The 191,420-nt window shown below is 52.7% G+C and carries 138 protein-coding genes, 4 tRNA genes and 1 pseudogene (1 of these 143 only partly in view); 83 read left to right on the top strand and 60 right to left on the bottom strand.

The genetic code is table 11. From position 1 onward, the window contains the following. Nucleotides 1–4,159 precede the first annotated feature (4,159 nt). A complete protein-coding gene (locus B036_RS31905; RefSeq protein ID WP_020568574.1) occupies nt 4,160–5,023 on the top strand; it encodes a hypothetical protein in 864 nt (287 codons plus the stop codon). Between the two features lie 74 nt (nt 5,024–5,097). Further along, a complete protein-coding gene (locus B036_RS0110015) occupies nt 5,098–5,334 on the top strand; it encodes a hypothetical protein (RefSeq protein ID WP_020568573.1) in 237 nt (78 codons plus the stop codon). Here the strand turns inward: B036_RS0110015 and B036_RS0110010 are convergent. Beyond that, nucleotides 5,331–6,281 (bottom strand): hypothetical protein, encoded by a 951-nt coding sequence (locus B036_RS0110010; RefSeq protein ID WP_157472102.1) that lies wholly within the window; start codon nt 6,279–6,281, stop codon nt 5,331–5,333. The two genes, B036_RS0110015 and B036_RS0110010, sit on opposite strands and share 4 nt — an antisense overlap. Nucleotides 6,282–6,302: 21 nt before the next feature. Here B036_RS0110010 and B036_RS34095 point away from each other — a divergent pair, with 21 nt between their 5' ends. Next, the gene (locus tag B036_RS34095) at nt 6,303–6,533 is read left to right on the top strand and encodes a hypothetical protein (protein ID WP_157472101.1); all 231 of its coding nucleotides are present in this window, start codon (nt 6,303–6,305) and stop codon (nt 6,531–6,533) included. A gap of 27 nt (nt 6,534–6,560) precedes the next feature. On the opposite strand, the gene B036_RS0110005 is transcribed toward B036_RS34095, so the two are convergent. Both B036_RS0110005 and B036_RS0110000 read right to left on the bottom strand, forming a co-directional pair. Continuing rightward, nucleotides 6,561–7,958, bottom strand: a complete 1,398-nt coding sequence (locus B036_RS0110005; RefSeq protein ID WP_020568571.1) for an MBL fold metallo-hydrolase RNA specificity domain-containing protein — start codon at nt 7,956–7,958, stop codon at nt 6,561–6,563. A 125-nt stretch (nt 7,959–8,083) separates the two neighbouring features. Then, the gene (locus B036_RS0110000; protein WP_020568570.1) at nt 8,084–8,545 is read right to left on the bottom strand and encodes a hypothetical protein; all 462 of its coding nucleotides are present in this window, start codon (nt 8,543–8,545) and stop codon (nt 8,084–8,086) included. A 564-nt stretch (nt 8,546–9,109) separates the two neighbouring features. Between B036_RS0110000 and B036_RS0109995 the strand changes: the two genes are divergently transcribed. Next, entirely contained in the window at nt 9,110–10,603 is a 1,494-nt protein-coding gene (locus B036_RS0109995) for a DUF5691 domain-containing protein (RefSeq protein WP_020568569.1), read from the top strand. 266 nt (nt 10,604–10,869) lie between these two features. Here B036_RS0109995 and B036_RS34090 read toward each other — a convergent pair whose 3' ends face one another. The 6 genes from B036_RS34090 to B036_RS0109965 form a co-directional block, all read right to left on the bottom strand. After that, nucleotides 10,870–11,781 (bottom strand): TPM domain-containing protein, encoded by a 912-nt coding sequence (locus tag B036_RS34090; RefSeq protein ID WP_020568568.1) that lies wholly within the window; start codon nt 11,779–11,781, stop codon nt 10,870–10,872. A gap of 43 nt (nt 11,782–11,824) precedes the next feature. After that, nucleotides 11,825–12,256: a TPM domain-containing protein gene (locus tag B036_RS0109985; RefSeq protein ID WP_020568567.1), complete on the bottom strand. Its 432-nt coding sequence runs from the start codon at nt 12,254–12,256 to the stop codon at nt 11,825–11,827. A gap of 6 nt (nt 12,257–12,262) precedes the next feature. Further along, complete coding sequence (locus B036_RS0109980; RefSeq protein ID WP_020568566.1) at nt 12,263–12,850, bottom strand: LemA family protein; 588 nt, start codon at nt 12,848–12,850, stop codon at nt 12,263–12,265. Further along, the gene (gene meaB / locus B036_RS0109975) at nt 12,847–13,914 is read right to left on the bottom strand and encodes a methylmalonyl Co-A mutase-associated GTPase MeaB (protein WP_020568565.1); all 1,068 of its coding nucleotides are present in this window, start codon (nt 13,912–13,914) and stop codon (nt 12,847–12,849) included. Before meaB ends, B036_RS0109980 begins: the two co-directional genes overlap by 4 nt. Nucleotides 13,915–14,131: 217 nt before the next feature. Then, on the bottom strand, nt 14,132–14,353 hold the full coding sequence (locus tag B036_RS0109970; RefSeq protein WP_020568564.1) for a hypothetical protein: 222 nt from the start codon (nt 14,351–14,353) through the stop codon (nt 14,132–14,134). A gap of 231 nt (nt 14,354–14,584) precedes the next feature. Next, nucleotides 14,585–15,583, bottom strand: a complete 999-nt coding sequence (locus B036_RS0109965) for a potassium channel family protein (RefSeq protein WP_157472100.1) — start codon at nt 15,581–15,583, stop codon at nt 14,585–14,587. 177 nt (nt 15,584–15,760) lie between these two features. Here B036_RS0109965 and B036_RS0109960 point away from each other — a divergent pair, with 177 nt between their 5' ends. Continuing rightward, nucleotides 15,761–17,116: a Gfo/Idh/MocA family protein gene (locus B036_RS0109960; RefSeq protein WP_020568562.1), complete on the top strand. Its 1,356-nt coding sequence runs from the start codon at nt 15,761–15,763 to the stop codon at nt 17,114–17,116. Nucleotides 17,117–17,406: 290 nt separating this feature from the next. Here the strand turns inward: B036_RS0109960 and B036_RS0109955 are convergent, their stop codons facing one another. Next, nucleotides 17,407–19,278, bottom strand: coding sequence for a S8 family peptidase (locus B036_RS0109955; RefSeq protein ID WP_020568561.1), 1,872 nt, complete (start codon nt 19,276–19,278; stop codon nt 17,407–17,409). A 273-nt stretch (nt 19,279–19,551) separates the two neighbouring features. Here B036_RS0109955 and B036_RS0109945 point away from each other — a divergent pair, with 273 nt between their 5' ends. Further along, nucleotides 19,552–20,652, top strand: coding sequence for an alpha/beta hydrolase-fold protein (locus B036_RS0109945; RefSeq protein ID WP_020568560.1), 1,101 nt, complete (start codon nt 19,552–19,554; stop codon nt 20,650–20,652). Nucleotides 20,653–20,866: 214 nt separating this feature from the next. On the opposite strand, the gene B036_RS0109940 is transcribed toward B036_RS0109945, so the two are convergent. Together B036_RS0109940 and B036_RS28820 are read right to left on the bottom strand one after the other, a co-directional pair. Then, nucleotides 20,867–21,526 carry a sterol desaturase family protein gene (locus tag B036_RS0109940; RefSeq protein WP_020568559.1) on the bottom strand — a complete coding sequence of 220 codons (660 nt, stop codon included), beginning with the start codon at nt 21,524–21,526 and terminating at the stop codon, nt 20,867–20,869. Between the two features lie 68 nt (nt 21,527–21,594). Continuing rightward, entirely contained in the window at nt 21,595–22,686 is a 1,092-nt protein-coding gene (locus B036_RS28820) for a PLP-dependent cysteine synthase family protein (RefSeq protein WP_020568558.1), read from the bottom strand. 238 nt (nt 22,687–22,924) lie between these two features. Between B036_RS28820 and B036_RS0109930 the strand changes: the two genes are divergently transcribed. Further along, nucleotides 22,925–23,350, top strand: a complete 426-nt coding sequence (locus B036_RS0109930) for an NUDIX domain-containing protein (protein ID WP_020568557.1) — start codon at nt 22,925–22,927, stop codon at nt 23,348–23,350. A 14-nt stretch (nt 23,351–23,364) separates the two neighbouring features. On the opposite strand, the gene polA is transcribed toward B036_RS0109930, so the two are convergent. Further along, the gene (polA, locus tag B036_RS0109925) at nt 23,365–26,190 is read right to left on the bottom strand and encodes a DNA polymerase I (RefSeq protein WP_020568556.1); all 2,826 of its coding nucleotides are present in this window, start codon (nt 26,188–26,190) and stop codon (nt 23,365–23,367) included. Nucleotides 26,191–26,942: 752 nt separating this feature from the next. Here polA and B036_RS0109920 point away from each other — a divergent pair. From B036_RS0109920 to B036_RS0109900, 5 genes are all read left to right on the top strand, one after another. Continuing rightward, complete coding sequence (locus B036_RS0109920; protein WP_020568555.1) at nt 26,943–27,779, top strand: GNAT family N-acetyltransferase; 837 nt, start codon at nt 26,943–26,945, stop codon at nt 27,777–27,779. Nucleotides 27,780–27,934: 155 nt separating this feature from the next. Beyond that, on the top strand, nt 27,935–28,885 hold the full coding sequence (locus tag B036_RS0109915; protein ID WP_026231851.1) for an alpha/beta hydrolase family protein: 951 nt from the start codon (nt 27,935–27,937) through the stop codon (nt 28,883–28,885). A gap of 151 nt (nt 28,886–29,036) precedes the next feature. Beyond that, the gene (locus B036_RS31900) at nt 29,037–29,516 is read left to right on the top strand and encodes an OmpA family protein (protein WP_020568553.1); all 480 of its coding nucleotides are present in this window, start codon (nt 29,037–29,039) and stop codon (nt 29,514–29,516) included. Nucleotides 29,517–30,006: 490 nt separating this feature from the next. Beyond that, nucleotides 30,007–30,080: transfer RNA gene (locus B036_RS0109905), tRNA-Leu, on the top strand. Between the two features lie 5 nt (nt 30,081–30,085). Continuing rightward, nucleotides 30,086–30,159: transfer RNA gene (locus tag B036_RS0109900), tRNA-Leu, on the top strand. A 43-nt stretch (nt 30,160–30,202) separates the two neighbouring features. On the opposite strand, the gene B036_RS0109895 is transcribed toward B036_RS0109900, so the two are convergent. From B036_RS0109895 to B036_RS0109860, 8 genes are all read right to left on the bottom strand, one after another. Then, nucleotides 30,203–31,681, bottom strand: coding sequence for a DUF5723 family protein (locus B036_RS0109895; RefSeq protein WP_020568552.1), 1,479 nt, complete (start codon nt 31,679–31,681; stop codon nt 30,203–30,205). 342 nt (nt 31,682–32,023) lie between these two features. Further along, nucleotides 32,024–33,967, bottom strand: coding sequence for a 4Fe-4S binding protein (locus tag B036_RS34230; RefSeq protein WP_020568551.1), 1,944 nt, complete (start codon nt 33,965–33,967; stop codon nt 32,024–32,026). Between the two features lie 131 nt (nt 33,968–34,098). After that, nucleotides 34,099–35,454 carry an NAD(P)/FAD-dependent oxidoreductase gene (locus B036_RS0109885; protein WP_020568550.1) on the bottom strand — a complete coding sequence of 452 codons (1,356 nt, stop codon included), beginning with the start codon at nt 35,452–35,454 and terminating at the stop codon, nt 34,099–34,101. Between the two features lie 361 nt (nt 35,455–35,815). Then, nucleotides 35,816–36,562 carry a 23S rRNA (guanosine(2251)-2'-O)-methyltransferase RlmB gene (rlmB, locus tag B036_RS0109880; RefSeq protein ID WP_020568549.1) on the bottom strand — a complete coding sequence of 249 codons (747 nt, stop codon included), beginning with the start codon at nt 36,560–36,562 and terminating at the stop codon, nt 35,816–35,818. Between the two features lie 125 nt (nt 36,563–36,687). Next, nucleotides 36,688–38,136 (bottom strand): hypothetical protein, encoded by a 1,449-nt coding sequence (locus B036_RS0109875; protein ID WP_020568548.1) that lies wholly within the window; start codon nt 38,134–38,136, stop codon nt 36,688–36,690. Between the two features lie 38 nt (nt 38,137–38,174). Then, the gene (locus tag B036_RS0109870) at nt 38,175–38,780 is read right to left on the bottom strand and encodes a methyltransferase domain-containing protein (RefSeq protein WP_020568547.1); all 606 of its coding nucleotides are present in this window, start codon (nt 38,778–38,780) and stop codon (nt 38,175–38,177) included. Then, nucleotides 38,777–39,190 (bottom strand): methylmalonyl-CoA epimerase, encoded by a 414-nt coding sequence (gene mce / locus B036_RS0109865; protein ID WP_020568546.1) that lies wholly within the window; start codon nt 39,188–39,190, stop codon nt 38,777–38,779. The genes B036_RS0109870 and mce overlap by 4 nt, the downstream gene beginning before the upstream one ends. Before the next feature lie 119 nt (nt 39,191–39,309). After that, on the bottom strand, nt 39,310–40,068 hold the full coding sequence (locus tag B036_RS0109860; RefSeq protein WP_020568545.1) for an alpha/beta fold hydrolase: 759 nt from the start codon (nt 40,066–40,068) through the stop codon (nt 39,310–39,312). A 153-nt stretch (nt 40,069–40,221) separates the two neighbouring features. Here B036_RS0109860 and B036_RS0109855 point away from each other — a divergent pair, with 153 nt between their 5' ends. The 7 genes from B036_RS0109855 to B036_RS0109825 all read left to right on the top strand — a co-directional run bounded on the left by B036_RS0109855 (nt 40,222) and on the right by B036_RS0109825 (nt 50,679). Beyond that, nucleotides 40,222–41,484, top strand: coding sequence for a Pycsar system effector family protein (locus B036_RS0109855; RefSeq protein ID WP_020568544.1), 1,263 nt, complete (start codon nt 40,222–40,224; stop codon nt 41,482–41,484). 177 nt (nt 41,485–41,661) lie between these two features. Further along, nucleotides 41,662–42,900 (top strand): metal-dependent hydrolase, encoded by a 1,239-nt coding sequence (locus tag B036_RS31890; protein WP_020568543.1) that lies wholly within the window; start codon nt 41,662–41,664, stop codon nt 42,898–42,900. Between the two features lie 188 nt (nt 42,901–43,088). Further along, the gene (locus B036_RS0109845; RefSeq protein WP_044102341.1) at nt 43,089–44,297 is read left to right on the top strand and encodes a serine hydrolase; all 1,209 of its coding nucleotides are present in this window, start codon (nt 43,089–43,091) and stop codon (nt 44,295–44,297) included. Between the two features lie 171 nt (nt 44,298–44,468). Continuing rightward, on the top strand, nt 44,469–45,947 hold the full coding sequence (locus B036_RS0109840; protein ID WP_157472099.1) for a M48 family metalloprotease: 1,479 nt from the start codon (nt 44,469–44,471) through the stop codon (nt 45,945–45,947). Between the two features lie 339 nt (nt 45,948–46,286). Further along, a complete protein-coding gene (locus B036_RS0109835; protein ID WP_020568539.1) occupies nt 46,287–48,014 on the top strand; it encodes a GMC oxidoreductase in 1,728 nt (575 codons plus the stop codon). Between the two features lie 102 nt (nt 48,015–48,116). Next, complete coding sequence (locus B036_RS0109830; protein ID WP_020568538.1) at nt 48,117–48,755, top strand: gluconate 2-dehydrogenase subunit 3 family protein; 639 nt, start codon at nt 48,117–48,119, stop codon at nt 48,753–48,755. Nucleotides 48,756–48,960: 205 nt separating this feature from the next. Continuing rightward, the gene (locus tag B036_RS0109825; RefSeq protein WP_020568537.1) at nt 48,961–50,679 is read left to right on the top strand and encodes a GMC oxidoreductase; all 1,719 of its coding nucleotides are present in this window, start codon (nt 48,961–48,963) and stop codon (nt 50,677–50,679) included. A gap of 154 nt (nt 50,680–50,833) precedes the next feature. Here B036_RS0109825 and B036_RS0109820 read toward each other — a convergent pair whose 3' ends face one another. The 4 genes from B036_RS0109820 to B036_RS0109800 all read right to left on the bottom strand — a co-directional run bounded on the left by B036_RS0109820 (nt 50,834) and on the right by B036_RS0109800 (nt 55,041). After that, nucleotides 50,834–51,400 carry an isochorismatase family protein gene (locus tag B036_RS0109820; RefSeq protein WP_020568536.1) on the bottom strand — a complete coding sequence of 189 codons (567 nt, stop codon included), beginning with the start codon at nt 51,398–51,400 and terminating at the stop codon, nt 50,834–50,836. Nucleotides 51,401–51,410: 10 nt separating this feature from the next. Next, entirely contained in the window at nt 51,411–52,496 is a 1,086-nt protein-coding gene (locus tag B036_RS0109815) for a 50S ribosomal protein L11 methyltransferase (protein ID WP_020568535.1), read from the bottom strand. A 285-nt stretch (nt 52,497–52,781) separates the two neighbouring features. Further along, entirely contained in the window at nt 52,782–53,357 is a 576-nt protein-coding gene (locus tag B036_RS0109810; RefSeq protein ID WP_157472098.1) for a hypothetical protein, read from the bottom strand. A 415-nt stretch (nt 53,358–53,772) separates the two neighbouring features. Then, nucleotides 53,773–55,041: an aminotransferase class I/II-fold pyridoxal phosphate-dependent enzyme gene (locus B036_RS0109800; protein WP_020568532.1), complete on the bottom strand. Its 1,269-nt coding sequence runs from the start codon at nt 55,039–55,041 to the stop codon at nt 53,773–53,775. Between the two features lie 307 nt (nt 55,042–55,348). Between B036_RS0109800 and B036_RS0109795 the strand changes: the two genes are divergently transcribed. The 9 genes from B036_RS0109795 to purN all read left to right on the top strand — a co-directional run bounded on the left by B036_RS0109795 (nt 55,349) and on the right by purN (nt 69,118). Then, a complete protein-coding gene (locus B036_RS0109795; RefSeq protein ID WP_020568531.1) occupies nt 55,349–57,211 on the top strand; it encodes a S8 family peptidase in 1,863 nt (620 codons plus the stop codon). A gap of 71 nt (nt 57,212–57,282) precedes the next feature. Then, nucleotides 57,283–58,512, top strand: a complete 1,230-nt coding sequence (locus B036_RS0109790) for a hypothetical protein (protein WP_020568530.1) — start codon at nt 57,283–57,285, stop codon at nt 58,510–58,512. Nucleotides 58,513–58,683: 171 nt separating this feature from the next. Beyond that, nucleotides 58,684–60,966 (top strand): FdhF/YdeP family oxidoreductase, encoded by a 2,283-nt coding sequence (locus B036_RS0109780; RefSeq protein ID WP_020568528.1) that lies wholly within the window; start codon nt 58,684–58,686, stop codon nt 60,964–60,966. A gap of 117 nt (nt 60,967–61,083) precedes the next feature. After that, the gene (locus B036_RS0109775; protein WP_020568527.1) at nt 61,084–62,013 is read left to right on the top strand and encodes a hypothetical protein; all 930 of its coding nucleotides are present in this window, start codon (nt 61,084–61,086) and stop codon (nt 62,011–62,013) included. Between the two features lie 146 nt (nt 62,014–62,159). Next, nucleotides 62,160–62,453, top strand: a complete 294-nt coding sequence (locus tag B036_RS33230) for a formyltransferase family protein (RefSeq protein WP_083926170.1) — start codon at nt 62,160–62,162, stop codon at nt 62,451–62,453. 226 nt (nt 62,454–62,679) lie between these two features. Next, nucleotides 62,680–64,890 (top strand): amino acid permease, encoded by a 2,211-nt coding sequence (locus B036_RS0109765; protein ID WP_026231849.1) that lies wholly within the window; start codon nt 62,680–62,682, stop codon nt 64,888–64,890. Between the two features lie 291 nt (nt 64,891–65,181). Beyond that, nucleotides 65,182–67,713 carry a T9SS type A sorting domain-containing protein gene (locus B036_RS34225; protein ID WP_020568524.1) on the top strand — a complete coding sequence of 844 codons (2,532 nt, stop codon included), beginning with the start codon at nt 65,182–65,184 and terminating at the stop codon, nt 67,711–67,713. A 123-nt stretch (nt 67,714–67,836) separates the two neighbouring features. Beyond that, nucleotides 67,837–68,376 (top strand): hypothetical protein, encoded by a 540-nt coding sequence (locus B036_RS28800; RefSeq protein WP_020568523.1) that lies wholly within the window; start codon nt 67,837–67,839, stop codon nt 68,374–68,376. Nucleotides 68,377–68,554: 178 nt separating this feature from the next. Further along, nucleotides 68,555–69,118 (top strand): phosphoribosylglycinamide formyltransferase, encoded by a 564-nt coding sequence (gene purN, locus B036_RS0109745; protein WP_020568522.1) that lies wholly within the window; start codon nt 68,555–68,557, stop codon nt 69,116–69,118. Between the two features lie 111 nt (nt 69,119–69,229). Here the strand turns inward: purN and B036_RS0109740 are convergent, their stop codons facing one another. From B036_RS0109740 to B036_RS28795, 4 genes are all read right to left on the bottom strand, one after another. Then, complete coding sequence (locus B036_RS0109740) at nt 69,230–71,926, bottom strand: CHAT domain-containing protein (RefSeq protein WP_020568521.1); 2,697 nt, start codon at nt 71,924–71,926, stop codon at nt 69,230–69,232. 128 nt (nt 71,927–72,054) lie between these two features. Then, complete coding sequence (locus B036_RS0109735; RefSeq protein ID WP_020568520.1) at nt 72,055–73,464, bottom strand: S8 family serine peptidase; 1,410 nt, start codon at nt 73,462–73,464, stop codon at nt 72,055–72,057. A 14-nt stretch (nt 73,465–73,478) separates the two neighbouring features. After that, the gene (locus B036_RS0109730) at nt 73,479–74,303 is read right to left on the bottom strand and encodes a tetratricopeptide repeat protein (RefSeq protein ID WP_020568519.1); all 825 of its coding nucleotides are present in this window, start codon (nt 74,301–74,303) and stop codon (nt 73,479–73,481) included. Further along, complete coding sequence (locus B036_RS28795) at nt 74,287–74,844, bottom strand: RNA polymerase sigma factor (protein WP_020568518.1); 558 nt, start codon at nt 74,842–74,844, stop codon at nt 74,287–74,289. The genes B036_RS0109730 and B036_RS28795 overlap by 17 nt, the downstream gene beginning before the upstream one ends. A gap of 624 nt (nt 74,845–75,468) precedes the next feature. Here B036_RS28795 and B036_RS0109715 point away from each other — a divergent pair. Continuing rightward, entirely contained in the window at nt 75,469–76,065 is a 597-nt protein-coding gene (locus B036_RS0109715; RefSeq protein WP_026231848.1) for a hypothetical protein, read from the top strand. Nucleotides 76,066–76,245: 180 nt separating this feature from the next. Here B036_RS0109715 and B036_RS28790 read toward each other — a convergent pair whose 3' ends face one another. The 3 genes from B036_RS28790 to B036_RS0109695 all read right to left on the bottom strand — a co-directional run bounded on the left by B036_RS28790 (nt 76,246) and on the right by B036_RS0109695 (nt 79,771). Then, entirely contained in the window at nt 76,246–77,001 is a 756-nt protein-coding gene (locus tag B036_RS28790) for a tetratricopeptide repeat protein (protein WP_020568515.1), read from the bottom strand. A 317-nt stretch (nt 77,002–77,318) separates the two neighbouring features. After that, the gene (gene pdhA / locus B036_RS0109705; RefSeq protein ID WP_071596770.1) at nt 77,319–78,377 is read right to left on the bottom strand and encodes a pyruvate dehydrogenase (acetyl-transferring) E1 component subunit alpha; all 1,059 of its coding nucleotides are present in this window, start codon (nt 78,375–78,377) and stop codon (nt 77,319–77,321) included. A gap of 227 nt (nt 78,378–78,604) precedes the next feature. Further along, a complete protein-coding gene (locus B036_RS0109695) occupies nt 78,605–79,771 on the bottom strand; it encodes a TlpA family protein disulfide reductase (protein WP_020568512.1) in 1,167 nt (388 codons plus the stop codon). A gap of 335 nt (nt 79,772–80,106) precedes the next feature. Here B036_RS0109695 and B036_RS31880 point away from each other — a divergent pair, with 335 nt between their 5' ends. Together B036_RS31880 and B036_RS0109685 are read left to right on the top strand one after the other, a co-directional pair. Continuing rightward, on the top strand, nt 80,107–80,832 hold the full coding sequence (locus B036_RS31880) for a hypothetical protein (RefSeq protein ID WP_020568511.1): 726 nt from the start codon (nt 80,107–80,109) through the stop codon (nt 80,830–80,832). 268 nt (nt 80,833–81,100) lie between these two features. Then, the gene (locus B036_RS0109685) at nt 81,101–84,196 is read left to right on the top strand and encodes a WD40/YVTN/BNR-like repeat-containing protein (protein ID WP_020568510.1); all 3,096 of its coding nucleotides are present in this window, start codon (nt 81,101–81,103) and stop codon (nt 84,194–84,196) included. 243 nt (nt 84,197–84,439) lie between these two features. On the opposite strand, the gene B036_RS0109680 is transcribed toward B036_RS0109685, so the two are convergent. After that, on the bottom strand, nt 84,440–87,646 hold the full coding sequence (locus B036_RS0109680) for a VPS10 domain-containing protein (RefSeq protein ID WP_020568509.1): 3,207 nt from the start codon (nt 87,644–87,646) through the stop codon (nt 84,440–84,442). A gap of 530 nt (nt 87,647–88,176) precedes the next feature. Between B036_RS0109680 and B036_RS0109675 the strand changes: the two genes are divergently transcribed. Next, the gene (locus B036_RS0109675; RefSeq protein ID WP_020568508.1) at nt 88,177–89,061 is read left to right on the top strand and encodes a DUF2268 domain-containing putative Zn-dependent protease; all 885 of its coding nucleotides are present in this window, start codon (nt 88,177–88,179) and stop codon (nt 89,059–89,061) included. A gap of 661 nt (nt 89,062–89,722) precedes the next feature. On the opposite strand, the gene B036_RS0109670 is transcribed toward B036_RS0109675, so the two are convergent. Together B036_RS0109670 and B036_RS0109665 are read right to left on the bottom strand one after the other, a co-directional pair. Next, on the bottom strand, nt 89,723–91,216 hold the full coding sequence (locus B036_RS0109670; RefSeq protein WP_020568507.1) for a mannitol dehydrogenase family protein: 1,494 nt from the start codon (nt 91,214–91,216) through the stop codon (nt 89,723–89,725). A gap of 198 nt (nt 91,217–91,414) precedes the next feature. Beyond that, nucleotides 91,415–93,139: a purine-cytosine permease family protein gene (locus tag B036_RS0109665; protein ID WP_020568506.1), complete on the bottom strand. Its 1,725-nt coding sequence runs from the start codon at nt 93,137–93,139 to the stop codon at nt 91,415–91,417. 128 nt (nt 93,140–93,267) lie between these two features. On the opposite strand from B036_RS0109665, the gene B036_RS0109660 reads away from it, so the two are divergent. The 3 genes from B036_RS0109660 (at nt 93,268) to B036_RS0109650 (ending at nt 98,474) form a co-directional block, all read left to right on the top strand. After that, nucleotides 93,268–94,233, top strand: a complete 966-nt coding sequence (locus B036_RS0109660; protein WP_245557456.1) for a ribose-phosphate pyrophosphokinase — start codon at nt 93,268–93,270, stop codon at nt 94,231–94,233. Between the two features lie 37 nt (nt 94,234–94,270). After that, a complete protein-coding gene (locus B036_RS0109655) occupies nt 94,271–95,143 on the top strand; it encodes a hypothetical protein (protein ID WP_026231847.1) in 873 nt (290 codons plus the stop codon). Nucleotides 95,144–95,207: 64 nt separating this feature from the next. Then, nucleotides 95,208–98,474 (top strand): ATP-dependent helicase, encoded by a 3,267-nt coding sequence (locus tag B036_RS0109650; RefSeq protein ID WP_020568503.1) that lies wholly within the window; start codon nt 95,208–95,210, stop codon nt 98,472–98,474. 7 nt (nt 98,475–98,481) lie between these two features. On the opposite strand, the gene B036_RS0109645 is transcribed toward B036_RS0109650, so the two are convergent. Both B036_RS0109645 and B036_RS28780 read right to left on the bottom strand, forming a co-directional pair. Continuing rightward, nucleotides 98,482–98,907 (bottom strand): type II toxin-antitoxin system VapC family toxin, encoded by a 426-nt coding sequence (locus B036_RS0109645; protein ID WP_020568502.1) that lies wholly within the window; start codon nt 98,905–98,907, stop codon nt 98,482–98,484. Further along, nucleotides 98,904–99,188 (bottom strand): DUF6364 family protein, encoded by a 285-nt coding sequence (locus tag B036_RS28780; RefSeq protein WP_020568501.1) that lies wholly within the window; start codon nt 99,186–99,188, stop codon nt 98,904–98,906. The genes B036_RS0109645 and B036_RS28780 overlap by 4 nt, the downstream gene beginning before the upstream one ends. Nucleotides 99,189–99,392: 204 nt before the next feature. Between B036_RS28780 and B036_RS0109635 the strand changes: the two genes are divergently transcribed. From B036_RS0109635 to B036_RS0109625, 3 genes are all read left to right on the top strand, one after another. Next, nucleotides 99,393–99,998, top strand: coding sequence for a hypothetical protein (locus B036_RS0109635; RefSeq protein WP_020568500.1), 606 nt, complete (start codon nt 99,393–99,395; stop codon nt 99,996–99,998). Nucleotides 99,999–100,132: 134 nt separating this feature from the next. Next, on the top strand, nt 100,133–103,663 hold the full coding sequence (locus B036_RS0109630) for a hypothetical protein (RefSeq protein ID WP_020568499.1): 3,531 nt from the start codon (nt 100,133–100,135) through the stop codon (nt 103,661–103,663). A 64-nt stretch (nt 103,664–103,727) separates the two neighbouring features. Continuing rightward, on the top strand, nt 103,728–104,306 hold the full coding sequence (locus B036_RS0109625) for a hypothetical protein (protein WP_020568498.1): 579 nt from the start codon (nt 103,728–103,730) through the stop codon (nt 104,304–104,306). 129 nt (nt 104,307–104,435) lie between these two features. On the opposite strand, the gene rodA is transcribed toward B036_RS0109625, so the two are convergent. The 4 genes from rodA to secA form a co-directional block, all read right to left on the bottom strand. Next, nucleotides 104,436–105,848 carry a rod shape-determining protein RodA gene (gene rodA, locus B036_RS0109620; RefSeq protein ID WP_020568497.1) on the bottom strand — a complete coding sequence of 471 codons (1,413 nt, stop codon included), beginning with the start codon at nt 105,846–105,848 and terminating at the stop codon, nt 104,436–104,438. A 207-nt stretch (nt 105,849–106,055) separates the two neighbouring features. Continuing rightward, nucleotides 106,056–106,463, bottom strand: a complete 408-nt coding sequence (locus tag B036_RS0109615; RefSeq protein WP_020568496.1) for an SPOR domain-containing protein — start codon at nt 106,461–106,463, stop codon at nt 106,056–106,058. A gap of 12 nt (nt 106,464–106,475) precedes the next feature. Beyond that, on the bottom strand, nt 106,476–107,111 hold the full coding sequence (gene deoC, locus B036_RS0109610; RefSeq protein ID WP_020568495.1) for a deoxyribose-phosphate aldolase: 636 nt from the start codon (nt 107,109–107,111) through the stop codon (nt 106,476–106,478). Between the two features lie 238 nt (nt 107,112–107,349). Then, entirely contained in the window at nt 107,350–110,664 is a 3,315-nt protein-coding gene (gene secA / locus B036_RS0109605) for a preprotein translocase subunit SecA (RefSeq protein ID WP_020568494.1), read from the bottom strand. Nucleotides 110,665–111,207: 543 nt separating this feature from the next. Here secA and B036_RS0109600 point away from each other — a divergent pair. From B036_RS0109600 to B036_RS31875, 5 genes are all read left to right on the top strand, one after another. Then, nucleotides 111,208–112,044, top strand: coding sequence for an NAD-dependent epimerase/dehydratase family protein (locus B036_RS0109600; protein WP_020568493.1), 837 nt, complete (start codon nt 111,208–111,210; stop codon nt 112,042–112,044). A gap of 328 nt (nt 112,045–112,372) precedes the next feature. Beyond that, on the top strand, nt 112,373–114,580 hold the full coding sequence (locus B036_RS0109595; RefSeq protein WP_020568492.1) for a DUF5916 domain-containing protein: 2,208 nt from the start codon (nt 112,373–112,375) through the stop codon (nt 114,578–114,580). A gap of 186 nt (nt 114,581–114,766) precedes the next feature. Beyond that, nucleotides 114,767–115,579 carry a tetratricopeptide repeat protein gene (locus B036_RS0109590; RefSeq protein WP_020568491.1) on the top strand — a complete coding sequence of 271 codons (813 nt, stop codon included), beginning with the start codon at nt 114,767–114,769 and terminating at the stop codon, nt 115,577–115,579. A 326-nt stretch (nt 115,580–115,905) separates the two neighbouring features. Then, on the top strand, nt 115,906–117,699 hold the full coding sequence (locus tag B036_RS0109585; RefSeq protein ID WP_020568490.1) for an SLC13 family permease: 1,794 nt from the start codon (nt 115,906–115,908) through the stop codon (nt 117,697–117,699). A gap of 585 nt (nt 117,700–118,284) precedes the next feature. Next, on the top strand, nt 118,285–124,146 hold the full coding sequence (locus B036_RS31875; protein ID WP_083926169.1) for a T9SS type A sorting domain-containing protein: 5,862 nt from the start codon (nt 118,285–118,287) through the stop codon (nt 124,144–124,146). Between the two features lie 188 nt (nt 124,147–124,334). On the opposite strand, the gene B036_RS0109575 is transcribed toward B036_RS31875, so the two are convergent. After that, the gene (locus B036_RS0109575; RefSeq protein WP_020568488.1) at nt 124,335–125,588 is read right to left on the bottom strand and encodes a dipeptidase; all 1,254 of its coding nucleotides are present in this window, start codon (nt 125,586–125,588) and stop codon (nt 124,335–124,337) included. A 109-nt stretch (nt 125,589–125,697) separates the two neighbouring features. Here B036_RS0109575 and B036_RS28770 point away from each other — a divergent pair, with 109 nt between their 5' ends. Continuing rightward, a complete protein-coding gene (locus B036_RS28770; RefSeq protein WP_020568487.1) occupies nt 125,698–126,468 on the top strand; it encodes a hypothetical protein in 771 nt (256 codons plus the stop codon). A 118-nt stretch (nt 126,469–126,586) separates the two neighbouring features. Here B036_RS28770 and B036_RS0109565 read toward each other — a convergent pair whose 3' ends face one another. After that, nucleotides 126,587–127,693, bottom strand: a complete 1,107-nt coding sequence (locus B036_RS0109565) for a VWA domain-containing protein (RefSeq protein WP_020568486.1) — start codon at nt 127,691–127,693, stop codon at nt 126,587–126,589. A 239-nt stretch (nt 127,694–127,932) separates the two neighbouring features. Between B036_RS0109565 and B036_RS0109560 the strand changes: the two genes are divergently transcribed. The 9 genes from B036_RS0109560 to B036_RS0109515 all read left to right on the top strand — a co-directional run bounded on the left by B036_RS0109560 (nt 127,933) and on the right by B036_RS0109515 (nt 140,314). Next, on the top strand, nt 127,933–128,886 hold the full coding sequence (locus B036_RS0109560) for a Rossmann-fold NAD(P)-binding domain-containing protein (protein WP_020568485.1): 954 nt from the start codon (nt 127,933–127,935) through the stop codon (nt 128,884–128,886). A 4-nt stretch (nt 128,887–128,890) separates the two neighbouring features. Beyond that, nucleotides 128,891–130,321, top strand: coding sequence for a threonine synthase (gene thrC / locus B036_RS0109555; protein WP_020568484.1), 1,431 nt, complete (start codon nt 128,891–128,893; stop codon nt 130,319–130,321). Nucleotides 130,322–130,340: 19 nt separating this feature from the next. Next, nucleotides 130,341–131,264, top strand: coding sequence for a phosphotransferase (locus B036_RS0109550; RefSeq protein ID WP_020568483.1), 924 nt, complete (start codon nt 130,341–130,343; stop codon nt 131,262–131,264). 183 nt (nt 131,265–131,447) lie between these two features. Next, nucleotides 131,448–131,918 carry a hypothetical protein gene (locus B036_RS0109545; protein ID WP_020568482.1) on the top strand — a complete coding sequence of 157 codons (471 nt, stop codon included), beginning with the start codon at nt 131,448–131,450 and terminating at the stop codon, nt 131,916–131,918. 116 nt (nt 131,919–132,034) lie between these two features. Continuing rightward, nucleotides 132,035–133,180, top strand: a complete 1,146-nt coding sequence (locus B036_RS0109540; protein ID WP_020568481.1) for a DUF819 family protein — start codon at nt 132,035–132,037, stop codon at nt 133,178–133,180. A gap of 225 nt (nt 133,181–133,405) precedes the next feature. Next, entirely contained in the window at nt 133,406–135,370 is a 1,965-nt protein-coding gene (gene gyrB, locus B036_RS0109535; protein ID WP_020568480.1) for a DNA topoisomerase (ATP-hydrolyzing) subunit B, read from the top strand. A gap of 377 nt (nt 135,371–135,747) precedes the next feature. Then, a complete protein-coding gene (ppk2, locus tag B036_RS0109525; RefSeq protein WP_020568478.1) occupies nt 135,748–136,596 on the top strand; it encodes a polyphosphate kinase 2 in 849 nt (282 codons plus the stop codon). Between the two features lie 2 nt (nt 136,597–136,598). Next, nucleotides 136,599–137,372 carry a polyphosphate kinase 2 gene (gene ppk2 / locus B036_RS0109520; RefSeq protein ID WP_020568477.1) on the top strand — a complete coding sequence of 258 codons (774 nt, stop codon included), beginning with the start codon at nt 136,599–136,601 and terminating at the stop codon, nt 137,370–137,372. Nucleotides 137,373–137,671: 299 nt separating this feature from the next. Further along, nucleotides 137,672–140,314, top strand: coding sequence for a DNA gyrase/topoisomerase IV subunit A (locus tag B036_RS0109515; protein WP_020568476.1), 2,643 nt, complete (start codon nt 137,672–137,674; stop codon nt 140,312–140,314). Nucleotides 140,315–140,328: 14 nt separating this feature from the next. Here B036_RS0109515 and B036_RS0109510 read toward each other — a convergent pair whose 3' ends face one another. From B036_RS0109510 to B036_RS0109500, 3 genes are all read right to left on the bottom strand, one after another. Beyond that, the gene (locus B036_RS0109510; protein ID WP_020568475.1) at nt 140,329–141,513 is read right to left on the bottom strand and encodes a serine hydrolase domain-containing protein; all 1,185 of its coding nucleotides are present in this window, start codon (nt 141,511–141,513) and stop codon (nt 140,329–140,331) included. A 20-nt stretch (nt 141,514–141,533) separates the two neighbouring features. Then, complete coding sequence (locus B036_RS0109505) at nt 141,534–142,136, bottom strand: hypothetical protein (protein ID WP_044102269.1); 603 nt, start codon at nt 142,134–142,136, stop codon at nt 141,534–141,536. A gap of 128 nt (nt 142,137–142,264) precedes the next feature. Further along, nucleotides 142,265–143,125 carry a LytTR family DNA-binding domain-containing protein gene (locus B036_RS0109500; protein ID WP_020568473.1) on the bottom strand — a complete coding sequence of 287 codons (861 nt, stop codon included), beginning with the start codon at nt 143,123–143,125 and terminating at the stop codon, nt 142,265–142,267. A 171-nt stretch (nt 143,126–143,296) separates the two neighbouring features. Between B036_RS0109500 and B036_RS0109495 the strand changes: the two genes are divergently transcribed. The 6 genes from B036_RS0109495 (at nt 143,297) to B036_RS0109470 (ending at nt 150,042) form a co-directional block, all read left to right on the top strand. Then, nucleotides 143,297–144,091 carry a 3-keto-disaccharide hydrolase gene (locus B036_RS0109495; RefSeq protein ID WP_020568472.1) on the top strand — a complete coding sequence of 265 codons (795 nt, stop codon included), beginning with the start codon at nt 143,297–143,299 and terminating at the stop codon, nt 144,089–144,091. 725 nt (nt 144,092–144,816) lie between these two features. Beyond that, nucleotides 144,817–145,395: a GNAT family N-acetyltransferase gene (locus tag B036_RS28765; RefSeq protein WP_020568471.1), complete on the top strand. Its 579-nt coding sequence runs from the start codon at nt 144,817–144,819 to the stop codon at nt 145,393–145,395. A gap of 587 nt (nt 145,396–145,982) precedes the next feature. Continuing rightward, nucleotides 145,983–147,179 carry an argininosuccinate synthase gene (locus B036_RS0109485; protein WP_020568470.1) on the top strand — a complete coding sequence of 399 codons (1,197 nt, stop codon included), beginning with the start codon at nt 145,983–145,985 and terminating at the stop codon, nt 147,177–147,179. 196 nt (nt 147,180–147,375) lie between these two features. Continuing rightward, a complete protein-coding gene (gene argC / locus B036_RS0109480) occupies nt 147,376–148,344 on the top strand; it encodes an N-acetyl-gamma-glutamyl-phosphate reductase (protein ID WP_020568469.1) in 969 nt (322 codons plus the stop codon). A gap of 67 nt (nt 148,345–148,411) precedes the next feature. Further along, nucleotides 148,412–149,539: an aspartate aminotransferase family protein gene (locus B036_RS0109475; RefSeq protein WP_020568468.1), complete on the top strand. Its 1,128-nt coding sequence runs from the start codon at nt 148,412–148,414 to the stop codon at nt 149,537–149,539. A gap of 212 nt (nt 149,540–149,751) precedes the next feature. Beyond that, on the top strand, nt 149,752–150,042 hold the full coding sequence (locus B036_RS0109470) for an antibiotic biosynthesis monooxygenase family protein (RefSeq protein ID WP_020568467.1): 291 nt from the start codon (nt 149,752–149,754) through the stop codon (nt 150,040–150,042). Here the strand turns inward: B036_RS0109470 and B036_RS0109465 are convergent. Next, nucleotides 150,026–150,703 (bottom strand): hypothetical protein, encoded by a 678-nt coding sequence (locus B036_RS0109465; protein WP_020568466.1) that lies wholly within the window; start codon nt 150,701–150,703, stop codon nt 150,026–150,028. The genes B036_RS0109470 and B036_RS0109465 overlap by 17 nt on opposite strands. A gap of 123 nt (nt 150,704–150,826) precedes the next feature. Then, entirely contained in the window at nt 150,827–151,357 is a 531-nt protein-coding gene (locus B036_RS0109460; protein ID WP_020568465.1) for a hypothetical protein, read from the bottom strand. Nucleotides 151,358–151,658: 301 nt separating this feature from the next. Here B036_RS0109460 and B036_RS0109455 point away from each other — a divergent pair, with 301 nt between their 5' ends. After that, entirely contained in the window at nt 151,659–152,522 is an 864-nt protein-coding gene (locus B036_RS0109455) for a DUF58 domain-containing protein (protein WP_020568464.1), read from the top strand. A gap of 65 nt (nt 152,523–152,587) precedes the next feature. On the opposite strand, the gene B036_RS0109450 is transcribed toward B036_RS0109455, so the two are convergent. From B036_RS0109450 to B036_RS28760, 3 genes are all read right to left on the bottom strand, one after another. Next, entirely contained in the window at nt 152,588–153,172 is a 585-nt protein-coding gene (locus tag B036_RS0109450; protein WP_020568463.1) for a hypothetical protein, read from the bottom strand. A gap of 135 nt (nt 153,173–153,307) precedes the next feature. Beyond that, entirely contained in the window at nt 153,308–154,174 is an 867-nt protein-coding gene (locus B036_RS0109445; RefSeq protein WP_020568462.1) for a hydroxypyruvate isomerase family protein, read from the bottom strand. A gap of 185 nt (nt 154,175–154,359) precedes the next feature. Further along, entirely contained in the window at nt 154,360–156,870 is a 2,511-nt protein-coding gene (locus B036_RS28760) for a transglycosylase domain-containing protein (RefSeq protein ID WP_020568461.1), read from the bottom strand. 72 nt (nt 156,871–156,942) lie between these two features. Here B036_RS28760 and B036_RS0109435 point away from each other — a divergent pair, with 72 nt between their 5' ends. The 3 genes from B036_RS0109435 (at nt 156,943) to B036_RS0109425 (ending at nt 162,490) form a co-directional block, all read left to right on the top strand. Continuing rightward, the gene (locus B036_RS0109435; RefSeq protein WP_020568460.1) at nt 156,943–158,283 is read left to right on the top strand and encodes an aminopeptidase P family protein; all 1,341 of its coding nucleotides are present in this window, start codon (nt 156,943–156,945) and stop codon (nt 158,281–158,283) included. 101 nt (nt 158,284–158,384) lie between these two features. Continuing rightward, nucleotides 158,385–158,954, top strand: a complete 570-nt coding sequence (locus B036_RS0109430) for a pseudouridine synthase (protein ID WP_020568459.1) — start codon at nt 158,385–158,387, stop codon at nt 158,952–158,954. 443 nt (nt 158,955–159,397) lie between these two features. Further along, nucleotides 159,398–162,490: a glycosyltransferase family 117 protein gene (locus B036_RS0109425; protein WP_169435044.1), complete on the top strand. Its 3,093-nt coding sequence runs from the start codon at nt 159,398–159,400 to the stop codon at nt 162,488–162,490. 268 nt (nt 162,491–162,758) lie between these two features. Here B036_RS0109425 and B036_RS28755 read toward each other — a convergent pair whose 3' ends face one another. Beyond that, the gene (locus tag B036_RS28755) at nt 162,759–165,014 is read right to left on the bottom strand and encodes a hypothetical protein (protein WP_020568457.1); all 2,256 of its coding nucleotides are present in this window, start codon (nt 165,012–165,014) and stop codon (nt 162,759–162,761) included. A gap of 63 nt (nt 165,015–165,077) precedes the next feature. Between B036_RS28755 and B036_RS32890 the strand changes: the two are divergent. Next, nucleotides 165,078–165,257: pseudogene (locus B036_RS32890) on the top strand (hypothetical protein); the annotation flags it as partial. A 4-nt stretch (nt 165,258–165,261) separates the two neighbouring features. On the opposite strand, the gene B036_RS31870 reads toward B036_RS32890, so the two are convergent. Next, the gene (locus tag B036_RS31870) at nt 165,262–165,669 is read right to left on the bottom strand and encodes a Uma2 family endonuclease (RefSeq protein ID WP_264758371.1); all 408 of its coding nucleotides are present in this window, start codon (nt 165,667–165,669) and stop codon (nt 165,262–165,264) included. 525 nt (nt 165,670–166,194) lie between these two features. Between B036_RS31870 and B036_RS0109405 the strand changes: the two genes are divergently transcribed. The 8 genes from B036_RS0109405 (at nt 166,195) to B036_RS0109370 (ending at nt 172,588) form a co-directional block, all read left to right on the top strand. Further along, a tRNA-Leu gene (locus B036_RS0109405) sits at nt 166,195–166,276 on the top strand. Nucleotides 166,277–166,375: 99 nt separating this feature from the next. After that, a complete protein-coding gene (locus tag B036_RS0109400; RefSeq protein ID WP_020568455.1) occupies nt 166,376–167,743 on the top strand; it encodes a trigger factor in 1,368 nt (455 codons plus the stop codon). 231 nt (nt 167,744–167,974) lie between these two features. Further along, nucleotides 167,975–168,670 (top strand): ClpP family protease, encoded by a 696-nt coding sequence (locus B036_RS0109395; protein WP_020568454.1) that lies wholly within the window; start codon nt 167,975–167,977, stop codon nt 168,668–168,670. Nucleotides 168,671–168,889: 219 nt separating this feature from the next. Then, nucleotides 168,890–170,164 carry an ATP-dependent Clp protease ATP-binding subunit ClpX gene (clpX, locus tag B036_RS0109390; protein WP_044102319.1) on the top strand — a complete coding sequence of 425 codons (1,275 nt, stop codon included), beginning with the start codon at nt 168,890–168,892 and terminating at the stop codon, nt 170,162–170,164. A 151-nt stretch (nt 170,165–170,315) separates the two neighbouring features. Continuing rightward, nucleotides 170,316–170,822 (top strand): O-acetyl-ADP-ribose deacetylase, encoded by a 507-nt coding sequence (locus B036_RS0109385; protein WP_020568452.1) that lies wholly within the window; start codon nt 170,316–170,318, stop codon nt 170,820–170,822. A gap of 110 nt (nt 170,823–170,932) precedes the next feature. Beyond that, on the top strand, nt 170,933–171,583 hold the full coding sequence (gene pdxH / locus B036_RS0109380; protein ID WP_020568451.1) for a pyridoxamine 5'-phosphate oxidase: 651 nt from the start codon (nt 170,933–170,935) through the stop codon (nt 171,581–171,583). Between the two features lie 10 nt (nt 171,584–171,593). Then, complete coding sequence (locus tag B036_RS0109375; RefSeq protein ID WP_020568450.1) at nt 171,594–171,950, top strand: hypothetical protein; 357 nt, start codon at nt 171,594–171,596, stop codon at nt 171,948–171,950. Nucleotides 171,951–172,129: 179 nt separating this feature from the next. Next, nucleotides 172,130–172,588 carry a hypothetical protein gene (locus B036_RS0109370; RefSeq protein WP_020568449.1) on the top strand — a complete coding sequence of 153 codons (459 nt, stop codon included), beginning with the start codon at nt 172,130–172,132 and terminating at the stop codon, nt 172,586–172,588. A gap of 103 nt (nt 172,589–172,691) precedes the next feature. On the opposite strand, the gene B036_RS28745 is transcribed toward B036_RS0109370, so the two are convergent. Further along, complete coding sequence (locus tag B036_RS28745; protein ID WP_020568448.1) at nt 172,692–173,975, bottom strand: MFS transporter; 1,284 nt, start codon at nt 173,973–173,975, stop codon at nt 172,692–172,694. Between the two features lie 101 nt (nt 173,976–174,076). On the opposite strand from B036_RS28745, the gene B036_RS0109360 reads away from it, so the two are divergent. From B036_RS0109360 to B036_RS33485, 3 genes are all read left to right on the top strand, one after another. Beyond that, complete coding sequence (locus tag B036_RS0109360; RefSeq protein ID WP_020568447.1) at nt 174,077–174,934, top strand: alpha/beta fold hydrolase; 858 nt, start codon at nt 174,077–174,079, stop codon at nt 174,932–174,934. 170 nt (nt 174,935–175,104) lie between these two features. Then, on the top strand, nt 175,105–176,646 hold the full coding sequence (locus tag B036_RS0109355) for a hydroxymethylglutaryl-CoA synthase family protein (protein ID WP_044102264.1): 1,542 nt from the start codon (nt 175,105–175,107) through the stop codon (nt 176,644–176,646). A 643-nt stretch (nt 176,647–177,289) separates the two neighbouring features. Continuing rightward, nucleotides 177,290–177,454 (top strand): hypothetical protein, encoded by a 165-nt coding sequence (locus B036_RS33485; RefSeq protein ID WP_020568445.1) that lies wholly within the window; start codon nt 177,290–177,292, stop codon nt 177,452–177,454. A 344-nt stretch (nt 177,455–177,798) separates the two neighbouring features. Here B036_RS33485 and B036_RS0109345 read toward each other — a convergent pair whose 3' ends face one another. From B036_RS0109345 to pnuC, 3 genes are all read right to left on the bottom strand, one after another. Beyond that, nucleotides 177,799–178,248 (bottom strand): hypothetical protein, encoded by a 450-nt coding sequence (locus B036_RS0109345; protein WP_026231842.1) that lies wholly within the window; start codon nt 178,246–178,248, stop codon nt 177,799–177,801. 102 nt (nt 178,249–178,350) lie between these two features. Further along, complete coding sequence (locus B036_RS0109340) at nt 178,351–179,412, bottom strand: AI-2E family transporter (protein ID WP_020568443.1); 1,062 nt, start codon at nt 179,410–179,412, stop codon at nt 178,351–178,353. 22 nt (nt 179,413–179,434) lie between these two features. Next, a complete protein-coding gene (gene pnuC, locus B036_RS0109335; protein WP_044102262.1) occupies nt 179,435–180,088 on the bottom strand; it encodes a nicotinamide riboside transporter PnuC in 654 nt (217 codons plus the stop codon). A gap of 128 nt (nt 180,089–180,216) precedes the next feature. Between pnuC and B036_RS0109330 the strand changes: the two genes are divergently transcribed. Continuing rightward, nucleotides 180,217–180,290: transfer RNA gene (locus tag B036_RS0109330), tRNA-Asn, on the top strand. 106 nt (nt 180,291–180,396) lie between these two features. Then, a complete protein-coding gene (locus B036_RS0109325) occupies nt 180,397–181,311 on the top strand; it encodes a PfkB family carbohydrate kinase (RefSeq protein WP_026231840.1) in 915 nt (304 codons plus the stop codon). Between the two features lie 31 nt (nt 181,312–181,342). Here the strand turns inward: B036_RS0109325 and B036_RS0109320 are convergent, their stop codons facing one another. Both B036_RS0109320 and B036_RS0109315 read right to left on the bottom strand, forming a co-directional pair. Continuing rightward, nucleotides 181,343–182,137: a sterol desaturase family protein gene (locus tag B036_RS0109320; protein ID WP_020568441.1), complete on the bottom strand. Its 795-nt coding sequence runs from the start codon at nt 182,135–182,137 to the stop codon at nt 181,343–181,345. Between the two features lie 82 nt (nt 182,138–182,219). After that, complete coding sequence (locus B036_RS0109315) at nt 182,220–182,948, bottom strand: hypothetical protein (protein ID WP_026231839.1); 729 nt, start codon at nt 182,946–182,948, stop codon at nt 182,220–182,222. An 81-nt stretch (nt 182,949–183,029) separates the two neighbouring features. Here B036_RS0109315 and B036_RS31860 point away from each other — a divergent pair, with 81 nt between their 5' ends. From B036_RS31860 to B036_RS28735, 5 genes are all read left to right on the top strand, one after another. After that, the gene (locus B036_RS31860) at nt 183,030–184,205 is read left to right on the top strand and encodes a sensor histidine kinase (RefSeq protein ID WP_169435043.1); all 1,176 of its coding nucleotides are present in this window, start codon (nt 183,030–183,032) and stop codon (nt 184,203–184,205) included. A gap of 9 nt (nt 184,206–184,214) precedes the next feature. After that, nucleotides 184,215–184,943, top strand: a complete 729-nt coding sequence (locus tag B036_RS0109305) for a LytR/AlgR family response regulator transcription factor (RefSeq protein ID WP_020568438.1) — start codon at nt 184,215–184,217, stop codon at nt 184,941–184,943. Nucleotides 184,944–185,065: 122 nt separating this feature from the next. Then, nucleotides 185,066–185,416 (top strand): c-type cytochrome, encoded by a 351-nt coding sequence (locus B036_RS0109300; protein WP_020568437.1) that lies wholly within the window; start codon nt 185,066–185,068, stop codon nt 185,414–185,416. A gap of 6 nt (nt 185,417–185,422) precedes the next feature. Next, entirely contained in the window at nt 185,423–186,589 is a 1,167-nt protein-coding gene (locus B036_RS0109295; RefSeq protein ID WP_157472097.1) for an anhydro-N-acetylmuramic acid kinase, read from the top strand. Nucleotides 186,590–186,755: 166 nt separating this feature from the next. After that, entirely contained in the window at nt 186,756–187,742 is a 987-nt protein-coding gene (locus tag B036_RS28735; protein ID WP_020568435.1) for an NAD-dependent epimerase/dehydratase family protein, read from the top strand. 105 nt (nt 187,743–187,847) lie between these two features. Here the strand turns inward: B036_RS28735 and B036_RS0109285 are convergent, their stop codons facing one another. After that, a complete protein-coding gene (locus B036_RS0109285; RefSeq protein ID WP_020568434.1) occupies nt 187,848–188,750 on the bottom strand; it encodes a M23 family metallopeptidase in 903 nt (300 codons plus the stop codon). A 204-nt stretch (nt 188,751–188,954) separates the two neighbouring features. Between B036_RS0109285 and porW the strand changes: the two genes are divergently transcribed. Next, nucleotides 188,955–191,420, top strand: partial view of a type IX secretion system periplasmic lipoprotein PorW/SprE gene (porW, locus tag B036_RS0109280; protein WP_169435042.1) — the 5' portion only. The gene runs 528 nt beyond the window's last position; only the first 2,466 of its 2,994 coding nucleotides appear in the window; it begins with the start codon at nt 188,955–188,957; the stop codon falls past the right edge of the window.

Here is a 191,420-nt window from a genome sequence, read left to right as displayed (position 1 = left end):
AAGATCTCGCCGAAGTAGTCCAGGTCCGTACCTGCGCAGATGGTCGTATCCAGGGTACCCAACGCTGCGGGAAAAAAGCTCAGGTTGACCGTAACGGTAGAGTCACAGCCGTTCACCGAGGGCGTGGGAACAACAACGTCGTCTGTCATCCTACCGGCGTTGAAGATCTCGCCGAAGTAGTCCAGGTCCGTGCCTGCGCAGATGGTCGTATCCAGGGTNCCCAATGCTGCGGGGAAGAAGCTCAGGTTGACCGTAACCGTAGAGTCACAACCGTTCACCGAGGGCGTGGGAACAACAACGTTGCCCGTCGTCCGGCCGGCGTTGAAGATCTCGCCGAAGTAGTCCAGGTCCGTGCCTGCGCAGATGGTCGTATCCAGGGTGCCCAACGCTGCGGGGAAAAAGCTCAGGTTGACCGTAACCGTCGAGTCGCAACCGTTGACCGACGGCGTCGAGATCACCACATCGCCAGTCGTCCGGCCGGCGTTGAAGATCTCCCCTTCATAGACTACGTCTCCGCCAAAACAGGTCATTGTATCCAGTACTCCCGTTGCCGGAGGGAAAACAAAAACATCAAAGCGATCATCCAGTGACCGCGAGCAATCGTTATTATCGTCGATGCCCGTCAGCTGAAAAGTTGTGTTGCTAAAATCCGGAACCCCAATAAAGTCTGCCGGACAAAGCTGCTGACTTCCTATTCCTTCGGAGAAAATAATAAACGTATACTGGCGAATTAGTCCACCTCTTTCCAGGTCAAATTCTACTTCCATGGGGGTCGTTCCGCTTGCATCATACTGCAGTTCGATACATCCGTCGTCACAAACACCACTGGCTCCCAGAAAGGTAAAAACGGGAAAATTTGTAAATGCCGTAATCGTCACTTCATCCAGGGCTTCGCAGCCCAGGGCGTCGGTAACCGTAACGGAGTAGTCGCCGGGCATCAGGTTCGTAATGGTGGCGGTTGTGCTGTCGTTACTCCACAAATAAGTGACCATTCCATTGGGGTTGACCACCTGAGCCGTAGCGCTACCGAGGGCATTGTCACAGTCTGGTTGAGTTGGGACAGCCGTTACGGTAATGTCGCAACCGCCCTGGCTGACGATAGCTGTGCATTGATCCGTACAGCCAGCGGCGTTCGTCACCGTCAGGTTGTAAGTCCCAGGTCCAAGGTTCATGAAAACGGAGTCAGCGCCAGCCGTGATATCGTGGTCCCCGAGGTCCCCACTGAGCCGTACAACTTCCCCGGCACCTGCGCCCCCGCCCGAAAAACTAACCGTAACCATCCCATCCGTCGAGCCGGCAGAGGATTCTCCGACCGCACTACAATTCAGCATCAATATTTCCGGCTGAGTAATGGTTATGGTATCCCGGGCAGTACAACCATTTTCATCAGTAGCCAATACGTGATAGGTTCCCGCTACCAACCCAGTAACTATGGAATTATCCGGAAGCGAATCAACAGACCATTCGTAGGAGATAAGACCTGTGGCCCCTGATGTTCCGGCTAAAATGGTTCCCGTACTATCACCATTACAAGCAATGGCGGCTGGTAAGTTAAGCATGACCACCATTGGTGCCGGGTCCGCAATTACGATGGTTTGTGGTGCCACCGGGCAACCGGTCTGATCAGACAACGTGACGGTATAACTCCCCGCAGCCAGGTTGCGTACCGTATCCATCCCATCAAAGGCATCATCGTCCCAGTCGATGATCAAACCCGGAGCTGCTCCGGAAATGTCGAGGTTGATTACCCCATCGCTACCTCCGGCACAGGAAGGGTTCTCCGTAGTGTTCGAAAACGCGAGGTCGCAGGTGGGTCCGACAATTGAGTTAAAACAACTCCCAACGCAGCCTTCCGAGTTGAATACTTCCACCAGATAGGTCCCTTGTGGTAAATCGTTAATTGTTTCTGAGCTGTTAGCAGTAGTGAACGTGGAATCTTTAGGACCGGTGACCATCACCGTCCAGTCGGGGTTGCCATCAAAGGCAACGGTCAAACTACCCGTTCCTCCGGCCGTAATGGGATTGTCGACTCCGCAGTTAACCGTTAGGGTACAGTTTGGCTCGGTCACCTCTGCTGAGCAGGTAGTTGTGCAGCCGTTACCATCCGTAATGGTCAGATTATAGGTACCCGCCTGGAGGTTCCTTAGCGTATCCTGGTTTGCGGTTAGCTGGCCGGTCAACGGCGGGAGCGGTGCCCCGCCGGGGTCGGTTGCAGTATAACTCAGGGTGTAGGGCGGAGTGCCTCCCATAAGTTGGTAGCCGATCAGGCCATCATCCCTGGAGGCCAGCGTTTCGCCCACCGCGCCACAAGTCATGGTCAGAGCTGCAGGAGTGGTGAAGGTATAACTGTCCATAACGGAACAGTCTCTGCTGTCGAAGACTTCGAAGGAGTAGGTTCCCGGACCGAGGTTATTTTGAATCAGATCACCGCTACCGGTGATGCCGGGGCCGGTCCAGACGATGACCGGGCTGAAGTTTCCGGTGAAGGAGATCTCGATCAGGCCGTCATTTACGCCGCCACAATTAGGTGCTTGCAAATCCTCCAGGGTAAACGTGAGATCGGAGCAGTCAACCGGTGGGACAGTGAGGTCCCGGAAGGCCTCACACGGGACCGGGATTGACGGCGGCCGGACTGATTCGTACAGGAAGAAGTCGTAGTCTCCGGGAATGAAGTTTATAGCTGGCAGGGTAATACCGCCTGAGCCAATGGGCCCGATGGCCGTCATATTGGTAGGACCGACATAGTCCAGGAAGAAATCCGGGAACCCACCCTGAATGGTGATCACTACGTTGCCATCTCCATCCAGCATTACGGTGAAGGCGATGTCGCAAGGTGGCTCTTCGATGGTGACCGTACACATCTCGGTACAACCTGAGATATCGTCCGTGACAATAAAGGTGTAGGTGCCGGTACTGAGGTTGCTGACGAGGTTTGGCCCGTCAAAAGCATTCGAAAGGCTACCCGTACTCGGGCCAGACCAGGAGATCGAGTAATCGCCTGAGCCGGTTAAAATAGTTATGTCTGCAGACCCATCGGAACCACCAACGGTAGTTGGCGGGTTACCGGTTACCGGGCAATCAATGGTTACTGGGGCAATATTACTCACCGTTCTGGTCAAGGTAGAGGTACAGCCATAGAAATCCTCGACCACCACTGTATAGGACCCTGGCATTAAGCCGGAGATGTCGGTCGTGTTGGCGGTAAAGCCTCCGGGGCCAGTCCAGGAGTAGGATAAGTCAAAACCATCAATATCCGTACAATAGAACCGGTTTAAGTCGAAATTGGACAGACTAATAGCCCCGACTGTAGTACACCCGACATCCGTTACCGTTGCCGTAAAAGCAGGAGAATTGTCGGGGAGGCAGGAGGGTTGGAAAAGGAAAGTACATTCGGTGAAGCAGCCGATGATGGGATCGTTTGCGTTATTGGTGCCACCTACCCGATCAGGCCGCAAATCGCCATTTACATCCATCACGTCCCAGACCTGTACGGTCCATGTTCCTGCGGGGAGGCAAGTACTTGTGCCGATACCAATGGCAAGAGTTCCTGAGTAGTTGCCATCAGCTCCCGCTTGGTAAACGCTTTCATTGCTTTCTAAATCACGTACAATTTGGAAAGTATCAGGTCCGTTATAAATCCTGGTGTAGTAAAAATTGTTACTTCCCGTTGCCGTCCAGGACATGGGTGCTCCACCTACTGGGCCATTTGGGTTTGCTGGCTCTCCTGCACAACTTAAAATAGTGATGGAGCTACCTCCGGTGCCACTACAAGGCATCTTAGCTTCCGAGGATTGGAAGGCTTGTCCGGAAATCCGCTGTAACGCTAGTTCAGGCGCAGCAGATTGAGCAAAAAAGGAGGATAGGCAAGACAGGAGCAGGACGCAAGTTAGGAACGGTTTCATCGGGAGAAGTAGGGAAGACAAAAGAGTGGAGTGGTTGCCAAAGATAAAGGATTGAAATCGGTGTGTAAAAATTTAACAACCGTCCTTTCTCTTCCCCGCCAATTAAACACTCGTTTATCGCATTAATTTTCGCCGGTTTCCTAAGGCCTCCCGCAAAATGGAAAGCTGGGGTTTTGCGGACTTTTCAGGCGCGGCCGCAGGTGCAAAAAAATGGCTTTGAAGAGCTGTGTTTTCTGATGCCTCCGTAGCTTCGCCAAATGTTGAAATTGCCAATTTACCTGATTGTTATCGGATGCCTCACGGCTTGTTCCATCGCCGCTCCGCCCAAAACCATCCGCCTGCCTCCTATCCTTACGGAAGCCTCGGGCCTCAGCATTGAGGAAGGGGATTTCACCTGGCACAACGACAGTGGCGACGGGCCAAAGGTGTACACCACCGATCAGCGCGGTATCATCATCGGCCAGGAAACTCTCGCCGCCGGCGCGGTAGACAACGAAGACATCACCCGTGATGCCGCCGGTAACCTTTACCTGGGCGACTTCGGGAACAACACCGGTAAGCGTACCAGTATGCAGATCTATCGCTACCAGTCAGAAACCGGCACCACCGACACCATAAACTTCACTTACCCTGGCCAGGATGGCCGCGGCCGGGACTTCCCCGGAAACTACGACTGTGAAGCCTTGGTTCACCATGCCGGACAGCTCCACCTTTTCACCAAAGACCAGTTGTTCGGTAAAGGGAAGTACTATACTTACCATTATCGCTTACCGGCCACTCCCGGCACCTACGTGGCGGAACTTGTCGACAGTCTTTACTTGCCCCGCCGTGTAGTAACCGCCGCCGCCCTCGATGCCGGGCGCGGAGAACTGGTATTAACCGCCTATAACTTTAAGTTTCTGGCCGGATTCTGGCCCAGCGGCGCTGCTTCGCTGATCACCATAAAAGATTATCCCAAAGACCATTTTCTCCAGGGCAAGGTAAAACGCCGCAACCTCAGCTGGTTCATCCCCACCCAGTTCGAGGCAGTGGATTTTTACGATGAACGGTGGTTGTATGTTGGCAGTGAAGGGACGAAGATTCGTAAACATGCGGTGGGGAAGCGGAAGCGGCGGCGGTAATCCCGGCTTATTGAAACAAAGACATGTAGACATGATCTTCCACTTTATTATTCAAAGCTCTTTATCCATGCATCATGGAGCAGATTGGAAATTTAGATTTCGTTGGTCTGGAAATAACCTTCACCCTTCTAATTCCAGGGATTTTCGCAGCCGCCTTTCTGGCTGGAAAATTAGCTTTTCGAATAGAAGATGGTGAAGACGAATTAAGCGTAATTGGTATTATCTGGCTAGTGCTCACATTTATATTTAGCTACTTAGCTTTCGTAATAATATCCTTGTCTGTAACAGGAATACAATGGTTGCTTGCTTAATTCCACAACCGACTTCCAACCCGATACACCATCAACCGCTGCCCCGGAAACGCCGCCACGTAGCGCCGCAGCAAAGCTGCCTGTGCCTCCATCAGGTCTGGCGAAGCGACTTCCCGGCGAAGCAGGTCACCTTCGTACAGGTAGATGCCATCAAAATAGGTGGACTGGATGATTTCGTAGCGAAGATCGTCGTTTGACAGTGCGCGAAAGCGGGAAGTGTCTTTCAGTTCAGCAAGGTCCGGTTCGTTGATCAGGTAGCTCAGGTTATCCCGCCGGTAGACGGCGGCCCAGTCGTAGACCGCGACCGCCAGGTCGAGGTGGAGCGGATAAGGCTCCGCTCCAGACAGGTAGGTTTTCAGGATGTTGGTATCAATAATGGAGTTCTCTGTCTCCCACCGGTTGAGGTCCCCAACGTTGTAGGCCATCAGCGTGGCCCGGCCTACGGGTGGAATGCCCTGCGTCCTGGGTGCCCGGTATTGGTGTAGCCGGACAGTACAAGTCAGCTCCCGCCCCGTACCCAGGCGCTCCCGCAAGGCTGTTAAAAAGGCAAAATATTGCACCTGCGTCCGCGCCGTCCAATCACAGTCCAGCTGCAACTCTCCGAACCCCTGCGGCAGGAGCTCTTCCACCAGGCCAACCACATCGTCAGCGAGTTCTTTAAGCCGGTCCGCTGGCTGTTCCGACATCACTTCGTTAGTGATAAAAACGACTGGAACCAAGGCCGGCAAGCCAGCGGTGTCTTCCAGGCGAATCAGGGCAGTTGGTTCCGGCTGTCCTGCGTTCCAGGCTACGTCGAACGCCTTTACGTACAACCGGTCACAGTCGTATTTCGCCAGCAAGGCGCGGGCAGTAGTGTCTGGTGCCAGGGTCGTTTGCCAATGATAGAAGGTTGTTTTTAGGGGAGGATTGGGTTGGCGGTTACACGAGAAGAGGAAGGGAATTAGCAAAAAGAAGAAGAAAGAGCTCCAATGAACCATGTAGACCTGACCACGACAAGCGAAGGCTTCGCTCGTCGGCCGAGGCGGGAGGGACGACCTGACTCGTCCGCCGAGGGGAGGCTTCGCGATCCAATCTCTCGGCGGACGAGCCAGCTCCTGCGTCGCGCCTCGGCCGACGAGCGATCTTCCGATTGTCCTTCCCTTGCCCAGGAGAAAGGGGACCCAAGCGTTAGCATTTCCAAGTTGGACGAGAGCATGTAATAACCTATTCCAAGGACGCATAAACCATCAAAGCTCAATGGTCTGCTCCAACGTAGGTGCCACCCATTCCCTAAAGTCATTTTCTTTCAACACAGCGCCGAAGGCTTCCATACGTTCAATGTCGCCGTGTACCAGGAAAATCTTCTTACAGGTATCTTGCTGGCCGGCAAGAAAATCGATCATTTCGGAGCGGTCGCCGTGGGCACTAAAGCTGTCCATGATCACCACTTCGGCACGCAACTCGTGGTAATCGCCATAAAGTTTGAGCCCGGAAGCACCAGCGCGCAGCTTTCCACCGGGGGTTTCCGGGGAACAGTAACCGACGATAAAGATGGTGTTTTTAGGACTCCCCATGGTATTGCGCAGGTGGTGCTTACTACGCCCGGCGTTCATCATGCCCGAAGCAGAGATGATGATGGCCGGACCTTTGAGGTAGTTGAGGGCCTTTGACTCCTCCACACTCTGGGTGTACGTCAATTCATTAAAGCCGAAGGGATTATCGTCCGTCAGCATGTATTCCTGGAGCTCTGCATCGTAGCATTCGGGGTGGGCTCCAAACACAGTGGTGGCGTTTACGGCCAGTGGGCTGTCAACAAATACCTTGATCTTCGGCAACCGGCCGGCATTTTCTAACTGATCGAGCATATGCACGATTTCCTGGGTACGCCCCAGGCTGAAGGCCGGAATGAGCAGTTTGCCTCTTTTCTCTACGCAGGTATCCTTGATTATTTTCAGGAACCGTTCAATTTCGTTGGGCGGCAGATCGTGCTCGCGGTCCCCGTAGGTCGATTCACAAATGATGTAATCACAGGGTGGCATCGGCTGCGGATCACGCAGGATTGGGCGGTTCGGCCGACCAATATCGCCACTAAAACCAAATGTTGTAGTGGTGCCATCGGCCCGCTTGATCCGCAGGGTGACGTTGGCACTACCCAGTATATGGCCGGCGTCGCGGTACAATACCTCGACGTTGGGATGGATCCGTTCCCAATGTTCGTAAGGTAGGCCGACAAAGCGTTCCATGGCCGGTTTTACGTCGGCACGGGTGTATAAAGGCTGTTTACCTTCACCGAATTTTCCACGTTTTTTATTAAAGTATTCCGCGTCTTTTTCCTGAATAAAAGCAGAATCCAACAGCATTATCGCGCACAGGCTACGGGTGGCGTGGGTGGCATATATCTGTCCGCGGAAACCATCCTTTACCAATTTCGGTATGCGGCCAGAATGGTCGATGTGTGCATGAGAAAGGAGGAGGCAGTCTACACTTTCCGGTTTAAAAATGAAGTTCTCGTTGAAATCCTCCATCTCTTTATTCCGTCCCTGGTACAGGCCGCAGTCGAGTAATATTTTGTAGCCATCGTCGAGGGTAAGCAGGTGGGCGGAACCAGTTACTTCGCGGGCTGCGCCGCAGAATTGAATTTGCATGAAAATTTAGCTTTGGGGTAAGGTACGCATCTTGTGATTGTTGATTGGTGATTCTTAATTGTTGATTTAGCTCACCCGTTGAATCGATGAGTTCTGTTTCACCATCAACAATCAACAATCACCAATTACACCCCCTTGACCTTCCTCCTCGTCAGCAGCATTCTCCCCCGCCGGCGTTTTTCACCAAAGGTATCCTCTGTTTGCTCCTGCCAGAAACCCTTGAGTTTGGGGTCCCACAGATCTGCCTTAAAAATGATCTGATACTGGCGGTTAAATTCCGGCATGATGTCGTTGTCGGGATCACCGGCGAAGGAAGTCTCCACAAGTTGGATGGAATAGTCGTTGTAGAGATAGCCCCTCAGGTCCATCCGTAACGTTGAGCCATCCGGCAGTTGCACGTAGCTTCTGCCCTCCACTTTTTTGCCGGTGGTTTTCAGGTAAAGCTGGGTAGGCAGCTGCTTGTCGGAATGAATACCGCCCACCGTCATGAAGCCTTCCCAAGTACCATCAAGGGTGCTTTGCGCGGATAAGTGGCTGGTGGTAAAACAGAGTAATAAAGGTAGGAGCAAAAGCTTAACTGGGTGCATAGCGGGTAGGTAAGGTAAAGGAGCACTTTCAGTAAAACCTAAAACCGCTTCAGTCCGTAAAATACGTTTTTGGCCTGTTTTGGTGGCTGGCCGGGTGGGTTTTTAACGAAAAAGGAGTGAAATTGGTTGTTTGAGACGATTTAAGGGCATTTTTTGCGGTATTGGGCGCGGACGCAGGTGCAAAGGGTCCTAGTCGCGCCGCAGGCGCGGTCCCCAAAGGGGAAGGGGATAAAGGAGCAAAGGGGGGAGGGCCGTTGGACGGTTGGTGAGTTGGCGAGTTGGTGAGTTAGAGAATGGGTGAGTGGCTACCGCTGTTTCCGCTTGCGGCACTGCGCTTGCTCGCCGGGTGAGCACTCCTGATCTTAGTAATCGTTATGATATTCTAGACTGGGGCAACGCAACTAAAACGAGGGGCAGCGAACGGCAATTACGGCAGCTATTCTCTCATTCCATTAGCCCATTATTCTCTCATTCCCTCCCCGGCGAGCGTCCAAAGAGCAGCGAACGGCACTTGCGGTAGCCACTCACCAACTCAATAACTCACCAACTCACTACCTTAGCCGCATGTCCACCTGGCACGACACCCTCCTCAGTACCCTAACCCTCGGCACCGCCCGCCGAGACATCAACGCAGAGCTTACCCGCTGGCTGGAAGCTAACGATGCCCTGGACCCAACCGCTACGGCTGATGTCGCCGAACAACTGCTCACCGCCTGGACCATCACAGAACGTTTGCAGCGGCTACAACCGGGGCAAAAAGTTGACGCCAAAACAGCTGCCGCAGCAGCTGAAGAGCGGGAACTCCCGGGCCCACGACGTACACGGGCACTGGAGCTCATTCTACGGGGCACCTACCCTACGTTACTCCCCGAAGCACTGTCGGTGCTCGAACAACGCCAACTCCTGCTCCCGCCGCATCTGTTGCCAGAGCTGTTGGAGGAGGCGTTAAAACAACTGACCGATCAGCCGACCGTCGCCCGACAAATGCTAACAATTGGCGGCCACCGGGCCTTATGGCTGGCTCGGCAACATCCGGACTGGTCGGCGCTTGACCCGGACATTGATCTTTCCGTCGCATGGGCAGCGGAGGCCACACCTGGCCGGCGGACCCCTTTGCTCCGTCGCTGGCGCGCCGTTGCACCAGCAGCTGCCCGGAAAGGCCTGGCCGCCATCTGGAAGGGGCAATCCCCTAAGAACCAGGAAACGCTGTTAGCTGGCCTGCAGGTGGGCCTGAGTGCTGATGACATTCCTTGGCTTCGGGCAGGACTGGGGCCTAAGCGGCGCGGCGTCCGCCGCGCAATCCTGCGCTTGCTGTTACTGGCCGGCGACCCGCAGGCGCACGATGAACTCATCCAGGTCGCTACCGCCGCCTTCGATGATAGCGGTCGTTTCCTAAGCTTTCTTTCTGACAATGATGCCAAGGCACTCCTCGACACCTATGGCGGCCTGCACAAGCAAGAATCCATCAGCGAATTCCTGCTCGCCAACTTACCCCCGGCTACCCTGCCGGAATTGATCGACAAACCCTTGCCGGAGTTCTGGGTATCCCTAACCAAAGCGCAGCTGTATGCTGCCGCGACGGCCATCAAAGATTATGCGGACTTGCCGGTGGCCTCCGAGTTTATCGACTTTGCCCTACAGGCCAACATCGCTCAACTGCCCTCCGGTCTGGTTGCGGAGATCACGGCCATGCTTCCACAGGAAGATTTCCTTGCCACCTTTCACCAATTGCTTACTGCTGAACAGCATGCGCTTCATCATGGCGGAATAGCACGCCTGCTGGTACTATCCCGGCTACAGCCATGGTCAGAGCGGATCAGCAAAGCGTTTATCCTACAGCTGGTCGGGACATTACGTAACCTCACGCAGTTACCTTTTGCGCTGCAACGTGATCTTCAGTCGCACTGGAAACTGTGTATTCCATTACTCTCCCCAGACATCTTTGGCTGGAGTCGCACCCATTTACACAGCATGACAGAACGATCGGATGTATTCGGGAAATTAGCTACGGAGACGTTGCAGACCCTGGCTTTCAGGCGGGTGTTGTGGGAAGAATAGCGGCTTTAAGAAAAGAGCTATTTATTCGCCGCTGAAAGCTTTCGCCCCTTTACTCTTCCGGGCAAATGGTTCACCTCACAGTGCAGTCAGCCAATTCTAAGCGCGAGCTTTGTTTAAGGAATAAGGTGCTTTGCCGGATCAGGCGCGGCCGCAGGTGCAAGGGAGAGGTAACAAGAAGCCATGGAGACTTCAGGGCACAGCCCTTCGCCCTTAAACCTTTCTTTGCACCTGCGGCCGCGCCATATTGATCGTAGCATGGCAACTACCTACCAGCCGCCGCCGGCTCCACCGCCACCGAAACCGCCGCCGCCGAAGCCGCCAAAACCTCCGCCGCCGCCACCAAAGCCGCCGCCACCGCCGCCAAAACCACCACCGCCGCCACCGGGAAAGATGATAAAGCCACCGCCACGACGCCGACGCCGACGCACCTTCCGGTTCGGATCGTCCATGTCGTAGGGGCCATTACGCCAGTACCCACCATCCTCGTCATCGTCGTCATCACCATGTTGATTACCAAAATAAGAGATGAGGAAAAAAACGAGAAGAATCAATCCAAAGATGACAATTGGGGGTATCCCATCAGCGCTCTCTGCCGGCACATCATCAGCGGAGTATTCTCCGGTGCCAAGTTCCATGATCCGGGTAGTTGCCTGATCGATACCGACGTAGACCTTACCCTGCCGGAAGGCGGGTTTCATGATCTGATCGATCACACGTTTAGCCAGGATGTCGGGCAGAAAGCCTTCGGCACCGTAGCCCGTCAGGATTTGAATACGCCGCTCATCGCGGGCAATGTAAACCATCACCCCGTTATCATTTTGGGCAGAACCACCAACTCCCCAGCCGTGTGCAATGGCCAGCCCCCGGTCGAAGGCCGTTTCGCCTTCCAAAGAGGCTTCGGTAACTACCGCAATCTGGGTTGAAGTTTCCAGGGCGTATTGCGTCAATTTTTGTCGCAGCTGATCTTGTTCCTGCCGGCTCATCATCCCCGCGTAATCATTGACCAGGTCATTGGTCTTTACCGGGATGGGGCGCTGAGCAAAAAGCGGGAGTACGAACAGCAAAGCCAGGACCAACGTAGTGTAACGCAGGGAAAGCGACCGGATCGTTTTGTGGGAAATGGTATTGATGATAATTGATTTTAATACTACCTCGTTGGGAGAACTACCGTTTGCCAATGGCGGAACGATTGTCTCACCCGACGAGAAGCATGCTTTAAAACTAACCGCCGTAGCTGATCGTATCCGGCAATTCGTTCACGTCGTCTTCCTGATAAGGGAAAAACTTTTTCAGCTTTTCTCCAATCTGTTGGATGACCAGTTCGATGCCACGGGCGAATTCGCCTTTTCGGAAATGGCCCTGCATGAGATCGCGTTCGCTCTCCCAGAAATCAGCGGGTACGAATTTGTCGATGCCTTCATCACCGATGATGGCGAACTCCCGTCGGTCAACCTCCAGCAGGATCAGTACCCCGTTGCGGTCAGCCGTCTTGTGCATACCAAGTTGGTTAAAAATGCGCTTGGCCACGTCAAGGGCAGGCGCGTCAGCGCCCACCTCCACGTGTACCCGAATCTCACCAGAGGTGGCGAGTTCGGCCTGCTGGATAGCCGCCACAATGGTAGCTTCCTCCTCTTTGCTGAAAAATTTAACCATCTGCGATTAAAACTTTACTTCAGGGGCATTGGCTGAACCAGCCTGTGCCTCGAACTGCGGCTTTTCACTAAATCCAAATACGGACGCAAAAACCGTACCGGGGAAGCGACGAACAGATTTATTGAACTCTGTGGCCTGCTCATTGAAACGCTTACGGGAGGTGCTGATGCGGTTCTCAGTGCCTTCCAGTTGCACCTGCAGGTCACGGAAAGCCTGGGTAGCCTGGAGCTGTGGATAAGCTTCTGCTGTAGCCAGCAGACGACCAAGACCAGTAGTAAGCTGCCCCTGCGCTGCCTCGAACTGCTGCAGTTGCTCAGCGGTCATATTGCTTGGATCAATGTTGATGGAAGTGGCCTTGGCCCGGGCGTTGGTTACTGCTTCGAGGGTACTTTTCTCGAATTCAGCGGCGCCTTTTACTGTTTCCACTAGATTTTTGATCAAGTCAGAACGACGCTGGTATTCGGTTTGTACGTCAGCCCATTTGAGTTCAACGTCTTCTTCGCCGTCGACGAAGCCGTTGTAGCTGCCGCAACCGGCAATGAGGAGTACTGCGAGCACGGCGATAACGATGCCGAGGGTACCAAATGATTTCATGGTTGTGTAGTTTTCGTTTTATAGAAGTCCGCCAAAATAACGTTTGAGGCGGAAGAAAGGGAAGATTGTTTGTCGAGAATACGCTGTATTCCGTCGGTTGTTCGCGTCTGATCGTTCAGAAACCTACGAAAATCGAGTAGCAGATCAGCTTCGCAGCGTTCACGGAGCCATGCGGCACGCTGGCTTTTACGGCGGGATTGCAGGAGCCCGGCGGCAGTCATTTTTTTGGCGTATTCGGCCAATTGTTCCCGGATGGCGGGGAGGCCATCGCCGGTTAGGGCGGAGATGGTCAGTATTTTTACGGTCCAGTCGTCGGGCCGGGCGGGCGCGAGGTGGAGCCCCCTTCGGAGTTCGAGGGCCGTCTGTTTTGCGGCATCGGGTAACCGGTCGGCTTTATTGACGGCAATGAGGTCCGCCAGTTCAAGAATACCGCGTTTGATGCCCTGAAGATCGTCACCAGCCGCTGGCTGGGCCAGGAGCAAGAAGGCATCCGTCATGCCGTGCACCTGCCACTCGGCCTGACCTACACCAACGGTTTCAACAATGATGTAGTCGTAGCCTGCCGCTTCGCAGAGCAAGACGGCTGCGCGGCTGGCGGCTCCAACGCCCCCCAGGTGCCCGGCCGATGGGCTCGGGCGAATGAATACATTAGGATGGCGGGTAAGCTCCTCCATCCGGGTTTTGTCTCCAAGGATGCTCCCCCCGCTTAGGCTACTGCTGGGGTCAATGGCCAATACGGCAAGCTTATGGCCCTGACCAGCCACTTCCAGCCCGTAACTTTCAATAAAGGTGGACTTGCCGACGCCCGGTGTCCCGCTTATCCCCAGACGAAAAGTGGGGAGCTGAGGTGGATTTTTTTCGGCCAGGTCGATGAGCTCATCGGCCAGCTGGCGGTCAGCAGGCTGAGCACTTTCCAGCAAGGTAATGGTCTGGCCAAGGGCCCGGCGATGGTCCTTACTTTGTAACCGGGAGAAAATGTCAATGGCCGACAGAGGCCTTGGCTCCGGCCGGTAGCGGAGATTCGGATTAACAGCGGGGGCAGCGGATTTTTTCTTCTTTCCCAAGGTAAATTCGTGTTAACAGTGCTTTAAGATAGCCCCTAAAGTTATCTAAAACCGGTTTGAATACTCGGCGGAAGGAAAGCTGACAGCTTTCTTTGATAAAGTCCGGCTCCCGATCGTTCCTCCGATCGTTTCTTACTTAACCGTAAACGCGAGTCTGCCCGGAAGTCGTGGCGGGGCCGGATTTCATTTTTTGTCAAAGATTCGGTCTGATTGGCACTTAACCTTTGTCCTCTTCCTCCACCCGATTACTGACCCGGTAATAATGTAAGGCTCCGAGAAAGAGTACGTTAAGCACACCATAAATCAGGCTCGTAGTAAAAGCCTCCCCCGATGATACATCATCCCATAACAGCTTATAAACAAAGTAGTAGGCCGGGACGATGACCAGAAAGAGAACGGCACAATAACGTAAGGTGCGTTGAAGGCGTGGTGAAATCATTTGATGGAGTTTAGTGAGAGAATGGTAGGCTTGTCACAAGAACCCCCACGGGGTAGGGTATTCAATACGATAGGGATTCTCCCCGACGATTTTTAGCGCTCAAAAGGCCTCCTACGTTTAACATGACCTCCCGTCGCACCTGCCTGCCGGCGGCCTACATTTGAAGAGCAAAAGTAGCAAAACTCTTTGGCTGTGTGCCGGTGGCTAATCGGCTAACGAAGCCCCAAAAGCTTAAGTAATCTTCAGGTACTTCCTCAGGGCAAGGATTTGCGGCTGACTGCCTACAGCGATGAAACTACCGCCGGGCTCCATTATTGTTTCCGGTGAAGGGTTGACATCATACTTTCCCCCCGTCAGGCGGTGTCCAATTACGTTGACGCCAGAGTGGAGCCGTAAGCCCAGGTCAAGCAACTGTTTACCGCGTAGTTTATCGGGCAACTGGTCGTAACGAATTTCCTCGAAGCCGATGTCGCTATCCAGTTCATTCGTGACGTAGCTAAAGAATTCCACCGCTCCGGGTTTACTGATCAGTGTTGCCATGTAGAAACCACCAATTTGCTCGGGCATAATGACGTGGTTTGCACCGGCCTTCCGCAGTTTTTGTCGGCTACGGGCCTGGTGCGCCCGGCTCACAATGCGCAGTCCGGCATTTAGCTCCTTAGCCGATAGCACGATGAACAGGTTGTCTGAATCATCATTTAGTGCCGTAATCAGGCTGTTAGCCTGGGCGACACCCGCTTCGACTAATATTTCATCCCGGGTAGCGTCGCCAATAACGTATAACAAATCTTCATCCTCGAATTCGGGGAGACTGAACTTCTCTTCGTTCTCCTCGATGATGACAAAGGGTTGTTTTTGCTGGATCAAATGACGAACCACCTCCCGACCGTAGCGGCCGAAGCCACAGATGATCGTATGGTCTCTAAGGGCATTGACTCGGTTCTGCATACGACTGTTTTCCATTTGTTCGAATAGTTTCCCCTCGATAACGTAAAAGGAGAAGGCCGCAAGGGCGTAAGCCACCACCCCGATGTTGATGAGGATCATTATGGAAATAAACAACCTGCCCGTCGGCGTCAACGGTTCTACTTCTCCGAACCCTACGGTAGAAATAGTAATCACCGACATGTAAAACGCATCGATGAATGAATAATTCTCAATAAGGATCAGGCCGATGGTTTCCAGCAAGGTACTCCCCAACACCAGCACAACCGCTGTCTGCAGATTCAACCCAACGGATTTAAGGCCAAGTTTTTCCAATATATCGGAGAGGGAGCGCAGTTCGAGGTTGATTTTGGATTAATGGATATTTCCGGGGTAAGTTACTACCTCCGGAGCCGAATAGTTCAGGCTCACCAATCAATTCCTTCCAATCTTGTACCTTAACCAGCACAAAAACCACCCAACATGCGCCGAAGACAATTCCTTCAAACGTCCCTTGCCGCTCCTGCGGTCCTGTCCACAGCACCTGCGCTCCGCGCCCAAAAAAACACGCCGGTGAAAAGCAAGATAAATATTGCGGTACTTGGCTCCGGGCTGCGCGGCCAATCACACATTGACCTGATGGTACGGCGGGACGATTGTGTGGTTACCGCAATTGCCGACATTGATCCGGAGATGGTACGCCGGACCAAAGCAATTTTCGAGAAGCAGAATAAGCCCTTACCAACATTCTATGCTAACGGCCCGAAAGATTACCTAAACCTCCTCGAAAAGGAAGACCTCGATGCCGTGATCATTGCCAGTCCCTGGCGTTGGCACACCCCCATGGCCGTGGCTGCAATGCAAGCTGGTTTATATGTAGGAACAGAAGTATGTGGCGCCTTCTCCATCGACGAATGCTGGGAGCTCGTGCGTACCCATGAAGCTACGGGCAGCCACCTCTTCTTCCTGGAGAACGTCTGTTACAGGCGCGACGTAATGGCGGTGCTCAACATGGTCCGTCAGGGCATGTTCGGTGAACTCCTTCACCTGGAAGGTGGGTACCAGCACGACCTGCGCAACGTAAAGTTCAACGATGGAAAGCAGCCCTATGGCGGCGGGGTAGAGTTCGGCCCCAAGGCCTTTCATGAAGCCCGCTGGCGCACCGCCCATTCCGTTCACCGGAACGGAGACCTGTACCCTACACACGGCGTGGGGCCGGTAGCTAATTACATCAACATCAACCGGGGGAACCGATTCGTAGGACTAACTTCCATGGCCTCCAAAGCCCGGGGCCTGCACGAGTACGTCGTCAATCACCCGCAGGGTGGTCCCGGCCACCCGAACGCAAAAGTTGAATTTAAACTCGGTGACAAGGTTACGACCATGCTTTCCACCGCCAACGGTGAAACCGTGGTGCTACACCACGATACTAACCTCCCCCGGCCATACAGCCTGGGCTTTCGGGTACAGGGCACCAAGGGGCTGTGGATGGACGTCAATAGTTCCCTGCACATCGAAGGTGTCAGTGAAGCGCACCGCTGGGAAAAGACGGAGAACTACTTCGAGAAGTACGACCACCCGCTCTGGCAGAAGATGGCTGACCGTGCCGTGGGCGCGGGCCACGGCGGGATGGATTTTTTCCTCGTCAACGCCTTCGTCGAAGCAGCCAAAGCCAATGCCACTGCACCAATTGACGTATACGACGCTGCTACCTGGCTGGCCATTACGCCACTGTCGGAACAAAGCGTAGCCCAGGGCGGAACATTGCAGACCTTCCCTGACTTCACTAACGGTAGGTGGATGGACCGGAAAGTGGACTTTGCAATGGGGGAGTATTAAGGTCGAGGTCTCGGGTTGTCAAATTATTGAGGTGCCCACGATCCGTCGAAGGGGTGGTTCGGCCGTCCGACAAATCCTTTTGGCCTGCCGAAGGCGGACAAAATTTTGTCTGACGACTCCTCTCGGGTTGACATTGGCCAGAATCCAGGTTAGGTAATAAAACAACCCACCCAAAAAACAGCTTGCCGAACCAGTAACGTTACTGGTTCGGCAAGTCTGTTTAATATGGTTTTAGCGGTAGCAGCCAACTTTAGCTGGGACTGCCACAGTCAATAGTGGCCTATTATTTACTATTCGAATTCGGCACAAATTGGCAAATAGTTTCCGTCAACTACCTGATTGTTATCCCGCAATGGGATCGACCTTCTCAGAAACGCCCCGCGCCAATCCTCAAGATCCCCATTATTGTTGGCACCGACGAAACCAGCTACACTGCGGGTCACCATTGGTGCGGAGATTGAAGTCCCGGCGATGAAGACGACCTCGTCTTGTGAGGCTCCATTGCGGTCGGGAGAGGCAGAAGTCAGGTAAGCCGATACATCCACCAGGTTACTACTAAAGCTGGAGAAGAACGTTTTAACCGGATCTTCAGAGATGTCGAAATCCGGGTAAGTCATTGAACCAACCGTAAGCATATTATCCAGTTTATAGGAAGCTTCACTGAAGGCTGCAGGCCATTGCGGTATCATATCAAGCGGTGCGTTCTCGTTGCCTGCTGAAGTGATCACAATAATCCCCTTGCTATCGGCCCGACGCATCGCACATTCAAGGGCAATTGGAGGGTTGTCCTGGATGATACCCCAACTCATATTAATGATGTCACTTTCGGTATCGATGGCACTATTAATTGCCAGCAGGGCACCGTAATATGTTGCCAGGTTCTGACTACCAAATATCTTATTGTGCACGACCGTAAGTGGCGCCTCCCCATTGTAGCCACCGATAACCGTACCGCCGGTAGCCGTACCATGACCAATTTCATCATCGGGCGTGGAATCGCCCCGGATAAAGTCATAGCCAAGAGACCCATTGACCAGGAATTTGTTTTCCGGCCCGTTACGGTACAGGTACTGTGCCCAAAGACTGGACCAAACGCTTTCCGTTGCTACCCCGCTGTCGATCATGGTTACCATTACCACATCTCCTCCACTTTGGGTACTTCCTTTTCCTGGCTCAAAACGGAGGCATTCAAAGACTTCTGGTGAAGGTTTAAAACAGAGGTCTTCAATACCAAACTGGCCGTTAGACGAGCAGTCTTCATCAGACTGGTACAAGCCGTTACCAAACGAAGATACCGTAATGGCGTAGTCTGGCTCCACAATAAAGTCGGTAGAATCCTGCTTTGGTCGGCGGGGGTTCGTCAGTGGCTTGTCTGCACCTCCGAGGGCGCCTTCTCCGCCAATGGCATTGGGATTCATGCCTGCCGGCACATCAAGTGCAAGTACGGTGGCACCGTCTCCTACACATTCTTCACTGAGGGGCAGGCCAAGTTCTTCGCCCCAATTGCGTACATCTGCAGCAGAATTACAAGCGGTTATAATGAGGCGCTGGAAGAATCTGTCGTCGCAGCTAAAATCAATAAATTCGGGACCTTCTCCGCCACGGTTATAGCTAATACCCGGCCTATTTGGTGGAGGCTCGGGCAGATTATCGTAAGACGCAACGGCAATAAAGTTACTGGGAGCAAGCGTATAATTATCGTAACGAGGTGTGGTAAACAATTCGTAGCTAATGTAAACGTAGACGTCTTCAAAGTCACTCCCGTCGTTGATTGGCTCAGAAATTGCAATCGCTTTGCTGGTGAGACAACTGGTTAGTGCCGAGATGTTTTCCTCACAATCTGCACCAAAGACCTGGTAAGTAATTTCGGCAGGAATACCAACGTACAGGTGCAGGAATAATTCTCCGTCGGAAGAGGGATTCAGGCGAACGATGCGGCTCTTGGTTCCGGGGACACAGTCGATGGGTAACGTAGGAAAGGAACCTTCCTGATTATTGGCAAGGTCATTAAGGTATAAAGGAACAGGTTCGCAACTACCGTCACTGAAAGGAACTGTGGGTACGTTTAGACTGCACGACGGTGGCACGACTTCGTCGTCACAACCTGGCCAAAGCAGGACGGCGGCAAACAGGGCAAAGCCCAGAAGAATCTGATGTTTCATAATGTGTTATTGAGAGCGATGAAGGGATAAACAACCCGGAGAAAAACTCCGGCATCGCTGGTTTATGTGTAGGGATGAATGTCTGTTACAAAATTAGGGACTTTTTTTTATCGAAAGTTAGGGGATAAAGAGTAGAATCCAGGAACCAGAAGCCAGTTTCTGAAAAAGGCGCGATCGCGGGTGCAAAAATGGTTTTGAGAAAGCAAGGAAGGTAGGTACGTTGAATTAGCAAACCTTGTTAGTTTTGCTGCCAGTAATTCCCCACCTCTCCGTATGCCTAAGAAAACATTGAAATTAATCACGGATTCAGACGACGATCGCCCAATCTACGTGGCAGGCTCGTTCAACGAATGGTCGGCAGGAGACGAACGGTATCAGATGGCCTCATCCGATTTACCCAACCAATATGAGTACACTTTCGATTTCCCCGATGACATATCGCACATCGAATACAAGTATACCCGGGGTGGCTGGGAAGGGGTTGAACTCGGCCGGTTTAATGAAAGTGCGATGAACCATGGTCGTCACGTTGCCGATGATTGGTCAACGCCAGACCGTGTGAGCAACTGGGCGAATGCCGGGCTACATTACCGTCCGGAGTTATTGCCAAAAATCGTGGTAATCAACGAGGAGTTCGAGATTCCTCAGCTCATTCGTACGCGGCGGGTGGCAGCTTTGCTGCCCCATAATTACTACGAATCTGACCGGCACTACCCCGTACTGTATCTTCAGGACGGTCAGAACCTATTCGATGACAACGCTCCTTACGGCAGCTGGGGCGTAGACAAACAGCTGGCCAGCATGGCTGGCCGGGGTCAGGGTGACATCATCATTGTGGCCATTGACCACGCCGATGCGCAGCGGGTCAGTGAGTTCACCCCTACGTTTAAAACAAAACTTGGCCGGGGGGACGGTAGCGACTACTCCCGGTTCCTGGCCAAAACCCTGAAACCTTACATCGACGATCATTTCCGTACCCTCCCCGGCCCGGAGCATACTGGCATCGGTGGCAGTTCTTTGGGCGGACTGATCAGTATTTACGCCGGTATTCTTTATCCACAGGTTTACGACCGGCTGATGATTTTCAGCCCATCTCTCTGGGTCACGCCGGAAATACCTTTCCACCTCACCAAGGTAACGCACAAATTCAGGGGGAGAATTTACCTCTACGGCGGAGAAGCCGAAAGCAAGACGATGGTCCCGAATTTGCACCGCCTACAAAAAGGACTGACGAAGCAAAGTGAATCCGACAAAGTGGTGTTCCGGCTGGAGGTTGACCCACATGGACAACACAACGAAGCCCGTTGGGGACAGGAATTCCCCAAGGCTATTGAATGGTTGTTTTTTAGTGATGTGGCTGTGACAGCTCCCTGATGCAGGGGTTGAGCGAATGCGCGTCTCGATTGCTTTAGAATGATTCGCGACGCAGTTGCTTAATCCAGCATCGTCTGCAAAGCACAGCAATCTCTAGCTCCCTGCCCGGTAACCATTTCACTGCACCTGCGACCCCGCCCTGCCAATAAACATGCAGGGGAGGACATCTTCAACTCCGGAAAAAACGCACGTGGGCACTCCCTTACATGGCATGCTACCGCACAATCTCCACCGCTTTCTTACGGTCCCGGTCGCTCTTAGGCATGGTACGGAAAACGTAGTCCCACAGAGGCTGTGAAACGCCATAAAGCACCTCGTCCTTACTGTAGTGATGCAGGGCGTGGTTGACCCACAGCGCTTTGAGAAAATTCTTTGGCGGTGGGTACATGTGGACGGTGTAGTGTACCACCAGGTACATGGCGTAGCCTACTACAAATCCTGCCAGGTAAGCAAAGGCATACTCCTGAATGATCAGTTTGAAGAGGAAAAGCAGGGTGGTAGAAATGATCACTGCCAGTACGGGCGGCATGGCCAACCGACGCTTGTCCTTCGGATAATCGTGGTGAAACCCGTGCATATTGTAGGTCACCTCCTTGTACTTATCACTGGCGCCGTGAGGTGGGTGGTAGACCCAACGATGCACCACGTACTCCATGAAAGTGAAGGCAAGGGTGCCGGCAAAAAAGAGGCCAACGACGGTCCAAAAGCCAATATCCGTTTTAGCGGCCGTATACCAAAGCAGACCGGTTGCGTAAACGAAGAAGATAATGATGGGCGTGGCGATGTGTGTTTGACTAAGCCGGTTGAGCAGCTTATTCTCGAACATGGGCGGTGCCTCACCGTTAGATTTGAATTTCGTGGTACTATTTTTCATACGGCACGTTTTTGGACGAATAATTGGCCATGCCAATTATGTGAGGGTATGCTTATACATAAACGCTATCAGACTGAGGTCAGTTTGAGCGTCTCTTTAATTTTACGACCATACATGCGCTTGTACACGCGGTACATGCGCTGCAGGTGTTTGACACTGTAGGAAGCAGGCTCCCCGTTTGGCCGTAAGTAGCCTTGTTCCTTCATCCAATCATCGTTAAAGACTTTACCGAGGTAACGACTTCCGTGATCGGGGAACAGAACAACGACGACGTCATCTTTGGTAAGTTGCTTTCGTATGGCAAAAACGGCTTCCAGGGCTGCGCCACTGCTGTAGCCCAGCAGCATGCCTTCCCGAATCGCCAGTTCCCGAACGCGCAGCGCAGCTGCGCGGTCGCCCACTTTAATGAATTCGTCGATCAGATCAAACGCTACATTATCAGGAATAATCGTTTTGCCTAAGCCTTCTACTTTCCAGCTGAAGATCTCATTGGCATCGAAAACACCGGTTTGCCAGTATTTTTTCAGGACCGAACCATAGGCGTCAACGCCAATGATGGTAACGTTTGGGTTTTTCTCCTTGAGGTACCGGGCGGTACCCGAGAGGGTGCCTCCCGTTCCGGCACAACATACGTAGTGCGTTACCTTTCCTTCCGTTGAATCCCAGATTTCCGGCCCGGTGCTGTGGTAATGGGCTCCACTGTTGTCGAGGTTCCAGTTTTGCCGCAGGTAGAAACTGTTGGGAATGGTCGCCGCCAGGTGTTCCGCCTGGGAGTAATAAGATTCAGGATCTTCCGGAGCAGCATCTTTAGGACACAGCACGATTTTGGCCCCGAGGGCCGTCATCAAGGCGCGCTTTTCCGGCCCCGCCTTATCGGAAAGGGTAAGAATGCACTTGTAGCCTTTAACCGCCGCAATCATGGCGATGCTGAAGCCGGTGTTTCCGCTGGTCGCCTCAATCAGGGTAGCCCCTGGTTTTATTCGGCCTTTTTTCTCCGCCTGCTCAATCATGTAAAGTGCAGCGCGGTCTTTGGCCGACTGCCCAGGATTAAAGGATTCTACCTTTCCGTAGACCTTCGCCGGTATGCGGTCGCCGCAAATTCGGTCCAGGCTAATCAGAGGCGTATTCCCGATGGTTTGCAGGACGCTTTCGTGAAGCATAAGTGATGTTTCTGTTTGTATTTCCCGTCAATTCAGTTCGTCCGGGTTTCCCCTCAGATGAAGGTTAATTCACTGTAGTCGCCCCAATATAAGCGATTCGTCCTATTTTGCCCCCCCGTAACGTATTATCGTACCGGAGAGAACTTACCCGCTTAAGAAGGGTTGGTTCATTAACTACGCAAAAGTAACCATTTCGACTGGCACCCACGGTTTCACCCCAAGATTTACCTTTTTTTTAATGGCAAAATTCGCCGTATCCCTCAAAGCTCGTCTCATTTTGCAAAGCCATGGACGGCTCTTACTCCTTAAGCAAACTAAGCCTAACGGTGGCAATTACTCCCTTGTAGGTGGCACCATCGAGCGAAGAGAGTATGCTGCCCGGACCCTCATACGTGAAAGCTGGGAAGAGGCTGGTATCCGTTTGGACAAAAAAGACCTCGAGCTGGTCCACGTCCTCCACAAACGCTCCAAGAGCGAACATCGCATCGTGCTCTATTTCCGGGCCTACCACTATAAAGGCTCCCCCGAAAGCAGGGAATTAGAGAAATTTGAGAACGTGGAATGGTGGCCCCTGAAAGAACTTCCGCCCAACCTTACGGGAACGGTACGGCATGTGCTGAAGGCTTACAATGCGGGGCAGTTGTATTCGGAGATGGAGAAGTAGCGGCTCCGCCGCTACTAATGTGCCTCCAGCCAATTATCCCCCCGCCCAGTCTCCACCACAATCGGCACCGCCAAGTCAGGAATCGCCTCCCGCATCAGTTCTTCGATTAGGGGGATGATACGGTCCACCTCGTCTTTCGGGGTATCGAAGACCAGTTCATCGTGCACCTGCATGATCATCTTAGTTTTGAAGTTGCCATCGCGGAGCGCTTTGTCAATGCGGATCATGGCCACCTTGATCATATCAGCAGCCGTACCCTGGATCGGAGTATTCATCGCCATTCGCTCGGCGATCGAGCGGGTAAGGCCGCTCTTGGAGTTGATGTCGCGCAAGCCGCGCTTACGGCCCAGCAGGGTCATGGCATAGCCTTCTTCGCGGGCCGTCTCCACGCTGGTGGCCATGAATTCTTTCAGGCCGGGGAAGCGTTCGTAGTAGTTTTTGATCAGCTGGGAGGCTTCCTTTCGGGTGATCTCCAGTTGCTGCATCAGGCGGGTAGCGCCAGCGCCGTAGAGAATGGCGAAGTTGATGGTTTTTGCCTGGTTCCGCTGGTCGCGGGTGACGTCCTCGAAGGGAACGTCGAAGACCAGAGCAGCCGTGGCGGTGTGGATGTCCCGGCCCTGCTGGAAGGCCTCGACCATGCCTTTGTCACCGCTCAGGGCAGCAACTAAACGCAGCTCGATCTGACTGTAATCCGAGGCCAACAGGACATGGTTTTCATCCCGCGGGATGAAGGCTTTGCGGATTTCCGCTCCCTGTGGCGTCCGCACGGGAATGTTTTGGAGGTTCGGGTTGGCGCTGCTGAGGCGGCCGGTGGCCGCCACTGTTTGGTTGAAGCTTGAATGCACCCGGTTCGTCTCCTTATTTACCAGGCTTGGCAGCGCGTCGACGTAGGTACTAAGTAGCTTCGACAGGCTTCGGTAACGAAGAATTTTCTTCACGATGGATGCTTCGCCCGCCAGCTCCAGCAAGGTGGATTCGTCCGTTTTAAACTGCCCTGTGGCCGTCTTTTTGCCTTTATACGGCAGTTCCATCCGGCCAAACAAAATCTCTCCGATCTGCTTCGGGGAGGCGATGTTGAAGGGCGAACCGGCTTCGTCGTAAATCTCATGTTTGAGGCCTTCAATCTCGGCACTCAGCACCCGGCTGTAGTTTTCCAGGAAAGGTACGTCGAGGTTTACGCCAGCCAATTCGATGTTTTTCAGCACTGGAATCAGCGGCGCTTCGATGGTTTCGTAGAGCTCCACCAGTTCTTCCTCTTCCAATTCTGGCCATAGGGCGTGGTACAGCCGCAGGGTGATGTCGGCGTCTTCGCAGGCGTAGTCGACTACTTTATCGACGGCGATCTGCCGCATCGTCAACTGCTTTTTCCCTTTGCCGATCAGCGATTCGATGGGCACCGGCTTGTAGTTCAGGTACGTCTCACTCAGCAGGTCCATTTTGTGCCGCTTATCGGGGTGCAGCAGATAATGCATCACCATGGTGTCCAGCAAGCGACCCTTCACGGGAGCGCCGTAGCGCTCCAGCATGGTCAGGTCGTATTTAATATTCTGGCCTACTTTTTGCGTTTTTTCATCGGCCAGTACCGGGGCGAACTCTGCCACGATCGCTTCTGCTTCGGCGCGATCGGCGGGCACGGGGACGTAGTATGCTTCTCCGGCTTTCCAGCTAAAGGAGAGGCCGACGAGTTCTGCAGAAGTGGCGTCTACGCTGGTCGTTTCGGTATCGAAAGCATAGAGCGTTTGTTCTTTTAGCTGCGCGATGAGCGCTGCGCGTTCTTCCGGCGTTTCTGCCTTGTGGTAGGCCTGTTCGGTGTTGCCAATGTGGTGGTCGGCAATGGCGTGCGCGGCAGGTTTGGCGAATCGACTACCTTTTTTGGGCGCGGCCGCAGGTGCAGGGGAGGCAGCGGGAGCAAAGAGGCTACCCTGGGCACCAGCCTGAGGCTCGGCATCTTCCTTCACCCCCAGTACCTCGCTGGCAAGACTACGGAACTCCAGATCGCGGAAAACATCCGTCAGATGCTCCCGGTCAAAATTCTCGATTTTATAAGCTTCTGCGTGGAACTGGACACCAGGCACGTTGACTTCAATGGTCGCCAGCACCTTACTCTGCAGTGCCTGCTCCCGGAACTCCCGCAAACGTTCCTGGTTCTTTCCCTTGATCTTGTCGGTGTTTTCCAGTAGGTTTTCGATGCTGCCGAACTCTTTGATCATCTTTTCGGCCGTCTTCGGTCCGATGCCGGGTACACCGGGGATGTTGTCTACCTTATCGCCCATCAGGCCCAGCATGTCGATCACCTGATCGGGATGGCTGATGCCCCACTTCTCCAGAATCTCCGGCACGCCGAGGATGTCGATGCCGTTACCCATCCGGCTGGGTTTATACATGTAGATATTTTCTTCTACCAGCTGACCGTAATCCTTATCTGGCGTCACCATGTACACCTCATAGCCCTCGCGGGCGGCCTGCTTGGCCAGGGTGCCGATCACGTCGTCCGCCTCGTAGTTGTCCTTAATGATGATCGGGATGTTAAACCCCTGGAGGATTTGCCGTACATATGGGAAGGCTACGTTGATGTCTTCTGGTGTTTCTTCCCGGTTGGCTTTGTAATCTGCCGCAATTTCGTTGCGGAAGGTCGGTCCGCTGGGATCGAAGACCACCGCCAGGTGGGTGGGGTTCTGCTTTTTCATCAGGTCCCACAGCGTGCGCGTGAAGCCGAACATCGCCGAGGTGTTAATCCCCTTAGAGTTGACCATCGGCCGGTTAATGAAAGCAAAATGAGCACGGTACACCAGGGCGTGACCGTCTAGGAGGAAGAGTTTTTTTGTTGGCGTGTCTGGCATGGGGCTAAGGTAGGGAATAGTGAGGGTTCGGACTATCACGCCAACGATGTCTACACATCTTTCCTGTAAAAATACCGGAGGGATCGAATTTTGATTGGCCCGGGTTAGGCGGCACGCCAAAACACTGGATTTGGAGTGGGCTGACAAGCTGGCGGCGCCGTGCACCGCAACTATATAGGCACCTCCATCAACCTTGAGTAAAAGCCCATTGAGTGGCCTTTCACCCAGGGCAATTATGATCTTAACCCTTCCAGGGTCTATTTTATAGATAATGGCCGATAGTGCATTGATTTATCAATGGCTTTTCAAACCACTAACGGCTCCTTAAACTGTCCCCTTGCACCTGCGGGCCCGCCAAATGGTTTATGTCGTTACTTGGCAGTTACGATCCTTTACCGAAGCAGAACTCAGCATTTTACTGCAGTTGGCGGGGTTTCATGTCCTCGAGGCAATCGATAAAGCATCCTATTGCTTTCCCTGCTAAGGTATTGGTGGCGGGCAAAGAGGGTTAATTACACCTGACCGGTTCCGAGTATTAGTATTATACTCGATGGTTATCACGGCCAGATCAATGAAGGGGCCGTAATACCTGTCTGGCACGTAGGTAAACGTTAGATATTATCGGGCTGGTTGTTGTTATTGGGCGCGGCCGCAGGATGCGACGCCAGGCTTTCAAAAGCAGGGGAGATCATCGAAACGCCATAAATCAATCGGTTACGCAACTATAACCGAAATTTAAGAAGTTACCTTCCATGAATATTTTACTCAAAAAAGGAGATTACCAAACGAATGCCATGCTAACCAACATTACTTCCAAAGTAGCCGACCCGAAATCGTTATCCAAGTTCCGAGAACATTGGCAGGAAAGCTTAACCGGCCCCCAGGACGGTATGTGGGAAACATTCCGCGACACCGCCGAACACTGGACCTTCACGGCCAACGATCAGTTAATTGGTTACGCATGCGTCAGCGAAGAACATGGCCTTATCCAGTTCTATTTGTCTCCGAAATGGCGGCACGTAGCGGTGGAAACATTACGAGGATTCATTAAGCGTGAGGCCATAACCAAAGGAATCGTGGGCACCAATAACCCGATATTTTTATCTGCAGCGCTGGAGTTGATGCAATCGGTAGAAGTGGATACTTACCTGTTTACCGATCAGGTTCAGGTTGTGGTTGAAGAAAAAGCGGGCGACTTTATGCCGGCCAAAGAGGCAGACCTTGATCGGTTGGTCGGCTTTTATCACCAAAGCATTGGCGCGCCCGAATCCTGGTTACGCGGCTACCTTGGCAACCACGTTCAACGTGGTGAAGTCTTTTTCCTGCAACAGCAAGACACTATCATCGGCGCTTGCGAGGTACGGAAGAGTACCAGCAACGATACCATTGCGGACCTTGGCATGGTCGTTTCCCCCGACTTCCGAAGACAGGGTTACGGTGCATTCCTGCTCGGCAAAGCGAAGGCCGTTGCCCACGAGTGGGCGCGTGCACCAATTTGCTCCTGTGAAAAAGACAATATTGGCTCGACCCAGTCGATCCAGAAGAATGGTTTCCGCAGTACGCATCAGCTGCTTAGGGTTACGTTTTAGTTGCCCTGCGCTTTCCATCCTCCCTGCACCTGCTGCGGCCGCGCCCTAATCTCAGCGAAACACCTTTAATGTTTTACTAAAGCAAGGACTACACGGTGTTGAAACGCGGTAAGCCGGGTAGATTAGACGATGCAAACAACCTCTTTCAATTCGATATGAACTACCGACCGGCCTTACACGTATTGCTTTTCCTGATAAGCTGCCACACTGTAGTACATGCACAGAATAGCATAAAAACTAAAGACGCCGTCCCCATCAACGGCATCAAGCAATGGATCGTCGCTGACGGGAAGGACAATACGAAACCCGTATTGTTATTCCTGCACGGCGGTCCGGGTTTCCCCTCCCGTCCTTACGCGAAGAAGTTTGTAAAACTCCTTCGTAAAGACTTCATCGTGGTGCAATGGGATCAACGCGCGAGTGGGCTGACGCAGCATTTCAGCCCTAATTCAAATGCCCTGACACTTGACCTTTTTCACCAGGACACCTACGAAGTAGTTGACTATCTCCGTAAACGCTTTTCCCGGGATAAAATCTTCCTAGCTGGCTTTTCCTGGGGTGGTTTTCTCGGTTTACGATACGCGCACGACCATCCCGAAAACCTACATGCTTATATATCCGTAAGTAGTATGATCCATAACTATGAGAGTGAGCGACGCACATTGGAGCTCCTAAAAGACAAGGCAAAGAACAATCCGGTAGCCCTTGAGGAAGTTAAGCAGGTCAATATTCCTTTTACCTCTTGGGAGGAATTATACTACCAGCGAAAGTGGACAAGTGCTATTATTGACGGCAAGCCTTATAAAGGCGAAGCCGTCCGACTTCTATTCGAAAAATGGTCCAAAACCTGGTTTATGCTATTCCAACGGGCTTCTTTAGTCGATTACAAAATGACGGCACCTCAATTAGCGTGCCCCGTTTACTTCTTTCTAAGTAGGCGGGATTATGTTGCAAACCACGCCGTCAGTGAAGCATATTTCAAGATACTGGAGGCACAAGAAAAAGAGCTGATTTGGTTCTATGAATCCACCCATGAGATTCCTGGTGACGAGCCTAAGAAATTCAGTGCGGAGTTAATAAAAATTGGTCGGAAGCAAAAAGAGTAGAAGGTGCTTCAGGCGCGGCCGCAGGTGCAAGGAATAGCAAGGCACCATTGCCTCCGAAACAGCCGCAAACCCACTGGTAATCACCGGATTAACAGTTTACGTTCAAACCCTAAAAGGTTTTCTACGTTGAGTGGTTATCGGAAAATACTGGATGGCCAAAGTATTTCCCGATAAGCTCTATTTCGGAGCGGTCAAATCCATTACCATGAAACACCTGCTCCCCCTACTGCTAATGACCTTCCTTACGGGAACAATACAGGCCCAGCCAACCACCTCCCCCGCCGATCAAGACCACATCATTTCCATCTTTTTTGGCGGTGGTAGTTATTACATCGACGGGGAGCAGGCCGCTAAACTGAAAGACTTCCTGGATGGCCTGGGTGACCTGGAGGGCTACGAAGTAGAAGTGCAGGGCCACACCGACGACATCGGCAACCGTGCCTACAATCTCCGGCTGTCAGATTTTCGGGCCAGGGCCGTAAAAGCGCTGCTACTTAGCTACCCCATCCCCGAAGAACTCATCGACATGCTGCCCCTGGGTGAGGATGCGCCGAGTTTCAACAATGAAACCTGGGAGGGAAAACTTAGCAACCGGCGGGTAGATGTGATTTTTAAACGAATTCTTTTTTAGGTCCTTTCCTTCTACCCCGGTAGCTATCCGGCCACCAAAAAAGTACGCCTTCCGCAACTTCCTCCGCACCCTGTGACATGATACGGGTACGGGAATGTTGCACCAGCAACAAACCCGTCTCATAAGCCGGAAGTCGTGGATTTGCCACCACTCCTGCAACAACGGGCTTAATAATGAATACGAATACTTGTCATTTACTTAGTTCTTCGCTCTGCCCTTCCAGGCGGTGGATTCCTTAGTACGTGAAATCGTGACTTTAGAAAGCCCCGCCAGGATAATATTCTTAGCGGGGCTTTTTGTTTTGTGCCCAAACCGTAAAGGTTTGGAATACTGTTGACTTACGGTTGGTAGTGTTTGCTGGCGCTCAACGCCACGCAATTTATACCGTCACTCCGTAGGATATCAAGTGTGATGAAGGTGTTGGTTCCTTCGCCGGGTTGTGACTCTGGTGCGAAAGCTTGCGGGTTCGATTCCCGTCACACTGACAAAAGCGGGCGTATGCTAACTGGCAACGCACTTGGTTTTAGAAACCAAGGTATGGGGGTTCAAATCCCTCCGCCCGTACTACCGCCCCGGTAGGCTAAGAGGAAACGCCAATAGGCTTAAAATCTATTGTTTATGGGTTCGAGGCCCGTCTGGGGTACCTATTGGAAAGCCGAAAGGAAGAATTCCCCGGTGTGCTAACGCTAAAATTCATAGCACTTTACCCGCTGCCCGCCGTTCCGTCTACCGCGATTCCGGCCACCAGATTTACCTTTCTGCCCCGGTGCAAAATCGTGGATTCGCAGTCCGAGGTAGAAGCTGCCACCGTCCAGTTTCTGCGTTTTGAGCAGGGAGCCGAATAGACGGTCCGTTCCGAGATAAACGGGGCCCAGACGCGCCTGAAGGCCCACGTTAAATTCCCGCCAGTCGTAGATCCCTGCCGTCAGCCCGGCACCAAACCACCAGCGGCTGTAATGTACCGCAGTAGCCAGCTCCTCCCCCCTACTCAGCTTGCGAAGCCCCAATGGCACATCTCCCCGATAGCTGGCAGAAAACTGCACGGCCTCCAGGGGGCGGTAGCTAAATTGAACACTTATGGCCGTTGGCAGCCCAACGTTAAACTCGTCGCCTACCTGGGAGTCTGGCGTTCCGTTTACCTGCTGGCTTAATGTTGACAAGACGTAGTTCACACTATCTATGCCCGAAAACTGATAGTCGTCGCCTACCAGAAGTGTTTCCCCCGTATCAGCAAACCGGTGACGTTGCGCGTCGCGGTTAAAGTTGAGAACGCCCACATCCAGCAGAGACACCCCTACAGTATAGCGATAGCCCGGGCCGTCTGTTTCTCCCCAGGCGTATTGCATGCCCAGATCAATTGCATAGCCTGCCCCAGACACCCCTAACTCAGAATTTTCATTAGTAAAAGCATTGCTGAGTCCCAGCTCTGTGGCCGGATTAATCACCACAACGCTGTCTTCGCCAACCTGTCTTAAAGCCCCGCCTCCCGGGTTGTATCCTGAAGCACCCACCAGCGGCAGTAAATAGCGCGGGCTCACGCCAAAACGAATCTCCCCATCGTTTCCTGAAAGAAACGCTCTGGACAAGTGTAGCCCGACCTCCCCCCAAACGGCACCCGCAGCATAGGCTTCATCGACCGGGATATCCACTCCATTTGGCACCTCGTTGTATGGGTAGTAGTTAAGATCTGGGTCCAGCCCTCTGGTGCTTCCTTGGCCACGCAAACGAGTGAAGGCACCGATCCGGGTATATTGCCCTACTTGCACGGAGAAGGATGGGCCGGTAAGCTCGGTAGCTATACGCGCAAAAGCCCGCTTATTATCTCGGGGGAAGTCATAGTTGTATCGGGTACCATTTAGCAAGAAGGAAAGCTCGTTATCGTTAAGATCAATACCGTTGCTCGTCCTCGCTTCTCTGAGAAAAGCAAGACCGGCAGTATTGCGCAGAAAGATGTAGTTATTACTGATTTCACCACTGAAGCTCCCAAAATTCAAATCCCAGGAGTAAGGCGTAGCTGCCGTCGCGGCAGGTTGCAGGAAAGCAGCGGACAGCCCCGCATGAGGGTCAAGGGCCCAACCGGATTGCTGTTGGGCATAAAGATCAGAACTAAGTGAAAGGCTAATCAACAGGAATAGCCAAAGAAAATAACGGGAGAGACAGTTCATTAAACACGAGCCTGAAATATGAAGTAAAGCAGGGTTAGGCTAGGTTTCTTTCCTGTTAACGTTTTAACTATTCATCTATGTATATCGGATCAGTAGTTAATTCTTTTGTTTTGCGGCGCGCACGCAGGATGCAATATAATGGTTAAAGGGCAATGATTCAACGTGTTGCCTCCTTGCTCTTTTTACTTTCGCATGCACCTGCGGCCCCGCCCTCTGGAGAAGGAGTGAATAAGAGAATCGCGGAATGGGAGAATGGCAATCGCATGCACCGTTCGCTACGCTCACCCGGCGAACAAGCGCAGCGCAGTAAGTGGTGGCAGCGGTAGCCATTCTCCCATTCACTTACCCCATCAGGGAAACACCTCCCTCCTCAGAAATGTGGATCACCCGCTCGGTCTCCGCCCGGGTGGCAACGTCTTCACTGGAGTTTTCCAGGCGCAATACACCCCGTGGGCAAACCGCCGCACAAACCCCACAGCCGACACAGCTGGCCCGAACAATGTCTTGCCCGCGTTGCGCGTAGTGCCGCACGTCAATACCCATTTCGCAGTGGGTAGAACAGTTGCCGCAGCTGATGCACTGGCTGCCGTTAGTGGTGATCCGGAACCTGCTCTGGAAGCGCTGCACCAACCCGAGGTAGGCCGCAAGTGGGCACCCGAACCGGCACCAAACCCGGTTCCCCATCAATGGGTAGAACCCGGTACCGACTACCCCGGCGAAGCCAGCGCCGATCAGGAAACCGTACCATTTCTGGATACCGCCCGTTTGGATGCCAAACAACTCTCCCGTTCCGGTGAAGTAAGTGTAGAGCGTCATGCCCGTCATCACGATGGCGGCCACCAGGACGCCGTGGATGATGTAGCGCTCAAATTTCCACGCCCGCAGGCTCTTGTCGCTGAGTTGCCGCCAGGGATCTCCCATGGTTTCGGCCAGGCCGCCGCAGCCACACACCCAGCTACAGTACCAGCGCTTGCCCACCAGGTGGACCATCAGCGGGACGCCAACAATAATCAGGAAGATCCCCCAGCCAAGCATGAATAGCCCGAGAGAACCTGGGGTATTCAGGAACCCGTCGATAGACCAGCTGAAGAAAAAATCGTAGTCGAGCGGCCAGATGTTTTTGAAGTCGTACCAGGGCTTGTTGAGCGCCACCAGGATCTCGGGAATCATGAAAGCGAAAGCCAACTGGAAGAACATCACGGAGATCGTCCGGATGATCTGGTATTTATTGTGGCGGTATTTCGAGATCATTCTTATACCCATTACAATCATGATCGTAGTGTACATCAGGCCGTAGAGGAACCACTGGCTGGCTTCGCCGCCACTTTCTTTACCGCTGAAAAACTGATAAACTCCTTCGCTTAGCGGACTCACCATCGCCACCCAGGCGACAATGTGGTGGCTGGCCCAGTACAGCAGCACGTAAAACCCGATGAAGTAGGTCCCCGCCAGAATGCCAAGCCAACCGCTCAGGCCCTCGGGGCCTGCGTCCCGCGCATCGCGCCCGAAGCTGTTGTGGGCGAACAGTACCAAGGCGATGATTACTAAGGCGATTACGCCCGTTACTGCGGGCCAGAACAACTTATCGTCCATGTAATAAAACCCGTAGACCAGGATGCCGACGGTGGTAAACGTAAGGAACAGCGAGCGCCAGCTGAGGTCGAGCCCCCGGGTGAGTGGGTTATGAAAAATGTGATCGTTTTTGATGCCCGGCTTCGCCGTAAATTTCGGGATGATGTAAAGTAAACCACCCAGTGCACCCAACCCGAAAGTCAGCAAAAAAAACAGCCAGGGATTATCGCTTACGGGGCCGGTGGCAGCATTTTTTATCCAGCCCGTTCGTTCGCTCTCTAGCTTCCAGGAAGGCAGCTCCACCTGCCATATCTGTGCCGTGACGGGTGTTCCGTCTTCGTTAGTCTTAGGGTTACCCTCCTCATCAACGTCTTGTGGTAAACCTTCTGTTTCGTAAAATTCTTTTACTCGTGCCTGGGCAATACTGTAGGTTTCCTTTAGCTTTTTTTCTGCTGCGAAGGTAGATCTCATTGTCTCGGTAAGGAGACCTGTTTCTTCCGCCGCAATCTTGAGGTGCGCCTGGTGAAAGGTCGCCGCCTCCTGCTTCCAGTAAACTGTCTCCCCTTCGGCTGGTGCAAAAGGAGCGATCAGTTGGCTTTCGGTAAATTTATAATTGTCCAGCCCGAGCATTGCGGTAAATATCAGCAGCGCGATGGCGAAGAGCACCAGGCCGAGGTACTGAATAGCAGATTTGTTGGTTGACTTAGATGGCATTTGTTGGTTCTTTAGTCTGTTGGACTATTGGTTCGTTGTTGGGTTGAATGCGGGTTAAGCGGACTTTTGCCCGCCAGCTACCGGGAGGTTTCTCGCTCCGCTCGCCAGCCTGAAGGCCGGGTAGCCGCCAGTTAAGTGCTCACCGCTTTCCGTAGGAATCGGAGGGCAGCACTAAGTCCCCGTCTGGTTTTCAACTCCAGGGCTTTGCCCGTCTGCTGGTTGTATAAGTCGACCACATCGGCCTCGTACTGCTTGTAAAACTCCGGGTCAAAGTTTGCCAGGCCAAGGTTTTGCAGTACCTGCTCTACGTGGGTGCCTTCTTTGATCCATTTCTCACAGACTTCGTGGCGGTAACGGATGCCCATCAGGTTAAAGCCTTTGACGGTACCGTCGCTTTCTTCGTAGTTGATCCGGACGGCGTGTTCGCCGTCTTCGTGCTCCCAGTAAAGGGTGGCCAGGCCATCGCGTCCTTTGGCCGGCACTTCGCCGTAAACCTGGTATTCAATGTCCATGAATTTTGCTGAGTTGAACCAGATACCGGGATCGTATTCGATGCTTCGCCCCAGGATATTGTAGGCGACAGTTTCTCCCATCATGCGGCCAGTGTACCAAATGGCCTCGATGGGCCGGCGGCCGGGCCGGGGTGTCCGGGCTTCCGCACAATCACCAATGGCGTAGATGTTGGAAACGGAGGTCCGCAGATGATTATCAACCTTGACTCCACGGCCCAGCTCGATACCTTCCGATGATTTCAGGAAGCTGACGTTCGGACTTACACCGGCAGTTAGGCCTACGAACTGGCAGTCGATTTTCTCCCCATCCTTAGTGGTGATGCTCCCCGCTGCGCCGTTCCCGTCGTCGTGAATAGTATCCAGTTCAGTATTCTCCCGCAAGTCGATGTGGTGGCTTCTGATGTGCCGGCTTACCATCCTACTTTCTTCGGGCGGCAGGGCATTGTTCCAGTAAGAAGCTTCCCGGATCAGCAGTTTGACGGGGATTTGCCTACTGTGCAGCATTTCCGCCAGTTCGATTCCGATGAGGCCGCCGCCAACAACCACCGCCGTCTTGATCTCGTCCGTTATTTCTTCGAGGTATTGCAGGTCCTGAGCGCTGACCATTCCGCCTACACGGTCAAGGTCCTGACCCGGCCAGCCAAATTTATTCCACTGGCTACCGCAGGCGATGATCAGGTTGTCGTACAACATGGTCTTACCGTCGGCAAATTCCAGTTTATTATCCTTTTCGTGCACCTTTTCCACGTAGTTCTTCACCAGGTCGATCCGGTTCTTCTCCCAAAAGAAGGGTTCGTAAGGCATCAAATCCTCCCAGCGCATGTGCCCCATGTAGGAATACATGAGGGCGGTGCGGGAAAAATGGAATTCGGTTTCGGCTGAGATAAGGGTAATTCGAACGGCATCGTCGAGCTTACGCAGCCAGCGGGCTGCGGTTACTCCGGCAATGCCGTTGCCGATGATGGCGACGTGCATATGGGTGAGTTTCTGTTATTAGCGCTGCTGCAGTGGCGTCATTCGGGGGAAAAACACCATCGCGTTAATGCTATCTGCCGTAAACTACGCTTTTCACCGCTTTTCATTGCACGGTAGTAAGGGTGGTGTCGGGAATAGACGTTTAAAAAATAAGTGAAGGAGAGAATAACGGAAGGAGAGAATAGCTGCCGCAGGCACCTTTCACGGCGCTTCGCTTATTCACCACATGGGGTAAGGGAGTGAATGAGTGAATGGCTACCGCTATAACCACTCACTGTACTGCGCTTGTTCGCTGAGTGAGCTAGCGGTGCGAATGGCCTATGCGGTAGCCATTCCATTATTCACTCATTCCATTATTTAATTACCCACTCATCCGGGCCTTCATCGCTTCGAACAACAATATCCCCGCAGCAACACTGACATTAAAGCTGTTCAGCGTTCCGGCTTGCGGAATTTTGAAGGTAACGTCGGCGGCACGGGCAACACCCTGAGAAATACCATCCCCCTCCGCCCCCATGACGATGCATAGTGGTTCGGTCAGTTCCAGCTCGTGCAGGAATTTCTCGGCCTGCAGATCGCTGGCGATGACTTTCACTCCGCTCATTTGCAGGAGTTCGATGGTGTTGACCAGGCTTTTCTCGCGGCAAACGGGCAGGCGGAGCAAGGCCCCGGCACTGCTTTTTACGGCGTCCGGCGTCAGGCCGGCACTGTTCTTTTGTGGAATGATGATACCATGTGCACCACAAACTTCTGCGGAACGGGCGATGGCGCCCAAATTCCGTACATCGGTGACACCATCCAGCAAAAGCAGCAGGGGAATTTCCCCCTGTTCGTAGAGCAAGGGTAAGAGGTCTTCCGTTTTTTGATAGGCCGCTGCGGCAAGCTGGGCGATGACGCCCTGATGATTGCCACGCACCATCCGCTGTAACTTGGCTTGCGGAATGATGGTGAAGGGGACGTCCATGTCCTTACAAAGGTTCCGCAGTTCTTTTTCGAATTCCCCCCGGGTGCCCTGTTGCAGGAAAACCTTATCCACCGGCCGGCCGGAGGCCAGCGCTTCGAGGACGGGATGACGGCCGTAGACTAGGTCTTCTCTTTCTTTCTTCATAATCAGGCGCAAGGTAGTTCATAGCCGATAGTTTAGTAGTTCATAGTCGGTAGTTCGTAGTTCAATAGTAGCTACCGCACGAATGCAGTGAGCATTCTCTTACGGTGGCAATTATGAACTACCGACTATGAACTAACTACTGCCTCTCGTAGCAGCCACCCCCGTTCAACTACCAGGTCAGCGGTCCGAACAGATTCCGACAATGATTCCATTCTCTTTTCATAGGTAGCCTTGCCGAGGTAATCCTGCTGGTGTTTCAGATTAACGAGTTGTTTGGTAAAACGGGTATAGTTGATATAACTGCGCTTATCCTTGGTACTCATCTTGCGGCTCCGCCGCACATAAAGCCGGAAGGTCTCCAGCAGGTTCAGGGCATATTCCTGATCCTGCTGGTCGTAGGCGATCCGGATTTCCAAGACGACCCGGGCAAGGTGATAAACGATGTCGGAGTCCGTTACCGTGATGAGCAACCGGGCGGCTTCATCCAGGCGATCCAGGGCGTACAGGAAGTTTGCTTTGTTGAGGGCATAGGCGTTGTCCCGCTTAGCGGCAGGCAGGCGTTCCCGGTTTTCTTCGATGAAGCGTTCCGTCCATTCAAATTCTTTGTTGGCGGAGCCGAGGGTGACGATGTTCTTATAATCGTATTCACTGATCTCCCCCTTGTCGTAGATGATGCCGATGTCAATACCCCGTCGGTAGAGGTCCATAAGTTCACCACGGTAAGTGGCGTGCCCCGATCGGATTCGTTGGATACAGTAATTACCGGCGAAGCCGTAAACATCTTTCTGGTGATCGAGTGGCAACCGCTCGAAGCCTTCGTTGAGGTAGTACAACATCCGTTCGTAATGCTGCTCGTTGTCGGGTTCACGCAGGCTCATCAGGATATGGTAATAACAATCAATACTTGGTTCCTTCCCGCCGGAGAGGAGGGCCTCTCCTTTTTCTCCCTCCAGGTAATCCAGTACTGTTTCCAGCAGGAGGAACTCGTAGTGGGTATTCATCATCAGCATATTTGCCGTCAACTGGCAAGCATGACGAAGTTTCTCCACCATATAAAAACGATCCAGGTGGTTCAGCATGGCCTGCATCTCCCGCGTATCGGAGCGATTAGTTGCCCCCTGCAGGTAGCCGTTGATCGACTTCCACTCGTAGGCTGCCAAATGGGTGTCACCATCACGGTATTTGTGTTTGGCGACCTTGGACTCCAGCCTTTTCCCCCGGTTTTCCAACAGGCTGAACCGATGAAGTTCCTTCGTTCTTTTCAGCGTCAGGACCTCTTGGCGAAAGGACTCTTCGCCAAGTTGCTCAACGGCCAGGAACTGGTTAACGAGTTTCATCAGTGCCGACTGCAAATCGGCCAGTGACTGCCCTGTTCCACTACCTTTCACTGCATCCTGCGCCCGCGCCTCCTCTAACCTGGGCCTTGCCTTGCCCAACTCCTTAAGCACAAAATCCAGCAATAATGATGTGCCTTTGTGCCGGTTAAAATAGGGGCTGCGCACAAACTGCCGCAGGCGCTCCCGCTCCCGGCCATCCATGGCGGTAATCTGGCGAACTACTTTGGAATCCTGCATCGGTTAAAGATAGAAATTTCAGCTGGCCGGGGTTTCTCTCAGACCGTTTTCCGGACAAAAATCCCGAAGAACTCACTCCCCAACCTAGGCTTAATCGAATTATGTGCAGCAGTAAAGACCACCGGATCAAAATAAGGCGTCAGGTAGCTGAGGTATTCCTCCCGGGTTCCGCCAAACGGTCTTTTTTCCAAGTCCCCCGTCAGGGGAATGTCGAACCAAACGCCTACCAGCTTGCCCCCGGGAGCAAGCAGCTGGTGCATCTTTCTGGCGTACGCCGCACGGTTTTCCGGCAGGGGTGGGAAAGAACAAAAGAAGGTCTGTTCCAGGATGAGGTCATAGGTGCCCTCGTGCCCAAAAAAGTCGTCTTGCAGTAACTGTTCCTTGGGAAAACCGGGAAGCTTCTCTTGAAATGCAGTCAACGGCTCCTGTGCAATATCGAGTACGTAGACGTTTTTGAACCCCTGCTCCCAGGCATAGGCTGCCTCGTGGGCATTCCCGGCACCCGGAATGAGGACGCGAAGTGATTTATCGGTTAACTGGTCGAGGTATTCCGTTAGCGGCGGTGAGGGGTAGCCAATGTCCCAGCCAGTGCTGCCTTCCCGGTAGCGTGCAGACCAGAAATTTCTTAATTCTTCCTTATTCATGCTGTGGACTTAACGCTTTGGCAAATTTCCACCAGTACGCCATTCGTACTTCGGGGGTGCAGGAAGCAAACCAGCTTGTTGTCGGCTCCCATAGATGGTTTCTCCTGCAGGAGTTCGAATCCATCAGTGGCTAACCGTTCCATTTCACCCACAATGTCGTCTACCTCGAAAGCCAGGTGGTGGATGCCCGGTCCGCGCTTTTCCACAAATTTATGAATAGCCCCTTGTTCACCTTCCGCCGCTACCAATTCTAATTTTGCTGCAGTGTCCCCCGCCGTGAAGAAGCTGGTGGTCACGTGCTGGTCAGCTACGGTTTCGCGTTTGTAGGGCTTGCGGCCAAGCAGGCGGGAAATCAGGTCTTCGGCGGCGGTGAGGTCGGCTACGGCGATGCCGATGTGGTCTAGATGCATGATTTGATCGGGTTGTCGAGTTGTCAGGTTGTCGGATTTTCCGTCATTTCAAACGCGGAGGGGGGGTGGAAAGTTAGTAAAATTGCCCTTGGGCATGGAGGAGTAGCGAAGGATTGGCCCTACAAGAACCGGTTGACCACCTCCATCAGCGCTTCCGGCTGCTCCGCATGCACCCAATGGCCCGCATCGGCCACGGTTTTCAGGGTAGCTTTTGGGAACAGGATTTGAATCAGCTCCAGGTCTTCGTCCTGGACGTAACCGCTTTTTTCGCCCCGGATGAACAGGGCAGGGCCGTCGTACAGGTCACCCAGTTGACCAACGGGGCCAATCAGCTGGTCGTAGGCGGCACTGATCGCCGGTAGGTTCATCCGCCAGCGGTAGCCACCGGCGGGGTTTCGGGTCAGGTTTTTCAGCAGGAAGAGTTGCACCCCTGGGTCAGCCAGGTGTACGCTCATCTCCTCAGCGGCGTCCTTACGGTCCGTAAGAGTTGCCGGGTCAAGGGCGTTGAGGGCCGCAAATACGGTATTATGGCCGGGGTGGTACCGCCGGGGGACGATGTCTACGACGATCAGTTTCTGTACCAGATCCGGATAGGTGATCGCCGTTTGCATGGCAACCTTACCTCCCATGCTGTGGCCCAGCAGCACGCATTCATCGATGCCCATATCCTCCAGTGTAACGGCAACGTCTTCTGCCATCACTCCATAGTTCATTTCATCGGCATGGAAGCTGCGGCCATGATTCCGTAAGTCGAGTAGCACTACCTGATGAGTTTCGGCCCACAGGCGGGCCAACGTTTGCCAATTATCAAGCATGCCGAAGAGTCCGTGCAAGATGACCAGGGTGGGACCGTTACCAAAAGTTTTCGCGTTGAGCATAAAAGTATGGAGCGTATTGGTGGAAAGAACTGGCTTATCTACATTTGCGCTCCCGCTAAAGTTGTTGTTGTTGGTAAAAGGGAGCTTTCCTGTTTTTTCCTGGCATAATCAACCATAAATCCCGTTATTGGGAGCAAACGTATTCCTCCGCTAATGCAATCTCCCTTCGCCTCCTCACTTGACCTGCAAGACCTCGCCGACCAGGCCGAGCGGTTCATGTTGATGAGCTACGAGCGATTGCCCCACGCCAATGTATTGCACAACGACAGTTGGGCCCTGGCTTTGGGAGGGCACGCACGTGAGATCGCCCTGCGCCAACCCGGTGCTTCGCCCGACCTGCCACCACTCGCGCGGGCAGCAGCCCTGCTCGAGGCCTGCCGGTACTGGGGACGCCCCGGAGAAATTCTTTCCTGGGCAGAGATCATTCAGGAATTCCGGCAATGGACTGGCCCCGACTACCTCAACCTCCACCTGGCGCTGAAAGGCGCCCTGCCTGGCGGCAGCGGCCATCAGCGGGCGGAAGTAGCCGATGTCCTTCACGATGCCTTACTGGCCCAGCGGTTACTCTCCGGCGCCGAAGGCGCAGAGCTGGCCTGGCTGGAAAGCCGTTACGCAAACAACTCTCCGGAAGCTGGCAGCCCCGGGGCCCGGCTTGCCTCCCTCAACGGCTACCTCAACGAAATTCGCTACGCACGTTTTCGCAACGGGGAGCTTCGGCGGCAATATCAACACACACACTCCGCAGTATTGCTCGACATGCAGCGGCTTGTTGACAAGTTAACTAACCGTATTGCGCCTCCCACATCCCCTTCTCCTGCCCCAATAACGATCGGGACACCTGAAAAAGCAGCTGGGGAAATCGGTGAAAATACCGCTACGCACAACTTTCAGCAGTTTGAAAATTTGGAGAATGGCCCTACCCGCCAGGCGACCCAAACTTATTTTCGCACGGTGTTTCGGAACCACATTAACCTGGTAGCCATGGCCGACCAAAAGGCCGCCATCATGATCAGCGTCAACACCTTACTCATTGGTGCACTGGTCACCTTTACCAGCTACCGCAACTGGGCTGAAACCCGGCCGGAAGTGCTGCTACCCGTAGGTCTGTTTACCATCTGTGGGTTAGTCAGCCTGGTCTATGCTGCCCTGGCAGCACGCCCTTCGGGCAAACCCCAAAAGGATGAAAACCTTGCCTTTTTTGGCTTTTTCAGCACCTTGTCCCGCGCAGAATTCGCGGAACGTATGGAACAACAGCTACAGGACCCAAATGCCCTGTATGGCATGCTCGTCAATGACCTTCACGGTCTCGGGCAATCCCTCGCCCGAAAGTACGCATTACTTCGTATTGCCTTCACCATTTTCCTGGCGGGTCTGGTCGTCTCTTGTTTAGTACTGGCGGTGGTGATTTTAAGCTAGTTTGTTTCCCAATTATTGGGTATTAACGATGGTGACTTCCAGAGCAACCGATCAGAAAATATACTGAGGTTGATACGACTTATGTACCTTCGACGCTCTCTGACTGGTTGACGCTCTCGCTATGCCAACGCAGTGCGTTTCAGACGCGGTACTCCTTGATTATTTGACGCTTTATCTATGGATTCTCTTACCCAAATCATTCTAGGTGCCGCAGTAGGCGAGGCAGTCCTTGGCCGCAAAGTCGGCAACCGTGCCATGCTTTGGGGAGGTATTTGTGGTACGTTGCCCGACCTCGACGTCCTTGCCAATATGGTTGGTAACGACCCGATGGGCGCCCTCGCTTATCACCGGGCGTTTACGCATAGTTTACCCTTCGCAATTTTGGCCGCACCGCTGGTGGGGCTGGCTTTGCACCGCTTTTATGGGGGTAAGGAAGGGCCCGGACGTGGTGCGGTGATCTGGCCGGTGCTGCTGATTGCTTTTTATGCTATGCTGACGGGCGGCAGCTACCTGATGCCGATTGAGGTGTACAATATCCCTCAGATCACTGCGGCGATCACCCTTGCCTTTGCGCTGTTTTTCGTCATTATTGGTGGTTTGCGGTGGCTGCGGGGCTTCCCGAAGAAAATGGAGAATGCCGGTTGGTGGGGCTGGACCTTGCTGGCCTTTGGGGCCATCGTTACCCACCCCATCCTGGATTGTTTCACGGCCTACGGCACCCAGTTGCTTCAACCCTTTGCCAGTAGCCGGGTGGCCTGGAATACGATTTCGGTGGCTGATCCGATCTATACTTTACCGTTTCTGCTGCTACTTATCTGGGCGCGGACGCGGGTGCGGGGAAGTGCCTGGAGGAGCAGGCTCAATACCGCCGGCCTGGTGATTTCTTCGATCTACCTGGCCCTGACGGTGGTCAACTACTTCAACGTCGACAACGTCATGCAGGAGACCCTGGCTACCGATGGCATTGAGGCTGAAGCCACCATCATTGGCCCTTCCATCCTCAACAACGTACTTTGGTCCGGCACCGCCAAAGACGCCAACAAAGACCTCTATTACTTCAGCCAGTACAGCCTCTTCGATGAGCAGCGCCGGTTCGAACCGTGGACGGAAATCGAAGGCCACCACGACTGGATTACGCCCTACGCCAACGACCGCGACATCCGCATCATCCGTTGGTTTACCAAAGATTACTACAACGTGATCCCGACCGATACTGCCGCCTACCTCCAGCTGGCCGACCTCCGCTACGGCCTCATCGCCGAAGACCCCAACGATCCCGCCAGCTACATCTTCGCCTGGCAGGTGGATACTACGGTTCATCCCGTCCGCGCCTGGCAGCGGAATGCCGGGCCGGATGACGGGGTGGATATGGGTGGGCTGTTTAGCCGGCTTTGGGAGCGGTTGAAGGGGATTTGAGGGTTGATTATTGTATTAGTGACCACGGAGTGGTCGACCTTTAATTGCCCCTGGTAATTCCAAGATCTTCGCGGCGCTGAGCGCCGCCATGTTTTCGTCCCATGTTTTACCCCTGGTTTCCGCCTATTGCCCCCACCTCAAGGCAGTTAAAATTCTGTCCCTCCGGGATCATTAGTATTTTAGCCGCCATGAAACTCCTCCTTTCTTTAGTGCTTTGCCTGGCTGCAGGTCTGTCCATTGCCCAAAATCCGTTAGCGGTAATAATCGCCGCCAACCAGAACACCTTTGGGCCCTGGGCCACCAACCCCGATAAATACGAGGTCCAGGTCTTGTACTCCGAAATAGACCGGCAAAAAGATGGCACCGTCAAGCTGAAGACTCACCGCTGGGGAGCAACGGACACCAGCCAATATTTCTACCCCGCCAGCACCGTCAAAATGCCGGCGGCGGTCCTTGCCCTACAGCACCTCAACGAACTCGGCGTACGGGGGCTGAGCCCCCAAACCTTGCTCTTCCACGGAACGGGCACTGCACCTGCGGCCGCGCCCCAAACTGCCGTCACCTCAGATTCGACGGCTGCTTCGGGCTACCCTTCCCTGGAGCAATACATCCGTAAAATATTTCTGGTGTCCGACAACGACGCCTACTGCCGCCTGTTCGAACTCCTGGGGCCTACCTACATGAACCAGGCCCTGCACCGGGCTGGTATTTACGGTGGTCGCCTGCAACACCGCGTCGGCGTCGGCGGGTTCAACACAGAAACCCATGCGTGGCTCAACCCCGTCAAATTCGTCAATGGCCTCAACGTTCCTTATCAGATCGGAGAACGACACGATCAGTATTTCGATCCACTACCACACATAAAAGGACAACACCGGGGAAAGGGCTATACCACTAATGACGGGGCGCTCGTCAACGAACCTTTTGATTTCAGCCACAAGAACTACCTCTCCGTTCGGAACCTGCACGACATCGTGCTGCGGATCGTCTTACCAGAAGCGGTAGCCCCGGAACAACGTTTTTTGCTAGAAGAGGACGACTACGCGCTCCTCCGTCGCGCCATGAGCGAACGCCCCCGTGAAAGCGAATTCCCCAAGTACGATAAGCCAGACAACTACGTAAAATTTTGGTGCTACGGCGATCAGCCCGAAGAGACGGTCATTCCTGACGGACTGCGTATTCTGAACAAGGTAGGCTGGGCCTACGGCTACCTGACGGATGCTGCCTACATTACCGATGCCGTCAGCGGGCGGGAATTCTTACTTGTGGGTACCATTCACGTTAACGAGAATCGGATTTTTAACGACGGCGTCTATGAATACGACGAGATTGGTCTTCCTTTTTTTGGTGAACTGGGGCGGGCAGTTTTAGCTTACGAACGCGCTAAGGCTGATTAAAGAGAACGGCATGCCTCTAAATCATCGCCTAAATCACTTAATCTTATCGGCAGGTTAAAAAAAATGTGACGCTAAGCCTAATTTGCAAGTCCTAACGTTGAAGTAGATGTGGCAGAAACAAACATTCTGCCGACAACTTGCCTTTTAACGTTGTCTGCAAAACCAATTAGTATGAAAAGATTCTCGCAAAAACTCTCTATCGCGTGCCTTGCCTTCGCGTCCCTTTTTCTCTTCCAAAATTGTGCTATAAACCCGGTAACGGGTAAGCGACAGTTGGCCTTTATGTCGGAAGAAAAGGAGATTGCCATGGGTAAATCCTACGACCCCCAGGTGGTCGCTGAAATGGGTAAGTACGAAAACCCTCAAATGGCCCAATTCCTGAATGAAAAAGGTCAGGCTATGGCGGCTATTTCCGAACGGCCGAACCTGCCGTGGAAATTCACGCTGATTGATTCACCAGTAGTGAACGCCTTTGCTGTTCCGGGCGGTTTCGTTTACTTCACCCGGGGCATCATGGCCCACTTTAACAATGAAGCACAGTTTGCTGGCGTACTCGGACACGAGATCGGACACGTAACGGCGCGTCACACCGTAGCACAGCAAGCGAAGCAAACGGTCGGCCAGATCGGTCTTATCGGTGGCATGATCCTCAGCCCCGAACTTGCCAGCCAGGGTGAGAGCCTGATGCAGGGTATGGGGATGTTATTTCTGAAATTCGGTCGTGATGCCGAAAGCCAATCAGATGAACTCGGTGTAAAATACTCCACGGCTATCGGCTATGATGCCAAAGAAATGGCCGGCTTTTTCGGTACATTGGATCGCCTGACGGGAGGGTCAGAAAACCGGGTTCCGGAATTCCAGAGTACTCACCCCGATCCAGCCAACCGTAAAGTTCGGGTAGGCCAGTTGGCGCAGGCGGCCCAGGCAGCAGCGCCCAGCCAGAAATATGAAGTTGACCGTGACGGCTACCTCCGCATGATTGACGGTATGATCTACGGGGAAGACCCCGCTCAGGGCTACGTGGAAAGCGGTAGTTTCTACCACCCGGGGCTGAAATTCCAGTTCGGTATTCCCCGCAGCTGGAAGTTGCAGAACTCTCCCTCGGCAGTAATCATGGTAAGCAACGATCAAAAATCACAGATGCAAATGACGTTAGCACAAGGCACCGACCCAAAAGCCGCTGCCCAGTCTTTCGTTCAGGAGACTAAACTACAAGTTGCGAGCCAGAGCGACCAGGCAATCAATGGCCTGCCCGCCACTACGGTACTGGGAGACATTGTGCAGCAATCACAGGACGGCTCTCAGTCGCAGACCCTTCGTGTAATCGCCAGTTTCATCTCTTACGGTGGTAATACCTATATGATGCTGGGCTTGGCGCTGGCGCAGGATTTCAACCGCTACCAACGGGAGATTGAAGGTTCTATCGGCAGCTTCAAGCAACTGACCGACCCGAGCAAATTGAACCGCCAGCCAGAGAGGATCAAGATTGTGACCAACTCCCGCAGCCAGTCACTGGGTCAGGCGCTTCAATCTCAGGGCGTTCCCGCCGACCGGATCAATGAAATGGCCATCCTCAACGGGATGGAGGTGAATCAAACGATTCCAGCCGGCATGCTTTTCAAATCACTCTCTGGTGGAAACATCCGGTAACTGACGTCTGAACAGTACTAAAACAAGCGTCATTTCTAACCCGCTTAACTTCGAGGGTTTGGATATAAAAAATCGCCATAACCTGCATAAAGCAAGGTTATGGCGATTTTTTTTGCCCCTTTATCCTTTCTTCTGCACCCGCGCCCGCGCCCACTAAACCCCCCATCTTTTCATCAAAAATACACTAACTCACTTTTTCGTCGTTATTTTAAGCGTTGGTTAATCAATCAAGATTCGATCCATTTAGCTTGTTATTGACAATTTGGTCGAAACTTTATTCGTAGATTAGCCACTAAAGCAAATAGTTAAGTATATCCTCAGGGATCAAGATCGAAAAGTATGAAATTCAACTCTCAAGGTGACGAAGAAGTCACCTATGACGCCATTGTCGTCGGTACGGGCATAAGTGGTGGCTGGGCCGCCATGGAGCTCGCCACTAAAGGGCTCAAAACCCTGGTACTGGAAAAAGGACGGATGGTTAAACACGTAGTCGACTACGAAACCGCCAACCTGGATGACTGGGAACTCCCCAACCAAAACCAGACGCCACAAGACGAAATCGACAAGCATTACCCCAAGCAAAGCCGGACAGGCTACACCATTCGGGAGTCCCACAAAAAATGGTTCGTAAAGGACAGTGAGCACCCGTATGATGACGAAAAAGCCCGCTTCGACTGGATGCGTGGCTACCACGTCGGTGGCCGTTCCATCATGTGGGGCCGACACAGCTACCGCTGGAGCGACATGGACTTTAAGGCCAACGCCCGAGACGGCCACGGTACACCCTGGCCCGTCGGTTATGACGATATTGAAAAATGGTACGACTACGTAGAGACCTTCGCCGGAATCAGTGGAGAGCTGTTAGGACTTCCCCAGCTTCCTGACGGTAAGTTCCTGCCCATGATGCCGCTGAACTGCGCCGAAGATCACCTGCGTAAAGGTGTAATGGACAAGATGGGCCGGACCATTACGGCCGGCCGGGTCGCTCACCTGACGGCTTACGATCCTGCCATCCACAAAGGTACCCGTGGTGCTTGCCAATACCGCAACCGTTGCATCCGTGGTTGTCCTTTCGGCGGCTACTTCAGCAGCCTCAGTTCTACGATCCCCGTTGCCCAGGCAACCGGTAATATGACCTTACGGCCCAATAGTTCAGTATACAGTCTGATCATGGACAAAGACGCCGGCAAGGCCAAAGGCGTCCGGGTACGTGATACCGAGACCGGTGAAGAACTAGAGTTCTACGCCAAGGTTGTTTTCCTCTGCGCCTCCGCCATTCCTTCTGCCTACATCGTGATGAACACGGAGCATGAAGAAGAAATGACGCTTGACGTCAGCGGCGAACTAGGCGGAAACATCATGGACCACCATTTCCGTGTGGGCGCCAGTGGTAAACTGGATGAGTACGGAGACAAGTACTACAAAGGCCGGAAGCCAAACGGTGTTTACATTCCCCGCTACCAGAACCTGGGCGACAAAGCCAGTGCCAGCAAGGACTTCGTCCGGGGCTGGGGTTACCAGGGTGGCGGTAGCCGCACCAACTGGATGCGGGCCGTGCGGGAGATGAACGTGAAGGTCGGTCCGGGCCTAAAAGATGCACTTGTAGCACCAGGGCCATGGCAAATGGGTATGACCGCATTCGCTGAAGCGTTACCCGACACCAATAACCGGATGACCATCAACCGCGACGTTAAGGACAAGGACGGTTTGCCGACCCTTACCTTCGACGCGAAATGGGGCGCAAACGAATACGCGATGAAAGAGCGGATGATGACGGACGCCGCAGAAATGCTGGAAGCTGCCGGTTTCAAGGACGTAAGTACTTACGACAGCCACAGCTTCCCCGGTCTGGGCATCCACGAAATGGGCATGGCCCGGATGGGAACCAGCAAGCGTAACTCGGTGGTCGATAAGCACAATCGCCTTTGGGCCGCACCGAACGTGTACATGACAGACGGCGCGTTTATGACTTCCGCTGCCTGCGTTAATCCATCCCTCACCTACATGGCCTTCACCGCCCGTGCTGCTGACCATGCGGTAAGGGAGTTGAAAAAAATGAACCTTTAATTGGTCTGTTGGTGCTATTGGTCTAATGGTCCGGCAGGACACACCAACAGACTAATAGCACCAACAGACTAATAGTCCAATTGTACTAATAGTCCAAATATTATGAAAAGAAGAGAAATACTCCGCTATTCAGCCTACGCTGCGGGTTTCGCCGTAAGTGCGCCAATAGCCTCTGCGTTTTTTACCAGTTGTAAGTCCGATCCGGAAATCAAGGATACTGGCTATGCCCCTGCTTTTTTCACCGCTGCAGAATATGCCTACATCTCCAAGATGGCCGACGCGATGTTGCCTTCTGACGGCACTCCCGGCGCTCTGGACGTAGGGGTTCCTCAGATGATCGATAAGATGATCGGTAATGTCTACAGCAAAGAGAATCAGGCCCGATCCAGAAAGAGCCTTGGGATGCTGATGGAAAAAATGGATGCCGATAACCCTGGTGGGTTTTCGGCCCTGGAAGGAGACAAAGCACTGATGTACCTGCAGGATCAGGACCTCCATTACAAATCTACCAAATCAGCGGTTACCATGTCCGGCGAGGACGTTCCTCAGGAGGAAGCGGTAGCATCCGATGAAGCAACCGCAAAGAATGCCTACTTCACCCTGAAGTCGATGATCATCTCCTCCTATATGAATACGGAGGAAGTTGCGACCACCATGTTGGCCTATGATGCAGTTCCGGGCGAATACATCCCTTGTGGTGATTTGCAGGAGCTTACGGGGGGTAAGGTTTGGGCGCTTTAAGGAGTCAAGCAGTCACAGAGTCAGATAGTCAAACAGTGCGAGCAGGACTGCTTGACTATCTGACTGTTTGACTCCCTGACTAATAAGGGCGCGGTCGCAGGTGCAAAGCAAATTTTTACAAGTAGCCATGTGTGCCAACAACGGCCTTTCCGATATCGGGGTGGGCCGTTGTTAATATTAGCCTACGGGCCAAAGTCGGAAAATTATGAAATTCAATTCTCAGGGAAAAGAGGAAGTCACCTATGACGCCATTGTTGTGGGCTCCGGAATCAGTGGCGGCTACGCCGCCATGGAACTCTGCAAAAAGGGCTATAAAACCCTGATGCTGGAACGCGGCCGCATGGTCAGGCACGGAGAATATCCGACGGCCAACCTCGATACCTGGGACCTTGAATTTCAGGGCAAAGTCCCCCGTGAAGAAATTGCTGCGCACTACTACAAGCAAAACCGTCTCCACTGGTGGGTCAACCAGGACAATAAGCACTGGATTGTCAAAGACGACGAACGCGACTACGACGAAGACCAACGCTTCGACTGGATCCGGGGCGAACACGTAGGTGGTCGCTCCATCATGTGGGGCCGGCACTGTTATCGCTGGAGCGACCTGGACTTCGAGGCAAATATGAAAGATGGTGTCGCCGTCGACTGGCCCGTTCGCTACAAAGACATTGAGCCCTGGTATACCTATGTCGAAAAATTTGTTGGTGTTCAAGGCAAGAAAGAAGGACTGGCTCACCTGCCCGATGGAGAGTTTCTCCCTCCTTTCGACCTCAACTGCGTGGAAGATCACGTCAAGCAATCGGTAGAAGCCAAGTGGCCCGTCCGCCGCATCACCCCCGGCCGTACCGCCAACCTGACAAAATACATCCCTGAGCTTCACCACGGTACCCGTGGCCAATGCCAGGCCCGCGACCGCTGCTGGCGGGGTTGCCCTTTCGGCGGCTACTTCAGCAGTCTGTCCTCCACCATTCCGGTAGCCAATGATACTGGCAACCTGACGCTGATGGCCAACAGCATAGTCCACTCCGTCATCTACGACGATAAGACCCAACGGGCCATCGGCGTTAACGTGATCGACTCAGAAACTAAAGAGACCCGGGAGTACTACGCCAGGATCATCTTCCTCAACGCCAGCACTATCGGCTCCACGGCCATTCTGATGAACTCTAAGTCAGCACGCTTCCCCGACGGGCTGGGCAACGACAGCGGTGAACTGGGTCACAATATTATGGACCACCACTACGGCATGGGCGGCTCGGGAATCTACACCGGGCATAAAGACAAATACTCCAAGGGCCGCAAGCCCAACGGGGGTTTCTACATTCCCCGGTTCAGAAACATCAACGAGGAAACCAAACGGGACGATTACATCCGGGGCTTCGGCTACCAGGGCGGAGCCCGCAGAAACAGAAACCTTAATGCGCCTCTGGGGCCTGGCTTCAAGCAAGCGATCACCTCCCCAAGCGACGAGTGGTGGGTGGGCGCCACCTGTTTCGGTGAGCTGCTCCCTTACCACGATAATAAGTTCTACTTCCACGCGACGGATACCGACCAGTACGGCATCCCGAAGCTGGTCTTCGACGCCGGCCTGAAGGAGAACGAACGTAAGCTCCGCCTTGATGGCGTTGAATGCTTAGAAGAGATGCTGCTGGCCGCCGGCTGTGAAAACGTTAGTGTCCACAACGAGCCCACCGCCCCCGGTGCCGCCATTCACGAAATGGGTACCGCCCGCATGGGCCGCGACCCAAAGACCAGCGTGCTGAACAAATGGAATCAGGTCCATGCAGTACCCAATGTTTTTGTCACTGATGGTTCGTTCATGACGAGTGCCGGTACGCAGAACCCTTCCATTACCTACATGGCGTTCACGGCCCGGGCGGTGGATTATTTGGCTAAGGAGATGAAAAGAGATGGGGTGATATAGGGAAATACCCGTTGGCTATTCTTGTTTTCGAATCGCAGATGTAGGCAGGTTACGCTGATTAACACAGATTATTCGATTGGCCATCTGCGATGATCAGCGTAATCCGTTGTAATCTGCGATTCAGAATGTGTACTCTTTTGCAGCTTTCCAGCCATTACGCACGACTCAATGAAGTGAGGACGTCCTTTATCTCCTCAAAGCTTTTCACCTCAAGTTTACCCTTCATCGGAATCATATTCCGCCACACCCAATTATAGTGTTCAATGACTTGCTTGGCGGTCAGGTGCGGCCGCTCTCCTGTGGTATGCCCATCCTCAACAACCGTGATGTCGTAATCTTTGGTCAAGGCAGATTGAATGGTTGACTCAACGCAAAAGTCAGTGGCACAGCCCGTGATCAGCAGCTTGGTCACTTCTAGTTCAGTCAATGTTGCTTGAAGCTTTGAATGGTAAAATACATCATTAGCGTACTTATCAATCCGGATGTCCTCTGGCTCAACGATTAAACCGTCCAGGTTCTCCCATTCCCAGGTGTTCTTTTCAAAATGTCCAGAGCCTGCCCCATCGTGCTGAATGTAAATTACGGGGCAGTCTTGTTCTCTGAGGATGGAAGCAAGTTCATTTATCCGCTTCACCACTCGGGCTGTATCGAATCGGGGTGTTTCATGGGTAAAGGAACCCTTTTGCATGTCGATTACCAGGAGGGCTTTTCTTGTTTTCATTCTTCGCCATTTAGTCCTTATGCTTCAACACCCACAACTCCACTTCTTCCGTATCCCGCCAATGCTGGTTTCTTCTCGTCTTTGAAGATGCTTGCTTTACTGACTTTTTAAAGAACCTATCTAGTTCAAAACGTGCGCCGTCCGCAAGCTCTTTTTCAATAGGGTTCTCTTTTGCTACATTAGTTATTTGCCCCAGGTTGGAGAACAACAATACGACCCTTCCATCGGGTAGCAAACGCTTCTTGGCTTCCTGAAAAAACTCAGGAAAGAGTCCCTCATTATAGTAAATCGCCTCATCAAGCCTGCCCAGATCATGAGAAGCCGGCAACCAGGGCGGGTTAAAGACGATCAGCTCCGTTGGCTTAATCCACTTACCAAACAAGTGGCCATAATCAAGCTCTATTTTCATCGCCAGCTTCGTCCCTTTCATGGACTCTTGCAGGCCAACAATTGCATTGGGGTTCAGGTCCGTACCAAATGATTTTTGAAAGCCATGTTTCATCAGTTGTAAGGAGAGAATGCCGCTTCCTATGCCAACGTCGATGGCTGATTTCTTTGGTCCGTCGTAACGCTTCAACCAATTATCAAATAGCTGTAGATGCTCAAAACGGGTGGGAAAGTAAACGCCGTAATACGGGTGAATTTTATTCCTAAGTACGGGAACTACCACCCCATTTAGATACCACTGCCAGGCACTGTTAAGCCCCTGGACCTCAGGAAAGGTCAGTAGAAAATCATTCGACTCAGGATATAGCTTTTCCAGCCATCCAATTGACGGCGCTTTCTTGACGGCCAGTTGGTGGTCCTTAATTTCGATTAGTACCAAGCTCGACAACTTCCGGTATTCCGAACGATATGCCCGTTGCTCCTGAAAGCCCTGACCGGGGTGCTTCCGCCTGAGGTAGGTTTGTAGTTCGCTTAACAACTCCAAGCCGTTGCTGTAAAACTCCTCGATTAAGACGTTTCCCCCCTGCAGCAAACGATCAATCATTTCCTGTATATCCGTCCCTCGGACGAAGGAGGTAAACGCAGTACTGGATTTTATCGGAGTAGGCTTGTTTATTTGTATTTCGGCACCGGCTGGGTCATTTTGCATTTGGTGAAGGTAGGGGTATTGGGGGGAGCAGTAAGGGATGGGCAGCGCCTTCGCTTGGAGGGTACCAAGAGGCACCGAATTCCGGAATTATAGCTTTAGCGGAGGAATTACCATAAATCATCGGGTTTTCAATTTTGGCGCGCTGATTTCCACCCCTTTCTAGGACCGGACGGCAGAAGAGCTAGCCCCATCAATTGAATTACTTCAGAACTTGACTACGAAACAATGAAGCATCATTGCTTTTGTAAGAACCAAGATTTCTCATAAGCATTCAGTTCGGTTTATTTATTGGGAGGGAACTATTATGGAAAGAATTTCGTCCAGAGACATATTCTTATGCGTTAATCCCAAGCTTCTAAAACCTTTACTTGGTCCATCATCAGAATACAGGTCATTTACCCAATATACTTTACACCTTGAGCATTTATATAACTCATAGTTATAATACCCATCTGTATAAGTACCTACTTTGAGCACAGTGTCTGCTGGCGGAGTCCTGTAAGTTATAGACAATTCTTGTTTATACTTACAACCACAAGTGTCAACCTGATTTTTATCTAGTTTTAAAAGTTTGATCGCATTTGAGATTTGTTCTCTTGAATAGATCACTAACCTCTTTTTGTTTTTATAAAGAATAAGCTTTTTAGCTCGATCAGCCTTAGAGTCACTTTCCTTGTAATTGCGTGTATGTTCAGATGTTAACCTCAACTTGAAATCATTTTGTAACTGAAGGTCGTTTTCAAAGGTATGGATCACGTTACTCCTTTCAGGTTCGCTTAAGGTTTTCAGCTGCTGAGTCCACGTTAAGAGCTCGTCATTAAATACTTTCAACTGGATTAAGAAGTCTTGGTAATCATCCAACTTAAATAGTTGACGCCGAATTCTGAATAACATTCTAAGTGCTTCTATTCTTGGTATATTCATTTTTTGGTCTCTTAACTATTACTAAACGTCAATGTACCAACAGCATAAGATCAACTATAAATTGCAGAAGTGTGCAGATTACCTATCAGATTTGAATGTAGAACTTCTGTGGACAATCAGGCATTTAGTAGCAAGCAGGCAATACATGTACTTCAGTATGATATTCTTGCTTGGCGATTATTACGGGTAGGAACATCCCTATTCCCTTCGAGAAGGTGAAGACTGCTAAGAATCCTGCACAAATGATCCAGCGTAAATAAAAAATATTGGTACAACATTGGTCCCACCCAAAAGAAATGGACGCCACCTCAAAGGTAACGTCCATTCTCAAAAGTCTTAAACCAAGAAAACCCTAGTCAAGGATTCCCGCAACCGCCCCCTTAGCCAGTTCCTCCGCCATTGCAGCGTAGGTACCGTCTTCGAGTTTGACGCGAACGGCCTTAAAGGCATCGATCGTGGTCTGGATATCTTCTTCTGAGTGCTCAGCGGTAGGGATCATGCGGAGCAGGAGTTGGCCTTTCGGGATCATCGGCGGCAGCACGATGGAACAGAAGATGCCGAAGTTCTCACGCATATCGTAGATCAGGGCACCGGCTTCGTAAGCGGTGCCGAACATGTAAACCGGGGTAACACAGGCACCGGTGTTACCGATGTCGAAACCAGCCTCTTTGAGGCCGCTCTGTAAGTGGTTCACGTTGCGCCACAGTTTTTCGCGCAGCTCCGGCATGGTACGGAGCAGGCGCAGGCGGGTGAGGGCGCCTTTCACCATCGGCATACATAGACTCTTGGCGAAAAGCTGGCTCCGCAGGTTGTAGCGGAAATACTCCATGATGTCCTTATCACCGGAGACGAAAGCACCGAAGCCAGACATCGCTTTAGCGAAGGTGGAGAAGTAAACGTCGATCTGATCCTGGACGCCCTGAGCTTCACCTGCTCCCATCCCGGTTTTACCGAGGGTGCCGAAGCCGTGTGCATCGTCCACCAGCAAGCGGAAACCGTACTCTTCTTTAAAGGCACAGATTTCTTTGAGGATGCCCTGTTCGCCGCGCATTCCGAATACGCCTTCGGAGATCACGAGGATACCGGAGTTCCGCTTCTCAGCCTCGGCCTTGGCCTGCTTGATGCGGACTTCGAAATGCTCGATGTCGTTGTGCTTGAAGGCGTACTTGGGGCCGGTGTGCATCCGGATACCATCCATGATACAGGCGTGGTCGTCGCGGTCATACACCACCACGTCGTGGCGGCTCAGGCAGGCGTCTACTACGGACATAATGCCCTGGTAGCCGAAGTTGAGCAGAACACATTCTTCCTTCTCGGTGAACTCTGCGAGTTCTTTTTCCAGTTGGAGGTGCGCGTCGGTTTCGCCACTCATGATCCGGGCACCCATCGGGTAAGCCATTCCGTACTCGGCAGCTGCATCGGCATCTGCCTTACGGACTTCGGGGTGGTTCGTCAGGCCGAGGTAGGAGTTGATACTCCAGATGATGTACTCTTTACCCCGGAACTGCATGCGGGGACCAAGTTCTCCCTCCAGCTTAGGAAAGGAGAAGTAGCCGTGGGCTACGTCCTGGTACTGACCCAAGGGGCCTTTGTGGTTGAATTTTTCGAAAAGATCTTTCATATCGTTAGCGCTTTTGCGGGGGCAAAGATACGGCGTCTGTGATTATTGTCCGTCGACAGATAAGACGCCATGGTCTTGGGTCCGTCACATTTTTGAACTTCACGGCTTTCTAAGGAGGTGGCGCGGCCGCTGGTGCAAAGGAGGATGGGTAAGAAGCCAGGTTCCTGGTCGAGACTGCCCGGCCGATGAGCTGCCTTTCCAGAAGCGCCCCAAAAGGCTCCTCAAATGAATCAACAACTACCTATCTTAGCAGTGCCTATAACTGGTCTCACGAAATAATTCCCTTAACCATTTAAAAGACCTCGCTGTGAAAAACTACCGCCCACTACTCCCACTGCTCTTGCTGCTCCTTCTGTGCACCTGCGTCCGCGCCCAGGGCACCCGCGCCGCTGCGGAAACCCGTCTCGACGAAGTTTACCCCGCCTACAACCTGAGCGGGGAAGGCGTACTCGTTGTTATGATCGACCGGGGGATCGACTACCACCACCCCGCCTTCCTGAAGCCCGACGGAACTACCCGACTGGCCTACGTGTTTGACATGATCAACGGGGATGACGGAAACCCTTATGGCGTAGGCCAAGTGCTTGATGCCGCTGATATAAATGCCGATATAAGTACCGCCGGAGTACCGGTCAGTAACGACAATCATGGCCACGGAACCGCCTGCACTGGCATCATTGCCGGCAATGGTGCGGGGTCAAACGGCAACAGCGATTTTAGCGGTGTTGCCCCCGAGGCCACCATCATCAGTATCAAACTAGTCCAGGACGGCTTTCCCCCCGCCGGAGGCAGCCCCGGGGAAGCTGGCTTTTTTAACCCTGACTATATTTTGATTGCCCTGCAATTTGCCCGCGACAAAATCGCTGAACTAGGCTTGCCTTCCGTAACCCTCATGAACATCGGCAGCATCGGCGGGCCGACCGACGGAACGAGTACTGTCGGCCGTGCATTGACCGACTTTGCCGCTGACCATGCTTTTGTGTGTGGTGTTGGCGACGACGGTGGTGCCAATAACGTTGCTCGTGGAAGCATCAACAGCGTCGGAGCTTCCCCCGTAGTCGATATCCGGATCAGCAAAATGACGGAGGGCAATATGGACGTTGACCTGTGGTATGCCGCCAATGACCGCTTCGAAGCCCGCCTTATTTTACCAGGCGGCGAACAACTGGTCCCGGGGGTGCCAAACAATGCCGCCCGGACATCAGAAACCGACGGAATCGCGACCATCTGGCACAATGGAGCTGACGTGGATTTTTATGGGTCTACCGGAGATCGCCGGGAAGTATTTACCCGTATTTCCTCGGGAACAGGCATTTATACTCTGCGGCTTCGCGGTATCACCGTGAATAACGGCGACTTCATTGCTACCATGAACCCGGCACACGTTGGCCTTGACAACGAATTCCTTGATTTCGGCACTAATGACGGCAGCATTAATGACTACAGCGCCAGCCCGGGAGTGATTTCCCCCAGCGATTATGTCTTTGCGCCCACCTTCATGTCCGTCGATGGCAACACCTACGGCGGTGGCCAGGGTGCGCCTGGAGAAATCTGGACGGGGAGCAGCAAAGGGCCAACGCAGGATGGCCGGCTAGGCATTGATTTTGCCTCGCCGGGGGAGGTCTTATTCGGCCCTTACAGTCCCGGCTCGTTTTACGGCCGGTTCCAGACAAATCGTGTTGCTGGCGGCAACGACCTCTACGGCATTCAAAATGCTGTTAGTGCCGCAGCTCCCCTAACCACCGGCATCATTGCCCTGATGCTGGAGGTGGACCCGTCGCTAACGCCCGCCGAGATTCTGTCGATCCTGCAAACCACCGCCCGCTCCGATAATTTCACCGGCAATACGCCCAACAATACTTTTGGCCACGGTAAAATCGACGCCAAGGCAGCCCTTGATGAGGTGAACCGGATCGTTGGTATTGATGATCCGCGTGCGCAGGCCTTCCTATTAGATATTTACCCTAATCCTGTCCGAAATTTGTTGAAAATTTCCTTACCCGATGGCCAGCCGATCAGGGAGTTGGGCGTTTATGACGTTGTTGGCCGAAAGCATACCGTTAGTGCTGTTAGCGGAGCGGTAAATGTTCAATCATTGGCCTCAGGTAGTTACTTTCTGCGGGTTCGAACGGCTGGTGGAGTGGTGGTGAAGCGTTTTGTTAAGTTGTAAAGACCTTTTCGGCTGAAGCCGGAGGTACACGTGAGCCTCCGGCTTCAGCCGGAAAGGTCAAAATCTCCCAAATGTCCCCATCAAAAATCCTAAAAACCGGCTGCAAATTATTTCTCCTGACGCTGGCCGGGCTTCTACTATATTTCAACGCCTCCTTCTACTATTCGCCGAATTTTGAGGACGCAAGTAACGGGACCTACAACGAAGACGTCTACCACCAGCTTCAGCACCTGAAGGGAAAAATGCACGCCGGGGCCGCCTCCGACATGCAGCGACTGTTTCCCGAAGGGCACCTGTTCATGAACGCCCTGTACGGACTGGCCTGGGCCGATTTCGCCGCGCCGATCAGTGCCACTGTATCCGAACGGGAGCAACCACTACTTACGGAGGCGCACCACGAAATCGATTGGGCGCTTGCAGAGATGGACTCCCCAAATGGCAGACGCATCTTCCAGGAAAAACTGCCCTTACCTTACGGTGCATTTTACCGGGGATGGAGTAACTATCTGCGAGCAAAGCAGTTAGAAGTAACCGCTTCGGACGATCGCTCCCCCACAGCGAAGGCTCGTTTACAGGCCGACTGCGACGCCATTGCCAATGCATTTGGTACTACCGAAGGACCTTACCTTGAGTCGTACTACGGGGGTACGTGGCCGGCCGACAACGTCCTGGCTATAGCATCGTTGGTGGCCTACGACCGAACGTTCTCCACCTACCGGTATAAGAAAACGGTTGCCGAGTGGCTAGCGAAAGTGCAGGTGAACCTTGATAAAAAGACCGGATTGATTCCGCACATATGGTTTCCTGACCAACCGGCGCAAAGCGCCCGGGGCAGTTCGCAAAGTCTGATGCTTTGTCTTTTGCCGGAGATTGACCCGACGTTTGCCAAGGAACAGTTTGCGTTGTACGAGCAACACTTCGTTACTACCCGGCTCGGCTTACCCGGTATTCGGGAATACCCGGCGGGGGTAGACGAAAGTGGAGACATCGATTCCGGGCCCGTGATCTGGGGCATCGGCGGCGCAGCCTCCGTGGTGGGCCAACGGGCGGCGGCGGCAAATGGCCAGGAAGACCTTTACCTGGGACTGCGGAACAGCCTCGAAGCTTTCGGCGCTGCGCACACCCTCTTTGGGGAAAAGAAATACCTGTTTGGCCAGTTGCCAATGGCCGATGCCTTTATTGCCTGGGGCAATGCCGTGGAGCAGGGGCCGGCAAATGGACGGTATCCCAAGCCCTGGGGCATTCACCTGGTTTCGCTGCTGTTTTTGGTTTTGCTGGGGTGGTTGATTCGAAAACTATAATGGATGGTCTTGGATCGCGGATTTGAAACCGGTATTATTACCTTGCTTATCAACATCTTTTTGCACCTGCGTTCGCGCCAAAAAATGAACACCAAAGCCTCAAACTTGCTTTACTTTCATAACTGGCCTTTAACCCGCAAACGGTGGTCGTAACGAATCGCTTCCCCTACCATGAATGAACTCACCCCCGAACGCCTCCACGACCTTGAACTTCGCGAACGCAGCGAGCACGCCGCCGGCCTTAAAGCCGTAAAAATTTCCCTGCAACACGTGGAGGAATACATGCACTTCGGCGAGGGGATGAAGGCCTTGCTGAAACTGAATCAGAAAGGAGGCTTTGACTGTCCCGGCTGTGCCTGGCCGGACCCCGACGGTTTCCGCAGCCCGGTAGCGGAGTATTGTGAAAACGGAGCCAAAGCCATTGCGGAAGAAGCCACCAACAGGCGGGTAAGCCCTGAATGGTTTAGCAAACATTCCATTGGCGATATGGGAGCGATGACTGATTTCGAGCTCGGCAAGTCCGGTCGCATCACGCACCCGATGTACCTGGCTCCGGGTGCTGCCCACTATACAGCGGTGAGCTGGGACGAGGCATTCGGTATCGTGGCAGAAGAGCTCAATGGCCTTGATTCTCCCGATGAAGCCATCTTTTACACTTCAGGCCGGGCGAGCAACGAAGCGGCTTTTCTGTACCAGCTTTTCGTGCGGCAATACGGTACCAACAACCTGCCGGACTGCTCCAACATGTGCCATGAATCCACCGGTACTGCCTTGAGTGAAACGATCGGTATCGGCAAAGGCACGACCACCCTGCAGGACCTCCATGAAGCCGACCTGATCATCGTCATCGGCCAAAACCCCGGCACCAACCACCCCCGGCAACTTTCCGCCTTCAAGACCTGTAAAGAGAACGGTGGGCGCATCATCAGCATCAACCCCTTGCCGGAAACGGGGCTGATGAAATTCATCGATCCGCAAAGTCCGCTCAACATTCTGCAAAGGGGCACCTCCCTGACGGATTTGTTTTTGCAGGTAAAAATCAATGAGGACATGAGCCTGGTACGGGCCATTTGCAAGATCCTCTGGGAAGAAGAAAAAAAGGCACCAGGCACCGTATTTGACCAGGAATTCATCGAGCAACATACATCGGGCTATGCTACCTGGACGAAGATGCTGGAAGCCACCGATCTGGAAGAATGCCTTGCGGGTAGTGGTGTTGACCGTGAGCTGGTGGAGGAAGCTGCCGGGCTGATTCACGGTTCTCAAAAGATTGTCTTGTGTTATGCTATGGGCTTGACGCAACACGAAAACAGTGTGGACGTGATCAAGGAAATGGTTAACCTACTGCTGCTCAAAGGCAGCATCGGTAAACCCGGAGCGGGCATTTGCCCGGTGCGCGGCCACAGTAACGTACAGGGCGACCGGACCGTCGGTGTATGGGAAAAACTGAAGCCGGAGCTGCGGGATGCGCTCCGGGCAAACTTCAATTTCGAACCGCCAAAAGAGGACGGCTTTGACGTAGTAAACAGCATCAAAGCGATGAGTGAAGGCCGGGCCAAAGTATTCTTTGCCCTTGGTGGAAACTTCATATCCGCTACGCCGGACACCTCGTACACAGCAAAAGGGCTTCGGCAGTGTAACCTTACAGTCCACATATCCACTAAGCCGAACCGTAGCCACGTGGTGCACGGAAAAAAGGCGTTGATTCTACCCTGCCTTGGCCGGACCGAAAAAGACCTTCGTGCCACCGGGGAACAGTTTGTGAGCTGCGAAAACTCGATGGGCGTGGTGCAGATGAGTAAAGGAATTCTGGACCCCGCCAGCCCGGAATTGCGCAGCGAATGCGCCATCATTGCTGGTGTGGCCAAGGCGACGTTGGGTGAAAGGACTACGGTCGACTGGCCAGAAATGGTGCGTAATTACGACAATGTCCGCGACGCCATTGCGGCCTGTGTGCCTGGCTTTGAGCGGTACAATGAGCGGGTCCGGGAACCGGGTGGTTTTTACCTCCCTAATGGTCCGCGTAATCGCCGGTTTGGAACCGATGACGGTAAGGCGCACTTCTCCGTTACGCCCTTGAGCGTCCATGAGCTGGAGCCCGACGAGTACCTGATGATGACCGTCCGCAGTCACGATCAGTACAATACGACCATCTACGGCATGCACGACCGCTATCGGGGCATCCACAACGAGCGGCGGGTGGTGATGATGAACGAAAAGGACATGACTGCCGCCGGCCTTTCCTCCGGAGACAAGGTGGACCTGACCAGTGAGTACGACGGGGAAGTGCGCCACGCGCGGTTGTTCCAGGTGGTCCCTTACCCCATCCCTGCTGGCAATATCGCTACTTACTTTCCTGAGGCGAATCCGCTGGTGCCGATTACGCGGACGGCTCGGGGTAGTAATACGCCGATTAGTAAGTCGGTGCGGGTTAGGATGGATAAAAGAGAGTAAGATATAAGGAAGAAAGAGGCAGGTAGGCGCGGCCGCAGGTGCAAAAGAAGGGATAAAAGGAGCAAGTGAATAATAGGGTGGTGCATGAAAATATCGTTGCAAATACATTAACAGCAAATGAAAACAGAGCAAATTTCATTTAATATCAGGTTGCCCCAAAACCGTAAAAGGAGGGCCGCTTTGGTCATCCCATATCAAGAGCTAATAATTGACATTCGACAAACAGGAGGGAACTGGTGGGCTAAATACAGCGTCGATATAACACCAAATGAAGATTCCATCTGGATTGTATCATTAATTGACAATGGTGAGAATAAACAATCCTATCACGATGGCATCTTTTACCAAGGTATAAAAAGTGGTTTAACTGAATTTATTGAACAGCAAGAGAAAAGAGGGGTAGACTTGGGTGGAATAAATTTTCGGATAACAAATCATTCATACCACTCAGTAGACTCAAAGCCAGCAGCTTTCAAATACACACTGATTGGCCTATTAAATCGACTTGAAAAAACCAATCATTTTCAAAAAACGATTATAAAACCGGAACTTTCATCAACATTTTTCAATGTACAGGAAATTTCATTTGACCAAAATAAGGCCCCTTACATTCTTACGGAAACTCATTTTCAAATTCCAACACCTCGAAATTTTGAAGAAACAATTAACCTAACAAAGTGTATAAAAATAACTATTAACGATTTACGCGAAAAGCGGCTAACGTTTAAAATAATACTCTCTCCTAAGCCTTACCAAAAACAAAAAAACTACTTCATCAGTGTGGAACTAAGAGACGAGGTAGACAGTAATAAAATATCAATATTTTCAAACAAAATCGCCATACTTAATGATCAAATCAATCAGGTCCTGAAAACACTAAGACACAACAAGTACAATTTAAGCGGATTAGACATCTTAGTGATACCCTTGTATGACGAAGCTAAAGAACCATTCATTAAATCGAATATAGAATACATTAAGTGGCCAATTTTAAATGTGCTTCTAGACCCAAGGAATGCTGAAATAGAAAACGAGCCTTATTACTAATTAAATAGAACGCCAGGCAACTCAATTGGTATTCCAAGCGGTGAGTAATGGACCAAGCCAATAAGTTAACATCAACAAACAACCTCCCTCAGCATCTCCCTCGGAAGCACATAGATCCGCCTCCGACTATCCGACTCTTTGACTGACTGAATTCTTACACTTATGCGTCTAGCCTCTTCGCCTCCGGCTCCAACGTCCGCACCGTCATCGATCGCTTCCAGGTATATCCACAAGATGGTGTAGAGGTAGTCTTGCTGGTCAGCAACAAAGCAAATGCCGGCGCGCTGCTAATGGCTACCGAACTTAATGTACCCACCCTTGTCCTTAAACGTGGTGGCTTCAACCACTCCGGGGAGCTACTGGACGACCTGAAGCACTTCAACTTCGACTTCATCGCGCTGGCCGGTTTCCTGTGGCTTGTCACCGCTTATTTGGTCTGAGCGTTTTTCCAACCAGATAATCAACCTTCATTCGGCATTCTGGCCCGACTACGGCGGAAAAGGGATGTACGGTTCCAACTTACACCGGGCGGTAAAGGCCAATGAATCGGCTACAGGTTTAGTTTGCTGCAAGACCGTTGCTTAGCAGGCACCTTTACCAACTTGTTTTCAGGGGCTTATGGCCCATGGTGAGTTTTATCATAATCTTTTCCTATTATGGCTTCTTATGAAGAAACTCGAAAGAAGTTTAAGCCTATGGTCTGTCATAGCAATAGGGATTGGCGGTATGCTCGGTAGCGGCATATTTGTTTTACCCGGCCTGGCTGCTGCGAAAACCGGTTCTTCAGTCTGGCTTGCCTATCTTTTAGCAGGAGTGTGTGTCTTGCCAGCAGCTTTTTCTAAATCAGAGCTCGCGACCGCCATGCCTACTTCGGGGGGAACATACGTGTTTATCGAAAGAGCATTCGGGCCATTATTAGGGACTATTGCTGGTATTGGACTTTGGTTATCTCTATTATTAAAAAGTTCTTTTGCACTTGTTGGCTTTGGTGCTTACTTGGCCGTTTTGGCCGTAGTACCCCTTCGCCCGATAGCACTTACCTTCTTGGTTTTAATTCTTTTCCTGAATATTATGGGGGTAAAAAAAGTAGGGAATGTACAAATGATTGTAGTTGGATTGAGTCTGATTGGATTAGGCGTCTTATTGATTTTCGGGCTTCCAGCCATAGACCCAATGAATTTGAAACCCATGTTTACCAATGGTAAAATCGGACTGGCAACCGCTACTGCTTTTGTGTTTGTTTCTTATGCCGGGGTTACTAAAGTCGCCGCCATTGCGGGGGAAATCAAAAATCCTGATCGGAACTTACCCATCGCTATGATGACAGCTTTGGTTTTGGTTACTACCATCTATGTTTCCGTTACGTTTACCCTGGCGGGAAATATTCCATTGGACCAATTGGTAACAAACATTAAACCGATTTATACTTTGGCGGAAATGTTAGGCGGAAAATATGCAGGCACTTGTGCTGCGGTACTTGGCGTCGTCACTTTAATCTCCATGGCTAATTCTGGCGTACTTGCTGCCTCTCGTTTTCCATTTGCGATGAGTAGAGATAGCTTATTACCTCCCTTCTTAAAAAAGCTGCACCCAAAATATTTAACACCGATTGTCACCATCGTGATTACTTGTGCCTTAATGGCTTTTGTCATTCTCTTTTTTGACGTTGAAAAAATAGCAAAACTAGCCTCAGCCTTTAAAGTAATGATGTTCATTGCCGTAAATGGATGTGTCATTATTCTACGAGAAACGGCAGTCCAGTGGTACCAGCCTTCTTACAAGTCTCCGCTCTACCCCTGGATACAGATTTTTGGCATCCTCTCAGGAGTGATCTTATTGATTGTGCTGGGTGGTTTAGCCATTATAGCTGCGTTAGTTATTACTGTATTGGGCACCCTGGTCTATGCGCTCTATGGTCGTCATCATACACCACGTTCCGGGGTACTGAAAACTTATGGACATCGACCTGCCGCCTATTTGCTTGCTCGAAAGTTCAATAAGGGCTCAGTTGATGCTACTCCTGATATTGTCGAAGAGTTGGCGAGTAAAAAGCTTTCCTCTCATCTGGGAGCCACCCTGACGAACCAGGCCGGAACAGTAATACCGTTATTTGGTAATGAACGCTCTCCGGAAATGCTGGTAGAAATGGGCGCGGCATTGGCACACGGTCGAAAGGTACAGGTAGTCCACCTGAATGAAGTTCCAGACATCACTGATTTGGATGCTTTACTCGTGGACAGCCCAGGAATTACCTCCTTAAATCGTAGGATCAAAGCCATGTCTACGGATAAGGAAGTTGACGTTAATTTCGAATCGGCGGTAACCCATGATTTGGTGGAGACAATACAAACCATCTCTGAGCAAACCCATTGTAAATGGTTGGTGGCCGGCTGGGATGGTAAATCCGGAGAAGGGCTGTTCATCAGGAACCCTATCGGTTGGTTAGTCACGCATATTGATTGTGATTTTGCTTTATTTAAAGACAACGGCATCCGGTACATCCGCAAAATATTGGTAGCGCTCGCCCCGGGAAAAGACAACCCTTCTTTTATTCTTGCCTGCGACCGGATTGCTCGATTCTACAATGCAGAATTAGTTCTGGTCCGCGTGGCCAATAACAATGCCCCGGAGGCAGAAGTAGAGCAGTTGCGCCGAAATTCGGAAACCTTAGTTGCTGCGACTGAATCACCCTCTGATGTACTCATTCTGCGAGGTAATGACCCGGTAAAATTGATCGCTGAAGCTTCAGCTGCTTTTGACTTACTGGTAATTGGGACACCTGTGAAAAAGAATCTTTTTGATGTTATGCTGGGCACCGAAAAGGATAGGTTTGCGGAAAAAGCGGCTTGCTCTATTTTAAGGCTGTCGATTCGTTGAGTATCCAATTAAAAGCACTTGCCCATAATGGGCATAGAAGACAAAGCACTTCACGCCGAACCTAATGTTCATAAACTTATCCTTTTTGATAAGTATCATTTTCATCAGTGCTAAAAGTCATTGCTTAGAACAAAAAAGGGAATGACCTTAATGGTCTCCGGTACTACTTATTGACTAATTCATTTCATTATAAAACCCATGCCCTCAAGTGCGTGCCATCCCCTCCATCCGGTAGGTAGGCAGCCACCAAATAAAGAACCAACTCGATTAGCATACCAAAAATCAAACAAGATGAAAAACATACTATTTTTTACACTCTTCTTTTTTGGGCAATTACTTTCGGCCCAAATGTTTACTGAAGTGCCAAGGGCCTTTCCCTTCGATGGTGTTGCATTTAGTTCAGTGGCATTTTCGGACATAGACGGTGATGGTGATCAGGACGTACTGATCACAGGGGGAAAAAACGCTTCTGAGCCTATTTCAAAACTGTACATTAACACGAAGGGCCGTTTCACCGAAGTGGCCGGCACCCCTTTTGAAGGCGTGGCGGATGGTTCTATTGCTTTTGCTGATGTAGACGACGACGGGGATAGCGATGTGCTGATCACGGGTAGGAACGGTTTAGACGAACCTATTACTAAACTATATACTAATGATAGTGGAAGTTTTACGGAAGTTGCCGGCACCCCTTTTGAAGGCGTGGCAGGTGGTTCTATTGCTTTTGCTGACGTAGACGACGATGGGGATAGTGATGTGCTGATCACGGGAATGAATGGCTCAATAGAGCGAATTGCGAAACTATATACTAATGATGGAGGGACCTTTACGGAAGCAGTTAGCACCCCCTTCGAAGGGGTGAACATAAGTGCTGTTGCTTTTGCGGATGTAGACGACGATGGCGACCAGGACCTACTAATCACTGGTCTGAATAGTTCAATAGAGCGAATTGCGAAACTGTACACCAACGCTGGGGGGAGCTTCACGGAAGTTGAGGGTACTCCTTTTATGGGAGTGAGAGCAGGTGCTGTTGCTTTTGCGGACATAGACAACGATGGTGACCAAGACCTGCTAATCGCGGGTGCGAACGGCTCAGACGAGCGAATTACGAAGCTGTACACCAACTTAGGGGGCAGTTTCACAGAAGTTGCGGGCACCCCCTTTGACGGAGTGATATGGAGTTCTATTGCTTTTGCAGACGTAGACAACGATGGTGATCAGGATGTGCTGATCACAGGACTGAACAATGTCTCAGGTGAGCGAATTGCGAAGCTGTACACCAACGCTGAGGGCAGTTTTACGAAAGTTATGGATACCCCTTTCGAGGGAGTATGGCTTAGTTCAGTAGCCTTCTCAGATGTTGACAGCGACGGGGACGAAGACGTATTGATCACAGGTTGGAATGGTTTAGACGAGCGAATTGCGAAACTGTATACTAATACTGAGGGGAGCTTTATGGCAGCTGCGGGCACCCCTTTTGATGGTGTGACGTCAGGTTCGGTGACTTTTGCGGATGTAGACGACGATGGGGACAAGGATGTGCTAATCACAGGTGTGAATGGTTCAGACGAGCGAATTGCGAAGCTGTACACTAATGTAGACGGCAATTTTACAGAAGTTGTGGATACGCCCTTTGACGGTGTTATGTGGAGTTCGGTGGCTTTTTCCGATGTTGACGATGACGGTGACAACGACGTGCTGATTACGGGGTATAAAGAAGCATTCGATATTATTGCGAAATTATACATCAATACTGAGGGGCGCTTTACCGAAGCGGTAGGTACCCCCTTTGAGGGCGTTGGGTATAGCTCAGTGGCCTTTTCGGACGTTGACGGTGATGGAGACAGCGATGTGCTGATTACGGGACGGAACATTTCCTCCGAACCCATCACCAAACTCTACGCCAACGATAGAGGCAGCTTTACGGAAGTGGCAAGTACTCCCTTTGAGGGTGTGGAGTCAGGCTCAGTGGCTTTTGCGGACGTAGACGGCGATGGGGACCAGGATGTGTTGATCACGGGCAAGAATAGTTCAGACGAGCCAGTTGCGAAACTATACACTAATGCTGAGGGGCGCTTCACCGAAGTTACGGGTACTCCATTCGATGGCGTGGCGTATGGATCAGTGGCTTTTTCGGACGTGGACGGAGACGGTGATCAAGACCTGCTGGTCACGGGTAATAAAGGTTCATTCGCCCCTATTACTAAGCTGTACACCAACATCGAGGGTGGCTTCACGGAAGTAGCAGACACCCCTCTTGAAGGTGTATTCTTAAGTTCGGTGGCCTTTTCAGATGTGGACGGGGACGGCGATAACGACGTTTTGATAACCGGGCTGAGCGTCTCTTCTGAGCGAATTACAAAGTTATATACTAACGTAGGTGGTAATTTTACGGAATTGGCGGGCACCCCATTCGATGGCCTGGTCGCTAGTTCGGTGGCCTTTTCGGATATTGACGGGGACGGGGATAACGACGTTTTGATAACAGGAGAGAAAGGCTTCGGTGTGAAAATTGCGAAACTGTACACCAACGATGGCTTGACGTCTTCAAGGGACAATTTGGTTAGCGCAAATAGCTTTGAATTCACTCTTTATCCCAATCCTATAAAAGCGGACAACTTGAACATCAGGTACCATTCTGGTGGAAGTGGATCTGTAACCATAAAGGTATTTGATTTATATGGACGCCTGTTGAAGCAGCAGCTACGTTCCGCTGTTGGTCAACAGATCTTTTCAGTGAACATTGCTTCGTTGAAAAAAGGGAGCTATTTCATTCAATTAGATGATGGCACAGCACGTAGCGTTCGTAAGTTTTTAGTGCAATAAAAACAAGGTACCCTCTAGCACTTCCGGGCTCTCTGAAGGCCCCAGTTGGGTGGCTTTCGGCTGGACGAATCGTTGTGAATCATTCCAACATATTCATTTCAAAACCACCTAAATATAAAAGATATGAAAGACGTAGTGAAATCACCATTTTATATTTTCATAGTAATTATCTTTTTATTCGGCACTTTACATCAAGCCTCTGCACAGAAGGATTTTAATATCACGACTGGAGTTGGCATACCAGAGTTATTAAATGTTGGTGTACGGTATCAAATTAACCAGTTTCAAATAGGGTCTAGTATTGGTTCATTTCCTGCAATTGATGAAAGTTCTATATCTATTTCAAGTGACGTTTATTACCACTTTGGAAGACCTTCCAAATTGTCCACCAGACGCCCTTGGTATGGAAAGATTGGGTTGAATTATCTTCGAGACGAAGATGAATATAAAATAAACAAATACTTACACTTCAATACACGGATCGGTAGAGAAATAAATATTTCGGATAAAACCGGCTTTCAGATCGAATTTGGAATTCTTCATGAGATGAGCAGCAAGTCAATAATAAAAAAACCATTACCATCATGTACTTGGTGCTTTAATTTCGACCTAAGTTGGCCGATTATCCCGAGTATTGGAATAGGCTTTTTCTTTAAAACTTAGGTCCTGCGAAAAATTATAAAAGGTACAAACTAATGGCTGAACAAAACCACATCCTTGCACCCGCGCCCGCGCCAAAAACCGATAGCAAGGAACAACTTACCTTCGTACCACGCTTAGGTTCCGAAAAACAATCCCGGCCCCTGACGCGCTGCCTCCCTGACTATCTGACGCTCTGACTATGAAACTCGCCCTCTTCGTTTCCGGAACCGGTTCCAACGCACGCACCATCATCGATCGCTTCCAGGCACATCCGGAAGATGGCGTAGAGGTCGTCTTACTGGTCAGCAATAAAGCAAATGCCGGCGCGCTGCTGATGGCCGCCGAACGTAACGTTCCCACCCTTGTCCTCAAACGCGATGGCTTCAACAACTCCGAGGCGTTACTGGACGATCTGAAGCATTTCAACGTCGACCTCATCGCGCTGGCCGGTTTCCTGTGGCTTGTCCCCGCTTATTTGGTCCGGGCGTTTCCCAACCGGATACTCAACATTCACCCGGCCCTCTTGCCCGACTACGGCGGGAAAGGGATGTACGGTGCCAACGTTCACCGGGCCGTAAAGGCCAACGGAGAAACGGAGAGTGGAATTACCATTCATTACGTCAACGAAAAATACGATGAAGGGAACACCGTTTTCCAGGCTGCTGTCCGGTTGGACCCGGAGGATACGCCCGAAAAGATTGCAGAAAGGGTATTGCGGCTGGAGCACGCTAATTACTGGCGGGTGATTCGTCGTTTGCGTTGAGTGCTTTTGGAGAGCCTCGTTCCCCGGCACTTGTGCCGGTCCTCTCTTATAAACCGGCACAAGTGCCGGGGAACAAAGCTTGTAAAACATAGCAGGATGGAGCAACGATCACTAAAGTGCCTTCAACACCCCCCTCGTCACCCACCAACAGCCAATAACCAACCCAAAGCCAGCCAATAACCATAAGCGTAAATAACTCCCGGTAGCCCCCATTTCCAGCGGCATCTCCGGCCCATAGTATACCAGCCCTGCCCAGTAATACGGGTGGCCAAATCGAGGATTGGTAACGTTGGTCCGGTAACTATTCCCGGCGGTATAGAGCGCCGCCGCTGGTCCGGAGGCCGCAGCCAATCCATCGTAGGTAGCGTTAAGTAGTTCTGCCGTTGTAGCATCATCGATCGACCACAGGCTCATCACCAGCGCCGGCGCTCCGCGCCGGGCAAAGCCCCGCCCCAGACTGGCCACGCCCTCCCCGACCAGTTGTTTGCCCAGTCCGGTTTCGCAGGCCCCCATCACCACAAGATCGGCCTGGAGATTATGATCGGCCAGGTTATTCATCGCATAATGCTGCTCTCCGGGTTGACCGTGCAGAAGAAAACTCCCCCCTTGATCGAGGTAAGCATGGGTACCAAGGTGTATCAGGCTGTAGGCATCAGCCTTCCGTCGGAATGCCCCGGGACTGGCCTGATCGTTGATCAGGGTATCGGCAGGAAAAAGGCTGGCGATGTGCCGGACGGTGCGTAAGGTGGCCGGTAACTCCAGTTTCGGGTCCAGGGGGCCATCTTGCCGCAACCGTGCCACCGGCGCGAGGGCCAGGGCCCGGCCATTCCCCCGGCCGCGGCGGTTACGGGCAAAATCAAGCAACTGAACCGAGAAGGCGTAATGGACGTCATGAGTTGCCGCCAACCAGGGCCAGTGCTGGTAACCGGCCTCGTCCGTAGCGGGGGCGTCGGTCAGTAAGGCACCAAAAGGTAATAAGTAAAGGTCTCCATCTGGCACAATCGTAAGTGCATCACCGGGCTCCAGTTTTAGGGGAGCAACTAACTGGGAGTAGAGATAAAGAGCTTCGGTTGCCGACACTTCTTCGTTAGGATCCACAAGGGATTGGCGGTAAGCCTGCAAACGGTCCCGCCAACGATCCGGAGGTGGCAGCTCCAAAAATTCAAGTCCCTGTTTTTGGGACCAGCGGAGGGCCAGAGTAAGCTTTTCGGTAACGAAGTACTCCACCAGTGTACGGTCAGCCCCCAGGATCTCCGCCAATCGGGCCGGGTCGGGCGGTGCTGCCCCCAGTCGGGCTTCCGCATACCGGGGGAACGCCGTAAAGATGCTGTCTTGTAATCTGCGAAATTGCTGTAGCTCCACGGGGTCATTCGAAGACAGGCGGGTTTGCCGCGCAGCGGCATCAAGTCGATCCCTGACGAACTCCGGCAGATTTTCACCAGCGCGATCGGCGCTAAGTTCATCCAGCAATAGACGGGCACGGGCTTTCTCCAGAAAATAAAAAGCTGACACCGGATCTCCCGCCGCTACCGCCGCATCGATGGCGCGCTCATAAAGCGTACGGGCATCCGCCCGCCAAAAGGTCCGGGTGTCTTCCAGGAGTTGATCTTGCCGCATGAGGTCCAGCAGTTCATCGGCCAGCCGGTAGGTGGCCAGGGAGGACTCAAGGTTTTCGGTAGCACCATTACGGGCCATTGCGACTTGGGCAAGGGCTTTGTCCTGGAGGAAAGTTACCAGACTTTGTCTGGATCCCGTCATGTCATTAAGGAGCGGCAGTTCATCGCTATCAGCAGGCGTGAACCCTGACACGGTTCTGGCCAGTGCACGCTGGGTATACAGTAAGGCGGAATCTGGTTGACCGGCTTCGAGGTATACCGTTGCAATATTATCGAAATAGGTGGCTATCGAAATATTTGGGACTCCCGGGTCATCATAAGTTGCCTCTACCTCCAGGGCTTTTTCGTATTGCGCCAGCGCTTCCTTTGGCCGGCCCGAACGCCGATAGGCCAGGCCCAGGTTGCTGTAAATGGTAGACAGGTCGGTATCATCGATCTCCAATTCCAGGGCCAGTTCTCTGGCACTCGTCAGCTCTTTGATCGCGTTTTCGTATTGTCCTGCCTCCGTATAAGCCCAACCCAACAAGCTCCTGGTTTCCATCTCGGAATACCAGTATTCCTCCCGGACAAAATATTCTAACGCCCGCTGAAATTTAGGAATGGCCGCGAGTCCGCCCGCTACGCTCAACTTCGACAATTCAACCAGGGCCATTTGTTGCCAGAGGTAGGCCCGGTTGATCCCTTCCTCCTTGAAGGGAGGCAACTCAGCCGCCCTGGAAAATGCCTGCCCCGAAGCAACCAATTCTCCCATCTTACCGTAAACGATACCACACTGGTAGTGGGCTACCCCTTCCTTACGGTGAGGGGCCCGGTTGAGTACCATGCCAAAGTGATCCAGGGCTTCCTGATACTCTTCCCGCATATTATAATAGGTCCCCAGATTAAAGGCAGAAAGCACCACCTCGATTTCGAAGTTGTCTTCCTGACTCATCCGCAAGTCAAGTGCCCGTTGGGTAACCCCAATGGCATCTGTGAATTCTCTGGAACCGGAGGCCCGGAGGCCCGATTGGTGCAGCAACCATGATTTTCGGGCAATCGAATCATCGGGATAGGTTTCTGCCAGCTGAACCAGGGAATCATAAGCTGCCCGAAGCTCCGGATGCGCCAGCCATCCGGATTGTGCGGATAGCCCGGCAGTTGCCGGGCCAATCCATACAATCAGGCAGCAGAGGATGTGAAAGTAGGCCTTCATAAGCAGTAGTTTCCCGGTTCTCCGGTATGGGGAAGATAGGAAAGCTTACAGAAAGACGCCGCAGATAGTGTACCGATATTGGCCTGCCAGAGGCGATACGACTATCCCTTTAGGAACAAGTTGCTCCCCTAAGGCAGGATAACCCAGTTAAAGACTTTATAAGGTACCTGCTGCCCAAGATAATTTATCGTACCGCCCAGGCCCTGTGATTCGATGGTACCAACCAAGGTGTTTCGCAACGCAACCGGGCCTGCATTAGGGTGCAGGTGCTTATAATGAGCAGCTAAAGCGGAAGCAAAGGGTGTGGCGATCGAAGTGCCACTTTTTCTGGCCACATTACCGGGTACACCGAAGTAGTGAGGGATAAACCCGAGTAAGTTACCTCCTGGAGCAGCCATGAAATGACTGGCTGGCGCCAAGGGCTCGGCCCGGAAGTTTGTCAGCGGCCAAAGTTGGGTACCGGTTCTGGTAGCGGAGGTAAAGAAAATGCTGCGAATCGGATTAGCCTCCAGGGCAAATTCACTCGGGTAATGACGGGTGACACTCAAATTCCGACGGTAATTACCTGCAGAATTCATCGTAGCAACTCCCTGGTTCTGAGCATAGCGAAAAGCTTTACGTAAGATGGCGTCCGGTTCGCCATAGAAACCCCAACTGGCATTGATGACATCCGCCTTGTGGTAACCGGCATAAGCAACCGCACAGGAGGCGTGGAAGGTAGTCCCTACGCCGTTCTGGTCCAGCATCTTGAGGGCCATGAAACGGTAATTTACGTCGGGGGCATTATTCTGTAGTTGTTGTGCAATCCGGCTGGCTACGTGGGTGCCGTGAGAGTGATCGTCGAGCGGAGCGTTATCATCGTTGATAAAGTCCCAGCCAATCAGGTCGTCATCAAAGCAAAATTCGTCTTTCGGATTATTGGGAAAAGGGTTCTCCCACAGGTAAAGCGGGGCCATACCCTTGGTTACCTGTGGATGCTGGAAGTAGGGATCGATACCGGTATCAAGCAGGGCAATGGTAACGGGTTTAGCTGGTTTACCACTTGGGATAACCGCAAAGTTAGGTGGCAGGGTATTATAGGGAGCATTCTTCTTAAGTTGCTCCAACTCGGGTACTACGTAGAAATTCGGTTCGACTTCTTCCTGCCCGATAGACTGAGCCACTTGTTGCTTTCCTTTTTTCCCTCGCTCTTCACCGCCAATATTGGTGAATTCCAGGTTATATATCTTGAACTGGCCAGAGCAACCACACTCGCCAATTACTTTAACGTTCTTGCTGCCGAAATCTCGCTTAAGCTTAGCCAGATCTGAAGCAAAGTCGCTTGCTGCATTAGCCCCTTCGTACTGGATGGAATACTGACCGGGTACATAGGCCGCATTGCCTGCACGACCAACGGGGTAGCCGAGTTGGGTCAGCTTTTGCTTGTAGGCGTTATAGATTTCTACGTATTGATCCTCAATGGGATCAGGACCGTCAGACTGGGCCAGCAGGCTCAGGCAGGAGAAGCAGGCGAATAAGAAGATGAGGGAAAAGCGCATAGTCAGGGATGTTTTTAGCGTTCAGAGGGAAAGGAGGGGAGCAAGGCAGTAGCCTTGGCTCTAAAAGCTGAATTCGTGTCTTTAACAATATTCTGAAGGGAAGATCGGGCGGCGGCCGTTTGTCCGTCGCGGAGAAGGGCCAGCGCATGATACCACTCGGCGGGGTCGCCGTAAGTCGCATTTGTCCGCAGGGCATCTAATACGGGAAGGGCTGTTTTGGGTTGCCCGGCCCCCAGCAGGCTGATGCCGTAGTAGAGTTGGATTTGGGGCGCGGTCGCGGGTGCAATAGAAGTTGGAGGAGCAAGGAAGTGCGCCTCGAAGGCGGAGACCGCCGCCGGGTAGTCCCGGCGATCATAAGCGAGTAAGGCTTCGCCCAGCTGGCCACCGATGGTGGTGGTTTCGTCTCCCATTGTACGACCGCTCAGCTCATTAGCGTAGGGGGTAAAAGTCTCGGCAAAAACTTCGTTTGCGTCATAAGTTACCGTTTGCGTCAACCACCAACTACCGGCCGCAACCAGGAGGAGAATGGCAGCTGCCGCTGCGTACAATCTCCTGAGGCGACGAACGCTCGCCGGGGGCTTGCTCTTTGCCTCTTCCGCTGCACCTGCGCCCCCGCCTCCTTGTGATGATGTGGGCGAGGTGGCTTGTTTGCCCACTTCTGTCCCTCCAAACCGTTCGGCCAGTAAGCCATCCAGTTCATTCAGCAGGTCACTTGCTTCGGCTTCTGAGCCCAACTCTTTGCGCCCTTGCGCTGCGTGGCGGGCAAATTCGTCAGCTTGCGCATCGGGCTCGTCGCCCCGCAGCCATCCTTCACGGTCTTGCTTATTCGGATTGCTCATGCGCTAATTTTTGAAGTTGGATTCGGAGATTACGACGTCCATTCTGCAGGTAACTTTTCACTTGTTTAAGGTCGTAGCCGGTTTTCTCACAAACCGCAGCATAAGAATGTCCCCGCAGGTAAAACAACCTGACGCATCGCGCCTGCTGCTCCGGTAGGTTATTCAAGGCTGCGGGCAGATGATCCAACCGGGCTTCGCTAAGAGGACGCTCGTCGGATTCATATTCCACACCTTCCAGAGAAGAAATTTTTGTCCGGTGCTCCCGCTCGCGCATTTTTTTGCGCAACACGTCGATACAGTAGTTCCTGCTGGTGTAAAAGAGCCAAGCCCGGAAGGTGTCAATGGGCTGGTTGCAAACCTTAAGGGTCACCTTTTCAAAAATGTCCATAGTGGCATCGCGGGCCGCTTCGCGGTCCTTGAGGTAGTCCAGGCAAAGACCCACCACCAGGTGCCCGTACCGTTGATAAAGGATGCCGAGTGCCTGCTTTTCGTCCTGTTTGCAAAAAGCGGCGACCAGCTCCAGATCCGTGGCTGATTGCATAGTTTGAAATTCCGTACTACAGGGGTTCGCCTCAGAAATCAGCGACTACCAATACGAACCACCAGGGATGTCGGCACAATTCGCCGAGAAAAAAGCTTTCACAGTAAAAGTGTCCTGATTGAAAAAGAATGCTTTCCGGCTTTAACCAGCCGTAAATCCTCGCTTCCCCGATCGGTGACCTAATCCTTGAATAGCCTTTGAAGTCAGTGTCTATAAAGAAGATGTCAGCTACGAATTTAAAAAAAAATTCCGGCGTTGTGTGGAATTTCTACGGATAGCCCGTCCCTACCCCGAATTTCCATCATCTCCAACGCTTCGGTAACGGCATACCCGAAACCTCAGCCCACGATGATTACTCGTATCCTTTTTCCTTCCTGCTCGTCTGCAGCCTCGCCGTGTCAGGCACCGCCCAAAGCATTTCTAACTGATGAAGTGCCTTAAGCAAAAGGCCGGGAATCTCTGCAATAGAAACCACCAGACCCCACCTGCCAGAAAGCAAACCAAACAAAGCTGGTTCGAAGCCCTACTGGACGATGTGGCCACGCCGCGGATCAATAACCGGCAGCAACAAAAACGGGGCCTGATAAATAGCTACCCTCTCGAATTACATCTAAAATATTGAATATGAGACACCTTATTTCTTCCTTCCTTTTCTTCTTTTGTCTTGGCACCATGACTGCTCAAAGTTGTAAATCTGCTCCTTCGATAGTTTCTGACCTCAACGGTAAAATCGCCAGCGTGCTAACAGCTCAGGGCTGCACCATCAGTAGCCCGGGCAGTTTCAATAAGTGTATGAATAACGCCGCGATGTACGGCACCCTCAAAACGGAGATGAACAGTTACTACAATTCCCGTTCCCGCAGCTGGGCGACGATCGGCCCTCGTCGGCTTGATTTCGGCTCCTACGACGAAGGGACGATCGTAAGCACCGGCGGCAGAATGTACATTTCTGCCGTTCCTTCCAACAAAAACACCCTGACCATCGACATCAAAGAGCTCGACGGAAAAGGTAAGGTGAGTTACGTCGTTTGTAAGGTCGACCGGAACGGTCGCTACACCAACCTGAAGACGGGTTGGATCAATGAGATCAACTCCCAGAAAAGTAATAAGCGGGAAACCCGTAGCCACACCCTGACCAACGTGCAGGGCTACCTGATCACCGTTCACTTCGATGGCAAGTCTGTCGGCAATACCTTCCAGTATAAGGTGCGGGTGCAGTAGAAGCGGCGCAGCCGCTTGCAGGTTGCAGGTTGCAGGTTGTAAGTTGCAGGTTGCAGGTTGCAGGTTGCAGAAAAAACAGAAAGCCCGATCGACACTGGATGTCGATCGGGCATTTTTATTGTACAACTTGCAACCTACAACTTGCAACTTGTAACCTGCAACCTGCAACCTGCAACCTGATTACTGCGCCATCTCCAGCATGGAGATGAACTTATCAGCGCTGGCAGCTTCGGGGCTTTGCCCGAAGTCGGTCTTCAGACGACGGAAGGCAGCAAGTGCTTCTTCATTCTTTCCCTGGCTGCGGAGCAGCTGACCGAGTTTGTTGAGATAGTAACCACCGGTCACGAAGTTTTCGCCAGCGGCGTCGATGGCACTACGGTAAGCGCTCATGGCGTCTTCCATATTCCCAAGTTCGCTTTGCGCGTCTCCGATGATGCCGTACTTCATTGCTGGAAGCAGCGTGCCGTCAGCATCAAAAGACTGCGCGTAATCGAGTGCCGCTTCGTACTGGCCGATATTGAGGTAGGATACCGCAGCGTAGTAGTTAGCCAGGTTACCGGCCTTGGTGCCGCCGTACTGGTCTACGATTTCAATGAAGCCAAGCCCACCGTTTCCGGGGCTGGCCAGGGCCAGGTTAAAGCTGTCGCGCTCGAATTGTACCTGTGCCTGCTGCATTTCAGCCATAGCTGCCTTTTCAGCGGGGAGGGCGACGAAAGTCTGGTATACGAAGTAGCCCGCAATAAGCAGCGCTACAAGAATTGCACCGTAGACGATAGTATTACGATTTTTTTCAAAAAAGTCGAGGCCCTGGTCACGGACTTCAACAATATCAACGAGGGTATCATCACCTTCAAGTACCGGAGCGGAGGTGCCTTGATTGCGACCTGTGCTTGGTGTGCCCTGTGGGCGACGACCGATGTTATTCTTCTTTGCCATTTTCCTTTGATTTAGCCGACTCCATTGCTGCGGAGCCGCAAAAGCGAGCGCAAAGATAAGGAAAGTCGGGATAATGTGTATCAGGTAGTCCAGTTATCCAATTATCGGGTTGTCGGTTGTCCAGTTATCGGTTGTCAGGTTGTCCCGTTATCGGTTGTCGGGTTGTCCCGTTGTCAGGGGCCACCTGTACTTTGAAGACAAGTCAACATAAAAACTTGATAACTCGACGACCGACAACTGGACAACTGGACAACCCGACAAAAAACCCCACCTCCGCATCAGCGAAAGTGGGGTTTCTATTTCCTGGCTCCTAAATCTTAGGTAAGGAAAGGATATGGCTCAGAGTAGTTGTCGGTGTAGAGGGTAGATCCATCGGGGAAGCTACTTGATTCCGCAAACTTAGCAGCCGCAGCCACCTCTGCCTTCACGCTGTCTTTGATCTCCTTGATGTCCGCTTCAGTAGCCAACCCATTATCTAGGATGAGCTTTTCAGTCGTTTTAATCGGATCACGTTCCTGGTATTCCTGCAACTCGGTTTTTTCACGGTATTTGGCCGGATCGGATACAGAGTGACCTTTATAGCGGTAAGTCTTTACCTCAAGGTAGAACGGTCCTTTGCCGGAGCGGATGTGTTCGGCGGCTTCACTGAACGCTTCGTGTACGGCAACCGGGTCCATCCCATCCACACTTTTGCTGGGCATGTTGAAGCTGGCGCCAAGTTGGCTCAGATCCGTTACGTTACTGGTCCGTTCCACGGAGGTTCCCATAGCGTAGCCGTTGTTTTCACAAACGTAGAGAACGGGAATCTTCCAGGTCATGGCCATGTTCCAGCTTTCCCAGAGTGCACCCTGGCGGCTGGCACCATCGCCAAACATCGTTACACAAAGATTTTTGGTGCCCCGGTACTGCTCGGCCATGGCGATACCCGTTCCGATCGGAATCTGGGCACCAACAATACCATTACCACCGAAGTACTTGTTCTCCTTACTGAAGAAGTGCATAGAGCCACCTTTGCCCTTTACGATACCGGTTTCTTTACCGTACAATTCCGCCATAGCCTGGTTCATGGTTACGCCCCGGCCGAGGGCCGTACCGTGCTGGCGGTAAGCCGTCACGATACCGTCATCTTTAGTGATTGCGCTCTCCATTCCGGCAGCAACTGCCTCCTGGCCGATGTACACGTGACAGAACCCACGAATCTTTTGCTGACCGTAGGCCATCAACGCACGCTCCTCGAATTTACGGATACGAAGCATCAGTGTGTACCACTCGAGATACTGTTCCGCGCTGTATTTCAATCCTTTAGCCGTACCGTTTTTCTTAGCGGTCGTAGTTTTCTTTGTCCGCGATGCGGTCTTTTTTGTTGCTGTTGCCATGCTCGGTTAGCGAATTTTCGCTGATTAAGGTTACGTTACCCACTAAATATAGGTTTTGGCGATAAATTCAGCGGAAAAAATATCACCTCCCCTTTATAACGGAGAACCGGGCTGTAGGTTTGCGGGTCGTAAAAATTAGAGCTAGGTTAATGGTTTTATGGTCTTTCTGGCGCGGCCGCAGGTGCAGGGGGAGGCTTAGAGGAGCAGGGTAACCTAAGCTTCTTTTTTTAATTGCTGCGAGACACAAAAAGCATCTCCTCCACTACCTGGTCGTAGCCATCAATTACCTCCTCTACAACACCCTGCTCATCGATCAGTACAAACGTAGGGAAGCCCGCCACTTTGAAATTATCATTCATCCGGCTGCTCTTATCGAAACTGGTAAAGGGAAATCCTTTTTTCTTCAGATAGCCCTCCAGCTTAAAAGACTCGTCAACCGGGCTGCTGTAAACAAGGTCTACGTTGCTTCTGACGGCAAACTTCTTTTTTTTCATTTCCCTAAAGGCGTACTCACAGTTGCCGCAGCCGATAAAGCCAAACATTACGACAGTCTTTTCACCCGCCTTACCATAAATCAATTGCTCCTTACCGTTGATGTCCGTATAGTCTGCCCGGTGAAGCCGGGCTCCGGGGCGGATGAGGCCTGACCGCCTTTCTTTCTGGTCAACGGCTTTACTTACCTCCCGGTAGGCCAGAGATTGTACCCGGTCTTCCGCTCCAAACACGTGGTAATCATCGGAGAAAGCATAATCAATGAAGACATAATCAATGATCTGGGTGGTATCTTCTCCAGTCTGGGAGACGTTACGAATCCGATCCACCACCTTATTTTCTGGGTCCAGGTAATACTCCCGGGTAGCGATAGTCTCCTTACTCGGAGTTCCAGCCGACGGCGTGCGTAAGGTTATTACGTACATAAACAGGGGCTTACCGGCAATAATGGTATCCGTGATACGATCTACGTCCGCAGACTCCGGCAGAGCTTTAGGGTCGCCATGAAAGCACATCGAATTCGCGAAATAAGCGGCATCCTTATTGATCTCGGAGGCCGTTGTCCGGATAACCTTGCGTTTAATGTGATCAATTTTCAGTTTATCTTTTCCATCGTACAGGATGTCGGAATCCTTTCCGGCCGCATAGAAACCAAAGCCTAAATCACTGTCTGGCAACCAGGAATACGTAATGTTCATCGTTTCGGTATAGGTCGATGAGGCAAAACGATTATCCCAGAAAGACGTGAATCGATATTGATGGGTGGGGGTGGTCAGCATCTTATTGCGGGTGGCTTCCAGTACCTCAATGGCATCGGTGGAGGCACCATCGGGAGTTGGTACTCCGCAACGGAAGAGCAAAAGACCGGTTACGGCAAGTATAAATACAAAAGTGAACTTCATGGCACCTGGATGGAATGAGGGGAAGGGATAAACACGTGAGGGCGAGCCTGAATCTTTCCGCGAAGATAAAGTCTACAACAAAGGTGAGCGTGTGATGTGGCGCACACGCCAAGGTAATGGCCAGCAATACTTCCCACCGGGAAAATCAATCTTAATACTATCCAGGTTACGGGGGAACAACAAAGTATAAATGGTCGAGAACGATAAATCCAGCAACGTCCATCGAAAAAAACCTGCTTTTCGTCCAAGCCATTGCACCTGCGGCCCCGCCCTAATTATCTTTAGTCCCATCAATCAAACACTGCGGTAAAGACAACCGCAACAAAACCATTAAAATGAGACAGTTGAGTGTACTTTTTGGATTAATCCTGTGCTTCACCTTCAACCTGAACGCGCAGAAAACCGCTCCGAGCCCCGACGAGATTGCGACAGCCTACCTCGAAGCCATCGGAGGCGCAGAAGCCTGGAAGGAGGTTAAATCCATGCGATTTTCCGGTAAGGCCAACATGCAAGGCCAGGATTTCCCGTTCGTAATGACCCGCGCCGAAGGCAATAAGTTTTACCAGGAAGTGTCTATTATGGGCAGCAAAATGGAGCAGGGCTTCAACGGTGAAACAGCATGGATGCTCTTCCCAATGCAGGGCATCAACGAGAAAACTGCTATGTCGGAGGAAGAAAGTAAGGAATTCCAGGAGGAGGAATTCCTTGACGTGTTTATCGGCTACGCCGATCGTGGCTTCAAGCTGGAAGCCGTGGATGGCAAGGAGATCGAAGGCACACCAACCTACGGTGTTCGTGTTACCAACGAAGGTTCTTACGACAAGACCTACTACTTTGAAACTGAGAATTTAGTCCCCATCATGATCTCTTCCGTCGGCAAGTCGGGACAGACGAAGGGAATGACCGTGGAGATGTACATGAGCGACTACCAGGAAGTCGACGGCCTGATGATGCCCATGTTCATGGACATGAAGATCAACGGCAACTCCTTCCAGAAACTCACCATGACCAAAGGAGAAATGAACGTTGAAATAGACGACGCTATTTTTGAGCTTAAGTAAATCATCTGCAAACCAGTGGACCATTTCATAAGTTTCCTGACTTGCTCTGTACGAACGGGGCTTGCCCCCGTCCGAATCAGCGCCCTGAAAACGCTTTATTTGTTCGCTCAGCGAACGCCGAGAATAGCACTTGACTGTAGCGGCGGGGGCAAGCCCCGCCACTACAGGTGATCCTTGATTCAAGAAACTTCTGAAACGATCCACTAGCATTCACGTCTGGGGCGGGCATTACACGTCCGCCCCTTTCCTGTTTAAAACCTTATCACCCATGCGTTTAACTCTACTTCTACTCCTCACCAGCTTCGGCCTCTTCGCTCAGGAAGATTTCACTACCACCACTTCCCTTTTCGGAGAGCTTCGTGCCCGCCAGATCGGCCCAGCCGTCATGAGTGGCCGCATCAGCTGCCTGGCCGTACACCCTACTGACGCAGCTACGGTATACATTGGCGCAGCTGGAGGAGGGGTTTGGAAGACCAGCTCTGCCGGTGCCAATTTGGCCCCCATCTTTGATGAGTACACCCAGAGCATTGGTGCCATCGCCCTGGCTCCCTCTGACCCCGACATCGTATACGTAGGCACCGGTGAGCCCTGGCCCCGAAACAGTGTAAGCGTCGGCACCGGAATGTACCGCAGTGTCGATGGCGGGAACCGCTGGGAATCGCTCGGACTGGAAGGTACAGAGCGGATTGCCGCCGTTGCCGTTCATCCCGGGAACCCGGACATCGTGTACGTAGCTGCGCTTGGTCCCTTATGGAGTAGCGGAGAAGAACGCGGCGTATTCAAAACCACCGACGGTGGGAAGAGCTGGGTAAAAGTGCTCTACCTCGACGAAAATACCGGCGCGGCCAACCTTAGCCTCGACCCCAACAATCCGGAAGTACTCTACGCTGCTATGTGGTCATTTCGTCGGACCCCCTACTCCTTTGATTCCGGTCTGAACGGAAAATCCGGCCTCTACAAAAGTGCGGACGGCGGGGAGAACTGGACCGAACTGCGCAACGGATTCCCGGAGGGGAAACTCGGTCGTATCGGCGTGGCCATCGCTCCAAGTAATAGCGACACGGTCTACGCCAGTGTAGAAACCGGCAATACCTCCACCAGTGGCATGTACCTAAGCGGGGACGCGGGTGCAACGTGGACCCACCGCAGCAGTGCCCTCAACACCCGTATTCGCCCCTTCTATTTCAGTGAACTCACTGTGGACCCCAGTGACGCCAGCATCGTTGCGAAGTGCGGCCGCGAAGGCATCATTTCCCGGGATGCAGGCAACCGTTGGTCAAACTTTGATGGCTTTGTTCACTCCGACTTCCACGCTATCTGGATCGACCCGGCAGACGGTAAGCACATCCTCGTCGGCACCGATGGCGGCGTGTACGAAAGCCGCGATCGGGGTAATACCTTTAAGATGTGGATGAACCTGCCCGTCAGTCAATTCTATCACGTCAGCGTCGATAACGCAAAGCCCTACCGGGTTTACGGCGGGCTCCAGGACAACGGCAGCTGGTTCGCCCCCAACCGCTCTTCCGGCGGCATCAGTAACGCCGACTGGGAGAAAACCTACGGCGGCGACGGCTTCTACAGTTTCCGCCATCCCACTAAGGACAACTACGTGTTCAGCGAATTTCAGGGCGGCAACCTGGTACGCTACGACACCGAAACCGGCGTAGCGAAGAATATTGCTCCCTACGCTACTGCTGATACCGATCCGTTACGCTTCAACTGGAATACACCGATTCACCTTAGTCAGGACGGCAAGCGGACTTACTTCGCCAGCCAGTACCTATTCCTGTCTAACGACGAGGGGGACAGCTGGGAGCGCATCAGCCCCGACCTCACAACCAACGATAAAAGCAAGCAGCAGCAGGCGACCAGTGGTGGCCTGACCATCGACAACTCAACGGCCGAGAACTATACGACCATTTACGCGGTGGCCGAAAGCCCCATTGATAACAATACCATCTGGGTAGGTACCGACGACGGTAACCTACAAGTAACGACCGATGCAGGAAAGAGCTGGACGAAGCTGAACGATAACTTCCCCGCCGACCTGCCTAAAGGCGCCTGGATCACCTTCGTGGAGCCCAGCCCCCACGACGCCGGTACTGCCTTCGTCACTTTTGACGATCACCGTACCGGTAATATGGATACCTACCTCTACAAAACTGCTGACGGAGGAAAAACCTGGACCAGGCTCGGCGGAGAAGACCTCGATGGTTACGCCCTGAGTGTACGACAGGACCTGGTTAACCCAAACCTGGTTTTCCTGGGCACCGAATTCGGCCTCTACCTCAGCCTTGACGGTGGTAGTAGCTGGGCGCCCTTCCGTAACAACCTGCCCATGGTCGGTATTCGTGACATGGTCATTCACCCCCGCGAGTCGGACCTGGTACTGGGTACCCACGGCCGGGGCGTCATCATTATCGATGACCTGGAAGCCCTGCGTCAGATCACTCCGGAGATTACCACTCAGAAGATCGCCTTCCTGAAATCGCGTCCTGCTTTTCTTCCCGACCCCAGTGGTTTCGGCAACGGTAACTTCGGCGGGAGTGGTAACTATGTCGGCAGCAACCCCACCACCAGCGCCGAGATTATGTACTATGCCGGTAGCCGCCACACTTTTGGTAAGATGTACATCGAGGTGTATAAAGACGGCGAAAAGATCCGGGAGTTACCCGCAGGAAAGAGTAAGGGCCTCAACATCATACGGATGCCAACCACCCTCGAACGGCCAAAAGCTGCGCCTAGCGACAACCGCAATGCACTGATCGGGGGCTCGCAGCCTCCGCAGCTCGCGCCGGGAACCTACCAGGTGAAGCTCGTGAAGGGTAAAGACACCTACGAAACGGAATTTACCATCACCACCGACCCAACAAGTCCCTATACCGCAGCCGACCGGGCCGTTCAGCGGAAAGCCGTGATGAAGCTTTTTGATGATACCGAAGAGCTCGCTTACATCTATGAAGTTTTGGACCAGGTACAGCAGCAGGCTTCTTCCATCAAACAGAAGTCGACCAAAAAACGCATCACCGAAATGGCTTCCTCCATCAAGGATATGGCCGGGAAGGAAAAATCACGACTTGCCTTTAAGGGAGGAGATTTTTACGTTAACGAAGGCTCCATGCTACGGGAAGAAATGGGAAATCTTTACTTCTCGGTCTCCTCCTTCCCCGGCCGTCCTTCGGACAGCCAGCTGCAGGAGGCGGAGCGGATTCACCGGGAATTAGTGGCTGCACGTAGTAAGTTGGATTTTTTCCTGGCGAACGACGTGGCCAAGCTAAATGACAAGCTGGGAGAAGAGGAGCAAATTACCTGGCCTGCGAAGGAGGCGTTTTTGGCAGCAGAGGAGGATGTTAGTGGGATGTGATGGTGGAATGCGTAGCCATGGACTTATTGATTTTAAGAAAATAAAATAGCCATATGTTCAGGGCTGCTACGCAGCTGATTGTTATCACAGAGCCGAATTAGTTCTGCGCGAACGCACAATCACCTCTGGTGTCCTAGTGGCTAAGGACACTAAGTAAAAAGTTGGAGCACGATTTACATCGTGCTCCAACCATTAGTATACAGCCTTCAGACTATTCAACCGCAGCCTGAAGGCTGCCGAACGCTACTCTCCGGCGCCAATGATGTAAGGCGCACCCGCTGCCTTAAGCTGCGTATGCAAGCCCGGTAATTTAGCCGCCAGCGCATCGATTTTCGGAAGGATTTCCTTGATCATATCCGAGGCAATGCCAAGACTACGTTTCATGTTTGGCGTTGGGCCATAGGTAGTAGAAAGGCCACGGGAACCGGCGGAGAAATAATCCTCGACCGTCGGTGGTGCCTTTTCGCCAACGGCAGCCCGGCTTGGGCTGCCTTCCAGCATCAGCTCCAGGTCATTGACCTGATTCTGGAGGGCATAAAGCTCTTCGTGCAGTTTGCCAGGAGCTACGGCCGCGCGGGAAAGCGCGGTTTCCATCGCTTTGATCTGCCCCGTCAACTTCTCCAGCTTCTCTTCACCGGCAGCCATCTGATTTTGTACGGCACTCAGTTCATCACGGTAGGCCACGATTTCTGCGGGGGTAGCCCCGGCGACCGTAGGCTTGTGCAGCGGCTTAACGTTGAAGCTGACCGGGCCGGCCAACTCCGTAATCTTACCATCTACTTCCTTACTCATCGCAACTGAATACTTTCCGGGAGGCGCCATAGCACCACCTCTGTCACGACCACCTTGCCCCGGGCTAGCGGGCCGGGTGGAGGCATAACGCAGGTCCCAGTTCGTACGCTGCAAGCCTTTTTTCAGCGGCTCGCTAAAAGTACGAATAACCTCACCGGAGGCATTTTTAACGGTGAACCAAACTTTAGGTTTCCGTTCGGCGGCTTCCTTGTCAAGCGCATCGTAGCCGGGGAAGGTCAGCGGCTTTTTGTCCTTCATCGCTTCCTTCTCTGCTTCCTTGCGCTGAGCGGCCATACTCTTAAATTCCGTATTGAGGTTGTAGGTGATCATCGCGCCAAATTCCGGGTTATCGGCGGCGTACTGATTCGCACCAACACCGGGGTCGTTGCCGCGGGGATTGAACCACCAGGCATCTCTGATAGAGAACAGGGCTGCCTCGTCTTCCATTTTAGTCACCGTCATTTCCCGCATTGGAGAATAATCGTCCAAGACCCAAAAGCTGCGGCCGAAACTGGCCCCCACCAGGTCGTTCTCCCTTTTTTGAATCGCCAGGTCACGGAAAGAAATGGTCGGGCTTCCCGCCAGTTTTTTCCAGTCGTTACCACCGTTCATACTGACGTAAATACCATTTTCAGTACCGATAAATAGTAGGTTCTTTTCAACGTGGTCCTGTACAAGGCGCCAGGTCAGGGTACCGTGCGGGAGCTTTTTGCCCATATTGGTCCAGGTCTTACCCATGTCGGTACTCTTGAAAAGGTAGGGCTTGTAATCCCCTTCCTTGTGATTATCTAGGCAAACGTAGACGGTTTTCTCGTCGTACATGTCCACCTTAATGTCATTTACGAAGGCACGTTCGGGTACTCCAGGCAGTGAGTTGACCATAATTTTCTTCCAGTTACCACCACCATCAGTAGTCACCTGTAGGATACCATCGTCGGTACCGGCCCAGATCAGATCTTCGTTTGTTTTCGACTCCGCCAGGGAGGTAATCGTGGAGTAGTTAGACATCGCGTATATGTCCCACGGGTTATCCCAACTCTGAACGCCCCCCATGATCGGCATGGCAATACGCTCATCGTTTCGGGTGAGGTTACCGCTGATCGGCTTCCAATCATCGCCCCGGCTTTCGGAACGCCAGACGCGGTAACTGGCGAAGTAAAGGCGCTTAGGGTCGTGCTGCGACACGACGATCGGCGCATCCCAGTTGAAACGTTCGTGCGGGTCACCGGCACGGGCCTGGGGTTGAACCATCACGGGGTCGCCCGTTTTCAGGTCAACGCGGTGCAGTCCGCCCTGCTGGGTTTCGGCGTAGATAATGTCGGGGTTGCCCGGTTCGGTGGCGGATTGGTGGCCGTCGGCCCCCAGCGTTTTATACCAGTCGCCGTTCCGGATACCACCCTCGGAGTCTGTCCGGCTGGGGCCGCCGTGGGAGCCATTATCCTGGGTACCGCCGAAGATGTGGTAGAAGGGTTCGCGGTCATCGACGGCAACTTTATAGTACTGCGTGATGGGCATATTGTCGATAAAGCGCCAGTTTTCGGCCAGGTCGAAGCTTTCGTACAGACCGGCGTCGGTGCCGATCAGCAGGTAGTCGGGGTCGTCGGCGCGGAAGACGATGGCGTGGTTATCGGAGTGCTTCTGCTCCTCCTTCAGCCGGCGAAAATTGGCACCGCCGTCTTCGCTGACCTGAACGCGAACGTCCATCAGGTACAAACGATCAAAAGCGTGGGGGCTGGCGTACAGCTCCTGATAGTAGTGTGGACCGGTACCGCCGGAGACGGTGTTGGACATTTTAGTCCAGCTGGAGCCCTGGTTATCGGAGCGGTAAATGCCGCCTTCCCGACGGTCGAGGGTAACGGCGGCGTAGACCACGTCAGGTTGCTGCGGGCTCATGGCCAGACCGATTTTACCTAGGTTGGATCCGGGGATGCCCGATTCGATTTTCTCCCAGGTTTCACCGCCGTCGCGACTACGATGGATGCCGGAGCCGGGGCCGCCGCCGAGGTAGGCGGCTACGGTGCGGTGGCGGTCCCAGGTGGCTGCGTAGAGCAGGTCAGGGTCACGGGGGTCCATCATCAGGTCGGTGGCGCCGGTCCATTCGCTGCCGCCGAGGACTTTGTTCCAGGTCTTGCCGCCGTCGGTGGTTTTGAAGACGCCGCGGTCACCGCCGCTGCTCCAGAGTGGGCCCTGGCTGGCTACCCAAACGACGTCGCTGTTGCTCGGGTGAACAATGATCTTGGAGACGTGCTCGGAATTGGGCAGGCCCATATTTTTCCAGCTTTTGCCGGCATCATCGGAGCGGTAAACGCCATCGCCCCACGCGATGTGGCGGCCGCCGACGTTCTCGCCGGTGCCTACCCAAACGGTGGCTGGGTTATTCGGATCGATGGTGATGCAGCCGGTCGCGAAGGTACTTTCTCCGTCGAAAATCGGGTCCCAGGTGATGCCGGCGTTTTTGGTTTTCCAGACGCCGCCGGAGGCGACGCCGACGTACCAGGTGTTCTCGTGCCTGGGGTGTACGGCAATGTCGGAAATACGGCCCGATACAAAGGCGGGACCGACGTTGCGGAGTTGGAAACCTTCAAGGGTCTCGGGTTTGTCCTGGGCGGCCACTGGTAAGGCGAGCAGCAGGATGAGGAAGGATAGTAGTAGTCTCATGCTTTTGTTTTGGTATGGGAGTGAATGGGGGGATAAGATACTACATGTGTTTTATTTGGGCGGGGGCGCGGGTGCTGGGGGAGGTTTTGAGAGCAGGTAGTTGGGAAGCGCTGTACGAAAAAATTACCGGCCAACCGCCCAATCGATGTGCCGACTACGGTGGCCCTCTCCTGGTTGTTGACTACTTCCTACCCGCCCGCGCTCCACCCTGGCATTCTCCCGGTCCGTCCGCGCCTTCAACCCTTGCCTTATACCCCTCGGCCGCGTAGTCACTTCATTACGGGAACGGTGCTTTGTGGCCTAAACCGTTCCCTGAGCGCTTTCACCCGAAGTACCTACCTAATTATCACCGAAACCCCTATCTTGAAGCATTGAAATCCCTAAATTCCTCCACCTTGAAAACCCTGTGCCAGCTATTGAATCCCCATAGCGAGTCGGCTTCGTTCAACGGCCAGGTGTATCTCGTCATCCCCGCTGCGCGTGGTGGCGGATACCTGGCTTAATGTTGTGCTTTATTAAAACCAAACGAAATGAAAAGAATAGTTTTTACAATAGCCTTAATTTTTGGAATATTTCAATTTGCGATAGGACAGGAAAATTATTCGGCCAAACCGTCTGATGCAAAATTTGTGACCCAAGATGTTGAACGATTTTGGAAGGCCTTTGACAATATTGATTCATTGGGCCAGGATGCTTTTGCTGATTACATAGAAAATGGAACAGAAGGCGTAAAAGGTTTTACTAAATACAGAATTGAAAATGCCAATGCTCTCTATAAAACAGTCAACGAGAGAAAAAAGGACTATCTAAAATCTCGTAATGTTTTGGACGACCTTGATACCAAAAAGCAAGAAATAATAAAAATATACGAAGCGTTGGAAGAGCTATATCCAGATGCTGTTTTTCCACCAATATATTATGTAGTTGGTCGGTTTAACTCTGGAGGAACTGTTTCTGATGCTGGTATCATATTGGGGACAGAGATGTTAGAAAACTTGGACGGTTTACCAGGATTGGTGGCTCACGAACTCATCCACTATCAACAAAACTTTAAGGGTAAGAAAACTTTATTGTTCCAATCATTAAAAGAAGGGAGTGCTGATTTCATCGGGGAACTAATCTCTGGAACTCACATAAATAAAGTTGCTTTTGATTATGGCGAAGCACACTCTGAAATGCTAACTAGGGAATTCGTAAAGAAAATGAAAAATAAAAAATTCAAAGACTGGCTTTATCAAACGAGTGAAAAAGATGACAGACCAAACGACTTAGGCTATTGGATGGGCTATAAAATAACTAAAGCATATTACGATAGACAAGCTGATAAGACTAAAGCAATATTTGAAATTTTAAACATCAAAGACCCATCGCAATTCACTAAGAAAAGTGGTTACCTTGATGAATATTGGAAATAATAACAAAAGCACAATCGAGTAAGGTAAGCAGCAGCCCAATGGCCATTCCTTATCCCTCTTATACCACTTAGCGTACGGGCCTTCCCCCAACACCTGCGGAGCAGGCAATACAAAGCAGTTTATCAAAAAATAAAAGCTATTAACAATGTTGTACAAATGGCCGTAAACACCGTTTTGGCCTCCCCGCTCGAAGCACAACTTACTAATGGGTAATTCCTTAAATTCCAGACATTTAACTGGACCAGATTTCGCGAGCAAATACACATTAGTTCCCCTGGACAAAGTCCGGGGTAACGGCCAAACCGCCCTAGGCTTTACGACGCGCAGCGTCGTCAAACGTCCAGGGGCGATCTCGTTACCTGGAACTGCGTCGTGCCGCCCAGTCCCAGGCAACGTAGCGGGTAGTCGCTCCGCAACATGTAAAAACATGCATAAATTCATGTTCCCCTGTACTGGTGTAAACCCCAACAACAAGCCCTAACCCCGCTCCAGAAACCTTCCCTTGCATCCTGCGGCCCCGCCCAATAAACATCAGGGCGAGATCGTCTCCCTAACCTCCCAATCAATCCAGGGCAATTGCAAGGTTACTAACGAAGACAAGGCAGTAAACGACCTGGCTACAAGAGACTGACCTCCGGTCCTGCTCGTTCAAGGCGGGCAATCAGGAGCCCTTACGCACCTCCCTCATCAACACCCCAACATCAGGATCAGCATAAAGCCTCTCCACCAACTCGGCGTACTTAGAACCGAACCTCTCGTCCTTTACCAAATCCCCAAACAGTTCCTCCTGCCGTAAAAAAGCCAGCGGATCTTCGGTGGTCTCCTTCGCCGCTTTTTGTAACTCTTCCTTCTGCTCGTCGATCACCTCCAGTGGCTTCCCGAAGCGGTCGGCGTGGGTGTCGCTGTAGTAACACCAGGTGGCGATGATGAGGGCGGAGTAATCGATACTGCCACCTGCGACCAGGTTTTCCCGGATGGTCTCGATGAGGAACTTCGGCAGCTTAGCGGAGCTCTCCGCGCAAATGCGGGCCAGCCCGTCCTTCACGTTGGGGTTGCCGAAGCGTTCGATCAGGCTGTCTTTATAGGCCTGCAGGTCAATACCTTCCACGGTGTCAAGCACCGGGGTCGCCTCCTTATCCAGGAAGTCGCGCAGGTAGCCGGCGAAGAGCGGGTCAGCGATGCAGCCGTCGATGGTTTCATGACCGTGGATGGCCCCCAACAAGCCCAGCACCGAATGGCCGGCGTTCAGCAGCCGAAGCTTCATCTTTTCGTAGGGCGTCACGTCCGGCACGAATTGCGCACCTACGGCTTCCCAGGCGGGTCGCCCGTCAGAGAAATCGTCTTCGATGACCCATTGCATGAACGGCTCACAGGTGACGGGCCATTCGTCCTTCAGGCCGAATTCCTGCTGCAGGTAGTTTGTATCCGCCGGGGTGGTTCTCGGGGTGATGCGGTCGACCATGGCGTTGGGGAAACGGACGTTGGCACCTATCCATTCCGCTAACCCGGGGTCCAGCCGTTCTGTAAAGGCCAGTAGTGCCCTGCGGGTCACGTCGCCGTTGTGCTGCACGTTATCGCAGGATTGTACGGTAAACGCTTCACGGCCTTCGTCCCGCCGCTTGCGCAGCGCGGCAGCCAGGTAGCCGAAAACGGTGACGGGCGCATCCGGATGTTCCAGATCGTGACTAATGTCGGTATTATCGAAGTCGAAGGCCCCGGTGGCGGGGTTCACGTTGTAGCCTCCTTCGGTGATCGTCAGGGAAACAATCCGGGTTTCCGGAGCAGCCATGCGGTTGATCACCGCCCCGGGATTATCCGGGCCAAGCAGGAACTCCACGATGGAACCGATGACGGTCGTTTCGATCTTCCCGTCGGGATGACGGACAATCATGGAGTAGAGGAAGTCTTGTTGCTTCAGGACTTCGCCCATTTGGCGGTCGCCCTCCCGCAAGCCCACGCCGCAGATGGCCCAGTCCTTTGCCTTCCCTGCTTCCAGTAAAAGGTGGGTGTAATAGGCTTCATGTGCCCGATGAAAACCACCTACACCGACGTGGACAATCCCGGTTTTGAGGGGGGTGCGGTCGTAAGTGGGCCGACCTACACCATCGGGTAATTTTGACAGGTTTTCCTGGAGAAGCGGGATGTTTGCGGGCATGAGTGATAATGGGCTGATTTATAATTTGGTTAATCAAGGGGCGTACCTGTAGTCGCGGGGCTTGCCCCGCCACTACAGGTGAAGTGATGTCAATTGCCGTTCGCTAAGCGAGCGATAAGAGCGTTTCCGGGGTGCCGATACGGACGGGGGCGAGCCCTGTCCGTACGGAACAAGTTACGAAACCGATGGATCAGCCCTCTAGGCTTGAACGGGGTTAAGCTTTTTCTGGCGCTGTAGCCGCCAGTAGGCAGCTACAAAGTAGACCAGGGTACCAATGAAAGCGTAGCGGTAAAACCGCGCTCGATTGGCTTCGTAGGTGACCAAGTCCGGGCTATTAAACATGGTTAGCAAGCCCAGCACCAGAATGAGCAGCAGGCTGGCGCCTGCGAGGACCAGCAGTAGCTTGGAAAGTACCGAAACATCGGCCACCAATTCGGTAGCCTCGTTGGCTTGCTGTTCCTGAAAGGCTTCGATGCGGTTATCTTGTTTGCGGGCAGCGGCTTCTGCTTCGGGGTATTTCTCGCCCGCACCGTAGCGTTTGGCCATCAGGATGTAGACCGCCATGGTCACCACCCAGGTGGGGAGGAAGAGGTAGTAGAAAGAGATGACGTCAAGGGCATTCAGCCCGAAGCCAAAAATGAGACCTACGGCCCAGGCCGTTACGGCGGGCGTGCTGTGGTTCAGTCCACGATAACCGAGCCAGTAGCGGGTCATCCCAAGTTTTGGGAACAGCACATGCTCGGCAAAAACGATGCCGCCTACCGGCACGACCAATAGCCCGGCGTAGGTAAGCAGCGGCAGGATTTTGGTGAATACGAAAGGAAAACAGGCCACGATAACCGTACATACCCCAACCACGAGAGTGGTCCGCTCCCGGGAATGATTGGTAAAAATGGCTTGCGCGGCCAGTCCGGCGCGATAAAGGTTCGCGTTGGCCGTCGTCCAGCCCGCCACGATCACGATCACGAAACCGGACATACCCAGGGCGTAATAGGCCACGTCGCCCGGGTCTAGTTCGACGATGGCTTTGCCGAGCAGCACGGCTGCGCCAGCACCCATGATGCCCGCCGAAATCCAGGCGATGTAGTGCCCGAAGAGCATGCCCGAGCTGGTCGTCAGACCGTAGGATTTCTTTTTCGCGTAACGGAAGAGGGCCATGTCGATCAGCCCGAAGTGGGTCAGGGTATTGGCCGCCCAGGCGAAGCCGATCACTTCCAGCAGGCCGATGCCGGGTTCCCCATCGCTGTTGACGCCCGTCCATATCGATTGGTCGCCGATCAGGAGAAATTCGCTCCAGTTAGCCAGGGAGGTGTGGCCCACTACGGCGTTCGTTAATTCAGGCAACAGCACCAGGGCGCCGCAAGTGAACATCACGAAAAGCCAGGGTGCGCAGATGCTGGAGAAGTCGGCCACAGCATTGAACCCGTACATGGCGACGAAGACCACAATGGCGCCGACGATCAGCACGATCAGCACGAACCAGACGTTGGTGGGGTACCAATTGAGCTGGGCGGGGATGTCGAAAAGGAAGCGAACGGCCGTTGAGGAGACGGTGATCATCGCTGCGGAGATGACGGTGAAGATGACTACGTTGGCCCAGTTGTAGAGCTTCGTCATGGAGTCGCCGGCGATTTTATTCAGGTAGGTGTAGAGGCTAAGGCGGGTATCTACGGCAATCGGGGAGGTGATCAGCGTCCAGCTGAGGATGGCCAGGATGTTACCGATGAGGAGGCCGAGGAGAATGTCCCGGGTGGTGGCACCAAGGGCTACGAAGGTGGCACCGATCACGAATTCGGTAGCCGCTACGTGCTCGCCAGCGTAGATACCTAAAAAATGCAGCCACCCGTGGAGTTTGTGACGAGGAATGGGCAGCTGTTCTTCGTCTATGGTGCTGATGTCCGTAAAGCCGTTATTCTCCGTCATAGTTTTTGTTTGAACGGGTAATATAGCTTTTAGTCTTTGGTGGGGTTGATCGTAGCGTCAATTTGCGGCATAAAATCAAAAATTGAGCATCGCTAATCAAGAATCGAGAATCGCCCTACCTTTGCTCCATGTCCCACAAGCCCCGCCTCACCCCGATGACCGACGAGGTCACCCTGCTCTCCATCACTGGCAGCCAGTACCTCTCTGATAAAATCTCCACCGCCTACGGCCAAAAACTGGGCGAGTTGATGGTCTCCAAGTTCAACGACGGAGAGATGCAACCCATCATCAAACAGAGTGTACGGGGGGAATACGTCTTCATCATCGGCAGTACCTTTCAGCCGCACGAAAACCTGATGGAAATGCTACTGACCATCGATGCGGCCCGCCGTGCTTCGGCCGGTTACATCTGTTGCGTAATGCCTTATTTCGGCTACGCCCGCCAGGACCGGAAGGACCAACCGCGCGTCCCCATCAGCGCCAAACTGATTGCCAACCTGCTCGTAGAAGCAGGTGCCGATCGCATCATGACGCTTGACCTGCACGCCGATCAGATTCAAGGCTTTTTCGACATCCCGGTAGATCACCTCAAAAGCCAGGCCATCTACATCCCGTATTTCGACAGCCAGGATATGACCAACGTCACTTTCGCCAGCCCGGACATGGGCGGCGTAAAGCGCGCGCGCGACTACGCCAAGCACTACGAACGCAACGTCGTGATCTGTGATAAGTACCGCAAACGTGCCGGCGAAATCGCCGGTATGACCCTGATCGGTGACGTGAAAGACGCCGACGTCATTCTGGTGGATGACCTCGTCGATACCGCCGGTACGCTGTGCCGCGCCGCTGACCTGATCATGGAAAAAGGCGCCAGGTCCGTCCGTGCCATCGCCACCCACCCAATTCTGAGCGGCGATGCTTACGAGAAGATCGAGAAGTCACGGCTGGAAAGCCTCATTGTTTGTGATGCCGTTCCGCTGAAGCAGATTTCTCCGAAGATCAAGGTACTTTCCTCTGCTGCGCTTTTTGCGCACGCCATTCGGAATACACACGAGAATAAGTCGATTTCGCAGTTGTTTGTGGGGGGGAAGTAATAGCTTAATTGAGATACACCTAGTAATAAAGCCTATTATGCTCTTCAGATTTTTATTAATACTCCTTGCGTTTCCAATAGTATTATCCGCTCAACGCCCTGGTCAGTTCAGTAGTAAGGAATACCTTTCTTTGACCGACGAGGTGAAAATCCTCAGCGTTTTCGTCGAGACACCAGAAGGTAATTGGGAGGATGATGAGATCGATTATACCCTTAAGGAATATGCAGCGGCGCGTGACTGGATCGTTACTGAGGCGGAGTATTATGGGCAGCAATTAGAATTTGACGAGGATTACTTCTCACGGGATAACGGCTCGGTAATTTTTCTTGACAAGACGCCAATCATTGGACAGTCCCCAACAAAAACGACCAATGCAGTATTGGATAAACTAAATTACCGTGATCTGGAGGCTTTTATGTCCTACAACCGGGTGACCATGAAGGAGGACAAGTTCAAAATCCTGCTGTTCGTAAAGAGTAATAACCGTAGCCACGCCTTTAATTACTGGTCCATGGCAGACGTCGACCTCGCCATTGTGTATTGTAGAAGCACCTATGGTATGATTACTGATCGATACGTCATTATCCACGAATTACTCCACCAATTTGGGGCCTGGGATTTATACATGGGCCGGAGCCAGACAGAAACCAGCGCACAGAATGCCATAGAACGATGGCCCTTTTCAATCATGATAAACACCCACCAAAACAAGGGCGAATTGATCGTCGACGAGTTGACCGCGTGGTGCATTGGCTGGGCGGAATATGATCCGAGTTATGCGGAGTTCAACCCGGTAAAAAACAGGGAGATCAAGAAGAAAGAAATTAAAATCGACCCAAGTAAAACAGTTCTCAAGATCAGGCCACGAAAGAAGGATCCAAGCAAGGAGAAGGAGACCGGAGGCGGATAAGCCCTCAGCTACTGTCGACCCAAAACATTACCTTACTGACTTACTGATCATCAGTTCATCAGCGTTGAAAAACAAGTTCTTCTATAATACCACCTTCCAAACCGAGCTCGACCGCCTCAACCCGGCGCAGCGCGCCGCCGTGGAAAAGATCGACGGTCCGGTTATGGTCCTGGCTGGCCCAGGAACGGGTAAAACCCATTTGCTCGCCGCTCGCATCGGTAACATTCTGACGGAGACCGATACTGGCGCTCACAACATCCTCTGCCTCACCTTCACCGAAGCGGGAGTGAAGGCCATGCGGGAGCGGTTGCTGAAATTTATCGGACCTGAGGCGCACCGGATTGGCATTTTCACCTTCCACGGTTTTTGCAGTAATCTGATCCAACAAAACCTCCAGTATTTCGGCAAGCCGGACCTGGAGCCCTTGGGAGAACTGGAGCAGATACGCATCATCCGCAGCTTACTCGACGGGCTGGAGCAGAACACGCCATTGCGCCAGGGGTACCACGAAAATTACTTCTACGAACCCCACTTGAAGCACCTCTTCGGCGCCATCAAAGCGGAGAACTGGGAGATCGATGACATCGACCAAAAGATAGATCGATATGTAGTGAGCCTGCCGACGCATCCGGACTTCACTTACAAGAAAAAGTATAAAGACAAGGTCAAAGGCGACCCAAAGCAAGGGACCATCGACGAAGAAACGCTACGCATGAAGCGGCTCCGAGCCGCGATCCATCTGTTCCCCGATTACCAGGAGGCCCTGCGCAAAGAACGGCGCTACGACTACGGCGACATGATCGGTTGGGTGCTACGGGCCTTCAACGATTTTCCCAGCCTGCTGCAGGCCTACCAGGAACGGTACCAATACGTGTTGGTGGATGAGTTTCAGGACACGAACGGCGCGCAGGATATGATTGTCCGCAGCTTAGTAGATTACTGGGAACGGCCCAACGTTTTCATAGTAGGTGACGACGACCAGGCCATCTACGAGTTTCAGGGCGCTCGCCTCCGATCGATGACCGATTTTTTCCAGCGGTACGGCGACGTCAAACTGGTTACCCTGACGGAAAACTACCGCAGCCGGCAGGAAATTCTGGATGTCGCGACTACGCTCATTAGTAAGAATGAGCTGCGGATTGGGAATACGCTGCCGGGGTTGGCGGAGGAGAAGACTTTGGTGGCGGCGGGGACGCGGGTGCAGGGAAAGGATGAGGAGCACAGTCGCCTCTCCCCCGGCCCCTCTCCCCCGGAGAGGGGAGACGGGGATGCTCGCTTCGCTCGTGCGGAACGGGAAGAAACTGCTCCTCCAACCTCCCCCGCACCTGCGACCCCGCCCGTAAAAATCCTCTCCTTCCCCGACCCCCACCAGGAAACCGGCTACCTGATCAACCAACTCCGCCAGTGGCACACTGCCGGTACGCCGTGGTCGGAGATGGCGATCATCTACGCCAAACACGGTCAGGCTAACGAGCTGCGCCATCTGCTGGAACGGGCCGACATCCCGTACCACAGCAAACGCCGTCCTAACGTACTCAACGGCCGGCCCGTCCGCCAACTGCTCGATCTACTGACCTACCTGCAAGCCGAGTACGGCCGACCGGGAACCGGAGAGTACCTCTTGTTCCGCGTCCTGCACTTTAGGTGTTTCGGCCTGTGGCCACACGACCTGGCGCGGCTCAACCGCGCCCGGCTGGCCAGCAAAAATGCCGAAGGCTTCTTCCCCACCTGGCGCGACTTCCTGCAAATGCCCGCCCGCTGGCCTACGGACCTGCGCGACGGCGACTCCATTCAAATTACCGCCGACTGGCTGGAAGACATGATCGGAGAAATCGGGCTTTACCCGCTCACAGAATACGTCGAACGGGCCATGAACGGATCAGGCCTCCTCCCCACAGTGCTGCGCCACCCCAACCGCGCAGAACTACTCCAACACCTGGCTACCTTTGCCGACTTCACCGTGGCGGAAGTCGCCCGCCGGCCGCGCATTATGCTCGGAGATTTGCTGGAGACCCTCCGGCAAATGGACGAAAACCGTATCCAACTGCCGCTCCGCAGCCACCTCGACCAGGCCGAAGCGGTGTTGCTCGTTACGGCGCACAGCGCCAAAGGGTTGGAATTCGATAAAGTCTGGCTGCTCGACTGCGCGGAAGCGCAGTGGGGCAAAAGCCGTGGCAGTAAAAGCCAATTCAAACTGCCGGACACCCTCACTTACACGGGAGCGGAGAGTGAAGACGAAGCCCGACGGCGTCTTTTCTTTGTCGCCATCACCAGGGCGAAAACCGAAGTCGTCATGTCGGTGGCCGATCAGGACACCAAAGGCAAGGCCCAGCAGCGTGTCTCCTTCATCGACGAACTGGTGGCCGAAGCCGGCCTCACCATTGAGCAAGCCGGATTGACTGCCGAAGAAACGGCGACCACCGTCGCGCTCCAACTTCAGCCCACCGACCAAAGCCGCCTCCCCGGCCTGGAAGCATCGGCCATCGCCGAACTGCTCAAGGATTTCCGATTGAGCGTCAGCGCGCTGTACAGCTACCTGAATTGCCCTACGGCCTTCTTCTACGAAAAGCTCCTCAAAGTACCTGACCTGGAGCGGGAACAGACGCTCTACGGATCAGCCCTGCACGATGCCCTGGAGACCTACTTCCTGCGGATGAAGCGGGACACCATGAATATGTTTCCCAGCAAGGAGGAGCTACTGTACAATTTCGAACAGGCCCTTGGCAAACGCCGGGGGCTGCTGCGCCCCGAAAGTTTCGACAACCGACTGCGCCAGGGCCAGCGGGAGCTGGCCCGCTACCACGATGTTTACCGGAAGACATGGCTGGCAGACGTAGAAGTGGAACTACTGATCCGGAACGTGGAAGTCGACGGCATCCCGCTCGTAGGCATGATCGACCGCGTCGACATACTTAGCGACGCCTGGGTTCGCGTGGTGGACTATAAAACCAGTGGTTCCGGTAAGCAAGCCCTAAGTAAGAAAACTAAAGCCCCTACGGCCTCTAATCCACATGGCGGAAGCTACTGGCGACAACTCAATTTTTACAAGCTGCTTTACAATAACCGGCCGGGTAACATCCGCCGGGTCAAGGAAGGCAAGATCAGCTTCTTGCTGGTCAACGCTGCCGGAAAGCAACCGGAGGTCGGTGTCAGTATGGGGCCGAAAGACCAGGATGCGCTGCGCGCCATCATGCGGGAAGCCTGGGAGGGGATCCAGGCGCAGAACTTTTCCGGCTGCGGAGAAGACGACTGTGAGTGGTGCCGCTTTGTAGAGGATTTACGGGAAGAAGCGCCGCTGAAACGGGTGGACGAGGTGGATGATTGGACGTAAATGATCACTATTTTTTGAACGGTCGAGTTTGAAGAAATTTCTCCGTTGTCATGACTTTTAGGTCCTTAAGTTTAAGCAGCTTCTTATTGTTTGTCAGAAATATATCGGCTTTCGCTGCTAAGGCCGCTTCAATTTGAACACCGTCTTCCAGGTCTACGGGTATCTCTCGTCCTAGCCCCAAGTCCAAAATTTTAGCATCCATATTAACACATCCTACCATCTTGCGAACTTCGGAAAGTATCCTTTTACATTTTTCAGGGTTCTTAACCATTTTGTTCATACGGAAGAAGGCAATGACAAAGGTGTTTGGATCCGTTACCACCACGAAATCCCCCTGTTTGGCAAAGGTGAGTACTTCAGCTACTTCTCTGCCAAAACGCTCTCCGCTTGTCACATAATCTACTATTACATTCACGTCGAGATATACTATCATTCTACTTCAGAACTAAGGTGGTTCGTGCTGACAGCGTCATAGTATTCACCAAGTTCATCAGCATTTCCAGCAAAGGACCCTCCCGTTTTTCTTGGAATCATAAGAGCAAGAATGTCAGGATCGGGCTCAATTGCTATATGTTCCTGCTTAATTGGGGGAGCTACTTCGCTCAAGAATTGCTCAATGAGTTTAGACAAACTGGTTCCTTGCTCTTTCGCAAAAGCCTTTCCCCTCTCGATTACGTTATCGTCTAGCCGTAGTGTAAGCTTAGTTGCTGCCATGATCTCGCTTTGTACGTATTAGAAACCAAATGCACGTGTAAAAGTTGCTACCAATTCATTTTCCTAAAAAAACCACTCGTATAGAAGTTGCTCATTGCAAATTTTAAACCCCAGCCTCTTCACCCTTTGCTCCCTTAAATCCTTTTACTCACACCTGCGGCCGCGCCCTTACCTTTAGGCAAGATTATCAAAGCCCCTTAACACATGACCTCTCGCCTTTTGAAGGCCAAGCACTGGCAACTATTCTCTTTAATCATTGGATTTCCGCTGATTTTTCAAATGATATTTCTAGGTATTACCACTGGCGGTCTTGTAGGGGGATTTGACCCATTGCCGGCTTTCTTTTTCCCCCTTCTCCTCATTGCTCCCATCTGGCTATTCAGCCTTTTACTTGCTTGGTTGTACTCCGTCGGATCTGGCCTCCAGTCCAGAGTTCCCATTGCTTTACGTCGCTCTACACGCTTTTTCAAAGTAGCGTTGGTGTTTCCGGTCGCTTATATTCTTCTGGTTATTGCCGTTGTGTTTCCGTTACTAAGTGTCATGGTATCCTCCACGATTGGTGGAAATTTTGTTTTGATAATCATTCTGGGACTTCATCTTTTCACGATGTTTTGCATTATATACTGCTTGTATTTTTCGGCTAAAACGATCAAACTAGCCGAGTTGCAACGCCCCGTGAGTTTAGGTGATTTCATCGGTGAGTTTTTCCTTCTCTGGTTTTTTCCAGTTGGTGTCTGGATCTTGCAACCCAGGATAAACGAACTAGTCAAAACAGAGGCGACCAGCCCCGCTAAAGAAGAATACGTATAATGACAGACGGGCGATGGCACGAAACTGTCTAAGATCAAACCAAAGCGGCCTCTTCAACCGTTCCCCTTACCGTGATCGGATCGAAGACGTGGATTTGGTGGTTACCAGCACTCCTGCTGGTTACTGGCGGGCTTATGGCCCAGACCAGTCCGTTGTCCAATTTGCGCGATACCGTGGTAGCCGTCAACCCGGCGGGCCAGCTGGTCGACAGCTTGATGATCGTCCCCGGCAGCCTCACGATCTTTCCCGCTACGCCCCACCAGATTTCCGGCAGGTACCTCGTTTGGCGTGCCGATGATTTGCCAGACTCGGTTCGCCTGCGCTACCGGGTGCTGCCCTTCGCGCTCGACGCCACGGTCAGGTTGCTGGATTCCAGCCAGCTGATCCAGGAAGAGGCCGGGCTCGTCATAGGTGGCTACAATGAGTACGTTCGCTCGGGCCTGCTCGACAATGACGGGAAGGTGCGCACGAGTGGCAGCTTCAGCCGCGCCATCAGCTTCGGCAACCGGCAGGACCTGGTGCTGAACTCCGCCTTCAATCTTCAGATGAACGGCGAATTGGGCAACGGCATTGAGGTGTCGGCCGCCATCACCGACGAGAGCCTGCCGGTACAACCCGAGGGGACCACGCAGCAGCTGCGGGAGTTCGACAAGATCTTCATTCAACTGCGTAAGGACCGTACCCAACTCACTGCGGGAGATTACGAGTTGCGGAATCCAGACGGGTATTTTCTTCGGTTCTTCAAAAAATTGGAGGGGGCTACTTTTACGACTGTTTCGGGCGCGGACGCGGGTGCAGGGGGAGTTGGACAGCAAGGAACCTCCAGCAAGATCCCGGAGGGATCGAACCGCTTCAACCCCGGAAGAAGTGAGACGCGCAGCGTCGGACAAAGTCCGGGGAGAGGAGCAACGCTCCTCAACACCGCCAGCATAGCCGTAGCCCGCGGCCAGTTCACCCGCCAGCAGATCCAACCCGTAGAAGGCAACCAAGGGCCCTACAAACTCACCGGCAACGGTGGTGGACAACGGTTCCTGATCATCCTGGCCGGCACCGAACGAATCTACCTCGACGGGCAACTGCTCACCCGGGGCCTCGACGGCGACTACGTCATCGACTACAACCTCGCCGAGCTCACCTTCACCACCCGTCGGCTCATCACCCGGGACGCCCGCATCACGGCGGAATACGAATACGCCGATCAGCGGTACCTCCGTACCCTGGCTACCGGCGGCAGCCGGTACGATACCGAGCGCTTCAGCGCCTACCTCAATGCCTACACCCAGCAAGACAGCCGGACCGCCACCGGCGACCTGGAGCTGAACGCGAACCAACGGGAACAACTCAGCCAATTCGGTGATCAGCAGGGCGGCATCCCCATCCTCAGCCTGGACACCCTCGAAGGCAGGGCGGAGCAGCGGGCGACCTACGATTTACTGGATACTACCTACACCTGCGCCGGCGGTACCATCGATACCGTTTATTTGCTGGCTTCTACTTCTGGCCGCTACGTGGCCACCTTCACTGACCGTGGTCCGGGTGGAGGGGACTACGAGCTAGACACTGACCGGCCAGCCAACGAGCGCGTCTTCCGCTACGTTGGCCAGGACCCAGCAACCTGTGCCGCACTCGGCAATTATGCTCCGTTGATCGACCTCGTTGCCCCCGAACAGCAACAGCTCATCGCGCTGGGCGGAGAATATCGCTTCAGGGGAGAAGGTAGTCTCCGGATGGAAGGTTCCCGGAGTAAGTTGGACCTCAACCGTTTCAGCCGGGAAGACGCTGGTGACGATAACGGTAGCGCTTTCCGGTTCGATGCCGACCGGGTGCTGAACATCGGACCGGACTCCTCGGGTTGGCAAGTGGCGGGGCGCAGTCACTACGAGTTCGTCCAGGCCACCTTCAATGCCATCAACCCCTACCGGTCTCCCGAATTTTTCCGCAACTGGAACCTCAGTAATCGCCTCGGTACGTCCCAACCCGAGCGGGAGAACGAACAGATTTTGGGAGGAGGTATTGGCATGGTGAAACCAGGCGTTGGCCGCCTCGACTATGATTACGAGCAGTTTACCCGGGGCACCAGCTATACCGGCAGGCGCCATGCCGGCAACCTCCGTCTCGCGGCAGCCAACTGGTTAGTGGATGGTAAATTCAGCCTGCTCGACAGCCGTGACCAAACGGCGGAAGGTACCTTCAGCCGGCCCTCCCTCAGCATCGACAAGACCTTCGACAAACTGGGAGGGTGGACGCTTCAGTCCGGCTACCTGGGAGAACGGTCTGAACGCCGGACCACCCAGCAAGACAGCCTGCTGCCGACCTCCTTCCAATTTGATCGGTACACCGTCGGCCGGGCCGCGCCCGGCAACAGCAACTACGCCTTCAGCCTCAGCGCTAATCAACGAACGGACTTACTTCCGAAAAACAACGAGCTCACCACCAGCACCGAGGCCCGGGAGGTGACCGCGGCGGGGAATTATACCGCCAGCGAATTCGTAAAACTAGGCGGCAACTTTACTTACCGCGACCTGCGTATTGCCGACCAGGAGTTGGTCGACGATACCCCCAGCCGTACCTTCCTCGGCCGGCTGGACCTCAGGATCAATGCCCTTAAGCGTAGTCTGCGAACCCAAACAACCTACCAGGTAGGTAGCGGACAGGAACCCCGGGTGGACTTTCAGTACCTCTACGTCGGCCCCGGGCAGGGGCAGTACATCTGGCAAGACAGCCTGTACAACAACGACGGCCGCATCCAACCAAACGAGATGGAGATTACGCCCTTCGCCGACATTGGCGATTACGTAAGGGTCTCCGTTTTCAGCAACGACTTTATCCGGACCGACAACGTATCCCTCAACCAGAAAGTCAACTGGGATCCCGCCCGGCTGTGGCGGGAGAGCAAAGGCATAAAAAAAGCCCTGCGCCGCTTTGCCCTCAACACCAGCGTGATCATTGACCGCAAAACCCGGGAAGACGAGCGGATTCAGTCCTGGAACCCTTTGCAGTTGGGCGTCGCCGATTCCAGTCTGGTGGCCCTCAACGTCCAGCGCCGCCATGGCCTGTTCTTCAATCGGGCGAACCCAAAATACGACGTTCAACTGAGTAACGCCGACCGGCGTAACCGGCGTGTCCTCACTACTGGATACGAGAGCAACCGGACACAGGACTGGACCCTCCTGTTCCGTTATCGCCCCAACGACCAGCTAAGCTTAGAGGCCAGTAGTGTTGTGGGTACACGCGCTGCCGATTCTGAGTTTTTCAACAATAAGGACTACCAGATCGACCTTCGCAAGTTCGAGCCCAGCATCAACTGGCAGCCGGGGGACGTCCGACTGGTCACCAAAGTGATCTTCGGCCAGGAGGAGAATGTCCTCGCCGGCGGAGCCGGCGAACGCACCGACCGGTTGGAGTTGGAACTGGAGGGCAACTATAAAAACTGGTTAACTGCCCGCTTCCGCTGGATAGACATTGCGCTGGAAGGGGACAGCCGTAGTCCCGTAGGCTATGCGTTGCTGCAGGGCTTGCAGCCCGGGCGAAATTTACTCTGGAACCTGGGCGCAACCCGCCAACTGGGGCAGTACTTACAACTCACCCTCAGCTATGAGGGGCGGCAGACGGGGGAGGCGAAGACGGCACACGTGGGTCGGGCGCAGGTACAGGCATTTTTTTAGGCGCTTAAAGTGACGGAATGAATTTTCAGCGTTCTTATCTGGTAATAAAACCACATTACCAACTATGAAATCAATTGCTTTTTTCCTGCTTACCGTTTGCCTCTTTTTTACCGGTTTCCAGCTTCAGGCGCAGGAAACAGGTAGCAACAAGCCCGTTCGCTTAGTTGTGGCCGGCGCTTTGGAATTAGGCGGTGACGAGATCGCCGAAGTCTTCTTCATTGACGGTGGTTCGCAAATGGTCAGGGCCGGCCAGGGTGGCTCTCTCTTCGTGGGCGCTCAGTTCCAACTGCCTTCGGTCGACAAATTTTTCGTGCGTACAGCCGTGGGGTACAAATATGTGACCACCGCTGCGGACAACATCAACATCCGATTGACGCGCATCCCATTCCATTTTACCGGCCACTTCCGGATTACCGATGACGTCCACGTAGGTGGCGGCATTGCGCTACACCGCAACATCAAATTCAAAGTGGACGATTCAGATGAAGGCTTGATCACCCCTACGGCATCAGGCCCCCGCTTCGAGGCCGGATGGAAAGGCTTGGCCCTTACCTATACCTTGATGAACTATCAAGGGAACAGTGGTGAGACTTATAACGCCGGCAGCCTAGGCTTATCTTTTACCGCTTTGCTGCCTAAATAAACAAGGTGAAAAGCCTTTAGTCATAGCAGCAGTATTCCACGGATTACTGATTCTAAAGTCATCTCGCGGCCCCTCGTCCATATTTGGATTAGGGGCCGTTTTGATTAGGAAGACCCACACCAGCCAGGCTTAAACATCCACCCTGTGCCGATCAAGTTTCAGGAGAACAGCAATCATGATGGTAAAACTCAGCAAAGACGATCCTCCTTTGGAGAGAAAGGGTAGCGGGATACCGATGACGGGCATGACGCCCATTGTCATACCAATATTGACCAACATGTGTATGAATATGATGCCAGCCACACCGTAAGCGTAAGCCCTGACAAAGGTGCGTTTTTGCCGTTCCGCAATAACGCTGATCCGCCAAAGCAGTGCAAGGAATGCCAGAATTATGGCCATCGACCCCATGAAGCCTTCAGCCTCCCCCACCGCACTAAAGATGAAGTCGGTTTCTTGTTCCGGAACGTAATCGTATTTAGTGATCGTTCCCTGGCCAAGCCCTTTACCCGATACACCACCAGCGGCAATGGCTAACTTGGATTGGGTGATGTTGTATAAAGCCCCTCTTTCACTTAGCCCTTCCGGTTTGAGCCAGGCCAGGATCCTATCTTTCTGGTGTGGTCTCAGTACGTTGTTGAACATAAAATTGGCCGCAAATGCAATCAGGATTCCCCAGGCTAACGCGGTAGCGGACAGCAACACCAACTGACCATTTCGCTTAATCAAATGATAAACCGCAGCCCCGGCAAAAAGTACACCTAAGCCAACCAATACGGGCCAACCGGTCCCGATATAAAAAAGATAGCCTGCTGCGGCAAGGACAACCAAGGTTCCAGCCATCCACCACTTCAATCCTTTTGGTACGTTCAACGCCATAATGATCAGCAGCAGGCCCAATAAGCCGCCGGCCAGAACGGAGGTTGGTTGCAGGATCCCCAACAAGAACATTGTGGCAGAGAAGCCACCAAAAATAACGATCAATGGAGAAAGTCCTTCCCGGTACATCACCATAATGAAGGAGGCAAAAACCAGCGCGGACCCCGGGTCTGGCTGCAGCACGATGAAGACAGCAGGCAATCCCATAATCAGTAATCCACTGCCAATAGCACCAAGGTTATTGAGCTTTTCGCTCCATTGGCTCAAGAAGGCAGCCATGGCTAATGCTGTGCCAAATTTAGCGAGCTCGCTCGGCTGAAAGGTGAAACCAAATAAGCTGAACCAAGAACGGGCGTTATTGATTTCCTTTCCAAATATCAGGACCAGGACCAGCAGCAGGACGGTCGCCCCGTAAATCGGGTAAGACCCGACAACCCAGAGGTCCCGGTCAATTAAGTGATGAATTACGAACCAGGCAGCTAACGATAACAGCAGCCAGATGAACTGCTTGCCCATTGGCGAAGCCAATATTGCCATTAAGTCCCCATCATAGCCTTCAGGCGGTCGGTCAACGGAATAAAGCATCAGCATCCCGGCAACCACCAGGAAAATGTAGAGGACGACCGTCGGGAGATCGTTCTTGAGTTTTTTTACCGAAAGGGCCATCCGAAATTACGGGTTGCTGAGTTACGGGTGATGCTTTTCGCCTGCCGATGGCGGACTACTGGTGCTAATACTTATGGTCACTGGATGGTTAGACCGAAAACGCACGTGTTTTCATAAGCTCCGATCCTACAAGGAGGGGTTGGAGCCAGAAGGGTTACGCTTTTTATTGTCAACGCTGAAGCCAGCAGGCGTTCCCGAACATTGCTTCTAATACATCCGGAGCAGTTCGTTCTCGCTAACTTTATCCTTAACGAGGTAAACGCCTTCGAATTGCCGTTCCAGGGTATGCTTCAGTCGTTCAGCTTCCTGCTTGGTCTGGAAGGCTCCGGCCCGAAGCTTATAGTAGGGCTTGGTGTGGACCCAGTCAACGGGAACACTTGGATAATTGACTTTAAACGCACTTTCCACAGTTTCCAATCGATTACGGTCCGTAGTTGCCAGGATCTGTACGCGCCAGCCATCTACTTTATTTTCTGCCTCATTCTCCGTTTGGAACAGTTCCATTAATGCATCAATTCCCGTTTCTGTATTGATGGCTACTGCTGACTGTGCCGTCAGGTGGCTACTTCCGATCAGTAGGATAAGAAACGTTAAGGAGGCGAAAAAACGCTGCATAACAAAATGGTTTTACTTGGTAATGGCTAAACCGGAAGAAGTTCCTATCCGATCAGCCCCTGCTTCTACCAACGCCTCGAAACTTTTCTTGTTGCGAATGCCGCCGCTGGCCTTGATCTTTATATCGGGGTGCAAGTTAGCGCGTAAATACCTAACATCGTCTACCGTGGCACCTCCCTTTGTCCCCGTAGAGGTTTTGACAAAGTTCGGCTTGATTTCATTGCAGATGTCAACCACCTGTTTTTTCTCCGCCTCGGTAAGTTCGGTAATCTCAATAATGATCTTACTGACCTTCCCCCGTAGGCGAACGGTGGTAGCTACTGTGGTTAAATCGGAAATAACGTAGGGCCAATCTCCTGATTTTAACGCCGAAAGATTAATGACGATGTCAAGTTCATCGGCGCCCTCGTCCATTGCCCGACGAATTTCCTGGACCTTTACGGCCGTTTCCGCATAGCCGTATGGAAAGGCAACTACCGTAGCCAACTTGACTGGTGTTCCGGCCAGGTTTTTGGCCGCGCGGCCTACAAAGAAGGGAGGTACGCATACTGCATAAAATGCATTAGCAACAGCCTCTTCGCATAAACGGTCAACTATCGTCCCCGTACAATCTGGGGACAAATAAGTGTGGTCAATAAGTTTGTTCAAATGGAAATACTTAACATCCAGCGGTGTTCCGAAAGAAAGACAATCAGTTAGGTCGTTATCAGGAGATTTATCTAAATAACTTAAAAAGCAAACCTATGTACAGCAAAAAAAAACGACATGGAGGAACAAAACTGGGGGATTAATCCCACGCCGCGCCGCAATATACAGCACCCCGCAGGCTTAACCCCCCTTTTAAGCATAAAGCGTATGGATTGAGACCAACCATAACATTACCCGGCTATTTTCCGTGACAATGCTTGAATTTTTTGCCACTACCACAAGGGCAGGGATCATTCCGCTTGGTCTTACTTCCTTCACGTTGGAAAGTCTCCACCTTTTGTTTCTTGCTTACGCCTTCGCCTGCCCGACGTGCCGCCTGTTCTTCCTGGCTGCGGTTGGTTATCGTTTTCTGCGTTTCCACCCGGCGAGGAGCGCGGGCCTCCTGAACATCTTCGGGGGCCTGAAGCACCAGGTCACCCTTGGCGAGGTAGGCAGTAGTCTTTTCGTTGATTAGCCGTACCAATCCTTCAAAAAGCTTGTAAGCCTCCATTTTATAGACCACCAGTGGATCCTTCTGTTCGAAGGAAGCCATTGCAGTAGACGTTTTCAGTTCATCCATTGAGCGGAGATGCTCCTTCCAGTGCTCATCAATGATGGCAAGGGTTACCGTCTGCTCGATATCGGAGATGATACTACGACCATTTGATTCCAGTGCTTTCTCAATATCAGCTGTGATGCTCAACGGGTGGGTACTGCCGTCAGTAAACGGCACGATGATTCGTTTGTAGCGCCCTGGTTGTTCTTCCTGCACCCGACGGATGGTCGGCATTACCCGATCAACAAGCAACAGCATTTTACGTTGATAAAAACCCTGGAATTCCTCCAGTAGCCGGTCAGCCAGTGCGTTTATATCTTTGTTTTCATTGAAATCCGGTGCCTGGATAGCGGTATCGAAACCGAGGTAGCGCTGAACGTCAAATCGGAAGCTGTCGTAATCGTTCTTCTGCTTATTCACAAAGACGATGTCGTCCAATAAGCCTTCAAACATCGTATTCAAGTCTAGGTTCAGGCGCTGTCCGCTAAGGGCATTGTTCCGCTTACGGTAGATCGCTTCCCGCTGGATGTTCATTACGTCATCATATTCGAGCAGGCGCTTACGCGTTCCGAAGCTGTTTTCTTCGACCTTCTTCTGGGCGTTTTCTATCGACTTGGTCACGATGCCTGCCTGAATAACGTCTCCCTCCTGGTGGCCGGCACGGTCCATCCATTTGGCAATCCGTTCACTCTGGAAGTACCGCATCAGTTTGTCTTCGAGGCTAACGTAGAACTGGCTGGAGCCCGGATCTCCCTGGCGACCAGCACGACCACGTAGCTGTCGGTCTACCCGCCGGCTATCGTGTCGTTCGGTACCAACAATGGCGAGACCGCCGGCAGCTTTCACCGCATCGTTGATCTTAATGTCCGTACCACGACCGGCCATGTTGGTGGCAATGGTCACTTTTCCTGGCCGACCGGCTTCGGCAACAATGTCCGCTTCCCGCTGGTGTTGTTTGGCGTTAAGTACGTTGTGATCGACGCCACGGGCCTGCAGCAGGCGGCTCAGTTTTTCGCTGATCTCTACCGTAGTGGTACCCACCAGGACGGGACGTCCAGCTTCGGTCATTTCCTGTACGTCGTTAATCACGGCGTTGTACTTTTCCCGTTCGGTTTTGTAGATCAGGTCATTGCGGTCATCGCGCTGAATCGGACGGTTGGTCGGGATGACCACCACGTCCAGTTTGTAGATGTCCCAGAATTCCCCAGCCTCCGTTTCGGCCGTACCGGTCATACCCGCAAGCTTGTGGTACATCCGGAAGTAGTTCTGGAGTGTAACGGTAGCGTAGGTCTGGGTAATCTCACCCACCTTCACATTTTCCTTGGCTTCCAGTGCCTGGTGAAGACCGTCGGAATAGCGACGACCTTCCATCATACGGCCGGTCTGCTCGTCTACAATTTTCACTTGGCCTTCCATAACTACGTACTCACTCTCCCGCTCAAAGAGGGTGTAAGCTTTCAGCAGCTGGTGGATGGCGTGAAGACGCTTTGATTTCACGCTAAAGTCCTGAGATATCTTATTCTTCGCCAGTACTTTGTCTTCCTCGGAGATGTCGGTTCGTTTATCTACCTCGGCCATATCATCGGCCAGGTCATTCATGATGAAGAACTGCGGATCTTCGTTGTACTTGGAGAGGAAGGCAACGCCTTTTTCAGTGAGGTCTACCTGCCGGTTTTTCTCATCAATAGAGAACAGAATTTCGGCGTCGACTTCGCCCATCCGTTTATTGTTCTCGGCCATGTAAGTGTTGTCCGACTTTTGCAGCAATACCTTCACACCTTCCTCGGAGAGAAATTTGATCAACGGGCGGCTTTTGGGCAGGGCACGGTGCGCGCGCAGCAGCGCCAGACCGGCTTCGCCATCTTCTACGCCAATGTACCCTTCCTTGAAAAGCTTCTTGGCTTCCGTGAGGTACTTGTGCGCAATCTTCTTCTGAGCGTCGACCAGAGCTTCGATGTTAGGTTTTAGCTCTTCATAGTCTTTATCATCGGCGTTGCCGGTAACGGGACCAGAGATGATGAGGGGGGTCCGGGCATCGTCAATCAGCACGGAGTCGACCTCATCGATCATAGCGTAGTGGTGCTTTCCCTGCACCTTATCGTCCTGCGAGCGGACCATATTGTCACGCAGGTAGTCGAAGCCAAATTCGTTATTAGTGCCGTAGGTAATGTCGCACTGATAAGCCTTGCGACGATCCGGGCTGTGAGGTTTATAGTAATCGATACAGCTGATGCTGAGTTGGAGGAACTCCATCAGCGGGCCGATCCACTCGGCATCCCGTCGGGCGAGGTAATCGTTTACGGTGATGACGTTTACGCCCTGACCACTGAGTCCGTTAAGGTAAGCTGGCAGGGTTGCCACGAGGGTTTTACCTTCTCCCGTCTGCATCTCTGCGATCTTGCCTTCGTGCAGAGCGATTCCACCGATGAGCTGCACATCGTAGTGCACCATTTTCCATTCAATTTCCCCACCAGCGGCGGTGTAGACGTTGCTGTAAATGGCTTCATCTCCCTCAATCGTGATGTGGTCTTTCTTGGGGTTGGCGGCCAGGTCCCGATCAGCATCAGTAGCCGTAACACGGAGTTCTCCCTGACTAAAACGGCGGGCGGCTTCTTTAACGGTAGCAAAGGCTTCCGGTAGAATTTCTTTGAGTACTACCTCCAGTTCTTTATCGCGCTGTTCTTTCAGCTGATCGACTTCCTTATATATAGCATCCTTTTCCCGAAAATTATCCTCCGCCTCGGCTGCGGCGTTTAATTGGGTAATTTGCTCATCGATGGCCGAGAGATGTTCATTGATGCGTGCACGAAGATCGTGGGTCCGATTACGGAGTTCATCATTGGTAAGCGAAGAGAGCCCTTCGAAAACAACATTAATTTCATCTACAACAGGCTGGTAGGTGGCGACGTCGCGGTCCTGCTTGGAACCGAATAATTTACCGAGGACTTTCTTAAACATAAATGGCTTCTTTAAAACGATTACTTTGCACCTGCGTCCTCGCCAAAAAACCCTAAAGGGGTGCAAGAACTATTCTCGCTGGCAAGGTCTCAGGCCAAAAACTCCGTATCTATACAGCTTATGGGCTGCAAAGATACGTAGCATAAGAATGCGTGGCGCGAATAACGGGCCAAAGCATTTGGACCGACATATTGTCACGTAATCATGAAAACGCCTGACACATCGTACGGTTGAGAGAAGGCTGGATTGGCGAAAAGGGCGGAGAAGCGGGTCTGGCTCCTCCGCCCGGACTAAAACTCACTCAAAACACTTAATTCTTTCAGATTTAGTTTGCCACTTACTGACAAAGCACAGGCCTGTTGCAAGGGCTACGACACCCGGCATCCAGCACAAATCAAACACTTATTTTCAGGCAGTAAATGAGACCATTTCTTCCCACAACTTGCTACACAAAGATAGGCAAAAGCAATATTTAATACAAATTATTTGATAATTATTTGTCTTAATCTGCTTTTTGTAATTATTTTGCGTTTAAATTAAACTATGTCTGCTACTGTCTTTACCCCACTCACCATTTCTATACTTGGCTGCGGCTGGTTGGGGATGCCTTTACTTCAGTCGTTAATTGACGCCGGTCATCGGGTCCGGGGAAGTTCGCGGAAGCCGGAGGTTCTTTCGAAAATCAAGGCGGTGGGAGGACAGGCCTTTGCCATAGATTTGCCACAGACGCTGCCTCCGAAATTCATGGACGCATGTGATGTACTCATCATCACCTTACCGCCACGGGGCCGGGCCTTTGGCGAGGCGACCACCGAAAACTACCTGAAGTGCTTTGCTCCTTTGGCCAACTGGTTGAATACTTCTGATGCCCCCTCCGTGATTTTCACCAGTAGCACCAGCGTTTATGGAAACGCTGAAGGGCTATTGACCGAATCGACCCTTCCCCGACCAGCGACGCACTCCGCTCACGCTGTGCTGGCAGCTGAGGAATGGTTAGCTACAACGGGCTGTCCGGTGACGGTCCTCCGCCTGGCTGGCCTGGTCGCCGCAGATCGCCACCCCGGGCGTTTCTACGGTGGGAAAGACCGCCCCATCCCAGATGCCGGCGCACCGGTAAATCTGGTCCACCGAAACGACGTGATTGCCGCCATTCATTTATGCCTGGACACCAATTCCGGTTCAACAACCTATAATGTTTGTGCTGCAGCCCACCCGTCTAAGGGAGCTTTTTATACCGATGCGGCCAATGCGATCGGACTGACCGTAGCCGGCGCACTTCCCGGCGGAGAAGGTGGTAAGCTGATCGACAGCACAGCACTTCGAAACCGGGGATGGCAACCCACCTGGGACGACCTTGAAACGAGTTTAATAGTTTCTTAACAGTAACAATAGAGTGACCTTTAATAATACTTCCGTCCAAAGACCGAATTCAGCGTAAAACAGATAACCGAAAACATTCTGAAATACGCTATGAACAACGATCTTAATCCCACGATTTTTTAGTTTAGAAATAATAGTTCCCATTTAATCCCAAGAACAGTATGTAAATTCAGCGCCGCTTTCCCTTTCCGGGGAAGCGGCGCTTTTACTTTGCGTTAACAACCTGACCTGATAGCGACTTCACAACAAATTCTAACTTTGGCGCTTGTTAGAACAGATAGCAAGCACCTTTGCCTTTCTTCCTTCGCTCCGACCAAGAATACCCAACGTGAGACTAGTACTGATTTTTACCCTGCTGCCATTGCTGCTTACTGCCCAGTTTAACCCTTTGACTGCAGATGACCAGCCTTCAGCAACGGCCGTGCTACTGCCCAACGGTATCACGTTGGACGGAAAACTTGATGAGCCCGAATGGCGACAAAGCGTTCCTGCCACCAATTTTTGGGAGACTTTCCCTTCAGACACCACCCGGGTTAAGGACCAGACGGAGATATTTTTTGGCTTCGACGATAAAAACCTTTACGTTGCTGCAATATGCTATGGTAGTGGCTCTGACTTCGTCATTCCAAGTTTACGTCGGGATTATCGCGCCGGAGGTAACGACAATATTACCTTTCTCTTCAACCCCTTTAAGGATAAGACCAACGCCATAGTCTTTGGCATGAACCCCTATGGTGTAACCCGGGAAGCCCTGATCTATAACGGCGGAGAAAACGGCGATGATTTTCGGGAAGAATGGGACAACAAGTGGCGAGGGGAGAGTTATATCGGGGACGGATACTGGTCGCTGGAAATGGTCATTCCCTTCGCCAGCCTCCGTTTCCCCGATGGCGACCCGCAGTGGTACTTCAATTCTTACCGTTTCGATACGCAGGCCAATACCCGTTCTACCTGGCACCGCATCCCGCAAAACCAGACCATCATGAGTTTGGCGTACATGGGTAAAATCGACTTCATTGGTGGTGCGCCGCAGGCGCAGGGCGGCAACGTAACCCTCATCCCCTACATCGGCGGCGGCGCAATTAAAGATTACGAAGCGGAGACGACCACTGACTGGAACAGCAATATCGGTGGAGACGCCAAGATCGGGATCGGTTCCGGCCTCAATCTGGACCTCACAATTAACCCTGATTTCAGCCAGGTGGAGGTAGACCAACAGGTCATCAACACCACCCGCTTCGAGGTTTTTTTTCCGGAACGACGGCAGTTCTTCTTGGAAAATGCCGACTTGTTCAGTTCCTTCGGCTTCGAGCGGTCCAACCCCTTCTTCAGCCGGCGGATCGGCGTTGCCCAGGATACGACGACCGGGGTGGCCATCCAAAACCCCATTTTCTACGGTGCTCGCCTCAGCGGAAAGCTCAACGATGATTACCGTATCGGATTACTCAACATGCAGACGGCTGCGAATTTCGAACAGGGGCTGCCGAGTTATAACTATACAGTCGCCGCAGGCCAGCGGAAAATTGGTGACCGTTCGGCCCTGGGGGGCATCTTCGTCAACAAACAGAATTTCGGAGATTTTACGGACAGCACAGAAACCAACCTGAACTTTAATCGCGTTGCCGGGATCGATTTTAACCTGGCCACCAAAAACAACAAATGGAACGGGAAGACTTTCCTCCACCGCAGCTTCTCCGATCGGGAAGATGGTGACGACTACGTCCATGGTCTTAACCTGGAATACCGGGAACGGAACTGGAACATTGGCTACTTCCACTCCTACGTCGGGGAAGAATACAACGCTGAGGTCGGTTTTGTGCCCCGTAAGGGTTTCTTCACTTCCAACATACAGGCACAGCGCATCGACTATCCGGACAATCCTAACGTCGTGCAGAAAGGTCCATCCGTCGAAGTCCAGGCGTTTACCCAACCGGGAGAAGGTGTTACGGACTACAACTACGACTTCCAGTATGAATGGCAATACACCAACACCCAACAGCTAACCGTTGGCACCGGCTTTCAGAACATCTATCTCTTCGAAGGTTTTGATCCGACGCGAACCGATGCTACCCCGCTCCCCGGTAACCAGGACTACGGTTTCTGGCGGGCAGGCATAGAGTACCGGAGCGACCGGCGCAAGAAGTTCAGTTCCAGTTTCGAGCTGGAAGCAGGAGAGTTCTTTAACGGCAACAGCTACGGCCTTGGCGGCGGGCTGGTTTACCGGTATCAGCCACTGGGCAGTATTGACCTGCGCTTCAATTTCCAGTACATCGACCTACCGGAGCCCTACGCCAGCACGGCACTTTTCCTGATTGGCCCGCGCATCGACCTGACCTTCAGCAAAACCGTTTTCCTGACCACTTTCCTGCAGTACAACGAGCAGTTCAACAACTTCAACCTGAACGCCCGCCTGCAATGGCGCTTTGCGCCGGTGTCGGATTTCTTTCTGGTGTATACCGACAATTACGACACCCTGGGGTGGACACCCCGGAACCGGTCGTTGGTGGCGAAGGCTACTTATTGGCTGAATATATAGTCAGGGAGTCAACGAGTCAGAAAGTCAAGCAGTCAGAGAGTCAGGTAAACTTAAGTCTGTTTGACTACTTGACTGTTTGACTCCCTGACTGTTAAGGCGCGGCCGCAGGTGCAGGGAAAGGTTAAAGGGCAGGGTGTTTCACCAACCATAAACCCAGTATGCAGCATCTTACCAGAAAGTAGCCTGATGAAATATGGTCTGATCATGATGGGGACCCTGCTCTGTAGCCTAGCTCTTTGCGGTCAGCGCAGTGCTTTGCCCAACCCTGATCGCTATCCGGCGGATAGCATCATCGTTATGCTCAGAGAAGACACCGCTGCAAATCAGTTCAAAGCATGGGTCATTAATCGGACGGATAGTACCGTTATGCTTAAGGCCGTTAACGGAACAGCAGAAGATTGGCTGGAGGTAAAGGACGACGAGGGTAACTGGCGGGTGTATAATTCTGATAGCCGTCAAATTGACTGCCCTATGGGATTCACCTTTTCATTCCCGCTCAGGAAAAATCACTTCGCCAAAGTCAGCTCCATCCGAACACTGGGAACGTTTCAAACTTTGGCAAGGGCACGTTTCACGCTTGACAGCACCCCGTACTACAGTTCAGAAATGGCCGTTTCTATAGACACTACTGAATTTCTGCACCCTGATCTTAAGCAACTAGTTCGTTTTTTGCGCCGGATACCTAAGGATAGTACCAACCACCGAAGTAGGCTGGTATATTTTTTAGGCTTAAAGTTTGCAGCCAAGAACAGATTCGCTGACGCAAGTGAAAAGTATGCAGAAGCCCTGGTACTAAACCCTACTAATTACCAGGTTATCATTTCTCAGGGTGATTTAAAAATCAGGCAGGCTGGTCAGGCAAAACTCAAGGATCCAGAAATTTCCAGGATCATCAAAGGTGTTTTCGCCTCTTTCGAGATAATTCCCAGTACTGAAGAGGAACTTCAGGAAAAGATTGAGCTTAGGCGAAAAGCTTACGCCCGCTGGCTTGAAGACTAAGCTAGCCCCCTTGCTCCTTTATCCATCACTTTGCACCCGCGGCCGCGCCTAATGAAGCACTGCTTCGAAAATGCTCGCGCGCGGAGCGCACTCGTTCCGGTAAAACCCTTGCACCAGCGTTGGCGCCCGAAAAGAAGAAGCATTAGCATCGTCTTCACCCACGATTACCGGGCGAGGAGACGAACGAAGCTAACTTTATACTTTCACAATGATACAAGTGAGTATCCCAGTGCGGCAGCGATTCACCCATTCACTAATTCTCCCATTCACTCGCCCTATCTTCGTCCCACTAACGTCCCAACAGACCAAAGAACCAATAGCCCAACTTGTCTCCCGCACTCATCACTCTTCTCGTCGCCCTTGCCGCCGTCATCCTCTTCGTGACGGAGTGGCTGACGGTGGATCTGATCGCAATGCTGATCATCGTCGCCCTGGTCACCACCGGCGTCATCAGCGCCGGCGAAGGGCTCGACGGGTTCAGTAACGGCGCGACGCTGACGGTAGCTTTCATGTTCGTCCTATCTGCCGCGCTGCTCAAAACCGGTGCCCTGCAAATGCTGGCCGGGCGCATGGCCGATCGTTTCCGCCGGCAACCCAAAAAAGCGACGCTGCGGCTGATGCTGCTCGTTGCTGCGGTTTCCGCCTTCATCAACAATACCCCGGTCGTTGCGGTATTCATTCCCATTGTGGGCCGTATTGCAGCCACGGCTAAAATAAACCCGGCCAAACTGCTGATCCCTCTTTCTTATGCGAGTATCCTGGGCGGGATGTGTACCCTCATCGGCACTTCCACTAATATTCTGGTGAGTGGCATTGCCGAAGAGAACGGCCTGCCGGGTTTTTCTGTTTTCACGCTGGCGCCAGTCGGCCTCGTCCTTTTGGTGATCGGCGTGGTGTACCTGACCTACCTGGGCGGCCGTCTCCTGCCCGATCGGGAAGCCGAGGTAAGCCTCGCCGATCAGTTCGCGCTGCACGACTACCTGGCCGAGATCGTCATTCCGGACAATTCCCAACTGGCGGACAGCCGCATCATGGACTCGGCCATCGTCCGGGAGCTGGACATGGACATCATCGAAGTCCGCAGGGGCAAAGACCTTTTCACCCTCCCCCCCGGGGATTTCCGTTTGGTGGAAGGAGATACCCTGAAAGTCCGTTGCGACCGCGAGAAGATCAAAGGCTTAAAAGACTGGGTCCGCGTCGTTGATCAGTCTTCTGGTGTACGAATGATGGGTACCGGCCTGGAACGGAACAACTCCAGCCTGGTCGAAATGGTGATCACCCCCAATTCTGAATTCCTTGGTAAAACACTCCGTCAGGTGGATTTCCGTCGGGCCTACCGCGCGGTCCCCCTGGCTATCCGCCATCGGGAAGCAACCTTAAACGAACATCTTTACGAGCTTCCGCTGATGGCTGGCGACGTCATTCTCGCCGAAGTAAAGACACACTACCTGGCCGAGTTGCAGCGGATCGAACAGCAACAGGACAGTCCCTTCATCCTGCTGTCGAGCGACGCCATCAGTGACTTTAAACGCACCCGTTTCTACTTCGTGTTGGCCACCATTACCGGCGTCGTTGCCCTGGCCACAGCAGGCATTACGCCCATCAGCATTGCAGCTTTGGTCGGCGTTTGTGTCCTTGTACTCGGCCGGACCATCAACATGAGTGAAGCCTACGAGGCCATTGACTGGAAAATCGTTTTTCTACTGGCCGGCTCCCTCAGCCTGGGCAAGGCCATGAGCAACAGTGGCCTCGATGAAAGCATTGCCGGGCTGCTTACGGGCTCCATCAGTAACCTGGGGGTTTACGCCCTGATCGCCTGCATCTATTTGGTCACTAATGTGCTGACCGAGATCATGAGCAACAACGCAACGGCAGCCCTGCTGGCACCAGTTGCCATTGCTGCTGCGCAGCAGCTGGGCGTAGACCCAATGCCGCTATTAGTGACCGTCACCATCGCTGCTTCCGCCAGTTTCATGACACCGGTCGGGTACCAAACTAACGCGATGGTCTACAGTGCCGGCCGCTACCGCTTCCGGGATTTCACTCGCATCGGTACGCCATTGAACCTGATCTGTTGGGTGGTGACTACGCTCTTGGTTCCGATTGTTTTTGGTTTGTAGGCTGATGTTTTTTAACTAATCAGCCCTTCGAATTGACATTGGAAGCCCTGTTTATAAACTTTCCGCGGGCACCAGAGGCGGAAATATCTTTTGCCCGTCGGGCGACCGCGAGGGTCGCCCCTACTAGCCAGGCTTCGTAAATGCCACGTTCGCTACACGAACGTAAAATCACCTCTGATGACCGAGGCAACTATAACAGCGGCACCTCTGTGCTGCCTCCGTACCTTCTTCTGAGCGCTCTCCGTGAGAACAATTCGCTGCGTAGCAGCTCTGCCGCACCTATCACAAGGCTATTCCTCTTTCAAAAATAAATTAACCACTAAATACCTCATTCCCGCCACTTAATCATTCCACCTTCTTTTTCGGAGGAAGAAGCCCGTCATTAGTGGATGAAACGGATGCCCAGTGGCTACCTACTACCTATTTCACCATATTTCATTCATCCCATAGCGGCTTTTCCGCTTTTTGAACTTCCGCTTTTCGTCCACCAAGACCCGGTGTCCCAAGATCAACGCACCGCGTTGCCAGGGCTACGCTATTTCCAAAACGATCAAAGTGGAAGCTTCAGCTAACTGTTTTTTTATTATGATCCTCAAGACTACACCCCCCTTTCTCATTATGTGCCTGCTGCTGTTCGGGCCTTTTTTTGGCTACGCTCAGGAGCTGCAGTCACCGGTCCTGGAATTGGTAGCAGATGCTCACGCGCTAGAGCCGGCCTTTCAACCGGTATCCTTACTTTCCCTGGTCCCTCAGAATAAAAGGAAGACCGATAAAAACACCGACGAAGTCCTTCTTACTTATGAAGAACTTGCCCTCACACCCGATGGTTTTGACCTAAAGAAGGCACCTCAAACCATGCAACTGTTTGTCCCGGGAGGCCAGTTCGGAGATTTCCAACTGGACCTGGTAAAAGCTCAGGTATTAACGGAAGATTTCACGTTGATCACCGATGCGTCAGACGGAAAAGGACTGGTTTATTCTGGTATCGCTCATTATCGCGGCACCGTAGCGGGAGATGCCCATTCACTGGTGGCCTTGTCCGTGATGGATGGTGAAGTGATGGGGGCCATCTCTTCCGCTAAAGGCACCTTTACCCTGGGTAAACTGCAGGACGGAGATAGATCTTCCGGCCGGCATATGCTGTATCGGGACAGTGATTTGCTTGTGGAATCCGGAAGTACGTGTGGCGTAAAAACGCAACCCCTCAGTGCAAAAGATCAGGTCCTGATGGCCTTGATTGCCAACGGAGACGCCGGGCAGCGCTCCAAGTCCACGAATTGTGTCCGGGTATTTCTGGAGCTTGATCATAGTCTGGTGATAGAGAAGGGCGGGGTCGCAGGTGCCATGAATTGGATGGAGGCAGTGTGGAACCAGGTGGCCACGCTCTACCAGAACGAGAACATCACGACCCAGCTGTCTCAGGTTATGGCCTGGACGTCACCTGACCCCTATAACGCTGTCAACACCTCGACGGCGTTAAGCATTTTCCAGAGTACCCGTACCAGCTTCAATGGCGACCTTGCCCACCTCATCAGCCGGGGTGCCCCCTCTGGCGGGGGCGTTGCTTATCTCAATGCGCTGTGTACTAATCGCAACTATGCGTATTCCTACGTTTACAATTCCTACGCTAACGTGCCGACCTACTCCTGGACGGTTAACGTCATCACCCATGAAATGGGCCACAACCTCGGTTCTTACCACACCCATGATTGCGTGTGGAATGGTAACAATACCGCCATCGATGGTTGCGGGCCTGCCGCGGGATACCCCGGTCTCGGTTCCTGTACAGCAGCACCGCTGCCACCTTCAGGCGGCGGCACCATCATGAGTTATTGCCATCTGGTGGGCAATGTCGGCATCGGACTGGCCAACGGCTTCGGCCCACAACCAGGGGCGCTCCTTCGGGCCAAAGTAGACGCGGCGGGTTGCCTCACCGGCTGCACCGCGCCCGACTGTTTTTTGGTCGGTATGACCAGTACGCCTTCCGCCTGTAATTCCTCTTCTGGAACGGCCATGGCAACCGTGACTGGCGGGACAGCTCCCCTAATCTACAACTGGAGCAACGGAGCAACGACTGCGACTGCGACCGGACTGGCTCCGGGGAACCATGCCGTTACCATTACCGACGGCACCAGCTGTAGTGAAGTGCATTTCGTAAACATCGGCGGTTCCCCAACACCAACATTGGACATGGATGGCTGGGCTGCTGCGGGCTCCGCTAATGGCCGCGCCCGTGCCCGCGCCTCCGGTGGAACCCCGCCTTACACCTATGCCTGGAACACCGGCGCTACCAACAACGACCTGATGAACCTGGTGGCGGGCACTTATACTGTCACGGTCACCGATAACATCGGCTGTACGGCCGTCGACAATTTCGTAGTGACGGATGGTGCGACAGGCTGTACCAGTGGCACCGTAATGCGCCTTACCATCCAGGCGGACCAGTCTCCCAGCGATACCTACTGGGAGCTTTACGACGAATTCGGGACCCCGATAGTCTCCGAATTCTTCAGCCAGTTAGGTGTTACAGCCGGAGGTTTATACAGCTATGTCTTCTGCCTGCCTGAAGGTTGTTATGCGCTGGCGGTTTGGGACGGTCAAAGCAACGGCCTGTGCAATCCTAATAGTAACCCTCCCGGGTATTTCGAGTTGGAAGACATCACCAACGGAGGAATTATCCATGCTGGTTGCGATTACGGAGCGGTGTATACCCAGGCTTTCTGTACCGGTAACCGTTCGCTGCTGGCGATGAGTTCCACCGATATTAGTTGTGCTGGCGGTGCCGACGGCACCGCTACCGTCAGCGATGTATATAGCCAGGCCGCCTTGTCTTACGCCTGGAGTAACGGTGGCACCACGCCAACAATATCCGGACTCACCGCCGGTACCTATTCCGTTACCGTTACGAATAGCATCTATCTGGAAACTGCTTCTATAACCATCACTGCACCTGCGGTCCTCGCCCTGAACACCTCCTCCAATAACCCGACGCTGGGAAATAACGGAGATGCTTCTATAGCACCATCCGGAGGCACCGCTCCATACGCCTATCTTTGGAATAATAGCGCCACCACCTCCACCATCACTGGGTTACTACCCGGCACCTATTCTGTGACGGTTACCGACGCAAACGGCTGTACAGAATCAGCGGTAATAACCCTTACTGACGATACACCGCCCGTTACGGCTACCGCACTGATAACACAGGTCAGTTGCAACGGAGGAAGCGATGGCGCCATCACCGTTACCCCTTCCGGTGGAGCGGGCGTTTACACCTACCAGTGGAGTAACAATGCTACTACGCAGACGGTTACCGGACTGCCGGCCGGCACCTATCAGGTTGCGGTCATCAGCACCAGTAACTTCGTGGTTGAGACCATTGTAGTAACCGAACCTCCGGTGCTTATGCTCTCCGTTAGTAGTGCGGATGCTACCTCGGGACAGAACAACGGCACGGCTAATGTGGCGGCTTCCGGTGGCACCCCCGGCTATACCTATGCCTGGAGCAACGGTGGAACAACGCCAGGAATCTCGGGTCTCGCTCCTGGGACTTATTCCGTGACCGTCACCGATGCCAATAGTTGTCCGGCTACCGCCGGTGTGGTAATCGTTAATGCCGGTTCGCCGCTAACCCTGAACATGACCAGCACCAACATTAGCTGTAAAAATGCCGATGACGGCACGGCCTTTGTGGCTGCTGCCGGCGGTACGGGCGCCTATCAGTACGCCTGGAGCACCGGCGCTACGACTCCCGGGATCACCAGCCTTGCTCCCGGAAACTATGCTGTTACCGTAACCTCTGGTACGGTAGCGGTAAGCAGCTCCGTCACCATCACCGAACCAACCCGGGTAAACCCTGCAGCGAGCTCCCTTTCTGCCTCCAACGGCATGAACGGCTCGGCCTACGCAACCTGTTCCGGGGGAGTCCCTCCTTACACTTTTGCCTGGAGTAACGGAGCCACTACGGCCAACATCTTTGGCCTGGCCCCCGGTAGCTATACCGTCACCGCCACCGACGCTACCGGGTGTACGGGAGATATTACCGTTGTGGTAAATGACATCACCCCTGCCGTTACCCTAACGACCTCTTCAACTGACGTAACCTGCAATGGAGATACCGACGGCAGTGCGACGGTTACTGCTTCGGGTGGTACCGGCATCTATGCTTACTTATGGAACAATGGGGCTACGACGGCAACCGTCGGCAGCCTGGCTCCGGGCACCTATATCGTAACTGTGACCAGCTTTAGCCGAACGGCAACCGCTTCGATTATCATCGGTGAGCCAGCTGCTGTACAGGTAACCGTCTTCTCCAACGACAGTGCCCAGGGGCAGGCGACTGGTAACGCTACGGCAACACCATCTGCCGGTGTAGGTCCCTACACTTATCTGTGGAGCAGCGGGTCGACCTTCCTGTCGGCCACCGGTTTGGCCCCCGGCACGTACACCGTAACCGTGACCGATGCGAACGGATGTACAGCCATTGGTAGCGCCACCATAGGGGAATACACTCCTGGGCTGGAATTATTGGAGAGCAGCACAGACGCAACTTGTAACGGCGGCAGTGACGGCACCGCCAACGTCCAGGCATTTGGCGGGGTAGGCAACTATACCTACCAGTGGAGTAATGGTGCCACAACGGCCACCATCAGCGGTTTAGCGGCAGGCTCTTATTTCGTCACCGTGACCTCCGGCAGTCAGACGACCGTTGGTGGTACTATTGTCAATGAGCCTACGGCTATTGTCCTCAACGGCACCGTTACGGATGCGAGCAACGGAGCCAACGGCAGCGTAACGGTTAACCCTTCCGGTGGTACTGTCCCTTATACTTACCTGTGGAACATCGGTAACCAGACAACGGCAACCATCAATGATTTGCCACAAGGGTTTTACACTTGTACCGTGACTGATGCAAACGGGTGTACGGCCAACCAGCAGTTTACCGTCAACTCCACCACTCCGGCCTGTAACGACGAAGAATTTTTTTTTCGCATACAGCTTGACGATCATCCCGGCGAGACGACTTGGGAACTCAAGGACGGGAACGGTCAGACGGTGGCTAGTGGGGGGCCATACGTAGTTGATTTTATGTACCTTGAATACAGTCTTTGCCTGCCGGCCGGATGCTATGACCTGACGGTCTTCGATGCGGGTGGCAACGGCCTCGGTTCCGGCTACTACGAGATTACGAAAAACAGCAGTTTGGTATTGAACGGTGGTCAGTTCGGCGCTTCTGAAACACAAAATTTCTGTATTGGGGCAACGCCGCAGATCGTCTTCGAGCGTGGCCGGATTTCCACCACCGGCGATGGCTGGCAAACGGTTCAACTGTCGAATCAGTACACCAACCCCGTAGTGATCGCCACACCGGTAATCACCAGCACCAGTCTTGACCCGGTTGTGGCTCGCGTCAGGAATGCCGGCGCCAACTCCTTCCAGATCCGGGCGCAGCGCCCCGGAGCAAATACCAATGATACTTACGACATTGAGTATTTCGTAGTGGAAGAAGGCGTCTACGATTTCCCGACTTACGGTGTCAAAATGGAAGCAGTCCTCACGACCTCCACCCGCACGGCGGCCAGAAGTCGCTGGGGTAGTAACTACCGGGAAAACCGTAGCTATCAAAATGCTTACCTAAACCCCGTAGTGTTGGGGCAGGTGATGAGCCAAAACGATGCTGACTTTAGTGTATTCTGGGCGTCCCGATCCAACTCGCAGTCTAATGCGCCAACGCCATCCAGCTTCGCTGCGGGTAAGCACGTTGCTGAAGATAACGACCGGACCCGGTCAAATGAGTCGCTGGGCTACGTGGTCATCGAGGCAGGAAGCGGCACCATTAACGGGGAGGAGTATGTTACCGGTGTCGGATCCGACATTGTTAAAGGCCAACAGAACAGTAGCCTCGGTTACCTCTACAACGTGCCAAATAACCTCTACCTTCTGGGTGGCGTGCTCAGCTCAGCGGCCATGGACGGAAATGATGGCGGCTGGCCGGTATTCAAAGCTGACCCAATTGGTGCAGGCGGTTTCCGCCTGGCCATTGAGGAAGACCAAATCCGCGACAACGAACGGAGTCATACTTCTGAGCAGGCGGCCTATTTATTATTTGGTCTCGCCCTCAGCTCTACGGACGAGAGCCCGCAGGGTCCTAAGGAAGAAGTTTCTGTAACCGCGCCGACTCTGGCACTTCCGGAAATAAGCGCAACCGCAGAGATTAAAATCTTCCCGAATCCAACGAGTGACCGCCTCAACGTCGTCTATCAGGCAGCGGAGGGGACTTCGGTACAGCTTACCGTCTGGGATCTCAGGGGCCGCAAAATCATGGAGCAGTCCGCGCAGGGAACCGTTCAGACAACTTTTGACGTAAGTAGCCTCAAAGCAGGCCTCTACCTGCTCGATCTGCGGTCAGGCTCTGACCGGCAGACAAAACGTTTTATTGTGAATTAATTTTGTATTCCCGTCTTAATGAAGTCAGCCCCCATCCGAAGGTTTCGGATGGGGGCTTTTACTTTCTCAAACCCGAACCGTAAAGGTTTAGGATTCAGTTGACTTGCGGCTGGTTATGTTTACAGGCGCTCAGCACCATGGTATTTTCCAACCCACTTCGTGATGGGTACCTACTCGGTTCTTGACCACTAAGAAGCAGCAGCAGCTTTTTCCACCGCCCGCCAGACGCGCAGGACGTTGCCGGAGCAAATTTTCTCGATGTCTTCGTCGGAGTAACCTCGCTTAAGCAGGGTGAAAATCAGGTTAGGGAAATCGGCAACGTCTTTCAGGCCGGTTGGTAAAGAGTCACCTACACCGTCGAAGTCGGAGCCAAAGCCTACGTGATCCACACCTGCTAGTTCGACGACACGGTCGATGTGGTTGGCTACCATTTCGACGTCGGAGTACAGCGTGGGGAATTCTTTCTTGAAGGCCTCCTCCAGTTCTTCAGAACCCTCGTCACCGCGTTCAATGCCAGCGGCTTCCATTCGCTCCCTGAAAACGTCCCGCAGGCTGTCTTGCCGGGTGCGCAACGTACCATCAAGGAAGGTAGAACCGAAGTTTATCTGGATCACGCCGCCTTCTTCGCCGAGTCGCTTGATCATATCATCGTCCATATTCCGCTCGAACCCTGGCGTAAAGTGGCGAACACTGGAGTGACTGGCAATCATCGGTACGTCGGTCATTTCTACCACTTGCCAGAAGGTCTTATCACTTACGTGGCTGATGTCGACCATGATTCCGACATTATTCATTTCCATAACGACTTCGCGACCAAAATCGCTCAACCCGCCGTGGGTTGCCGTAGTGTCGTAGCTGCTGTCGCAGATCAGGTTATCCTTGGCGTGCGTAAGGGTGATGTAGCGAATACCTTTGTCGTAGTATTCCTTTACCCGTTCGATTTTGTCTTCGATTGGAGACCCGTTTTCCATGCCCATCGGGAGGCTCATTACGCCATCTTTGAAGTTTTGCTCCAGTTGATCAGGGCTGGTGGTGACCCGGAATTTATCGGGGTGGGCATCGGCAATGCCCTTGACCATGTTGATGAGGCTATCGGCCAACTTCGGGCTTTCGCCGGGTTCCTTTTGCAGGCCACTGGGGATATAAATCGACATGAAAGGCGCATCGAGGCCTCCCTTCACGGCGCGTACGTGGTCGAAGTCGCCGGCATCCGTTTGGATAGGAATACCGAGGTATTCTTTGTCGAGTTTAAAGTTCTTCACCTTCAGGCGGTAGGGTAAATCAACGTGACCGTCGGTGATGATGTATTTGTGAGCCAGCTCATTTGCGTGGGTACGGAGCTGCTCGTCGGTCATTTCCTCCGGAGCATTTTCTGTGGCGGGGCCGCAGGTGCAAAGCAGGAGGCTGATGAGCGCAAAGATGGGTAAGTGGATAATTTTCATTCTGTAGTGCGTGGTTATTTAAAATCAAGGTACGTATTTAGTGGGAAGGTGTTCACAATGAAAGGGTTTTAGCAGATGCCTGGTCAATATTCAGCGTTATTCGCAAAACATGTTGGGGCCAAAACTGCCAGACAAACTTTTGCCCGGCTTCGCCAGGTCAAAAGAATTTGTCGGACGGCCGGGCCATCCATCTAACGGACAATTCCCCTGCCAGCAAGAGACCAAAAAGGGGAAAGTCCGACCAACAGGTTCCGGAGTAACCAACCATTTCCCCAACACGGACTATCTTTCCACCATGCGACCGACCACCCTGCTCTCCAACACCATTTCTTGCACCTGCGACCGCGCCCCGAAAAAGGGAAAGAAAATAATAAAGCCTCGAAGAATGAATTTTTTGCTCGTCCTGCCCTTCTTTCTTTTTGCCTTTGTTCCATTACTTCCCGCCCAAAAAGTGATGCTGTTTGAGAAATTGACGGCTTCTAAATCCGATCGTGTGTATGAAGGCGAACGATTAAAATTTCGGCTGAAGGGTGATAAATTTTATCAGGAGGGCCCCATCCGTGAAATGCGGCCCGACATCCAGGCATTGGTCATCAATGATCGATACATTATGCTTGATGAGATCGACATTGTCCACCGCGGAAAAACCTTCGGTGCCGCTGCTGGCTATGGCCTGGTTACCTTCGGTGTAGGCTGGTCTTTCTGGGGCCTTGTCGGTAATGCTACCGACGGCGACCCATTGACTAAATATGAGAACCGTGACCTGATGGTCTCCCTTACTTCCATCGGCACCGGTCTGCTGATTAACCAGCTTTTTGGTCAAAAAAAGTTTAAGACGGGGAAGTATAAGCGACTACGGGTGGTGGATACTAGTTTTTAGGGTTCAGAATTCAGTACTCAAGGTACAAGGTTTATGGGGCCACGCTTTCATGACTACTGGCGCCTGAACGCTGAGTACTAAAGCCTGCTTCCTGCAACATGAATACTGAACACAACTGTTACCCATAAAGCGCCCCGGCCAAAATTTCCGCAAATGCCCCAGGCGTACTGGCAAAAGGCTTTAACCCCATCTCCGCCAGTTGCTGCGCGACCTCCTTATCATAGGCAGGAGCGCCTTCGTCGCTCAGGGCCAGTAGCGGGATAAAATTCAGCCCGCTTTGTTGCAACCGGCGAACACTGGCCAGCATTCCGGCTACTGATCCGCCTTCGAAGAGATCACTCAACAGAATCATCACCGTGTCTTTCGGGGCCGTATTCAGCTGCTCGCCGTAGCGCAGGGCTTTGCCGATATCGGTACCGCCACCCAGTTGGATGGCGAAGAGGAGTTCCAGTGGGTCAGGCAGTTGCTCCGTCAGGTCAACGACCTGGGTATCGAAGGCTACGATGTGCGTTTTCAGCGCCGGGATGCTGGCCAGAATACAGGAAAGGACGCCGGCATAAACGACGGAAGCCGCCATGGAACCTGATTGATCGACGAGCAGAATGACGTGCTTCAGCCCGGTCTTCGACCGGGAGAGCCCCCGCAGATTGACCGGCAACACCGTTTTGTACTCCGGCTGGTAATGCTTCATGTTTACCCGGATCGTCTGGTCCCAGTCGATGTCCTGAGGGCGGGGCCGGCGGTTCCGGTTGTGTTGCCTGCGGCGACCGCTGATGGCCTGTTCGATGGGGCGTTTGAGCTGCTTTTCGATCTGCTTCACCACCTTCATCACCACCGCACGGGCGGATTCCCGGCTTCGATCGGGCAGCAGGTTTTTTAGGCTCAGCAGGGTACCGATGAGGTGGACATCCGGTTCGATGGTATCGAGTAACTCCGGTTCCAGCAGCATTTGTTTAAGGTCAAGGCGGTCAAGGGCATCGCGTTGCAGGAGCTGGACGGTATCCGTGGGGAAGTACTTCCTGATGTCGCCCAGCCAGCGGTTCACGCTGGGGCTGGAGGCACCGAGGCCACCTTTACGATCGTGTTCGGCGTAGAGGGCTTCGAGGGTGGCGTCCATACCGGCCAGGGGGCCGGGGAGGTCGATGGGGGCATCGGCTTTGTCTTCGGCTTGCTGGCCCAGGATCAGGCGCCATTTACGGAGGTGTTCTTCGGGGGTTGGGGACATGGGGTGAGTACTACTGCCGCGCTCCAGGTTACGTCCGTGGGCTGCGCTGGTGGTGGGCGGCCCCGGATTCCGCTGCTGGCTACGCCATCTGCTTCATCCGGGGTTAATAAAGGTTGATCCCTACGGGATCGCTGGTGCAAAGTACGGCAAAGGCAAGCAGAAGCTACATTGGACTTTAGGCAGATTACATCGTTCCGTGTAACCAACTTAACTTACCCCATCATTCTACACCCCAACCCATGCCACAAATCGTCGATAAAGCCACCATCATTCAGGCCCTTGCCGATACTTCGCCGGAAGCGTTGCTCGCCTGTATGGAGCGATCCTTCACCAGCTATTCTTCCGGGGAGGCGACGGTGCCGCCCGTTGGTACACTGACCTTCGAGCAGCCACCTGGTGATGTCCACATCAAGTACGGCTACCTGTCTGGCTCCCCGTATTACGTAATCAAGATTGCCTCGGGCTTTTATGACAATCCATTACTTGGCCTGCCGGGCAGCAATGGGCTCAACCTTGTCTTCCTGCAAAAAACCGGCGAACTTGCATGTATTCTTCTCGACGAAGGTTACCTCACCGATCTGCGTACCGCCCTCGCCGGCGCAGTCGTGGCTAAGCACTTCGGGCCAGAAAAAGTTGACCGGATCGGGATTGTCGGGACCGGGCTGCAGGCCCGGCTGCAGCTGGAGCAATTAGCGTCGGTAACGAAATGCCGGGAGGTGATCGTTTGGGGCCGCTCGGCAGAAAAGATGGAAGCTTACCGGGTAGACATGGAGATTAAAGGTTTTAAGGTCAGCACTACAGCGAAAGCGACTGACCTCACCGCTACCTGCAACCTCATCGTTACCACTACACCAAGCAAAACACCACTATTGCCCGTTACCGGCCTCCTGCCCGGCACGCTGATCACTGCCATGGGGGCCGACACCATTGGAAAACAAGAACTGGACCCCGCCATTCTCGAACGGGCTGACCTTATTGCTCTCGACAGCCGAAGCCAGTGCATTCACCACGGAGAGATTCACAAAGCCTGGGCGGATGGCTTACTGCAGGAAAGTCAGCTGGCTGAAGTTGGCGACCTGATCAGCAGCGGGCGCACCCGCGCCCGACCAGAAGACATCATCGTCGCCGACCTAACCGGCATCGCCACCCAGGATATGCTGATCTCAGAACTTGTCCTCGACAGCTTAAAATAAGCGCATGCTACTTTACCAAAGCACCCTGGGCCAAGCACCGGCCGTTGATTTCGAGACCGCTGTTTTGGCTGGCCTGGCGCCCAACGGTGGCCTATACGTCCCGACGCAACTCCCCCAGGTTACCCTCCAGCAGCTGGAAGCCTGGAAAGGACTAAGCTATCCTGATCTTGCTCACGAAATCCTTTCCCTGTTTATTGATGAGGCCACCGTGCCTGCGGCGGATTTAAAAAAGCTGATCGAAGCCAGCTTTTCCACCTTCAGCCACCCGGAAGTTATTCCGCATCATGAACTAACGGGGGATTGTTACGTGCAGGAATTATTCCACGGGCCTACCCTTTCGTTTAAAGATGTAGCGATGGGCTTCGTCGTAAACCTGTTCGACTATTTTCTGCGTCGCCGCGGAGAACATCGAACCCTTATGGTGGCTACCTCTGGCGATACTGGGCCCGCTGCGGCCCATGCTTCGATCGGCAAGGCCTCAATTTCCACCTGGTTGTTCTTCCCAACCGGACTGATTACCGAAGAGCAGGTTCGCCAAATGACCACCATCATGTCGCCCAACGTCCACCCCGTTGCCGTCAACAATTGCAAGAATGGATCCGATGATCTTGACGGACTGATCTCGGCTAGTTTTGCCGACGCTGGCTTTCGGAAAGAGATGCAACTCTCCAGCGTCAACTCCATCAACTGGGCGCGGGTGATGACCCAAATGGTGCATTATTTCTACGGCTATCTGCGCTACGCTGAACGGGTGGGTGCCCCGGTCAACTTTGCCGTTCCCTGCGGGGCTTTCGGCAATATGTGTGCCGGGTCGATGGCCCGCCGGATGGGGCTTCCGGTCGGGGCGATGATCGTAGCCAATAATGCCAATACATCCCTCAGCGTGGTGCTGGGCACTGGCACCTTCAGCAAACCCGACATCAAAAACACCCTTGCTTCAGCCATTGATATTTCCGTACCGATGAATTTCTGGAGACATCTTTACTTCAGCCTCGAGGGAGATACTGACCGATTACGTTACGCTTGGGAAACATATGAAAGCCAAGGCTCCGTTCAGTTTTCTGACAAAGAGCTTGCTGCCTTCCGGAAAGGATTCCTGACCTACACTGTAACCGACGAAAATATTCTGAAAACTACGCGCAGCCACTGGCGGGAGGAGAACTACTTACTTGATCCTCACGGCGCGGTAGCGGTGGCGGCAGCCCGGCATTACCGACCACAACTTTCTGGACCCATTGTTTGCCTGGCAACGGCACATCCCGCTAAATTTCCGGAGACAATCAGACAAGCCATCGGCGATTTACCCGCAGCAGGCAAACACGATTCTCTGGAAGCAGCAAGGACCGCCGGAGAACGAAAATATGAATTCGATTATGCAACGATGCATCGGGCCGTACCGGCGGTAATGCGGGCAGTAATGTCTGATCGGCGCTAACTTTAGAAAGAAAAACATCATGGCCGTTTACACCGAATTGACGCCAACAGACCTAAAGGAAATTGCTGACATCTTTAACCTTCCCGAAATCACCTCCGTCCAGAATTTCGCCGGCGGGCAGGAGAATTCCAACTACCATCTCCAGGCCGGCGGGCAGGACTTTGTGCTCACCCTTTGTGAAAACAAGACGGCGAAGGAAGCACAAATCCTTATCGACACCTTGCGTCATTTGGAAATTCATGATTTCAACACCACCCGAATTATTCCTGCCAGTGACGGCGTAATGCAGGCCAGACTCCACGGCAAGCCCTTATTACTCAAGTCCTACCTCTCCGGCCAGGTCATCGATCCACTACCGTTCGAAACCATGTTTCCGTTGGGGCGGGCGATAGCGCGGCTACACCAGGTCCCGGCGCCTGACTTTTTGCCCAATCAGTTGGCCTATGGACGGGAGACCTTTGGTCCGATGCAGCAAAATTTCGGCGGGCCACACCCCTTTCTCGACTGGCTCAAACGCCTGGAGGAATATCTTAAAAAGCACCTGTCGGGAGATTTGCCCAGGGCCCTGATCCACGCCGACATTTTTGCCGACAATGTCATCCTCACCCCCGGGTATGGCCCGGTGATCATGGATTTTGAAGAGGCAACAAACTACTACCGGGTCTTTGATTTGGGGATGGCGATTGTTGGCACTTGCTACCCGGAAGGCCGGGCCGATTTACGTGCAAAATCGGAGTTGTTGCGGGGTTACAGGTCAGTAGTAATGTTGACCGAAGCAGAAGAAACCTCCCTTCACGCAGCCACGATTTATGCGGCGGCTGCCATGGCCTCGTGGCGGTTCTGGCAGTTCAACGTTGTGCAGCCGGGAGCAGGGAAGCAAGCGCATTACGAGGCGTTACAAAAGATTGCCCAAGGTTTGCTGGCGGAGGAACAGGCAGGATAAAAGGATACTTTTGGGGCGGGGCCGCAGGTCCAGGGGAAAGGATAAATGAGCAAGGCAAAACGAGGTTGCAATTTTTGGGAGGGTTGGTACTGTTAAGCCATCGGCCCGACGCCCCCCTATTGAAAATTCCGTTTTATTCGGTAGCCGTCCGACCGAAGTCCTACTAATAACGCCCGAACCGACATGTCATTCCAAGACCCTAAACCCGGCCGTAACCGCAGGAAGTACAAACACGGCCACCGCCATTACGTCAAAAGCCTGCTGAAAAGCAGGGGTGGTGAAAAATACAGTGAGCAACGGGCGACCCGGCAGGCAGGCAGGCTCCAGTTGCACCAAAGGGTGGCCAGGGTTGATGTGCTCCCGGGCCATGAACCCATGCGCCCCCGCTGGGGCGACCTCGAACGGCAGAGCTTCCGGATGGCGCCGCTGCGCGCCTGGTTACGTAAGCGGGTCGGGCAGCCCTGGGCCGTCGTGCAGGCAGATTTGACTCAACTCCTCAATCCCGGATCACGAACCGGATACGCTGCCTATCGGGAATTAAGGTACTGGATCATCTGGGATGAGAACGAGGACGGGCCGGTGGTGAACAACAGCTTTTTCCATTCTCCCTTTTATGTTGATCGGGAGGAGGGGTGCTTGCAGATGAAGAAGTGACCGCTACTTCGGGCCTTGTTCCCCGGCACTTGTGCCGGTCCCTTCTAATCAACCGGCACAAGTGCCGGGGAACAAAGCCTCCATTCACTCCTTCAATACTGCGTAGCTTTAGGCCCATGCTCTCCTCCCCCCTGTTCGTACTTACTGTTCTTTGCCTCAGCGTAGTCGCTTCTGAATGGCTGGTGAAGCGTACTTTTTTGAAACACTTCGGCACGGCCCTCGTCGTCATTCTCTTTGTGGCCGTATTGGCGAACGTAGGGATATTACCTTCCGCCTCGGAAGGCTCGGTGGTGTACACCGGCATTTTTCGCTACCTGGCCCCTTTGTCGATTTTCTATCTGCTGCTGGACGTTAACCTGGCCAGCATCCGCCGGGCGGGCGCATCAATGTTGCTGCTTTTTGGATTGGGAAGCATTGGCACCGTTTTGGGCGTGTTCGCCGGGATGTGGCTCATCGACGGAGCGACTCACTTCGGGGGCCTCTACCCGGCCATCAGTGGCATGTTCACCGGAACTTACTCCGGTGGCAGCGTCAATTTCAACGCGGTGGCCATCCATTACGACGTCATGCAGGAAGGCGTACTCTACGCTGGCATGACCGCAGTCGACAACATCATCACTGCTGTTTGGATGGTGGTCACCCTGGGGGTTCCAATGCTGTTGCGGCGTGCCGTTGTACGCAAAGAAAAGAAGGCCACCCCCATAGCAGAAGACGTGGAACGGGAATACGAAAGCATCAGTATTATTTCGCTGGGTGTGTTGCTTGGCGTCGGGCTGGGATCACTCTTTGCGGCACAATTCCTGGCCGGGTGGCTGGCGGGAATGGGGCTGGTGGTGCCTTCCATTTTGATCCTGACGACGATTGCCCTTGTCCTGGCGCAGTTCCCGGTATTTCATCGCCTGGCCGGCGGCCAGGTCATCGGCTTGTTCTGCGTGTACCTTTTCCTGGCCGTGATCGGGGCGTTTTGTGAGCTCGCTGCTTTGGGACAAATTGGTGCGCTGGCCTGGCGGTTACTGGCCCTGGTGGTCACCATTGTAGTGGTGCACGGCGCAGTGGTTTTCGGCGTGGCGGCCTTGGGGAAGCTGGACTGGGATACCGCAGCGGTAGCCTCGCAGGCTAACATCGGTGGTTCGTCGTCGGCCCTGGCGTTGGCTAAGAGTCTGGACCGGATGGATCTTTATCTCCCGGGTATCCTTGTCGGGTCACTCGGAAATGGGGTGGGGACTTATCTCGGTTTTATGGTAGCGGGGTGGCTGGGGTGATCAGGCACCCCGATAGCTATCGAGGCAGGTGCAGGGCAAGGAAAAGATGCGTTATTCTCAAAGGGCGAGCGGGATGTGCCCCGGGGCACATCCCGCTCGCCTTTACCTGCTTCTTACCCCTCCCTTTGCACCTGCGTCCGCGCCCAAAAAAGCAACGGTTTCTACCGACTTTTGCGTCCTCCGAAAAGCTAGGTTTTCCCATCCTTTTTTCGTACTTTTGCAGTTATGGCAGATACCAATAATCAGTCGCCGAACAAAGAGTACGGCGCGGACAATATTACCGCCCTCGAAGGCCTCGAAGCGGTAAGGAAAAGGCCAGGCATGTACATTGGTGGAACGGACACAAAGGGCCTCCACCACCTGGTTTGGGAAGTAGTGGACAACTCCATCGATGAGCACGTTGCGGGCTATTGCAGCAGCATCGATGTGATCATTAAGCCCGACAATTCCATCGCGGTAACGGACGACGGACGGGGCATTCCCGTAGGCATGCACAAGAAGCTGCAAAAGTCAGCTCTGGAGGTCGTTATGACCGTGCTTCACGCCGGCGGCAAGTTCGACAAGGACACCTACAAAGTATCCGGTGGTCTCCACGGGGTAGGTGTCTCCTGTGTGAATGCCCTGAGTAGCCTCATGATCGCCACCGTACAGCGCGACGGAAAAATCTATGAGCAACGCTACAGTGAAGGCAAACCGATAACGGAAGTTGAGATAATCGGAGAATCCACCAGTAATGGCACTACGATCACCTACACGCCCGACGCAACGATCTTCGACAGCATCGTTTACAAGTTCGATACGTTGGCGACCCGGATGCAGGAACTTGCCTTCCTCAACTCTGGTCTGAAGCTCAGCTTGATTGACGAGCGGGTGAAGGAGGACGATGGAACGTTCTTACGCAAAGACTACTTCAGCGAAGGCGGCCTGGCCGAATTCGTACAGTACCTCGACGAGGGTAAGCCCGACCTGATCGAGCACCCGATCTACGTAAAATCCAAGGAAGACAACGTGGAGGTCGAAGTGGCCATGCAGTACAATACGACCTACCAGGAGAATCTGTACAGCTTCGTCAACAACATTAAAACCCGTGAGGGCGGTACCCACGTCAACGGTTTTCGCCGGGCGGTGAACCGTCTGTTTACGAAGTACGGCGAGGAGAACGGTATGTTCAAGAAGCTGAAATTCAAGATTGCCGGCGAGGATTTCCGCGAGGGCCTCACTGCCGTAATCTCCGTTAAGGTCCCCGAGCCTCAGTTCAAGGGCCAGACGAAAGGCGAGCTGGGCAACAGTGAAGTAACCGGTATCGTGAGTCGCTGTGTCGGCGAATCTGTTGGCCACTGGCTGGAAGAAAACCCGACCGAAGCGCGGCGGATCATCGACAAAGTGATCATTGCCGCTACGGCACGCCACGCGGCGCGCAAGGCCCGCGAGATGGTACAGCGCAAGAACGTACTGGCCGGCGGCGGCCTGCCCGGTAAGTTATCAGACTGTTCCAGTAAGGACCCCGCAGCCTGTGAGATCTACCTCGTCGAGGGCGACTCAGCCGGCGGAACCGCCAAGCAGGGCCGCGACCGTAGTTTCCAGGCCATTCTGCCGCTGCGCGGTAAGATTCTGAACGTAGAGAAAGCCATGGAGCATAAGATCTACGAGAATGAGGAGATCAAGAATATGTTCACCGCCCTGGGTGTCCGGATTGAGGAAAATCAATACGGCGAGCGTGTGCTGAACCTGGATAAACTGCGCTACCACAAGATCATCATCATGTGTGATGCCGACGTTGACGGTAGCCACATTGTGACCCTTATCCTGACCTTCTTCTTCCGCTACATGCACAAGCTGGTGGACGACGGATACGTCTACATCGCCCAGCCGCCGTTGTACCAGGTACGCCGGGGCAAGCAGTTTCAGTACTGCTGGAACGAAGAAGAACGCAAAGTTGCTATGGCGCGGCTGAGTAAGTCTGAGAACGACGGTTCCGTCAAAGTACAGCGCTATAAGGGCCTCGGGGAGATGAACGCTGAGCAGCTGTGGGAAACTACTATGGATCCGGATACCCGGATGCTACAGCGGGTGGTGATCGATGAATCGAGCGAAGCCGACCGCGTCTTCTCTATGCTGATGGGAGACGAGGTGCCGCCTCGCCGGGCGTTCATTGAAGCTAATGCTAAGTACGCTAAGGTTGACGTATAACCTTTAGTCAATATTCACAGTCGGTAGTGCACAGGGCTACCGCACAAGACAGGTCGCTCGGGATTTTTTCCGGGCGGCCTTTTTTTGGTTGATCGTAAAGGTATTTATGGTTACATCAGGTTGTTTTAATACAATTATGCTGCCCTTCAACGATCCTGGGCGTAGCGTTATTAACCATATTTCGGGCGCGGCCGCAGGTGCAGGGAAAGCAGGGCCGGCACTGATCTTGCGCATCAACCAAGGTTGTCACGGTGATTTATGTCACCCGATGGCGAATTCTTAGGCACGAACGTTACCTTAGGCAAACAGCAAAAAGGGCAGTTGGTACCGTTCGATTTTCGGCCTTTCACTTTTACCCTTTAGCGAAAAACGTTACCATGAGTTTTACCCGAGAACAACTACTCCAAGCCAAGACCAGAAAGGACCTGATAACTACTGCCCAGAAAACTAACGTTACCCTTAAAAAGACAATGGACAAACTCCGTTACGAGGCGGAGTTGATCAGGCTACAATCCGAATTCGTCAATCTCCAGCAATGGGTTGCGCTGAACGGCAAGCGGGTGGCCATCGTATTTGAAGGGAGAGATGCAGCAGGTAAAGGTGGCTCCATCAAACGTTTTAAGGAGCATTTGAACCCGCGGACTTCCCGGGTGGTGGCCCTGACCAAGCCAACCAAAGTAGAACAAGGGCAGTGGTATTTCCGGCGCTACATCAAAGTTTTGCCAAATCCCGGCGAGGTCGTTTTTTTTGATCGTAGCTGGTACAACCGCGCTGTCGTAGAACCAGTTATGGGCTTCTGTTCCAAAAAACAATATGAGCAGTTTATCGTACAGGTGCCAGAATACGAACACCTGCTTTATGAGGACAACCTTAAGCTGTTCAAATTCTGGTTTTCCATTTCCAAGGAGGAGCAGAACCAGCGTTTCAATGACCGACTGAACAACCCACTTAAGCGCTGGAAATTCAGCCCTGTAGATAGAAAAGGGCAAGAATTGTGGGATGATTACACGTACTACAAAGAACAAATGTTCAGTAAGACTCACACCAACTTTAGTCCCTGGATCATCGTAAAAACTAATGATAAGAAACAAGCCCGGCTAGAAAGCATGCGTTACGTCCTCTCCCAATTTGATTATGAAGGAAAAGGGGATTCCGGCGCCAATCTTTTACCTGACCCTAACATCATTATGCGCTACCACCGGAGTGCAGGACAAATTGATATTTGATTATGGCAAACATAAATTTAACCGACGAGGACGTCAGCCTGTTGAATTCCAAAATAGGCCTGCATACCCTGCTCAAGAACCCTAAGGTTAACTTGAAAAAAATACTGGAGGAAGTCAAAAACATTCAGGAGCTAAGACAATTACAGGAAGAGCTGATCAAACTTCAGAAATGGGTGATCAAGAAAGATAAGAAAGTAGTGATCATTTTTGAAGGCCGGGACGCAGCGGGCAAGGGTGGTGCTATCCGGCGGGTTACAGAGTACATCAATCCCCGCCATTTCCGGATTGTAGCCCTGAACATCCCAACGGAGGACGAACGAAAACAGTGGTTCTTTCAACGCTACATTAACCAGCTACCCAAGCCAGGGGAGATAGTCCTTTTTGACCGTAGCTGGTACAACCGCGCAGTCGTGGAGCCCGTCAACGGTTTTTGTACGGATGAAGAATATGATATCTTCATGTCCCAGGTCAATGAATTTGAGAAAATGCTTATTCAGTCAGATACCTACCTCGTGAAATTTTATTTCTCGATCACGAAAAAAGAACAGGCCCGGCGGTTCAAGGACATCAAAAGCAGTCCGGTCAAACGCTGGAAAATGACTGCCGTAGACGAAGAAGCACAGGCGCTTTGGGACGAGTACAGCGAGTACAAAAATAAAATGTTCGATGCAACCAATACGAAGCATGCCCCATGGGTGATCATCAAGGCCAACCAGAAGTTTAAGGCACGGTTAACGGCCATAAAGTACCTATTGAAAACAATACGGTACAAGTAGGGGCCGTACAACTTCGACATGTTGCCATGCGGGCTATTGGGAGACCGTTTTCCGAAATTCTGTTTTGACATCTGCCTGTTTTCCAGGCGAGGCCGCAGGTGCAGGGGAAGTCGCTTTGCGACAAGGGTAGCTAAAGTTGTCCATCAACTACATTTAAAACAATTTGTTCTTTCAAAAACATTTCCTATCTTCGCCTCCGCGCTAAACCGAAGGTTGGCGGGAAGCCTGCTGTTTGAAAAGCTTTTCCCCTGCACCTGCGGCCGCGCCCTAGAAACAGCGACTAGAAAAGATACCAACCAATGAGTGATAAGGCCCTCGAACCCCAAGGGGAACACGCCTCCGACAACGAAGACAAGATCACGACCCTGAAGGGCATGTACGAGGATTATTTCCTCGATTACGCCAGTTACGTCATTTTGGAGCGAGCGGTACCGACGATTGAAGACGGGCTCAAGCCCGTCCAACGACGCATCCTGCACGCCCTGAACGAGATGCACGACGGGCGTTACCATAAGGTCGCCAACGTGATCGGCCAAACGATGCAGTACCACCCGCACGGGGACGCTGCCATCGGTGACGCCTTAGTAGGCCTGGGTCAAAAGGACCTCCTGATCGACCCGCAGGGCAACTGGGGTAACACCCTCACCGGCGACTCTGCCGCTGCCAGCCGTTACATCGAAGCACGACTCACGAAGTTCGCTACCGAAGTCGTCTTTAACCCTCAGACTACCGACTGGCAAGTTAGCTACGACGGCCGGAAGAAGGAGCCGATCAACTTACCAGCCAAATTCCCACTGCTGCTCGCTCAGGGTACCGAAGGCATCGCTGTCGGCCTGAGCACGAAGATCATGCCGCACAACTTCATTGAGATCTGCAAGGAGAGCATCAAAATTCTGCAGGGCAAAAAAGCGAAATTGTACCCGGATTTTCCAACCGGTGGCACCGTTGATGTTAGTGACTACCAGTGGGGTAAGCGTGGTGGCAAGCTCAAGGTCCGGGCGACCATCGAGAAGATCGACAATAATTTTGTCGCCATCAAAGAACTGCCCTACGGCATGACAACGCAGTCGTTGATCGACAGCATCCTTAAAGCTAACGACAAAGGAAAGATCCGCGTCAAAAAAGTGCAGGACAATACGGCCGCGGAAGTTGAGATCCTAGTCGAACTGGCTCCGGGTATTAGCCCCGACGTGACCATCGATGCACTTTACGCCTTCACGAACTGTGAACTGTCGGTCAGCCCCAACGCCTGTATCATCATTGGCGGCGACAAGCCGCATTTTGTGTCCGTGCTAGACATTCTGGAGCACACCACGCACCAAACAAAGGCGTTGTTGAAGATGGAGCTGATGATCAAGCAGAAAGAGCTTGAAGAGAAGCTCCATTTTGCCAGTCTTGAAAAGATCTTCATCCAGAAACGTATCTACCGGGACATTGAAGAAGCCGAGGACTTTAAAGAAGTACTTGATATCATCCGTGAAGGGCTGGAAAAATACTTCCGTGAGCCCAACGAACCGAAAAAGGCCGGAGACACCCGTTTTAATTTGCTGCGGGCCATTTCAGAAGATGACATTGTCCGCCTGACCGAGATTCGGATTAAGCGGATATCCAAGTACAACAGCTTTGCCGCCGACGAAAAGATCGCTAAGCTGAACGAGGAACTTAAGGAAGTAAAACACCACCTGGAACACCTGACGGAATACACCATTGCCTGGTATCAGATGCTGCTCGATAAGTACGGTAAGGGCCGGGAGCGGAAGACGCAGTTCGACAGTTTCGAGAAGGTGAAAGTCGCCATTGTGGCTGCCAACAACGCCAAACTCTACGTAGACCGTAACGAGGGCTTTGTGGGCATGGGCCTGAAGAAAGAAGAATTTGTATCGGAATGCTCCGATATCGACGACGTCATCGTTATCCTGAAAGACGGTACACTTATGGTAACGAGGATTGCCGACAAGACTTTTGTCGGTAAGAACATCATCCACGTCGGCGTCTGGCGAAAAGGCGACGAGCGGACTACTTACAACCTGATCTACTTAGACGGGAAGACCGGCCGATCAATGGGTAAACGCTTTAATGTTAAGGCCATTACCCGGGACCGTCCGTACCAACTGCATAAAGGAGCCAAGGGCTCAAAGCTCTTATATTTCAGCGCCAACCCGAATGGGGAAGCAGAGATTGTTAACGTTCTGCTCAGTCCGGCCAGCAAGGCCCGCGTAAAGGATTTTGATTTTGATTTTGCTGAACTGGCCATCAAAGGCCGTTCCTCCGGCGGTAACATTGTGACGCGCTACCCCGTGCGAAACGTAAAGCTGAAGGAAGCGGGTAAGAGTACGCTGGGTGCTTTGAAAGTATGGATGGACGAAGTAAGCGGCCGGCTCAACCTGGAAGAGCGGGGACAGTTGCTTGGCGGCTTCGACACCGGTGACTTGCTGCTGGTGCTGTATAAAAACGGCACCTACGAACGGGAGGAACTCGACATGACCCGTCGATACGATCCGAAGAACCTGTTCTTCATCGGTAAATACCACGACGACATGATCGTCAGCGCCATCTACCATGAAGGAGAGCGAAGTATCACCCTGGTTAAACGCTTCCAGATTGAGACCAGCTCCCCTGGCCAGCAATTCAACTTCATTACCGACCATCGGACGTCGAAGCTCTACCTGGCAACGGTACATCCAATGCCGGAAGTTGAAGTGTCTTACCGCGTTGGGCGGGAGACGCAGAGCAAGATCGTTCAGCTGGCTGATTTTATTGATGTAAAGGGGTGGAAGTCCCTCGGAAATAAGCTACACGATGGTAAGCTGACTGCTGCGAAGGAATTGAACGAGCCCTACGTACCTAAAGTCCAGGAGGAGGCGGGGAAGCCCGCCCCTAAGCCTAAGACGATGGAAAGCGGAGGGCTTAGACCTGGGGATACTATTGAGTTGGACTTTTAGCCTCTTCTTTACACTCATTCCAGTACCTTACTAAAAATAACATTCATGGCTTCTGTAGTTTGGGCGTGCTCGTTAAGGGAACCGTAGTTACCGTTTACTGCCCAAGAGACGGTCACCTGTCTTTCGGGAAAATAGACCATACTGGCGAAGTAACCGATCGCGTCACCGCTGTGAATAAAAGCGGGACCGAAGTCGGTATCAATTCGGAAAATACCGAGGCCATAACCGGTCCTGAACTCTTCGCCATCTGATTGTTGGGGGTAGCGAAAATCCGTCATTTCCCGCAAGGCCGCTTCGGAGAGAAAGCCTCCGGTGTACACTGCCGTCAGGAAAATATTCAGATCGTAGGTGTTGGAGATCAGCCCTCCGTCGGCCGTAAAGTAATCCCATCCGCTGAAGTTAGTCGCATCAATTACGTTACCGTTGGAGTATAGGTCTACGTAGCCACGCACGATACCCCGAGGCACAGGGTCTTCAGCGGCGCAGCTGGTGAAGTTGAGCCCAAGGGGCTCGAATATTTCCGATTCGAAGAATTTATAATATGGCCTGCCCGTCACCTGTTCGATGAGTTGCCCCAGAAGAACGTAGTTGGTATTTGAGTAAGCAACATCTGTATCTAATGGGAAAGTCGCCTCGGCACCCCGTGAGTAAGCGAGCAGTTCCTCCGGTTGCCAGACCTTCTCCAGGTCGTTTAGGGAGGCGGTCTGAAAATTAGCGTTGAGGATGTAATTGTCGATACCGCTGCTGTGTTGCAGTAGTTGCCGGACCGTAGCATTCTCCGCATTGGCCAGTCCGTGTATGGATTCAGCATGAAGATAACTGGAAACAGGCGCGTCGAGATCTACTTCCCCCCGTTCCCACAATCGGAGAATCGCTACCGCCGTGAAGGTTTTTACGGTACTTCCTACCCGGGTAATTTGGCAGGACTCCATACTCGACTGACCAGCAAGATCGGCCATTCCAGCCGCACCTGACCAACGGCCACGGATCGGGTCAGACACTGTCAGCATCATACCCGGTATTCCCTTATTGGTGGTGTTGTCGAGTAATTCCTGAAAAACCGCCGCGCGGGGATGCTCCGCTGCTTGATCGGTTATTTCGGCCTGGCAATCGTAATAGCCCGGAGTTTGCACTACTTCTTTTTCACAGGCAATAAAAGAAAGTAGCAGGTAGGGTAGTAATAAAATAAATGATTTCATTTGATGGGATTAAGTGTTAGTTATTGATTTTTAAAAGGGAAGAGTTTCGCCCCCAAGTGGAGATTGGTATGACTCATCAGTGGGATAAAACCTGGAGAATAGGGGTACTCCAGCCATGTTTTATGCAGGACAAAGAATTCGGGAGATCCAGTTTTTTGGGGTCGCAGACGGTAACCAAGCCCTAGTGTGAGAGATGGCATTAGGCGAGAGTTACCCTGGTCGGCTCGCTTGAGCAAGGCTCCTTCTACCAGGGTGTATTCCGGACCAGTGGTGTAGGTCCGCATATAACCGCCACCAAGGGCTGCCTTGAGGTTGACGTTTTTGGTAATGTTGTACGTTACACCGAGGTCGACGTTAATGTAGACTCCCTGAAACAATTTTCGGTGAAATACATAGCCGAGATTAATGCCCGGGTAAAATCGTAGTCGACGATCAGAATTCGAATTAAATTCTGTACCAACCTGTACGCCTGGATGAACCGGTTGTGACCAGATTTTAGTAAAAGGCATACTTGTAGACTCATTGAAAAGGGAGATGGTTACCGGCCGCCCGCTCTGTCCTTGCACCTCAAACATCGGTAGTAAAAGGAAGCCCGCCAGGACTATTTTTCTGAATAGATTCATTGGAATGACTTGATTGATTTAAGTCAAACCTATGGGCATTAGCTTTGCTGTCGCATCAAAAACACCACCGCAAATTCTGAAACGGGCACATTTGATGCTCAAACGGACATGGTCGTTGCTAAGCTATTCTACGACTGGCAAACTTCTTCTTTAAATTTTCCTTCGAGCCACCGCAAAAATTGGCCGGACTTTGCTTTGGAGACAAATACTGGCTCAGAAGTAGCAGGACACAGATGGACCTCCAGTCTTCGAGTATTAGTTCTTTCACATCCTATGATACCATTCCGGTGGGCAATGACTTGCCGATTGATGAAGAAAAACTGTTTTGGGTCCAGATCGTCTTCGAGATCCTTTAGCGTGGAGAGATACATGTATCGACGACCGTCATGTGCCATCAGGAACGTTAATTTGCTCTCTACCTGAAAATAGGCCACCTCTTTTACCGAAATATTTTTCGATCTGTTTCCTCTGTGTACAATGAAGTTTGTCCGAAATTTAGTGCTGATATCCGAAAGAGTATTACCCGACAGGTTAAAGCGCGCCAGTTGATACTTCTCCCGATAGTTAAGCATGCCATATACCAGATTAACCAGCACGCAGAATAGTAAGACCAATGGGAGCTCCAGGTAAATGATCGAAGTTTCGGAAAACGGGATATCAAGCAGTAGAATAACATACAGCGATTCGAAGATAATAATTGTACCAACGGGTATCAGCAGAACTTTGCTTATATAACCCAACAGAAAGGAAATACTGCCCTTTTCCCGATTGGCTGAAAGTGAATGTGTCTTATACCACCAATGATAATATGCTCCTACGCCAAAACTCAGGGCCAAGGCCAAAAGTAAATCACTGTAGTAACTTGGGATGGTAAGCAAATGAGTCAAACTGTTCTCATTCCCTATGTGAACCACGGCAATTGCCGTAAGGGGATAAAAATAGCGGAACAACCAACGTTCATTGTGGAAAGAATCGATTAAAACAAACATTTCCTGGTACTATTCTATTTTAGTTTAGCCTTTTTCAGACAAAGATGATTAATACTAAGGTCTGTGAAAAAGGGTTCCTGGTTGCATTTTCACTTCGGTGACCTGTGCGAGAATTAAAGCAAGTACCTATCTTTCCGACAATTACCGTAGGTACCCATGAATTAAACTGTTATGCAAAGACTTCTCCTTTTGGCTCTGGCGCTTTGCGCCATTGGCTGTTCTCCGTCCCCTGCTTCAGAAACGGCCACGGCACCTGCGGCCGCGCCTGCGGAAACGGAACCTGCCTGGATTACGCTATTTGACGGAACGTCCACTGAAGGGTGGCGGGGCTATAATGGCAAGACCTTGCCTCCGGGCTGGGTGATAAAAGATAAAGTCCTCACCTTCGACGATGGCGTGAAGACCTCCGATGTCGAATACGAAGGTGGCAAGGACATCATTTACGCCGCCGAGGAGTTCGACAACTTTGAGCTTGAACTGGAATGGAAAATTCCGCCCGGTGGCAACAGTGGGATCTTCTACCACTTGAAAGAAGGCTACGGCAGCCCGCCGGAAGTATCCCCCGAATACCAACTGATCGACGACGAAGGCTACACGAAGTACCACGACATCACGGATTATAATAAGAGCCTCGGCTACACCGAGAACCCTAACGAAATAAAGCCGCTGCAATCCACCGCCGCCGACTACGCTATGTACGCGCCGGACACTGATAAAAAGGTGCTGCACCCCGCTGGCAAGTGGAATAAGACGAAGATCGTTTTTACCCCCGAGCGGGTGGAGCACTGGCTGAATGGACAGATGGTTGTTTCTTTTGTGCCGTGGTCGGAAGACTGGACGGCCAAGAAGAACAGCGGTAAATGGGGTCTGGCTCCCGACTATGGCAAATTTAAATCTGGCTATATTGGATTACAGGACCATGATAGTTCTTTGTGGTTCCGGAATATTCGGGTTAGGAAGCTTTAGGGTGGGCCTGATGGCTATTACCTTCGAATAATAGCGTGTGGGTTATTGAGTTGGGACTTTAAGGAGCGTTTGTTTGCTAGTAGATGGAACCTGACGATCGTACTTTGCAGGGCGTCAGGGAGCATCTGTAGTCGTAAGGTTCCTTCCGAGGTGCCGTCCGTTCGCCAGAGTTCTGCTCCAAGGGCGGTTTCATCACTGAAGGGCGGCTTTAATCCAGACCCTCCGTATTCCGGCGCATAGTCTGCTACGAAATAGGTGTACTGATGGTTTATTTGAGAAATATTCCATTAAGTAGAGTGCTACAATTTGTACCCAAGTGCCTATTGAGTCCACTGATCTAAATACAAGGAGACCCATCGATTGTTCCTTTTTCTGATTGGCCAACCACACTCACCCACCGGTCCTTTTTTAATACTACATAAGGTTTACACTGCTTTAACCGCGCTGCGGCCATTTAAAGCGGCGGCTTTTTTACGGCACCCAAGCCCCTTCCCCTGCACCTGCGACCGCGCCAAAAAAACACTCAGATTTGCACAAACCAACTTTTTGCACCTAACTTTGCCCCAATGAAAAGCGTATCGTACATCATTCGCCGAGATAGGCGAAGGGTCTTGAGGACCAAGTAAGCTTCCCGCCCGTGTGCCCGGAAGCGCTCGCAACTCTTTTTGTTGATCGGGCAGTAGCGATACCCTTCCTTTTCTCCTTTCCCCTTTTCCTCCTTTATTATGCAGATTAAGATTCACGTTGCCCAGCCCGGGCACGACGTATTTGCTCAAGCTATTTGTGATCTCATGGCCGAGTCGGCCAAAGCACGCGGTACCGGTATTGCCACCCGCAAGCCCGAATACGTAGCGGAGAAGATTCGCAGTGGCAAAGCCGTCCTTGCCCTGGTGAATGACGAACTCGCCGGCTTCAGCTACATCGAAACCTGGAGCCACGGCAGGTATGTAGCTAACTCCGGCCTCATCGTCAACCCAAAATTCAGGCGCCATGGGCTGGCCCGAAGGATCAAAAGCGCCATTTTCAACCTCTCTCAGGAGCTTTACCCAGATGCACTCATCTTTGGTATCACTACTAGCCTGCCAGTGATGAAGATCAACAGTGATCTGGGCTATAAACCAGTGACGTTCTCCGAACTGACCCAGGACGATGCCTTCTGGGCCGGCTGTAACTCCTGCCCCAACGTCGACATCCTCACCCGAAACAATCGCATGATGTGCCTCTGTACGGCCATGATGGCACCTAGCGCCAACAAGACCAAAAAAATGGCGGTAGACCTTAGCGATATGATCGTGGAGGGCTAAAGATCCCGGAGGGATCGAATCGCTTTAACCCCGGACGAAGTGAGATGCGTAGCATCGAGCGGAGTCCGGGGACATACACACTCCCCCCAGACAACGTGAGATGCCCAGCGTCCAGCATAGTCCGGAGACATACACACTCCCCCCAGACAACGTGAGATGCCCAGCATCCAGCATAGTCCGGAGACATACACACTCACCCAGACAACGTGAGATGCCCAGCATCCAGCATAGTCCGGAGACATACACACTCCCCCAGACAACGTGAGATGCCCAGCATCCAGCATAGTCCGGAGACATACACACTCCCCCAGACAACGTGAGATGCCCAGCATCCAGCTTAGTCCGGGGACATACACACTCCCCCCAGACAATGTGAGATGCCCAGCATCCAGCATAGTCCGGAGACATACACACTCCCCCCAGACAACGTGAGATGCCCAGCATCCAGCATAGTCCGGAGACATACACACTCCCCCAGACAACGTGAGATGCCCAGCATCCAGCATAGTCCGGAGACATACACACTCCCCCAGACAACGTGAGATGCCCAGCATCCAGCATAGTCCGGGGACATACCCCCCCAGAAAATGAAAAAAATAGTTCTAGCCTACTCCGGCGGCCTCGATACCAGCTACTGCATCAAGTACCTGACGGAAGAAAAAGGGTACGAAATCCATGCGCTGACGGTAGATACCGGCGGCTTCTCTGACGAGGAAATCGTGGAAATGGAAGCCCGCGCCCTGAAACTCGGTGCCACCAGCTACAAGCGCGTCGACGTTACGGAAGCTTACTACCAGGAATGCATTCGCTACCTCGTTTACGGCAACTGCCTGCGCTACCAGACTTACCCCATGAGTGTGAGTGCAGAACGGATGTTTCAGGCCATGAGCACGGCCCGCTATGCCGTGGAGATCGATGCTGACGGCGTTGCGCACGGCTCCACCGGAGCCGGAAACGACCAGGTTCGTTTTGACCTCGCCTTCGAGCTGAGTGGCAAAGAACTGGAGATCATTACCCCCATCCGGGATATGCAACTGAGTCGGCAGGAAGAGGTCGATTACCTCGCCAAGCACGGTCTGTACTGGCCGGAGAAAAAAGGTACTTACAGTATCAATGCCGGCCTGTGGGGCACCTCCGTAGGCGGCGCGGAAACGCTGACGAGCAATAAGTCTTTGCCCGAAGACGCCTGGCCCGTGCCCATGACCGAAACGACGGCCCGCAACATCGACCTTAACTTCAAAGAAGGCCAATTCGTTGGTTTTGATGACCAGATTTTCGACTCTCCCGTCGCCGCCATCAAAGCCCTGGAAGTCCTTGCAGCCCCCTTCGGCGTTGGTCGGGACATCCACGTGGGTGACACCATTATCGGCATTAAAGGCCGGGTCGGCTTTGCCGCTGCGGCAGCTGTTTTAATTTTGAAAAGCCATCACTTACTGGAAAAGCACACCCTCGCCAAATGGCAGCTCTTCTGGAAGGAACAACTGAGCAACTGGTACGGTATGATGCTCCATGAGGGGCAGTTCCTCGACCCGGTAATGCGGGATGTGGAGGCGTTCATGGAAAGCTCTCAGTGCACCGTCAACGGCACCGTTCACGTCACACTGCACCCACATCGGTTCGAGTTGAATGGCATCACCTCTCCCAACGACTTACTCGGCGCCGGATTCGGAGCTTACGGCGAAATGAATAAAGGCTGGAGCGGAGAAGACGTGAAGGGCTTTACAAAGATATTGAGTGTGCCGGGCCGCATCCGCAATAAAGTGAATGAGGGAATGAAGGAGTGAGAGAATGGCTGCCGCACGGCTTTGCTCGCTTCGCTCGTATGGCTATTCACTCATTCTCTCCCCACGAGCGGAGCGAGCAGTTCCATGCGGTAGCTATTCGCTCATTCCCCCTCCGTTCTCTCACACGAGCGTAGCGAGCTGCCCCTTGCGGTAGCCATTCTATTATTCACTTATCCTCTCATTCACTTATTCTGCAATGAAACATAAAATAGGCATCATCGGCGGCGGCGGCTACACCGCCGGAGAGTTACTCCGCATCCTCGTTCATCATCCGAACGTGGAGGTGGCTTACGTCCAGAGCGAGAGCCAGCAAGGAAAGGCCATCCATGAGGTACATACCGACTTAGTAGGGGAGACTGATTTACGCTTTTCGGGCGCGGACGCTGGTGCATTGGAAGGTTTAAAAGCAGTGTTCCTATGCATGGGCCACGGGCGATCCCGTGGCTGGGTGGAGGCCAATCCACTACCGGAAAGTACCGTGATCATCGACCTGAGCACCGATTACCGGATGGACAAAAACTGGGTCTACGGCCTGCCGGAGATCAACCGGGAAGCCACCCGGGGAGCCTCCCGCATTGCTAACCCAGGATGCTTCGCTACTGCCATCCAATTGGGGTTACTACCGCTCGTTAAGGCAGGTTTAGCGGAGGGCGAAGTCCACATAAACGGCATGACCGGCTCCACCGGAGCTGGCCAAAGCCCGATGCCGACAACGCATTTCAGCTGGCGAAATGCCAATGTTTCGGTCTACAAGGCCTTCAGCCACCAGCACCTGAACGAAATCGGCCGCAACGCCAAATTATTAGGAAGACAGGCCACCGATGGACTAAACTTCCTTCCCCTACGTGGCCCTTTCGCCCGTGGCATCTTCGTTACCACCTACGTTACGACCGACAAAACGGAGGCAGAGCTAAAGCAGCTCTTCTCCGATTTTTACGCCGACGCTGCCTTCACCCACACCACAAACCAAAACCCGGACCTCAAGCAAGTCGTCAACACCAATAAGGGTCTCGTCTTCGTGGAGAAACACGGCAACAAAGCCCTGGTCATCTCCATGATCGACAACTTGCTGAAAGGGGCAAGCGGACAGGCAGTACAGAATATGAACTTAGCTTTAGGCCTGCAGGAAACTGCAGGGCTGAACCTTAAAGCGGGGGTGTTTTAGTTCACCGGCCATACAGCCATCGACAACTGGACAACCCGAAAACTCGACAACCTGACAACTCGACAAAATGAACCTATTCAACGTCTACTCCCTCTACGACATCGAACCCGTCCGTGGTAATGGCGCCTACGTTTACGATGAGAACAATCGGGCAATTCTCGACTTCTACGGCGGCCACGCTGTCATTTCCATCGGGCATTCGCATCCCCATTACGTAAAAACGATTCAGGACCAGATTGCGAAGTTGGGCTTTTACAGTAACAGCGTAAAAAACCCTTTGCAACTGGAGCTTGCCGCGAAACTCGGGGAGTTGTCCGGACTCGACAACTACGAACTGTTTCTAGTCAGCAGTGGTGCGGAGGCCAATGAAAACGCCCTGAAGCTGGCCAGTTTCCATACCGGCCGGAACCGGATACTTGCCTTCGACGGTGCCTTTCACGGCCGTACCTCCGCCGCCGTAAACGTTACTGACAACGAAAGCATCAAGGCCCCCATCAATAGAAATTTTCCCGTAACCTTTCTCCCGCTAAACGATTTGGCTGCGGCAGAGGCAGAGCTGGCTAAGGGCGACGTTGCGGCCATCATCATCGAAGGCGTCCAGGGTGTTCATGGCATCTACGTCCCGGAACCTGACTTCCTGGAGGCTTTGCCCGATCTCTGCCACGCCCACGGCGCGGTCCTGATCCTGGATGAGGTACAATCCGGCTACGGCCGGACGGGCAAATTCTTTGCCTTTCAACATTCCAACGTTCAGCCCGACATCATCTCGATGGCCAAGGGCATGGGCAATGGTTTCCCCATCGGCGGTGTGCTGATTCACCCTTCCTTCGAGGCTAAATCCGGGATGCTGGGTACGACTTTTGGCGGCAGCCACCTGGCCTGCGCCGCAGGAATTGCCGTCCTCGACGTCATTAAGGAGGAAGACCTGCTCAACAACGCGACGAAGATGGGGACATACCTGATGGAGCAAATGGCGGCTACCGGCCTGTTCACCGAAATTCGGGGCTACGGCCTGATGATCGGACTGCAAATGACGGAACCGATCGGTCCATTGCGTAAAAAACTACTGTTTGAGCAAGGGGTATTCACTGGTTCAAGCAAGGATCCGAATACGATCAGGTTATTGCCGCCGCTTAACGTTACTCGGGCGCAATGTGATGTTTTGATTGGGGCGTTTCGGGAGGCTTTGGGGTAGGTTTTGTCACTCAGGTATGAAGGGAGGAGCTAACCATTAAGGACATTTAGGCATTAAGGGCTGCTTCGCAGCTTTGTTCCCACAGAGGTAAGTGCAGAGGAAGACACGGAGGTAGCACAGAGGTGCCGGGCGTTGGAGCTTGTCAGAGCTTTCTACCACAGCACCGACTTTATTCGGAACAATATGTTTTCCCTACTAAAAGGCAACCCACCATGATCCTAGAGCACGTCCACATCACTATTGCTCCCAATCGGATAGCTGAATACCTGAAAGCTTTCGGGCAGGCGCGGCCGCTGGTGCAGGTTCAGCCAGGTTGCCATTCGTGCCGGTTACTGCCAGCGCTTGGTGAGCCCGGTAGCTTTCTCCTACTCATTGAGTGGGAAAGCAAGGAAGACCATACCGAGGGGTTCCGAAAAAGCAGGGAGTATCAGGAATGGAGCAGGTTACTTCATCCTTTCTACGAGGTGTTTCCGGAGGTGAATTATTTTACGATTCCAGCTTAAACTTCACCGGTACCCGTACTTCCACTTCGCCGGCGGAGCCATCATGCCAGCGGTGACCGTCGAGGTCCATACTGCGCAGTACATCAAGGACAGCAATGCCTGCGGCATTGGAGCTGCCCTTCACGTGGTGAACCAACATGTTTTTGCCAATGCGTCCTTCCTTATCTACGTCGAAACTGACTACGAAAGAGCCGTTGAAGCACTTGTTATCGCGGGCCCAGACCTCTTCGGTAAAGGATTCTGCCATAGCGACTTCGAGGCCGCTGCGAAACATCTCGGAAGTAGACAAGTAGCTTTCACCGGAGAACATATCGGCCTGAAAGTCCGTACCGGAAACGCTTTCATCGATTTCTACCTTGAAACAAGGGGTCTCGCTGCCGTAGTAAAAGTCGTCACGACCAGCATCCCGAAAATTGGTGGCATCGGCGCGCAGACGGGCTCGTTCTTTGAAGGCAGGGTGCTGCAGTTCGGGGTGAACTCCCGACATGTCAAAGTCTGCTCGAGGTCGTTCTCCCGGCACCTGACTTACGTCCCAGGTATAAGTCACCTTCGTTTTTGCCGAGGGGATACTAGCGTCGTAGAATAAAGTCACTGCTACAGCGGCGATGGCAAAGAAGATACCTACGCGGGCATAGTCGGAAGAAAGTCCAAAGTATTTCATGGGGAAAAGAGGTTAAAGATGGGTAATTGGTTGGGACAACTCAGTAGGCATTTAAGTAACGTGCTTGAATCCACTTTTGGTTTCAGCATACCCTGAGGACCAGTATTTTAACATTAGAGCAGCCTATCCGATCCGAAAGCGGACGGGAATGCGCACTTCACCCGCACCGCGGGTGCCGTCGTGCCATCGGTGTCCCTGGTTGTCCAGGTCGTACATCATATTGTAAACTCCATGCATTACCGACTTGCCACCTTGCCGGAGATGATGTACGATGATGGTATGCCCGAGGCTTCCATCGGCATCGACGTTGAAGCTAACGACAAAAGAGCCTTCGAAGCATTGACCGTTCCAGGCAGTACGCGTAAATTCATCAATCAGGAGGGTTTCCAGTTCGGCGAGGAAGCCGTCGGTACCGTCCATTATGGCGTCCCCGAACACGGCTTCCCGCTTATCTTCGAAGCCATCTACCGTTGGGTCAATCGTTACGGTATAGCAGGGTATTTTAGCTTCAGCACGCTCGGTTTTGTCATCCGCCCCGGCATCCGGGCTAAAATCAACCATAAGGTAATTCGTGAAAAGCTGAAAGCTGAGCAATAGCACAGCGCAGGTAATACCTAGCTTGGCGTAAATGGAGTTGGTTCCGGTATTTTTCATCGGGTAAAGTCTTTGGGTCAGGTAAAACAAGCGTGCCGGCTCAAAACAATGGGACTTGCAAGCAGCCACCTATACAATGCGATAATGAAACAGTTTGGTTTGCCAAAGAGGCTGTTCTTTAGGACTTTAACGTTTTTTGCAGCCCTGCCTCCTGAAACTGTTCATGCACCTGCGGCCGCGCCTTATTAGTCAGAGAGTCAAACAGTCATAGAGTCAAGCATTACGGAGTACTCCAACGAGCGGCAGCACTATTTGACTCCCAGGCTCCCTGACTATTTGACTACATGACTATCTTAGCCCCATGGAAACCACCGAACTCCTCAAACGCGTCCGCCGCATCGAAATTAAGACCAAAGGGTTGAGCCGTCAGATTTTCAGCGGCGAATACCAAAGTGCCTTCAAAGGCCGGGGGATGTCGTTCAGCGAAGTTCGGAGTTACCAGTATGGTGACGACGTAAGGAACATCGACTGGAACGTGACCGCCCGCTCTAACGAGCCCTACGTCAAGGTTTTCGAAGAAGAACGCGAATTGACCGTGATGCTGCTGGTTGACATCAGTAAATCCAGCTTTTTCGGCACCACTAAGCAGCTAAAGAACGAGCTGATTACCGAGATTTGCGCCGTACTCGCCTTCTCGGCGACCAATAATAATGACAAAGTGGGCCTGCTGCTCTTCAGCGACAAGGTGGAGAAATTCCTCCCGCCAAAGAAAGGCCGGGGCCACATCCTGCGCATCATCCGTGAATTGCTCGACACCCGCCCTACTGGCTCGGGAACCGACATCGGAATGGCCCTCACTTATTTTTCTAACATGGTGAAGAAGCGCAGCATTTGCTTCTTACTCTCCGACTTCCTGGCCGACGGTTACGAAAAGCCCCTCCGCCTCGCCGCTCGCCGGCATGACCTCATCGGGATGCACCTCTACGACCCCCGTGAACGTGAACTTCCAGCCGTAGGCCTCATCCATGCCCGCGATGCCGAAACCGGTAAAATGGAATGGGTAGACACCGACAGCCGCAGGGTGCGCAAGCACTACACCGACTGGTACGAGAAAAACCTGGAGTATTATAAATCTTCTTTCCAGAAATCCGGCGCCGATAGTATGAGTGTAGAGACTACGGAGGATTATGCTAAGGCGTTGTTGAAATTCTTTAAAGCCAGGTAGTTAGTCTAGTAGTTCATAGCTCAATAGTCCCACCAGCTATGAACTACTGGACTATTAACTACCGACTAAAGACTGGGATTCCCCACCTGCATCAGCCGTTCCCGCAGCTTCTTCCATACTCTTGGAAAGAAGAAGGCCCGCAGTAATCGGATTTCCTTACCTTCTGTGGTGCGGATATTGATACCGCCTTCTGTTTCTTCTACGTTGGCCACATTAAATAACGGTACGTAAGTCGGCGACCTAAAGCCGGTCTTTGCCTCTAAGGCTACGCTGTCAATCTTGATACGAAAGAGGTTCCTCACCAACATAAATAAGAAAACCGGCAGCAGCAGCAAAGTAGACGGCTCCAACGCCTGCCCCGTTACGGCTGCGTAGATGCCCAATACCGGAAGGGATATGACGGTAAGCCCCGTCAGGAAAAACGTGGCGTTTCGCATTGGAAATAAGTGACCTTTCTGGTAGTCCGTCACCAGTATCCAAATTTCCATGGCGGCCATAAGCAGTACGGCAAAGGAAATTGCAGACATCAGCCCCATCCAGAAGCTACTTACCCTGCCGTCTTGAAATTGGTAAAAAAAGCCAACCAGGATGACCATCAGAATGGAACCACCCCAGCCGATGAGTTGGTAGGGAGGGGTTTTTTTGAACATTAGAGGAGAGTTTAATAAGTAGTGCTACCGCTGTTAATTGCTCGCTGTGCTCGTTGACACAGCCTTAAGTAGTCCTTGAATATTTAAAGACGAGCGCGGCAAGCATCCTCGTACGGTAGCGCTACCTACTACCCACTAAACATTACATATGTTGATCCCTTCGGCCAAGGCCTTGATCTTATCGTCGTAAGTAGGGATGAATTCCTGAGCCACGAATCCGGTAAAGCCCGTTTCGTGGATGGCTCTGATGATGGCCGGGTAATTCAGTTCCTGGCTGTCGTTGATCTCGTTGCGGCCGGGAACACCCCCGGTGTGGTAATGCCCAATGTACTCGTGGTATTTCTTAATGGTATCAATAACGTCACCTTCCATGATCTGCATGTGGTAGATGTCGTACAGTAATTGGAAGTTCGATGAACCGATCATTTCGGCCAGTGCGACACCCCACTCGGTGCGGTCACACATGTAGTCCGGATGATTAACCTTACTGTTGAGGAGTTCCATTTGCAGCGTGACGCCAGCTTCTTCAGCCAGCTTCACCATGGGCCTAAGGCCTTTGGCGCAGTTCATCATACCGTCTAAATCGGAAATCCGCCGGCGGTTGCCGCTCATCACGATCATGTTCTTTATTCCATGGTCGGCCGCGTCTTTGATGGCCGTGGTGTAAATCTCCCGCAGGTTGTCCCAGTTCTTTGGTTCGTTCCAGCCATTTTCGATGCTGAAGCCGTCCAGGGTGCCCATGGCACAGGTCATGTTGTATTTTTTCAGCGTCGGCCAGTCTTTTACCGTAAGCAGTTCGATGCTCTTCAGGCCAATGTCTTGTCCGCGTTCACACAGCTCCTCCAGTGGTACATCATTGTAGCACCATTTGCAGGTACTATGGTTGGTTTTGTAGGCACCTCCAGCGAGTTTGTCGGCGGCTTCGGTAGCGCCAATGGCTCCGGCGATGGAGGCGGCTCCCAATGTTAGAGCAGCAGATTTAATGGCTTTGCGACGCGTCATGATCAGAATAGGTTGGTTGACTGGCCAATATAAGGCAAGATGATGAGGGCGGGGCCGCAGGTGCGAAAAAAGTTAAAAGAGCAGGGTGGCCAAAGATGGAGCCTTAAAGCCTGACGAATTGTCCTAGCTCTAAAACTCAGTTAACCACCCGCAGCGGATATTTCTACTAGCCCGACTTCAGCCCATTACCCGTCATCCTTCCCAAACAAGGTTTTAGCCCAAAACTCCTTCCGCTTATCCCTACGTTCATCTTTCCGCAGTTCCCTTTCCAGCAAATCTGCGATGCGCTCGGCGTATTGCGTCGGACTCTCCCTGCTTCGCCGCCGTTTTTGGGCCATCATTTGCTCCACTTCGGCGGCGGGAAAGCGTTGCAGGCGGGTAGCGATATCGTCTATCGGCATAAACTCGTCGGGATCCTGATAAATGGGTAATTCGTCAAGGTAATCGGGGCACTCCAGCAAGGCGACGGTCATTTCGTCCAACGTAGGGAATCGTCCGCCCTTATACCTGCTGCTCACGCCGGCTTCCCGTTGTACTTTCCGCATAAAGGTTCCCCAAATCGGGAGCGCCGTGGTAGTAGCGGATCCCCTGCGCAGGGTTCGGAAGTGTACGGCCGGGTATTCTGCCCCCACCCAGGTACTGACCACCAGTTTTGGAGTGTAGCCGACGAACCAGCCGTCCGACTGGTCCTGCGTAGTCCCCGTTTTTCCAGCCAGGGCACCACTGATGCCGTAGGTACTGCGCAGCCTCGAGCCCGTTCCGCCATTGACAACGCCCGCCATGAGGAAAGTAGCAATGTTGGCTACCGTATCACTCATCACCCGGATCGTTTTTTGGGGGCGCGCGAATTCTACGATTACCGTACCGTCGGCGGTGGTTATTTTATCCAGGAAGTGAATCCCTTCCGGCCGCCGGCCGCCATTGGCGAAGGCACTGTACACCGTATTCATCTCCGGCAGGTTCGCCTCCACCGTGCCTAAGGCTACGCTGGGGATCGCCTCCACCTTACCCGTAATGCCCATTTCATGGATCTCCTGAACCACCCGGGACAGCCCGGTGCGCACCGCCAGGTTTACTGCAACGGTGTTGACAGATTTAGACAAACCTCCACGCATGGAGTAAGCACCTTCGTAGTTGCCGTTTGGGTTTCTTGGGTTGTAATCCTTAAAATCCTCAATAGTGAACTGCTGAGCGGGCGTGTATTCGCAAGGGAACATCCCCTCTTGCAGTGCCGCAGCATAAATGACTGGCTTAATTGTAGAGCCCACCTGCCTGCGGGCCGTAACGTGATCGTACTGTACGAAGCGATAGTCCACACCACCAACCCAGGCCCGCACCACACCGTTGGCGGGTTCTGTCGCCAGCAACCCGGCGTTGAGTAGCGTGAAGTAATGACGGAGGCTGTCGATCGGCCGCATCAGGGTGTCTTTCGCCTCGGTTGTTTTCCAATCGTAAATGGTCATAAGGCGCGGTTTACGCATTACCTCCATGATCTCATCTTCGGATTTTCCGGCAGCTTCCATGCTTTGGTAGCGGGGACTGCGCTGCACCGTTTTCAGGAAGGCATCTTCCCAGGGCGCACGCTTGGCACTTTTCCAGTCTATTGCCAGGTTTTCCTGAATCCGGGGCAGTTGCTCCAGCACGGCCTCTTCGGCCAACCGCTGCAGAACGGAGTTAATGCTAACGTGGATTTTGAGCCCGTCCCTATCAATATCATACGGCCGGGTATCTGCCCACATTTTTCCCGCCAGCGCCTTTTCTGCTTCCGCCCGCAGTAACCGGCGGAAATGCTCGGCACCACCCACCTGGTCGTTGGTGCGTTGATAGTCGATCACGAGTGGCAATGCACTTAAGCTGTCCACGGCTAACTGCTCCAGGCTTTCGTTGCGAGCCATCAATGCCAGCACCAGGTCTCTTCGTTCGCGGCTTCGCTCAGGGTGCGTACGGGGATTATAGCTGGTATTGGCCTTTAGAAGTCCGACCAGTACAGCGGCCTCCTCTGCCTTCAGATCTGCGGCAGCTTTACTAAAAAACCGGCCGGCCGCAACTTCAATACCGTAGGCGTTTTCCCCAAATGGCACGGTATTTAGGTACAATGCCAGCAATTCCTGCTTATCGTATACCTCCTCCAGTCGACTGGCGATAATCATCTCCCGAAGCTTAAGTTTGATCATTCCGAAACTTCCGAATCGCTTACGTGGGTACAACTGTTTGGCCAGCTGCTGGCTGATGGTACTACCACCACCGCCACTACGATCCCCAAGCAAAACTGACCGCCAGGCAACCCGGGCCAGAGCACGCAAATCAATACCCTGGTGCTCGAAAAAACGGCTGTCTTCCGTAGCAATCAGCGCGTTGATGACGTAAGGAGATATACGCTCCAATGGTACGCTGATGCGATTCTCCCGGTAGTATTTCCCCAGTATTTCCCCGTCTTCACTAACGACCGAAGACGCTTCTGAATTCTCGATCAGGGCAAGTTCATCTTTCTCGGGCAGGTGGCCGTAGTTGCCACCAAGCGTACGGACAAAGAGAAACAGGAACAGGCAAACCAGCAGCAGCGCAGGCACGGCAACGGCCACAAATAACAGTTTCAGCGGGGGCTGACTGCGCAAATAAGCCCAGCCGGTCTGGCCGAGGTGTATCGACTGAGATTTGAGCCGGTAAAAAAGGTTGTAAAAGAAGTGCTTGTCCATGGGAAAAGTGAGGCTTGCTAAGTCTAAACGCTTTTACCTTGGTTTTGTGTTGCACTATATTATCTTGTCGGCATGTTCTCAGCCTCTACCTATATCAACCGCCGCCAGCAACTGGCCTCTTCTGTCGCTTCAGGTCTCATTTTTCTCCCCGGTAACCGGGAGGCTCCAATGAATTACACCGACAATACTTACCCTTTTCGGCAAGACAGTAATTTCCGCTATTTCGCCGGACACAACCTACCCGATTTAGCCCTGACCATCGATGCGGCCAGTGGAGCCAGCCGGTTATGGGGCAACGATATCAGCCTCGACCACGTCGTGTGGATGGGGGAACAGCCGAGCGTGGCCGAGTTGGCCAAAGCCATTGGAGCTGAACGAGGTGGTAACCTCGCTGAGCTTTCTGATTTATTGAAAAAACAGGCGAAGGAGGTACTCTTCTTGCCGCCATACCGGGCAGAACGGAAGACTTTTCTGAAAGAGCATTTAGCTTCGCAGCTTCCTTCGGAGTTGGGCGTGGGCGCAGGTGCAAGCGAAGAATTAGTAAGAGCCGTGATTGCCCTTCGGTCCATAAAATCCTCCGAAGAACTGGAACAAATGGACATTGCCGTCCGTACCAGCATGAAAATGCACGCCGCCGCAAAGGCGCATGCAGCGCCTGGCCAACTAGAAGCTGAGGTAGCAGGCCTGATTGAAGGTATCGCCATTTCCGGAAACGGCCGCCTCTCCTACCCAGCCATCGTTACCCGCAACGGTCATGTGCTACATAACCATTACCATGGTAATACCTTGCAAAAAGGGGACCTGCTGCTGATTGATGCCGGCGCGGAAGCGCCGAGTGGTTATGCCGGAGACATCACCCGCACCTTCTCCGTCGGTGCCCCCATGACCACAAAACAGCAGGACATTTACGACATCGTCCAAAAAGCACTGACCGATTGTACCGCTGCCCTCCGTCCGGGTGTCTCTTACCTGTCCATCCATCTAGACGCCGGCCGCATCATCACAGCTGGCCTCAAAAACCTAGGCCTGATGAAAGGGGACATAGACGAAGCGGTAGCTGCCGGAGCCCACGCATTATTCATGCCTCACGGCCTTGGCCACATGATCGGCCTTGATGTACACGACATGGAGGACCTCGGAGAGGACCTCGTCGGCTACGACGACAAGGTCAGGCGAAGCACCCAATTTGGCACCCGCTCCCTGCGGCTGGGCCGCGAGCTCCAAGCCGGTTTCGTGCTCACCGTCGAGCCGGGCATCTATTTCATCCCCGCCCTGATCGATCAGTGGAAGGCTGACGGAACCTGCGCTGATTTCATCAACTTCGATGCCCTCGATGCCTACCGCGACTTCGGTGGAATACGACTGGAGGATAATGTGGCGGTGACGGAGACGGGGTATCGGGTATTGGGTTAGGTTTCAGTGATCAGTTTTTAGCATTCAGGGGTCAGGCCTTGAAGCCTGAATAATAAACCCTGAAACCTATACACTGAACCCTGATTACTGACGACTAACAAATGCCACACTACCTCCTCAACAAACCCCATTCTCACCTCTCTCAGTTCGTCAATCAGCATACGACCCGGCGGAACAAGAAAATGCTGGGCTACCTGCACGATTTTGCACCGGGGACGATGTCGATAGGCCGGCTGGATGAAAATTCCGAAGGTTTGCTTTTACTGACGACGGACGGAAAAGTCAGTGCCGCCATCCTTGGAAGGAAAGTAGAGAAAGAGTACTACGTCCAGCTTGACGGTGTCATCACCGATGAAGCCATCGCTCAATTGAACGAAGGGGTAGAAATCGGCTTTGACGGTAAACGGTACACCACCTTACCGGGTAAAGTGATACGTTTAGACCCTGAACCGGAATTCTCCTGGCCGCCCAAACGGGTCCGGCATGCCGCACACGGCCCGACCAGCTGGGTCTCCGTTACCATCAGAGAGGGAAAATACCGACAGGTACGTAAAATGACCGCAGCCGTTGGATTCCCTGTCGTGCGGTTGATCCGGGTACGAATCGGACACGTTCATTTAGGGACATTGCTACCGGGGGAGGTGCTGGAAGTGGAAGATTTTGGTTTTTAGCAGCGTTTGCTGAATCAACGTTTCCTGCTCCTTCATCCTTTTTTTGCACCTGCGGCCCCGCCCAAAGAGAATGGAAAAGGAGTGAATGTTGCCGCGATTACCCTTCGCGGCGTTGCGTTTGTTCGCCGGGTGAACACGCGACCGCCAAAGGCAGCCACTAAAGGCACCGCAAAGAACGGCACATGCACAGCCATTCACTCACTCTACTATTCTCCAATTCGCTCACTCTCCCATTCATCATTATCACAGAAAAGTAGCGCCTGGAGGCGCTCTGCCCGGCCGATAAACCAACAAACTTTTCCTCCCTTAACCAACATTAACGCAACCTAACCTTCATGCGCGGGGAAAATGCTAGCTTTGCAGTGCTTTAAAAACCCCTCGTCCGAATTCAGGGCGAGGTCAATAATAATACAGCTATCTGCCCCATGGGAAAATTGAATCGCTTGCACCAAATAACCGGATGGACCGTCTTCGCCATCGCCGCCTTAGTGTATCTGCTGAGTGCAGAGCGTACCGGTAGTCTTTGGGACTGTGGTGAGTTTGTGCTCGGAGCCTACAAAATGCAGGTGGTCCACCCACCGGGAGCCCCTTTATTCCTCCTTATCGGCCGGATGTTTGCCTGGGTCGGTGAACTCTTTTCTTCCGACCCGGCAATGATCGCCTACGCGGTCAACATTTCTTCCGGGATTTGCACCGCCTTCTCCGCCGCTTTTGTGGCCTGGATGACGATCCGCCTCAGTAAGATGGCCCTCGTTGGCCGTGATGAAGCAGCTGAGCTTGAAGCTGGTCAGAACGTAGCAGTTGCGGCAAGTGGGCTGGTAGCAGGGCTGGGTACCGCCTTTTGTACCTCCGTTTGGTTCAGTGCTGTGGAGGGAGAGGTTTACGCCATGTCCTTGTTTTTTACCTGTCTTACGGCCTGGGCAATGATCCGTTGGTACGCCAAACCGGATGTCCCCGAAGCTGATCGCTGGTTGCTCTTCGCGCTGTTCTCCGCCGGTTTATCGATCGGGGTTCACCTGCTTTCAATCCTGACCATCCCGGCCATGGCCATACTGTACTACTACAAGAAGAACCCTGGGAAGACGAGCTTTATGGGTCTGGCCCTGTCGGTTTTGGCAGGAGTTGCCATCATCGTATTCATTCAGGCCTTTATCATTGTAGGCATCCCGACCATCTGGCAATTTTTCGAAATTCCAATGGTGAATAGCTTTGGTTTACCTGTCCACTCGGGCACCATCCCGACCGTCCTGCTACTTGGAGGAGCGATGTACCTGGGTCTGCGTTATGCCCACAAGAATCAAAGTGCGGCGTTGCAACAGTTGTTTGTAGGTTTCGGACTGTTAGTTATTGCTTTCAGTACCGTCGGCGTTGTGGTCATCCGTGCTGGTGCCAAAACTCCGGTGAACATGAACAACCCGGACAATGTGACCAGCCTGCTACCGTACCTGAACCGTGAGCAGTACGGCGAGCGTAGCCTTATCTATGGACAGACGTTCAACGCTCAGGTTATTGCTACCGAAACTGAGGACCGCTACGGCTTGGTCGATGGCAAATACGAAGAGGGCGTAACTACCAAGGTTACCCCCGAATACACGAAGAAAGACATGATGCTCTTCAGCCGCATGTATGACAACACCCAGGGCCGCGTAAACCTGTACAAACAGTGGCTCGGACTTGATCCAAGTAAAGCGCTTCCCCGGGGACGCCCGAATCAGGCTGACAATATGAGTTTCCTGTTCCGGTACCAAATAGGCTGGATGTACTGGCGTTATTTCATGTGGAATTTTAGTGGCCGACAGAACGGCGAACAAGGTTTTTACAGTTGGGACAGCAGCTCAGGCAACTGGATTTCTGGCATTAAATTCATTGATGAACTCCATCTCGGCATCGACCTTGATGAACTGCCCGAAGCCGCCAGAAATACGCCCTCCAGAAACACCTACTTCCTGCTTCCTTTCCTGTTTGGTCTGATCGGACTCTTCTGGCACGCCGGTCGTAGAAATAAAGAGTTTCTGGCCCTGCTCGGACTATTCGTGATCACCGGCATCGGGATCATCATCTACACTAACCAGCCGCCAAACGAGCCGCGTGAACGAGATTATGTACTGGTGGGCTCCTTTTTCACCTTCTGTATATGGATGGGTATGGCGGTCCCGGCAATCTATGAGCTGGCCAAGGATCTATTGAAACAGAAGGGGGTAGCTATTGCCGGTGGTATCGGTGCCGTGGTGTTCATTGCGCCATTGCTGATGGGCTTTCAGAATTGGGACGATCACTCCCGTGCAGAGCACACTGGTGCGCGAGACTATGCGTCTAACTTCCTGGAGTCAGTAGATCAAAACGCCATCATCTTCACCTATGGTGATAACGATACTTATCCACTCTGGTACGCCCAGGAAGTGGAGGGCATCCGACCCGATGTTCGGGTAGTTAACCTCAGTCTGATTGCCGTTGATTGGTACATCGACTTGCTGCGATACAAGATGAACGACTCCCCGCCGATCAACCTGACATTGAGCCAGGACCTCATTCGGGGAAGTAAGCGAAACCAAGTGCCCTATCTCAACCGCAATAATCCGGAAGGAGACCGTTCCAGGGACCAACCGATCAGTCTGAGCGACTTTATGGACATGGTTGCTACTCGTAACCCCGTTCCGCTACGTGGTGGAGCGAGCCTCGAGGCTCAGTACAGCAGCTCCAATGTAGGCATTCAGGTTGATCCACGCCGTTTGGCACAGGCACCATGGTTACAGCCTGAAGGAGAGATGCCGGTACAACGCATCCCCGTTCGCGTCAGCAACAGCCGTTTGCTGAAGGACGAGATTGCGATCCTCGACATCATCAATTCAAACCTCTACGATCGTCCGATCTACTGGGCAGTAACCTGCCAGCGAGATAAGCTGATGGGCCTCGACCAATACCTGGACCTGGAAGGCCTGGCGCTAAAGCTGACCGTAACCGCCAACCCTGGTGGAGATGGCAACCTTGGTCTGATCGGCCTCGGGGGTATTGATGAGCAGAAGACGGCAGACCTGATCCTGAACGAATGGGCGTACGGCAACTTCGATAAAGTCCAGACCCACATCAGTAGCAGCTACCAGCCGGCTATCCAGTCCATGCAGCTTGTTGCCATGCGGACCATGGAAGAACTGGTGCAGAAAGGAGACGTCGAGAAAGCATTGACCGTGGGCGACAAGTACTTCGAGTCGTTCCCCAACATGAACTTCCCGTTCTTCTACCAAACCTTGCTGATGCTCCAGCCGTACTTCCAGACCGGAAATGCAGAGCGAGCGCGTCCCATCATCATGCAGCTGGCACGTAACACCGCAGACCGTCTTGACTTCTATGATACTTTATCTGAAGAGGAAAAACAACGGAGTTACGCCGGCGAAGTAGCAAGGGCTAATGCTATCGTTCAATCGCTATTGCAGCAGGCTCGCCGACCGGGGAGTGAAGCAATGAAGGCTGAGATCGAGCAGATTCTGGGCAACCACCTTTATTTGCTACCGGAGCAAGGGCCGCAGAACCCTGGGTAGGTTTAGCAGTAATTCACATTCTGTTGTAAACAGTGGGTAGTTCCTTTGGGGCTACCCACTGTTTTTTTTGGCGATGGATGGACGATTGCGTTTCTCAATAAGTGTAGGTCTTGCCTCTAGAGATAAAGAGCTTCCTGTCAGCAAAGGCAGCATATCTATTGTCAATCAGAGTTTGCACTGCAGCAGAATATCGTGGTTTGTGAAATTACATGGCGCCGGGGGCCTGCAAACACTACCAACAGCAAGTCAACGGTACAATCCACCCGAATTACTTCAGCACCCCAAGTACTTCATCGATTATAAATTGCATTTCTCGTTCGTCGATGGCGCGGAGTACTTGCTGGCGTTCTCTGTCGGTCAGGTGCAAAGACACGGACGTTTGCAGGTCATCCGCTGGCGGCTCGTAGTTGAAGCGATAGAGATTGAACATGTCGGCACCAAGGATGTCGGAAAGCTGTCCGAGTAAAACCTCCTGATCCAGGATTTGAACGCCAAGGATATTACCCGCAACGCCGACGGGTCTGATCAGGTTATCAATCACCCCGGGCCGGGCATCGGGGTTCGTCTCCCGCTCATCCCGGAAAGCGCTGATCTGAACCAGGTGTACTCCGGAGGTATTTTCACCGATCCAATCTTTGAAGATGGTCAGGAACCTGGCTGCGGAAGCGATACCGTAATTGTCCCGGTATCCCGCGTCCATCAGCCTGATGGTTGGCCGGGTTGGCAGTTTAACCAACGGCAGTACGTAGGGGTAGGTCGCGTTCATCCGCAAGGCCGTGGTGAAGCGCAGGCTATCGGCCGACTGATCAGGTAGCAAGCGACGAAAATCGACCATATCCGGCCGTAAGGGCAGGTCTCCGCGCAGGGCTGCAGCAGGCGCCGTCATGTAACTCACTCCCTGAGGGGAAATGACCAGCCGCCGGCCATCCTCAACGATGCTGGGTGTAATAAGCAGTAATGGGATCTCCGCCCGATATTCCGGCTCACGGTATGCGGCCAGGGGCTTGTCGAGGCTGCCACCGGTGTTGTGGTTGAGCTCCTGTTCGAACCCATAGGCGCGGTCGCGGCGGTAGCTGCGGCTACCAATCTTCACCTTCGTGAAGGGCAGAAACAAGTCATTACTCACCAGGGAAAAACCGACCGGGTTCAGAAGATCCCGACTGATTCGGTCCAGCCGACTGATGCCGTTCTGCGCAAAATCTTTGTCGTTCAGGTAGGCTTCCCTCAGGTAAGCCAGGCCCAGTTCTCCGCCGCTGGCACCAGTCATCAGTGCCGTGTGGCCAAGCAATTTACCGTCGCTGCACGCTTCGATGGTTTGGGCAACGTGGGTTGCCCACAGGGCGGCCGTGAGGCCGCCTCCACTGGCACAGATGACAAAAAGCGGCGGTTTCTCTTCCGGTTGCCGGGCTTTCCAGTTTTCCAGTATCTCGGTTGTCATTTCGATGTCCCGGGCCAGGGTATCACTGTCGTATAAAGCTAATAAATCGCTTTCCCGATAGGGGGCTTCCTTCGAGTAATCCAAGCCGTAGGCCTGGTTACCATGCTGAAAAAAGGGCGTACTTGTAAACAGGTTAAACCCAACGGCCAACAGCACCAACAGGGTGAAGCGCCATTCCGAAAACCAGTAGCTAATGGCCCCGATGATGGCTACCACCAGACTAAGCATAACCAAAAAACTTGCTCCGGCCGGAATCTGAAAAAAGGGTTGATCAATCAACAGCCCTAAACCAGCCAATAAGAACATGGTAAAGAATTGCAGGAGGATCGCGTTTGTATGGTTTTGTCGAAAAATGCGTTGCAACATCGACGAATCGTAATGCGCTACAGACCGTACCAACCGGATTTTCAACCGTTCGTTGAAGTAATTAGTGACGTGGTAAGGGTTATCGTACAGACTCATCAACACCGGCGCTAATGGTTGCGCCCGGTAGGGGCGGTAGCCTGAGCTGGGCCGGCTTTGCCCCGGCCCCATATTTGGGGGTGATTCGCGAAACTTGGGCTGATAGTAACTGATGTCCCGGTTGGTAATATTGAAATACAGGGCGTAGAGAAAAAGGCTGACGACCAACCCAACGATCAGACCGCTCAGGCTTTCAATTGTTTCCCGCATCATCCAGCTCTCCTCTCCGGTTATTGGTCGGAGAAAACGAATCACCAGCCCACAGTAAAACAAGAAGACCCCTAGTGGCAGGAGTGCATTGTTGATGCAAAACTTAAAAAAGGGTCGGGAGAGACTAGCCAAAAAATTGAAATAGCCGCCAATGAGCAGGTAGGTACTCAGGTTCCAGCTCATGGTGAAATAGCCAAAGGCCAGGCCAAGGAAGAGGAATGGCCAGAAACCGTCAGTCTCCAGATAGCCCGGATCCAGAAACAGGTACTGTAAGCCCAACCTTGGCCCCAGCAAACCACTCATCATCAGTACCAGTAACAACCATACCAGGAGCAACAACGTATTACTCCGCAAGTGCAACAGGAGGAGTTGTACGGGGAACGAGTTTAGGATGCCTTTTAGAATAGCACGCATGATGGGTAAAGTTAGCGTATGGCGAGTAATTGATGCCGGGGCTGAAAAGCGGTAGTAGAAGATGATGGGATGTTGAATGATTTCAAGATCACCCGCAGCACCCCTCCTTTTGACGCGGAAGCGTTGCGGGTAGTAAAGATCATTGCCACCCAGACAGCACCATGGCATCCCGCAACTGTCGGGCGGGAACAGAAGCCGGTGCGTACCATCTATCATTTGCCCGTGAAATTTAAGTTGGAATAAGTGTCTACTCTTTTAACAGTAGGTCCGACACCAAAAAATCACCTAAATGTAGGCTTGTAAAAGTCTCACTCATTTTAAATATTTCCCGCTGTTCGTAATCTCCTTCGTCTGGACGTGGCTTAATAAAGCGCTCGACCTGCTTTTCAAAAACGTTGATGATCCAGTACTCTTCAATGCCAGCACCAGCGTAGGTAAATCTTTTGGGCCCACGATCATAGCTAATGGTGCTATCACTAACTTCTATCACGAGTAGCAAATCACTTGGATAGGGGTGGTGGTCGTAACTTTCCAGAGGGCCTTTGGCAACAAACAAATCTGGCTCCGGCTCGGTGTCGTCAATCAACGTTATTGGATCCTGCACACCAACAGTATAATCCTCTTCGGGAAATCTCGTGATGAATAAGCGATTAATTTTTCCACAACTTTCCCGTGAGCGATTCCAACCGGAGACGTAGGCACTAATTTTCCGAACAACAATTCGACCTTGTCATACTCGGTAAGTATGCCTGCTTCGATGGCTGCATGGTAACGCTCCAAAGTCCACCGAAAATCGGGGAGCTTAAGAATGATTTCCGCCTCGGTTAAAATCCTGGGCATGATAGTAAAGATAAGGACTCTCATGAATACACTCTTATCCGGAGCATCCGCAATTCTTACCCTCTGCTCTTTCAACCTTCCTTTGCACCTGCGGCCGCGCCTCATTAGTCAAGCAGTCAGAAAGTTACGTAGTCAATTAGTGGCTGCCTCAGTTGCCACTTACTTTGCTACGCTCGTTAGCCAGGGGAGTAATGGAGCGTCACGAATCATCACTATCTGACTGCTTGACTTTGTGACTATTTGACTCCGTGATTATTTGACTAAAAGACTATTTGACTATTTGGCTAACAACACGTACCTTTGCCGCGCTTTAGCGGATTCGCCTCCGTCAAAAGTCACTGCGGGTGTGGTGAAATTGGTATACACGCCAGATTTAGGATCTGGTGCAGCAATGCGTGAAGGTTCGAGTCCTTTCACCCGCACACCAAAAACTTCCGGGCTTACCCGGAGGTGGTTGGCCTGCCTTAGGGCAGGCTTTTTTTTATCCGGCCCGGCGAAGGGCCACCTTTAGCAAGTAAGCAATGCCTAACGTAACATTTGATAAGACGGGCAACGTCACCGGCCGCCTCGAAGTAGCCATCACTAAAGTTGATCTTAACGACAAGCTTGTCGCTGAGCTCAAGAAGCAGAAAAACAAAGTAAGCATGAAGGGTTTCCGGAAAGGGAAAACCCCGCTTTCTACCCTGCGTAAGATGATGGGCAACCAACTACTGGGGCAGATCCTCGATGACCAGATCAAAGAATCTCTCTTTGGCTACATCGAGGAAAACGACATCAAGCTGATCTTCAGCCCACAGCCGGTGGATGATGACAATATGCCAATGCTTACGGCTAATACCCTGCAGGACGTTACTTTTAAGTATGATCTCGCGCTGGAGCCTGAGTTTGAACTGGAGTTACCAACTAAGACCTTCGACAAGTACGTCCTGAAAACGGATAAGAAGTTCATCGATGAACAGATGGAGCGCATGCTGAAGCAAGGCGGCGAAACAGAAGAGATCGAAGAAGGAAAAGTTGGGGAAGAAGACATCCTGGACGTTACTTTCACCGAAGTCGGGCCAGTAGAAGAGAAGATCACCAACGACACCAAACTCTACGTCGACTCCCTGAGCGATGCCGGAAAGAAAATGGTCATTGGCAAGAAGATTGGTAGTACCATCAAGGTAAAGGACCTCTCTGCCATTGAAAAGGAAAGCACACCTGCCTACGTCAATAAGTACCTGCTGGAACTGGAGGATGCCAACGCCGACATTAGCGGCAAGACTTTCGAAATGACCATCAATAAGGCCAGCCGAGTTACTGCGGCCGAGCTGAACGAAGCGTTCTTTACTAAATTCGACACCTCCGGCGAAATCACTACCGAAGAGCAGATGCGGGAAAAGATCGCAGAAGACAATGCTGCCGGCTTTAACAAGCAGGGAGAGATGATCGCCAACTTCGAAATCCAGAAAGCACTGGTGGAAGGCACCGACATTGAGCTGCCGCTCGACATCATGAAGGCCATTCACGAGGAGGACGCCAATGGTTCTTTCGACATGTTCCAGCGTGGGGTAAAATGGATGCTGATCCGCAACAAGTACGCCGAGAAAAACGAAGTGAAGCTCGAGTACGAAGACGTGAAGGCGGAAGCGACCGAAAGCCTGATGGGCATGCTCGGTGGCCAGCGCCCTGACTTCCTGACCGACGAGTTCATCGACAACTACGTGAAGCAGATGTTGCAGGACGAAAAGCAGCGCGAGCAGCTCTCCAGCAACGCCATCGAAAAGAAAATCATGGCTTCCATTCGTAGTTCTGTGAAGACAAAGGACAAGAAGCTTGACGCTGACGGGTTCAATGAACTGATCAAGAAGTTCAACGAAGAGAACACGCCAGCTTCCGAAGAGGAATAGACGCACTTCGCGTTCGGTAACAAAATAGGTTACTGCAAAAGATGCTCCCTTCGCCCTGTAGAAAAAGCCACTGGCTTTTCGGGCGGAGGGAGCTTTTCTTATGTAAGGACGCCGTGCAAATAACTTACAGTGTTCTTTACTTGGTTATAAAACTAAACCGACGTGCCGTTCATGCGTTTACGATCACGACGCTCCCATTAAGGAAGCCGTCAACCATAAAATAACCCTACCATGATCCCCCAGGACGAATTCATGAAATACGCTACCCGTCATATGGGTATGAGCACAATGCACCTTGAGAAATATGCTGCTACGATTGGCGGTATGGCTCCACCACAGGTAACGGGATTTTCTCCCAACGTCATTGAGGAACGGCAGATGAACATTGCCGCACTTGACGTTTTCAGTCGCTTGATGATGGACCGCATCATCTTTATGGGCGTTGCGGTATCAGACTACGTTGCTAACGTCGTTCAGGCCCAGCTCCTTTTCCTAGAATCCGTTGACCCTAAGCGCGACGTTCAGATGTTCATCAACAGCCCCGGCGGCAGCGTAATTGCCGGTATGGGTATGTATGACACCATGCAGTACGTAACGCCCGATGTGGCAACGATTTGCACCGGCCTGGCCGCCTCAATGGGCTCCGTACTCCTTGCCGCTGGTGAGAAAGGTAAGCGCTCCATCCTGCCCCACGCCCGGGTCATGATTCACCAGCCTAGCGGCGGAATGCAGGGCCAGTTCTCCGACATGGAGATCAACTACCGCCTCATCTCCAAGCTCCGGGAAGAATTGTACACGATCCTGGCCAATCACACCGGTCAGAAATTTGAAGCCATCGAAAAAGACAGTGATCGTGACAACTGGATGACGGCCACCGAAGCAGTAGCCTACGGCTTGGTTGACGAAGTATTGACGCGCGAGAAGTAAGCACGATAAATGATGATGACCGACGGACAGTCAATACGGACTAAGCCGGTCAACTAAAAACCGTACTTTCGCAATCCGAAGCCGCTCCGACAAACCATCAGGTAAAATTCGGAGCGGCTTCTTACGCTAAAAAATACTGCGACGAGCAGTTTTATGGTTCAGCCTAATCGCCTCTACCAAGGTAGCTGACCATGTATCAAACATAACTTACGCAACATGATGCGAGGAAAAAGACAGGAGGTCCATTGCTCCTTTTGTGGCCGTGATAAAAGTGAAGCACTTGTGCTGGTTGCCGGACTGAGTTCACACATCTGCGAAATTTGTGTTGAGCAGGCGCAGGAAATTGTCGCCGAAGAACTTTACGGTGGCGTTATGCCAGCGGCACCAGAACCAGCGGAGCAGGATGCACCAAAAAAAGAGTTTCGACTGCCTAAAAACGTTACGCCCCGTGACATCAAGCAGCATCTCGACAAGTACGTGATTGGTCAGGACCAGGCGAAAAAAATTATCGCCGTGGCCGTTTACAATCACTACAAGCGCCTTGGTCATCCGCCGACTACGGAAGACGAAGTGCAAATCGAAAAGAGCAATATTCTTCTCGTTGGTCGCACTGGTACGGGTAAGACCTTGCTGGCTAAAACCATTGCTAAATTCCTAGATGTGCCCTTCGCCATCGTTGACGCGACGGTATTCACCCAGGCCGGTTACGTTGGAGAGGATGTGGAAAGCATCCTGGCACGCCTGCTGCAGGTATGCAACTACGACGTAGATAGCGCCCAGCGAGGTATTGTGTACATCGATGAGATGGACAAGGTCGCCCGCAAATCCGACAACCCGAGTATCACCCGCGACGTAAGCGGAGAGGGCGTTCAGCAAGCTATGTTGAAAATGTTGGAAGGTACCGACGTGATGGTACCACCCCAGGGTGGTCGTAAGCACCCCGAGCAAAAACTCGTGAAGGTGAACACGGAGAACATTCTGTTCATTTGCGGTGGCGCCTTTGACGGTATTGAGAAGGTCATTGCCCGCCGGATGAACAGCAAAGTCATCGGTTTCGGTAGCAAGAACGACAAACGCATCGAAGAGGAAGATATGCTGAAGTACGTGACGCACAAAGACGTGCGCCGCTTCGGTATGATCCCCGAATTAATCGGCCGCCTTCCCGTGGTCACCTACCTCAAACCCCTCGACCTGGAGGCGATGAAACGCATCCTTACCGAACCGCATAACAGCTTGTTGAAGCAATACCAGCACCTGTTCCGGCTGGAGGGTATCAGCCTCACCTTCGATGATGACCTGATAGAATACCTGGCCTCAACTGCGCTGGAATATGAACTCGGCGCCCGGGGCCTTCGCTCCATCTGCGAAGCCGTAATGACCGACGCGATGTTTGAGATGCCAAGCGAAAAGGACATCAAATACTTTACGGTTGACCTGGCTTACGCCAAGTCTAAACTGGAGGGTGGAATGTTGGAGATTTTACGCGCTGCGTAAATAGGCGTGCGCTTTGCGAACTTCATAGTAGGTAGTAAGTAGTTAGTTAAGTAACGCTACCCGCTTACTAAGGCAGAAGGCCATCTATCGATCCATTTGGCGCGGCCGCCGGTGCGAAGAACGGTTTTATAGCAAGGTTTAATCCACAGCAATGATTATTACCCTTCAACAAGGTGACATCACAAAGCTTGAAGTTGACGCCATCGTCAATGCCGCAAACACCTCCTTGCTTGGCGGTGGTGGGGTTGACGGAGCCATCCACCGGGCTGGAGGACCAACGATCCTTGATGATTGTATGAAAATCCGGGCAAGGCAAGGTGGTTGCAAGGTTGGCGAAGCAGTAGTAACATCTGCTGGAAACCTTCCTTGTAAGCACATAATCCACACTGTTGGCCCCCGTTGGAATGAAGGCAACTCCGATGAAACCACCTTGCTGGCCAATTGTTACCACAATGTTCTTCGCCTCGCGCAGGAATCCGGAAGTCGTAAAATTGCCATCCCAAACATCAGTACTGGAATTTATCGGTTTCCAAAAGAGGCTGCTGCTGCGATCGCACTTAAAGCCGTAAACAGTTACGAAGGTGACCTTCCGGAAGAAGTTGTTTTCGTATGTTTCGACGACGAGAATTACAATATTTATCAACGTCACTTAAAATAAAAACGACCCCACGAGCGAAGCAAGCATTGGCTAGCGGTAGCTCTACTAGGCTATCTACTACAAGACTAATGAGGCCGTAGGCCATTAACTAACCAATCAATCTACTAACCTTGGCCATCGACGCAGGCGACCTCCGGGTCGATTATCAAATTGACGAATTACTGGAGTCCAACGCTCCGGAGAACCCGTTCCCGCTTTTCGACCGTTGGTTCACCGACGCAAAGAACGGCGGCTGCCTGGAACCCAATGCCATGGTTTTGGCGACGGTGACGGAGCAGGGGACACCCGCAGCGCGGGTGGTTTTACTGAAGCAGGTCATCGCCGACGGCTTTGTATTTTTTACCAATTACGAAAGTCGTAAGGGTCGTGAACTGGAGGCTATGCCCCAGGCAGCCTCCGTGTTTAACTGGCTGGCGCTCCAGCGCCAGGTTAGAATAGAAGGACGGGTGGTGCGGGCAACGCCGGAAAGGTCTACCGCCTACTTCCAAACCAGGCCGAAAAAGAGCCAAATTGGCGCCTGGGTCAGTCCGCAAAGCCAGGAAATACCTGACCGTACATTTCTGGAAAACCGCCAGGAAGAAATTGAAGCACAATACGCCGATGCAGAAGCGCTTCCCCGCCCTGAAAACTGGGGAGGCTACGTCATCATCCCCACCCTGATCGAATTCTGGCAGGGGCGTAGCAGCCGATTGCACGACCGGCTGGTTTACCAACGGGAAGCCGAAGGCGCAGATTGGAAGCGAGTGCGGCTGGCACCGTAAACTGAAGAATATGTCTAACGAAAAAAACTGGGTACAACTCCAAACCGACATCCAAACCTACCGCGACGCCCTGGCCGAAGCGGCCGACACCGTGGTGGATGAAGGCGTGAGTAATTACCCCATCTTCTTCGCGTTTTCAGGCGAAGCCAACGAACAGGCTCCGGGCATCTCCGTAACGAATATTCTGACAAAGCGGGGAATTGTCTGGCAGGTTAACCTCACCACACTGGAAGAGTTAGTGGCTAAAACGGTCATTCCAACAGAAAAAATCGATCCTTTTAGGGAAGTCTACAAGAAAAATCACGCGGAGCTTTGCTTCCTGATCGTTGATGAGGAAGGTGCGCGGTTTGGGTTTGTGCCTAAATAGTTTGTTGGTACTATTGGTTCTTTGGGGTGACAAAACGGAGCATTACAAACTTTGCCCGCTTATAACCGTTCTTTGCACCTGCGGCCCCGCCTGATTATTAGTCAGGCAGTCTGAGAGCCAGGTAGTCAAACAGTCCGCTCGCCGCCCAACAGTCCAATAGTACCAATAGACCAACACCCATGATCAAGGAATCCACCATTGAACGCGTCATTGAACGCCTGGAAGCAGGAGAGGATGACTTTGCCCTGGAGATCCAGGACTTTGCCCACGCACAACCTCACCTAACGGCTTACCTCACCAACGAAGAAAACGAAAGTTTTAACGATAGTGAGCGCACACTGCTGCTGTTCGGTGCTATTACCATTTACCAATCCGTCTGTGATGAAATGACGGAGCCTTCCCTTGCCTCGGAAGCGATGATCGGACAGGCCGAAGAGGAAAACTACGCGCTGATGCCCGCTAAAGGAAGTTTCCGTGACCGGCTCACTCCCTTTTTTGAAGACAGTGACGAGGAAGAACTATTGGCCTTTATTGAAGACCTGTTGGTCGCCGAAGAAGGAGAAGATCCCATCAGCAAAGAAGCCCGGGAACCGATGTTCATCGCGCTTAAGACGGTGGTTGACGTCCTAACGGACTGAGTGGTTAGTGTTCAGTAATCTGGATTAAGGATTCAGTATTCAAGTACATCCTGAAATCTGGCGACTAAATTCTGTACCCTGTTCACTGAGGACTAAACCCTGATCACTGAACACTGACGACTGCGCCCATCTTCCGTTCCCGGAGAATATTCACCCGGGAAAGAATGGCCCAGCCAATCAGAGCCAGGCCGCAGCAGGCGTAGGTCGCCACGCCATAACCGTAATGCTCCGCGACCCCAAAACCGATCAACGGAGTGATGACAAAGGCGAATGAATAGCTGGAAGATAAGAGCCCTAGGTATTCCCCTCGCCGGGCAGCGGGTGCGTGCCTGGCAACATAGGTATTGGTGAAGGGCATGTACAGAATTTCCCCCATGGTAAGGATCAGTACCATTACAAGGATCGCAAAAAAACTGATGCTGACCATCAGCGGAAGGGTGAGGTAGGCAAAAACAATCAGGCCCGATCCGACCAGCATAGTAGGAATGGGCCGGTATCGCCGTTCGACCACGTACAGTACCGGCATCTCGGTAGCAACGATCAGTACGCCGCTTAGCGTAAATAACCAGCCCAGCGCACGCTCATCGAAACCGGAGCTTTTCAGGTAAACACCAAAGGTGCTGAACAGCTGGAAGAAACACACGATGATTGCCGTATTCGCGATCACGAAGGCCACCAACCAGAATTGTTTGTGGGCGGGCGGGGACGCAGGTGCAGGCAAGGGCGCATCTATTACCTCTTCACCGAGTTGCCGCTTATTGGGCCGGGCCACCAGAGGCTTCGCTGTTTCATCGGGAGGCAAAGCAAAGTAAAAGACGGCAGCGGCCAATAAAAAAGTGAGCCCGTCGCCCCAGAACATGAGCTCGAAGCCATAATTATAGATCAGGTATCCGCCCAATGCCGGGCCAATGCTGAAACCGAGGTTCACCGCCATCCGTTGCAGGCCATATGACTGGGTGAGCCGATCAGGAGGGGAATAGATGGAAAGGGCCGCACGGTTGGCGGGCCGGAAGGCGTCGGCAACCAATGAAATCATAAACGCGAAGAAGCACAAAGCCCAGAATTCCGTTACCTGCCCAAGCATAATATTGAGGATTCCAGCGCCGATCAGGCTAAAAAATTGAATATGCCAGGACCCGAACCGGTCGTTCAATAACCCACCAAAGTAATTCCCCAATACACCGCCGGCACCAAAAGCAGCCATTACGTAACCTGCCTTAGTGGGTTCAAATCCTTGTTTGTCGATCAAATAAACGGAGAGGAAAGCGACCACCATTGCCCCGCTTCGGTTCACTAACATGACGAGAGAAAGCAACCAGACGCGGCGTGGTAAACCCGTAAAAGCTTTGACGTAAAGCGCTCCCAGGCGTTCGAAAAAAGTGATCATCTTAGCTATTTCTCAGGTGGTGTGGATGCAGATAACCCACAGTTCGCGGCGGAAGTTCCCATAAACGGACGTAAGTTTGTACTTAGCAAGCTGATTTATTCATGGCGGTTAATAAGGAAAAATTGATGATGGGCGGTTTGCGCCGCCTCCTCAACGGCACGGCCCGCGTCTATCGCCGTGGTGCTGGTAAGATGGCCTACTACCTGCTTACCACTCCCCGGCGCCTCGCGGATGACCCCGGCACTGACGAATTCCTCAAAGAAGCAACACAAGGCACCTTTGATCACAACGGTCAGGTCCTCCACTGTTTCCACTGGCCGGGAGACGGCCCCTCGGTCCTATTGCTACACGGATGGGAAAGCTCTACAGCCCGTTGGTTTGCCATGTACGAACCGCTTAAGAAAGCGGGCTTCGACATCTACGCGATTGACGCGCCCGCCCACGGCCGGAGCGAGGGCAAGAAGTTTAATGTTTTCATGTATTGTGAAGTATTGAATACCTATTTCAATCACCTGGGCTTTGCGCCTGATTATTGGGTGGGCCATTCCGGTGGTGGCATGGCAGCCATTTACTACGCCTGTAAAGAAGAGTACACCTTCGCTCCCAAACAGATTGTCAGCATGGCTGTCCCCGGCGAATTAGAAAATTTCATTGATAAGTTCTGTGAAATCGTTGGGGCCAATGACCGGGTCAAGTATGGCATCGAGCATCAATTCCACCGCCAATTAGACCACCGGTTTTCTGATATCGACTTTACGGAATTCGTAAAAAAAGTAGAAGTCCCGGGCCTGATCGTACACGATGAAGAAGACGATGTGGCCCCCATCGCCGGTGCCCGGCGGATGCACGCCAACTGGCGGGGCTCAACACTGGCCACTACAGTCGGGAGTGGCCACAGCCTGACCGGAGACCTGGTACCTGCCATTGTGGTTGAGTATTTACTGAAGTCTAAGCACTAGCAGGCTGTCGGAGAGAACGCTCATCGTAATCTAAGCTTGAAATTACCCTCTTCGCGTCGTAAATCCCTATGAGCTTGTCTGGGCAGTTTTGGTCCGTATTGTGGCCAAAAGCTAAACCCTATCCCCATACTGCTGTTCCTACTTTGAATTTCAAACCTCAAGCAGCCTGTATGCCTACTTCTACCGTTGGGATCGACGATTTCTCCCTCTACGTTCCCCAACTTTATCTCCCTATTGAAGACCTGGCCAAGGCAAGGGACCTGAATTATGCCAAGCTCAATAAGGGACTTGGCCTGGAGCAAATGGCCGTTGCCGATGCCCTGGAAGATGCCGCCACCATGGCCGCTAATGCGGTCCTTGACCTGATGCATAAGAACGATCTCGACCCTAACGAGGTCGGCCGGATCTACCTGGGCACAGAAAGTGCCCTGGACGGTGCTAAGCCTACAGCCACTTACGTGCTGGACATGCTGCAAGATCATTTTTCCGGCTCCCACGGAGGGAATTGCTTCCTGCACTGCGACGTAGTTGACCTGACCTTCGCCTGCATCGGTGGAGTAGACGCCCTTCAGAACTCTCTGGAATGGGCCGCAGCGAAGGAAGGCCGGATCGGCATCGTCGTCGCAAGTGACGAGGCCAAGTATGAAATGAACAGCCCCGGAGAATATACCCAGGGAGCCGGTGCCGTTGCGATGTTGGTAAAACAGGCCCCTCGCCTGCTCGCCATCGACCCTGATTTCGGCGTCGCCACCCGGCCGGCGCATGATTTCTTTAAGCCCAACCGAAAAGTAACCAAGCGGGAAATCATCCAGGAGGTCCTCAACCTTTTGCCCGACACGTCGGCGGAAGATTTTAACCTGGACGAACTGGAAACTAAGCTGGCCCAGGGTATCGACTGTAATGGGGTACTGGATTGCAATGAATCTTTCCTGATGCTGCATAAGACTACGCCGGTCTTTGACGGGCCGTACAGCAACCAGGCCTACCAGGCCCGGATTCGGGAAGCCCTGTACGATTATCGTAAACGCAGCGGCGGCAAAGTAGGCGAATTGCTCCAGGATTTCTCCCACCTCGTATTCCACCTGCCTTACGCCTTTCAGGCCCGACGGATGTTTTCCGAAATATTCATGGAGGAACTAAAGGCCGGAGGAGACTGGGTTGAATTCATCCTACGTAATGAACTGGAAGTACCCTGTGCGGACGACTACGAAAACCGGGAGCAATACATCACCAGCTGTGCGGACTTTCTGAAGATGGTCACCAAAACACCGGACTACAAAACCTTCGTTCAGGAGAGAATTGCTCCGGGAGAATGGGCCAGCTCGAGGGTGGGCAACCTTTATGCCGGTAGCGTATTTCTTAGTCTGATGAGTACATTGGAGACACTGCTGAAGGAAGAAGGGGAAGTAGCTGGCCGTTCCATTTGCGTTTTTGCTTACGGCAGCGGTTCTAAGTCAAAAGTCTTCGGTGCTACCATTCAGCCGGGCTGGCGGGAAGTAACGACTGGCTTTGACATTGAGCTGAGACTCAACTTCCGCCAAGCCATCGATTACGATACCTATGAGCAATTGCACCGGAAGAACCTGACGAAGAACGTCGCCTTCCAAGACGGCGGAGGTTTCTTTCTGGCCGATGTCCACGAGGAACGGAATGAATCTGAAGGAGCCCGCCATTACGGATATGCTTCTGGAATGGAGATGCTAACGACTTAAAAGAAAGTTCCTGAAATAGCTCTAACCGCCTGCTCTTAATAAGAGCACCTCCCCTCAAACTGGTGAACGCGCTGCTATTTATGCACGTATCAAGATTGGAAAAAAGAAAAGCCAGGACCTGTCGGCCCTGGCTTTTTGATAATAAGGTTGCAAAAAACGGAAAAACTATAGGGTTTAGGTGTCTATTTATCGGGAACTACACTCTCTACTTCCGATGATACAAATATACGAATAGCAATCATTTTTCACAACTATACGCGTATTTTAAATAAAAAACATTACTTTATAATCTTTATGGTTACACTTTAATTTTACCTGCTTACAAGTCTGCCCTTACACCTTTCCTTGCACCTGCGGCCCCGCCTAAAGAGCTTGGAGCAATTGCACCTTTACGGAAAAGCCTTGCGATGGGTATTTCCCCATGCTTTAATTCACTTCAGTGAATAGTGTTTGCGGCTACTATACCCAAACCGTAAAGGTTTAGGATTCAGTTGACTTGCTGTTGGTAGCCTTTACAGGCGCTCTGCGCCACGGAATTTCCGGACCCTCTTCGTGATGGGTATATTCAAGTTATTCCCAGGCCCGCTGAGTCACTTTAGCAAAAAATTGCTGTTCTTAGCGGCAACTAAATCATTGCTCCCGCATGGCCGATACCGATAATAAGAAAAAGACCTCTACTTTTAAAATCATCCTGTACTTCATCATTGGTCTGGTGCTGCTTACTCTTTTCCTCGAGATAACGGGCATTGCCGACGTAGCCGGGAAACGGGAAACCAAAACCATCATTGATCGCCCGCACGCCCAGTAGGGGGGCATTTTTCTGCCGAATATCTTCGCTTCCCGTTATGTTTTACGTCAATCATCAGCATTCCAGTACTATCTGACTACCTGATGAATAAGGGCGCGGCCGCAGGTGCCAGGGCGAGTTTTTCAAAAAGCAACGTACGTCAGCCGCGTTTTGGTCTCCAGTGCAATCGTTGGTAGTAGCAGGTAGGGAATCCCGTGCCGGAACTATCGTCAGGGGCATGGTAAAATTCCTCACCGTCCCGTAGCCCGAACGATAAGGTAGTAGTGCGATGCAACGGAGGCGGGAAAGCTGCGTAGTTCCGGAGCGTGCTCAGATCATAGCCCCCTTACCATAATTTGGGAGGGTTAGAACCAGCCGGCGCCAAGGTTACGGAAAGGCCAGGGAATAGACAACAGGATAACGATGAGACCAAACAGATAGAATACCCCAATTGTCTTCCAGCCTTTGTTCAACTCTGCCTGGCGCTTGGCCTTGGAATAGCCCATTGTGACCAGGGTGATACCGACGGCCATACCGAGCAAGTGCTCAACGGTATAAAACCGGGTAACGGAATTTCCCATGATGTTTCCTTCAAAGCTTACCAATGGGCTGAGCCAAAGGTAAAGTACCAGGCCGATCAGCAACTGCAGGTGTACGCTGATCAAGGCGAATAAGGCCAGCTTGTCCTTGCCGGGATAAACAGAACCCCCGCGCCGCTTACCAAAAGCGTTAAGGATGGCAAGAACCATCAGTACGAGCACCACCCAGCGCAGGCCAGAGTGGGAGTGTTTGAGTGCAGTGTAGAGTACTTCCATAATGAGCAGAATCTTTAGGTAGGTCCGCAAGGTAAGCAACGGGGGCGGATTCTGTTAAGCTTGAGCCTTTGTCTGAATAGCTCCGGGGGATTTCACCGCGCACTAATCATCCTGTCCCATCAGATAAGCATAGTCCTTAAGCCCCTCCACGTGGCTGAAAATAATTCGTAGGATGGCAAACATGGGTATTGCAATGATGGCCCCGACCGGACCCCAGACAATACTCATGCCAACCACACAGAATATGGTAGTGAGCGGGTTGATATCAACTTCATCCCCTACAATCAGTGGAGTGAGGATATAACTTTCCAGCATTTGAGCCAGGGAAATAGTGATCAAAACGCCGATGATAGCCGTACTACCCCCGCCCCCGGCGAAAGCCAGGGCAACCGCGAAAACCCCACCGATGATGTTTCCCAAGTAGGGAATAATACTTAGTACGGCGACAAGGATCGCGATTAGGATCGCATAGTCCATTCCGATGACCAAAAAACCAATACTGTAGAGTACCGATAAGATGCCGATCAGGATCAGCCTACCCCGCAAGTATTTTTGTACCACATCGCGGCTTTCGTTGAGAGCACGATGGGTCAGCCCCCGCTTTTCGTCGGGCATTCTTCGCAGTAAAAACTTTTGTAATCGTTCTTTCTGACTCAGCAGGAGCACGATGTAGACAAACATCAGCAAAAAATCACCCATCGCGCCAAAAGTGCCACTAAAAAATTTCATAATACCCGAACGGCTTACGGGAAGACTTGAAGCAGTATCTTTTTCAGAGGGGCCTTCACTATTCATGCCTGAAGGGACTTTGGGGATCAGACCTCCCAAATTCCCCTGATCACGAAGCTTGTCAAGTTGTTTTGATATATTTTTCTGCGTTTCCGGCCAATTTTCCGCAAAGCTGATGGCCTGTTGCCCGACCGCGACAAAAAGACCGGCAAAGACAAGCAGTAGCACGAACATTGCTCCGCTGATGGACAATCCCGCAGACCAGCCCCAAGACCGCAGCTTTTCATCAATCGGGTTCAACAGAATCGCGAGCAATCCGGCTAAAGCGATGGGCAGCAACAAAGTCTGCCCATAAAAGAGGATAACTACTACGGTAATCAGTAGAACTAATCGTAGTACAGTCTTGATCAGGTTAGAATTCTCGGGTGCTGCCATATTAGTTGGGAACCCTTTTTTATCAGAGTAAGTTCGGTTGGCCAGCCTCCTGGCGCCACCGTTGATAACCGTATATGGCCATCCCTACGTTGATGATCATCATCATTGCAAACAGGATAGCGCCGGTGCCTGCGTATATCCACACATAAACAACGTCGATCACAATCCAGTACAACCAGTTCTCCAGGCGGCGGCCAATGAGCAGAAAAGTGGTAATGACGCTGAACACCGTGGTGATCGCATCGGGGTAAGTAGCGGCCGCGACCAGTGTTTGACTAAAAAAGTAACCCAAGCCCAGCCCGCCGATCAGTCCACCAAGTATCGTTAATAAGTGTTCCCTGACCGACATACTCACGATATTCCCCAATCCTCTTTCAGGAATGATCAACTCGTCTAAGGTTCCAGCGTCGATCTTTTTCTGACGACTCTTTTTCATCCCCCGCCAGCGCCAAATGCCAACGCCCGCCATAACGAAGTAAAAAACCTGCAATAAGCCATCGGATACCAGGTGGTATTCAAAAAACGACTGCCAGGCCCACACCGCCGTACTTATGGCAGCAAACAGCCAGCACCAGTTATTGTCTCGCGCAGCCAGCCAGACGTAGGCCAGCGAAGTAAGCAATGCCAACCAATCAAGAAATCCAGCTGCGGCAATTTGGTCCAGTAATTCTTTCATTTTGTATGCGAAAAGTTCAGGCTGGCGAAGGTACGCCGATCGGCGCTGCAACTTTTTTACACTTTTTTTTGCTAGCCTGTTGTGAGTTTTATCAACCCATCGTACATTTGCAGCCGCTTCGCAAGAATGCCTCAGTAGCTCAGTTGGTTAGAGCGGCGGACTGTTAATCCGTAGGTCAAAGGTTCGAGCCCTTTCTGAGGCGCACAAAAAGTCGAGTACGAGCAATCGTACTCGGCTTTTTTATTTATTGGATCATAGGTTTAAGATTGCAGCAACCTGCAACCTGCAACCTGCAACTTTTTATACTCATGAGCTTACTTGCCATCGGAACCATTGCCTACGACGACGTCTTCACGCCCTACGGCGAAGTTAAAATGATCGAGGCGGGCAGCTGTACCTACATTGCTATGGCGGCAACCCAGCTCGTGAAACCCGTTCAGCTCGTCTCCATCATCGGTGGCGACTACAACCAGGATTTTCTGGCCGACCTTAAGCGTCGTGGGGCAGATCTCGAAGGTGTAGAAGTTGTTCCAGACGGTAAATCATTCTTCTGGGCGGGTCGTTACCATGACGATATGATGGGCCGTGACACACTTGACACGCAGCTCAACGTCCTGGCGGACTTCAACCCAAAGCTGCCTGCAGGTTACCGGAACACCGATTACGTCATGCTCGGCAACCTCTCCCCACAGGTTCAGATGCAGGTGATCGAGCAAATGGAATCCAAGCCGAAACTCATCGCACTCGATACGATGAATTTCTGGATGGACATTGCCATGGATCCACTCAAGGAAGTGCTTAAGCGGATTGACGTATTGGTCATCAACGACGAAGAGGCCCGTCAGCTCAGCGGCGAACTGAGTCTCCTGAAGGCTGCGGCGAAGATCGTCGATATGGGCCCTCGCATCCTCATCATCAAGAAAGGAGAACACGGTGCCCTGTTGTTCGACGGTGACAAGCTCTTCTCCGCTCCGGCGCTGCTGTTGCCAACGGTCGTAGACCCAACGGGAGCAGGAGACACCTTTGCCGGCGGCTTTATGGGCTACCTGGCAGCTACTGACGACACAAGCTTCGCCAACCTTAAGCGTGCCATTATTTATGGTTCGGCTATGGCCAGCTTCGTAGTGGAAGACTTTGGTACCCGCCGTATGCAAGGCCTGACCCAGCAAATGGTCGAGGGCAGGATTCAGGAGTTTGTGGAGTTGATTAATGTGGAGTTCTGATTTTACCCCCTCACTGCCTCCCAATCACCCCTCACTGCACCCGCGCGCCGTCGCCCAACTGCCCCGTAACGCTGGCAAACGTCTGCTCATAATCCGGGTTGTTTGTCCCGAACCAACGGTCCCAGTAATTGAAGTACAAGCCAAAATTGTACCGCCCATCCAAGTGGTGCTGGTTATGATGCGTACTCGTGTTAAAATACCGGCCAACCGGATGGCTGACAAAACCCGTCGGAAACAATTCGTAGCCTAAATGGCCGATGATGTTCCACCCCAGCGACCATAAGCCGAAGAGCAAAAGAACCAGCGGATGGACCGGAATCACAAACAACAATACCGGAATAATGGCGATCTCCGCCAGCGCCTCCAATGGGTGAAAGGCCAGTGCGGTCAATGGATTAGGGTTGTAGCTGCCGTGATGCGCCGCGTGGACTTTCCGGAGCCATCTACTATGATGCATCAGGCGATGCAGCCAATAAAAATAGGCGTCGTGCAACACGACTAACAGCACGAAAGATACCGGTAAACACCACCAGGCATAAAGGTTGAGGTCCGTATACACCAGCGTAAGCCCCTTCGCCCTCAGGGCTACGATGAACAAGCCTACGGCCCCGAACACCAGCGCGGTAGTGGCCGATTCCCGCAACTCTCCGCGCAGTCGCGCGGCCGCCGGGAAAGCCGCTTGGATCTTCCGTCGGGCGGGACCAAGGCCAAATCGGTAAAAAAGAAAATAAGCCAGTCCGGCCAACAACAAATAGCGACCGTAAATAACCACGGCACTCAGGAGCCAGGTCGTCAGGTATCCAAATTCTTCGAGAAAGGTAAGCATGATGATTTTTTTGGGAGATGAATAAATTCCTCCCGACCAGGATTAGCCGGGAGGAATGCCTTGAGAATTGGAGGAAAAAACCTTACCGGTTTACCTCATACTGGTTGCCGTTAATAATGACCGTAGCGGAGCCGGCTCCATGGAAAATGATGCTCCCTTCGACGCTGAAGGACCGCCCGCCGGAGGAACTCCCCGTCAGTAAAAAAATCGCCTGCCCGCTTTCGATGCGTTTGGTTCCTTTATTGACCTTGAGGTTTTCCAGGGTGATCCCACAGTTAGAATTGACGGTGCGCTGTTGGCGCGCCATTAACTTTTGGGTCCCGGTCCGGGAAAAGCTGCCCGAGACGTTGAGATTGACGCCTCCGGTAATATTATCCACCGTCAGGTTGCCGGCACTTTCGTCATCACTGCTGATGCGGTCGGTGCTGTAGGTCCCATCGGTGGTACGGGAGAAGACGATGTCACGCACCAGCCCGCCCGGTCCGCAGCTGGGGAGCCACTGGAGGTCGACCGCGTAATTGGCGGTCAGCCGATCGGTATTGCGGGCAAAAACGTAGGTGCTGTCGATGGCCGTTCCGCAACTGGTGGTTGCCACCGCCACTTCGGTAATATCGGCAATGGCGGCGTCGAGGCCCTGCTGCTCACCGACGAGGGAGGCTTCAACAATTTGCGCGGCCTGCTCATCAGAGAGCGGAAGGTCTTCGACGGGGATGATGTTGTTCTCCTGATCGCAGGCCACCACGAAGGCGGTGGACAGCAGCAGGACGAGAAAAAGGAGGCTGGAATTGAATCCGGAAAAAGAAGTCTTCATGATGGGTATGTTTTTGGTTAACAATGAATGACGGTAGCAAAAGTGGGGGGCCGCTGTTGGGCCGCCAACTATGTTCAACCCATGGCCACCGAGCATCAACGAACGGTAAAAGGGCGGCCTGAAGGCGCCATCATACCGTTCGTTGATCAGAAGTGGCCATTCGTTGATGGAGCGAGACGACTGGGAGGGGTAAAGGCTATCTTTAGCAGGCTTATGATGAAGAAAGTCTATAAAATCAGGGCCGAAAGTTCCAGGCCACCGTACTTGGACATTGCCGTCTGGGGGGCGATCTTTTTGATCTTCTGCGGTGTGTTTGGTGGCGCCTTACCCCTGAGGACAACCGTACTTCGTGGCGTGATCAACACACTATTGCTCGCAGCGCTGTTCTACCTCAACGGGAAGTTACTGAGCAGCTGGGCGCGGCCGCTGGTGCAGTGGAAGTACTGGATAGCCGTGGGGATTGCACTGGTGGTTTTCACTTTTATCCGGGGCTTGTTCAATGATTACATCGCTTCAGGAAGTCAACTCTCCTTCCCCCGGGTAGTGGGGACCAACGACTGGTTCTGGGGCAGCGCCCTGAGTAATTTCGGCATCCTCGCGCTGAGTTACCTACTCTTCCTCAACAACCGCTGGCGGGAGGCAGAGCGACTACGACTTATACAAGTGAGTGAACGGCACAAAGCGGAGTTGCTGCAGTTGCGCAGCCACATCAACCCTCACTTCCTCTTCAATGTCCTCAACAATGTTTACGCCCTGGCCAGTACCGGCTCGGACCGGACGGCCCCCACGGTGCTCCAACTCAGCCAACTGCTCCGGTACGTCACTTACCAGAGCCGGCGGGATATGGTGCCGTTGGAGGAGGAGTTCGCCCAATTGCGGCGGTATGTGGCGCTTTTCCAGCTGCGCGGAGCGCAGCCCTTTAACGTTGTCCTGGAAGCAAAAGACAACAACCTCCACGGAGACATCGAGCCACTTCTGCTGCTTCCTCTCCTGGAAAATGCCTTCAAACACGGAGACTTTGTTGAAAACCCCAGGGCCTACGCCAATTTCTGGTTGGATGCCGGAGAAAAGAAGCTTTTCTTTCGGGGGGAGAACTCTTACCGTACTGCTGACCGGCAAAAGGACGGCACCTCCGGCGTAGGGTTGGAGAACATACGTAAGCGGCTGGCCCTGACTTACGGAGACGCCGCAAGCCTGGCGATAAAGACAGACGACAGTGCCGGTATTTTTTCATTTGTTCTGACCATTCACCGTTAAGCCTGGATTATGAATTCCGACACCCTGAAAGTTATCGCCGTAGACGACGAACACCTTGCCCTTAATTTGCTCGAAGACTTCGTTGCCAGAGCCCCGGGCTTGGAATTGATCGGTCGCTATCAATCGCCCGTAGAAGCCCTGGCAGAAATCAGGACCAGGCAGCCTGACCTCCTGCTGCTCGACATCCAGATGCCCGGCCTGAGTGGGATGAACCTGCTGCGTAGTTTGCCCCGCCCGCCGGTCACCATTTTCACCACGGCATATCCAGATTATGCCGTGGAAGCTTATGACCTGGACGTGGTAGACTACCTGCTCAAGCCCTTCTCCTTCGAGCGTTTTGTACGGGCGTCCGGCAAGGCGCGAGAACAATTGTGCCCGATCCAGAGTACGGTAGCATCAACTGCCCCCGGTCAATCATCCAATGAAACGATCACGATCAAAGTAGATGGAAAATTACTTCGTATTCCGGTTGCTGAAATTCAGTACGTAGAGGGGATGCGGGAGTACCTCCGCCTGCACTGTGATGGCGGGCGTTACCTGACCCTCGAACGTTTTCATCAACTGGAAGGCCGGTTACCCGCAGGGCAATTTGTTCGCATTCATAAGTCTTACCTCGCCGCCAGGAACCGCATCCGGGCCCTGGAAGGGAACCAGGTGGAAGTAGGCGGAGAGTGGTTGCCCGTGAGCCGCAGCAAAAGGGAGGCGGTGAAACGGGAGGTTTTTGGGAGCGACGGTTAAATACAGGCTCCCCCCCATACACTACCATTAAATATACCCGTTCCACATAAGAGAACCCACTAAACCTGTGGGTTACTCTCCGGCTTATATCCATATATTTACCACAATCAAAATTCTAACAAATGCAGAAGTTCTCATTACTTTTCGTTCTTGCCCTCGTCGTGCTTGCTTGTGGCGGAGGTGAAGACACCCCAAGCGAAGCACCGAAGGTTACTAAGGCGGAGCCTGCGAAGAAAGAAATCGACGTCAAGAAAATCTGGAAGGTCCGTTGTATCGCCTGTCATGGTCTATACGGCGACATGGGCACCAACGGTGCTGCAAACCTTCAGGAAAGCACCAAGGACCTCGAATACCGGATCAATGCGATCAAGAACGGTAGTGAAAATGGCGTAATGACGGCATTTGGCGACATCCTTGACGATGATGAAATCAAAGCCATGGCGGAATACACCATGACCCTTAAGAAAGAGTAAAACCGGGTGTCGGTACAAGACCACATTGTACTCGGGATGATGTCAGGAAGCTCGCTGGACGGGCTCGACCTGGCCCTCTGCCGTATCCGTCTGGATATTTCGGAGGATCCCTTAGTGCCTGAATGGGAAATCCTTGCCGCCGAAACGGACCCTTTCCCCCCAACTTGGCAGGCAAGGCTACGGTCCGCCCCTCACCTGCCGGGGCGCGAACTGTGGCGCCTGCACGCCGATCTGGGCCACTGGATCGGACAGCGGGCGAAGAGATTTATGGACAAGCATCCGGCGCATGTGCCGACGCTTGCCGGGAGCCACGGACACACTATTTTCCACGATCCTTCCCAGAAGTTTACGACTCAGATCGGCGACGGTGCTGCCATCGCTAGGCATCTCGGGATACCGACGGTGACGGAATTGCGGAGCAGCGACGTAGCTGCCGGTGGCCAGGGAGCCCCGCTGGCACCGCTGGCGGACAAGTACCTCTTCCCGGAATACGGAGGTTTTCTGAACCTCGGCGGCATCGCAAACCTCAGCCTTCGACAAGAAAACGGCGATTATATAGCCGGAGACATTACCGGTTGCTGCCAAATCCTCGACCGGCTTGCCGCCCGCGAGGGGAGGAAGTACGATGCGGGCGGACAGCTTGCTGCTCAAGGATCCCCTGCACCTGCGATCGCGCAAAAAATTGCTGCACTGCCTTACCACCAATTGCCGTATCCAAAATCGCTCGGCAACGCCTGGGTGCGGGAGTCGCTCTGGCCCTTACTTGATGACAAATCGGTGGCCCCGGCGGATCTGCTTCACACTTTTACCCGGTGGCTGGCGAAAAAAATTGCTTATGATCTGGCGCACCTGGTTACGCAATTCTCTTCCGGGACGGGCGCGGCCGCAGGTGCAGAAAACGGTAAAAAGAGCCAGGCGGATCCTATCCGCATTCTCCTCACCGGAGGCGGCATCCACAACCAATTCCTGACAGGCCAACTCCGTGCCACACAAAACCCTGAAGCTCCAGTTTTTGATTTTGTCGTTCCAGACACGGTCACTGCCGACTTCAAAGAAGCCGCCCTCATCGCACTGGCAGCGCTCCTGCGCATACAGGGAATCCCCAATGCTCTCCCTTCCGCCACCGGGGCACTACAACCAACGGTGAATGGGGCCGTTTACCATGGGAAGTGAGTTCGCGAGTTGGTGAGTCACTGAGTTGCTACCGCAGGTGCCGTTCGTGGCGCTACGCTTACTCACCTTGGGCGAACAAGCGCAGCGAAGTGAGTGGTACTCGTGGTAGCAACCCAGTAACTCACCAACTCAGTGACTCACCAACGCTCTAACTCACCAATTCACTATGTTGCTAATCACCGGAGCCACCGGCTATTTCGGTCGCCACCTCACTACTGCACTTGCGGCCACCGGGCGGCCCTTTCGGGCATTGATCCGGGAGGAGAGCGACACCAGGGCCCTGGCCGCGCTGGGTGAGGTTTGTACGCTGGTAAAAGGAGACGTAAATGACCCGGAGAGCCTGCTCGAGGCTTTCCATGGGGTAGACACCATCATCCACGCTGCGGCCTTCGTTTCGTTTCAGACTGCGGATCGGGACAAGATGCAAATGGTCAACGGCGAAGGCACGGCTAACGTTGTGAATATGGCCCTGGAAGCCGGTGTAAGGAAAGTCATTCATTTGAGTTCCGTTGCGGTGTTGAACCGGCGGGACGGCGGGCCGTTGGTCACCCTCAGGGATCGATGGCCGGAGGAGCGCCCCAACACCAGTTATGCGGAAAGCAAGTTCGCCGCAGAACGGGAAATCTGGCGAGGCCAGGCCGAAGGCCTCGAAGTAGCCGTACTTTATCCTACCCATATGCTCGGCACCGGAAATTGGGGGCATGACCATGCGCCGAAATTATGGCAAATGGCGGCCCGTGAACGCGGGTTTTACCCTACCGGAACTACGGGTTTCGTTGATGTGCGTGATGTGGCCGAAGCTGCGATGACCGCCCTTGACCGGGACCAGGACGGAGATCGCTTCCTTCTGAATGCCGTTAACCTGAGTTGGCAGGAGGCCATGAGTAAGATTGCCGAAAGTATTGGTGCGAAGCCACCATCGATGAAAGTATCCGCCTGGCAATCAGGCCTGCTTTGGCCCATCGAAATGCTGCGGGCAGGGCTGGCCGGCACCAAGCCGATCATTACCAGAGAAAGTCACCAAAACGTCCAGGCGGACTTTCGATATGACGGAACAGCTTACGTAGAAGCTACCGGTAATGCCTATCGAGATGTTGAGCAGACTATCCGGTATGTTGGAAAACGGTACCTGGAGAGTGTACGAACTTCATAAACTGTTCTGCTACCGTTTTAGCAAATCGCAGATATTTTTTTGTCCGGCTTCGCCGGGTCAAAACAATTTGCCGTCAGGGCGGGCTCTCCTTAAGACAAGGCTCAGTTAAAACCTGAGGTACTCCGTAGGGTCTACCACACTACCCTCGTGCCAGAGCTCAAAATGCAGGTGGGGGCCCGTTGACAGCTTACCGGTATTGCCGATGATGGCAATAGCTTCTCCTGCTTTGACGCGGTCGCCAACCTTCTTCAGGAGCTGCGAATTGTGCTTATAAAAAGTAACGAGGTTATTGTCGTGCTGGAGGCCGATAACATTGCCGTTCGAGCTGGTAAATTCACTGATAAAGACTACCCCGTCGCGGACCGCCTTGATGGGTGTGTTTTGAGGAGCCAGAATATCGACACCAAGGTGGCTTTCGGCCGGGTTATATCCGGCGCTTATTTCACCGTTGACCGGAACAACAAAAAACAGCTGCGCCAACGGAACGTCGGCACTCCCGGGAGAAGGGGCCAAATTTCCACCCTGTCGGCTACTTTGGCCAACGCGCTCCAGGGCCATTTCCCGCCGCAAACGAACTTCTTCTTCAGACAGGGGTGCCGGAGCAGCATCGAGGGGGTCAATTGAAGTTGTATCAGCTTCAGCTTCGGCACTGGTGATGACCTCGCCGTGAATGTTTCTATTCAGGTTTTCGATGTACAGGCTCTGGGCGTCCAGGCGCTTAGTCATCTCATCCAGTATGTTCTCCATTTCGTTCATCTCCTGGCGCTGTACAATGTCTCCGTATCCGGGGATGTATTGACGTAATGGCGTATAAGCGATGATCAGGAACACCAAAACCGCCACCAGAAAAATGGCTGCGGAGAGTGCGACGTAGATGTTAAGCGGCGTCAGATTGTATGAGCTGACCTCACGATAGCTCTTCACATCCCGAATCACCAGCTGATATTCGTCCTTACTATTTGTCTTAAATCGTTTCCACCAACTCTGGCGGACCTTTGATTCTTCCATAGGGAAGGGATTATTTTTCTCTGTTAACCTTACACTTTGTGCCTGACCCTCAACGTTTCAAATCAGATGCGGCAAAGTGAGGATGCTTACCTTTGCGTCCTCTTAGGGGGCAGCAAAGATAACGGCTCCTTCCGCTACGCATCCCAATGATTTTGTTTTATGGCTTTCCCCAGCCAGAAAACTCCGCATAAAAGTAGTCTCGTTTTGATCAAGCTTACCCGATTTCTCCTATTGTTGCTGGCCTTTCAAATGGCTGTTTCCAGCTGCGCTTCCACCAAACGCCGCGATGAGCAAAGTGCGCTTGGTAAGCTCTGGCACAACATGAACTCCCATTATAACGGCTACTTCAACGCCAAGGAGCTCATGGCGGAGACATTGATGGGTATCGACGATCAACACGTCGACAATTATACCCAGCGGCTTAAAATGTTCCCCTTCCTGGAACTCCAAAACACGAGTGCGGTAGCAACGGACCTGGACGTAGCCATCGAGAAAGTGGCCATCGTTGTAAAGAAACATCCTTACAGCAATTGGGTAGACGACAGCTATTTGCTGGTGGGGCAGGCACAATTGGTCAAACAGGATTACGAGAGCGCGGAGAAAACTTTGCGGTTCATGGTGAACGAGTTTCGCCCACGGCCAAAACGGAAGAAGTCTAAAGCCAGGAAAGGTGCTAAAGACGAGCCGGAAGAAGAAGCTTACGTAAGTCGGCGCAAGGTCGAATCTAACCCCGCCCAGGACCGCAAAGACCGTTTGCGTGCCCGTAAGGACGCCGCAAAAGAAAGAGACAAGTTGCAGAAGGAACGGGCCAAGGCTGCTAAACTGCGCAAAAAGGCGCGAGATAAAGAACGTAAGGAGCGGATTCGTGCCCGGAAGCGCGGTATTAAGCTTCCTCCCCGGGTCCGGACAGACACCTCTGCCGTCGCCGGCCTCGAGAATGAACCGGACATAGAAGAAGAGGAAGAAGATCTCGGACCTGTGGGGATGATCTCCATTTTCAACATGACCTCTGACCTCGGCGCTGATGGGGAGACTTACGGTAAAAAGCCCGACAGTTACCTCGCCAAGCACCGTCCTGCTTTTCAGGAAGGGCGCTTATGGTTGGCATGGACTTTGATCAAACGGGACGCCTTTGATCAGGCCCAGATTATTCTGGAGGATATGCGTAATAATCGGGGAACATTCCCCGATGTGCGCCGTAGGGCGATGGCCGTACAAGCCTACCTTTACCTCGAACAGGACGAATTAGAGAAGGCGATCCCTTATCTTGAAGAAGCCGCCGCGGTAGCTAAAGAACGCAATGAACGCGCCCGCTTCTATTACATCGCCGGGCAACTCTACCAGGAGCTCGGTCAGCCCTCCGGCGCTGCTTCCGCGTTTGAGCAAACCATTGCCGCCCGACCTGATTACGAGCTGGAATTAGGTGCGCGACTCAACCTCGCACAGAATGCTTTCCTCAGCGGTTCCGGCTCCGCCGAAGACGCCCTGAAGAAATTGGGACGGATGGCAAAAGAAGATAAAAACCTGCCCTACGAAAGCCAGATCCTCTTTTCCATGGCAGCGGTATCCTTGCGTAATGGGGACAACGCCGGAGGCGCGGCGTACCTGCAGCAGGCACTTGCCAGTCCCTCTGCTGGTCCCGTTCAACGTACCGAAGCTTATAAACTTCTTGGGGACCTTGCCTACGATCAAGACAATTACCTGCCGGCGAAGCTTTATTACGATACCACCCTCAACGTAATGGATAAGGGCGACCTGCGCTATGACGTGGTAACCGAACGTCGGGATCAACTGACCGGAATAGCTGATGCCCTGACCGACATTCAATTAAAGGACAGCCTCCTGCGTATCGGTATGCTGCCCGAGCCTTCACGGCAGAAGTGGGCAACGGATCTTTTTGAGCGTCGCCGGGCAGAGGCCGCCCGCCCAAGCCCGCAGCCAGATCCCGGAGGCTCCCGACCGCGTGGCCCAGCCGTTTCCAATAAAAGCGATTTCTTTGCCTATAATCCACAAACGGTAAAACGAGGGAAGCGCGATTTCGAGCGGCAGTGGGGTGATCGCTCCCTGACGGATAATTGGCGACGCAGTCGTAGCACTGAAACCACTACTATTTTCACTGATCCCGGGGATACGGGTACCGCCGCTCCGGAAGAGATTAAAATGGTAACCGAAGACGAGATCAAAAAACTCCTCGAAGGTATTCCCACCACCGAGGGGGAAATCTCAACGATGACGATCCAGCAGTCCAACAACTGGTTCAATCTGGGTCGCGAATACCGCGACCAACTGGAAAATAATGCCAAATCTATCGAGGCATTCGAAACGCTGAATACCCGCTACCCCGGATCCAATGGTGAAGCGGAGAGCTGGTATTACCAATATGTCATCCACAAGGAAGAAGGGCGGATGGACAAAGCACTGGTAATTGCCCGCCAACTGCAAAACCGGTACCCCGGATCCAAATTCGAGAAGCTGGCCAATGAGCCAGGTTATGCCGCCGAATTGATGGCTAAGGAAAATTCTGAAACACTGGAATACGAAAAAGCTTATAGGGCTTTTGAGGATGGTGATTACAAAACCGCCCACGAAATGGCGGTCAAAGGCCGAGCGACCTTACTAGGTAAACACCCACTCAAAGCACGCTATGCTCTGCTACTCGCCATGACTACG

It is taken from the genome of Neolewinella persica DSM 23188, from assembly GCF_000373105.1.
Taxonomy (GTDB): domain Bacteria; phylum Bacteroidota; class Bacteroidia; order Chitinophagales; family Saprospiraceae; genus Neolewinella; species Neolewinella persica.
The sequence above is the reverse complement of the archived record's forward strand: the minus strand, read 5'-3'. Positions and strand labels throughout refer to the sequence as shown.

Excerpts from the sequence above, each read along its gene's own strand:
- B036_RS31905 (WP_020568574.1), top strand. The coding sequence starts at position 4,160 with ATGTTGAAATTGCCAATTTACCTGATTGTTATCGGATGCCTCACGGCT.
- B036_RS0110015 (WP_020568573.1), top strand. The coding sequence starts at position 5,098 with ATGGAGCAGATTGGAAATTTAGATTTCGTTGGTCTGGAAATAACCTTC.
- B036_RS34095 (WP_157472101.1), top strand. The coding sequence starts at position 6,303 with ATGAACCATGTAGACCTGACCACGACAAGCGAAGGCTTCGCTCGTCGG.
- B036_RS0110005 (WP_020568571.1), bottom strand. The coding sequence starts at position 7,958 with ATGCAAATTCAATTCTGCGGCGCAGCCCGCGAAGTAACTGGTTCCGCC.
- B036_RS0110000 (WP_020568570.1), bottom strand. The coding sequence starts at position 8,545 with ATGCACCCAGTTAAGCTTTTGCTCCTACCTTTATTACTCTGTTTTACC.
- B036_RS0109995 (WP_020568569.1), top strand. The coding sequence starts at position 9,110 with ATGTCCACCTGGCACGACACCCTCCTCAGTACCCTAACCCTCGGCACC.
- B036_RS0109985 (WP_020568567.1), bottom strand. The coding sequence starts at position 12,256 with ATGGTTAAATTTTTCAGCAAAGAGGAGGAAGCTACCATTGTGGCGGCT.
- B036_RS0109980 (WP_020568566.1), bottom strand. The coding sequence starts at position 12,850 with ATGAAATCATTTGGTACCCTCGGCATCGTTATCGCCGTGCTCGCAGTA.
- B036_RS0109970 (WP_020568564.1), bottom strand. The coding sequence starts at position 14,353 with ATGATTTCACCACGCCTTCAACGCACCTTACGTTATTGTGCCGTTCTC.
- B036_RS0109960 (WP_020568562.1), top strand. The coding sequence starts at position 15,761 with ATGCGCCGAAGACAATTCCTTCAAACGTCCCTTGCCGCTCCTGCGGTC.
- B036_RS0109955 (WP_020568561.1), bottom strand. The coding sequence starts at position 19,278 with ATGAAACATCAGATTCTTCTGGGCTTTGCCCTGTTTGCCGCCGTCCTG.
- B036_RS0109945 (WP_020568560.1), top strand. The coding sequence starts at position 19,552 with ATGCCTAAGAAAACATTGAAATTAATCACGGATTCAGACGACGATCGC.
- B036_RS0109940 (WP_020568559.1), bottom strand. The coding sequence starts at position 21,526 with ATGAAAAATAGTACCACGAAATTCAAATCTAACGGTGAGGCACCGCCC.
- B036_RS28820 (WP_020568558.1), bottom strand. The coding sequence starts at position 22,686 with ATGCTTCACGAAAGCGTCCTGCAAACCATCGGGAATACGCCTCTGATT.
- B036_RS0109930 (WP_020568557.1), top strand. The coding sequence starts at position 22,925 with ATGGCAAAATTCGCCGTATCCCTCAAAGCTCGTCTCATTTTGCAAAGC.
- polA (WP_020568556.1), bottom strand. The coding sequence starts at position 26,190 with ATGCCAGACACGCCAACAAAAAAACTCTTCCTCCTAGACGGTCACGCC.
- B036_RS0109920 (WP_020568555.1), top strand. The coding sequence starts at position 26,943 with ATGAATATTTTACTCAAAAAAGGAGATTACCAAACGAATGCCATGCTA.
- B036_RS0109915 (WP_026231851.1), top strand. The coding sequence starts at position 27,935 with ATGAACTACCGACCGGCCTTACACGTATTGCTTTTCCTGATAAGCTGC.
- B036_RS31900 (WP_020568553.1), top strand. The coding sequence starts at position 29,037 with ATGGCCAAAGTATTTCCCGATAAGCTCTATTTCGGAGCGGTCAAATCC.
- B036_RS0109895 (WP_020568552.1), bottom strand. The coding sequence starts at position 31,681 with ATGAACTGTCTCTCCCGTTATTTTCTTTGGCTATTCCTGTTGATTAGC.
- B036_RS34230 (WP_020568551.1), bottom strand. The coding sequence starts at position 33,967 with ATGCCATCTAAGTCAACCAACAAATCTGCTATTCAGTACCTCGGCCTG.
- B036_RS0109885 (WP_020568550.1), bottom strand. The coding sequence starts at position 35,454 with ATGCACGTCGCCATCATCGGCAACGGCATTGCCGGAGTAACCGCAGCC.
- rlmB (WP_020568549.1), bottom strand. The coding sequence starts at position 36,562 with ATGAAGAAAGAAAGAGAAGACCTAGTCTACGGCCGTCATCCCGTCCTC.
- B036_RS0109875 (WP_020568548.1), bottom strand. The coding sequence starts at position 38,136 with ATGCAGGATTCCAAAGTAGTTCGCCAGATTACCGCCATGGATGGCCGG.
- B036_RS0109870 (WP_020568547.1), bottom strand. The coding sequence starts at position 38,780 with ATGAATAAGGAAGAATTAAGAAATTTCTGGTCTGCACGCTACCGGGAA.
- mce (WP_020568546.1), bottom strand. The coding sequence starts at position 39,190 with ATGCATCTAGACCACATCGGCATCGCCGTAGCCGACCTCACCGCCGCC.
- B036_RS0109860 (WP_020568545.1), bottom strand. The coding sequence starts at position 40,068 with ATGCTCAACGCGAAAACTTTTGGTAACGGTCCCACCCTGGTCATCTTG.
- B036_RS0109855 (WP_020568544.1), top strand. The coding sequence starts at position 40,222 with ATGCAATCTCCCTTCGCCTCCTCACTTGACCTGCAAGACCTCGCCGAC.
- B036_RS31890 (WP_020568543.1), top strand. The coding sequence starts at position 41,662 with ATGGATTCTCTTACCCAAATCATTCTAGGTGCCGCAGTAGGCGAGGCA.
- B036_RS0109845 (WP_044102341.1), top strand. The coding sequence starts at position 43,089 with ATGAAACTCCTCCTTTCTTTAGTGCTTTGCCTGGCTGCAGGTCTGTCC.
- B036_RS0109840 (WP_157472099.1), top strand. The coding sequence starts at position 44,469 with ATGAAAAGATTCTCGCAAAAACTCTCTATCGCGTGCCTTGCCTTCGCG.
- B036_RS0109835 (WP_020568539.1), top strand. The coding sequence starts at position 46,287 with ATGAAATTCAACTCTCAAGGTGACGAAGAAGTCACCTATGACGCCATT.
- B036_RS0109830 (WP_020568538.1), top strand. The coding sequence starts at position 48,117 with ATGAAAAGAAGAGAAATACTCCGCTATTCAGCCTACGCTGCGGGTTTC.
- B036_RS0109825 (WP_020568537.1), top strand. The coding sequence starts at position 48,961 with ATGAAATTCAATTCTCAGGGAAAAGAGGAAGTCACCTATGACGCCATT.
- B036_RS0109820 (WP_020568536.1), bottom strand. The coding sequence starts at position 51,400 with ATGAAAACAAGAAAAGCCCTCCTGGTAATCGACATGCAAAAGGGTTCC.
- B036_RS0109815 (WP_020568535.1), bottom strand. The coding sequence starts at position 52,496 with ATGCAAAATGACCCAGCCGGTGCCGAAATACAAATAAACAAGCCTACT.
- B036_RS0109800 (WP_020568532.1), bottom strand. The coding sequence starts at position 55,041 with ATGAAAGATCTTTTCGAAAAATTCAACCACAAAGGCCCCTTGGGTCAG.
- B036_RS0109790 (WP_020568530.1), top strand. The coding sequence starts at position 57,283 with ATGTCCCCATCAAAAATCCTAAAAACCGGCTGCAAATTATTTCTCCTG.
- B036_RS0109780 (WP_020568528.1), top strand. The coding sequence starts at position 58,684 with ATGAATGAACTCACCCCCGAACGCCTCCACGACCTTGAACTTCGCGAA.
- B036_RS0109775 (WP_020568527.1), top strand. The coding sequence starts at position 61,084 with ATGAAAACAGAGCAAATTTCATTTAATATCAGGTTGCCCCAAAACCGT.
- B036_RS0109765 (WP_026231849.1), top strand. The coding sequence starts at position 62,680 with ATGAAGAAACTCGAAAGAAGTTTAAGCCTATGGTCTGTCATAGCAATA.
- B036_RS34225 (WP_020568524.1), top strand. The coding sequence starts at position 65,182 with ATGAAAAACATACTATTTTTTACACTCTTCTTTTTTGGGCAATTACTT.
- B036_RS28800 (WP_020568523.1), top strand. The coding sequence starts at position 67,837 with ATGAAAGACGTAGTGAAATCACCATTTTATATTTTCATAGTAATTATC.
- purN (WP_020568522.1), top strand. The coding sequence starts at position 68,555 with ATGAAACTCGCCCTCTTCGTTTCCGGAACCGGTTCCAACGCACGCACC.
- B036_RS0109740 (WP_020568521.1), bottom strand. The coding sequence starts at position 71,926 with ATGAAGGCCTACTTTCACATCCTCTGCTGCCTGATTGTATGGATTGGC.
- B036_RS0109735 (WP_020568520.1), bottom strand. The coding sequence starts at position 73,464 with ATGCGCTTTTCCCTCATCTTCTTATTCGCCTGCTTCTCCTGCCTGAGC.
- B036_RS0109730 (WP_020568519.1), bottom strand. The coding sequence starts at position 74,303 with ATGAGCAATCCGAATAAGCAAGACCGTGAAGGATGGCTGCGGGGCGAC.
- B036_RS28795 (WP_020568518.1), bottom strand. The coding sequence starts at position 74,844 with ATGCAATCAGCCACGGATCTGGAGCTGGTCGCCGCTTTTTGCAAACAG.
- B036_RS0109715 (WP_026231848.1), top strand. The coding sequence starts at position 75,469 with ATGAGACACCTTATTTCTTCCTTCCTTTTCTTCTTTTGTCTTGGCACC.
- B036_RS28790 (WP_020568515.1), bottom strand. The coding sequence starts at position 77,001 with ATGGCAAAGAAGAATAACATCGGTCGTCGCCCACAGGGCACACCAAGC.
- pdhA (WP_071596770.1), bottom strand. The coding sequence starts at position 78,377 with ATGGCAACAGCAACAAAAAAGACCGCATCGCGGACAAAGAAAACTACG.
- B036_RS0109695 (WP_020568512.1), bottom strand. The coding sequence starts at position 79,771 with ATGAAGTTCACTTTTGTATTTATACTTGCCGTAACCGGTCTTTTGCTC.
- B036_RS31880 (WP_020568511.1), top strand. The coding sequence starts at position 80,107 with ATGAGACAGTTGAGTGTACTTTTTGGATTAATCCTGTGCTTCACCTTC.
- B036_RS0109685 (WP_020568510.1), top strand. The coding sequence starts at position 81,101 with ATGCGTTTAACTCTACTTCTACTCCTCACCAGCTTCGGCCTCTTCGCT.
- B036_RS0109680 (WP_020568509.1), bottom strand. The coding sequence starts at position 87,646 with ATGAGACTACTACTATCCTTCCTCATCCTGCTGCTCGCCTTACCAGTG.
- B036_RS0109675 (WP_020568508.1), top strand. The coding sequence starts at position 88,177 with ATGAAAAGAATAGTTTTTACAATAGCCTTAATTTTTGGAATATTTCAA.
- B036_RS0109670 (WP_020568507.1), bottom strand. The coding sequence starts at position 91,216 with ATGCCCGCAAACATCCCGCTTCTCCAGGAAAACCTGTCAAAATTACCC.
- B036_RS0109665 (WP_020568506.1), bottom strand. The coding sequence starts at position 93,139 with ATGACGGAGAATAACGGCTTTACGGACATCAGCACCATAGACGAAGAA.
- B036_RS0109660 (WP_245557456.1), top strand. The coding sequence starts at position 93,268 with ATGTCCCACAAGCCCCGCCTCACCCCGATGACCGACGAGGTCACCCTG.
- B036_RS0109655 (WP_026231847.1), top strand. The coding sequence starts at position 94,271 with ATGCTCTTCAGATTTTTATTAATACTCCTTGCGTTTCCAATAGTATTA.
- B036_RS0109645 (WP_020568502.1), bottom strand. The coding sequence starts at position 98,907 with ATGATAGTATATCTCGACGTGAATGTAATAGTAGATTATGTGACAAGC.
- B036_RS28780 (WP_020568501.1), bottom strand. The coding sequence starts at position 99,188 with ATGGCAGCAACTAAGCTTACACTACGGCTAGACGATAACGTAATCGAG.
- B036_RS0109635 (WP_020568500.1), top strand. The coding sequence starts at position 99,393 with ATGACCTCTCGCCTTTTGAAGGCCAAGCACTGGCAACTATTCTCTTTA.
- B036_RS0109630 (WP_020568499.1), top strand. The coding sequence starts at position 100,133 with ATGGCCCAGACCAGTCCGTTGTCCAATTTGCGCGATACCGTGGTAGCC.
- B036_RS0109625 (WP_020568498.1), top strand. The coding sequence starts at position 103,728 with ATGAAATCAATTGCTTTTTTCCTGCTTACCGTTTGCCTCTTTTTTACC.
- rodA (WP_020568497.1), bottom strand. The coding sequence starts at position 105,848 with ATGGCCCTTTCGGTAAAAAAACTCAAGAACGATCTCCCGACGGTCGTC.
- B036_RS0109615 (WP_020568496.1), bottom strand. The coding sequence starts at position 106,463 with ATGCAGCGTTTTTTCGCCTCCTTAACGTTTCTTATCCTACTGATCGGA.
- secA (WP_020568494.1), bottom strand. The coding sequence starts at position 110,664 with ATGTTTAAGAAAGTCCTCGGTAAATTATTCGGTTCCAAGCAGGACCGC.
- B036_RS0109600 (WP_020568493.1), top strand. The coding sequence starts at position 111,208 with ATGTCTGCTACTGTCTTTACCCCACTCACCATTTCTATACTTGGCTGC.
- B036_RS0109590 (WP_020568491.1), top strand. The coding sequence starts at position 114,767 with ATGAAATATGGTCTGATCATGATGGGGACCCTGCTCTGTAGCCTAGCT.
- B036_RS31875 (WP_083926169.1), top strand. The coding sequence starts at position 118,285 with ATGATCCTCAAGACTACACCCCCCTTTCTCATTATGTGCCTGCTGCTG.
- B036_RS0109575 (WP_020568488.1), bottom strand. The coding sequence starts at position 125,588 with ATGAAAATTATCCACTTACCCATCTTTGCGCTCATCAGCCTCCTGCTT.
- B036_RS28770 (WP_020568487.1), top strand. The coding sequence starts at position 125,698 with ATGTTGGGGCCAAAACTGCCAGACAAACTTTTGCCCGGCTTCGCCAGG.
- B036_RS0109565 (WP_020568486.1), bottom strand. The coding sequence starts at position 127,693 with ATGTCCCCAACCCCCGAAGAACACCTCCGTAAATGGCGCCTGATCCTG.
- B036_RS0109560 (WP_020568485.1), top strand. The coding sequence starts at position 127,933 with ATGCCACAAATCGTCGATAAAGCCACCATCATTCAGGCCCTTGCCGAT.
- thrC (WP_020568484.1), top strand. The coding sequence starts at position 128,891 with ATGCTACTTTACCAAAGCACCCTGGGCCAAGCACCGGCCGTTGATTTC.
- B036_RS0109550 (WP_020568483.1), top strand. The coding sequence starts at position 130,341 with ATGGCCGTTTACACCGAATTGACGCCAACAGACCTAAAGGAAATTGCT.
- B036_RS0109545 (WP_020568482.1), top strand. The coding sequence starts at position 131,448 with ATGTCATTCCAAGACCCTAAACCCGGCCGTAACCGCAGGAAGTACAAA.
- B036_RS0109540 (WP_020568481.1), top strand. The coding sequence starts at position 132,035 with ATGCTCTCCTCCCCCCTGTTCGTACTTACTGTTCTTTGCCTCAGCGTA.
- gyrB (WP_020568480.1), top strand. The coding sequence starts at position 133,406 with ATGGCAGATACCAATAATCAGTCGCCGAACAAAGAGTACGGCGCGGAC.
- ppk2 (WP_020568478.1), top strand. The coding sequence starts at position 135,748 with ATGAGTTTTACCCGAGAACAACTACTCCAAGCCAAGACCAGAAAGGAC.
- ppk2 (WP_020568477.1), top strand. The coding sequence starts at position 136,599 with ATGGCAAACATAAATTTAACCGACGAGGACGTCAGCCTGTTGAATTCC.
- B036_RS0109515 (WP_020568476.1), top strand. The coding sequence starts at position 137,672 with ATGAGTGATAAGGCCCTCGAACCCCAAGGGGAACACGCCTCCGACAAC.
- B036_RS0109510 (WP_020568475.1), bottom strand. The coding sequence starts at position 141,513 with ATGAAATCATTTATTTTATTACTACCCTACCTGCTACTTTCTTTTATT.
- B036_RS0109505 (WP_044102269.1), bottom strand. The coding sequence starts at position 142,136 with ATGAATCTATTCAGAAAAATAGTCCTGGCGGGCTTCCTTTTACTACCG.
- B036_RS0109500 (WP_020568473.1), bottom strand. The coding sequence starts at position 143,125 with ATGTTTGTTTTAATCGATTCTTTCCACAATGAACGTTGGTTGTTCCGC.
- B036_RS0109495 (WP_020568472.1), top strand. The coding sequence starts at position 143,297 with ATGCAAAGACTTCTCCTTTTGGCTCTGGCGCTTTGCGCCATTGGCTGT.
- B036_RS28765 (WP_020568471.1), top strand. The coding sequence starts at position 144,817 with ATGCAGATTAAGATTCACGTTGCCCAGCCCGGGCACGACGTATTTGCT.
- B036_RS0109485 (WP_020568470.1), top strand. The coding sequence starts at position 145,983 with ATGAAAAAAATAGTTCTAGCCTACTCCGGCGGCCTCGATACCAGCTAC.
- argC (WP_020568469.1), top strand. The coding sequence starts at position 147,376 with ATGAAACATAAAATAGGCATCATCGGCGGCGGCGGCTACACCGCCGGA.
- B036_RS0109475 (WP_020568468.1), top strand. The coding sequence starts at position 148,412 with ATGAACCTATTCAACGTCTACTCCCTCTACGACATCGAACCCGTCCGT.
- B036_RS0109470 (WP_020568467.1), top strand. The coding sequence starts at position 149,752 with ATGATCCTAGAGCACGTCCACATCACTATTGCTCCCAATCGGATAGCT.
- B036_RS0109465 (WP_020568466.1), bottom strand. The coding sequence starts at position 150,703 with ATGAAATACTTTGGACTTTCTTCCGACTATGCCCGCGTAGGTATCTTC.
- B036_RS0109460 (WP_020568465.1), bottom strand. The coding sequence starts at position 151,357 with ATGAAAAATACCGGAACCAACTCCATTTACGCCAAGCTAGGTATTACC.
- B036_RS0109455 (WP_020568464.1), top strand. The coding sequence starts at position 151,659 with ATGGAAACCACCGAACTCCTCAAACGCGTCCGCCGCATCGAAATTAAG.
- B036_RS0109450 (WP_020568463.1), bottom strand. The coding sequence starts at position 153,172 with ATGTTCAAAAAAACCCCTCCCTACCAACTCATCGGCTGGGGTGGTTCC.
- B036_RS0109445 (WP_020568462.1), bottom strand. The coding sequence starts at position 154,174 with ATGACGCGTCGCAAAGCCATTAAATCTGCTGCTCTAACATTGGGAGCC.
- B036_RS28760 (WP_020568461.1), bottom strand. The coding sequence starts at position 156,870 with ATGGACAAGCACTTCTTTTACAACCTTTTTTACCGGCTCAAATCTCAG.
- B036_RS0109435 (WP_020568460.1), top strand. The coding sequence starts at position 156,943 with ATGTTCTCAGCCTCTACCTATATCAACCGCCGCCAGCAACTGGCCTCT.
- B036_RS0109430 (WP_020568459.1), top strand. The coding sequence starts at position 158,385 with ATGCCACACTACCTCCTCAACAAACCCCATTCTCACCTCTCTCAGTTC.
- B036_RS28755 (WP_020568457.1), bottom strand. The coding sequence starts at position 165,014 with ATGCGTGCTATTCTAAAAGGCATCCTAAACTCGTTCCCCGTACAACTC.
- B036_RS0109400 (WP_020568455.1), top strand. The coding sequence starts at position 166,376 with ATGCCTAACGTAACATTTGATAAGACGGGCAACGTCACCGGCCGCCTC.
- B036_RS0109395 (WP_020568454.1), top strand. The coding sequence starts at position 167,975 with ATGATCCCCCAGGACGAATTCATGAAATACGCTACCCGTCATATGGGT.
- clpX (WP_044102319.1), top strand. The coding sequence starts at position 168,890 with ATGCGAGGAAAAAGACAGGAGGTCCATTGCTCCTTTTGTGGCCGTGAT.
- B036_RS0109385 (WP_020568452.1), top strand. The coding sequence starts at position 170,316 with ATGATTATTACCCTTCAACAAGGTGACATCACAAAGCTTGAAGTTGAC.
- B036_RS0109375 (WP_020568450.1), top strand. The coding sequence starts at position 171,594 with ATGTCTAACGAAAAAAACTGGGTACAACTCCAAACCGACATCCAAACC.
- B036_RS0109370 (WP_020568449.1), top strand. The coding sequence starts at position 172,130 with ATGATCAAGGAATCCACCATTGAACGCGTCATTGAACGCCTGGAAGCA.
- B036_RS28745 (WP_020568448.1), bottom strand. The coding sequence starts at position 173,975 with ATGATCACTTTTTTCGAACGCCTGGGAGCGCTTTACGTCAAAGCTTTT.
- B036_RS0109360 (WP_020568447.1), top strand. The coding sequence starts at position 174,077 with ATGGCGGTTAATAAGGAAAAATTGATGATGGGCGGTTTGCGCCGCCTC.
- B036_RS0109355 (WP_044102264.1), top strand. The coding sequence starts at position 175,105 with ATGCCTACTTCTACCGTTGGGATCGACGATTTCTCCCTCTACGTTCCC.
- B036_RS33485 (WP_020568445.1), top strand. The coding sequence starts at position 177,290 with ATGGCCGATACCGATAATAAGAAAAAGACCTCTACTTTTAAAATCATC.
- B036_RS0109345 (WP_026231842.1), bottom strand. The coding sequence starts at position 178,248 with ATGGAAGTACTCTACACTGCACTCAAACACTCCCACTCTGGCCTGCGC.
- B036_RS0109340 (WP_020568443.1), bottom strand. The coding sequence starts at position 179,412 with ATGGCAGCACCCGAGAATTCTAACCTGATCAAGACTGTACTACGATTA.
- pnuC (WP_044102262.1), bottom strand. The coding sequence starts at position 180,088 with ATGAAAGAATTACTGGACCAAATTGCCGCAGCTGGATTTCTTGATTGG.
- B036_RS0109325 (WP_026231840.1), top strand. The coding sequence starts at position 180,397 with ATGAGCTTACTTGCCATCGGAACCATTGCCTACGACGACGTCTTCACG.
- B036_RS0109320 (WP_020568441.1), bottom strand. The coding sequence starts at position 182,137 with ATGCTTACCTTTCTCGAAGAATTTGGATACCTGACGACCTGGCTCCTG.
- B036_RS0109315 (WP_026231839.1), bottom strand. The coding sequence starts at position 182,948 with ATGAAGACTTCTTTTTCCGGATTCAATTCCAGCCTCCTTTTTCTCGTC.
- B036_RS31860 (WP_169435043.1), top strand. The coding sequence starts at position 183,030 with ATGGCCACCGAGCATCAACGAACGGTAAAAGGGCGGCCTGAAGGCGCC.
- B036_RS0109305 (WP_020568438.1), top strand. The coding sequence starts at position 184,215 with ATGAATTCCGACACCCTGAAAGTTATCGCCGTAGACGACGAACACCTT.
- B036_RS0109300 (WP_020568437.1), top strand. The coding sequence starts at position 185,066 with ATGCAGAAGTTCTCATTACTTTTCGTTCTTGCCCTCGTCGTGCTTGCT.
- B036_RS28735 (WP_020568435.1), top strand. The coding sequence starts at position 186,756 with ATGTTGCTAATCACCGGAGCCACCGGCTATTTCGGTCGCCACCTCACT.
- B036_RS0109285 (WP_020568434.1), bottom strand. The coding sequence starts at position 188,750 with ATGGAAGAATCAAAGGTCCGCCAGAGTTGGTGGAAACGATTTAAGACA.